This window comes from Streptomyces sp. NPDC046821 (assembly GCF_040645335.1).
Classification (GTDB): Bacteria; Actinomycetota; Actinomycetes; order Streptomycetales; family Streptomycetaceae; genus Streptomyces.
In genome coordinates this window covers 1-229,455 of sequence record NZ_JBEYYB010000004.1, presented here as the reverse complement: position 1 = coordinate 229,455, position 229,455 = coordinate 1, and the positions used below count along the sequence as shown (strand labels likewise).

Genomic DNA, 229,455 nt, shown 5'->3' with positions numbered 1-229,455 from the left:
CCCACGTGCTGCGGAACTACGGGAGAACTACCCCGGGACTACTGCGGAGCCATCCGGTCCGCGACGTCCTTGTGGGTCTTCAGCCAGGTGTCGACGGCCTGTTCCTCATGGCCCTGACCGGCCTTCTTGATCTCCGCCTCCAGGCTGCCCAGCTCGCCCTCGCTCATCTTGAAGTTCTGGAACCACTTCGTGAGCTGCGGGTACTTCGAGGGGAAGCTCTTGTTGGCGATGGTGCGGATCGTGTTGCCCTCACCGAACGCCTTCTTCGGGTCGGCGAGCTTGGTGAGGTCGTACTGGCTGTACGCCCAGTGCGGCGACCAGAGCACGACGGCGATCGGCTGCTTCTTGGCGTACGCGCGCTTCAGCTCGGCGAGCATCGCGGGCGTGGAGCCGTCGACGACCTTGTACTCCTTGTCGAGGCCGTAGCCCGGCAGGACGTCCTTCTTCAGCAGGTTCATCTCGCCGGTGCCCGGCTCGATGCCGATGATCTTGCCGTCGAAGGTCTTGCCCTTGCCCTTCAGGTCCGCGAGGGACTTGACGCCCTTCACGTAGGACGGCACGGCGACCTCGAGGGACGTCGGGCTGTACCAGAAGCCCAGGTCCTTCAGGTTGTCCTTGTTCTTGTCCCAGTAGTTCTTCTGGGCATACGGCAGCCAGGCGTCGAAGTTGACGTCGAGGTCGCCGGAGCCGAGGCCGGTGTAGACCGGGCCGACGTCCATCTGCTTCAGGTTGAGCTTGTAGCCGCGGTCACCGAGGACGCGCTTCCACAGGTAGGTGACGGCGACGTCCTCGTCCCAGGGGAACCAGGCGACGTTCACCGGGCGGGCGGCCTCGCCCTTGCCGCCGACGGTCGACGACTTCTTGACCGGGGCGAGCTTGTCGACCAGGCCGGGGTTCTGCTTCAGCCAGGCCTTGACGGCCGTCTGCTGCTGCCCCTTGCCGGCCTTGTTGATCTCGGCCTCAAGACTCGTGAGCTGCTTCTCGGTCATCTTGAAGTTCTTGAGCCACTCGCCGACCTGGGGGTTCTCGGTGGCGAAGCCCTTGCGGGCCAGCGTGTGCACGCCGTCGCCCTTGCCCCAGGCACCCTTCGGGTCCTTGAGCTTCTTCAGCTTGTAGTCGCTGTACGCCCAGTGCGGGGACCAGAGCGTCGTGACGATCGGCTGCTTCTTGGCGTACGCGCGCTTCAGCTGCGCCAGCATCGCCGGCGTGGAGCTGTCGACGACCTTGTACTCCTTGTCGAGGCCGTACGCCTGGAGGACCTTGGTCTTGAGGAGCCCCATCATTCCGGCGCTGGCCTCGATGCCGGTGATCTTGCCGTCGAACTGCGACGCCTTGCCCTTGAGGTCCTCGAGCGAGTCGATGCCCTTCATGTACGCGGGCACGGTGAGCTCCAGGGACGTCGGGCCGTACCAGGCACCGAGGTCGTCGAGCTGCTTGCCGTACTTCTTCCAGTACTCCGCGTGCGTGGTCGGCAGCCAGGAGTCGGTCTGGAAGTCGACCTGGCCGGAGGCCAGCGACGTGTACAGCGGGCCCGCGTCGAGCTGCTTGGCCTCGACCTGGAAACCGCGCTCCTCCAGGAGCTCCTTCCACAGGAAGGTGGAGGCGACGCCCTCGTCCCACGGGATGTAGCCGATGGAGATCTTCTTGCCGTGGCCGACGTTCGAGGCGTCGGCGACGGGCGCCGCGTTCTTCGTGCCGCCGAACATGCTCATGCCGCCCGCGACGAGCGCGAGGACGACGACACCGATGACCGCGGCCTCGGGGCGCGGGCGGTAGTTCCAGACCGTCAGGCCGTGCGCGGCGCGCACCTTGGCGAGCGCGCGGCGGCCCATCGGGGACGCCTGGGTGCCGAGCGCGCTGGTCATGCGGTCGAGGTAGATCGCGAGGATCACGATGGCGACGCCGGACTCGGAGCCGAGGCCGACGTTGAGCTGGCCGATGGCCTCGTTCACGTCGGCGCCGAGACCCTCGGAGCCGACCATGCCCGCGATGGCGGCCATGGACAGGCCGAGCATGATGACCTGGTTGACACCGGCCATGATCGACGGGAGCGCGAGGGGCAGCTGGACACGGAACAGGGTGTTGCGCGGGGTGTCACCGAACGCGTCGGCGGCCTCGACCAGTTCCTTGTCGACCTGCCGGATGCCCAGCTCCGTCATGCGGACGCCGGGGGCCAGCGCGAAGATCAGGGTCGCGACGATGCCCGCGGGGGCGCCCGAGCCGAAGAACAGGATGGCCGGGATGAGGTAGATCATCGCGGGCAGCGTCTGCATGAAGTCCAGCACCGGCCGCACGACCGCGCTGACGCGGCTGGAGCGGGCGGCCCAGATGCCGACGGGCACCGAGATGACGAGCGCGATGATCGTCGCCACGAGGACGAGCGACAGCGTCATCATCGCGTGGTCCCACAGTTCGAGGGAGTCGACGAACGCGAATCCCACGAAGGTGAGCACACCGGCGACGGTGCCGCGCAGCCAGAAGGCGATCACGGCGAAGATGCCGGCGAGGATGAGCGGCTGCGGGGCCTGGAGGACCCAGTTGATGGCGTCGTAGGCGCCGTTGAAGACGTTCTTGAAGAAGTCGAAGAGCCATGCCGCGTGGCTGAGCAGCCACTCGACGACGCTGTTGACCCAGTTACCGAAGGGGATCCTAGGCACCGGCGATCACCTTCTCCACCGGCTCGTCTCCCTCGTCGTGCGGCGACGGGGCGGCGTCCGCTTCCTCGGTCTTCGTCAGCGAGGGCTGCTCGCCGGTCTCGGTCGCCTCACCGGTCTTGGTCGCCTCGCCGAGCACCGAGAGGAGCCGCTCGCGGGTCACGACGCCGACGAGGTCGCCGTCCTTGCCGTTCACGGCGACGGCGACGCCGTCCATGGAGCACGGCGTGAACAGCTCGATGACCGGGGTGTCCTCGCTGACCGTGGCGGGTGCCTCGGACGGGTCGTAACCCTTGTCCGGGGCGATCATGATCGCGCCCGCGGTCAGTACGCGGGAGCGGTCCACGTCCTGGATGAACGACGAAACGTAGTCGTTGGCCGGGCGCACGAGGATGTCCTCGGCGGTGCCTATCTGGACTATGCGGCCGTCACGCATGACGGCGATGCGGTCGCCCAGGCGCATGGCCTCGTTCAGGTCGTGGGTGATGAAGACGATGGTCTTCTTCAGGGTCTTCTGGAGCTCGAGGAGCTGGTCCTGCATGTCACGGCGGATCAGCGGGTCGAGCGCGCTGAAGGACTCGTCCATGAGGAGCAGGTCGGCGTCGGTGGCGAGCGCGCGGGCCAGGCCCACGCGCTGCTGCATACCGCCGGAGAGCTCGTCGGGCCAGGACTTCTCCCAGCCGGCGAGACCCGCGAGACGCAGCGCCTCGACGGCTCGCTTCTCGCGCTCCTTGCGTGGCACGCCCTGGACCTCCAGGCCGTACGCGGCGTTCTCCATCACGCTGCGGTGGGGGAACAGCGCGAAGTGCTGGAACACCATGCTGATCTTCTTGGACCGCACGGCGCGCAGGTCGCGGGGGCTGAGCGCGGTCAGATCCTGTCCGTCGAAGCGGACGTGCCCGGCCGTGGGCTCGAGCAGTCCGTTCAGCATGCGGAGCAGCGTGGACTTGCCGGAACCCGACAGACCCATCACGACGAAGATCTGGCCCGGCTCGACGGTGAAGGACGCGTCGATGACGGCAGCGGTGGTGCCGCCGGCACGCAGTTCCTCACGGTCTGCTCCGTGGCGGAGTTTCTCCACCGCTTCATCGGGTCGTCTGCCGAACACCTTGTACAGGTCTTCGGCTTGCAGCCTGGACACATACACCTCTCGGGTCGAACGAATACGGCCCGCCTCCCCCGCCGGCGGGCCGTGGAGCGAGGCGAGGTCCGCTCGCGTGACCGTCACTCATTGGTTGATGGGTGAACGGGTTCGCTCCGGCTGCGCGCCTGCCCGGCCTTATGCGGACCAAACACAAAGGTGTTCCAGCTCACATCTCGTTCACTTCCGGAGGCTGATCCACCGCTTAGAGGACCGGTTCCTCCGCTTCTGCCGGTTCCGCGCCCGTCCGTGGAGTGGAGCGGTGACTGTCAGTGGCGTGCGGCAGGATGTGGGACGTGACCCAGCGAACCGATCGCCTGATGCTGCTCGACACCGCGTCCCTGTACTTCCGCGCCTATTTCGGGGTCCCCGACTCCGTGAAAGCCCCGGACGGTACGCCGGTCAACGCGGTGCGCGGCCTGCTCGAATTCATCACCCGGCTCGTGCACGACCACCACCCCGACGCGCTCGTGGCGTGCATGGACGCGGACTGGCGCCCGCAGTGGCGGGTCGACCTGATCCCGTCGTACAAGGCACATCGCGTCGCCGAGCTGACCGAGAGCGGCACCCCGGACGAGGAGGAGATCCCCGACACCCTCTCCCCTCAGGTGCCGATCATCGAGGAGGTGCTCGACGCGCTGGGCATCGCGCGCGTCGGCGTCGCGGGGTACGAGGCGGACGACGTCATCGGCACGTTCACCGGGCGGGCCGAGGGGCCGGTCGACATCGTCACCGGCGACCGGGACCTCTTCCAGCTCGTCGACGACAAGCTGGAGCGCCGCGTCCTCTACCCGATCAAGGGCGTCGGCACTCTCCAGCTCACCGACGAGGACCTGCTCCGCGAGAAGTACGGGGTGGACGGCTCCGGTTACGTGGACATGGCGCTGCTGCGCGGCGACCCGAGCGACGGACTGCCGGGCGTACCCGGGATCGGCGAGAAGACGGCGGCGAAGCTGCTCGCCCAGTTCGGGGACCTGGCCGGAATCATGGCCGCAGTCGACGACCCGAAGTCGAAGCTGACGCCGTCGCAGCGCAAGCGCCTGGACGAATCGCGGCCGTACATCGCGGTGGCGCCGACGGTCGTGCGGGTCGCCTCCGACGTCCCCCTCCCGGACGTGGACACCACGCTGCCGCGCGAGGCCCGCGATCCGGCGGCCCTTGACGCGCTGGCGGAGCGCTGGGGCCTGGGCGGATCCCTGCAGCGACTGCTCGCGACGCTGGCGGGCTGACCTGCCGGACACCCCAGATGCTAACTTAGGTAAACCTAAGTAGTAGCGAGTGATCTCCAGGGGAGGCCGCCATGGCGGAGCGCAGGAAGCCTGCAGTGCACCGGGGAGAGGTCCTGCGCACCGAGCGGCTGACCCCGCACATGCAGCGGGTGGTCCTCGGCGGGGACGGCTTGGCCGCGTTCGCGGCGGACGGTTTCACGGACCACTACGTGAAGCTGCAGTTCCCGCTCGACGGGGTCACGTACCCCGAGCCGTTCGACCTCGCCCGGATCCGGGAGGAGCTGCCGCGCGACCAGTGGCCCGTGACGCGCACGTACACCGTGCGCGCCTGGGACCCGGTGGCGCGCGAGCTGACGCTCGACTTCGTGGTGCACGGCGACGAGGGCATCGCGGGTCCGTGGGCGCGGGACGTCCGGCCGGGCGCGAGCGTGCACCTGGCCGGTCCCGGCGGGGGTTTCGCACCGGACGCCGACGCGGACTGGCATCTGCTGGCCGGTGACGAGAGCGCGCTGCCCGCGATCGCCGCCGCCCTGGAGGCGCTGCCGGCCGGCGCCGTGGCCCACGCCTTCGTGGAGGTGGCCGACGCCTCCGAGGAGCAGAAGATCGACTCCGGCGCCCCGGTCGTCTGGCTGCACCGCGGCGCCCGCCCGGTGGGAGAGGCCCTGGTCGAGGCCGTACGCGGCCTCGCGTTCCCGGCGGGCCGGGTCCAGGCCTTCGTCCACGGCGAGGCGGGCTTCGTGAAGGACCTCCGCCGCCACCTCCGCAACGAACGGCAGATCCCCCGCGAGGACCTCTCCATCTCGGGCTACTGGCGCCTCGGCCACAACGAGGACGGCTGGCAGGCGTCGAAGCGGGAGTGGAACGCGCAGGTGGAGGCGGAGCAGGAGGCTGCTTCGTAGGGGCGCCTGCTTCCATACGGGTCCCAGGTCACCCATTACCGGCCCTGGGTCACCCCGCGTGCAGGAGTGCGGCGCGCTGCGTTCCCTCCAGGGCGAAGCCCGACCTGAGAGCGACCCGACAGGACGCCAAGTTGCCTACGGAGTGCTGGAGTTCGAGCCGATGGAAGCCGATCTCGTCGAACGCCCAACGGGTCAGCGCGGCGACGGCGCGCGGGGCGACGCCCTTGCCCTGGGCCGCCGGCAGCACCCAGTACGCGACCGCAGCCTGCCCCTCGTCCAGCGACAGCGCCCGCAGCCCCGCCCGCCCCACCACCTCGTCCGTGTCCGCCTCGGCGACCGCCCACGAGGCGCGCCGCTCGCCCCGCCATCCGTCCCGCCACTCCTCGAGCCGGCCGCGCGGCTCGCCCTGCCCCCCCCCCCCCCCCGCTCCCCCTCCCCCGTCCGTGGTTCGGCGGAGCCGGCCGGCGCCCAATAGGCTGGGTCGCGATGAGACGTAAGCGCCGTATTCCGCCCTCCCCGCTGCCGCAGCGTGACGGGGTCGATCCGTTCCGGGTCATGCTGCCGGTGGACGGGGGCTGGCACACAGTGCGGGACCATCTCGTGGAGCGGCTGGCCGCCGGGCCCGGGGTGATCGACGCGATGCTGCGCGAGGGGCGGATCGTGGACGCGGACGGTGCCGCGGTCGCTCCGGACACGCCCTACGTGCCGGGTGCCTGGGTGTGGTTCCACCGCGATCTCGCGCCGGAGGCACCCGTACCGTTCCCGGTCGGGATCGTGTACCGGGACGAGCACATCGTCGTCGCCGACAAGCCGCACTTCCTGGCCACGACGCCCCGCGGCAGCCACGTCACGGAGACCGTACTGGCGCGCCTGCGGCGGGAGTTGGAGCTTCCCGAGCTGGGCCCGGCGCACCGGCTCGACCGGCTCACGGCGGGCCTGGTCCTGTTCATCGTGCGGCCCGCCGAACGCGGCGCGTACCAGACGCTGTTCGGTGAGCGCCGGGTGCGCAAGGAGTACGAGGCGGTCTCCGCGTACGACCCGGCGGTGGCGCTGCCCAGGACCGTGCGCAGCCGGATCGAGAAGGAGCGCGGGGTGCTCGCCGCGCGCGAGATCCCGGGCGGCGAGCCGAACGCGGAGAGCCGCATCGAGCTGGTCGGGCAGAAGAACGGCCTCGGCCGGTACCGGCTGATCCCCCACACCGGCCGCACCCACCAACTGCGGGTCCACATGAACGCGCTCGGCCTGCCCATCCTCGGCGACCCGATCTACCCCGTGATCGCCGACCCGGTGGCGCCGGACGACTTCCGCCGCCCCCTCCAACTCCTCGCCCGCACCCTGGAGTTCACGGACCCGGTCACCGGCCAGGAGCACCGTTTCGAGAGCGCGCGGACGCTGGAGGCCTGGTCGGCGTACGAGGAGTGGGCAGGCGACGCGTCGCCGGGGTCCGCCCACTCCTCGTAACGCCCGCAGGATGGCTCAGTAGCCGCGCCACCAGGTCAGGAAGCGCTGCCAGGCGCCCTGGGGCGGGACGGTGGGGCCGGGGAACGGCGCGGCCGAGGCCGGCGGCTGCTGCGGAGCGGGTTCCGGTACGGGCTGCGCCGGGACCTGGGGCCGCACCTTCGGGGCGTGCGTGGAGATCTGCCATTCCTCGCGCGGCTCACGGGCCGGACGGTCGCCGGGCTTGGCGACGACGTCCTGCGGCGGGCGCGGCTGGAACTTCACCGGCAGCTCCACGAGGTGCCGCGCCAGAATGGACGACCGCCAGCGCAACTGGTCTTCCGGCACGGAGAGTTCGACGTCCGGCAGGCGCATCAGGAGCGCGTCGACGCCGATGTCGGCGATGGCGCGGCCGATGTCCTGTCCCGGGCACTCGTGCGGCCCGCCGCCGAAGGCGAGGTGCGAGCGATTGCCCTGCATGTTGGCGGACAGGTCGGGGCGTACGACGGGGTCGACGTTGCCCGGCGCGATGCCGAAGATCAGGCCGTCGCCCCTGCGGATGTACTGGCCGCCGAGCTCGGTGTCCTCCTTGGCGTAGTAGCCGACCATGGCGCTGAACGGCGGCTCGTCCCACAGGGACTGCTCGACCGCCTCGGGCACCGTCATCTGGCCGCCGTTGAGCCGGGCGCGGAAGCGGGGGTCGGTGAGGACGACGCGCAGCACGTTCGCGATGAGGTTGGCCGTGGCCTCGTACGCGGCGATCAGGACGAGGCGCAGGTGCTGGGCGACCTCGTCGTCGCTGAGGGCGGCGGGCTGGGCGATGAGGTGGCTGGTGAAGTCCGCCTCGGGCTGGGCCCGGCGGCGGGCGGTGAGCCGCATCAGGACGCCCATGACGTATTCGTTGCTGGCGATCGCGGTCTCGGTGCCCTTGATCATGTCGCGGGCGGCCTGCACCATCCGCTCGTTGTACTCCTCGGCCATGCCGAAGATCCGGCACATCACCATCATCGGCAGGTGCTCGGCGAACTGGCTGACGACGTCGGCCTCGCCGCTCTCGCAGATCTTGTTGACCAGCTCGTTCGACGAGCGGTTGATGTAGCGGCGCAGGCCGCGCGCCTCGATCGTGCCGATCGCCCCGGTGACCGCCCCGCGCAGCCGCTGGTGGTCGGCGCCCTCGGCGAAGCTGCAGATGGGCTGCCAGCTGAAGACGGGCGCGAGCGGGTTGGTGGGGGTGACACTGCCGTCGAGGACGGCGTTCCAGTTGCGCGCGTCGCGGTTGAACTGGGTGGTCGAGCGGACCATGTGCAGGTTCTCGCCGTGCCCGAGGACCGCCCACATCGGCACGTCGTCGTGGATCAGCACGGGGGCCACGGGGCCGTGTTCGGCGCGCAGCTTCTCGTACACGGCCGCGATGTCGTCGTCGGCCTCGGGGCCGAAGAGCCTGCGCAGGCCGCCGGGGCCCGTGGAGTGGGCGGGGCAGCCCGGCGGCGGACCGATCGCGGCGTCGTCCATGCCGGCGGGTGGATAGGAGGGAGTCGTCACGGTGATCGCTCCGGTGCGTGTGAAAAGGCGGTGGTGAACATGGGGACGGATGCCGCGGGTGCCCGCGCCGGTCAGACGCGGGCGAGCGCCAGTTCGTGCAGGTAGCGCATCAGGGTCATCAGGACGTCCCGGCTGGAGGCTCTGCGGCGGGCGTCGCACTCGATGATCGGGACGTGCGGGTCGAGGTCGAGGGCCTCTCGCAGTTCGTCAGCGGGGAAGCGCGGGCCGTCGGGGAACGCGTTGTTGGCGATGACGAACGGCACGCCGCGCTCCTCCAGGCGCCCGATCACGTCGAAGCTGACTTCGAGGCGGCGGGTGTCGATGAGGACGACGGCGCCGAGCGCGCCCTCGAAGAGGCCGTTCCACAGGAACCAGAAGCGTTCCTGGCCGGGGGTGCCGAACAGGTACAGGACCAGCTCGTCCGTGATGCTGATGCGTCCGAAGTCCATGGCGACGGTGGTGGCGGTCTTCGTGTCGGAGCCGTAGTTGTCGTCGACGCCGATGCCCGCCTGGGTCATGGTCTCTTCGGTGGTGAGCGGCCTGATCTCGCTGACCGAGCCCACCATCGTGGTCTTGCCCACGCCGAACCCGCCCACGATCACGATCTTCACGGCGGCCGTGACCGTGTCGGGCAGGTGGTCCTCGCTCCGGGGCCCCGGGACGTGGGGGCCTTCCCGGAGCGTGTCAGAGCTTTTGAAGTCCATGCATCACCGCTTCGAGGAGGGAACGGTCGGCGACGGCGCCGCGGATGACGGGGGCGCGCGCCTGGACCAGTTCGGCCGCGAGAAGCTCCCCGAGCAACGCGGTGACCACGCTGAACGGCAGACTCAGATAGGCCGAGATCTCGGCCGTGGACAGGGGTGACTTGCACAGCCGTAACAGGGCTGCCTGTTCGGGCGGTGCGGCGGGCGGGGGGTCGGCGCGCGCGACGATCAGGGTGACGAGGTCGAGCTCGGCACGCTCGGCTCCCTCGACGCCGCCCGTGATCGTGTACAGGCGCTCGGGGTTGGCGCCCGGACCGTCCGGCGCGCGGCGTTCGCGCTGCGGCGGCTGGGCGGGGGGAGGTTGGCGGGGATGGGTCATACGGTCTGCCCGTTGCGCCTGGGCGGGCTGGTCAGGTGCGCCCCGATCCGGACGACGAGGTCACGCATACGGTTGCTGATGAGTCCGGCGTCCACGTGGGCGTCGGCGAGGACGGCGAGGTACGCGCCCTTGCCGGCGGCCATCAGGTAGAAGAACCCTCCGCTGACCTCGATGATGACCATGCTCATCTGGCCGTCGCTGTCCGGGATCTCGGCGGCCACGGCGGTCGCGAGGCTCTGCAGTCCGGCACAGGCGGCGGCGATGCGGTCGGCGGCGTCGGGGTCGCCGCCGTAGCGGGCGATTCGGAGGCCGTCCGCCGAGAGCACCACGACCTGCCGGGTCTGGGGCACGCCGTCCGCGAGCTCCTTGAGCATCCAGTCGAAGTTGGCCCTTTGCTGGATCACTGGCGGTCTCCCTGATCGGCCTGCGGATTGAACTCGTCGGTGTCGCCCGGCGCGGGGGTCGGCCCGTCGCCCTTGAGCCCGTTCATGAACGCCTCGACCCACAGACCCGGCGCGGGCATCTCCTGCTTCGGCGGCTCGGCCTCGGAGGCCGGTACCGGGATCGGGGTCCACTGCGGGGGCTGGTCCGCGCGGTGGGAGCCGGTGCCGGGCTCGGGCGCCCTCGGCGTCACGATGATCTGGTTGTCGATGACCTTGGTGTCGACCTTGCGGCGGCGCTGCGGCAGCCCGTTGGCCCGCCACTCGGTGACCACGGGGACGTCGTCCTCCATGGCGCCGACCGGCACGGAGGGCCGGGGGCCGGTGGTGGGGCGGCGCAGCTTCTTCTTGCGGGGCTCTTCCACGATGGGCTCGCCGTCGTTGTTGACGCGGGGCACACCGGAGGCGCCGATGCCGTGGGCGAGGCCGGGCGCCGGGTCGGTCGTGACCATGATCCGCGGCGCGATGAGGACGGCGCGGACACCGCCGTACGCGGACTGGCGCAGCGAGATCTGCATGTCGTACATCTGCGAGAGCCGGCCGACGACGGCCATGCCGAGGCGGGGGTTCTCGCCGAGGTCGTTGAGGTCGACGCCGGCCTTGGCGCGGTCGAGCATGTTCTCGGCCCGTACGCGGGCCTCCTCGCTGAGGCTGACGCCGCCGTCCTCGATCTCGATGGCGATGCCGGTCTGCACCTCGACCGCGGTGACGTGCACCTTGGTCTGCGGGGGCGAGTAGCGGGTCGCGTTGTCCATGAGTTCGGCGAGCGCGTGGATGAGGGGCTCGACGGAGATGCCGCGGATGGCGACCTTGGCGACCTGGTGCAGCTCGATGCGCGGGTACTCGAGGATGCGCGACATGGCGCCGCGCAGCACGCTGTAGAGCGGTACGGGCCGGGGCCACTGGCGGCCGGGGCGGGCGCCGCCGAGGACGGTGATGGAGTCGGCGAGGCGGCCGATCAGCGCGGTGCCGTGGTCGATGCGCAGCAGGTCGTCGAAGACCTCGGGGTTACGGCCGTGGTCCTCCTCCATCTCGCGGAGTTCGGCGTTCTGCTTGTGCACGATGGACTGGACGCGGCGGGCGATGGAGACGAAGGCGCGCTGCGCGGCGTCGCGCATGGTCTCCTCGCGGTCGATGAAGTCGAGCACCTCGGACATCAGCCTGCGCTGCGCGTACGGCAGATCGGAGAACTCCGGGTCGGCATCGACCACGATCTTGACGGCGTCGAACGCCGTGTCGCCGGAGCGCAGCCGGTACAGGGACTCGGGCAGGAGGTGCTGGGCCATCCACTTGGCCTCGGCGTCGTGAGCGGCGATGCGGCGCTCCAGCTGCGCGATCTGCCGGGCGGACTGGGCGCGTTCCGCCTTGATCGTGCGGCCGCGGCGCACGGCTTCGGCGGTCACGAGGATCAGCAGCAGCGTGGCGAGGCCGCCGCACAGGGCGACGGCGAACCGCGCCGGCTGCGTCACCACCGCGACGGCGGCTCCGGTCGCCGCGGCCATGACCACGGCGGGCAGCAACAGCACGCGTGTGTAGGGGACTTCTCGGCCACCGGGAGGCGATTGAACACTCACCATGTATGCCCTCTGAACGGTTGGATCGGGGGATAAATGTCGTTACGGGGGGGGTGTATGAACGCAAGCGTGGGGGATGAACGGAACCAATCTGCAAGATTGGGGAACAAGCGCACGAATATGTGCCAACTCAGTGCGCTGCGGGCGAGCTTAGCCCCCTCTGATCATCGCCGTGTCATATTCCGCAAGCACCTGAAATGACCCGGCAAGAGGAATACACTCGGCCCATTTACACGCTCAGCGGCTACTCGCACACGAGGAGTGAAGGCGGTCGCGCGTACGAACTCCCGCCCGCGAACTGACCGTTGACGTATCTGACACAGCCTCAGCAGCCTTCGCCGAGGAGCGCCACAGGTCCAGAAACGACAGTTCCCCGCGCCCCTCACAAGGGGCGCGGGGAACCGCGCACTCAGCCACTACCGACCCGCACTACCCCACGGACGAGTAGGCCACCACACCACGCCGCAACCCATCGATCGCCTTGCGCGCGTTCTTGGCCACGGCACTCCCGGACCCCTCGCCGGACGCGCCGGGCGCGGCCACGGCGATCTGTCCAAGGACGTCGATGACCTGCTTGCACCACCGCACGAAGTCACCGGCCGGCATGTCCGCCTCGCCGAGCACCTCGTCGAGGCCCTTGCCGGACGCCCACTGGTGCGCCGCCCAGGCGAAGCCGAGGTCGGGCTCGCGCTGGCCGACGCCCTCGGTCTGGCTGATCTTGAACTCTTCCTCCAGGGCGTCGAGCCGGCCCCAGATGCGCACCATCTCGCCGAGCGCCGCCTTCGCCTTCCCTGACGGCAGCTTGGGCGCGAGCGCGTCGTCCCCGACACGCGCCTCGAACACCAACGCCGAGACGCACGCGGCCAGTTCGGCCGGGCTCAGGCCCTCCCAGACGCCGTCGCGCAGGCACTCGCTGGCGAGCAGGTCGAGCTCGCCGTAGAGCCGGGCCAGGCGCTTGCCGTGCTCGGTGACCTCGTCGCCCCTCAGATAGTCCATCTCGGTCAGCAGGCGCACGATGCGGTCGAAGGTACGGGCGATGGTGTTCGTCCGGCCCTCGATACGCCGCTCCAGCTGCGCCGTGTCGCGCCGCAGCCGGTAGTAGCGCTCGGCCCAGCGGGCGTGGTCCTCACGCTCGTCGCAGCCGTGGCACGGGTGGGCGCGCAGCTCGGTGCGCAGCCGCGCGATCTGGCGGTCGTCGGCCGCCGCCGCGCGGTCCTTGCGGTGCCGGTCGGGCACGATGTGCCCGGCCTTGGTGCGCAGCGCGGAGGCGAGGTCGCGCCGGGACTGGGGCGAGCGGGCGTTGAACGACTTGGGGATCCGCATCCGCTCCAGCGCCTCGACGGGCACCGGGAAGTCGATCGACGCGAGCCGCTTCACCTGGCGCTCGGCGGTCAGGACCAGCGGGCGCGGGCCGTCGTGCTGCTCGAACCCGCGGTGTCCGTTCGACCGGCCGGCCGGGATGCCGGGGTCGAGGACGAGCGCGAGCCCGGCGAACTTGCCGGCGGGCACGTGGATGACGTCACCCGGCTTGAGCTTCTCCAGGGCGGCGGCCGCCGCGGCTCGGCGCTGGGCCGCGCCCTGCTTGGCCAGCTCCGTCTCGCGGTCCTTGAGCTCACGGCGCAGCCGCGCGTACTCCTCGAAGTCGCCCAAGTGGCAGGTCATGGAGGCCTTGTAGCCCTCCAGGCCCTCCTCGTTGCGCTGGACCTGGCGGGAGATGCCGACGACCGACTTGTCGGCCTGGAACTGCGCGAAGGACGTCTCGAGCAGCTCGCGCGAGCGGTGCCTGCCGAACTGCTCGACCAGGTTCACCGCCATGTTGTACGAGGGCTTGAAGCTGGAACGCAGGGGGTACGTGCGCGTGCCCGCGAGTCCCGCGAGGTGCTCGGGGCTGAAGCCGCGCTGCCACAGGACGACCGCGTGGCCCTCGACGTCGATGCCGCGCCGGCCCGCGCGCCCGGTCAGCTGGGTGTACTCGCCGGGGGTGATGTCGGCGTGCTGCTCGCCGTTCCACTTGACGAGTTTCTCCAGGACGACCGACCTGGCGGGCATGTTGATCCCGAGCGCGAGGGTCTCCGTCGCGAAGACCGCCTTCACGAGGCCCCGGACGAACAGCTCCTCGACGACCTCCTTGAACGTCGGCAACATGCCCGCGTGGTGGGCCGCGATGCCGCGCTCCAGGCCTTCGAGCCACTCGTAGTACCCGAGGACGTGCAGGTCCTCGTCGGGGATCGCGGCCGTGCGCTCCTCGACGATCTCGCGGACCCTGGCCCGCGACGCGTCGTCGTTGAGCCGCAGGCCCGCGTACAGGCACTGCTGGACGGCGGCCTCGCAGGCGGCGCGGCTGAAGATGAAGGTGATGGCGGGGAGCAAGCCCTCGCTGTCGAGGCGCTCGATGACCTCGGGGCGGCCCGGTGTCCAGATCCGGGAGCGCTGCCGGCGCTCGCGCTCGCGGTCCGCCTCGCGCACCATCTTGCCCTTGCGGCGCTCGCGCGGGTTGTACGTGCGGCTGGCCTCCATGCGGGCCATCCGCGTCAGGTCCGGATTGACGGCCTTCCTCTGGCCCTCGCCCTCCTCGAAGAGGTCGTACATGCGGCGCCCGGCGAGCACGTGCTGGAACAGGGGCACGGGGCGGTGCTCGGAGACGATCACCTCGGTGTCGCCGCGGACGGTGTCGAGCCAGTCGCCGAACTCCTCCGCGTTCGACACCGTGGCCGAGAGGGAGACCAGGGTCACCGACTCCTGGAGGTGGATGATCACCTCTTCCCAGACGGCGCCGCGGAAGCGGTCGGAGAGGTAGTGCACCTCGTCCATGACCACGTAACCGAGGCCCAGGAGCGCCTGTGAGCCCGCGTACAGCATGTTCCGCAGGACCTCGGTGGTCATGACGACCACGGGAGCGTCCGCGTTCACACTGTTGTCCCCCGTCAGAAGGCCGACCTTCTCGGCGCCGTAGCGCTTCACGAGGTCGCCGTACTTCTGGTTGGAGAGTGCCTTGATGGGCGTCGTGTAGAAACACTTCTTGCCCTGCTGGAGGGCGAGGTGGACGGCGAACTCGCCGACGATCGTCTTGCCCGAGCCGGTCGGGGCGGCCACCAGGACGCCCTTGCCCGCCTCGAGCGCCTGGCACGCCTCTATCTGGAACGGGTCGAGGCCGAAGTCGTACATCTCGCGGAAAGAGCCGAGCGCGGTGGCCTGCTCGGCAGCTCGCTTACGGGCTGCCGCGTACCGCTCGGCCGGTGAGAGGTCCTCTGTCATCGTGCTTTCGAGCCTACCGGCCCCCACTGACAACGGACGATCATTATCGGGTAAGCACCCTCACGGCACCCGGCACGCACCAGGCCACCAACCACGAAGCCGGCCGCTTCCAACGCGGAAGCGGCCGGCTCGGGCCTTACAAGGTCACGCGGTCATGTCAGGTCACGTCGTCGTATCCGTTGACCCGGTCATGGTCCGAGGCGCCCTGCTCCGGCAGCGCGGGGCCGGCCGAGACGGCCTCGGGGGTGAGGTCCAGATGCGAGGCCTCGTCGTCGTCGAGGTCCTCACGGTCACGGTCCTTGCGGCGGTCGTTGAGGAGGGCGAACCCGGCCGCGGCGAAGTACAGGATCCAGATGGGTCCGGCCAGCGCCAACATGCTGAGCGGGTCGGTGCTGGGCGTGGCCACGGCCGCGAAGACCGTGATGCCCATGATCATGGCGCGCCACCAGCTGATCAACCGCTTGCCCGAGAGAACCCCGGTGAGATTGAGCATCACGAGAAGCAGCGGCAGCTCGAAGGAGAGCCCGAAGACGACGACCATGCGCGTGATCAGGTCGAGCAGGTCGTCCAGCGGCAGCTGGTTGTCCACGCCGCCCGGCGAGAAGTCGAGCAGCACCCTCGCCATGGTCGGGAGGGTCTTGTACGCGAAGAAGGCGCCGCAGAGGAACAGCGGGAAGCCCGTGGCGACGAACGCCGTGGCGTACTTCTTCTCGTGCTTGTGCAGACCGGGCGCGACAAAGCCCCACAGCTGGTAGAGCCAGACCGGCGACGCGAGCACGACGCCCGCCATCAGCGAGATCTTCAGCGCGAGGGTGAACGGCGTCAGCAGACCGTTGAGCACGATCCGCGCGCACGTCTCGTCGCGCTGGCCGCCCTTGGCCTGCTGGGCGAGTTCGGCGAAACTCGACTTGCAGCCCACCGAGTTGAGCACCGGGTCGGTGAAGAACTCGATGATGTTCTTGTAGAAGAAGGCAGCGACGATCGTGACGACGACGATGGCCAGCAGGGCCTTGGCGAGCCGGTTTCGAAGCTCACGCAAATGCTCCGCCAGCGGCATCCGCCCCTCGGGATCCTTCTCCGTCTTGCGGGCAGACTTGGGCAACCCACGTCCTCATCTCGTGCGACAGGCCGCCTTGGTGGGGCGGCCCGGAATCAGCGCTGCGAAGTCTGGTCGGTCGGCTCGGTGACCGGGCGTCCGCCCGTGACGTCGCCGGGGGCCGCCTTGATGGTGCGCTGCGCCGGGGTCTGCTCGTCGTGCTGCGGCGGGTCCGTCGGAGCGGTCTGCTGGCCGTCGGACTTCATGGCCTTGGCCTCGCTCTTGAGGATGCGGGCCGACTTGCCCAGCGAGCGCGCCATGTCGGGAAGCTTCTTCGCACCGAACAGCAGGACGACGACGACAAGGATCAGAATGATCTCAGGAGCGCCGATCTTTCCGAACATAAGCGTTTACCTTCTCACCGAGGCGGCAGGGGCGGGGCTGCCGGTACAGGTCGGACTGGTGTCCGACCACCGTGCTGGCAGCGATCGTATCCCGCGGGAGTGAACAGGGGGCAATCCCTGTACGTACTCCCCATTGCGGTCCGCGCCTCGCTCGACGGGCCGCGCATCGCAGCGTACCCGCCCTCCCCCGCACCCGGACAGGGCGCAGAGGTAAAGCGCTTACTATCCTGTCTCTCCGCTCACATCCGGCGCGTCGCCGGCCTGGCCCCTCGGAAAGACGCGCACGTCACAGGAGTTCGTGACTCCGGCGGGCGGTACCGGCCGCCGCCTTCTCCAGATCCTCCGCCGCGCGGCTGATCCGCTGTGTGGTGTCGGCGACCTGGCGCCCGAGGCGCTGCGCCTCGACGAAGACCCTGATCGCGAACACGCCGAGCACGGCGAGTCCCACGAACCCCACAGCAACCGCCAGCATCGCCCAGAACATGCGCCGAGCCTAGACGGTCTGATGGAGGCGCAGCGTGCTCACCCCTCCACCCGTGAGGAGTTCGATGATGCGCTCCCCGGCGGGCTTGCGGACGGCGGAGCCGCACTCGGGGCAGGTGAAGGAGTAGAAGGTGGTGCGGCGGGTGGCGCCGATCGCCAGGCGCAGTGCCCCCGCGGCGAGTTCGAACCGCTCACGGCAGTCGGGGCAGGCGGCCTTGAACAGCACCGGACCCACCATCGCGGACAATCCACCCATTTTGACCATCCCAGACTTTTCAGTGCTTCCCGAACTCCTGGCACCCCCGGGCCGCACCGCGGTCAACAGCACGCCCACGTTCCTCGCGCCGGCCACGCGCGTCACAGACACCCGTCCCACGCGCGGCCGACAGTCCTATCCGTTCCCGTCGTACGCGGCCAGCGCCTCACCGGCGGCCTGCCGGGCACTGTCGGCGAGAGCGGACGGCGACACGATGCGCCCGTCACGGCCGAGCCGCAGCGCGAGCCGGCGCAGTGACGACGGGTCAGGCGTGCGCAGCGTGATCCGCAGGCCGCCGTCCGCCAACTCCTCCGCGCTGTCGTGCGGGTAGTACTCGGCGACCCAGCGCCCGCCGGGGCCGACCTCGATCACCACCTCGGGATCCTCGGCCGCCGGCTGCACGAGCCCCTCGGACAGATCCCGCAGTTCGATCTCCGGCGGCGCGGACGGCTCGTCCAGGATGCGGATCTCGGCGACCCGGTCGAGCCGGAAAGTGCGCCGCGCCTCGGAACGCCGGCACCAGGCCTCGACGTAGGTGTGGCCGACGCTCACGAGCCGGATCGGGTCGATCTCCCGCTCGGTGACCTCGTCACGCGCGGGCGAGTAGTAACGGATCCACAGCCGGCGCCGCTCCGAGATCGCCCGGTCGACGTCCGCGAAGACGCCGCCCTCGGACTCGAAGGTCACCGAGAGCCGGGCGCTCGCCCCGGCCGCCTCACCGGCCGCGGCCTCCAGCTTCGCCGTGGCCCGAAGCAGCGCGAGCCGGTCGCTCTCGCGCAGGCCGGGCAGCGTGGCGACGGCGCGCGCGGCGACGAGCAGGGCGGTCGCCTCGTCGGCGGCCAGGCGCAGGGGCGCGGCGACGTCGTCCGGGTTGTGCCACCAGATGCGGTCGCCGTCCGTGTCGATGTCGAGGAGGTCACCCCCGCGGAAGCTCGTCCCGCACAGCGGCAGGATGTCGAGGTCGGAGATCAGCTCGTCCTCGGTGATCCCGAAGGCGCGGGCGACGTCCTCGACGCGCGCTCCGGGGCGTTCCCGCAGATACGTCACGAGGGACAGCATCCGGCGGGTCTGGTCGATGGCGTTCGTGGCCATTGGTCCTCGTTCCCCTCAGCCCTTGGCCACGGCGCGCAGCCGGTCGACGACTTCGGCCCGCAGCTCCGCCGGCCCGAGGACGACCACGTCGGGGCCGAACTCGACCAGCCAGGCGTCGAGCCCGTGCCCGTACGGGATCTCCAGTTCGTCCCAGCCGTCGCCGAGGTCGCGGACGGCGGTGGCCTTGGCGCGCAGCGGGAAGCCGGCGCCGGTCCGCAGCCTGATCAGCGCGCTGCGGTCGGCGGTCTCGCCGGCCCAGCTGGCGACGGTCTCGCGGACGGTCACGACGTCGGGGACGTCGGCGGTGAAGCGGCCGGCCCGGGAGCGGACCTTGCCGGTGATGCGGGACAGGCGGAAGACGCGCTCGGCGCCGCGGTCGCGGTCCCAGCCCGCGAGGTACCAGTGGCCGCGCCAGCATTCGAGGGCCCACGGCTCGACGTGCCGCTGCTCGGGCCGCGCGGCGGTGGCCTTGCGGTAGTCGAACACGACGGCGCGCCGGTCACGGCAGGCCAGCATCAGCGGCTCGAACGACGCCTCGTGCGCGGGGATACGGGGTTCGAGGGCGGAGTGGGCCTCGTAGGGGTCGACGTCCTCGGGGAGGCCTGCGGCGCGCAGCTTCTGGAGGGCTCCGCTGGCGGCGCCGGCGAGGCGGGCCTGCTGCCAGACCTTCGCGGCGAGACCGAGGGCTGCGGCTTCCTCGGCGTCGAGGGTGACGGGCGGGAGGCGGTTGCTGTCGCGGCGGGCGAGGTAGCCGATCTCGCCTTCGATGTTCTCCACGGTCTCGATGACGAGGCCGAGCTCGCGCAGATCGTCCTTGTCGCGCTCGAACATCCGGTTGAAGCTGTCGTCGGAGCCCGCTTCCAGGTAGGCCTCGATGGAGCCGCGCAGCTCACGCTTGCTGAGCGGGCGCCGGGTTCCGAGCAGACACAGCGCCAGGTTCATCAGCCGCTCGGCCTTCGCAATGGCCATCGACGCTCTACGTCCTCTCTTCGAGAGCCGCCCGGCTCTCCCCCGTCCGAAGGTCGACCGTACCGCTATGAAGTGTGGTGGCAAAAGCCGAAGGCCCATGCCAGGAGGCATGGGCCTTCGGATGACCGCTTGCGGTCACGGCCTGATCAGACGGTGACCGCGTCGGTGACGATCAGACCGCGACGAGGTCGCAGACGAAGATCAGCGTCTCGCCGGGGGCGATCGCGTTGCCGGCGCCACGGTCGCCGTAGGCGAGGTGGGCGGGGATGGTCAGCTGGCGGCGGCCGCCGACCTTCATGCCCTGGATGCCCGTGTCCCAGCCGCTGATGACCTGTCCGGCGCCGAGCTGGAACTCCAGCGGACGGCCGCGGTTCCAGGAGGCGTCGAACTCTTCGCCGGTGGAGAAGGCCACGCCCACGTAGTGGACCTTGACGTAGTCGCCGGCCTTGGCGACGGCGCCGTCGCCCTCCCAGATCTCCTTGATCTCCAGGTCCGCCGGCGCCTGGCCCTCGGGGAAGTCGATCTCGGGCTTCTCGATGCTCACGTCACTTGCTCCTGCTGATAAACGGTTGGGCAACCGGGACAGTCTCGCAGACCTCCGGGTCAGGAGGTGGCCAGGATGTCGACGACGAAGACGAGCGTCGAGTTGGCCGGCAGCGTGGCGCCCTTGGCCTCCTTGCCGTAGGCCTGGTCGGCCGGGATCACCAGGAGGACGCGGTCACCGACGTGCTTGCCGACGAGTCCCTTGTCCCAGCCCGGGATGACCTGACCCTGACCGATGACCGTGCTGAAGGGCTGGCCGGTGTTGTACGAGGAGTCGAAGAGCGTCGCCTTCGGCTTGCCCTCGTTGATCTTCCAGGCGGCACCGCTGTACTGCATGGTGACCGTCTTGCCGCTCTTGATCTCGGGGCCCTTGCCCTGGATCAGGACCTTGTCGACCAGGTCCTTCGGCGGGTCGTTCTTCGGAATGGTGATCGTCGCGGGCTCGGGCTTGTCGGCCTTGATCTGCGGCAGGTTCGACGGGATGGAGGACTGCGTGCCGGTCACCGACTTCGGGACGACCTTGCCGACGTCGATCGCGAAGACGAGGGTGTCGGTGCCGGTGACGCCCGCCTGCTGGTTGCCCTGGCTGCCGAAACCGGCGGCCGGCGGCGCCACGACGAGGACGCGGCTGCCTTCCTTCTGGCCGACGAGAGCGTCCGCGAACGCCGGGATGACCGTCTTCGAGCCGGCGGTGATCAGCTGCGGCGCGCCGCCCTGCTGGTACGAGCTGCCGAGGTCCTTGCCGCCCTTCCAGATCTTGCCGGTGAAGTTCATCGACACCAGGTCGTCCTTCTTGACCACGGCGCCGCTGCCCTGGCTGAGCGTGTGCACGACGAACTTGCCGCTCGGCTCGCCCTTCGGCACGGTGATCGTCGCCTGCTTGCCGTACGCACCGCTGATCTCCGGCATCGGCGACGCCGAGTCGACCGGCTTGGGAGCGGCCGCCTCCGCCTTGGGCGAGGAGGACGCCGAGCTCGCCTTGTCCGTGTCGCTCTTCTTGTGGTCATCACCCCCGCACGCCGTCGCGGTCAGCGCCAGAGCCGGGACGATGAGCAGAGCAGCAAATCGGCGTCGCACAGTGATCCTCAGGTTGCGGGGTTTGTCGGTACGGTCCAGCCACTGTAGGCCCTCCCGTCACACAGCCGGGGGAAACGCACGCCAAAGGCCCCGCACGTGGATCACGTACGGGGCCTTGTGGTCGACGGTGGGCCGTTCGTCCTACATTCCGGCGATCAGCTTCTCGACCCGGTCGTCGACCGACCGGAACGGGTCCTTGCACAGCACCGTCCGCTGCGCCTGGTCGTTCAGCTTCAGGTGCACCCAGTCGACCGTGAAGTCACGGCGCTGCTCCTGGGCCCGGCGGATGAAGTCGCCGCGCAGCCTCGCGCGGGTGGTCTGCGGCGGCACCGACTTGCCCTCGAAGATCTTGAGGTCGTTGCAGATGCGCGCCGCCTGTCCCTTCTTCTCGAGGAGGTAGTACAGGCCCCGGCGACGGTGGATGTCGTGGTAGGCGAGGTCTATCTGAGCGACCCGCGGGTGCGACATCGTCATATTGTGCTTGGCCCGGTACCGCTCGATGAGCTTGTACTTCATCACCCAGTCGATCTCGGTGCCGATCCGGTCGAGGTCCTCGGACTCGATCGAGTCGAGCGTGCGGCCCCACAGTTCGAGGACCTGCTCGACGGTGCCGGTGCGGATCCCGCGGCGCTCGCAGAAGTCCACGGCCTTCTCGTAGTACTCGCGCTGCACCTCGAGGGCGGATGCCTCGCGGCCGCTGGCCAGACGCACCTTGCGCCGGCCGGTGATGTCGTGGCTGACCTCGCGGATGGCCCGGATCGGGTTCTCCAGGGTGAGGTCACGCATGACGGTGCCGGCCTCGATCATGCGGAGCACGAGGTCGGTGGCGCCCACCTTGAGGAGCATCGTCGTCTCGGACATGTTCGAGTCGCCGACGATGACGTGCAGGCGCCGGTACCGCTCGGCGTCCGCGTGCGGTTCGTCGCGGGTGTTGATGATGGGGCGGGAACGCGTGGTCGCGGAGGACACGCCCTCCCAGATGTGCTCGGCACGCTGGCTCACGCAGTACACGGCGCCGCGTGGAGTCTGCAGCACCTTGCCCGCGCCGCACAGCAATTGCCGCGTGACCAGGAACGGAATGAGGATGTCCGCGAGTCGCGAGAACTCCCCGTGACGGGCCACCAGATAGTTCTCGTGGCAGCCGTAGGAGTTTCCCGCCGAGTCGGTGTTGTTCTTGAAGAGATAGACGTCGCCCGCGATTCCCTCCTCGTGCAGGCGGCGTTCGGCGTCGACGAGCAGTCCTTCCAGAATGCGCTCGCCCGCTTTGTCGTGCGTGACCAACTCCGTCACGTTGTCACATTCGGGAGTTGCGTATTCCGGATGAGATCCGACGTCGAGATAGAGGCGGGCGCCGTTCCGCAGAAAAACATTGCTGCTGCGGCCCCATGACACGACACGGCGGAAGAGGTACCGCGCCACCTCGTCAGGAGACAGGCGGCGCTGTCCCCTAAACGTGCATGTGACGCCGTACTCGTTCTCCAGCCCGAAAATGCGGCGGTCCATGAGTGAACATTACGCCTGATGCCCTGTGCTGAAACCGGGTTCGACAGCACCGTTTCGATCATTTTCCGATGAACCCGCGACACGCCCGGCGATTCGTGGAGCTGCGAGGACCCGTCCGGTGGACAGCAGTACGAGCAATGCCGCCGCGCCCGCAACGCCGGGCACCGCGAAGCCCCACACCGTCCCGCCCCACTCGACGACCGGCCCCGCCGCGGCAGTTCCCACGGATGTACCCACGGTGAACGTCGTCACGAGCCACGAGAACGCCTCCGTCACCGTCCCGCGCGGCGCGTGCCGGTCGACGAGGATGAACGCGCAGGCGATGGACGGGGCGAGAAACACGCCGGCGAGCGCGCTCAGCGCCGTCATCGCCACCACGCCCGGCATCAACACCAACGGCACATAGCAGAGGGCCAACAGGGCGACCAGCCACCGCAGCCGCCGTTCGGGAACCCCGGCCCACTGCCGCGCCCCGTACACCGAACCGCCCACGAGCGCGCCGAGCCCGAGCGCCGCCATGAGCCACCCGTACGTCACGTCCCCGCCGTGCCCGTCCGCGTACGACACGCCGGCCACCGTGATCGAGCCCAGCGCCGTCCCGACGAACAGGAACGCCCCCAGCAGTGCGAGGAGTCCGGGTGAGCGCAGGGCGCCCAGCCAGTGCGCCTCGCGGGGAGCCGAGCGCCACGCGCGCGACGGCTGCGACACGACCACGGAGAGCGCGCCCAGCACGCCGACGACGTTCAGCAGGACGAGCGCCGCCTGCGCCGACCACAGCGACACACAGACGGTCACGAGCAACGGCCCGACGGTGAACATGACTTCCTGCGCCACGGCGTCCATCGCGTACGCCGTGTGGATCTGGTCCTCGCGCGGCAGGACCTGCGGCCACAGCGCGCGCAGCCCGCCCTCCAGGGGCGGTGTGAACAGTCCGGCCGCGCCCACGGCGACGTACGCGAGCGCCGGTGTCCCGGTCCCGGCGAAGGCGAAGACCGTCATGGCGAGCGCCGACGCCACCGCCGCCGGGAGCTGCACCCGTGGCTGGCCGCGCAGGTCGACAAGTCGCCCCAGGAGCGGCTGCCCCACCGCGTTCGCGACGCCGTACACCGCGGCGAGCGCCCCGGCCAGGCTGTACGTGCCGCCCTCCGCGCGCACGAACAGCACGATGGCGATGGCCGCCGTCCCGTTCGGCAGCCGCCCCACCAGCGTGCCCACCAGCAGCCGCGCCGCGTGCCGCGCCCTGAGGATCTCCGCATATCCCGCGGCCATCGCCCGCCCTCTCCCCCACCCGAAACACCCTGGCCCAAGCCCCGGGAGCCTCCAGGTTTTACGTATAACGTCGAGCGTCATACGTACCATGTGCGCAAGCCGCGGGTCCACCGGGAACCCGCCACACCCACGGAGGCACGAGTGACGACCGGGTCAGACGAGACGGCCCCCACGCGGCCCACCAGCCGCGACGTCGCCCGTGCCGCCGGAGTCTCGCAGGCCGCCGTGTCCCTCGTCCTCGGCGACAAATGGCGCGGACGCGTCGCCGAGACCACCGCCGAACGCGTCCGCACCGCCGCCCGCGACCTGGGCTACCGGCCCAACCTCGCCGCCCGCAGCCTCCGCCTCGGCCGCACCCGCACCGCCCTGCTCGTCGTGCCCGCCCTCACCAACGAGTTCTTCGCGCACGTCTACACCGGCGCCGCCCGGGTCGCCGCCCAACACGGCTTCGGCGTCGTGCTCTACCCCTCCCCCGACGGCATCGGCCCCGCGCGCGACCCCTTCGCCTCCGCACCCGCCGCCCTCGACGGCGTACTCGCCTCCTCCATGGCCTCCGACGCCGTCACCGCCCTCCGGGGCGACGCGCTCCCCCTCGTCATGCTCGACAGCGACCCCGAGCGGACGGCCCCGGGCACCGCCACCGTCAACCTCGACATCGCCGACGGCATGGGCCAGGTGACGGACCATCTGCTGGCCCTCGGTCACCGGCGGTTCCTCCATCTCGCGTCGGCCGTCCCCTCCTGGACCTTCGACGTCCGCGCGCACGAACTCGCGGCCCGCACCGCGCACATCCCCGGCGCCGACATCCGCACCACACGCTCCGCGCTCACCGTCGAAGCCGCCCGCACCGCCGCACACGCCGCCCTGACCGCCCCCGGCCCGCGCCCCACCGGGATCGTCTGCGACGACGACAAACTCGCCACCGGCGCCTACAAAGCCGCCCGCGCCCTCGGCCTGCGCATCCCCGACGACGTCTCCGTCACCGGCTTCGACGACCTCTCCCTCGCCACCGCCGTCGAACCCGAACTCACCACCGTCCGCCTCCCCGCCGAACTCTTCGGCGAACGCGGCATGGCGGCCCTGCTCGCCGTCCTCGACGGCCGCACCCCCAACACCACCGCACTTCCCGTCGAGTTGGTCGTCCGCGGCTCGACCGCCACACCCGCGCACTGACACAAAAAACGGCGCCCCGACCGCCGAAACGGTCGAGGCGCCGAAGGACACCCGCGGATGACTCACTCCTCGGAGTCGGACTCCGCCTCCGCCTCCGCGTCACTCTTCTCCACCGGCTCCGCGGACGACTCCGCGCCGGCCTCCAGAAGCCGCACCAACTGCGGCCCCACGATGCGCTTGAACTTCCGCTGCTGCGGACGCGTACGGTCCAGAACCGCCACCTCGAGCCGCTCCGCGGGGATCTCCCGCTCGCTGCCGTTGGTGTCCCGCGACAGCGCCTGCACCGCCAGCTTCAGCGCCTCCGCGAGGGTCATCCCGTCCCGGTGCCGCTGATCCAGATAGGTGCTGATCTGCTCCGCGTTACCGCCCACCGCCACCGAGCCGTGCTCGTCGACGATCGAACCGTCGTGCGGCAGGCGGTAGATCTGGTCTCCGTCGGGGGTCACTCCGACCTCCGCGACCACCAGCTCCACCTCGTACGGCTTCTCGGCCGCACTGGAGAAGATCGTGCCCAGCGTCTGCGCGTACACGTTCGCCAGGCCACGCGCCGTCACATCGTCGCGGTCGTAGGTGTAACCCCGCAGATCCGCGTAGCGCACACCGCCGATCCGCAGGTTCTCGTACTCGTTGTACTTGCCGGCGGCCGCGAAGCCGATCCGGTCGTAGATCTCGCTGAACTTGTGCAGCGCACGGGACGGGTTCTCGCCGACGAACACGATGCCATCGGCGTACTGCAGCACGACCAGGCTGCGGCCGCGGGCGATGCCCTTGCGGGCGTACTCGGCCCGGTCGGCCATGGCCTGCTGGGGTGAGACATAGAACGGCGTCGACACCGGTTGTCCGTCCCTTTCTGTCAGTGACTCAAGTACTCAAGTCTGCGGCGAATACAGGCGAACACACAGGTCAGAGAAGCGCGGCCCGCGGGCCGTCGGGCTGCTCGAGCCTGCGCTCCAGGATGGAACGCGCGATCTCCGAACCCTCCTCGTCGGTGAGCCTGCGGAACCCGTCGTCCGTGATGACCGTGACGATCGGGTAGATCCGGCGCGCCACATCGGGACCACCGGTCGCCGAGTCGTCGTCCGCCGCGTCGTACAGCGCCTGCACGACCAGTGTCGTCGCCTCCGCCTCCGTCAGATCGTTGCGGTAGAGCTTCTTCATCGCTCCGCGCGCGAAGATCGAACCGGAGCCCGTCGCCGCGTACCCCTGCTCCTCGCTGCGCCCGCCCGTGACGTCGTACGAGAAGATGCGGCCCTTGCCGCGGTCCACGTCGTACCCGGCGAACAGCGGCACGACGGCCAGGCCCTGCATGGCCATGCCGAGGTTCGACCGGATCATGGTCGAGAGCCGGTTCGCCTTGCCCTCGAGGGACAGCTGGGCGCCTTCGACCTTCTCGAAGTGCTCCAGCTCCAGCTGGAAGAGCTTCACCATCTCCACGGCGAGACCGGCCGTACCGGCGATACCCACCGCCGAGTACTCGTCCGCCGGGAAGACCTTCTCGATGTCGCGCTGAGCGATCATGTTGCCCATCGTGGCCCGGCGGTCACCGGCGAGCACCACGCCGCCGGGGAACGTGACGGACACGATCGTCGTCCCGTGCGGCGCCTCGATCGCACCCTTCACGGCCGGAAGCTGACGGTTCCCGGGCAGCATCTCGGGCTGATGTCCGGACAGGAAGTCCACGAAGGACGACGATCCAGGCGTCAGGAAGGCAGCTGGTAGACGCCCGGTGCTACGAGAGTTGGCTTCCACGCGTTTCCTTCCACGTAGGCGGCGGCCCGACGGATGGCGTCGGGAGCATCTCCCAACTTGCCGATGGCCGAATTGCAGTTGAAGCAACGTACGCCACGGACCCTACCCGTCTCGTGGCGGTGATCCACATCTATGGCCGGACGCTCTGAAATTGGTCTCGCGGCGCGCTCCCGGGCACGCGGCGAAGGGCTCGGGAGGCAGCGCCCGCGTACGTTCCGGGCGCTGCCCCACCGCCTAGTGGGTCAAGCGGGTGGACTACTGTCCACCCTTCTGAACGAACGAGCGTACGAAGTCCTCGGCGTTCTCCTCGAGGACGTCGTCGATCTCGTCCAGCACGGAGTCCACGTCGTCGCTCAGCTTCTCCTGGCGCTCCTTGAGGTCTTCGGAGGCCTGCGCGTCCTGCGCCTGCTCCTCGACCTCCTCGGTGGAACGCGTCGCCTTCTGCTGTCCGCCGCCGGTGTCCTTGGTCGCCATCTACCTCACCCCGCTCGCTTCGACGTTCTTGATCAGACCCTACAATCCGGGTCCGACATCGGCCCCGCACTTCGTTCAACGTGCGGGGCCCACCTGTGTGATTCCCCGGCCGCCTGCTTTTCAGCCGCCGGACAGCACCCGGACCAGATCTTCGGCCGTGCGGCACCGGTCGAGCAGCTCCTTCACGTGGTTACGCGTTCCGCGAAGGGGCTCCAGGGTCGGCACGCGCTGAAGGGAGTCCCGGCCGGGCAGATCGAAGATCACCGAGTCCCAGGAGGCCGCCGCGACGTCGTCTGCGTACTGCTCCAGGCAGCGTCCGCGGAAGTAGGCCCTGGTGTCCTCGGGCGGGCTCGTACGGGCCTTCTCGACCTCGTCCTCGTCCAGCAGGCGCTTCATCTTGCCGCGGGCCGCCAGACGGTTGTACAGGCCTTTCTCGGCCCGTACGTCCGCGTACTGGAGGTCCACGAGGTGCAGGCGCGCGGCGTCCCAGTCGAGGTTGTCGCGGCGCCGGTAGCCCTCCATGAGCTCCCGCTTCGCGACCCAGTCCAGCTCTCCGGAGAGGCTCATCGGGTCGCTCTCGAGCCGTCCGAGCACGTCCTCCCAGCGCGTGAGGACGTCCTTGGTCTGCTCGTCGGCGTCGGCCCCGTACCGCTCCTCGACGTACTTCCTGGCCAGCTCGAAGTACTCCATCTGGAGCTGTACGGCGGTGAGCGTGCGGCCGCTGCGGAGGGTGACGAGGTGCTGCAGTGTGGGGTCGTGCGAGACCTGGTGGAGGGTGCGTACGGGCTGTTCCACGGCCAGGTCGACGGCGATGAAGCCGTCCTCGATCATGGAGAGGACCAGGGCCGTCGTGCCGAGCTTCAGGTACGTCGAGATCTCGGAGAGGTTCGCGTCGCCGATGATCACGTGCAGGCGGCGGTACTTCTCCGCGTCGGCGTGGGGTTCGTCCCGGGTGTTGATGATGGGGCGCTTGAGGGTCGTCTCCAGGCCGACCTCGACCTCGAAGTAGTCCGCGCGCTGGCTGAGCTGGAAGCCGTGCTCGTGGCCGTCCTGGCCGATGCCGACGCGGCCGGCGCCGGTGATGACCTGGCGGGACACGAAGAACGGCGTCAGGTGGCGCACGATGTCCGAGAAGGGGGTCTCCCGCTTCATCAGGTAGTTCTCGTGCGTCCCGTAGGAGGCGCCCTTGTTGTCGGTGTTGTTCTTGTAGAGGTGGATCGGCTGGGCTCCGGGCAGCTGGGCCGCCCGCTCGGCCGCCTCGGCCATGATCCGCTCGCCGGCCTTGTCCCACAGGACGGCGTCCCGGGGGTTGGTGACCTCGGGGGCGCTGTATTCGGGGTGAGCGTGGTCGACGTAGAGGCGGGCACCGTTGGTGAGGATGACGTTGGCCAGGCCGATGTCCTCGTCGGTGAGCTGGCTGGAATCGGCGACCTCACGGGCGAGATCGAATCCTCGTGCGTCCCGCAGCGGATTCTCCTCCTCGAAGTCCCAGCGGGCGCGCCGCGCCCGGTGCATCGCCGCCGCGTAGGCGTTGACGATCTGGGATGAGGTGAGCATGGCATTGGCGTTGGGATGGCCGGGGACGGAGATCCCGTACTCCGTCTCGATGCCCATTACTCGCCGTACGGTCATGCGGCCCTCCTTGCCCGGCGGCGTCCCCGTTCGGGGGCGGCGCTCAGTACCGCTGGTTCTCCTGTGCGCGTGCGGTGCCCGTCCCCGCACGGCGCGATTCGGCGGTACCGAGCCTAGAACGCCTATGCGCTGGTGGGGAGATCATTACTGTCTTTGCTGTCGTTGCGCGTGTGGGCCGGTGGTCTTTTCGTGGCCTGGAATGCGGCGGGAATTGCTTCCCGGAAAACAGTCGGCTGCGGGTACCCGGTAGAGGGACCCGCAGCCGCCCTGCCTTTTACAGGTACTGACCGGTGTTCGCCACCGTGTCGATGGAGCGTCCGGTGTCCGCGCCCTGCTTTCCGGTGACGAGCGTGCGGATGTAAACGATCCGTTCGCCCTTCTTTCCGGAAATCCTGGCCCAGTCGTCCGGGTTCGTGGTGTTGGGCAGGTCCTCGTTCTCCTTGAACTCGTCCACGCAGGCCTGGAGGAGGTGGGAGACCCGAAGGCCCTTCTGGTTGTGTTCGAGGAAGGCCTTGATGGCCGCCTTCTTGGCGCGTCCGACGATGTTCTCGATCATGGCGCCGGAGTTGAAGTCCTTGAAGTACAGGACTTCCTTGTCGCCGTTCGCGTACGTGACTTCGAGGAAGCGGTTTTCCTCGGATTCCGCGTACATCTGCTCGACGGCGGTCTGGATCATCCCGTGCACCGTGCTGGCGCGGTCGCCGCCGTGCTCTCCGAGGTCGTCGGAGTGCAGCGGGAGGCGGGCGGTCAGGTACTTGGCGAAGATGTCCTTGGCCGCTTCGGCGTCCGGGCGCTCGATCTTGATCTTCACGTCGAGTCGTCCGGGCCGCAGGATCGCGGGGTCGATCATGTCCTCACGGTTGGAGGCGCCGATCACGACCACGTTCTCCAGGCCTTCCACACCGTCGATCTCGGCGAGCAGCTGGGGGACGATGGTGTTCTCCACGTCCGAGCTGACACCGGAGCCACGGGTGCGGAAGAGGGACTCCATCTCGTCGAAGAAGACGATGACGGGCGTGCCCTCGCTGGCCTTCTCCCGTGCACGCTGGAAGACGAGGCGGATCTGCCGCTCGGTCTCGCCGACGTACTTGTTGAGCAGCTCGGGACCCTTGATGTTGAGGAAGAAGCTCTTGCCCTGGGCCTGTCCGGTCACTTCCGCGACCTTCTTGGCAAGGGAGTTGGCCACCGCCTTGGCGATCAGGGTCTTTCCGCAGCCGGGAGGACCGTAGAGCAGGACGCCCTTGGGCGGGCGCAGCTCGTGCTCCTTGAACAGGTCCGGGTAGAGGTAGGGCAGCTCGACCGCGTCGCGGATCAGTTCGATCTGGTTTCCCAGGCCGCCGATCTGCTCGTAGCCGATGTCCGGGACCTCTTCCAGGACGAGCTCTTCGACTTCGCTCTTGGGTACGACTTCGTAGACATAGCCGGATCGGGGTTCGAGCAGGAGGGCGTCGCCGGGGCGGATGGTGATGTCGAGGAGTGGTTCGGCGAGCCGGACCACGCGTTCTTCATCGGTGTGCCCCACCACGAGGGCGCGCTCGCCGTCCTCCAGGATCTCCTTGAGGGTGACGATGTCGCCGACGCTCTCGTACTCCATGGCCTCGACCACGTTGAGCGCTTCGTTGAGCATCACTTCCTGGCCGCGCCTGAGCTCTTCGAGCTCCACGCTGGGGCTCACGTTCACCCGGAGCTTGCGGCCGCCGGTGAAGATGTCGGCGGTACCGTCCTCGTTCGCCACGAGGAAGACTCCGAAGCCGGCCGGCGGCTGTGCGAGCCGGTCGACTTCCTCCTTGAGGGCCACGATCTGGTCGCGGGCCTCCCTGAGCGTGTTGGCGAGCCGCTCGTTCTGTGCGGACACGCCGGCCAGGTTGGTCTGCAGCTCGACGATCCGCTCTTCGAGAATCCTCGTATGACGCGGAGAGTCGGCGAGCTTGCGTCGCAGGACGGCGATCTCCTGCTCAAGATAGGCAATCTGACCGGCGGGGTCGTCGGACCCTCGTCCCGGGCGGATGCCGCGGTTCATGTCGTCGTCGTGGGCTGCCACGGTCCTCACCTCCTCCAAGGGGAGCTGGACGCTTCCAGACCCTACCTGGGTGGGTGTCGATTGAAACCCCTAGATCAAAAAGACTGTGGGGGTGTGTCCGATCTTCACCCTTGCGCTCTCCCTCACGCCAGGGGGATACCCACCCAACATGAATTGGAAGCGGCCGGTTGTAGGGTCGACGTGTTCAACACCCGTCGGAGCTGGCCCGACTTGCCGGTACGCGGGGCGGTTCGAGGCAGGAAGCGGCAGGAGACATGAGCGTGCAGCAGGAGGCCGGATCCGGCACCGACAGCGGCGTCGCCCTCGAGGTGTGGATCGACCAGGACCTCTGCACCGGCGACGGGATCTGCGCGCAGTACGCGCCCGAGGTCTTCGAGCTGGACATCGACGGGCTGGCGTACGTGAAGAGCGCGGACGACGAGCTGTTGCAGGAGCAGGGGGCGACCACTCCGGTGCCGCTCCCGCTGCTGAACGACGTCGTGGACTCGGCGAAGGAGTGTCCGGGCGACTGCATCCACGTACGTCGGGTTTCGGACAGGGTGGAGGTCTACGGTCCTGACGCGGAGTGACCGGTAGGTTTCAGCCCGTCGCAGGGCGAACGAAAAGGGCCCGTGCCGCCGTTTCCGGCGGGCGCGGGCCCTTTCTCGTGTGCCGACGTCAGATGCTGCGGGCCTCGGCGGGGGTGGAGCGGATGAACGCGTCGTCCTTCCACTGCCACTTCGCCTTGTCCGTGGTGTCGGGGCAGCAGTTGGGGACGGCGTCGCTGGAGTAGCCGAGGAGCGTCGCGGTGACCGCTCCGTCGCGTACCGCCACGTCGTCGGCGGTGAGCCGGTCCTTGGGGTCGACGAGGGTGGCCACGATGCGCGGCTGCGCGTGTGCCTCGCGGGAGTGCGTGAGGACGTAGACGCCGCTCGGCGGGGTGCCGGAGCTCGCGTCGCAGCGGACCACGGCGACGGTTTCCGGACTTCCGTCTCCGTCGAGATCCCCGGTGGCGGTCTTCACCACGAGGGTCTTGACGGGCCCGCACTGGAGCGGGAAGTGGACGGCCGCCGGATCGGGAGGTGCGACAGCGGCGGTGTTTGTGGTGCGGATGGTCTGCGGGTCCGGCTGGGCCGCGGTGGCCGATCCGGGCTGCAGGAATGAGGAGAACGCGACGACGGCCGATACGGCCGCGGCTGTCGCGAGCCAGTGGATGGGACGGGTGGTGGTGTGCGCCAGTTCCGGGACGGCGGGGTGCTGCACTAGGAAGCGTCTCCTGTGAGGGCTGTGCCGGTGGGGGTGCCCAGCATCGTGTCATACCTCACAGTGCGGGGGAACGCCGGGGGTCCGGTGATTTCCGGGGTTCCTGCCACCTCGCCCGTGCCGCGCCGCCTCGCGTGCGGGGCCTCAACGCACAAGCGCCGCCGCCGAGTTCCCCGGGTGTGCGGGGAACTCGGCGGCGGCGGTGGTGCGTTGGACGGGTTACGCGGGTCAGCGTCCGGCGTTGCCGCCGTCGGCGTTGGGGCCCGAGTAGTCCTCGCCGTAGGCGCCCTTCGCGGGGCGGCGGCGGCGCATGGGCGGCTCGACGCCGTCCGCGAGGCGGCGGGCGGTGAGGAGGAAGCCGGTGTGGCCGATCATGCGGTGGTCCGGGCGGACGGCCAGGCCTTCGACGTGCCAGTTGCGGATCATCGTCTCCCAGGACGTCGGCTCGTTGAAGCAGCCGATCTCGCGGATGGACTCGACGGTCCGGGCGAGCTGGGTGGTGGTGGCGACGTAGCAGCAGAGGATGCCGCCGGGGACGAGCGCCTTCTTGACGACGTCCAGGCACTCCCAGGGGGCAAGCATGTCGAGGATGACGCGGTCCACGTCGGTGTCGCTCAGGTTGTCCTGGAGGTCGCCGACGGTGAGCTGCCAGGCGGGGTGCGGACCGCCGAAGTAGCGCTCCACGTTCTGCGTGGCGATCTCGGCGAAGTCCTCGCGGCGCTCGTAGGAGTGCAGCATTCCGTCGTCGCCGATGGCGCGCAGCAGGAAGCTGCTCAGCGAGCCGGAGCCGACGCCTGCCTCGACGACGCGCGCGCCGGGGAAGATGTCGGCGAAGGCCAGGATCTGCCCCGCGTCCTTGGGGTAGACCACGGCGGCGCCGCGGGGCATGGACAGGACGTAGTCGGGGAGCAGGGGGCGCAGCGCGAGGTAGGCGACGTTTCCGGTGGTGCGGACAACGCTGCCCTCGGGAGCGCCGATCAGCTCGTCGTGGGGGAAAGAACCCTTGTGGGTGTGGAAGTTCTTCCCGGCCTCGAGCGTGAACGTGTAGTGGCGGCCCTTGGGGTCGGTCAGCTGTACCTGGTCCCCGACCTTGAAGGGCCCGCGTCGGCGGGCGGCACCGGTCGGTTCGGACATGTGACCAGCCTACCGGGTCCCTGCGGTGCGCCTGACCGGCGGAGGCGGGCCGGGGGTGCGTGCGGACAGTGGGCGTCGGTCGTGGTTGTTCGCGCCCACGCGGCGGAGCCGCAGATCGAAACGGCCCCGCGCCCCTGTCGGGGCGCTCAGGCGCGGGGAGTCATGCGGACGGCCTTGCCATCGCCTTGACGAAGGCTCGTTCCACGTCTGCTGCGGAGAGGACGCCGTAGATGGCGCCGCTGTCCTCGACGACGAGGTACTCGGTGGCGGGGGTGGCGCGCAGGGTGTCGAGAAGCTCCTCGCCGGCGAGTTCGGCGGAGACGCGCATTCCGTCGGTGAGGTCCTGGGCGAGGCCGCTGACGGCGACCCAGGGGCGGCGGTGTTCGGGGACGCCGACGATGGCGGTCTCGCGGACGAGGGACCGGGGTTCGCCGTCGGCGTCGACGATGACGAGGGCGCGGGCGCCCGCGTCGTTGGCCCGGCGCAGGGCTTCGGAGAGGGGGGTGGCGCTCTCCACGGGGACCGCGCGGCGGGTCAGGGTGCGGGCACGGAGCTCGGGGAGGTGTTCGCGCAGGCGGGCCATGCGCAGGCTGTTGCCGGCGCCGGTCCAGATGATCGCGGCAAGGATGGCGGCGAGCAGCGCGTCGGTGACGGTGTCCATGCCGGCGGCGTCGGTGGCCCGGTTGCCGAGTGCGCCGGTCTGGGTGAGCAGGGGCAGGCCGATCAGGACGGCGAGGGCGAGGGCCCGGCCGACCCAGGCGGCGGCGACGGTGCCGCTCATGGGCTTGCCGGTGATCTTCCAGACGACGGCGCGGAGCATACGGCCGCCGTCGAGGGGCAGGCCGGGCAGCAGGTTGAACGCGGCGACGAGGAGGTTGGAGACCATCAGACCGGCGAGCAGGACGCCGGGTACGGTGCCGGGCTCGACGACGAGCATCCCGAGGTAGAAGACGCCGGCCAGGACGAGGGACAGCAGCGGTCCGACGAAGGCGAGGACGAACTCGCGGCCCGGCGTCTCGGACTCCTTCTCGATCTCGGACACGCCGCCGAAGAACTGGAGCTGGATGCGGCGCACCGGCAGCTTGAAGCGGAGCGCGGCGACGGTGTGCGCGAGTTCGTGCACGAGTACGGAGGCGTAGAACGCGACCGCGAAGAAGAGGGAGACGAGGTAGCGGAGGGCGCCGAGTTCGGGCAGGACGCGGTCGAGCTGGCCGCCGAAGACCCAGGTGATGAGGGCGGCCACGAGGAACCAGCTGGGGGCCACGTAGACGGGGACGCCGAAGGGGCGCCCCATCAGGAGCCCGCCACGGGACTCGGGCGCCTTGGCCGGGCGGCGGCCGCTCGTCGCGGGGGTACGGGTGGGGGTGACGGGGGTGTGGTGCGGGTCGTGGTGCGGGTCTTGGGGGGTGCCGGACGGCGGGTCCGTCGGGGGGTCCGTCGGCGGGTCCGCAGGGGGGTCGGTCTGGTCTCCGGACGCGGGGTTCTCGGTGTCCTCCGGGTCGGGCTGCGCGCCGGACGCGGAGTTCTCGGTGTCCTCCGGGTCGGGCTGCGCACCGGACTCCGGGTCGCCGGAAGCGTTCGCCTTGGTCAGCGGGACCGCGTCGTCCTGCGCCTCGCGCTCCGGGTCTGGCGGCGGGGGCGTGGTGCGGGGGCGGGCGGCCTGCTCGTCGTCCGTCGTACCGCTGCCGGGGTGCGGCCGGCCGCTCTCGTCCACGGTGATCCCTCGGTCCCCTCGTTCGTAATCCCTCGCTCCCGCCGATGCGCGATCATGCAGGGCGAGCGGTCTGGCGTCGATGTTATGCGTCCAGTGTGGCGCGGCCCGCGTCGACTCCCCCGCCCCGCCGCGGGCCGGCTTCACAAGGACTCCCACGAATGGTTCGTACCCCACCACTCACCTGACTGTCAGTGGCGGCCCGTAAGGTCTGTCGTCATGGAGACCAGCACCGAAGGGGCCGCCCCGGCCGCTCGCCCGGCGTCGCTCTCGCCCTCGCGCGCGAGCGACTTCATGCAGTGCCCGTTGCTGTACCGGTTCCGGGTGATCGACAAGCTGCCCGAGAAGCCGAGCGAGGCCGCGACCCGCGGGACGCTGGTGCACGCCGTGCTGGAGAGACTGTTCGACGCCCCGGCGGGCGAGCGGACGGCCCCGCGCGCGAAGTCGCTCATCCCGGGTCAGTGGGACCGGCTGCGCGAGGTGAAGCCGGAGCTGGCCGAGCTGTTCGCGGACGACGGCGAGGGCGAGCGGATGACGCGCTGGCTCGGCGAGGCCGAGCAGCTGGTCGAGCGCTGGTTCACGCTGGAGGACCCGACGCGTCTGGAGCCGGCCGAGCGTGAGCTGTTCGTCGAGGCGGAGCTGGCGTCGGGCCTGAAGCTGCGCGGCATCATCGACCGGGTCGACGTCGCGCCGACGGGCGAGGTCCGCATCGTCGACTACAAGACGGGCAAGGCCCCGCGCCCCGAGTACGCCGAGGGCGCCCTGTTCCAGATGAAGTTCTACGCGCTGGTGGTGTGGCGCCTGAAGGGGGTCGTGCCGCGCCGGCTCCAGCTGGTCTATCTGGGCAGCGGGGACGTGCTGACGTACGACCCGGTGGTGGCCGATCTGGAGCGGGTGGAGCGCAAGCTGCACGCGCTGTGGGAGGCGATCGAGCAGGCCACGGACACGGGTGACTGGCGGCCGCGGCCCACGAAGCTGTGCGGCTGGTGCGACCATCAGGCGGTTTGCCCGGAGTTCGGCGGGACTCCCCCGCCGTATCCCCTTCAGGTCAGGGTGACCGGGTCCCAGGAGGGCTAGCAGGGCAGAATGGCCCGGACTAGCGAAGGAGAGTTACGTGGCGATCCGCGTCCTACTGGTCGACGACCAGCCGCTGCTCCGTACCGGGTTCCGGATGATTCTGGAGGCCGAGCAGGACATCGCGGTCGTCGGCGAGGCCGGAGACGGCCTGCAGGCGCTCGACCAGGTCCGTGCCCTGCAGCCCGATGTGGTCCTGATGGACATCCGTATGCCGCGGATGGACGGGGTCGAGGCGACCCGGCAGATCACCGGCCCCGGCCGGGACGGTCCGGCGAAGGTGCTCGTCCTGACGACGTTCGACCTCGACGAGTACGTGGTGGAGGCGCTGCGGGCCGGCGCCAGTGGCTTCCTGCTGAAGGACGCCCCGGCCAACGAGCTGGTGCAGGCGCTGCGCGTGGTCGCTGCCGGCGAGGCGATGCTCGCGCCGAGCATCACGCGACGGCTGCTCGACAAGTACGCGGACCATCTGCCCTCGGGTGACGAGCCGGTGCCGGACACGTTGCACACGCTGACCGAGCGCGAGGTCGAGGTCCTGAAGCTGGTGGCGCGCGGTCTGTCGAACGCGGAGATCGCGGCGGACCTCTTCGTCAGCGAGACGACGGTGAAGACGCATGTCGGCCATGTGCTGACGAAGCTGGGCCTGCGCGACCGCGTGCAGGCGGCGGTGTACGCGTACGAGAGCGGTCTGGTGCGACCGGGCGCGCAGCAGTAGATCAGCCCAGCGGTAGATCAGCCGCACACATGACGGTGGCCGCCTCCCGGGAAGGGAGGCGGCCACCGTCATGTGTGCGGCCGGAGGCCGGCTCACCCCTTGCTGATCTCCCAGAACCGGAAGACCGTCGACGCGTCGAGGCAGGATTCGAGGCCGTAGACGCTGTCGCGGACGACGGCGTACTGCTTGGCCTGCCAGACGGGGAGGACCGGCAGCTCGTCGGCGACGATGTTCTGGAGCTGCTCGAAGTCCCGGTCGGTGGAGGCGCGTTCACTCTGCGCCCCGGTCTGCGGGATGATCTTTCCGGTGATCGTGCTGTTCGTGTAGTTGTTCTCCAGCACGTTGCCGTCGCCGAAGAACGGCTGGGTGAAGTTGTCGGGGTCCGGGTAGTCCGGCACCCAGCCCTTCACGTACACCCCGTACTTTCCGGTCTTGATGTCCTTCTGGTACTGGCTGAACGCGATGGACTTCATGTCGGCGTCGAACAGGCCGCTCGCGTTGAGCTGCTTGGCGATCGCCGCGAGTTCCTGGTCGGTGGCCGGGCCGTAGCGCGACGGGGTCGACCAGAGCGTGAGCTTCACCTTGCCGGTGATGCCGTCGGCCCGCAGTGCCGCGCGGGCCTTGGCGGGCGAGGGGTGGGGGCCGTAGGTGTCGAAGAAGGCCGTGTTGTGGCCGCTGATGCCCGCCGGGATGATCGAGTACAGCGGGGTGGCGGTGTCCTGGTAGACCTCGTTGACCAGGGCGTCCCGGTCGAGGAGGTACGCCATGGCCTTACGGACGGACAGGCGGCCGGCGACGGGGTCCTTCATGTTGAAGACCAGGTCCTGGACCTCGGCGCTGGTGCCCTCGACGACCTCCGACTTGGAGTTCATCGACGCGGAGTTCTCGATGCCGGCGATGTCCTTGGCGGCGAGTCCGCGGTAGGCGAGGTCGATCTTGCCGCTGACGAGAGCCTTCTTGAGGCCCGCCTGGTCGCCGTGGAAGAACCGGATGGTCATCCCGGAGTTCTGGACCTTGGCGGTGCCCTTGTAGTCGGCGTTGACCGAGAAGACGGCCTTCGTCTTGGTGAAGGAGTCCAGCTTGTAGGGGCCTGAGCCGATCGCCTTGCCGTCGGAGCGCAGGCGGTTCATCGAGTACGCGGTGTGGTCGACGATGGAGCCGGCGCCGGACGCGATCTTGCTGGGGAACGTGGCGTCCGCGGTCTTGAGGTGGAACACGACGGTCTTGGCGTCGGGCGTCTCGACCTTGTCGAGCATGGGGAACATGATCGACGGGCCGGCGTCGTCGGCGATCTTCATCATGCGGTCGAAGGAGAACTTGACGTCCTCCGAGGTGAGCTTGTCACCGTTGCTGAACTTGAGGCCGTCGCGCAGCGTGCAGCTGTAGACCTTGGTGCTGGAGTCCGTGAAGGAACACTGCTCGGCGGCTTCGGGCTGCGGCTCCGTGCTGCCCTTGGGGAAGCTCAGGAGTGACTGGAACACGTTGTTGAACAGCAGCCACGATCCCGGGTCGTAGCCGGACGCCGGGTCGGTGGCCTGGATGTCGTCGGACATTCCCATGACCACCGCGCTGCCCTTGCCCGCGGTGCTGCTGCCCTTGTCGGAGCCGCATCCGGCCAGCAGAGACGCGGTGAGTCCTGTCCCCAGGGTCAGGACCAGCCAGTGCTTGCGCATTCTCACGTACGTGCCTTGTCGTCAGTGGTGCGGAAAACGGGCGAGCCGGCCTCCCTGGACGGGACGGCCGGCTCGCTGGGGGATCAGCCGCTCACGCCGCGGCCGAGTTCCCAGAGCTGGAGGATCGAGGAGGAACTGAGTGCCCACTCGACCCCGGTGATGTCGTCGCGGGCGGCGACGTACTGCTTGCCCTGCCAGAGCGGGAGCACCGGCACGTCGTCGGCCACGGTGTCCTGGATCTGTGTGAGGCTCTTGGAGGCGGTCAGCCGGTCGGCCTCACGCCGGGACTGCGGGATGAGCTGGTCCCGGATCGTGCTGTTCGCGTAGGGCGACGCGAGGAAGTTGTCCTTGTCGAGGAACGGTGCGACGAAGTTGTCGGCGTCGGGGAAGTCGGGGAACCAGCCCATGCCGTAGACGGCGAACTTGCCCTTGAGTTCGTCAGGGCGGTAGGTGTCCCAGGAGTCGCCCTTGATGTCGACGGAGAACAGGCCGGACGAGTTGAGCTGCTTCTTGAGCACCTCGAACTCCCGCTTGGTGGCCGGTCCGTAGTGGTCGGTCGTGTAGTGCAGGGTGAGCTTGACCGGCGTGTTGATGCCCGCCCGGGACAGGATGGCCGAGGCCTTGCCGACGCTCGGGTCGCTGTACTTGTTGAAGAACGAGTTCGTGTGACCGGTGATGCCGGACGGCACCAGCGAGTAGAGCGGTTCGGCGGAGGTGCCGTAGACGTCGGCGGTGAGCTGTCCGCGGTCGATGACCTGGGCCATGGCCTGGCGGACGGCCTTGCTCCGGACGGCGGGCGCGCTGGTGTCGAATCCGAGGTAGCGGATCTCCATGCCCGGCATCTCGACCAGGTTGATCTTCTTGCTCGGGTTGTCCGAGAGCCGCTTGATCTGCTCCGGCGACATGGTGCGCGTCATCATGTCGATGCTGCCCTTGTCGAGGGCCTTGCCCATGGCGTCGGCATCGGCGAAGGAGACCAGCTCGACCTTGTCGTTCTTCGGCTTCAACTGCCCCTTGTAGTTGGGGTTCTTGCTGAAGACGGCCTTGACGAGGGTGTTGTTCTTGACCTCGGCGTGCAGGGTGTACGGGCCCGAGCCGTCGACGGCGAAGCCGTTGCGCAGCTTGCTCCGTGAGTAGTCGTCGGGGTTGACGATGCCGGCGGTGGGGGTCGCCAGCTTGTACGGGAACGTGGCGTCAGGGGTCTTCAGGTGGAAGATGACCTGGCTGCGGCCCTGGGTCTCGACCGTGTCGATGGTGGAGAGCAGGGCGGTGGAGCCGCTGTCGCTGCCGATGGCGCGAACGCGGTCGATGGAGAACTTGACGTCCGAGGCGGTGACGGGGGTGCCATCGGCGAAGGTGAGGCCCTTGCGCAGGGTGCACGCGTAGCGTTCGTTGCCGGTGTCGGTGAATCCGCAGCTCTCGGCCGCCTCGGGCACCGGGTCGCCGCTGCCGCCGCGCGGCATGGCCATCAGGGTCTGGATGGTCTGGCGCAGTACGTTCCAGGAGCCGGCGTCGTAGGCGTACGCGGGGTCGAACGGGGCCGGGACAGCCTTCGAGGCGATGAACCGGTCGGTGGTGCCGACGGCGATCGGGTTGCCGCCGCCGTTTCCGCTGCCGGACCCGCCGCACGCGGCGAGTACAGGCGCGAGCAGGCCGATGACGGCCGGCAACACCAAGGTCTTGCGGTTCATGCTCGAAGTTCTCCACAGCTGTCGATCCCCTGACCACCGGCGACGAGGGGTGGTGTCGGCGGGGGAACGAGGGGGTTTACGGCGATGTTCTCGCATCGACATTAATGCGCGTGGCGAAGCGTCCCGAAGGCGGCCGGAGGCGTGCGTTCATCACGCTCCGAAACCGGGCGTGGACGCACCGATAACCCACAGGGGTCGCATCGGCTCAGGTTCCGACCAATCGGGACAGATGGGATCGCGGGGTGGCGCGGTGGTCCGGATCACAGCACAGCCGCGCACACGTGTCGACCCCGCGTCGAGTGGGAAACGTCACACGTTCAACTAGCTTGCCGGGTACCGGGATTCGGCCACACGCGCGTGGGCGTTACCCGCGGTTCAACGGAGCATCAGACCGTGCAGGAACGGCAGGTCGACGTGTTCCAGCGAGGAGACGACGGTGCGCCGGTGGGCGGGCGCGATGGGGGTCACTGACGGTACGGCGACGACGTGGCAGCCGGCCGCCTCGGCGGCGGCGACCCCGGTGGCGGTGTCCTCGATGACGGCGCACCTGGCCGGATCCGCTCCCAGGCCCGCGGCGGCGAGCAGGTACGGGTCGGGGTGCGGCTTGGTCCGCTCGACCTCGTCGCCCGCGACGGTGAGCGCGAAGTACTGCGGGCCCAGCGAGGCGAGGACCCGGTCGATGATGCGCCGGTGCGAGGCGGACACGAGGGCTGTCGGGATGTCGTGGGCGGCCAGTTCGGCCAACAGGCGCGCGGCGCCCGGCATCAGCGGCAGGGTGCGGCTGATGCGTTCCTCGAATCCGTCGTTGAGCAGCACGGTCAGCTCGGGGAGCGTGACGTCCGCGCCGGTGGCCTCGATGAGGAAGCCGGCGCTGCGGGTCATCGGGCCGCCGACGACGACCTCGCGCCACGCCTCGTCGAGGGTGTGCCCGAGGGCGGCGAACACGGAGACCTCCGCGTCCCACCAGAAGCCTTCGGTGTCCACCAGCGTGCCGTCCATGTCGAGGAGCACGGCCTGCAGGGCGGAGCCTTCTGCCGTTCGGGTACCGAGAGCGGGGACCGTACTGGTCATCCGGGCACACCTCCATAAGGGACGAAGAGGCCGGCTGCCTCCTTCTGACAGGAAGGCAACCGGCCTGCACTGGACCGACCAGTGTACGTCGCGCCCGGATCACACGCGTGATGACGGGGCGACGTGGGGCTGTTTGGCCCCACACCGTTGCCCGCTACGACGCGTCTCCGTGCGCCTACCGTGCGTTTACCGCGCGTTGAAGTACTTCGCCTCGGGGTGGTGGATGACGATCGCGTCGGTGGACTGCTCGGGGTGGAGCTGGAACTCCTCGGACAGGTGGACGCCGATGCGCTCCGGATCCAGGAGTTCCGCGATCTTGGCGCGGTCCTCCAGGTCGGGGCAGGCGCCGTAGCCGAGGGAGAAGCGGGCGCCGCGGTACTTGAGCGCGAACATGTCCTCCATCTCGGCGGGGTCCTCGCCGGAGAAGCCCAGCTCCGAACGGACGCGCGCGTGCCAGTACTCGGCGAGCGCTTCCGCCAACTGGACGGACAGGCCGTGCAGTTCGAGGTAGTCGCGGTACGCGTTCGCCTCGAAGAGCTTGGCGGTCTCCTCGCCGATCCGGGAGCCGACGGTGACGACCTGGAGGCCGACGACGTCGGTCTCGCCCGACTCCTCGGGACGGAAGAAGTCCGCGAGACACAGACGGCGGCCGCGGCGCTGGCGCGGGAACGTGAAGCGGGTGCGCTCGTTGCCCTCGTCGTCGAGGATGATCAGGTCCTCGCCCTTGGACACGCACGGGAAGTAGCCGTAGACGACGGCCGCTTCGAGCATGTTCTTGGTGTGCAGGTCGTCGAGCCAGCCGCGCAGCCGCGGACGGCCCTCGGTCTCCACCAGCTCCTCGTACGTGGGCCCGTCACCGGCGCGGTTCTGCTTGAGGCCCCACTGGCCCTTGAACAGGGCGCCCTCGTCGAGCCAGGACGCGTACTCCTTGAGCTGGATGCCCTTGATGACGCGGGTGCCCCAGAACGGCGGCTCGGGGACCGGGTTGTCGGTGGCCGTGTCGGAGCGCGCGGGGCCCTCGTCGGGCTGCTCGTCGACCTGGATCGTGCTCGCCCTCACGCGGCGCTGCTTGAGCTCGGGCAGCGTGGCGCCGGGGACGCCGCGCTTGACGGCGACGAGGGCGTCCATGAGGCGCAGGCCCTCGAACGCGTCGCGCGCGTAACGGACTTCGCCCTCGTAGATCTCGTGGAGGTCCTGCTCGACGTAGGCCCGGGTCAGCGCGGCGCCGCCGAGGATGACCGGGTAGTCGGCGGCCATCTTGCGCTGGTTGAGCTCCTCCAGGTTCTCCTTCATGATCACCGTGGACTTGACGAGGAGTCCGGACATGCCGATGACGTCGGCCTTGTGCTCCTCGGCGGCTTCCAGGATCGCGGAGACGGGCTGCTTGATGCCGAGGTTGACGACGTTGTAGCCGTTGTTCGACAGGATGATGTCGACGAGGTTCTTGCCGATGTCGTGGACGTCGCCGCGCACGGTCGCGAGGACGATGGTGCCCTTGCCCTCGGTGTCGGACTTCTCCATGTGCGGCTCCAGGTAGGCCACCGCGTTCTTCATGACCTCGGCGGACTGGAGCACGAACGGCAGCTGCATCTGGCCGGAGCCGAAGAGCTCGCCGACGACCTTCATGCCGTCGAGCAGCGTCTCGTTGACGATGTCGAGGGCGGGCCGCGTCTGGAGCGCCTCGTCGAGGTCGGCCTCCAGGCCGTTCTTCTCGCCGTCGATGATGCGGCGCTTGAGGCGCTCCTCCAGCGGCAGCGCGGCCAGCTCCTCGGCCTTGCCGGCCTTGAGGGACTTGGCGGTGGCGCCCTCGAAGAGCGCCATGAGCTTCTGCAGCGGGTCGTAGCCCTCGGCGCGGCGGTCGTGGATCAGGTCGAGCGCCGTCTGCACCTCCTCCTCGCTGAACCGGGCGATCGGGAGGATCTTCGACGCGTGCACGATCGCCGAGTCGAGGCCCGCCTTCACGCACTCGTCGAGGAAGACCGAGTTGAGGAGGATGCGCGCAGCCGGGTTGAGGCCGAAGGAGATGTTGGACAGGCCCAGCGTGGTCTGGACGTCCGGGTGACGGCGCTTCAGCTCGCGGATCGCCTCGATGGTGGCGATGCCGTCCTTGCGGGACTCCTCCTGGCCGGTGCAGATGGTGAAGGTCAGGGTGTCGATGAGGATGTCCGACTCGTGGATGCCCCAGTTGCCGGTCAGGTCCTCGATGAGGCGTTCGGCGATCGCGACCTTGTGCTCGGGGGTGCGGGCCTGGCCCTCCTCGTCGATGGTCAGCGCGATCAGGGCGGCGCCGTGCTCCTGCGCGAGGCGGGTGACCTTCGCGAAGCGGGACTCGGGGCCGTCGCCGTCCTCGTAGTTGACGGAGTTGATGACCGCGCGGCCGCCGAGCTTCTCGAGGCCGGCGCGCAGGACGTCGACCTCGGTGGAGTCGAGGACGATCGGCAGGGTGGAGGCGGTGGCGAAGCGGCCCGCCAGCTCCTCCATGTCGGCGACGCCGTCACGGCCCACGTAGTCGACGCAGAGGTCGAGCATGTGCGCGCCCTCGCGGATCTGGTCGCGGGCCATCTCGACGCAGTCGTCCCAGCGGCCTTCGAGCATGGCCTCGCGGAACTTCTTGGAACCGTTGGCGTTCGTACGCTCGCCGATCGCCATGTACGAGATGTCCTGGCGGAACGGGACCGTCTGGTAGAGCGAGGCGGCGCCCGGCTCGGGGCGCGGCTCGCGGACGGTGGGCGTCAGGCCGCGGACGCGCTCGACGACCTGGCGCAGGTGCTCGGGCGTGGTGCCGCAGCAGCCGCCGACGAGCGAGAGCCCGTACTCGCGGACGAAGGTCTCCTGGGCGTCGGCCAGCTCGGGGGCGGTCAGCGGGTAGTGCGCGCCGTTCTTGCCGAGGACGGGGAGGCCCGCGTTCGGCATACACGACAGCGGGATGCGGGAGTGGCGGGCGAGGTAGCGCAGGTGCTCGCTCATCTCGGCCGGGCCCGTGGCGCAGTTCAGGCCGATCATGTCGATGCCGAGAGGCTCCAGGGCGGTCAGGGCCGCGCCGATCTCGGAGCCGAGGAGCATCGTGCCGGTGGTCTCGACCGTGACCGAGCAGATCAGCGGGAGGTTCGCGCCGGTGGCGTCGAGGGCGCGGCGGGCGCCGATGATCGAGGCCTTGGTCTGGAGCAGGTCCTGGGTCGTCTCGACGAGCAGCGCGTCGGCGCCGCCCGCGATCATGCCCTCGGCGTTCTGCTGGTAGGCGTCCCGCAGGGTCGTGTACGCGGCGTGGCCGAGGGTGGGCAGCTTGGTGCCGGGGCCCATCGAGCCGAGGACCCAGCGCTGCTGACCGGTGCTCGCGGTGAACTCGTCGGCGACCTCGCGGGCGATGCGCGCGCCGGCCTCGGAGAGCTCGAAGACGCGCTCGGGGATGTCGTACTCCCCCAGGGCCGCGAAGTTCGCGCCGAACGTGTTCGTCTCGACGCAGTCCACGCCGACGGCGAAGTACTCCTCGTGGACGGAGCGCACGATGTCGGGGCGGGTGACGTTCAGGATCTCGTTGCAGCCCTCGAGCTGCTCGAAGTCGTCGAGGGTCGGGTCCTGGGCCTGGAGCATCGTGCCCATCGCGCCGTCGGCCACGACCACGCGGGTGGCCAGGGCCTCACGGAGGGCGTCGGCTCGCTCACGGCCGGCGGGGTCGGTGGACGGGACGGGGGTTGGCAACGAGGCCATGAAAGTGCTCCCTGGGGTGCGACGGCTGTCGGCTTTGCGGCTCCATGTCAGGAGGCGCACCCGGTCAGGGTAGCCGGGCCGGTCTTTTTCCCGCCGGGGCGTCCACTGGCCGGAACACCCGAATGGCGGGCCGCGGTGGTATACCGATCCGGAACTCGGACGGAAACCGGCTGAAATATAGGCTCCTCGCGTATTCGCACGGGGTCGGTAACGGCCGATAGTGTTCAGCATTGCCGAACATCGCTCGGCGAGAGGATTCAGGGAGAAAGGGCTGGGATGGCACGGAACATCCAGTCACTCGAGCGGGCCGCCGCGATGCTGCGGCTCCTCGCGGGCGGTGAGCGCCGGCTCGGCCTCTCGGACATCGCCTCCGCGCTGGGCCTCGCCAAGGGCACGGCGCACGGCATTCTGCGCACGCTCCAGCACGAGGGCTTCGTCGAGCAGGACGCCGCGTCGGGCCGCTACCAGCTGGGCGCGGAGCTGCTGCGCCTCGGCAACAGCTATCTCGACGTGCACGAGCTGCGGGCGCGCGCGCTGGTGTGGACGGACGACCTGGCGCGCTCCAGCGGCGAGAGCGTCTACCTCGGCGTCCTGCACCAGCAGGGCGTGCTGATCGTGCACCACGTGTTCCGGCCGGACGACAGCCGTCAGGTCCTGGAGGTCGGGGCGATGCAGCCGCTGCACTCCACGGCGCTCGGCAAGGTCCTGTCGGCGTACGACCCGGTGGCGCACAGCGAGGTCGTCGAGGCCGAGCGCAAGGCGTTCACGGGGCGCACGGTGAGCGCCCTCGACGACTTCGAGCAGCTCCTCGATCTGACCAGGGCGCGCGGGTACGCGGCCGATGTCGAGGAGACCTGGGAGGGCGTCGCCTCCGTCGCGGCCCCGATCCACGACCGGCGGCGGATGCCCGTCGGCGCGGTCGGCATCACCGGCGCCGTGGAGCGCGTGTGCGCGAACGGGGAGCTGCGGCCGGAGCTGATCGCGGCGGTGCGGGACTGCGCCCGCGCGGTGTCCAGGGACCTGGGGGCCGGCCGCTTCTGAGTCATAGCGTCACCCTGTACGGGCCCTGCCGGGAGGCGGGGCCCCTTTTTTGTTGCCCGGCCCGGAAGCCCCCGCCTGGCAGGCCCCGCCCGGAAGCCCCCGCCCGACAGGCCCGGTCCGGCAGGCGTCCCGCCCCGGCAGACCCGCCCACGCCAGACCCGCCCGCCCCCGCCGGACCCCGCCGACGTGCACCCCACCCCCGCCCGCGACACGATCGACGGGACATGCGGTCCGGCCACCTCCCCCACCACCAGCAGTGATGGTCCGGACCGATCAATACCGACCTCAATACCGATCTCAATACCGATCGTGTTTTCGACAACGAGCCCTTGACTAGCGAGTAACCCCAGAGCGAGACTCGCGTCCATCGGTCGGCATTGTCGAACACCTACCGGCAATAGCCGTTAGAGTGTGACGGGCCGGGGCCGAGACCGCCCTCCCCGGAGGGCGCGGACCACCGGAGTGGAAGCCGGGGTTCGCCTTTTTCTGGCCTGTTCCCCTGGACGAAGGACAAGGAGTCGCGGGTGACCAGCTCCGACATCTTCATCGGCGAGACCTTCGGTACCGCCGTACTCGTACTGCTGGGCGGTGGCGTGTGTGCCGCCGTCACGCTGAAGCGCTCGAAGGCGCACAACGCCGGCTGGGTGGCGATCACCCTCGGATGGGGCTTCGCGGTCCTGACCGGCGCCTACCTCGCGGGAGGTGTGTCCGGCGCCCACCTGAACCCGGCGGTCACCCTGGGTCTCGCCATCGAGGGCGGCACGAAGTGGAGCGACGTCCCGCTCTACCTGGGCTCGGAGCTCCTGGGCGCGCTGATCGGCGCCGTCCTGGTCTGGCTGACGTACTACGGACAGTTCCAGGCCCACCTGACCGACCCCGAGGTGCTCAAGGCCCACGCGTCGGACGGCGAGGAAGGGCTCGTCGACCCGAAGGCCTCGCCGAAGGCCGGCCCCGTGCTCGGCGTCTTCTCGACCGGCCCGGAGATCCGCAACACCGTGCAGAACCTGGCCACCGAGATCATCGCCACGGTCGTGCTCGTCCTCGCCATCCTCACGGAGGGTCTGAACGACAACGGCAACGGCCTGGGCGTCCTCGGCGCCATGGTCACGGCGTTCGTCGTGGTCGGCATCGGCCTCTCGCTCGGCGGCCCCACGGGCTACGCCATCAACCCGGTCCGCGACCTCGGCCCGCGCATCGTGCACTCGCTCCTGCCGCTGCCGAACAAGGGCGGCTCCGACTGGTCGTACGCGTGGATCCCGGTCGTCGGTCCGCTGATCGGCGGCGCCATAGCGGGCGGTCTCTACAACCTCGCCTTCAAGTAGGCGTGTAGAACCCTCCGCAGGACCGTCTCGCAGGACCCACCGAGCCGTACCGAGAACTTCCAGGAGCACACCGTGACCGACGCACACACCGCGGGCCCCTTCATCGCCGCGATCGACCAGGGCACCACCTCCAGCCGCTGCATCGTCTTCGACAAGGACGGCCGGATCGTCTCCGTCGACCAGAAGGAGCACGAGCAGATCTTCCCGAAGCCGGGCTGGGTCGAGCACGACGCGAACGAGATCTGGACCAACGTCCAGGAAGTGGTCGCCGGGGCCATCACCAAGGCCGGCATCACCCGCGACGACATCAAGGCCATCGGCATCACCAACCAGCGCGAGACGACGCTGCTCTGGGACAAGAACACCGGTGAGCCCGTCCACAACGCCATCGTCTGGCAGGACACCCGCACCGACGCCCTGTGCAAGGAGCTCGGGCGCAACGTCGGGCAGGACCGTTTCCGCCGCGAGACCGGTCTGCCGCTGGCCTCCTACTTCGCCGGCCCCAAGGCGCGCTGGCTGCTCGACAACGTCGAGGGCCTCAAGGAGCGCGCCGAGGCGGGCGACATCCTCTTCGGCACGATGGACACCTGGGTCATCTGGAACCTGACGGGCGGGGTCGACGGCGGCCACCACGTCACCGACGTCACCAACGCCTCGCGCACCATGCTGATGAACCTGCACACCATGGAGTGGGACGCGCGCATCTGTTCGTCCATCGGCGTCCCGATGGAGATCCTGCCCGAGATCCGCTCCTCCGCCGAGGTCTACGGCGAGGTCACCGGCGGCAAGCTCGGCGACCTCCTCGGCGGTATCCCGGTGGCGTCCGCGCTCGGCGACCAGCAGGCGGCCCTGTTCGGCCAGACCTGCTTCGCGGAGGGCGAGGCCAAGTCCACGTACGGCACCGGCACCTTCATGCTGATGAACACCGGCGACAAGGCCATCAACTCCTACTCGGGCCTGCTGACCACGGTCGGCTACCGGATCGGTGAGGAGAAGCCGGTCTACGCCCTTGAGGGCTCGATCGCCGTCACCGGTTCGCTGGTGCAGTGGATGCGGGACCAGATGGGCCTGATCAACTCCGCCGCCGAGATCGAGACGCTCGCGTCGTCGGTCGAGGACAACGGCGGCGCCTACTTCGTGCCGGCCTTCTCCGGTCTGTTCGCCCCGTACTGGCGCTCCGACGCCCGCGGTGTGATCGCCGGCCTGACCCGGTACGTCACGAAGGCGCACCTCGCGCGTGCCGTCCTGGAGGCCACCGCCTGGCAGACCCGCGAGATCACCGACGCCATGACGAAGGACTCCGGTGTCGAGCTGAGCGCCCTCAAGGTCGACGGCGGCATGACCTCGAACAACCTGCTGATGCAGACCCTCTCGGACTTCCTGGACGCGCCCGTGGTGCGCCCGATGGTCGCCGAGACGACCTGTCTCGGCGCCGCCTACGCCGCCGGTCTCGCCGTCGGCTTCTGGTCCTCGACCGACGAGCTGCGCGCGAACTGGCGCCGGGCCGCGGAGTGGACCCCCCGCATGGACGCGGAGACCCGCGAACGTGAGTACAAGAGCTGGCTCAAGGCCGTCGAACGCTCCATGGGCTGGCTCGACGAAAGTGGCGAGGAGTAGAAGAAATGACCACCCTGCAGAGCGTCCCGGCCACCGGGACGCGTCCGGCCGCCGGTTCCCGTGCGGGCCGCGCCGAGACCCGGGAACAGCTGTCCACGGCGACGTACGACCTCCTGGTGATCGGCGGCGGCATCCTGGGCATCTCCACCGCCTGGCACGCCGCGCAGTCGGGACTGCGGGTGGCCCTGGTGGACGCCGGTGACTTCGCCGGCGCCACCTCGTCCGCCTCCTCGAAGCTGCTCCACGGCGGTCTGCGCTATCTGCAGACCGGCGCGGTGAAGCTGGTGGCGGAGAACCACTTCGAGCGGCGTGCGGTGTCGCGCCAGGTGGCGCCGCATCTCGCCAACCCGCTCACGTTCTACCTGCCCGTGTACAAGGGCGGCCCGCACGGCGCCGCGAAGCTGGGCGCGGGCGTGTTCGCGTACAGCGCGCTGTCGGCGTTCGGCGACGGGGTCGGGCATCTGCTCTCCCCCGCGAAGGCGCAGCAGGACGTGCCCGAGCTGCGGACGGAGAATCTGAAGGCCGTGGCCGTGTACGGCGACGACCAGATGAACGACGCGCGCATGGCCCTGATGACGGTCCGCGCGGCCGTCGCGTCCGGCGCCGTCGTCCTCAACCACGCCGAGGTCACGGGCCTGCGCTTCACCCGGGGCCGCGTCACCGGCGCGGACCTGAAGGACCGCACGAGCGGCGACGAGTTCGGGGTGAACGCCCGGCTCGTACTGAACGCGACCGGCCCGTGGGTCGACCACCTGCGCACCATGGAGGACCCGAACGCGGCCCCTTCCATACGCCTCTCCAAGGGCGCGCACCTCGTCCTCAAGCGCACGTCACCGTGGAAGGCCGCGCTCGCGACGCCGATCGACAAGTACCGCATCACGTTCGCCCTGCCCTGGGAGGACATGCTGCTCCTCGGCACGACGGACGAGGAGTACGAGGGCGACCCGCGCGATGTCTCGGTCACCGAGAAGGACACCGCCCAGATCCTGGACGAGGCGGCCTTCTCCGTACGGGACCAGCAGCTGAAGCGGGAGCTGATCACGTACGCGTTCGCGGGTCTGCGGGTGCTGCCGGGCGGGCCCGGTGACACGTCGAAGGCAAAGCGCGAGACGGTCGTGACCGAGGGCCGGGGCGGGATGCTGTCCGTCGCGGGCGGCAAGTGGACGACGTTCCGGCACATCGGCCGTACGGTCATGAGGAAGCTGGAGTCGCTGCCGGGCCGTCCGCTCGGCACCTCCGACGAGGACTTCGTGCCGGTCGGTGAGCTGCCGAAGCGCATACCGCTGCCCGGTGTCGCCGACCCGCGCGCCGTGGCGCACCGCCTCCTGGCCGACGGCCCGGCACCGGGCCCGCGCATGGCTGCCGACACGGCGAAGCACCTGGCCACGCACTACGGCTCGCTGGCCTTCGACATCGCGCGGACGGCCGCCGAGAACCCCGAACTGGGCGAGCGCGTACACCCGGACGCGCCGGAGATCTGGGCGCAGGTCGCCTACGCCCGCGACCACGAGTGGGCCGAGACCCCGGACGACGTGCTGCGCCGCCGCACCACGCTGACGATCCGGGGCCTTGCCACGGACGACGTGCGGGCGAGGGTGCAGGACATGCTCGACGAGAAGTAGGACCGGCACATGGCTGAGGGGCGGCTCCCGGATGGGAACCGCCCCTCAGCCTTTACACTTACAGACTCAGACCACTTCGTCGGCCACGTCGGACCCCAGGATGGAGTCCTCCAGCTTGCGCAGCAGCCGCGCGAGCTGGCGGCGTTCCGACGGGGAGAGGTCGCCGAGCATCCGGCGTTCGTTGTCGAGGTGCTCGGCGAACACCTCGTCGACCTTGGCGAGGCCCTCGTCCGTGAGGCGCGAGTACACGACCCTGCGGTCGTCGGCGTCGCGCTCCCTGACGATCAGGCCGTCCTTCTCCAGACGGTCTATGCGCAGCGTGACCCCGGCCGACGAGACGAGCCCCTGGTCGGCGAGCTGCCCTGCGGTCAGGCGGTACGGGGCGCCGGAGCGGCGCAGCGCGGTCAGCACGTCGAAGCCTGCGACGGAGAGCCCGTGCTGCTCTATCGACGCGATGAGCTTGGTGTTGTACCGCAGGAACGAGCGGTGCAGCCGGGCGAGGACATCGAGCGGTGCCGTGTCCAGCTCGGGCCGCTCGCGCGCCCAGTCGTCGATCACCTGCGCCACGGCATCCCGCCGCGCCGCCTTCCGTTCCGCCATCCCCGTTTCCCCTCGACTTCCCCTGGACCGTTGCCGGGTGGACGCGATGTCCCGAACCCCTGAAAATGCTACCCCTCAAACGATCGCTCGCCGGGTCTCTCGCACCCCCCTGCGAGAGAACCGGCGCAGGACACTCCCGGCTCGCGCCGGGGTGTCCTGAAGTGTCGCGGTTCAGGCGTTGAGCTCCTCCAGGGTCTTCCCCTTGGTCTCCACGGCGAAGAGCGCTATGACGGCACCCACCAGGGCGACTGCGCCGAGCTGGGCGAAGACGACGGTCAGGCTGCCTCCAGCGCCGAGGATCGCGCCGACGGTGATCGGGCCGAGGATGACGCCGAGGCGGTTCCACAGGCCGCCGAACGCGGCGCCCTTGGCGCGGTTGCACGTCGGGTACAGCTCGGGCGAGTACAGGTACAGGCCGGCGTTGATCGCGTAGACGAAGAACGTCGTGCCGGAGGCGAAGAGCGCGACCTGGCTGCCGGACGTCACGCCGACCACGGCGAGGATGCCGAGGGTGAGCGCGCTGCCGGCGAGTGCGGCCACGAGGGCGGGGCGGCGGCCGATGCGGTCGATGACGAGCGCGACGCAGAGGGTGCCGAGGAGACCCGTCACGTTGCTGAGCAGCGTGTACACGAGCGCGGTGGTCAGGTCGAGACCGAAGTGCTTGACGTACAGCGACGGCAGCCAGGTGGAGATGCCGTGGTTGACGTAGTACGCCACGAACCAGAGGCCGGAGAGCACGGTCGTGCGGCGCAGGTACTTGCCCTTGAACAGGTCCCGCAGGCTGCCCTTGGCGGTGTCGTCGCCGCGGCCCTCGACGGGCTCCGGCAGCTCCGCGCCGGTCGAGGCCGCGACCTCGGCCTCGATCTTGGCGATGACCTGTTCGGCCTCTTCGCGGCGGCCCTGGGCGAGCAGCCAGCGGGGCGACTCGACGACCTTCTTGGGCAGGGCGACGGCGAGCAGGACGGGCAGGGCGCCGATCACGAACATGGCGCGCCAGCCGAAGGTGGGCACCACCCAGACGGCGACGAGGGTGGCCGCGGCGAGGCCGAGCGGGAAGATCATCTCGTAGATCAGGACGAACCGGCCGCGCTTGTCGGAGCGGGCGATCTCGTTGATGTACGTGGCCGCCACGGGGACGACGCCGCCGATGCCGAGGCCCTGCACGAAGCGGAAGAGCGAGAACATCTCGATGTTGCTCGAGAAGGCCACCGCGAGGCTGCCGAGCGCTGTGACGGCGACGCCGAGGGCCACGGTGCGCACGCGGCCGACGCGGTCGCCCAGCCAGCCGGCGACGAGGGCGCCGAGGAGCATTCCCACGGAGCCGGTGGTGATGGCGAAGGTCGCCTGGGCCGTGCTCAGGTGCCAGTCCTTGATGAGGACGGGGAGCGCCGAGGCGGAGAGGAGCTGGTCGAACGCTTCGAAGAACGTCACGGCACCGATCAGGAATCTGACCTTCACGTGCCATCGGGATTGTGGAAGTCGTTCGAGCCGGGCGGCTATGGAGCCGAGGCCTGGCTTGCCGGCCACAGTCGTCATGAGGGGGGGGTCCTTTCGCGGCGACGCGAACAGAGGAGTTGCGCAGACACTAGGAGGACTTATCTAAGTGGTCAATGGTTAATGGCTTAGACACTTACAGCGTGACCCCACCGTCACCCGCCCACAACCGGGCTCGGAGGCCCTCAGGCAAAGATTTCGCCTAGGGGTCTTGCGGGGAAATATTTAAGCCCTTAGATTTCTAGCACTTCAGCGATTAGGCACCGCCGCGCTGGACGTTCCACTCCAGACGTTCACTCCCCCCCTCGCCCGTAGGCCGTAGACCCCCCGGAGGTCCCGCTCGTGCCTCACGACATCTGCACCGACATCCTGATCGCGGGCCAGTGGCGACGCGGTGCGGGCGAGCCCGTCGAGACCGTCGACCCGGCGACCGGACAGGTCATCGCCACCGTGCACTCCGCGTCCGCCGAAGAGGTCGACGAGGCCGCGCGGGCCGCCGCGGAAGCCGTCGCCGACCCCGCGTGGCGCGACCTGCTCCCCCACCAGCGCGCCCGACTCCTCTACCGCATCGCGGAGTTGACGGAGGAGGCGGCCGGCGAGCTGGCCGCCCTGCAGACCGCCGACACCGGCAAGACCCTCACCGAGACGAAGGCCCTCGCGCTGAGCGCGGCCGGCACGTTCCGGTACATCGCCGCGACCCTGGAGACGGCCGAGGAAGCCGTCACCCCGTCCCGCGGCCCGTACGTGACGATGAGCGTGTACGAGCCGATCGGCGTCGTCGGCGCGATCAACCCCTGGAACTCCCCGGTCGCCAGCGACGCGCAGAAGATCGCGCCCGCGCTGGCCGGCGGCAACGCGGTGCTGCTCAAGCCCGCCGCCTGGACCCCCCTGGTGTCCCTCGCGCTCGGCCGCGTGATCCACCGCGCGCTCGGTGAACTCGGCCTGCCCACCGCCCTGTTGTCGGTCCTGCCCGGCAGCGGCCGCGTCGTCGGCGACGCCATCGTGCACCACCCGCTCGTCGCCCGCATCGGCTTCACCGGCGGCACGGAGACCGGCCGGTCCATCGCCCAGGTGGCCGCCTCGAAGCTGATCCCGGCCTCGCTCGAACTCGGCGGCAAGTCGCCGACGATCGTGCGCGCCGACGCGGACGTCGAACAGGCCCTGGCCGGCGTGATGTTCGGGATCTTCTCGTCCACCGGCCAGTCCTGCATCGCCGGTTCGCGGCTCTTCGTCGCCCGCGAGATCTACGACAGCTTCGTCGGTGAACTCGTCGAGCGCGTAAGGAAGTTGCGAGTCGGACCCGGCACCGACGCCGACACGCAGGTCGGCCCCATGGTCCACCACAAGCACCGGGACTCGGTCGCCGCCTACGTCGACCTGGCCCGCTCCGAGGGCGCCCGGGTGCTGTGCGGCGGCCAGGCCCCCGAAGGGGACCGGTACCAGGACGGCGCGTACTACCTGCCGACCGTCCTCGACGGTCTCGACAACAGCTCGCGGACCTGCCAGGAGGAGATCTTCGGTCCCGTCCTGGTCGCCCTGCCCTACGACGACGAGGAGGACCTGGTCCGCCAGGCCAACGACTCCGTCTTCGGGCTGGCCTGCGGCATCTGGACGCGTGACCACCGGGCCGCGTGGCGCCTGGCCCGCCGGATCGAGGCGGGGACGGTCTGGATCAACACGTACAAGCAGTTCAGCGCCGCCACCCCGTTCAGCGGGATGAAGGACAGCGGACTCGGAACCGAGAAGGGCCGCGACGCGATCCGCGCCTACCAGCGCCAGAAGTCCCTGTACTGGGGCACCTCGGACGCGCCCCTCCCCTGGGCCAACTGACCGCGCACCCTCGTCCCCCTCGTCTGGAGACACTCATGCCCCACCCCACGCCAGGACCCGTCGCCCGGCTGCGCTCCCTGCGCTACGTCGAACTGCTCACCCCCGCCTTCACCGAGGCCGCCGACTTCTACGAGGAGGTCTGGGGCCTGAAGACCGTCGAGGCGGAGCGCGGCGCCGCGGCATGGCTGCGCGGCACCGGCGAGGAGCACCACGTCCTGCACCTCACGCACGCGGAGCGCACCGGCCTCGGCCGGCTCGCCTTCGCCGTGGCCACCCCGGCCGAGGTCGACGAGGCCGCCCGGCGCCTGGAGGCCCGCGGGATCAAGCCCATGTTCGGCCCCGGCCCGCTCGACCAGGTCGGCGGCGGCTACGGCCTGCGCTTCACCGACCCGGAGAACCGGCTCGTCGAGATCAGCGCGCTGGTCGAGGCGGTCACCCCGCGCGGCCGTGACGCCGCCGTCCCGGTCGGTGTCACGCACGCCGTCCTGAACACCATCGACATCGACTCCGCCGTCACGTTCTACTGCGACGTGCTCGGCCTGCGGGTCTCCGACTGGTCCGAGCACCAGATGGCGTTCCTGCGCTGCAACTCCGACCACCACTGCATCGCGTTCAACCAGGCCGAGTGGACCTCCCTCAACCACGTGGCCTACGAGATGAGTTCGGTCGACCACTTCATGCGCGGGCTCGGCCGGCTCAAGCACCACGGCATCGCCCCGCAGTGGGGGCCCGGCCGGCACGGGCCCGGCAACAACACCTTCTCCTACTTCACCGACCCGTCCGGCCTCGTGTGCGAGTACACGTCCGAGGTCGCGCAGATCGTCGAGGACGCGTGGATCGCCAAGGTGTGGCGGCGCGTGCCCGAGCTGTCCGACCTGTGGGGCACGGCGGGTCCGCCGTCGAAGGAGATCCGCTGTCACATGGCCGGCTCGCCCGATCCCGGTCCGCTCTCTTCCCCTTCCCTGGAGGTCTCCGCATGAGCACGATCCGCAAGGTGGGCCTCGTCGGCTGGGGCGCGATCGGCCGCGTCGTCGGCACCGCCCTCGCCGAGGGCCGGGTGCCCGGCGCCGAGCTGACCTGCATCATCGACAACCGCCCGCTCGGTGACACGGCGCCCGCCCCGCAGGCCACCTTCGAAGAGGCCCTGGAGCGCTGCGACCTGATCGTCGAGGCGGCCGGCCAGGGCGTCGTCCGCGAATGGGGCGAGCGGGTCCTCACCTCGGGCACCGACCTCCTTGTCGCGTCGACCGGCGCGCTCACCGACGACGACCTCTCCAAGCGCCTGCTCGCGGCCGGTCCCGGCCGGGTCTACTTCACCGGCGGCGCCGTCGGCGGCCTCGACCTCCTCCAGGCCGTGCGCTCCTTCGGCCCCCTCGACGAGGTGCGCCTGACCACCACCAAGCTGCCTTCCACCCTCGAACAGCCGTGGATGGACGAGGAGTTGCTGACCCGTCTGCGGACCGCGACCGGCCCCGTCGAGGTCATGTCCGGCACCGCCCGCGACGTCCCCGTGAAGTTCCCCAAGTCGACGAACGTGGCCGCCTCGGTCGCCCTCGCCGTCGGTGACCTGGACGCTGTGCGGGTCCGGGTCGTCGCCGACCCCGGCGCCGCCCACACCCGGCACGTCATCGAGGCGTCCGGCGCGCACGGCGCGTACCGCTTCGACGTCGCGCACCTGCCCGACCCGGGCAACCCGGCGACCAGCCAGGTCGTGCCCTACGCGGTGCTGCGCAGCCTGGCCGCCATCGCCGGCCGGACGGGACAGATCCTGTGACCGCCGCCTCCGTCGCGGCCGTGCATGTGGAGGAGGCCGGGGACCACGGTCCGCTGCTGCTGTGCCTGCACGGCATCGGTTCGTCGTCGGCGGCGTTCGCACCGCAGCTCGCGGCGCTGTCCGCGTACGCGCGGGTCGTGGCCTGGGACGCGCCCGGTTACGCCAAGTCCCCCGACCCGGAAGGTCCGTTGGACCTGGACGGGTTCGCGGACGCGGCGGCCGCGCTCATCCGTGAGCGGGGCGGCAGCGCCCACGTCCTCGGGGTGTCGTGGGGCGGCGTGATCGCGCTGCGGCTCGCGGCCCGGCACCCGGACCTCGTGGAGTCGCTGATCGTCGCCGACTCCAGCACCGGCTCCGGCACGGACCCCGCGAAGGCCAAGGGCATGAGGGCACGCGCCACCGACCTCGCCGAGGCCGGACCGCGCGCCTTCGCCGAGCAGCGCGGGCCCCGGCTCGTCTCCGCCGCGGCGCCCGAGGAGCTCGTGCAGCGCGTCGTCGAGACCATGGCCGCCTCCGTGCGGCTGCCCGGATACGGCTACGCCGCCGAGTCCATGGCGTCGGCCGACCTGACGGACGAACTGCCCACGATCGCCGCGCCCGCCCTCGTGCTGTGCGGCGAGCAGGACCAGGTCACCGGGATCGAGGCCTCGCAGGCCATCGCCGGTGGCCTCCACAAGACCGCCTACGTGATCGTCAAGGACGCCGGTCACCTGGCCAACCAGGAACAGCCCGAGCGCTTCAACGCCTGGGTGCTGTCCCACCTCCGCATCACCGCCCGCATCCCCGAGTAGGAGTTCCACGATGCCTCTGACCACCACCGAATACGACAACGGCGGCGACCTCGGCAAGTACACCGACTCGCTGATCGCCTCCAAGGAGTCCCGTGTCGCGGACTTCGACACCCTCTCCTTCCAGGAGAAGGCGGGCCCGCAGTTCCGCCGCGGCCAGATCCGCTACGTCGGCTCCGGCGCCACCGGCAACCACGAGGGCGACTCGCGGATCATCCCGTCCGGCGGCTTCACCTTCTCCAACATGCTGCTGCCGCCCGGCGCCGAGGGCCCGGCCCACACCCACCACGACGTCGAGGAAGCCTTCTTCGTCCTGGAGGGCCAGGTCAAGGTCGGCATCCACCGCGGCCCCGACGAGGTCGAGTACCGCACCCTCGGCTACCGCGACATGATCGTGGTACCGGCCGGTGTGACCCGCTCGCTCAAGAACGAGGGCGACACGGACGCGCTGTTCTGCGTCGTCATCGGCACGCAGAAGCCGCAGGTCCCGTCGTACCCCGAGTACTCGCCGATGCACGGTGTCACCCGTGACTGACCCCGCCCGGGGCGCCGGCACCGTCGTCGTGACGGGGGCGGGCCGTGGCCTGGGACTGGCCATGGCCCGCCGGGCGGGCGAGGACGGCTTCCGGGTCGTCGTCGCCGAACTCGACGAGGAGCGCGGGGCCCGCGCCGCCGAGGAGCTGCGCGGGGACGGGCTGGACGCCCACTTCGTGCGCTGCGACGTGGCGGACCCCCGCTCGGTCGAGGAACTCGCCGACAACGTCCGGGAGTTGGGCCCGCTGTACGGCCTGGTCAACAACGCGGCCCTCGCCAACGGCGTCGGCGGCAAAGAGTTCCAGGACATCGACGTCGAGGTGTGGGACCGGCTGATGACGGTCAACGCCCGCAGCCCCTGGCTGGTGTCGAAGGCCCTGTACCCGCTCTTCGAGTCGCCGGGCCGGATCGTCAACATCGCCTCGGACGCGGCGCTCTACGGCTCGCCCCGGCTCGCCCACTACATCGCCTCCAAGGGCGCGGTCATCGCGCTGACCCGGGCGATGGCCAGGGAACTCGGCGACAAGGGCATCACCGTCAACGCGGTCGCCCCCGGCCTCACCGAGGTCGAGGCCACCGAGACGGTCCCCGAGGAACGGCACGCGCTGTACGCCTCGAACCGGGCCATTTCCCGGCCCCAGCAGGCGGACGACCTGGTCGGTCTCGTCGCCTTCCTGCTCGGCGAGGAGTCCCGCTACCTCACCGGACAGGTGATCGCCGTCAACGGCGGCTTCACGATGCACTGACCGACCTCGCCCCACCCCACTCAACTCACCCACAGGAGAGCAGATTCATGGATCTGGGCCTCGCCGACCGGACTGTTCTGGTCACCGGCGGCAGCTCGGGCGTCGGCCTGGCCACGGTCCGCGCCCTTCTGGACGAGGGCGCGCGGGTCGCGACCTGCGGCCGTGACGCCGACCGCCTCGCCAAGGCCGCCGCGCGCCTCGGCAGCGACCGGCTCCTGACCGGCGTCTGCGACGTGCGGGACGCCAAGTCCGTACGGGACTTCGTGCACCACGTCGCCGACACGTTCGGCGGCATCGACGGACTCGTCAACAACGCGGGCCAGTCCCGTATGAAGAACCTCGACGAGTCGACGGCCGAGGACTGGCGCGACGAGCTGGAGCTCAAGTTCGCCGGCGTCCTCAACCCGCTGCACGCCGCGCGCCCCCACCTCGCCGCGTCGGACGCCGCGTCCATCGTGAACATCAACGCGGTCCTGGCCAAGCAGCCCGAGACCAAGCTGATCACGACGAGCGCCGCCCGCGCCGGCATTCTCAACCTCTCCAAGTCCCTCGCCACCGAGCTCGCCCCCGAGGGGATCCGCGTCAACTCGGTCTGCCTCGGCCTCGTCGACACCGGCCAGTGGACCCGCCGGCACGCCGCCGCCGGCTCCGGCCTCTCCTACGAGGACTGGCAGGCGGAACTCGCCGCCGACCGCGGCATCGCGCTCGGGCGGCTCGGCCGGGCCGAAGAGGTCGCCTACGCGATCGTCACGCTGCTCTCGCCGCGCGCCTCGTACATCACCGGAACCAGCATCGACGTCTGCGGCGGAGTCGGCCGCGGCATCCTCTGAGGAGACCACCATGCGTTACGACACCGGAGGCGATCTCCTCGTCGCCGTTCTGCGGGAACTGGGCATCGACACGGTCTTCGGGATCGTGAGCGTGCACAACCTGCCGCTCGTCGAGGCCGTCGACCGTGAACTGCGGTTCGTGCCCGTGCGTCACGAGGCGTCGGCCGTCAACGCCGCCGACGCCTACGGCCGGGCCCGTGGCGGCCTCGGCTGCGCGCTCACCTCGACCGGCACCGGCGCGGGCAACGCGGCCGGCTCCCTCATCGAGTCCCTGTCGTCCGGCACGTCGGTCCTGCACATCACCGGGCAGGTCGAGTCGGAGTTCCTGGGCAGCGGCCGCGGTTTCATCCACGAGACCAAGGACCAGCTGGGCATGTTGACGGCGGTCTCCAAGTACGCCGCCTCCGTGCCGTCCGCCGACTCGGCGGGACGCATCCTGCGCGAGGCGGCCCGCGCCGCCCTCGCCGCTCCCGGTGGCCCGGCGAGCGTGGAGTGGCCGATCGACCTGCAGTACGCGGCCCAGACGGACGAGGTCACGCCCTTCGCCGAGCCGGTCGTCCCGACGCCCGACGAGGCCGAACTCGCCGCTACCGCAGCGCTGTTGGCGTCGGCCGAGCGTCCGGTGATCTGGGCCGGCGGCGGTGCCACCCGCGCCCGTACCCAGCTCGCGGACCTGCTGGCCGCGACCGGTGCCGCGCTCCTGACGTCGAACTCCGGGCGCGGCTCGGTCCCCGAGGACCACCCGCAGGTCGTCGGCAACTTCGCGACGACGCCGGCCGGCCGGGCCCTGCTCGCCGACGCGGACGTGCTCATCACGATCGGTACGCACTTCCGGTCCAACGAGACCTCCGACTACGGCCTGAAGTTGCCCGAGGCACACATCCAGATCGACGTGGACGCGGCCGCGCTCGGCCGGGTGTACCCGGCCAAGGTCGCGCTGCACGGCGACGCGGCCGAGGTCATCGAGCGGCTGCTCCCCCACGCGCGCCCCGCCGAGGCGGGCTGGACGGCCCGCGCGACCGAGGTCCGCAACGAGGTCCGCGCGACGCTGCACGACAACATCGGCCCGCAGGCCGCGATCTGTGACGCGATCCGCGCCGCGCTCCCCCGTGAGGCCGTCGTCGCCCGCGACGTCACGATCCCGTCGAGCAGCTGGGGCAACCGCCTCCTCGACATGTACGACCCGCGCGACAACGTCTTCCCGCGCGGCGGCGGCATCGGCCAGGGCCTCGGCATGGGCATCGGCGCGGCGCTCGGCCGGCCCGACGCCCCCACGGTCGTCATCGCGGGCGACGGCGGACTCGCCGTCCACCTCGGCGAACTGCTCACGGTGGCCCAGGAGCGGCCGCGCCTGACGCTGATCGTCTTCAACGACGGCGGCTACGGCGTCCTGCGCAACATGCAGGACGCGCACAGCGACCGCCGCTCCGGGGTGGACCTCGCGACCCCCGACTTCGAACTGCTCGCCCGCGCCTGCGGACTGCCGTACCTGCGCATCTCGGCCGCCGAGCACGCCGACCCCGTGATCTCCGAGGCCGTCGCCTCGGACGGACCGACGCTGGTCGAGGTCGACCTCGCGGCGCTCGGCCCGATGAAGAACCCGTTCACCCCGCCCGTCAAGATCCCGACCGCGTAGGGAGGCCTTGCAGCCATGACCACCACCGACGAGTCCACTCTGGACCTCCTCGTGCACCGCATGACCTGGGAGGCCGACGGCGTCCTCTCCGTCGAGCTGACCCACCCCGAGGGCAAGCCGCTGCCCGCCTGGGAGCCCGGCGCCCACCTCGACGTCCACGTGGGCGGCCAGGTCCGGCAGTACAGCCTGTGCTCGGACCCGCGCACCCCGACGTCGTACCGCATCGGTGTCCTCAACGAGCCGTCCTCGCGCGGTGGTTCGCGCCACGTGCACACGAAGCTGCGGCCCGGCGGCAAGGTCACCGTGTCGGCGCCGCGCAACCACTTCGCCCTGGAGGACGCGGCGGGTTACGTCTTCGTCGCCGGCGGCATCGGCATCACCCCGATCCTCGCCATGGCCCGCGAGGCCGCGCGCCGGGGCGCCGAGTGGCGCATGGTGTACGGCGGCCGGACCCGCGCGTCGATGGCGTTCGTCGACGAGCTGACGGCGCTGGGCGGCGACGTGACGTTCGTGCCGCAGGACGAGCTCGGGCACATCGACCTGGACACGGCGCTCGCCGGTCTGCCGGAGGGCACCCTCGTCTACTCCTGCGGGCCCGAGCCGCTGCTCGCCGCGGTCGAGTCCAAGTGCCCCGCCGAGCAGCTGCGCCTGGAGCGGTTCGCGGCCCCGGTCGTCGAACGGTCAGGGGACGACGAGGCGTTCGAGGTCGAGTGCCGCACCTCCGGTCTCACGCTCACCGTGGACGCCGACACGTCGATCCTGGAGGCTGCCGAGGCCGCGGGCATCGACGTGGCAAGCTCCTGCCGGGACGGGATCTGCGGCTCCTGCGAGACGCGGGTGCTCGACGGCACACCGGACCACCGCGACTTCCTGCTCTCCGAGGCCGAGCGGGCCTCCTGCGCCTCGATGATGATCTGCGTCTCGCGCTGCGCCTCCGGGCGCCTGGCCCTCGATCTGTAAACCCTTTTCCTGGAGGCACGTGTGACCACCACCTGGCCGTACCTGGACGTCCACCAGTCCCGTACGCACGAACCGACCCCCTACGAGTACAAGCTGGCCGCCACCCTGGAAGAGGTCTTCACCAAGGACGGCCACGAGCTCGAAGACGTCATCCGCGGGCTCAACGCCCGACAGGTCCACGCCCCCGACGGCGCCCCGTGGACCGAGGACTCGTTCCGCGCCGAGATGCAGCGACTGGGAGCGTGATCCGGATGACCGCCACGACGACACCCAAGACGGCCTCCGCCGCCGACCACATCTACGCGACCGGGATGCGCAACCAGTGGCACCCCGTCGTCCCCTCCTCCTTCGTCGCGCCCGGCGCGATGCGCAAGGTCACCGCGCTCGGCGAGAACTGGCTGCTGTTCCGCCGCTCCGACGGCAAGCTGTCGATGCTCGCGGACCGCTGCCCGCACCGCGGCGCGCCCCTGTCGCTCGGCAAGCACCTGGGCGACCGGGTGGCCTGCTGGTACCACGGCGTCGAGGTCCAGGGCGACGGCACCGTCGCCTCGGTGCCCGGCCTGCCCGGCTGCAACCTGGAGGGCAAGAAGCTCGTCCGGTCGCTGCCCGTGCGTGAGGCCGCCGGCGCGATCCTCGCCTACTTCGGCGACGAACAGCACCCGGAACCGGCCGAGTTGACGCTCCCGGACCCGCTGACCGACCCCGGCACGGACGCGTTCCTGTGCTACGCCGAGTGGAACGTGCCGTGGCGCTACGCCGTCGAGAACCTGCTCGACCCGATGCACGGCGCCTTCCTGCACCACGACTCGCACACCATGTTCGAGGGTGACACCGCCGCCAAGTTCCGTATCCGGGAGACCGAGCGGGGCTACTTCTTCGAGAAGACCGACCAGCGGGGCGTCAACTTCGACTGGGTCGAGCTGTGCCACACCGGCGCGGACTGGGTCGACCTGTCGATCCCGTACCCGCCGTCGGCCGGTCCCGGCGGGCCGTTCGGCATCGTCGGCATGGTCTGCCCGGTCGACGAGGACCGCTGCGGCGTCTTCTTCTGGCGCTACCGCCGCGTCGAGAGCTGGCAGCGCGACACCTGGCGCTTCCTCTACAAGACGCTCATCGAGAAGCGCCACTGGGAGGTCCTGGAGCAGGACCGCGTGATGCTGGAGGCCATGCCGGCCGACGCCGACCAGCAGGAGAACCTGTACCAGCACGACCTCGGCGTGGTCCGCCTGCGGCGCCTGTACCGCGCCAAGGCCCAGGAGCAGGCCGGCGCATGAGCAGCAGAGCCCGCTGGGCGGGAGTCTTAACCCTCCTGGTCGTCGTCCTGATCAGCTATGTGGACCGCGTGAACATATCCGTCCTGGTCACCGACCGGGCGTTCACCGACCACTTCGGGATCACCGGCGACCGGGTGGCGCAGGGCGCGCTGAGCACCGCGTTCCTCGTGGGGTACGGCATCGCGGCGTTCGTCCTCACCCCGCTGTACGAGACGCTGCTCGGGGTGCGGCGCGGACTGTTCCTGAGCGTGGCCCTGTGGTCGGTGATGACGCTGCTGTCGCCGTACGCGCTCGGCGCGCTGACGCTGACCGCCCTGCGGGCGCTGCTCGGCGCCGCCGAGGGACCGCTGTTCTCGCTCAAGACGATGTACGTGCGTGAGCACTTCGCGCCGCACGAGGCGGGCAAGCCGAACGCGGTGAGCTCGATGGGCGTGTCCCTGGGCACGGCGGTGGGGCTGCCGCTGATCACGTACCTCGTGTACCGGTTCGACTGGCACACGTCGTTCCTCGCTCTCGCCGCGCTGAACGCGGCGGTGGGGCTGCCGCTGATCGCGCTGTTCGTGCACGGCCGGGGGCTGCGGGGCGCGGCGGGCGGCAAGGGCGCCACCGGCACGCTGCGGGAGGCGCTGCGTATGCCGCGTCTGGTGCCGATCCTGCTCGTGGAGATCGCCACGCTCGGCTATCTGTGGGGATCGACGGCGTGGCTCCCCTCGTATCTGCTCCAGGAGCGGCACTTCTCGCTCGCGGCCATGGGCGCGGTGTCGTCGCTGCCGTTCCTGATGTCGCTGGCCTCGGGCTTCCTCGGCGGGTTCCTGCTCGACCGGCTGCCGGCGCGGCTGCTGCCGCTGCTGTTCGTGGTGGGTTCCGCGGGCACCGCGGCGAGTGTGCTCGTGGTGATGGGCGCGCACAGCGACGGCGTCGCCGCGGCGGGGCTCGTCCTCGCCGGTGGCTTCTGGGGGCTTCAGGGCCCGGCCATCCCGACGCTGGTGCAGCGCTGCGCCCCGGCGCACGTGGTGGGCAGCGCGTACGGCGTGGTGAACGGGGTCGGCAACCTCGTCTCGGCGTTCATGCCGACGGCGATGGGCGTGGCGATCGCCGCGAGCGGCGGACACAGCTTCGGCGCGGGCTTCGCGTTGCTGGCCGGGGCGCAGGTGGTGACGCTGCTGTGCGGCGGCTGGCTGCTGCTGCGTCCGGCGCCGCAGAGCCCGATGGCGTCGCCCGCAAGCGCGGAGCAGGCGCCCGCCCGTTCCTGATCGCGGGCACCCCCTGGCTCTCTGGCCGGCTGCGCACATAATGGTGCGAGACATCGGAGGTATCTGCCCTCCGGCTTGAGCAGAGGGGGTGCCGTGGCTGTCACCGACGAGGCCATCGAGAAGATCAAGGGCATGATCGTCTCAGGCGCGCTGCGCCCTGGTGACCGGCTCCCGAAAGAGAGCGAACTGGCCGCCGACCTCGGCCTCTCCCGCAATTCTCTGCGCGAGGCCGTCCGCGCCCTCTCCCTCATCCGCATCCTCGACGTGCGGCAGGGCGACGGCACGTACGTGACGAGCCTCGACCCCCAACTCCTGCTCGAGGCCCTGAGTTTCGTCGTCGACTTCCACCGTGACGACACCGTTCTGGAGTTCCTCGCCGTGCGCCGCATCCTGGAGCCGGCCGCGACCGCGATGGCCGCGACCCGGATCGACGGCGCGCGGCTCGACGCGCTCGCCGCCCAGCTGGACGCGCTCGGCCCCGAGCCCTCCGTGGAGGAACTCGTCGCCGCCGACCTGGAGTTCCACCGCGGCATCGTGCAGAGCTCCGGCAACTCGGTCCTGTGCTCGCTCCTCGACGGCCTGTCCGGACCGACGACCCGCGCCCGCGTGTGGCGGGGCCTGACCCAGGAGGACGCGGTCAGCCGGACCCTGCACGAGCACCGGGCGATCCTCGCGGCGCTGCGCGACGGCGACGCCGAGGCTGCCCGGTCGTGGTCGACGGTGCACATCGCGAGCGTCGAGCAGTGGCTGCGGTCCACGCTCTGAGGGCGGTTCCCCTCCCTGTGTGAGAGGGGAGTGCGAGGGCCCGTCGCGGGGCAGTGATCCGGTCAATCCCTCTTCAAGGGGGCTGCGGATGGCTCTCCCGGACGCCGTAAGGTTGGTGGCGTACGTGAGGGCACATTGGAAGGAGGCGCTGGGTGATCGAGCTCGAGGGGGTTCCCGAGCTGATCGACCCGGTCATGGTGGCCGCGTTCGAGGGCTGGAACGATGCCGGTGACGCCGCCTCCGCCGCGGTCGCGCACCTGGACAAGGAGTTCAAGGGCGAGGTGTTCGCGGCGCTCGACGCCGAGGACTACTACGACTTCCAGGTCAACCGGCCGACGGTGTGGCTCGACAACGGCGTGCGCAAGATCACCTGGCCCACGACCCGGCTGTCCGTGGTCAGGGTCGGCGGCGACAAGCCGCGCGACCTGGTCCTCGTCCGGGGCATCGAGCCGTCGATGCGCTGGCGTTCGTTCTGCAACGAGCTGCTCGGGTTCGCGCACGAGCTGGGTGTGGAGCTGGTCGTCATCCTGGGCGCCCTGCTCGGCGACACCCCGCACACGCGGCCCGTGCCGGTCAGCGGCGTCACGTCCGACCCGGACCTGGCGCGCACCATGGACCTGGAGGAGACCAAGTACGAGGGTCCGACGGGCATCGTCGGCATCCTCCAGGAGGCCTGCACGCACGCCGGCGTCCCGGCGGTCTCGCTGTGGGCGGCGGTGCCGCACTACGTGTCGCAGCCGCCGAACCCGAAGGCGACGCTCGCGCTGCTCAACCGCCTGGAGGACCTGATCGACCTGCGCATCCCGCTGGGTGAGCTGGCCGAGGACTCCCGGGCGTGGCAGCTGGGCGTGGACCAGCTGGCGGCGGAGGACAGCGAGGTCGCCGAGTACGTGCAGTCGCTCGAGGAGGCCCGGGACACGGCGGAGCTGCCCGAGGCGTCCGGCGAGGCGATCGCCCGCGAGTTCGAGCGGTATCTGCGGCGCAGGGACGGCGGCCCAGCGGGCGGTCCGGCCGGCCTGGCGACGGACGGCGGCGGTGACACGGCGTCCTACCTGCGGGACAGCACGAGCGAACGCACGCGTCCGCCACGTCCCCAGCGGCCCGATACGGGCACGGAGGCCTCCGGCGCGGACACCTCCGGCGCGGGAGGCGACACGGACGCGGCTGCCGACTCGGGCGATGATTCGTCCGAGGATTCGCCGGAGTAGCGGCAACCATGGTGAAAGGGGCGGTGCACACGCTGTGTGCACCGCCCCTTTCACCATGCACGATCAGCCGCAGATGAACTTGGCGGCAGCCCAGTCCCCGTGGTCACCGGTCTTGGAGTTGTTGGTGTCCGTGACCTTCAGGTGCACGTGGCGTGCGCCGGTCAGGTCCACGTCGACCGGGACGGTGTCCGAGGCACCCGTGACCTTGGGCGAGGTCCACAGGACCTTCCCGTCGGCCTCGACCGAGAAGGCCACCTCTCCGTAGCCCTTGATCTCGTCGTCGATGCCGACGTCGGCGGTCAGCTTCGAACACTGCCCGCCGAGGTAGACCTCGATGTCGGAGTCGGCGTGGACACCGATGCCCTTCGCGTACGTCTTGCCCGCGAGGGTCAGCGTGTGCCCGTCGGTGGCGCCGGACTCGCCGTTGCTGCGGTCGCGTTCGGCGGGACCGTAGCCGTTGGTCGACTTGAGCCACACGAGGTCGCTGGCCCAGGCGTCGCCCGTCGGCGGTTCGGGCATCACCGCGACCGCGAAGTGGCCCTGGGCGGTGCGGTCCTCGTCCGCGGAGCTGTAACGGGCGCTCGCGGTGAGGGGCTGCTCGCCCGCCGCCGCGTCCTTCGCGGCGGTCAGCGGCACCTCGACACGGCGGGTCTCCCCGGCGGGGATCCGGTCGATCCGCGCGGCCTCACCGGCCTGCCAGCCGGCCGGGGCGTCGAGGGTCACGTCGACCCCGGTGGCGTCCCGCGAGCCGGCCGTCACGTCGACGGCGACCTTGCCGGTCGCGCCCGCGCCCAGCTCCTGGCCGTCCGGGACGGTGACGGCGGCCTGCGCACCCGGCACGGCCCCGCCGACGGCACTCGTGCCTTCGAGCGTGAGGCTGAACTCCCGGTCCGTGGACAGGGGTTGCGTCTTGACGCGCACGACACCGCCCCGGTCGTCCCGGTCGTAGAACCAGCCCGCGTCGGCCTTGTCGTACGCCGCCTTGGAGTCGAGGCGGTCAAGGGCGGTCCCGCCGAGCGTCACGCGGGACGGCGCGTCACCGGTGTGCACCGTGAACGCGTACGGGCGGGTCTTCTGCTTGCCCTTGAAGTCGCCCTTGCTCGCGCCGATCTCCACCTTGATGTCGCCCGCGCCGGAGCGCGGCGCGTCGACGACGGCGTGCTGGGTGGCGTAGGCGCCGTCGCGGTGCTCGCGGGTCACGCCGTCGTCCTCGTAGAGGTCGAAGGTGGACTTGCCCTGGGGGTAGATGTCCCAGGCGAGCGGGGAGTCGGCGGTGCGGTCCTTGTACGAGCGGATGCCGCCGGGCCACATCGGCACGGTGGCGCCGCCCTTGACGAACAGGGGCAGGGTGTCGAGGGGCGCGCTGTAGCCGTCGATCGTGGTCGGGCCCTGGTAGACGCGGCCGGTCCAGTAGTCGGTCCAGGTGCCCTTGGGCAGGTAGATCCCGTCGCGGACGGTGGTGTCCTTGTAGACGGGCGCCACGAGGAAGTCGTCACCGGTCAGGAACTCGTACTTGGCGGCGTCCGTCGCGGCCTTCGGGTCGTCCGGGTACTCCAGGGCGAGCGGCCGGACAGCGCCGACGCCGGTCTTCGTGGCCTCGTGCGCGTACGAGTACAGGTACGGCAGCAGGGACTCGTGCAGCTTGAGGTACTTGCGGTTGACGGACGTGTAGGGCTCGCCCTGGCGGAACGGCTGCTTGTCGGAGGCCGCCCAGCCGTCCATCGTCATGGACATCGGAAGCAGCATCTTCCACTGGAGGTCACGCGTGTACGTCTTGGGGCTGCCGCCGAAGATGCCGTCGATGTCACCGGTCGTGTAAGCGAGTCCGGACATCGTCGCGCCGGCGTAGGTCGGGATCTGCCAGCGGATGTAGTCCCAGGTGCCGGTCTGGTCGCCGGACCACTGGACACCGCAGCGCTGCGCCCCCGCCCAGCTCTCGGGCGCCCAGGTCACACCGCGCGCGTCACTGTTGTCCTCGATGCCCTTGTACGCGTCCTTGCAGCCGTCGAGCGCGAACTTGTAACCGGAGCCGACCCAGGCGACGTCCAGCTTGGCGATGCGCTGGCCCGCCTTGACCTGGTCGGCGATCTTGGAGATGCCGTCCTGGGTCCACAGGCCGAGCTGGGCGCCGCGCTCCTGGAGTCCCTTGCCGGCGTCGGGCAGGTTCTCGTAGCCGCAGCCGTAGCCGTCGTTGACGAGCATCCAGCCGAGCGGCATGTCCTTCTCGACGTACTGGTCGGCGATCTTCAGGGAGTCGAGGGTGTGCCGCTCACCGCGGTTGGCGTTGTGGAGGTAGCAGTCGGCGTCACCCGGCTCCAGGCCGTACACGGGCGGCATGAACGGCTTGCCGGTGAGCTTCGTGTACTGGCCGATGACGCCCTTGGCGCCCTCGTTGGCGCTGCCCGCGAAGTAGTAGGCGTCGAAGCGGTGTTCCTTGGCGGCGGCGGTGACGGGCGCGCCGAAGGTGTAGGTGTTCGGGGCGAAGGTGTTCCGGAAGACGCCATAGCCGGCCGAAGAGAGATAGAACGGAACGGAGTTGGGGTGACCGCCGTCGTTCCAGTTGTAGTCGACCTCGGCCTTGGCGGTCTGGCCGCGCAGCGAGGTGTTGCCGCGCCCGTTCTGCATACCGACGCCGTAGAACTGCTCGTCGGCGCCGCGCTCCAGGGACTGCGTCGTGGTGTCGGCGGTCCAGCTGAGCGGCGCGTTCTCCGCCCAGAGCTTGGTCCCGTCGTTCCTGAACAGGGCGAACCGCAACGGGGACTTGTAGGCCCGCAGCGTCACCTTGGCACTGCTCAGCTCGTACCGGTCACCCTGGTCCTTCCACCGGGTGGAAGGCGCTTTGCCCTGCGGCAGCACGATGGCGTCCCCGGCGGGATCCTTGAAGCTCCCGTCCGGCGCGAGCTCGATCCGGAAGGTCTCATCGGACACGAAACTGACGCGAGCTTTGGCCTCACCGGCGTCGAGCGTGTAACTCGCCCCGTCGTCATGAAACCCGGTGACGTCTCCGACGGTGCCGGAGGTGTCGGCGGCTTGGGCGAGGCCGGGCCCGGCGAAGGCTGCGCACAGGCCGAGCAGGGTGCCCGCAGCGAGCGTTCTCAGGCGTCGCGTTGTGCGTATTGGTGATTGCATAGCGCGTTTTTAGCGCAGGAACAAGCACGTAGCCAAGGACAAAGCGGTCACACCGCAAAAACGAACCGCCCCCGAACTCCGTGGAGTTCGGGGGCGGTTGAGGTTGCAGCGGGCCAGGAAATCCAGCGGCTCCGGCGCTTCAGGTTTCAGCGGGCCCGGAAAATCCAGCCCCTCCGGCGCTTGGGTTCCAGCGGGCCCGGAAAATTCAGCCCCTCCGGCGTTTGAGGAGCGGGGCCCGGGGCGGAGCCCCGAGACGTCAGCCCTTTACAGGGCCACCCCAAGGAGCGCGTCGACGGCACGAGAGACAACGCCGGGCGCCCCCTCATCCGTACCGCCCTCGACAACCTGCGTCTCGACCCACCGGTCAACGGCAGCCAGCGCAGCCGGCGCGTCCAAGTCATTGGACAGCGCCACACGAATCTCCTCGACCAAGCCCTCCGCAGGAGCCCCGTCCGGCCGGGACACCGCCGCACGCCACCGCCCGAGCCGGGCCACCGCGTCGCTCAGGACCTCGTCGGTCCACTCCCAGTCGGACCGGTAGTGGTGCGCGAGCAGCGCGAGGCGGATCGCGGCCGGGTCGACGCCGTCGCGCCGCAGCTTGGAGACGAAGACGAGATTGCCCTTGGACTTGGACATCTTCTCGCCGTCGAGGGCGACCATGCCGGCGTGGACGTACGCCTTGGCCATGGGGAACTCGCCGGTGAGGACCTGCGCGTGCGAGGCACCCATCTCGTGGTGCGGGAAGGCCAGGTCGGACCCGCCGCCCTGCACGTCGAAGGTCATGCCCAGGTGGTCGAGGGCGATGGCGACGCACTCGATGTGCCAGCCGGGCCGGCCCTGGCCCAGCGAGCCGCCGTCCCAGCTCGGCTCACCCTCACGGGCGGCCATCCACAGCATCGGGTCGAGCGGGTTCTTCTTGCCCGGACGCTCCGGGTCACCGCCACGCTCGGCGGACAGGATGCGCATCGCGGCGGCGTCCAGGCGGGAGACCTGGCCGAAGTTCGGGTCGGACTCGACGGAGAAGTAGACGTCGCCTTCGAGCTCGTAGGCGGCGCCCATGTCCCGCAGGCGTTCGACGAGCGGCACGATGCCGGGTATCGCCTCGACGGCGCCTATGTAGTGCTTCGGCGGCAGCATCCGCAGGGCGGTCATGTCCTCGCGGAAGAGGGCGGTCTCGCGCTCCGCGAGCCCGGTCCAGTCGACGCCGTCACGGATCGCGCGCTCGAGAAGCGGATCGTCGACGTCCGTCACGTTCTGGACGTAGTGAACCTGCCGCTTGGTGTCGAGCCACACGCGCTGCACGAGGTCGAACGCGTTGTAGGTCGCCGCGTGACCCATATGGGTCGCGTCGTACGGGGTGATCCCGCAGACGTAGATACGGGCGACGGGACCGGGCTCGAGGGTGACGAGGCCATCGGTCGCGGTGTCGTGGATCCTCAGGTCGCGGCCCTTGCCAGGCAGGGCGGGGACCTCAGAAGCGGGCCAGGCATGCATGACATGAGCCTAACCGGACGGAGGTTCCGTATACGAACCGGACCGGGTCCGTTGTCCTGGAAGGCGCTCTTGCGCTCAGGGCCGGTTCCATGTCAGGCCTCGACCGTGGCGCGGATCGCGCCCGAGAGACCGAAGTGACGGATGCCGTGCAGCAGATGGGCCCGCAGCCCGGTCACGAAGTACGTCCAGCCCTGCGTCTGCCCCACCGCCCGCGCTGCGCCCTCGACGCCGTCGCCAAGAGGCTGCTCGGTGATCGTGAGCAACGTCGCAGCACCGTCGTCGGCCGGCGCGAGTCCGATGGACACGTCGCCGCCGGGCCAGCTCCAGGAGATCAGCCGGTCCGTCTCGATGGGCCCGATCTGGACGTCGAAGGTGGCGTCGACGTGGCCGAAACGCCAGGTCACCGTGGTGCCGGGGATCATCGGGGCCGACGCGTCCGCCGTGAAGAAGCTGGAGAGACCCTCCGGGCTCACGATGGTGTTGAACACGTCTTTCACGGGCCGGTCGATCCGGTCCTCGACGATCAGTTTCACGGCGTGGCCTCCGTCCGGACGGTTCCTTCGAACCTAGCCGCAGCCACTGACATACGCCTCCGGGGCGCCTGGTCCCAGACAGGCGGACCGGTCTCAGACAGGCGGACCGGTCTCAGACGGGCGGTTCTCAGACAGGCGGCCAGGGAATCGCCGGCCACTCCCCGCTCGGCTCCCGGTGCTTACCGGTCCTGAGCAGGGCATCAACCCGTGCGCGTACGGCGTCCAGCTCTGCCTCGGTGATCAGCTCGCCGAGCCGCAGGGCAAGCGGTTCCCCCGCCCCGATGGCGCCCGCGAGCGCCTTCAGGGCCTCGGTCGCCTCCCCCGTCAGCGGCTCCCCCGCCCACCCCCACAGGAGGGTGCGCAGCTTGTCCTCCGTGTTGAACGTCACTCCGTGATCGATGCCGTAGAGGCGCCCCTCGGCGTCGACCAGGAGGTGCCCGCCCTTGCGGTCACCGTTGTTGATCACGGCGTCGAGTACGGCGAGGCGCCGCAGCCGGGCGTCGTCGGCGTGCACCAGGAGCGCCGTACGCCCTTCACCGACCTCCGCGAACCCGACCGCCTTCCAGCCGTCACCCGGCTCCTCACCGTCCACGAGAGCGAGCAGCTCACCGCCTTCGGCGGGCTCGTCGGGCTGCTGGATCCACAGCTGGACCATGCCCTCCCCGTACGGCCCGTCGCGCAGCACGGTCGGCGGGACGAGGCCCCAGCCGAGCGCCTCGGACACCGTGTACGCGGCGACCTCGCGCCGGGCGAGGTTGCCGTCGGGGAAGTCCCACAGCGGGCGCTCGCCGGCGACGGGCTTGTACACGCAGGACGCCTCACGGCCCTCGTGGGTCACCGTGCACAGGAGCACCGCGTTCGACGCCTCCCGGATCCGCCCCCGTACCGCCAGCTCGCCCCTGGTGAGCAGGTCGAGCAGCTCCGTGTCCGAGTCGGTCACGCTCCTCGCCGGTATCCGTTCTGACGCGGGCATACGTGTCCCTCCGGGTCGAGCGGCAGACTGCACAGCGGGCACGGCGGACGGCCCGCGTTCACGACGTCGAGGGCCCGCTTGGCGAACGCGCGCGCCTGTACGCCGGTGAGCCGGACCCGCAGCATCGGCGGGCCGTTCTCCTCGTCCTGGAGCAGCCGTTCCTCGGCCTCCGCGAGGTCTTCGTCGGAGTCCGCGTCGAGTTCGACGAGGGCCTGCGCCTCGACGATCATCCGCTCCTCGTCGCCGTCCCAGGCGAGCGCCATCGTGCCGACCCGGAACTCCTCGTCGACGGGCGACTCCAGGGGACCGGTGTCGGAGATCTCCGCGGGCGCGACGGCGGGCACGGCGGCGTTTCCGCCGCTGCGGCGCACGACCTCGTCGAGGAGCTCGTCCATGCGCTCGGCCAGCGCGGCGACCTGGGTCTTCTCCAGGGCGACACTCGTGACGCGGGCGCCGGCCGAGGCCTGGAGGAAGAAGGTGCGGCGCCCGGGGAGCCCGACCGTACCGGCCACGAAACGCTCCGGCGGGTCGTAGAGGAACACCTGACGGGACACGTCCTGTCTCCATTGGGATCGACTGCGGGGACCGACTGCTTGATCGAGCGCGGCGACAACTGCGGTCACCGCGCGGGCTTCACCCTACTGCGGCGGACGATCACGGGGCGCCCGCACCGCCTCCGACGGGTGCGTCCCCCTCGGCGGGCTTCTCGCGCGGGGCCAGCGACGCGAAATCGCCGGTGTCGCCGAGGCGGAGAAGGTAGGGCCGGAGCCGCGTGTACCGGATCGCGGTGACGGAACACGGCTCCACGGAGATCCGCTGGAACAGGTCCAGATGAAGCCCGAGGGCGTCCGCGACGAGCGACTTGATGATGTCGCCGTGCGAGCACATCAGATAGACGGCGTCCGGTCCGTGGTCACGCTCCACGCGCGCGTTCCACTCACGTACGGCCTCGGCGGCCCGGTGCTGCATGGTTCGCATGGACTCGCCGCCGGGGAACGCGGCGGCCGTGGGGTGCTGCTGGACCACCTCCATCAGCGGCTCGTCGACGAGTTCGGCGAGCTTGCGGCCCGACCAGTCGCCGTAGTCGCACTCGCCGATGCGGTCGTCGGTGTGGGGCGTGAGCCCGGGCCGCGCGGCGAGCAGCGGGGCCACGGTCTCCTGGCAGCGCTGGAGAGGGCTGGTGACGATCTCGGCGAGCGGCACCGCGGCCAGCCGCTCCGGCAGCGCGCCTGCCTGAGCGGCACCGCGCTCGTCGAGGGCCACACCGGGAGTCCACCCGGCGAGCAGGCCCTCGGTGTTGGCGGTGGAACGTCCGTGCCGGAGAAGGATCAGCGTGGGCATGGTGGCCAGCCTAGGCTCCCGCGACGTGCGAGGTGGACCCCCACTGGGAAGAATTCATGTCGTGATCGTCGATTGCGGCATCTACCAGAACGGGCTCAGGACCGAGGGACCCGCGGACCTGTCCGAGGCCCTCGCCGAGGCCAGGGCCGTGGGCGACTCGTTCCTGTGGATCGGGCTGCACGAGCCGACGGCCGCCGAGTTCGACCGCGTGACCGAGGAGTTCGGGCTCCACCCGCTGGCCGTCGAGGACGCCCTCAAGGCGCACCAGCGGCCGAAGCTGGACGTGTACGACGACTCGCTGTTCGCGGTCCTCAAGCCGGTCGTCTACGAGCCGGAGAGCGACCGGGTCTACTCGGGCGAGCTGATGCTGTTCCTGGGCGAATCGTTCGTGGTCTCGGTCCGGCACGGCGAGGGCTCGCCCCTGGCGGCCGTACGCAAACGGCTCGAAGCCGATCCCGAGCTGCTGCGGCACGGGCCCACGTCGGTCCTGTACTCGGTGGCCGACGCGACCGTCGACCACTATCTGGACGTCGCCGCCGAGCTGCAGACCGACCTGGAGGTCCTGGAGGCGGAGGTGTTCTCGCCGGAGGGCGGCCACTCACGCAACACGGCGTCCCGGATCTACACGTTCAAGCGCCAGATCCTGGAGTTCCGCCGGGCCACGATCCCGCTGACGATGCCGCTGACCAGACTCGCGGGCACGGGCCAGTTCCTCACGGCCGTGCCCTTCGTGGACGAGACGGCGCGGCCGTTCTTCCGGGACGTCACCGACCACCTGATGCGCGTCAACGAGTCCGTGGACAGCCTCGACCGCCTCGTCTCGGACATCCTCTCGGCGCACCTGGCGCAGATGAGCGTCCGCCAGAACGACGACATGCGGAAGATCTCCGCGTGGGCCGCCATGGCCGCCGTCCCGACGATGATCGCGGGCGTGTACGGCATGAACTTCGACCACATGCCGGAACTGCACTGGATCTGGTCCTACCCGACCGTGATCCTCGCGATGGTCACGCTGGAAGTCGTGCTCTACCGGCAGTTCAAGCGGCGCGGCTGGCTGTAGGGGCCTGCCGTCGTCAGGCGAACTCGACGGTCGTCGCCGGGGGCCCGCCCAGCGCGTCGCGCCGCTCCGGCATCGTCAGCGACACCATGCGCCGCCAGCCGCCGAGCCGCTCGTACGCGTACACCGCGTGGATGCCCGCCGCGAGAGCGGCCGCCTTGGCCTTGGGCCAGCTCAGGATGCGGCCCATGTGGGCCATCACGGCGAGGCTGACGTCGCGGTAGACCCGGATCTCCTCCAGGGCGCACTCGCGCAGGATGCGCTGGATGTCGCGGCCGTGACCGGCGTACGCGAACCGCAGCAGTTCCTCGTGGCAGTAGGCGAGATGGTTGTCCTCGTCGGCCGAGATCATCTTGACGGCGCGGCCGATGACGGCGTCGCCGGCGAAGTGCTTGCGCAGCAGGTCCATCTGCTCGGAGGCGCGCTGCTCGGTGACCCGGCTGTGCGCGAGGTACGTGACGATGTCCCGCACGGAGAGCGGTTCGTCGCGCTTGAGCCGGCCGTGCGCGAGGCCGATGCCGTGCTTCTCCAGGAGCATCGTGTAGTCGGTGTCCCGCGGGACCTCGACGGGTTGCAGGCCTCGCTTCTTCATCAGCGCGTTGAAAATCCGCCCGTGCTTGTCCTCGTCGGCGCCGTGCCGCGCCACCTTGGGCGCGAGGTCCCGCTCGCTCGCGGGGACGAGCGCGGCGATGCGGCCGTTCTCCCAGCCGCCCTGCGACTCCCCGCTCGCCGCGATGGAGCAGAAGAGCCTGAACGACTCGTCGTTGTCGAGGATCTCCTGGAACAGGCTTTTGGCCGACAGCATCTCTGGCACCTCCATGCGCGCCGCGCGTTCGCCTACGAGGGCTCCACCGGGGTTTCACCCAGGCTCCACAGAAAACGAGTCAAATGCGGCATGACGGACCAGGCAACAGCTGTACGAGAAACACTCGGCCGAAAGAAGGACTCCCGGCCGCGCGGTTTCCGTGCGTAACCCCTCGCGCGCTGGGGCGTTGTTACCCGTGACGCGGCCGTGGCGGGGAAGACCCCCGAGCCCCCACCACGGCCGCACTTCTCCCCTCCACCCTTTGACCGGGTCACGCGAGTGCCCCGTGATCGGGTTACGCGAGTCCGGCTTGGCCGGCTTACGCCAGTCCGGCCCGCTCCAGGGCCTCGGTGCCGGCCCGGAGGGCGGCGATCCGCTCGTCGAGCGTGAAGCCGGCGGGGGCCAGCGTCAGGGTCGTCACACCGGCAGCCGCATAGGCCTGCATCCGCTCGGCGATCCGCTCCACGGAACCGAGCAGCGTCGTCGAGTCGATCAGCTGGTGCGGCACCGCGGCGCCCGCCCCGTCCTTGTCGCCGCCCAGGTACTTGTCCTGGATCTCGGCGGCTTCCTTCTCATAGCCCATGCGCTGGGCGAGCTGGTTGTAGAAGTTCTGCTTACGGCTGCCCATGCCGCCGACGTAGAGCGCGGTGTACGGGCGGAACATGTCCGCCAGCGCCGGCACGTCCTTGTCGGCGCCGAGCGCGAGGGGCAGCGTCGGCACGACGTCGAAGCCCTCCATCGTCTTGCCGGCCTTCTCGCGCCCCGCACGCAGGTGCGTCAGGGCCGTCTCCTCCAGGTGCTCGGCGGCCGGGAAGATCAGCAGGGCGCCGTCGGCGATCTCCCCGGTCTGCTCCAGGTTCTTCGGGCCGATCGCCGCGATGTAGAGCGGGATGTGCTCGCGCTGCGGGTGCACGGTCAGCTTGAGCGGCTTGCCCGGACCGCCCGGCAGCGGCAGCGTCCAGTGCTCGCCCTCGTAGCTCAGCCGCTCCCGGCTCATCGCGCGGCGCACGATGTCGACGTACTCGCGGGTGCGGGCGAGCGGCTTGTCGAACTTCACGCCGTACCAGCCCTCGGAGACCTGCGGGCCCGAGACGCCGAGGCCGAGGCGGAAGCGGCCGCCGGACAGCGAGTCGAGCGTCGCGGCCGTCATCGCCGTCATCGCGGGCTGGCGGGCCGGGATCTGCATGATCGCGGAGCCGATGTCGATGCGCTCGGTCTGCGCCGCGACGAAGGAGAGCACGGTCGGCGCGTCCGAGCCGTAGGCCTCCGCGGCCCAGCAGACGGCGTAACCGAGTTTGTCCGCCTCCCTGGCCACGGCGAGGTTGTCCGCGTCCATTCCGGCGCCCCAGTAACCGAGGTTGATGCCGAGCTGCATGACCGATCCCCTTACCCATCAGTAACGACCTTGTCGGGGCACCCTAGCGCGGCCGATTCCGGGCGGGCTGCGGCCGGTTGTCCACAGGCCTCCGACGATCCGGCGTGCGGCCAGTAATCTCAGCGCTCATGGAGCAGAGGCATCTCGGCCGCACCGGCCTGCGAGTGTCCCGGATCGGGCTCGGCACCCTCACATGGGGCCGTGACACCGACGAGCACGACGCCGCGGACCTGTTGAAGACGTTCTGGGAGGCGGGCGGCACGCTCGTCGACACGGCGGACGTCTACGGCGGTGGCGAGGCCGAGTACGTCCTCGGGCAGCTCATCGAGGGTCTGGTGCCGCGGCGTGACCTGGTCATCGCGACGAAGGCGGGCAGCGTGCCCGACCCCGACCGCCGGTTCGACGGCTCGCGCGGCCACCTCCTCGCCGCCCTCGACGCGTCCCTCGCCCGCCTCGGCACGGACTATGTCGACCTGTGGCAGATCCACGCCTTCGACCCGGCCACCCCGCTCGACGAGACGCTCCAGGCCCTCGACATCGCGGTGAGCAGCGGCCGCGCCCGGTACGCCGGCGTCTCCAACTTCTCCGGCTGGCAGCTCGCCAAGGCCGGCACGTGGCAACTGGCCGCGCCGGGCATACGCACCCGGCTCGCCAGTACGCAGATGGAGTACTCGCTGTTGCAGCGCGGAATCGAACGGGAGGTACTGCCCGCGGCGCTCGACCTCGGCATCGGACTGCTCCCGTCGTCGCCGCTCGGCCGCGGGGTCCTCACCGGCAAGTACCGGCACTCGACACCCAGCGACTCGCGGGGCGCGTCGGAGCACATGGCTCCGTTCGTCGCGCCGTACCTCGACGACGCGGCGACCCGCATCGTCGACGCGGTCCTGACGGCGGCGGACGGCCTCGCGGTGACGCCCCTCCAGATCGCCCTCGCCTGGGTCCGCGACCGGCCCGGGGTGGCCGCCCCCGTCATCGGCGCGCGCAACGCGCAGCAGCTCACGGCGGCGTTGTCAGTGGAGGCGCTTAGTCTTCCTGACGAGATCTGCCGGGCGCTCGACGACGTGTCGGCACCCGTGCACCGCTATCCCGATCAGGACTGGAGCACCCTGTGACCACGGAGCCCGCCCCGGAGGAGGGCCACGGCTCGGCCCCGGCCGACACCGAGGAAAACACCGGCACCCCGGACGCACCGGCCGAGGCGAGAGCCGGCGCCGGGGGCGGGGCGGGTGCGGGCGGTGCTCCTGCGGGGGGCGAGCCCCCGGCTGAGGGTGGTCCGGGGGACGACGGCCGGGCGGCCGGGGCGGGGTCCCGGGACGAGGGCGCGGGCGCGGCTGCCGGGGGCAGGGGCGTAAGCGGGTCCGCGGCCGACGCCGAGAACGTCGGCGAACCCGACGTTGGCGCCGCAGGCGAGTCCGAGGCCGGAACCGGAAGTGACGGCCGGTCCGAAGTCAGTGCAGAAAGCGAGCTCGAAGTCGATACCGAGGACATGTCCCAGGCCGGAAGCGGGCCCGAGGCAGACACAGAAGGCAAGTCCCGGCACGAGGGCGGCGCTGAGCCCGGGACCGGCACCGGAGACCACGGCTCCGCCGAGTCCGAAGCCGGAGGCGAGCCCGTAGCCGACGCCGATGCCGAACACAGCGGTGCGCCCGAGGTCGACGCGGGCGACGAGTCCCGGGCCGGCGCTGAGGGCGAGTCTGAGCCCGGCAGCGCGAGTCGTGTTGGCAGCGAACCTGGGGACGGGGGCGAGCCCGTAGCCGACGCCGACGCCCGACGCAGCGGTGCGCCCGAAGTCGACGCGGGCGATGAGTCCCGGGCCGAAGCTGAGGGCGGGGCCGAGGCCGACAGCGCGAGTCGTGACGGCAGCCAGCCCGGGGACGGGGGCGATGGCGATGGCGAGGTCGACGCCGGAGGCGAGTCCGCAGGCGGCGCCGCAAGTGAAGGCACTACTGGTGAAGCCGCCGCCGGCGGGGAGCAGTCCGAAGCCGCCGCTGAGATCGCCGCGCAGCGGGCCCTGCGGGAGAAGATTGCTGAGCGGAAGGCGGCCAAGGAAGGGCCCATCGCGGCCGGCGGGAAGTTGAGCGGGACCGCCGCTGATCTGCTCGCCGCCGTTCGGGCCGTCGAGAGCGGTGAGCGGCCCGTCGCCACGTTCAGCGAGCCCGCGCCCGCGCCCCGCAAGGTCGCCACCGAGCCCGTCCGCCGTACACCGGCCGCCGCCCCCGCCAGGCCCGCCGAGCCCGGCGCGGAAGCCGTCGACGCCGTGCGTGCCGTCCTGGCCGAGGGAGGCGCCCCCGCCGCCCTCGCCGCACCCGCCGCAGCGGTACTCGGCGAGGGCGCGGACGGAGCGCTCCGCGAGGACCCGTGGCAGCTGCTCCGCGTCGCGGGCGTGCGCCCCGAGCAGGCCGACGGATTCGCCCGCGCGCTGCTCGGCGCCGAGTGCCGCCCCGACGACGAACGCCGGGGCCGAGCCGTCACCGTATGGCTGCTCGAACAGGCCGCAGTCGCCGGGCACACCGCCCTCGACGCGCCGCTGCTCGCGGACGCGCTCGGCAAGCGTGCCGTGCCCGACCCGGACGAGGCCGTGCAGAGCGCCATCGCCGAGGGCGACGCGCTGGTCTTCCAGGACGCCCTTGAGGAGGCCCCCGGCGCAACGCCCGCCCCCGCACAGGAGGACGGCGAGGAAGTCGAGCGGCCCGTCCGCGTGCTCGTCGGTCTGGAGCGTTACGCGCTCGCCGAGGAGAGCCTCGCGGACGGCCTCGCGCGGCTGGTCAACTCGCTGTCCAAGGACGACGGTTCGCAGGCCCTCGCCGACTGGGAGCCGGCCGCGGCTGCTGCCGGCGGTTCGACCGGCGAGCTGATCAGGGCGGTCGCCGGACACGGCCTCGTCCTGCACACCGGCGCCGAGGCGGCCCGCGCCGAGCCCGCCGCCCTCGTCCAGGCCGCGGCCCGTCTCGGCCTGCGAGTCTGCGCGGCGGCGCACAGCGTCGACGGGCGCCGTCGCCTCTCCGAGTTCTTCGGCCCCAGTGCCCCGGAGGGCACGTCGGTCACCGTGGCGGGCCTGCTGTCCGGCGCCGAGGGGCCCGGCCGGGACCAGGACGGGGCGCTGGCCGTGGACCTGCTGGTGGTCCTGGACGCGCCGCAGCTGGACGTCGAGACGGCGGCCATGCTCGCCGAGTCGCTCGCGGACGGGGCGCGGCTCGTCCTCAGCGGCGACCCGGCCGTCCTGTGGTCGGCGGGCCCCGGCCGGGTCTTCGCGGACCTCCTGGCCGCCCGCGTCTGCCCGCAGATCGCCTCCCGCACCCCGGACCCCGGCCCGGTGGGCGAGCTGGTCTCCGGCATCGCCATGGGCGAGCTGACCCAGGTGGAGGCCCCCGGCAAGGAAGTCGTGATCGTTCCGGTGCGGGACGCGGCGGAGGCGATCCACCGGACCGTCCAGCTGGTGGCGGACTCGGTACCGCGCGCCATCGGCATCCCGTCGGAGCAGACGCAGGTGATCACTCCGGGGCACGGCGGCGCCGCGGGCACGCGCGCGCTGAACGCCGCCCTGAAGGAGCGCCTCAACCCGGGCCCGGGCCGCTTCGGCGGCTTCGACCCGGGCGACCGGATCGCGTACGTACCGGCGCCCGGCCGCACCGTGCCGGGCCGCGTGGTGCGGGCCGACGCGGAGGGCCTGCACCTGGACTGCGCGGGGGAACCTGTCGTCGTACCGCAGAACGCCGTGGAGCGGACCGTGCGGCACGGATGGGCGCTGACCGCGCACCAGGCGGTGGGGCTGCGCTGGCCCGCCGCGGTGGTCGTCCTGCCGGGCGACGCGACACAGGCACTGAGCCGCCCGTGGGTGTACACGGCGTTCGGACGCGGGGAGCGCCACCTCTCGGTGGTGCACGGCGCAGACGCGGCCCTGCCACACGCGGTGGCCGAGATCCCGCCCAAACCCCGCACGACCCGCCTGGGAACCCTGCTACGCGCACAGGTCCCACCAACGCAGTAGCAACCGAACAGCAGGGGCGGCGAACCGGCGAACAACCGGCCCACCGCCCCTGCCGCTCACACCACCGCCGGCCCTCACGCCGGGCCACTCGCGCCGCGAGTATCAGCGCCCGCCGCCGAAGACCCCGGTCCCCTCGGATCCCTACTGCTCACACCGCCGGCGTCAGCACCCGGCGTCAAGCCGCAGTGAAACAGCCCGCGCCGAGCCCCTGACGGACCCTCGCACGCCAGATCACACCAGCACGCCCAGCTCACGCCAACGGCAGACGCACCGCGCCATCGGCCACCGCTGGGTGCTCACCCCGCGGGGCGTCAGCGCCCAGCATCAGGCCGCACCGGAACAGCCTTCCCCCGCGACAGACCGGTCACGTGCAGCTCGGCGCGCCCCGACCGACCACGCCTTCCAGGTCACCGCCAGCCCGGAGCGCCCACGCCGAACCGGCAGACGCCCTGCGCCGTCGACCACCCCGCCGGCGTCAGCGCCCAGCGTCAAGCCGCGCCGGAACGCTCCCGTCGAAGCGATCGGACCGGCAGGCGCCCCGCACCACCGGCCCACCACCGCAAGCCGGTCGCACGATCGACGTCAGCCCCCCGCATCAAGCCGCGCCCGACCACCCGTCGCAGCGCCCCCGCCCCCACCCCCAGCCGGCCCCTCGTCCTCCAGGTCACCGTCCAGCTCGTCATCAAAGACGGCACTCATGTCGAAGCGGCACACGACCTGCTCCGGGTCGGCCTGGTCGAAGGGGGCGTCGAGCCACTCGCCCGGCTCCGCCGGCTCGTCCGAGGCGGTGACCCAGAGCGTGGAATCGCCCTCCTCCAGGCCGAACTCCTTGTGCCGGGAGGCGATTTCGTCGGGTTCGAACTCTCCGAACAGCACGCCGAGCGCGGCGTGCACGCTGCCCCCGACGGAGTCGACCGCCGCCGCGGGCCCGTCGACGATGTCGTTCTCGGCCTCCACGTCGGCGACGCGCTGGGCCTGCGCGAGCAGCCGCTGTGGCTCCACCACGGTGTAGTCGCGGCGGATCAGCACGCTCAGGGCGTTCGGTTCCTCGGGACCCGTGTACGGCGGAAGCGAGTCCTCCGCACTGGGGATCTCGAAGGGAGTGACCTCGTCGTAGCGGTCGTAGAGGAGTTCGTCGTACTCCTCGGCCGCCGCCGCGAGTTCGTTGAACGCTTCGTAGACGGCCGGATCGTCCTCACCCGACCGGCGCTCGACAGCCGCCAGGTGGCGGTCGAGCGCAGCCTTGACCGCCTCGGCGGCGGCGCGTACCTCGGCAGCGCTGGGCTGCGCAGCATCAGACATAGTGCAGACGCTATCCGTACACGGCCGGTGCCCGCACAATAGATGCGATGCCGGAATACGAATTTGTCGACGTGTACGTCCCTCGCGGGGTCTCCCGCAAGGAGGCCACACGCCTGCTGACCGACCATGCCGAGTACGGACACTGGGAGTTGGACCGCCTGAGCCTGCTGCGCGACGGGAGCCGCAGAGTGCGGCTGCGTCGGCGGATCATCCGCCAGCTGCGCGCCACATGGTGAACGAAAGCCGCGCGCCACGTGGTGAACGAAAGCCGCGCGCCACGTGGTGAACGAAAGCCGCGCGCCACGCGGTAAGCGAACGGAGCGGGCCCCGTCGTCATGGGCCCGCTCCGCTTCACACCTATCCGGTCACACCGCGTCACGCGGTGGTCACATGTATGCCCTCGCCCGGCGGTAGAGCACCGCACCGGCGAGCAGCGCGCCCGCTCCGGCCGGCAGGACGGTCCCGAGCGGCAGCGAGCTGCCGGTCTCTGCGAGCTGCTCCGAGCCCTTGGGCTGAGTGACACCCTGCGGCGCCGGGTTGTTCGGCGTAGCGGGATTGATCGGCGTGCCGGGGGTGGCCGGCGTCGTCGGCTGCTCGGGCGTGCCCGGCTGCGTAGGCGTCCCCGGGGTTTCCGGCGTACCCGGGTTCTCCGGCGTCGTGGACGGCGGGGTCTCCGGCGGAGTAGTCGTCCTGCCGCCTCCCGAATCGTTCCCGCAGTCGTTGCCCGACGCGGAGTTGAGGAGGCCGATGCCGGTGACGCTGTTGCCGCAGACGTTGACCGGTACGTCGACCGGGGCCTGCACGTGGTTGCCGGAGCCGACACCGGGCGAATCGCTCGTGCCGCCCTCGGCCTCGGCGCCGCCACTCTGGCGGCCGCCGCTCGGCTTCGACTCGTTGGCGCAGTCGTTGCCCGCCGCCGGATTGAGGAGCCCGATGACGTTCACGGTGTTGCCGCAAGCGTTGACCGGGATGTCCACCGGGAGCTGGATCGAGTTGCCCGAGGCGACGCCGGGCGATCCCGACGAACTCCCCTGAGCACCGGAATCTGCGTGCGCGTAGCCCCCGGTCACGGCGAGTACGCCGGTCGCGGCCGCCACGGTGATCAGGCCTTTACGCGTGACCTGTCGCATAGCTTTCAACCTGCCTTATGCCTTGCGTGATGCGCACGGGCATCCATACACGTGCGCGGAATGCCCAGCGGCCCCGGAGCGCATGGCGCGCACTCCGGGGCCGAAGGACTCAGACCCTCAAGGGGTGATGCACAGCAACGTCACTTGTTGACGCAGGTGTTGCCGAAGGCCGGGTTCAGCAGCCCGATCACGGACACCGTGTTGCCACAGGCGTTCACCGGGATGTGGACCGGAACCTGGATGACGTTGCCCGAGATGACACCGGGAGACTTCACGGCGGCACCCTGGGCACCGGCGTCGGCAGCGGCGAGGCCCGCACCAGCGAGCACGAGACCACCAGTGGCAGCCGCAGCAGCGACGACCTTCTTGATCATTATTCCTCCTTGTTGGCAATGCAGTCCCAGCCGCGGACTGCACCTGCTGTAACGAGGAGGGGTTAATGAGGCTACGAGCGTATGTTTCCTTTCACTCTTTCCGGCCCCCGTGCGTACACGCTGCCGAATACCGGGGTTACGCCGTTCAGGACGCGTCGATGAACCGGTCGAGTACGCGCACGCCGAACTTGAGGCCGTCGACCGGGACCCGCTCGTCGACGCCGTGGAACATGCCCGCGAAGTCCAGCTCGGGCGGCAGCTTCAGCGGAGCGAAACCGAAGCCGCGGATGCCGAGGTCGTCGAAGGACTTGGCGTCGGTGCCCGCGGAGAGCATGTACGGCACCGCGCGCGCGATCGGGTCCTCGGCCTGGAGAGCCGTCTGCATGGCGTCGACGAGCGCGCCGTCGAACGTCGTCTCCAGCGCCTTGTCCGCGTGCACGTCCTCGCGCTTCACGTTCGGGCCGAGGATGCGGTCCAGGTCGGCGAGGAACTCTTCCTCGTAGCCCGGCAGATAGCGGCCGTCGACGTGCGCGGTGGCCTGGCCGGGGATGACGTTCACCTTGTAGCCGGCGCCGAGCTGGGTCGGGTTCGCGGTGTTCTGGAGCGAGGCGCCGATCAGCTTGGCGATGCCGCCGAGCTTGGCGAGCGTCTCGTCCATGTTCTCCGGGTCGAGCTCGGTGCCGAGGGCGTCGCCGAGCTCGTCGAGGAAGTGCCGCAGCGTCTTGGTGACGCGCACGGGGAACTTGTGCCGGCCGAGGCGGCCGACGGCCTCGGACAGCTCGGTGATCGCGTTGTCCTTGTGGATCATCGATCCGTGGCCGGCGGTGCCGTCCACGGTCAGCTTCATCCAGTGCATTCCCTTCTGGGCCGTCTCGACGAGGTAGAGCCGCAGCTGCTCGTTGACGGTGAAGGAGAAGCCGCCGACCTCGCTGATCGCCTCCGTGCAGCCCTCGAAGAGGTCCGGGTGCTTGTCGACGAGGTGACGCGCGCCGTAGGTGCCGCCCGCCTCCTCGTCGGCGAGGAAGGCCAGGACGATGTCGCGCGGGGGCTTGCGGCCGCTGCGCAGCCGGTCGCGGACGACCGCGAGGGTCATCGCGTCCATGTCCTTCATGTCGACCGCGCCGCGTCCCCAGACGCACCCGTCGGCGATCTCGCCGGAGAACGGGTGGTGGGTCCAGTCCGCCGCGTTGGCCGGTACGACATCGGTGTGGCCATGGATCAGGAGCGCGGGCCGCGAGGGGTCCTCGCCCTGGATGCGGGCGACCGTGGAGGCCCGGCCCGGGTGCGACTCGAAGATCTTCGGTTCGAGCCCCACCTCGGTGAGCTTCTCCGCCACGTACTCGGCGGCCTTGCGCTCACCGGGGCCCGAGTGGTCGCCGTAGTTGCTGGTGTCGATCTGGATCAGTTCGCGACAGAGGTCGACGACCTCGTCCTCGCCCGAGACCGTCCTGCCCTTGCTCGACTCACTCACGCCTGTTCCTCCCGCTGTATCCGCTGGTGGTCCCCCTCATCCTCTCTCTCCTCGGGTCGCGGCCCAAGGGCGCGTGGGTCTCGTCATCCGCCGTTCACGGGAGACGGGTGGCGGGTTCGGGCACCCCGCCGGGCCTGGTAATGTTCTCTCTGTCGCCGCGGGGAACACCCCGCCGAGACAAACACCTGGTCCGGGTGGCGGAATGGCAGACGCGCTAGCTTGAGGTGCTAGTGCCCTTTATCGGGCGTGGGGGTTCAAGTCCCCCCTCGGACACCAGCAGGAACCCCAGTTGATCTGGGGTTCTTCTGTTTTTCCAGCAGTTCCAGTTCCGTACGCAGCACGAAGCCCCACGGCCCGTCAGAGCCGTGGGGCTTCGTCGTTGCTTCTACTTGGTCTCCACCGCGTGGCCGCCGAACTGCTTGCGCAGGGCCGCGATCATCTTCATCTGGGGCGAGTCCTCCTGGCGGGAGGCGAAGCGGGCGAAGAGGGACGCGGTGATCGCGGGGAGCGGGACCGCGTTGTCGATGGCGGCCTCGACGGTCCAGCGGCCCTCGCCCGAGTCGGCCGCGTAGCCGCGCAGCTTGTCGAGGTGCTCGTCGTCGTCCAGGGCGTTGACCGCCAGGTCGAGCAGCCAGGAGCGGATGACGGTGCCTTCCTGCCAGGAGCGGAAGACCTCGCGCACGTCGGTGACGGAGTCGACCTTCTCCAGGAGCTCCCAGCCCTCGGCGTAGGCCTGCATCATGGCGTACTCGATACCGTTGTGGACCATCTTGGAGAAGTGGCCGGCGCCTACCTTGCCCGCGTGGACATAGCCGAAGTCCCCCTCGGGCTTGAGGGCGTCGAAGATCGGCTGGACCCGGGCGATGTGCTCCTTGTCGCCGCCGACCATGAGGGCGTAGCCGTTCTCCAGGCCCCAGACGCCGCCGGAGACACCCGCGTCGACGAAGCCGATGCCCTTGGCGGCCAGCTCGGCGGCGTGCTTCTCGTCGTCCGTCCAGCGGGAGTTGCCGCCGTCCACGACGATGTCGCCGGGCGAGAGCAGGTCCGCGAGCTCGTCTATCGTCGACTGGGTGGCGGCGCCGGCCGGCACCATCACCCAGACCACGCGCGGGCCTTCGAGCTGATCGACCAGTTCGGCGAGGCTGCCGACGTCGGCGAGGTCGGGGTTGCGGTCGTAGCCGATGACGGTGTGGCCCGCGCGGCGGATGCGCTCGCGCATGTTGCCGCCCATCTTGCCGAGGCCGATCAGTCCGAGCTGTATGGCGGTCATGTCAGTTCACTTCTTCCGGAGCGTGCGGTAGGTGGCGACGAGGGCCTGGGTGGAGGCGTCGAGGCCGGGGACGTCGGCGCCTTCGGTGAGGGCGGGTTCGACGCGCTTGGCGAGGACCTTGCCGAGTTCGACGCCCCACTGGTCGAAGGAGTCGATGTTCCAGATCGCGCCCTGGACGAACACCTTGTGCTCGTAGAGGGCGATGAGCTGGCCGAGGACGGACGGGGTGAGGTTCTTCGCGAGGATGGTGGTCGTGGGGTGGTTGCCCTGGAAGGTGCGGTGGGGCACCTGCTCCTCGGGGACGCCCTCGGCGCGGACCTCGTCGGCGGTCTTGCCGAAGGCGAGGGCCTGGCCCTGCGCGAACAGGTTGGCCATCAACAGGTCGTGCTGGGCGGCCAGTTCGGGCGACAGCTCGTCGACCGGGCGGGCGAAGCCGATCAGGTCGGCGGGGATGAGCTTCGTTCCCTGGTGGATGAGCTGGTAGTACGCGTGCTGGCCGTTGGTGCCGGGGGTGCCCCAGACGACGGGGCCCGTCTGCCAGTCGACGCGGTGGCCGTCGCGGTCCACGGACTTGCCGTTGGACTCCATGTCGAGCTGCTGGAGATACGCGGTGAACTTCGACAGGTAGTGCGAGTACGGGAGCACCGCGTGCGACTGGGCGCCGTGGAAGTTGCCGTACCAGACGCCCAACAGCCCAAGGAGCAAAGGCACGTTGGACTCTGCGGGGGCCGTGCGGAAGTGTTCGTCGACGAGGTGGAAGCCGTCGAGCATCTCGCGGAAGGCGTCCGGGCCGATCGCGATCATCAGGGAGAGGCCGATGGCGGAGTCGTACGAGTAGCGGCCGCCGACCCAGTCCCAGAACTCGAACATGTTCGCCGTGTCGATGCCGAAGTCGGCGACCTTCTCGGCGTTCGTCGACAGGGCCACGAAGTGCTTGGCGACGGCGGACTTGTCGCCGAGCGATTCGAGGAGCCAGTCGCGGGCGGAGGTGGCGTTGGTGATCGTCTCGATCGTGGTGAACGTCTTCGAGGCGATGATGAAGAGCGTCTCTGCGGGATCGAGGTCGCGGACCGCCTCGTGCAGGTCGGCGCCGTCGACGTTCGACACGAAGCGCACCGTCAGCGAGCGGTCCGTGAAGGGGCGCAGCGCCTCGTACGCCATCGCCGGGCCCAGGTCAGAGCCGCCGATGCCGATGTTGACGATGTTCTTGATGCGCTTGCCGGTGTGGCCGGTCCACTCCCCCGAGCGCACGCGGTCCGCGAAGGCCGCCATCTTGTCGAGGACGGCGTGCACGTCCGGGACGACGTTCTTGCCGTCGACCTCGACGACCGCGCCGCGCGGGGCCCGCAGGGCGGTGTGCAGGACCGCGCGGCCCTCGGTCGTGTTGATGCGCTCGCCGCGGAACATCTCGTCGCGCTGCCCGAACACGTCCGTGGCGGTGGCCAGTTGACGGAGCAGGGCGAGGGTCTCGTCCGTGATCAGGTGCTTGGAGTAGTCGATGTGCAGGTCGCCGACCTTGGCGGTGTAGCGCTCGGCGCGGCCGGGGTCGGTGGCGAACAGGTCGCGCAGGTGGGCCTGGCGCTGCTCGTCCCGGTGGCTTCGCAGGGCCGTCCACTCGGGGCGGTCCGTGAGGTGCGGGGTCGTGTCAGGCATGGTGAACGCTCTCCTTGCTGCCGTCGCCACGGAGGGCTACGGCGTACATCTCGTCGGCGTCGAGGCGGCGGAGTTCTTCGGCGATCAGTTCGGCGGTGCTGCGGACCTTCAGGGCGAGGGTGCGCTGGGGCTGGCCGGGGAGGGTGAGCTGGGCGAGGGGGCCTTCGGGGCGGTCGATGCGGATCTCGCCCTGGGTGGTGCCGAGGCGGACTGCGGTGACGACCGGGCCGGCGGTGGTGACGCGCTCGACGGGGACGCCGAGGCGGACGCCCAGCCAGCGGGCGAGGAGTTCGGCGCTAGGGTTCTCGGCCTCGCTCTCGACGGCCGCCGAGGTGATCTTCTCGCGGGCCTGGTCGAGGGCGGCGGCGAGCATGGAGCGCCACGGGGTGAGGCGGGTCCAGGCGAGGTCGGTGTCGCCGGGGGCGTACGAGGCGGCGCGGGCGGCGAGTGCGTCCAGCGGGTGCTCGACGGCGTACGTGTCGGTGATGCGGCGCTGGGCGAGGGCGCCCAGGGGGTCCTTGGCCGGGATCTCGGGGGCGTCGACGGGCCACCAGACGACGACGGGGGCGTCCGGGAGCAGCAGCGGCAGGACGACGGAGTCGGCGTGCTTGCCGACCTCGCCGTACATCCGGAGGACCACGGTCTCGCCGGTGCCGGCGTCCGCGCCGACGCGGACCTCGGCGTCGAGGCGGTTGCCCTGGCGGTCGCGGGGCGAGCGGGCCTGGCGCCTGATGACGACGAGGGTGCGTGAGGGGTGCTCGCGGGAGGCTTCCTCGGCGGCCTTGAAGGAGTCGTGGGCGTTCTCCTCGTCCGTCACGATGACCATCGTGAGGACCATGCCCACGGCCGGGGTGCCGATGGCCCTGCGGCCCTGCACCAACGCCTTGTTGATCTTGCTTGCCGTCGTGTCGGTGAGGTCGATCTTCATGGCCTGCGCCAGCTCCGTCCGTCTCTTGCGAGCATCTCGTCCGCTTCCTTCGGGCCCCAGCTTCCCGAGGCGTACTGCGCCGGCCGGCCGTGGGTGTCCCAGTGCTCCTCGACCGGGTCGAGGATCTTCCAGGACTCTTCCACCTCCTCCGTCCGGGGGAAGAGGTTGGCGTCGCCGAGCAGGACGTCCAGGATGAGCCGTTCGTACGCCTCCGGGCTGGACTCGGTGAAGGACTCGCCGTAGGCGAAGTCCATCGACACGTCCCGGATCTCCATCGACGTACCCGGGACCTTCGAGCCGAAGCGTACGGTCATGCCCTCGTCGGGCTGGACGCGGATGACGATCGCGTTCTGGCCCAGCTCCTCCGTCGCCGCTCCGTCGAACGGGGAGTGGGGCGCGCGCTGGAAGACGACGGCGATCTCGGTGACGCGGCGGCCGAGGCGCTTGCCGGTGCGCAGGTAGAAGGGGACGCCGGCCCAGCGGCGGTTGTCGACCTCAAGCTTGACGGCCGCGTAGGTGTCGGTCCCGGACGACGGGTCGATGCCGTCCTCCTGGAGGTAGCCGGGGACCTTCTCGCCGCCCTGCCAGCCGGCCGCGTACTGGCCGCGGACGGTGTGCGCGGCGAGGTTGTCGGGGAGCCGGACGGACTTGAGGACCTTGAGCTTCTCGGTGAGGAGCGACTCGGCGTCGAAGGCGGCCGGTTCCTCCATGGCGGTCAGGGCCATGAGCTGGAGGAGGTGGTTCTGGATGACGTCGCGGGCGGCGCCGATGCCGTCGTAGTAGCCCGCGCGGCCGCCGATGCCGATGTCCTCGGCCATGGTGATCTGCACGTGGTCGACGTAGGAGCGGTTCCAGATCGGCTCGTACATCTGGTTGGCGAAGCGGAGGGCCAGGATGTTCTGGACGGTTTCCTTGCCGAGGTAGTGGTCGATGCGGAAGACCTGGTCGGGGGCGAAGACGTCGTGCACGATCGCGTTGAGTTCGCGGGCGCTCGCGAGGTCGTGGCCGAAGGGCTTCTCGATGACCGCGCGGCGCCACGAACCCTCGGGCGCGTCCGCGAGGCCGTGCTTCTTGAGCTGCCGCACGACCCGGGGGAAGAACTTGGGCGGTACGGACAGGTAGAAGGCGTAGTTGCCGCTGGTGCCACGCTCGGCGTCGAGTTCGTCGACGGCCTCGCGGAGCTGCTTGAACGCGGTGTCGTCGTCGAAGTCGCCGGGGATGAAGCGCATCCCCTCGGCGAGCTGCTGCCAGACCTCCTCGCGGAACGGCGTACGCGCGTGCTCGCGTACGGAGTCGTGGACGACCTGGGCGAAGTCCTGGTCCTCCCGCTCGCGGCGGGCGAAGCCGACGAGTGAGAAGCCCGGCGGGAGCAGTCCGCGGTTGGCGAGGTCGTAGACGGCGGGCATCAGCTTCTTGCGGGAGAGGTCGCCGGTGACGCCGAAGATGACGAGCCCCGAGGGACCCGCGACGCGCGGGAGGCGGCGGTCACGGGGGTCGCGGAGCGGGTTCTGCCAAGCGGTGGCGGTCACTTGGACTCGGCCCCCTGGAGGCGCGCGGTGACGGCGTCGAGCAGGTCGTTCCACGCGATCTCGAACTTGGTGACGGCCTCGTCCTCGAGCTGCTGCACGACCTCGTCGTAGGAGATGCCGAGCTTCTCGACGGCGGCGATCTCGGCGCGCGAGGCGTCGTACGTGCCGGTGACGGCGTCGCCGTGGATGTCACCGTGGTCGGCGGTGGCGAGGAGGGTGCCTTCCGGCATGGTGTTCACGGTGCCGGGCGCGACCAGCTCGTCGACGTACAGGGTGTCCTTGTACGACGGGTCCTTGACGCCGGTCGAGGCCCAGAGGGGGCGCTGCTTGTTGGCGCCGGCGGCTTCCAGACCCGTGGCTCGGGCTGAGCCGAACACCTGCTCGTAGGCCTCGTAGGCGAGGCGGGCGTTGGCGAGGGCGGCCTTGCCCTTGAGGGCGGTGGCCTCCTCGGTGCCCAGCTTGGCGAGGCGCTTGTCGATCTCGGCGTCGACGCGCGAGACGAAGAACGAGGCGACGGAGTGGATGGTGGAGAGGTCGAGGCCGCGCTCGTGAGCCTTCTCCAGGCCCGCCAGGTACGCGTCCATGACCTCGCGGTAGCGGTCCAGGGAGAAGATCAGGGTGACGTTGACGCTGATGCCGAGGCCGATGACCTCGGTGATGGCCGGGAGGCCCGCCTCGGTCGCCGGGATCTTGATCATGACGTTCGGGCGGTCGACCAGCCAGGCGAGCTGCTTGGCCTCGGCGATCGTGGCGGCCGTGTCGTGGGCGAGGCGCGGGTCGACCTCGATGGAGACGCGGCCGTCACGCCCGTCGGTCGAGTCGTAGACGGGGCGCAGGATGTCGGCGGCGGCACGGACGTCGGCCGTGGTCATCATGCGGACGGCCTCGTCGACGGTGACCTTGCGGGTGGCGAGGTCGGCGAGCTGCTCCTCGTAACCCTCGCCGGAGCCGATGGCCGCCTGGAAGATCGAGGGGTTCGTCGTGACGCCGACGACGTGGCTCTTCTCGATGAGTCCGGCGAGGTTGCCGGAGGTGATGCGCTTGCGGGACAGGTCGTCCAGCCAGATGGAAACGCCTTCGTCGGAGAGGGACTTGAGGGGCGACGGGGAGGTGGCGTTGCTCATGGTCTTCTTCAGCTTCTTTCGGCGTACGGAGTGTTCTTGAGGCTTACGGGCTGCTCAGGCGCGGGCCGCGGTGAGGGATTCGCGGGCCTTCGCTGCGATGTTCTCGGCGGTGAAGCCGAACTCGGCGAAGAGCGTGGCGGCGTCGGCGGAGGCGCCGAAGTGCTCCAGGGAGACGATGCGGCCGGCGTCGCCGACGTAGCGGTACCAGGTCAGGCCGATGCCGGCCTCGACGGCGACGCGTGCCTTGACGGACGGCGGCAGGACGCTGTCCTTGTAGTCCTGCGGCTGCTCCTCGAACCACTCGACGGACGGCATCGACACGACCCGCGTTCCGATCCCCTCGGCCTCCAGGAGTTCGCGGGCCTCTACGGCGAGGTGCACCTCGGAGCCGGTCGCGATGAGGACGAGTTCGGGGGTGTCGGTGGACGCCTCGCGCAGGACGTAACCGCCCTTCGCCGCCTGCTCGTTGGCCTCGTACGTGGGCACGCCCTGGCGGGTGAGCGCGAGGCCGTGCGGGGCGGGCTGGTCGGAGCCGCGGCGCAGGATCTCGCGCCAGGCGATCGCGGTCTCGTTGGCGTCGGCCGGGCGGACGATGTTGAGGCCCGGGATGGCGCGCAGTGACGCGAGGTGCTCGACGGGCTGGTGCGTGGGGCCGTCCTCGCCGAGGCCGATCGAGTCGTGGGTCCAGACGTACGTGACCGGCAGCTGCATGAGCGCGGAGAGGCGGACGGCGTTGCGCATGTAGTCCGAGAAGACGAGGAACGTGCCGCCGTAGATCCGGGTGTTGCCGTGCAGCGCGATGCCGTTCATCTCGGCGGCCATCGAGTGCTCGCGGATACCGAAGTGGATCGTGCGGCCGTAGGGGTCGGCCTCCGGCAGCGGGTTGCCCTTGGGGAGGAACGAACTGGCCTTGTCGATGGTCGTGTTGTTCGATCCGGCGAGGTCGGCGGAGCCGCCCCACAGCTCGGGGACGACCGGGCCGAGTGCCTGGAGGACCTTGCCGGAGGCGGCGCGCGTGGCCACCTTCGTGCCTGCCTCGAAGGTGGGGAGTGCCTGCTCCCAGCCCTCGGGGAGGCGGCCGGCGAGGACGCGGTCGAGGAGGGCGGAGCGCTCGGGCTCGGCCGTGCGCCATTCGCCCAGACGCTTGTCCCACTCGGTGTGCGCGTCGGCGCCCCGGTCCAGGGCCGTTCGGGTGTGGGCGAGGACGTCGGCGGCGACGTCGAAGGTCTTCTCCGGGTCGAAGCCGAGGACGCGCTTGGTGGCGGCGATCTCGTCGGCGCCGAGGGCGGAGCCGTGGGAGCCCTCGGTGTTCCGCGCGTTCGGGGCGGGCCAGGCGATGATCGTGCGCATCGCGATGATGGACGGGCGCTCCGTCTCGGCCTTCGCCGTGGTCAGGGCCTCGTACAGGGCGTGTACGTCGGTGTCGCCGTCGGGCTTGGGCTCGATGCGCTGGACGTGCCAGCCGTAGGCCTCGTACCGCTTGAGGACGTCCTCGGAGAAGGCGGTGGCGGTGTCGCCCTCGATGGAGATGTGGTTGTCGTCGTAGACGAAGACGAGGTTGCCGAGCTTCTGGTGGCCGGCGAGGGAGGAGGCCTCGGCGGAGATGCCCTCCTCCAGGTCGCCGTCGGAGACGATCGCCCAGATGGTGTGGTCGAAGGGGCTCTCGCCCTCGGGGGCCTCGGGGTCGAACAGGCCGCGCTCGTAGCGGGCGGCCATCGCCATGCCGACGGCGTTGGCGACGCCCTGGCCGAGCGGCCCGGTCGTCGTCTCGACGCCCGCGGTGTGGCCGTACTCGGGGTGGCCGGGGGTCTTCGAGCCGTGGGTGCGGAAGGCCTTGAGGTCGTCGAGCTCCAGCTCGTAGCCGGAGAGGAAGAGCTGGGTGTAGAGGGTCAGGCTGGTGTGGCCCGGGGACAGGACGAAACGGTCGCGGCCGGTCCACTCCGGGTCGGCGGGGTCGTGCCGCATCACCTTCTGAAAGAGCGTGTACGCGGCGGGGGCCAGGCTCATCGCGGTGCCCGGGTGACCGTTGCCCACCTGCTGCACGGCGTCGGCCGCGAGCAGCCGCGCGGTGTCGACGGCGCGCCGGTCGAGGTCGGTCCACTCGAAGGTTCCGTGGGAGTGCGTGCTCATGTCGATCAGCCCTTCGCGTTGCTCGTCTGCCCGTCGGCGTTCACCCTTCGTCAGCCCTAAGTCCTGAAGACTGCGGGCCGAGAACATCAGGCCGAACGTTCACCAAATTAAAGGTCATACTTAATCGCGGCCAGGTGCGGCTGCGCCAGCATTCGGTGAAAGTGGGACACGCGCGCTCAGACGGCACGCGCGCTCGGGGTGCGCACGTGTTGGGGGCGATCGGGTGCACCCGCGCTCGGGGCGAGAGGGACAGCGAGGGGACGACGAAGGGGACATGGCGGACGACCGGCACACGACCGAGCCCATCCGGACCTATCCGTTCGACCCGCGCGCCAGCGTCTCGGGCGTCGGCATCCAGGTCGGCCCGATGGGAGCCGAGGGGCCCTGGCGCGACATCGGCACGACCCGCCGCGTGCACCGCATCGAGTTCCACGTGCTGCTGTTCTTCCGCGAGGGCCCGGTCCGGCACATGGTCGACTTCACCGAGTACGAGATGCGGGCGGGCGAGATTCTGTGGATCAGGCCGGGGCAGGTGCACCGGTTCTCCCGCACGGACCCGTACGTGGGCACGGCGCTGTCCATGCAGCCCGGGTTCCTGCCCCGCGCCACGGTGGAGGCGACCGGCCTCTACCGCTACGACCAGCCTCCCCAACTCCGGCCCGGCGCAGCACAGTTGGATGCCCTGGAAGCCTCCCTCGCCCAGCTCCAGCGCGAGTACCTCGACACGACGACGCTGCCGCTGAGCCTGCACACGACCGTGCTGCGGCACTCGCTCACGGCGCTGCTGCTGCGCGTCGCGCACGTCGCCGCGACCTCGGCCGACAGCGGGAGCGCGGTGCCTCTGGCCGGGACGACGTTCACGCGGTTCCGGGACGCCGTCGAACAGGGCTTCCCCACGAACCACAGCGTGAGCGCGTACGCGGACGGGCTCGGGTACTCGCGGCGCACCCTCGTCCGGGCCGTGCGGGCGGCGACCGGCCAGACGCCGAAGGGCTTCATCGACCGGCGCGTGATCCTGGAGGCCAAGCGGCTGCTCGCGCACACCGAACTGCCGGTCGGGCGGATCGGCGTGGCGGTGGGCTTCCCCGACTCGGCGAACTTCTCGAAGTTCTTCGTGCAGCACACGGGGGTGACGCCGGCGGCGTTCAGGGCGGATCAGGCGTAGCGGCGACGCCGGGCCCAACGTGGGTGGGTGAGCGCGGGCTGGTTGAATCATCCGCATGTCACGCCGCCCCGCCGCCCCCGCCACCTGCCCCTGCGGGCTCCCCGCCACGTACGACGCCTGCTGCGGCCGCTATCACTCCGGTTCGGCGAACGCCCCGACCGCCGAGGCCCTGATGCGCTCCCGCTACTGCGCCTTCGTCCGCAAGGACGCGGCGTACCTGCTGCGGACGTGGCACTCGGCGACCCGGCCGCCGGTCATCACCTTCGACGACGGGATGCGCTGGACCGGCCTGGAGATCCTGGAGACGACCGAGGGGTCCGCCTTCCACTCCACCGGCACCGTGACGTTCCGGGCCCGCTACACCGACGGCGGACACCCCGGCTCACTGCACGAGCGCAGCCGCTTCACGCGCGTCGACGGCGCCTGGGTGTACGTGGACGGCGACTTCATCGAGTAAGCCCCCCGGCATGGGGGCAGTTCAGGGCGCGAGGATGTCCAGCTCGTCGAGCGCGCCCATCGCGATCTCGCGCGTGAGTTCCTCCGCGCGGGCCGCGTCCCGCTCGCGGACGGCCTCGGCCACACTCACGTGCAGGGACACGGCCGCCGGGTCCGGGTCCTCGAACATGACCTGATGGTGCGTACGGCCCGCGAGGACCTCGGCGACCACGTCGCCGAGCCGGGCGAACATCTCGTTGCCCGACGCGTTCAGGACGACCCGGTGGAACTCGATGTCGTGGACGAGGTACGCCTCCAGCTGCTGGCCGCGTGACGTGGCGACCATGCCGAGCGCGCACTCGGTGAGCGCCGCGCACTGCTCGGCCGTGGCGTTCCTCGCGGCGAGTCCGGCGGCGACCGGCTCGACGGCGGACCGCAGCACGGTCAGGGAGCGCAGCTGGCGCGGCCGGTCGGCGCCGGCCAGGCGCCAGCGGATGACCTGCGGGTCGTAGACGTTCCACTCCTGCGCGGGCCGTACGGTCACGCCGACCCGGCGCCGGGACTCCACGAGGTGCATCGACTCCAGGACCCGTACGGCCTCGCGCATGACGGAGCGCGAGACCTCGTAGCGCTGGGCCAGCTCGTCGGTGCGCAGCACGCTGCCCGAAGGGAACTCCCCCGCGGTGATGGCGAGGCCGAGGTTCTCCAGTACGTGGGCGTGGAGCCCCCGGCCCTGTGTGGTCATGGCGTCAGCCTACGAGCCGGACCGACGGAATAAAAAGTCAGACTTTTGCGTCACACTATCTTGAATTTGTCCGACCATTTAGGTTTCAGTGGCGTGACACAGCGATGTCGACGAAGACAGCGAGGACGCGATGAACGCACGACGGACCCCCCACGTCGTCGTAGTCATGGGCGTGGCAGGGACCGGCAAGACCACGATCGGCCCCCTGCTCGCGGACCGGCTCGGCGTCCCGTACGCCGAGGGCGACGACTTCCACCCGGCGGCGAACATCGCCAAGATGTCCGCCGGCACGCCCCTCACCGACGACGACCGGTGGCCGTGGCTCGACGCCATCGGCGCGTGGGCGCACGGGCGGGCGGGGCTCGGCGGTGTCGTGAGCAGCTCCGCGCTGAAGCGGAGTTATCGCGACCGGCTCAGGGCCGAGGCCCCGGGAGTCGTGTTCGTCCACCTCACCGGTTCACGCGAGCTCATCGAGGACCGGATGTCGCACCGCCAGGGCCACTTCATGCCCACGGCCCTGCTCGACTCGCAGTTCGCCACGCTCCAGCCGCTCGCGGCGGACGAGGCGGGCGTCGCCGTCGATGTGTCGGGCAGCCCCGAGGAGATCACGGAGCGGGCCGTCCAGGCCCTCGCCGGCCTCGACCGGTAGCTCAGCCGGCAACCCCCAGAAGTACCCGAAGTCCCCACCCACACCAAGGAAAACAGCCGTGACCAGTCTCAGCGTCGAGATGCTGGCAGCGGACCCCGTAGCACCGATCACCTCCGCTGGCCACGCCCAGCTCGGGATCGCCGTCCTCGCGGGCATCGCTGTCATCGTCCTGCTCATCACGAAGTTCCGGGTCCACGCCTTTCTCGCGCTGACCATCGGTTCACTGGCCCTGGGCGCCGTCGCCGGCGCCCCGCTCGACAAGGTCATCGTCAGCTTCACCACCGGCCTGGGCGCCACGGTCGCCGGCGTGGGTGTGCTGATCGCGCTCGGGGCGATCCTGGGCAAGCTGCTCGCCGACTCCGGTGGCGCCGACCAGATCGTCGACACGATCCTCGCCAAGGCGGGCGGGCGCGCCATGCCGTGGGCGATGGTCCTGATCGCCTCGGTGATCGGTCTGCCGCTGTTCTTCGAGGTCGGCATCGTGCTGCTGATCCCGGTCGTCCTGATGGTCGCCAAGCGCGGCAACTACTCGCTGATGCGGATCGGCATCCCGGCCCTCGCCGGCCTGTCCGTGATGCACGGTCTGATCCCGCCGCACCCCGGCCCGCTCGTCGCGATCGACGCGGTCAAGGCCAACCTCGGCATCACGCTCGCCCTGGGTGTCCTCGTGGCGATACCCACCGTGATCATCGCCGGCCCGCTGTTCTCCAAGGTCGCCGCCCGCTGGGTGGACGTCCAGGCCCCCGACAAGATGATCCCGGGCCGGGCGACCGACGACCTGGAGAAGCGTCCCAGCTTCGGTGCCGCCGTCGCCACGATCCTGCTTCCCGTCGTCCTGATGCTCGCCAAGGCGCTCGTCGACATCGTCGTCGACAAGCCCACGGACTCCGTCCAGCGCGTCTTCGACGTCATCGGCTCGCCGCTGATCGCCCTGCTCGCGGCCGTGATCGTCGGTATGTTCACGCTGGGCCGCGCGGCCGGGTTCACCAAGGACCGGCTCTCCACCACCGTCGACAAGTCGCTCGCCCCGATCGCGGGTGTCCTGCTGATCGTCGGCGCGGGCGGTGGCTTCAAGGGGGTCCTCGTCGACTCCGGTGTCGGCCAGATGATCCTGGACATCTCCAAGAGCTGGGCGATCCCGGCCCTGCTCCTCGCGTGGCTGATCGCGGTCATCATCCGCCTCGCCACGGGCTCGGCCACGGTCGCGACCGTCTCGGCGGCCGGTCTGGTGGCGCCGCTCGCGGCCGACATGTCGACCGCGCACACGGCCCTGCTCGTCCTCGCGATCGGCGCGGGCTCGCTCTTCTTCAGCCACGTGAACGACGCGGGATTCTGGCTGGTGAAGGAGTACTTCGGGCTGAGCGTCGGCCAGACGATCAAGACCTGGTCGATCATGGAGACGATCATCTCGGTGGTCGCCGGTGGCCTGGTGCTGCTGCTGTCGCTGGTCATCTAGCCGGGTTCATACGGCACGAACACGCTGACGCCCACCCGCACTCCGGCAATACGGAGGCGGGTGGGCGTCGTCGTACCCGTGACCGCTAGGCGGACTCCCCCGGTCCGCAGCCGATGCCCCGGGGCGCCGTCAAGACCGGATTCACCCCGTCGCAGCCGCCGCAGCACGCCCCGCCGTGCGGCCCGAGAAGAGGCAGCCGCCGAGGAACGTGCCTTCGAGGGAGCGGTAGCCGTGCACTCCGCCGCCGCCGAACCCGGCCGCCTCCCCCGCCGCGTACACGCCCGGCAGCGGTTCGCCGCCCTCGGTGAGGACGCGGGAGGAGAGGTCGGTCTCCAGGCCGCCGAGGGACTTGCGGGTGAGGATGTTGAGGCGCACCGCGACGAGCGGGCCCGCCTTCGGGTCGAGGATGCGGTGCGGGGCGGCGGTGCGGATGAGGCGGTCGCCGAGGAACTTGCGGGTGCCGCGGATGGCGGTCACCTGGAGGTCCTTGGTGAACGGGTTGGCGATCTCGCGGTCGCGGCCGACGACCGTACGGCGCAGCGAGTCCTCGTCGATCAGCGGACCACCCGACTGCTCGGCGAGGGCGTTCATGCCGCGCACCAGGGCGGACAGGTCCTTCTCGATGACGAAGTCGACGCCGTGGTCCATGAACGCCTTGACCGGTCCGGGCACGTCGGCGCGGGCCCGCTCGATGACGCCGCGCACCGACTTGCCCGTGAGGTCGGGGTTCTGCTCGGAGCCGCTGAGGGTGAACTCCTTGCCGATGATGCGCTGGTTCAGGACGAACCAGGTGTAGCCGTACCCGGTCTTCATGATGTGGTCGAGCGTGCCGAGGGTGTCGAAGCCGGGGAAGAGCGGTACGGGCAGACGCTCGCCGCGCGCGTCGAGCCAGAGGGATGACGGGCCCGGCAGGATGCGGATGCCGTGCTTGGCCCAGATGGGGTTCCAGTTCTCGATGCCCTCGGTGTAGTGCCACATGCGGTCGCGGTTGATGAGGTGCGCGCCGGCGTCCTCCGCGATCCCGAGCATCAGGCCGTCGACGTGCGCGGGCACGCCGGAGAGCATCTTCTCGGGCGGGGTGCCAAGGCGCTCGGGCCAGTTGGCGCGGACCAGGTCGTGGTTGCCGCCGATGCCTCCGGAGGTCACGATCACGGCCTGGGCGCGCAGCTCGAAGGAGCCGGTGACGGTACGGCTGCTGCCCTGGCCGCGCTCGATGGACGACGGTTCGAGGATCTCGCCGCTGACGGTGTCGACGGCTCCGGCGCTGCGGGACAGGCCGGTGACGCGGTGCCGGAAGCGCATGTCGACGAGGCCGCGCGCGGCGCCCTCGCGGACCCGGCGCTCGAAGGGGGCGACGAGCCCGGGGCCGGTCCCCCAGGTGATGTGGAAGCGGGGCACCGAGTTCCCGTGCCCGTTCGCGTCGTAGCCGCCGCGCTCCGCCCAGCCGACGACGGGGAAGAACCGGACGCCCTGCCCATGCAGCCAGGACCGCTTCTCGCCCGCCGCGAAGTCGACGTACGCCTCGGCCCACCTGCGCGGCCAGTGGTCCTCCTTGCGGTCGAAGCCGGCGGTGCCCATCCAGTCCTGCAGCGCGAGGGCGTGGCTGTCCTTGATCCGCAGGCGGCGCTGCTCGGGCGAGTCGACGAAGAAGAGGCCGCCGAACGACCAGTGGGCCTGGCCCCCGAGCGACTGTTCCGGCTCCTGGTCGAGCAGGATCACCTTGCGGCCCGCGTCCGCCAGCTCCGCCACCGCCGCGAGCCCGGCGAGGCCCGCCCCGATCACGATCACGTCGGCGTCGTACGTCGTCATGGGGGTCCGTCCCTCTCGTAAGTTACCGGTGGGTCAGATCTTGGGTTCGGGGGTGGGCCGCGTCAACCTCGGCGGCCGGGGTACTCGCCCGGCAGCGCCTGGCATCGGGCGCTATCGTCGGCTTTACACCCGTGCAAACGGTCCGCCCACGGCTGGTCTTGATACCTGCAGTTCCCGAGGTGCGCAGCGTGTCGGTACTCGTACTCGTCCTCGCCGTCTCCGCGGCCTTCTGTCTCGGCATCGGATTCGTGCTCCAGCAGAACGCGGCGCAGCACGCCCCGCTGGGCGACTTCCTGTCCCCGCGCCTGCTCCTCGACCTCATGAAAGTGCCGCGCTGGCTGTTCGGCATCGGGTTCATGGTGGCCGGGATGGTGCTCGGCGCGATAGCTCTGGGCAACGGGGAGATCTCGCTGGTCGAGCCACTGCTCGCGACCAATCTGCTGTTCGCGCTCGCCCTCTCGCGCCACCAGACGCGCCAGCCGCTCGGCCGGCAGGGCTGGTCGGGCCTGCTGCTGCTCGCGGGCGGGGTGACGGCGTTCATCGTGGCGGGCCAGCCACAGAGCGGGGTCGCGGTCAGTGATCCGCTGCGCCGCTGGCTCATCATCGGCGTGATGGTGGGCTTCGCCCTGCTGCTCACGGCGTACGCGAAGAAGTCCAGACTCGGCTCGGCGCCGGTCCTGCTGGCGGTGGCGGCCGGGCTCCTTTACGGCGTCCAGGACTCGCTGACGCGGATGAGCGGGCAACTGTTCTCGGCGGGCGGCTGGTCCGAGCTGTTGACGGGCTGGCAGCCGTACGGGGTCGTCGCCCTCGGTGTCACGGGCCTGATCCTCGTCCAGAGCGCCTTCGAGATGGCGCCGCTGCGGATGTCGCTGCCCGCGCTGACGGCCGCGCAGCCGCTGGCGGGCATCGCGTGCGGGGTCGGTTTCATGGGCGACCAACTGCGCACGGACGCGGGGGCGCTCACTTTGCAGGCCATGGGGCTCGCGGCGATCGTGGCCGGGATCGTGTTCCTCGGGATGCACCCCGCGATGCCCACGACGGGCCCCCGGGAAGACGACCGGGAAGGCGCCGAGGTCTGATCTCATGGGCGCATGACCGATCCCAGTGACTCTCGTGGGCGCGTGACCGATCCCGGCGACTCTCGTGGGCGCGTGACCGATCCCGGCGACTCCCATGGGCGCGTGACCGATCCCGGTGACTCCCATGGGCGTATGACCGATCCCGGCGACTCTCGTGGGCGCATGACCGATCCCGGCGACAGCGCCGCCCCGGACCCCGCGGCGGAGATCCTCGACATCGTCGACGAGCTCGACCAGGTGGTCGGGCAGGCCCCGCGCGGCGAGGCCTACGCACGCGGCCTGCGGCACCGGTGCGTCTTCATCCAGGCCACCGACGCCCAGGGCCGCGTCTTCGTGCACCGCCGCACCCCGCAGAAACTGGTGTTCCCGTCGATGTACGACATGTTCGTCGGCGGCGTCGTGGGCGCCGGCGAGTCCTACGACGACGCGGCCCTGCGCGAGGCCGAGGAGGAACTCGGCGTCACCGGCCTCCCCCGCCCGACCCCCCTGTTCAAGTTCCTGTACGACGACGGGGCGGGCCGCACCTGGTGGTCGTACCTGTACGAGGTGCGCTGCGAGCTGCCCGTGGACCCCCAGGTGGAGGAGGTCGCGTGGCATGACTTCCTCACCGTGGAGGCGCTGGAGCGACGGCTGCCCGAGTGGCCCTGGGTGCCGGACGGGTTCGACGCGTACGAGCGGCTGCGGGCGTTCCGTGCAGCCGACACGGACCCGGGGAGAGCGCCCGGCCAGGCCGGATAAGGTCGGCCCGTGATCGAATTTGTGCGCAGTGTCCGCCTGTGGTTCGCGCCCGAGCGGGTGCGGGACGAGGGCGAGACGCCCGATTACCGCTTCTCGCTGGCCAACGAGCGCACGTTCCTGGCCTGGCTGCGCACGGCGCTCGCGCTGATCGGCGGCGGGTTCGCCGTGGACCAGTTCCTGCCGGACCTGCGCTGGGCCGCGCGCGTCGGCCTCGCCCTGGCGCTGCTCGCGGCGGGCGCGCTGTGCGCGTTGCGGGCCGTGAGCCACTGGGTGCGCTGCGAGCGGGCGATGCGGCGGGGCGAGGACCTGCCCGTCTCCCGGTTCCCGACCTTGCTGAGCGTGGTCGTGGCGCTGGTGGCCCTTGCGATGGTGGTGGTCGTGCTGGCCGGGTGGGCCGGGTGACCAGCCCGCCCGGAGGCGCCGGGGATCGGCCCGTCCTGCGCGATCCCGGGCTCCAGCCCGAGCGGACGCGGCTCGCGTGGCGGCGGACGACCCTGTCGTGCACCGTGGCGGCGGTCCTCGCGGCCAGGGCCACGCTCCACGGCGACGCGGGCACGCTGCATGTGGTGGCCGCGGCCCTGTGTTTCGTGGTGTGGCTGGGGTTCCTGGCGGTGGCCCACCGCCGGATCCGTGAGCTGGCGCTGCACGAGACGCGCCCGCCGGTGCTGACCCGGGGCGCTGCTGTCACGGCGGTGGCGTGCTCGCTGGCGCTTGCCGCGTTCGCGGCGGCGATGGTGGTGTGACGCCGGCACAAACTCCCACCCGGCGCTCCTCCGGCCCGGCCGTCGTCAGGGGCGCAGCGCCCTCAGCAGCAGATCCGCCAGATGATCGGCGACCTCCTGCGGGGTGAGCGGGCCGCCCGGCCGGTACCACGTGGAGAGGTGGTGCACGGACCCGAAGTGGTAGTCGACGACCAGGTCGGCGGGCGTGGCCGTGGAGAACACGCCGGTCTTCTGGCCCTCCTCGATCAGCGCCCTGAACCGCTCGTGGTAGCGCCGCCGTTCGGCCCTGACCTGCTTGTTCTTCTCGGGGCTGAGGTGGTGCATGGAGCGGAAGAAGATCGACGCGTCGTCGAGGTTCTCGATGGTCGTGACGACGACGTCGGCGGCGGCGTCGCGCAGCCGCTGCTCCACGGGCGCGTCGGCGTCCGCGAACGCGTCGAGGCGTTCCTGCTGGAGGCGGAGCACGCGCCCGTAGACCTCGTGGAGCAGGTCGTCCTTGGAGCCGAAGTAGTGGTAGAGCGCGCCCTTGGTGACGCCGGCCGCCTCGACGATCTCCTGGACCGAGGTGCGGTCGTACCCGCGCTCGGCGAAGAGCCGGGTGGCGGCGGCGAGCAGCCTCTGGGGGACGGGCGTACCGTCCGGGTCCGTCGTCCTGGGCACTGCCGCCACCTGCCTTTCTCCTGCGATCGGTCTGCCGAGCGGCCTGTCAATCGGCCTGTCGATCAGCCCTCTGTCAGTCCGTCTGTCAGTCCGTCTGTGTGCGGGAACGCAGTTCCCGTCGGAGGATCTTCCCACTTGTCGTCTTCGGGAGCTCCGGCAGGATCTCCACCTCGCGCGGGTACTTGTACGCGGCGAGCCGCTGCTCGCAGTACGCGGTGAGTTCCTCCGGGGTCACCGTGGCGCCGGGACGCAGGCTCACGTACGCCCGGACCGTCTCTCCTCGGTACGGGTCCGGCACGCCGACGACGGCGGCCTCACGGACGGCCTCATGGGTGTAGAGGACGTCCTCGACCTCGCGGGGCCAGACCTTGAAGCCGGAGGCGTTGATCATGTCCTTCTTGCGGTCGACGACGTAGAGCCAGCCGTTCGCGTCCATGAAGCCGATGTCACCGGTGCGCAGTTCGCCGTCGGGGAAGGACTCGGCGGTGGCGTCGGGGCGCTTCCAGTAGCCGGGCACGACCTGGGGGCCGCTGACGGCGATCTCGCCCTGTTGGCCGAAGGGCACCTCCTGGCCGAGGTCGTCCACGATCCGGACGATGCTCTCGGGTCCTGGGACGCCGACGGCGAGCGTGCCGGACGCGGGGTCGACGGGGGCCTCCTTGCCGGGCGGCACGGTGGCGCAGGGCGCGGTGCACTCGGTGAGGCCGTAGCCGTTGTGGAGGTACGGCCCGAAGGCGGCCCGGAACTTCTCCACCAGGGCGGGCGGCACGGGTGCGCCGCCCGACGAGATCGACTGGAACGACGCGAAGTGGTCGCGGGTCGCGGCCGGGTGGGCGGCGAGCGCCATGAAAGCGGTCGAGGGGCCCACGGTGTAGTGCGGGCGGTGCTCGGCGAAGGCGTCCAGGACGACACCGGCCTCGAAGCGGTAGGCGAGGACCAGGGTGCCCGCGTTCGCGAAGGAGGACGCCAGCTCGCAGACCGTGCCGGTGATGTGGAACAGCGGCGCGAGCGCGAAGTACGTACCGCCCTCCGGGACGCCGAGCCCGACGCGCTGGCGCTCGGCGTTGTACGTGATGTTCCGGTGCAGGTTCATGGCGCCCTTGGGGGTGCCGCTGGTGCCGGAGGTGTAGCTGATGAGGGCGATGTCGTCCGGGCCCGGATCGCGGCCTTCGGGGGCGGCGTGCCCGAGCCGGGCGACCGCCAGAAGGTCGTCCGCGTCGTCGGCCGGAGGCTCCACGCGCGCGAACTTCAGGACCCGTTCGTCGTTCCGCGTCTGCAGATCGAGCTCGCAGGCGGTGAGCACGATCCGTACGGGCGAGTCGGCCGCCGTCTCTCGCAGGTACTCGTCCCAGGCGCGGTCGGAGCAGATCAGGGCGGACACGTCGGCGTCGTGCAGGACGTGGCTGACCTCGCCCGACTTGTACATCGGGTTGACGGGGACGACGGTCGCGCCCGCCTTGTAGGCGCCGAGCAGGGCGATCACGAAGTGCGGGGAGTTCTGGAGCATGAGGGCGGCCCGGTCGCCGCGCTCCAGGCCGCGTGCGGCGAGGTGTCCGGCGACGGAGTCGCTGAGCTCGTCGAGTTCCCGGTAGCTGAGGCGGCCGTCGAAGTAGGTGACGGCGGTGCGGTCGGGGGCCGTGCGCAGGGCGGCGCGGAAGGCGTGGAGCACGGAGTCCGCCGGGGTGACGGGGGCGCGCTGGGCATCGGAGAGCTGCCCGAGCCAGGGCCGGGCCGCGTAGATCGAGGTGCTCACTTCTGGACGGCCTCCCACTTCTGCTGGAGATGGTTCATGTTCGACAGCCAGCGGTCGGGTGACGCGGCCCTGGCCTCGTAGTATCCGGCGACCTCGGGGTGCGGCAGGATCAGGAAACGCTCCTCCGCCATGCCCGCGAAGAGCGCTTCGGCGACGTCCTCGGGCTCGATCGCGGTCGGCGCGAGAACGAGTTCCCCGGCGGATCCGGCGGCGGTGAGCATGTCCGTCCGCACGCCCTGCGGGCAGATCGCGTGGACCTTGATCCCGCGATGGCGGTAGGTGAGGGAGAGCCATTCGGCGAAGGCGTACGCGCCGTGCTTGGTCACGCTGTACGGGGCGGCGCCGACCATCGTCAGCAGGCCCGCGGCGGAGACGGTGGAGACGAAACGGCCGCTGCCGCGCTCCAGCCAGCCGGGCAGGAGTGCTTTCGCGGCACGGACGTGGGCCATGACGTTGACGTCCCAGGCGTCGGCCCAGATCTGCTCGTCGGCGGCCTCGGTGCCGCCGGAGGCTAGGCCCGCGTTGGCGCAGTAGATGTCGACGGTGCCGTCCAGGGCGTCCACGGCCTCGGCGACGATCTCGGACGCGTCGCCCGGCACCGCTCTCGCGCCGATCTCGTCCGCGACCGCCTTGGCCTTCCCCGCGTCCAGGTCGTTCACGACGACGCGCGCTCCGGAGGCGGCGAAACGGCGGGCGAGCGCGGCTCCGATACCGCCTCCCGCCCCGGTGACGACGACCCCTGTGCCCTGCAGGCTGTCCACGAACGGTCTCCCTCGACTCGGCATCGAACGGCTCGGCTCCGGTCACAGACTAAGCAGTCGGTCAGACCAGTGGAAGAGGTGTCGGCGTCCGGCTTCGTTCCCCGACGGCCCGCCGCACGCTAGCGTGCGCGCACATGCCACCTTCCGCCACCACGGAGGTCACCACATGAACGTGTCCCGACGGAGCCTGCTCGCCGCCACCACCGCCACCGCGGTGGGCATGGCGTCCCCGGCAAGTGCCACGAGCGCTACGGATGTCTCGAACGCCCAGGACGACTCCGACAAGGACGGCGGCCGGCTGCGCACCGGCTTCGAGCGGCTCGCGGACGACGGGTACCGGATGCTCGCCGGCCAGAAGGTCGGCGTCGTGACCAACCCGACCGGCGTCACCCGCGACGTCCGGCACATCGTCGACGTGATGCACGCCGACGAACGCGTGCGGCTGACCGCCGTGTTCGGGCCCGAGCACGGCTTCCGGGGCACCGCGCAGGCGGGCGGTTCGGAGGGCCGCTACGACGACCCGGCGACCGGACTGCCCGTCTACGACACCTACTTGAAGAGCGGTCAGCCGCTCGCCGACGCCTTCACCGCGTCCGGCGTCGACACGGTCGTCTTCGACATCCAGGACGTGGGCGCCCGTTTCTACACGTACATCTGGACCCTGTACGACTGCATGGAGGCCGCGCAGCTCGCCGGGAAGCGGTTCGTGGTGCTGGACCGGCCGAACCCGGTGACCGGGCGCGGTGCCTACGGGCCCGTGCTGCACAAGGAGTTCGCGACGTTCGTCGGGCGGCGCGAGATCTCGCAGGCCCACGGGATGACGGTCACGGAGCTGGCGCGCCTGTTCAACGGCGAGTACCTGGCGAAGCCCGTGGACCTGGAGTCGGTCACGATGACGGGCTGGAAGCGGCGGGACTTCTACGACGCCTCGGGTCTGCCGTGGGTGCCGCCGAGCCCGAACATGCCGACCGCCGACACCGCCCTCGTGTACTCGGGCACCTGTCTGTTCGAGGGGACGAACCTCTCCGAGGGCCGGGGCACGACCCGCCCGTTCGAACTGCTCGGCGCGGAAGGCGTCGACGGCCGCTGGGCCGCCGCCGCCAATGAACTCGCCCTGCCCGGCGTCGACTTCCGTGAGGCGTACTTCGCGCCGACGTTCTCCAAGTTCCAGGGCAAGACGATCGGCGGGGTGCAGATCCACGTCAGGGACCGGGCCGCGTACGACCCTGTGCGTACCGGTGTCGCGCTGCTCGTCACGGCGAAGAAGGTCTGGAAGGACTTCGCCTGGCGTTCGGACAACTGGATCGACAAGCTCACGGGGTCGACCCGGGTGCGGACGATGATCGACGCGGGGGCTTCCACCGATGAGGTGGTCGCGGGCTGGCAGGACGAGCTGACCGCGTTCCGCAAGGTGCGGAGCCGGTACCTCACGTACAAGTGACGTACCTGGCACACGACTTGGGGCGTCTCGCGATCCGGGACCGAGCGTCCCGGATGTTGACTGCACCGTACACGGACAACCACAGTGCAGCTCGTGCTCAAAGACGAATCGACCAGGAAAAACACCACGGAAACCGACCCGGCGCAGGGCTCTCAGGAGAGCCTGCGCCGGGTGGCCGTCGCGAGCTTCATCGGCACGGCCATCGAGTTCTACGACTTCTACATCTACGGAACGGCCGCCGCGCTCGTCCTCAACGAGGCCTTCTTCCCGAACCTCTCGCCCCTCAACGCCACCCTCGCCTCCTTCTCGACGTACGCCGTCGCGTTCGCGGCCCGCCCGATCGGCTCGCTGGTCTTCGGCCACTTCGGCGACCGGATCGGCCGCAAGTCGGTCCTGGTCGCGTCGCTGCTGCTGATGGGCCTGTCGACGGCGTGCGTCGGACTCCTGCCGGGCTACGCCACGCTGGGCGTGTGGGCACCCGTGCTGCTCGTGCTGCTGCGCTTCCTTCAGGGCGTGGGCCTGGGCGGCGAATGGGGCGGGGCGGCGCTGCTCGCCGTGGAACACGCGCCGCGCGGCCGGCGCGGACTGTTCGCCGCGTTCCCCCAACTCGGGCCCTCCGTCGGCTTCTTCGCGGCGACCGGCATCTTCTGGGTCCTGTCGACGACGCTCGACGACCGGGCGTTCCACTCGTGGGGCTGGCGTGTCCCGTTCCTGCTCTCGTTCCTGCTCGTCGCCGTCGGCCTCTTCGTCCGGCTGAGGATCAGCGAGACGCCCGTCTTCGCGAAGGTGATGCGTGATCAGGAGGCCAGCAGGGCGCCCGCGCTCGAGGTCTTCCGGCGCCATCCGAAGGAGATCCTGCTCGGCGCGGGCGGCATGGTCGTCGCGTACGGACTGTTCTACACGGCCACCACGTACAGCCTCGCCTACGGCACGACGACGCTCGGGATCCCCCGGAACACGATGCTCGCGGTCTCGCTCGTCGCGTGCCTCTTCCTCGCGGCGGGCACCTGGCTCGCCGCGACCCGCTCCGACGCGGGCGGGCGCCGCAGGCTCGTCCTGGCCGGTACGGGGCTCGCTGTCGTCTGGGGCTTCGTCCTCTTCCCGCTTCTCGACACCGGGCAGCCCGTTCTGATCGCGCTCGCCCTGGGCGGGGCGCTGTTCTGCATGGGTGTCGTGTACGGGCCGATGGGCGCGTATCTGCCCGAGCTGTTCTCGGTGCGCGTGCGCTACTCCGGGGCCTCGTTCGCGTACAACCTGGGCGGGGTGCTCGGGGGTGCGGTGGCGCCGCTGGTGGCGACGCGGCTGCAGAGCTCGTTCGGCTCGTCCTCGGTGGGCTGGTACGTCAGCGCGATGGCCGTCGTGTCCCTGCTGTGCGTCCTGGCCCTGCCGGAGACGCGGGAGCGCGAACTCGGCTGAACCTCATGGGCCACGCCCTGGAGCGCGGCCCATGAGGTCTATCAACTACGGCCGGTGCGCCGGGAATTCGACGACCTGCTGGTAGGTGGGACGGTTCTGCCACTGGATGTTGCGGTGCGTGATGCCGCCGAGCGCGCGGTGGTTGATGGTGTCCGCGCACCACTGGTCGCCGGCCTTGCACAGGTCGTCGCCCGGGTAGACCTCTTTCCAGGGCTTCGCGACGGCCTGCACGAGCGTGGCGAGGAGTGCGTCACGGCAGGTGCTGAGCTTGCCGCCGCCGCAGTACGTGGCGCCGAGCTTGCCCTTGACCGGCTGTCCGAGGACCGTGCGCAGGTCCTTGTCGACGTAGCCCCACCAGCCGTACTGGAAGGCCGATCCGGCGTGGGAGCCGGTCGGGCCGTGGCCCGCGGACGGGGACTCGTCGATCGGCAACTCGCCGCCGAGCGCCTGGTACAGGTCGGTGCCGAGACCGGGCTCGAACTCGGCCTTCACCAGGAGCGGCCACCAGGCGTCCATGATGCGGATGGCGTCGTCGTGCGGGTAGTGGTGCGAACCGGCGTAGCTCTGGTTGCGCTGGGCACCCGCCTTGCGCCAGTCCTCCAGCTCCTGCACGGCCTTGTTCAGGGCCGGGTCCTCGATCGGCTTGCTGCGGACGACCTTGAGGATCTCGGGGAGCACCTGCTCGCCGCGCAGGTCGGTGACGGCGGCCTCCTCCATGGCCTGGGTGAGCGAGGCGCGGGTGACGCCGCCCTCGGCGACGAGCTTCTTCACGCGGTCGTCGAGCAGGTTGACGCGGTGCACGGCGCCGAGGCTGAAGTTGGCGGCGCCGAAGCCCTTGGCCTGCTTGTTGTTCCAGGAGACGTAGTAGTCCTGGTTCAGCGAGTTCGGGTGCTGGGTGGGCGGGGTGTACGCGGCGGTGTTGTCCGCCGGGTCGAAGTTCCGCCACTCGTAGGCCTTCTCGGCCTTGACCGGGAAGGAGGCGTCGACGCCGTCGGCGCGCACCGGGTTGGCGCCGCTGTTGTAGTACGCGATGTCACGCGAGTCGGCGTAGAACCAGTTGAAGGCGTAGCTGATGTGCTGGGCGGCCTTCTCGAACGTCGCGGCGTTCTTGACGTACGTCGGGTCGTTCAGCATCTGGAAGCCGATGATGGAGTCGGCCTCGTGGCGGTACGTCGAGCGCAGCGAGGTGTAGGCGACGGGCTTGCCGCCGACGGTGGCGCGGTGCGTGACGATGCCGTACTTGGTGCGGAAGACCTGCATCCGGTAGGAGCCGGCCGCCGTGGAGTCGGCGATGGTCGGCTTCCAGGAGTTGGTGCGCTCCAGCTTCTCCATCGGCGTGCAGGTGCCGTGGAAGAGGTAGTACGTGGACTGCTTGGTGGGCTTGGCGCCACCGGGCTCGCAGAGCTGGACGGCGTACGTGTCCGTGATGTCCTGGCCCGCCGAGGTCGCCGACCACGCGTAGTCCTGGCCGCGGCCGAGCTGGATGTACATGCCGACGCCCGCGAAGGAGACCCCTCGGGCGCTGATTCCCGGGCCCTGGAGCTCCTGCATCATCAGCAGCTGCGGGGCGAAGTAGCCGGTCTGCGGGCCGAACACGGCGACGGGGTGGCCGGACGCGGTGTGCTTGCCCGAGACGAGGAGGGCGTTGGACATGCCCTTCTTGGACGCCGTGTTCTTGAACGTGTCCGGGGGCAGGACGCCCTTGTCGTACATGCCCTGGAGCGGCTTGAGCCTGGCGGGGGCCTTGACCGGCGCCTTCTGGGTCGCCTGGGACGGCTTGGCGGAGCCCTGACGGTCGTACACGAGGGGCTCGCGGACGACGCTGCCCTTGTCGGGGAGCGCCTCGCCGCGCGCGACCTTCGGCTTGGCGCCGTAGGGGAAGCGCGTGCCGTCGTGGATGGTCGTCACGGCCTCGGGGTCGTCGCGGCCGCGGAAGGACTCCCAGACCTTGGTGCCGCGCTCGACGCCGTACTTCTGCTGCGCCGACAGGAGCGAGAGGGCCTGGTCGACCTCTCCCCCGCCGCCGCCTCCGAAGAGGCCGCCGACGACCGAGGCGAGCGCGATCATGTCGGTCACCTTGAACGGCTGGATGTCGCCGGCGTTGGTGATGGGGTCGATCTTGCCGGTCAGGTCGTACTCGCCGGGGAAGTAGCGCCCGTTGTGCGCCTGCACGCGGTAGGCGTTGAGGCCGTCGATGTAGGCCTGCGCGTCGTCCATGGCCTGCTTGCCGCGGGGGCCCTGGGTGGTCCGGATGTACTCGACCTGCTTCTCCAGGTCCTGCTCCGTGTACGGGGCCTGCGGCCAGAACTCCTGCTCGAGTCCCTGGTTGGCGACGGCGCCGCCCGCGAACGACGTCAGCTCGCCGCGGCCGATGTGCCGGAACAGGTCGATCAGCCAGAGGCGGTCCTGACCTGCGGCGTAGCCGGCGCCGAATTCCGTTCCGTAGCGCGTGGAACCTTTGACGTGGGGTACGCCGTTCTTCTTGTCACGGGTGATGGTCACATCTGCACGGGGGCGTGTGACGGATCCGACCTGACCATCGGGGACCCCGAAGGAGGAGTCGTTGAAGAACTTGGTGAGCGTGTCGTCCGTCAGTGACGGATATCCGCTGGACAGCGCGTCGTAGGGGCCGAGTTGATCGTCGGCGTGACGGGGCTGCGTGCCGAAGAGGCGGTGGCCGAGGATCTCCATCAGCGTGGCGCTGCCGTTGGCGCCGGGCGGCAGGATGTCCGCGCACTGATGACCGCAGTAATCGGTGGCCGGTGCCGGCTCCGCGGCGGACGCCTGACCGGCCGGGGACAACAGCCCCGCCGTGAGGACGAATACCGCGACGGCGGCCGTGCCGGTAAGAGTTTTACGAAGACTTCTGTGCTGGGTGGTGCGTGGCGTGCGCCGTCGCATTCTGGTCCTCCCGACGATGTTGGCCCGGAGGTTACCGTCGGTACGCCACCCACAGAAGATGAACAACCGTCACCTTTTCGGAATCACCACACGCGCCCCTGGCGGGCGCGTCCGCCCCACGCGATGCCGATGCCGAATCACATCGGAAATCGGATGGGTGAAAAGGGATCCGAATCGAGTGTCGATACGTCTATTCGACGACGTCCGTTCGACGACGACGCCGAAGTACATGTACGTGTGACGGAGGTGCAGGGCGATGGCCGGATTCCGGAGTCTGGCGAGACAGGCGCGCGACCCGCGCAACGATCTGGCACTGCGGCGGTACTCGCTGCGCAAGTGCCTTGAGCGGTTTGCCCCTTATGGGCACCGAGCGACCTGGGACCACCTGTGCTCGCGAGCCGGGTTCGATCCCGAGGACCGGTCCCCCGAGCCGGCGCGGCTGACGGCCGCGCTCGACGAACTCGAGGAGGCGCGGGCTGTCTGGCTCGCGTACGAGTCCCAGTTCGCGGAGCGCCGCCGCAAGGAGAAGCACGGCGGGCTCCGCAGACCGGGCACGGTCGACGACTGGCACCGGCTCACCTGGGGCGGCTGCGGTGTCGCCTGGTGTGACGACCCGTCGGTGCATCCCACGGAACCCCTCGCGGAAGTCCTCCGCCGGCTGATCTCCGCCCTTGAGCGCGAGCCCGGCACGGGCTGCCCCGTGTGCACCGGCTCCACGCTCCTGTGGAAGCAGGACCTCCCGCATAAGCCTTCGTCAGGACCGGTGTGCGCAGACTGCGGCATCGTGGTGCCACGCCCCGTCCTCACCCCCCAGTCCCTGGCCGGCGCCCGGCTGACCAAGATCCTCGTCTCGGCATGAGCGGCGTGAGCGGCATGAGCGCAACGAGCGGCACCACGAGCAGTACACGCACATCGAGCACACCCGGCACACCCGGCACAGCGAGCACATAGAGCACACCGAGCGCATCGGGCGGACCGGCCCGGTGCGGCGCCCTGACCCAGCGCCTCAGCTTCTCGGTGTGATCACGTCCGTCTGGATGGCCAGCTTGAGCTCGGCGAGGGCGAGCGGCGTGCGCACCAGCGCGCCGCCCGCGCCCCGCGCCGCGATCTTCAGGCCGACCGGCGTGCCCGGGTGCACGAACATCTGCCAGGTGTACGACCGGAATTGACCGCCTTCGGTCGGCGCCGAGTCCGTGGTGGCGGTCGAGTCGTAGCCGGTGGAGCCGGACAGCGGGTCGCGCACGAAGCGCGCCCGGTACTCGTGGGCGCCCGCGTCCGGCTCCCAGAAGACCAGTGCGGACAGGGTGCCCCAGCCGTCGTGGCTCGGGTAAATGAGACCCGCGCGGGCGTCGGGGTACTTGGCCGCGGAGCCCCCGCCGTTCGCCGGGTCGTGCATCTTCCACGGGTCGTACGACTCCTCGCCCACCCCGTAGGGGAAGCGGACGAGGTGGTAGCCGTCGTGGTCGTAGGTGATCTTCTGCTGTCCTGAGCGTGCCGCCTCGAACTTCAGCGAACAGATGGCGATGCCCATCGCGCCTCCCCCTGCCGGTACCGGTGAACTGCCGCGGCGTCATGCGGCCGTCGGTTCCACTCCTGCCCAACTGACGTGCCGCTTACGGCGACCGGCCGGCGGAACGCACAGTTCAGGCCGAGGAGCCCTTCCCGTTCTCCCGCATCAGGCGGGACCCCGTGAGGCTGTCGCCGAACACGTCGTCCGGGTTCGAGAGCACGCAGTTCTCCAGCGACAGGCAGCCGCAGCCGATGCAGTCGGTCAGGTGGTCCCGCAGCCGGCCGAGCTGGGTGATGCGCTGGTCCAGTTCGGCGCGCCAGGCCTCGGAGAGCCGCGCCCAGTCCTCGCGGGTCGGGGTGCGCTCCTCGGGCAGCCGGGCGAGGGCGTCCCGGATGGTGGCGAGCGGGATGCCGACGCGCTGCGCGGCACGGATGAAGGCGACCCGGCGCAGGGTGTCGCGGTGGAAACGGCGCTGGTTCCCCGTCGTGCGACGGCTGCTGATCAGGCCCTTGGCCTCGTAGAAGTGGAGGGCCGAGACGGCGGCTCCGCTGCGCGCCGACAGCTGACCGACGGTGAGTTCGTGGACCTTCACGGGAATCTGGGGCACCGGGCCGAGCCTACTGGCCAGCACATTCAGCCGTTGACAGAGGTCGCCCGCCCTAGGATGCTGAGCAAACGCTTAGACAAGATGCATACATACCGCACGTATATATGGAGGCCAGGACATGGCAGAGCCGAGGGTTTTCAGGTCGGTCGACGAGCTGCGCGCGGCTGAGGGCGAGCTGCTGGGCCCCACCGACTGGGTCGAGATCGAGCAGAAGCGGATCGACCAGTTCGCGGACGCCACGGGTGACCACCAGTGGATCCACGTCGACCCCGAGCGCGCGAAGGACGGCCCCTTCGGCACGACGATCGCGCACGGTTATCTGACCCTGTCCCTGCTTCCCCTCTTCGGGCCGCAGCTGATCACGGTCGAGGGCATGAAGCTCGGCGTGAACTACGGGACGAACAAGGTCCGCTTCCCCGCCCCGGTGCCGGTCGGCTCGCGCCTGCGCTCCACGGCGAAGATCAGTCTGGTCGAGGACGTGCCGGGCGGTGTCCAGGTCTCGGTCGTCTTCACCGTGGAGCGCGAGGGCGGCGACAAGCCGGTCTGCGTCGCGGAGTCCGTGTCGCGGTACTACCTCTGAGCGATTTCGCTGCGGGTCACCCGTGGCTGGTCGCGCAGTTCCCCGCGCCCCTGACGGGGGGCGCCTACTGCACCCCCACCATCCGCAGGACGAGGTCGGCGTACAGCTCGCCGACCTCGTCGGGCGTCCGGCGGCCCTCCGTGTTGAACCAGCGCGCCACGTCGATGCACAGGGACAGCACGGCCAGGGTGGTGCCGGGGACGTCGGGGACGTCGAACTCCCCCGCCTTCACACCGTCGTTGATGATCTCGCGCACGGTGGAGTCGCTCTTGCGGCGCAGGGCGACGATCTCGGGCCGGTGCTCCTCGCCGAGCGAGTCCAGCTCGTACTGCACGACGCGCGCCGTCAGATGACGCGAGGCGTGCCAGCGGACGAAGGACCGTACGGCGGCGGCGAGGCGCTCGGCGGCGGTGCCCTCGCGGCCCGCCGCCTCCACCAGGATCTCGAGCGCCTTCTCGTGGCCGATGCGGCTGATGCGGAGGAGCAGGTCCTCCTTGGTGCGGTAGTGGATGTAGAGCGCGGCCGGGCTCATGCCGGCGCGGCTCGCGATGTCCCGGGTGGTGGTCGCGTGGTAGCCGCGCTCCGCGAAGGCCTCGACGGCCGCGATCAGCAGTCGCCTGGCGGCGTCGGGGGTGACCTCGGCCCAGGACATGTCGTCCATGACCGGCTCGGCGCCCTCGTTCCCGGCTTGCCGCTCCGCGCTCATCGCTCGCTCACATCCTCCCGTGGACAGGACGAACACCATACCCCTAGAGGTGAGCGACCGCTTAGTTCTGTGCGCCCGGACAGTGGCCTCGGTCAGGCTGCCGGCTTGAAGGGGTCGTGCTCGGCGAGGATCTTGTCGATGCGGGCCTGGTCGATCCGGCTGACGACCTGGTCGACCTCCTGCCGGTCCCGGATGACCTTGGCCAGCGTGAACGCGGAGGTCGTCAGGTAGAGGACGGCGATGGCGAGGAAGGCTCGGACCCAGCCGCTCGCGTCGAGACGGTAGACCCCGACGGCGGTCGCCCCGAGCGCGAGCGCGAAGGAGGCGACGGCCTGTCCGTAGTAGGCGTTGGTGGTCTGGCGCTTGACGGGTGTCTCAGTCATGGCGACAGCATGGAGCGGACGGCGGCGCACCCCCATCCGCTCCCGTACTCATTCGCGTACTCAGAAGCAGGGTCAGAAGGCCGAGACTCCTGTGAGGGCGCGGCCGATGATGAGTTTCTGGATCTGGCTGGTGCCCTCGTAGAGGGTCATGACGCGGGCGTCGCGCAGGAGCTTGCCGACCGGGTACTCGTCGATGTAGCCGTAACCGCCGAAGACCTGGAGGGCGTTGTTCGCGCAGCGCACGGCGGCTTCGGAGGCGAAGAGCTTGGCCTTGGAGGCGGCGGTCGCGAAGTCCTCGCCGCGGTCGATGAGGTCGGCGACGCGCCAGGTCAGCAGGCGCGCTGCGTCCACGTCGACGGCGATGTCACTGATCAGCTCCTGCACGAGCTGGTACGAGGCGATGGACTTGCCGAACTGCTCGCGCTCGGCCGCGTATCCGACCGCCGCGTCGAGCGCCGCCTGAGCGATGCCGACGCAGCCGGCGGCCACGGACATGCGCCCCTTCGCGAGGGCCGACATCGCGACGGAGAAGCCCTTGCCCTCGGTGCCGAGCATCGCGGAGGCGGGGACGCGGACGTCCTCGAGGACCAGTTCGGCGGTGGCCTGGCCGCGCAGGCCGAGCTTGCCGTGGATGGTGCGGCGGGTCAGGCCGGGGGTGTCGGTGGGGACGAGGAAGGCGGTGACGCCCTTGTGGCCCGGGGCGTCGGTGGAGCGGGCGAAGAGGAGGACCACGTCGGCCCAGGTGCCGTTCGTGATGAACATCTTGGAGCCGTTGATCACGTACTCGTCGCCGTCGCGGACGGCCCGCGTGACGAGGTTGCCCGCGTCGGACCCGGTGCCGGGCTCGGTGAGGCCGAAGCAGCCGAGGGCCTGACCGGACGTCAGCCTCGGGAGCCAGTGGCGCTTCTGCTCCTCGGTGCCGTAGGTCTGGATCGTCTTGGTGACGAGGCCGAGCGAGACGGAGACGATGCCGCGCACGGACGAGTCCCCGCGCCCCAGCTCCTCGGTGACCAGGCAGTAAGCGAGATGGTCGCCGCCCGAGCCGCCGTACTCCTCGTCGATGGTCAGGCCCAGGAAGCCGACGTCGCCGAGCTTCTTCACGATGCCGCGGTCGACCTCTTCGGAGCGGTCCCAGGTGACGACGTTCGGGGTGATCTCGCGCGCCACGAAGTCCTTGGCGAGCTGCCTTACGGCCGCCTGTTCCTCGCTGAGCTCCAGATTCATGGACACACCCCAGGCTTGAGTGAGCGAGCAATAAATTAACACTGCTAGTTTTTGGTGACCGCCCTACTATGTGCCGCATGGCCCGACCGCGCAAGCCCCTCCTGAGCAGAGACCGCATCGTCACGGCGGCGCGCACGCTCGTGGACGCCGAGGGCCTCGCGGCCGTGTCGACCCGGCGGCTCGCGGCCGAACTGGGCGTGAGCGGGCCCTCGCTCTACAATCACTTCCGCACCAAGGACCAGATCCTGGAGGCGGTCGCCGACTCGGTCAGCGCGCGGGTCGACCTGTCGATGTTCGACCCGGGCGACGGCCGCGACTGGCGCACCGCCCTGCACGACTGGGCCGTGTCCTACCGGGCCGCGCTGCGCGAGCACCCGAACCTCATCCCCGTGCTCGCCCAGGGACCGGGCCGCCGGCCCGCCGGACTCCGGCTGGCGGACGCCGTCTTCGGCTCGATGGTCGACGCCGGCTGGCCCCCGGCGCAGGCGACGTCGATCGGCGCGCTCATGCGGTACTTCGTGACGGGCTCCGCGCTCGGCTCCTTCGCCGGGGGCTTCGTCGGCGACGAGACGGCGTACGACCCCGCCGACTATCCGCACCTCGGCCAGGCCCATCTGCTGGCCGACCGTCAGGACGAGATCGACGAGCGCGCCTTCGAGACAGGCCTGCGGGCGCTCCTCGACGGGCTGGCCCAGCAGTACGAGCAGGTCACGGCCGCGCGCTGATCATCGGCTCCGGCCAGATCGCGCCATTCCCCTTCTGGACTCTTGTTCGTGACATCACCGGGTAGCTGTAAAGTGCATCCGTTCTGCTCGGTGACAGGTCCGGAAATACGGGAGCGTGGTAGATGCGGCAGGCTGGGGACGGGCCAACTCCCGGTGGATCACGCCCTACTTGGCTCTCGGACTGCGGACGGTTCGCCGTCCAGGTCCTGCGCGGGCAGGCCCAGGTGGTCTTCCTGCCCAGCACGGCGGCGGGCCTCGTCCTCGCCGTCGCCCTCTTCGCCGCCGGCTGGGAGTACGGGCTCTACGCCCTCGCCGGCACAGCGGTCGGCACGGCCACGTCACGGCTCCTCGGCGCGGACCGTGAGCGCGTCAGCGTCGGCCTCGAAGGGTTCAACGCCTGTCTGACGGCCCTGTGTTTCGCCGTCTTCCTGGGCGCCGGGCACCTGTCGACCGCCCTGCTCGCCGCCGCCGGCTGCGTGGTCGTCACGGTGGTCACCGCGGCCGTCGTCAATCTGCTCGGCGCGTGGAGCCTCCCGTCGCTGACACTCCCCTACTGCCTCCTCGCGAGCGCGACGACCATGGCCGCCCCCGAGTTCGGGCGGATCTGGCACCACGGCCAGGGCCTCGCGGCACTCGTCCCCGCGGCGACCGGCCTGGCCGCGCCCACGTTCACCGACCTGTGGCACGGGTTCTTCAGCGGCTTCGCCGAGGTCTTCTTCATGCCGCAGTGGTACGTCGGTGCCCTGGTGCTCGTGGCACTTCTCGTGGCGAGCCGCACGGCCGCCGCCGTGGCCTGCGTGGGCAGCCTCGTCGGCATCCTCTCCGGGTGGGCGCTCGGCGCGCCCGTCACGCAGATCGCCGACGGGACGATGGGCTACAACGCGATCCTCGTGGCGCTCGCCCTGTGCGGGGTGTTCCTGGAGGCGGGCGCGCGCACTCTCGCGTACGCCGTGGTGGGCGCGTTCACCGCGACCCTCGCGACGTCCGGCGTGGCCGCCGTGGTCGCGCCGGCCGGCGGGCACACGTTCACCTGGCCGTTCGTCCTGACCACGTTCGCCTTCCTGGCGGCGGCGCGGTCCTTCCCCGCGCTGCGTGCGCCGGCCCCGGAGCCCGAAGGCACGGAACCGGCGCCGCCGGGCGCGCTCAGCGTGCTGCCGCCCGCCCCGCAAGCACCTTGACCGCATCTCGGCGGTGAGTCAGCCCGTCCGGCGATTGAGGACGTCTTGGACGGCGGCTAGAACACCACCAGCGCCCTGCCGCCCTTGCCCGCGAGCATGTTGTCGAAGGCCGCCGGGATGCCGTCGAGCGCGATGTGTTCGGTCACGAGGGCGCTCAGGTCGAGGCGTCCCTCACGGACGTGCTCGGCGAGGACCGGGAGGTCCTTCGCCGGGTCGCAGTTGCCGTAGACGCAACCGGCGAGCGTGCGGCCGAAGTGGAAGATCTCCAGGGCGTTGAACGTGACCTGCTGGTCCTTGCCTCCGACACCGACGACCGTGGTGCGGCCGCCGCGCCGGGTCGACTCCCACGCGCTGCGGATGGTCGCGGCGCGGCCCACGCACTCGATCGCGACGTCCACGCCCTGCTTGCCGGTGAGGCCGCGGATCTCGCGTGCGGTGGTCTCGGAGGCGACGACGTAGTCCGTGGCGCCGGACGTGCGCGCCAGTTCCTCCTTCGCCGGGGAGATGTCTACGGCGATGATCTTCGCGGCGCCGGCGATGCGGGCCGCCTGGATCGTGGCGAGGCCGACCCCGCCGACCCCGTACACGGCGACCGTCTCGCCCTCGCGGACCCGCGCCGAGTGGTGCACGGCGCCGTATCCGGTCAGGACGGCGCAGCCGAGGAGGGCCGCGTCGGTGAGGGGGACGCCGTCGGGGGCGGGCAGGACGCAGCCGGCGGCGACGACCGTCTCCTCGGCGAACGCGGCGACGTTCAGGCCGGGGTGGAGGTCGCTGCCGTCGTCGGCGCGCCGGGCGTGGACGGCGCCGACGCCGGTGAGGGCGTTGGCGCACAGCCAGACCTCGCCGAGCGAGCAGGCGTGGCACTTGCCGCACGCGGGCGCCCAGTTGAGGACGACGCCGTCGCCGGGCGCGACATGGGTGACGCCCTCGCCGACGGAGACGACGGTCCCGGCGCCCTCGTGGCCGAGCACGGCGGGCACCGGCACCTGCATCGTGCCGTTGGACAGGGACAGGTCGGAGTGACAGACCCCGGCGGCGGCGAGCCTGACCCGGACCTGGCCGGGCCCCGGCTCGGGCAGCTCGATCTCCGTGATCTCCAGCGGGGAGCCGACGGCGGGCAGTACAGCGGCGCGGACCATGTGGATCTGGACTCCCTTAGAACTGGAGAGACTTGGTCTGGAGGTACTCGGACAGGCCGTGCGAGCCCAGCTCGCGGCCGACGCCCGACTGCTTGTAGCCGCCGAACGGGGCGAGCGGGTTGAAGCGGCCGCCGTTGATGTCGACCTGGCCGGTGTCCATACGGCGCGCGAACGCCACGGCCTCGGCCTCGTCGCCCGCCCAGACCGCGCCCGCGAGGCCGTACACCGTGCCGTTGGCGATGCGCAGGGCGTCCGCCTCGTCCTCGTAGCGGATGACGGAGACGACCGGGCCGAAGATCTCCTCCTGGGCGATGGTCATCTCCGGCGTGACGTCGGCGAAGACGGTGGGGCTGACGAAGTAGCCCTGCTCGCGCGGGGCCTCGGGGCCGCCGGCGACGACCCGGGCGCCCTCGGCGACGCCCTTCTCGATGTAGCCGCGCACGCGCGCGTGCTGCTTGGCGTTGACGAGGGGGCCGATGCGGTCGCCGTACTTGGCGGCGGCCTCGGCGGCGAGCGCGACCGCCTCGTCGTACTGGGAGGTGTGCACGAGCATCCGGGTCCAGGCGCTGCATGTCTGGCCGGAGTTGCCCATGACGTTGGCGATGCCCACGCCGACGGCCTTGGCGAGGTCGGCGCTCGGCAGGATGACGTTGGCCGACTTGCCGCCGAGTTCGAGGGCGACGCGCTTGACGGCGGCGACCGCGGCGCTGCCGATCTGCTTGCCGACGGCAGTGGAGCCGGTGAAGGAGACCAGGTCGACGCCCTCGTGCGCGGCGAGCGCCTGCCCTGCGACGGTGCCGAGGCCGGTGACGAGGTTGAACACACCGGCGGGGATGCCGGCTTCGTGGACGGCCTCGGCGAAGAGCTGGGCGGTGAGCGGGGTGTCCTCGGCGGGCTTGAGGACGACGGTGCAGCCGGCCGCGAGCGCGGGGGCGACCTTGGCGACGTTCTGGTGGAGCGGGTAGTTCCACGGCGTGATCGCGCCGACGACGCCGACCGGCTCGGCGTAGACGGTGGAATTGCCGACCTTCTCCTCGAAGGCGTACGACGCGGCGAGCTCGGCGTAGGAACCGGCCACCAGGATCGGTACACCCGCGTGCACCATCTGCGAGAACGGGAGCGGTGCGCCGAGTTCGGCGGTGACGGTCTCGGCGATCTCGTCCTTGCGGGCGACGAGGACGTCGCGCAGGGCGGCGATCTTCGCGGCGCGCTCGGCGGGCGGGGTCGTGGCCCAGGCGGGGAACGCCTCGCGGGCGGCGGCCACGGCGTCGTCGACGTCCTCGGCGGTGCCCGCCGGGACGTGGGCGATGACCTGCTCGTCGGCGGGGTTGACCACCGCGATCGTGTCGGACCCGGCGGCGGGCCGCCACGCGCCGCCGATGTACATCCCGTCGTGGGCCTTCATCGCTGGTTCCTCCCGGAGTACCACGTTGCCGTTCCTCGTCCGCGGCCCAAACTAGCGCCGTTAGTTTTGGGACGCCAGTAATTCAGCCCCTCCGGCGATTGAGGAGCGGGGTCCGGGGCGGAGCCCCGCTTCGGGAAGGGGCGGGCTGGGGGAAGAAACCCCTCCCCGACGAACAGCCACCGGCTCCTCGAGGTCAGATGATCCCGAAAAGGATCCCGGCGCCGAGGATCACCAGCGCGCTGAGCGCGGCCCACTTGACCGTGAACTTCGTGTGGTCGCCGAACTCGACCTTGGCCATGCCCACGAGGACGAAGACGGCGGGGACGAGCGGGCTCGACATGTGCAGCGGCTGACCGATGAGGGAGGCGCGGGCGATCTCCAGCGAGGAGATGCCGTGCGCCTGGCCGGCCTCGGCGAGCACGGGCAGGATGCCGAAGTAGAAGCCGTCGTTCGACATGAAGTACGTGAACGGGATGGACAGGACGCCGGTGACCAGGGCCATGTGCGGGCCCATCCAGTCCGGGATGCCGCCGACGACCCACTTGGCCATGTGGTCGACCATGCCGGTGCCCTGGAGGACGCCGGTGAAGACGGCGGCGGCGAACACCATGCCGGAGACGTTGAGGACGTTCTCGGCGTGGGCGGCGATACGGGCCTTCTGATCGGGCATGTGCGGGAAGTTCACCGTGAGGGCGAGCGCGGCGCCGAGGATGAACAGGACCGGGATCGGCAGCCACTCCATGATCATCGCGGTCAGCAGGGTGACCGTCATGAGCGCGTTGAACCAGTAGAGCTTGGGGCGCAGGGTGGCGCGCTGCGGGTCGAGCGCGGAGAAGGTCTCGCCTTCGTCGTTCTGGTACAAGGGCGCGTCGGCGCCGGAGCCCGTACCGGCAGCGGAACCGGAACCAGAACCCGAACCGGAGCCTCCGGAAGCCTTCTTACCGGAACCGGAACCGGCACCCGCGCCTGCCCCCACCAGCACCTTCCCGTCCGACGCCTCCGTCACCGTCTCGGTCACCGCGTCAAGCGACAGATAACCGAGCCGCTTGCGCTCGCGGCGGCCGAGGACGTAGGCGAGGGCGAAGACGAAGAGCAGGCCGACGGCGAGCGCCGGGATCATCGGGACGAAGATGTCGCTGGCGTCGAGCTTCAGCGCGGTCGCGGCGCGGGCCGTGGGGCCGCCCCAGGGCAGCGTGTTCATGACGCCGTTGGCGGTCGCGGCGACACCTGTCATCACGATGAGGCTCATCTTGAGGCGCTTGTACAGCGGGTACATCGCCGAGACCGTGATCATGAACGTGGTGGAGCCGTCACCGTCGAGCGAGACGATCGCCGCGAGGACGGCGGTGCCGACGACGATGCGGACCGGGTCGGCCTTGGCGAAGCGGAGGATGGCCCGCACGATCGGGTCGAACAGGCCGACGTCGATCATCACGCCGAAGTAGACGATGGCGAACATCAGCATCGCGGCCGTCGGCGCGAGATCACCGATGCCCGTGACGACGTAGTCGCCGAGCTTGGCTCCCTTGCCCACGAAGACGCAGAAGAGAGCGGGGATGAGCACGAGCGCCGCGATCGGCGACACCTTCTTCATCATGATCAGCACCAGGAAGGTGGCGATCATGACGAATCCGAGGATCGTCAGCATGGGGTTCCTATCGTTCGCCGTCGAACAAGTCGAACTTCGCCGGGGGTGGCGGTCAGCGAGACGTTAGGTGGCCGGAATCAGCCTTAACAAGATGTTGACGTGCGAGCAATAAGCGCAAAACTCCAGGTCACAGGCTTGGGTGTACGTCGACGGGGATTCCGTTGAGCACGGAGTTGCCGGAGAGCGGGTCGAGGAGGGTGCCGTCGAGGAGCTGGTTGACGTTGACTCCGGGGTCCCGGGAGGCGACGGTCAGGCGCGTTCCGGGCCGGTCGTGACCCCAGCCGTGGGGCAGGCTGACGACTCCCGGGCGGACGGCCTCGGTGATCTCCACGGGGGCGGTGACCTCGCCGCCGGCGGACGCGAGCCGGGCGGGCAGTCCGTCGCGCAGGCCGAGGCGCGCGGCGTCGTCGGGGTGGACGTGGAGGGTGCAGCGGTTGGTTCCGCCGGTGAGGGCGGGGACGTTGTGCATCCAGCTGTTGTTGGACCGCAGGTGGCGGCGGCCGACCAGGACGAGGCCGTCGTGCGGCGCTTCCAGGGCGGCGCGCAGGCGCGGCAGGTCGGCGGCGACGGGCGCGGGCAGCAGCTCGACGCGGCCGGTGCGGGTCTTGAGGTTCGCGGGGAGCCGGGGCTTGAGGGGGCCGAGGTCGATGCCGTGCGGGTGGTCGAGGAGCCGGGCGAGGGTGAGCCCGTCGGCGTCCTTGCCGAAGCCGTCGCCGTACGGGCCGAGGCGGAGCATCAGGTCGAGGCGGCGTTCGGGGCCGTTCTCGCCGGTGAGCAGGGCGGCCAGTTCGGCGGGGTCGCGGCCGTGGACGGCGGAGTTCGGGTCCGCGGTGGCCTTGGCGAGGGTGCTGTCGATGACCATGGCGTCGACGGCGGCGGGGTCGGCTCCGTGCATCCCGGTCGCGGCGAGGGCGAGGCGGGCCAGGATCTCGGTCTCGGCCAGGCGGCCTTCGTCGAGAGGGATCGCGGGGCGCGTGTAGCGGACCTGGTTGCGGACGGCGAACGTGTTGAACGCGAAGTCGTGGTGGGCGCTGCGGGAGGGCGGGGGCGGCGGCAGGACGACGTGCGCGTGACGCGAGGTCTCGTTCAGGTACGGGTCGACGCTGACCATGAAGTCGAGTGAGGCGAGCGCGCGGTCGAGGCGGTCGCCGTCGGGGGCGGACAGGACGGGGTTGGCGGCGATCGCGATCACCGCGCGGACGGCGCCGTCGCCCGGGGTGTCGATCTCCTCGGCGAGCGCGGCGAGGGGCAGTTCGCCCTTGGCCTCGGGGTGGCCGCTGACCCTGCTGGTCCAGCGCCCGAGTGCGAAGCCCTTTCCGGGTCCGGCGGGGCGTGGGGCGCGGTCGGTGGCGGCGAGCGGGAAGAGCGCGCCGCCGGGCCGGTCGAGGTTGCCGGTGAGGATGTTCAGGACGTCGACGAGCCAGCTGGTGAGGGTGCCGAAGGTGACGGTGCTGCTGCCGATGCGGCCGTAGACGGCGGCGGTGGGCGCGGCGGCGAGTTCGCGGGCGAGCTGCCGGATGACGTCGGCCTCGATGTCGCAGTGCCCGGCGACGGCTTCGGGGGTGAACTCCCGTACGGCGTCGGCGAGTTCGTCGAGTCCTTCGAGATGGTCCGTCAGGTGGGCGCCCGGGTCGGCCAGCTTCTCGTCGAACAGGACGTGCGCCATGGCGGCGAGGAGGAGCGCGTCGGTGCCGGGCCGGATCGCGAGGTGGCGGTCGGCGAGCTTGGCCGTGCGGGTGGTGCGCGGGTCGACGACGGTGAGGGTGCCGCCGCGGGCGCGCAGGGCCTTGAGCTTGCCGGGGAAGTCCGGGGCGGTGCACAGACTCCCGTTGGATTCAAGGGGGTTGGCGCCGATGAGGAGCAGGTGGTCGGTGCGGTCGAGGTCGGGCACCGGGATGGCGTTCGCGTCACCGAAGAGCAGCCCGCTGGATACGTGCTTGGGCATCTGGTCGACCGTGCTCGCGGTGAACAGGCTGCGGGTGCGGAGGCCGCTCAGGAGCACGGACGGGTAGAGCGCGCCGGCCATGGTGTGCACGTTCGGGTTGCCGAGGACGACGCCGACGGCGTTCGGCCCGTGAGCCTCAATCAGGGGCCGCAGTCCTGCGGCAACGGCGTCGAACGCCGCTTCCCAACTCGCTTCCTCAAGACGGCCGTTCCGGCGGACGAGGGGCCCGGTGAGCCGGTCCGGATCCCCGTCGGCGTCACCGAAGGCCGCGCCCTTGGGGCAGATGAAACCCCGGCTGAACACGTCGTCGCGGTCTCCCCGCGCGCCGGTCACCCGCGTCCCCTCGATGGTGAGCGTCAGCCCGCAGGTGGCTTCGCAGAGCGGGCAGATGCGGAGGGCGGTGCGGGACATGGGTACTCCCCTGGCGGGCGGCGGTGCGCTCGGACACCGCGACAATACCGACCAGTAGGCATGTTGGGCAGACCTTGCCCGGCCGGCGACGGCCGACGCCTCAGTCCAACACCCGCGCCAGATAGGCCCGCAGCAGCTCCCGCGTCTCCGTGATGACGTCCTCGTCGCCCGCCGGGTCGAGCCGGAAGGCGAGCCTCACCAGGGCGTCCGCCGACTCGACGGCGACCAGGAACGTGCGGCGCAGCGCGTCGTCGGGGGTACGGCCCAGATGGCCGCCGAGAAGTTCGGTGAGGCGGTCGACGAGGAGGTTGTTGGGGTCCGCGCCGGGCGCTCCGAGGGGTATCTGGTTGCCGAAGTCGACGAGGGAGAAGCCGGGGGCGGTGCGCTTCATGGTCAGGTACTCGTCGAGCACGGCGTCCATCGCGCCGCGCCAGTCACCTGCGGGGACCGTGGCCATGCGCTTGGTGATGCCCTCCGCGTACTGGGCCAGGTTGCGCTCTGCGAGGGCGGCGACGAGGGCACGTTTGTTGCCGAAGAAGCGGTAGACGGAACCGATGGGCACGCCGGCTCTGCCCGCCACGTCCCGGGTACTGAGCGCTTCGTAGCCGCGCTCGTCGAGAAGCTGGGCGCAGGAGTCGAGTATCCGGCTGAGGCGTTCCGCGCTGCGCTGCTGGACGGGCGCACGGCGCAGGGCGCTTGCCGACTGGTGGCTGAATGAGGGCGTCGGGGTCACGGGATCCATCATGGCCTTTCCTGTACGGGGTGCCGTCGGCGGCTTGCTACCGGGCGGTACTGGGCCGGCGGCTCAGGCGATGAGCAGGCCGAGACCGCCCAGGGTGTACGCGATCATCAGCGCGAACAGCGGGAGCTGGCCCGTGACGGACTTCTCCGGGGGCAGCAGCCGCACGGCGCGGTCGTGCGCGGCGACCACGCCGAGGACATGGCCGGTGACGATCGCGAGGACCTGGAGGGCGGCGAGGCCGCCGGGGCCCAGCGGTGGCTCGGGCGGGACGGGATTGTCGGTACCGGATGCCAGGATGACGGTGCGTGGTCCTTCTGTCACGAGGAGGGTGAAGTAGTGGGCGACGAGATAGCCGAGGGCGATCGGCACGAGTGAGTGGGCGAACGCGGCACCGGAGGGCCGGTGGGTGAAGGCCCGGGTGGCGCCCGCGCACAGCGAGTAGAGGACGGCGACGAAGGCGATGGCGCCGAGCAGCCCGAGCGTGCCGGTGGCGGTGCGGCCGAGGGAGGAGGTCTGCAGGGTGGTGATCCAGGACGGCGAGTCCGAGTAGCCGTCGTAGGCGGTGGAGCCGAGCATCACGCACACGGTGGCGACGAGACCCGGGGCGGGCGGGGTGGCGTCGAGTCCGTGGAAGGGGTTGCGCAGCACGAGGCGTCCGTCGTGGCGGCGGCCTATGGGGGACAGGCGGGCGAAGAGGGTGGAGTACGCCTCGAAGGCGTCGCCCCGGGCGAACCAGTGGGCGCCGAACCATGCGGCGGCGGCGAGTTGGACGGCCGCGTACGTGAGCAGGAAGGTGAGCAGGGCGGTGCGGGAGGCCGGGTCGGGGGAGACGAGTTCGAGCCAGGTGTAGGCGAAGAGGCCGAGCGCGGCGGGCCACATGCCCAGCCACGGCGGAAGCGCGTGCCCGGCGTCGGGGTCACGCCCGAGCGCACGGCAGCCTGCCTCGTGCAGGGTGCGCAGCGGGTTGAGCAGCCGCCAGACGGGCCCGAACAGCAGGGATGCGGGTACCAGGCCTACCCAGAACAGCACATGCACCGCTCCCGGGCCCGGGTTGCGCGCGGGGTCGTCGGGGCCGAACAGGAGATGGGCGAGGACGAAGAGCGCGGCGCCCAGGCCGAGTACGCGCAGCGCCACGCGCGTGATCTGGGCGTCGGCGAAGCGCTGCACCGGGCCGGGCAGCGCAAAGCCGGACCGGTCACCGCGGAACCGGGAGTCGGACCAGAGCAGCCCGAGCGCGAGAAAGGAGACGAACAGGGCGGCGAAGGCACCGGCGTACGCGTAGAAGGGGGAGATGGGCAGGTCGTGCTGGGAGCCGATGCCGTGGGCGAGGGTGTTCCAGGGGGAGGTGCGCGCTGCGAGGGGCGTGCCGGCGAGGGTTGCATTCAGGGCGTCGAGGTGCAACTACCCTCACCGCACCACGAGTTGAGTCAGGACAAGGCCCGATTCGTGGGTCTCCACCTCGAAGAGGCCGGTGCGGTCGAGGGTGAGCGTCAGTGTGCCCGCGCGGCCGGCCGGGAGGGGGACCTCCTTGTCGTAGCCGTGCAGGTGGAGGGTGTCTGCGCGGTCGCTGGTGACCGAGAGGCGGATGCGCTGGCCCTTCTTCAACTCGACGCGCCCCGGCGGGGGTTGGACCTTGTTGCCGTGGACGGTGATGGTGACGGTGCGATCGACCGCGCCGCCTTCCGGGGCGCCGGAGCCGTCGTGCGCATGACCGCCGCGCCCGGACCCGCTCCCCCGCCCCTCCTCCGTCACGTCGGCCGTCGACTCGACCGGCTTGCCGTCGACCGCCCAGGCGGTGTGGTCGTCCGCGTACAGGCGGGCGGTGAGCCGGTGCGTGCCCTTCGGTACGGCCGACGCGGGGAGGTGGTACCACTCGCCGTAGACCCTGGCGATCTTGTGGTCGTCGAGGTACAGGTGTGCGTGGCCGCGCCCCGGCAGCGCTCCCCCGCCGACGCTTTCGGGGGTGAACCGGAAGTCCTGCACGGCGAGTTGGACGTTCCAGCCGTCCATCGAGTCCGGCCGCACCGTCAGCTTGACGGAGGGCGCGCCCGCCGCGTCGACCTGGCGGTAGCGGTGGCCCGACTCGTCCTTGCGGTCGAGCAGCCGCCCGGCAAAGCCGCTCGCTTCCTGGTGGCCGGTGCCCGGCTTGTGGTGCGTGGTCGCCCGGCCACCGCACCCCGCCGTGACCCCGGCGGAGCCGACGAGCAGCAGCGCCACGGCGACCGCCCGCGCGGCCCGCCGCCTCACCGCAGATCCCCCGTTCCCCCTCACGCCGGCACCTCCGTCTCCGCCTCGACCGCAGCCGACGGCGGCTCGGCCGCACCCTGGCGCGAAGCGACCACCACGGCCCACAGCACCCACACCAGGCCGAGCAGCCCGCGGATCCAGGCCGGACCCAGCGGGATCCACGGCACCATCACCACGGCCTTGTCGAACGCGTCGAGGAGCGTGAGCGCGCCGAGGGCCACCGTCACCCAGCCGAACCAGGGCCGTTCCCGCCGCAGCACCACACCCACGCCGACCCATCCCGCACCGGTCAACAGCAGTGCCACAGCGGGCAGATACCCGGACTGCAAGCCGGTCGTCGCGCCCGCCACATCAAGGACAAGCCCCACGAGCCCCGCCGCGCACGCGACCGTCGCCCACCGGTGCGTCCGCAGCCTGCGCCACCACAGCACCCCGCCGACCAGCGTCAGCACGACCGCGACACCGAGCGCGAGCTGCACCTCGATACGTGCGATGCCGGTCGACCCGTACCAGTCGCACCCGGCCGGCAGCCGTCGCGCCTGGACGTTGTAGTCCGCGCAGACCAGCAGCGCGGCCAGCTTCGTCGGCTCACCGGCGAGCCGGTCCGAACCGCCGGAGACGTCGCCGCGATGGGCCCCGCACGTGGGCAGCGCACGTGGTGTGGACGCGCCCGCCGAGTCCTGCCAGCAGTTGCCCCCGCCCTGCCCGTCCCACCACACGTCCGTGGCGTTGGGCCGGGACCTGCCCTGCTTGTCGACGCCCAGCTTGTTCCCGGCGTACCGGTTGTGGTGGGAGGTGTCCGCCTGCTTCGACCAGGCCGACTCGCCCCGGATGAACGCGGGGACGGCGCTCAGGAAGAAGGCGGCGCGCTTCTGCCCGTACACCCAGTTGTTCTCGTAGCGGTTCCAGTTGCCGCCGGCCGTGATGATGCCGGTGCCGGGCGGCATGGAGATCTGCGGGCAGACGACGCCGTCCTCGTAGCCACGGTCGACAGGGTCCTTGGCGCAGGTGCCGTCGGCGACGTAGGGGTAGAAGTTCGCGTTGTTGTCGTGGATGTCGTTGCGCTCGAACCTGGCGTGGTTCTGCGGCAGTCCGGGGTGACCCGGGAAGGCGGAGTCCATGGAGGCGCCGCCCATGTTGTGGTCGAACTCGTTGTCGTGGGCGTAGACGGAGTCGCCGGCGGTGCCGCTGTAGCCGACCATGTTGTGGTGGCTGCGGCAGCCGGTGATCTCGATGGAGTAGCGCGGGACGTCGTAGCCGCGGCCGTTGTTGATGTTCGAGGCGCTGCCCGGGTAGATGCCGGAGTCGCCGTTGCCGTAGGACTCGCAGTTCTTGTAGAGCCCGTGGTCGCTGGCGAAGGTCAGGAAGCCGTACTCGTCGTTCCAACGGGTCAGTACGTCGTCGATGACGAAGCCGTCGCCGGCCAGGACGTACAGCGAGTTGAAGGTGGTGCGCTGGGCGGTGAAGTTCCGGAAGTAGATCCCGTCGCTGCCGTCCGACCGGATCGCGTTGAGCTTGGCGTACTTGGCGTCGATGACCACGTCGAGCCGTGACTGGCCGGTGCCTTCGATCTGCAGGTTCTTCTTGCCGATGATGGCGACGAGGTTCTGGTTGTGCGGGCACGCCTTCTGCTGGGCGTAGGAGAGGATCTGGTAACCCAGCTGGGATTTCCGGGCCTTGAGGTGGGCGCAGGCGCCGGTGGGCCTCGGCAGCGAGGGCTCCTCCTCGTAGAGGCCGGGCAGGACCGCGATGTTCATGCCGGGCCTGTCGACGGCGTCCACGGCCGCCTGGAGATGCCGGAAGCCCTTGTCCTGGCAGCGCGCGAAGAGGTCGAGGTTCTTCTTGCGCAGGCCGTCCGGGAAGCGGGCGATCCGGGCCTCGAAGTCCGCCTTGTCGTCCTTGCAGACCAGCAGGTCGGGCGGGCCGTCACGGTGGACGGGCACGCTGCCCGAACCGTCGGGCAGCTTCACCGGCCGCTCCTCGTGCGCCTGGGCGACGGGGGCTGCGGTGAGCGCCGCGCAGAGCGCGACCAGGACGACAAGGAGCCTTCGGGTCCATGACATGCGCGAGAGAGTAGAGCAATGCTCATGTTTTAGGACCCCCTGCGGCAGGGGTTTTTCGGGGGCGTGCGGAACGGCACCGTTGACGCACCCCTGAAGGAATCCTACGGTGAAGCATAGGATTCCTTCAGGTACCGGGAGCGCCACCATGAACGGCATCGAGCGGGCGAGGAAGACGGCCCAGGAGCTCACGTATCTCACCGGCTTCGGCAACGAACACAGCTCGGAGGCGGTGCCGGGCGCCTTGCCGGACGGCCGCAACTCACCGCAGCGCGCTCCGCTCGGCCTCTACGCGGAGCAGCTGAGCGGCACCGCGTTCACCGAACCCCGGGCGCACAACCGGCGTTCGTGGCTGTACCGGATCCGCCCCTCGGCCGCGCACCCGGCGTTCACGCGCACGGACAACGGCACGTTGCGCACGGCCCCCTTCACCGACTCCGTGCCCGACCCCAACCGGCTCCGCTGGAACCCGCTGCCCGAGCCGACGCCCGGCACGGACTTCCTGGCGGGCCTGTGGACGCTCGGCGGGAACGGCGACGCGAGCCGCCGGGACGGCATGGCGGTGCACCTGTACCACGCCAACTCCCCTATGAACGACCGGGTGTTCAGTGACGCGGACGGTGAGCTGCTGATCGTTCCCGAGCGCGGTGGCCTGCTGCTGCACACCGAGTTCGGGCGGCTGGCCGTGGAGCCCGGTCACATCGCGGTCGTCCCGCGCGGCGTCCGCTTCCGCGTCGACCTCCTCGACGCCACGGTCCGCGGCTATGTGTGCGAGAACTACGGCGCCCCCTTCCGTCTCCCCGACCTGGGCCCGATCGGCGCCAACGGTCTGGCGAACGCACGGGACTTCATGGCTCCCGTCGCCTCGTACGAGGACCGGGAGGGACCGGTGGAGGTGGTCAACAAATTCTGCGGGAACCTCTGGACCGCGACGTACGACCACTCGCCGCTGGATGTCGTCGCCTGGCACGGCAACCATGTGCCGTACGTCTATGACCTGCGGCGTTTCAATGCCGTCGGGTCGATCAGCTACGACCATCCGGACCCGTCGATCTTCACCGTGCTGACGTCGCCGAGCGACACCCCGGGGCTCGCCGGTGTGGACTTCGTCGTGTTCGCGCCGCGCTGGCTGGTCGGCGAGGACACGTTCCGGCCGCCGTACTTCCACCGGAACGTGATGAGCGAGTACATGGGCCTGATCGAGGGCGCGTACGACGCGAAGGCGGAGGGGTTCGTGCCGGGGGGTGGGTCGTTGCACAACATGATGTCGGCGCACGGTCCCGATCGGGAGACGTTCGATCGGGCCAGCTCGGCGGAGCTGCGGCCGCAGAAGGTCGATGACGGGTTGGCGTTCATGTTCGAGACGCGTTGGCCGGTGTCGCTGGCGCGACAGGCTGCGGAGGCGGGGCACTTGCAGCGCGGCTACGACGATGTGTGGCGGGGGCTTGAGCGGCATTTCGACTGCGGGTGAGTGGGGGCTGGTCGCGCAGTTCCCCGCGCCCCTGAAATGCAGGCGCTGCGCGCCGCATTTCTCCGATGAAGGCGCGGGGAACTGCGCGACCAGCCACAACGGCGCCGCACCCGAACCCCGCCCCCAGGGGGCCGCCGTTGCAACGGCGGCCCGCGACAGATACGGATAACCCCGTGACGTCATTCGCCCCGGACTCGATCGTCCTGAACCGCAAGCTCCCGCTCTGGTATCAGGTCTCGCAGTCCCTGCGTGCCTCGATACTCGGGCGCTCCGCCGACGACCCGCTGCGCCTGCCCACCGAGGAGCAGCTCGCGGGCCACTACGGCGTGAGCGTCCTGACCATGCGGCAGGCGCTCAAGGAGCTGGAGGACGAAGGGCTCATCACCCGGCACCGCAGACGCGGCACGTTCATCGACCCGGAAGCCCGCAGGGGTGCACCCGTACGGCTGCTCGGCTCGGTCGACGCCATCGTGGCCCAGCAGTCCGGCATGACCACCGAACTCCTCGGTCACGACACCGTGCCGGTGCCCCCGGAGTTCGCCGAGCACTTCCCGGACGCCGAGACCGTGGCGACGTACCACCGGCTGCGCTGCGACGAGAAGACCGGTGAGCCGACGAACCACGCCCGTAACTACATCCGTCCCGAACTCGCCGACCGCGTCGACCTGAACGACCTGGTGCGCTGGCCGATGACGAAGGTCCTGCGCGACGTCGTCGGCGTCCGCATCAGCCGGATCACCGACACCGTCGAGGCCCGGCTCGCGGACCCGGAGACGGCCCGCCTGCTCCAGGTGCCGCTCCTCAGCCCGATCCTGCACTACACCGGCATCACGTACGACGAGGACGGCCGGGCGCTCGACGTCGCCGTCATCCACTACCGCGGCGACCGGTTCTCCTTCACGGTCACCCTCGACGCGCACTGACCACGTCGTACGATGCCCGGCGTGACGCCCGACAGCCACGTAAGCCTTGTTGACGCGCCGCTGCTGGCGGACCTGATGCCCTGGTCCGTCGCGCCCCTGCGCCTCGGCCGCGCCTGGCCGATGGCGCCGGACCCGGCCTCTCTGAAGGCCCGCTGGACCGCCTTCGTACGGGCCGCAGGTGCGGACCGCGAGGCGCTGCTGGAACCCAGCCGGGCCCGCACCCTGCGCACCGCCGTGGCCCAGCTCCCCGGCCGGGACACGGCCACCGACGATCTGACGCACGCCGAGGGCCCCTGCCCGGAACCCGTCCGCGTCCTGCACGCCCCCTTCGACGAGCAGTGGCTGATCCCCGACCACCGTCTGATCGACATGGCGCGGCCCGAGCTGTGGCGGGTGGCCGACGAGAGCCAGCTGTTCCTGGTCGAGCAGGGGTTCGTGACCGGCGCGGGCGGGCCCGCGGTGCTCGCCTGCGCGATCCTGCCCGAGGGCCGCCCCCTCGCCGGGCGCCCCGGCCGCATCCGCCCGCTCTACCGGCGCCCCGGCGGCCTCGAACCCAATGTGACGCCCGGACTCCTGACGGAACTCTCCGGCCGGTTCGGGCACGAGGTCGGCGCGCGTGACCTGCTCGCCTGGGTCCTCGCGGCGGCGCGGCCCTCGCCCCAGGGGCCCCGCGTCCCGCTTCCGGACGACGCCGACGTGTGGACGTCGGGCACGGCTCTCGGCGAGCGGATTCTGTGGCTGCTCCGGCGCGGGCGTGACGGCGACCGCCCGAAACTCCCCGGTGGGCGCCGCCCGTACGTGCGCGCCCCTCTCCCCGGCTCCCCCACCGATCTGATCCACGACCGCGAGGAAGAGGCTCTGCTCATCTGCGACGGCCGCATCTCCCCCGTCCCCGCCGAGGCCTGGGATTTCCAGGTGAGCGGGGTTCGGGTCATCGAGCAGTGGTTCGCCGGCAGGATCGCGGCCGCCGAGCCGGGCACACTGGCCGCGATCCGCCCCGGCAGCTGGCCGCAGTCCTGGACGTCGGAGCTGCTGGAGATCGTCACCGTACTGACCCTGCTTGCCGAACTCCGTCCGCTCCAGGCCGAGTTGATCACAGCCTCCACCCCGCTCCTCGCGATGGCCGACCTGAAGCGGGCCGGAATCCTGCCGCCCGCACCGGCCACGCGCAGACCGGCCTCCGTCCTCGACCACCACGAGGAGGGCCCCGGCGGCCAGTTCGCCCTCATCTGAGAGCCCGCCGCCGAGGCCATTACGTACCTACTTCTGCGGCGGCAGATCAGGCCCCAGGGACGAGAACTTCTCCTGCGAGATCACCTTCCGGGGCGGCCAGGTGATGTTCTTCGGCGGCCACTTCTGACCGGTCTTGTCCAGGAACCACTGCGGGGGCTCGTACATGGGCGGCTCGTAGCCGTCCGGCAGAGCCGTCTTCCAGCTCAGGCCCTTGGTGCGCTCCGCGAACTCGTCCTTGATCGCCTTGAGCCGGGCCGGCTGCGTGAGCAGGTCCACGGCGGTCGCGGCCAGGTACTTCGCGGCGGCGATGACGGCGGCCTGACCCGGCGCGGCGGCGGCGCACGCGGCGGTGGACCAGGTGTGCATCTTCGTGCCGATAGGGGCGAGAGCGGCGCCCATCGAGACGGTCGGCACGTTCCAGCTGATGTCGGCGACATCGGTCGAACCGCCGCCCATGAACACGGGGTTGGGCGGGTTCAGGTCGCCGATCGTGTCGTGCAGGCCCTTCTGAGGCAGGCCGAGGGACGCCTGGAGCTCCTTGGCGAGCCGGTGCGCGTCGTCACCGAACTCGGGCGGGCCGATCTGCCGCATGTTCTCGTGCAGGAGTTCCGCGAACGACCGGCTCGGGAGCTGGTTCCAGCACGCCGAGGTGATCCGGTGGCTCACCGAGGTCTGCGAGGCCTTGGCGGCGGCCTCGGACACGGCGATCACCTTGTCGAGCAGGACCTGCACGCGCGCGGGGCTGCCCTCACGCACGTAGTACGAGATCTCGGCTATCTCGGGGGTCACGTTCGGGATGTCGCCGCCGTTGTTGATGACCCAGTGCAGGCGGCCGGACGGGGCGAGGTTCTCCTCCCGCAGGAACTCCGACATGGTCGCCATCATCACGGCGGCGTCCAGGGCCGACTTGTTGCCGAGCGGGGTGCCGCCGTGGCCCGCGACGCCGAGGAACGTGAAGGTCAGGGCGGTCATCGCGTTCGTGGTGCCCCAGCCGGTCGCGTTGGCCGTCGAGGGGTGCCAGTCGAGGAACGCGTCGAGCCCGTCGTAGACGCCCTTGCTCACGGCGTACGTCTTGCCGATCAGGGTCTCCTCGGCGGTGGAGCCGAAGAACTTCACGGTGACGGGGAGCTTGTGCTTCTTCGCGGCCTGGGCGACGGCCGCGGCAGCGGCGGCGGCCGCCGTGCCGAGCGCGCTGTGCCCGCAGCCGTGGCCGGGCCCGTAACTGGGCGCGAACGGGTCGTGGACGTACTCGCGCGGATCGTGATGGCCGACGCCCTTGTTCTGCGAGAGCCCGGGCAGCGCGTCGTACTCACCGCTGAACCCGAGGGCCGGGCCGCCCTTGCCGTATGTGTACGTGGCGGTGAAAGCGGTCGGGAATCCGGCCGTGCCGAACTGGACGTCGAAGCCGGCCTTCTCCAGGAAATCGGCCTCGGCGACGGACGACTTCCACTCGCGCAGGGAGAGCTCGGCGTTCTCCCAGATCTCGGCGTTCAGGCCGGTGATGCGGGCCGCGTTGGACGCGATCCAGCTCAGGGCCGCGCCCTTGGCGGGACTGTCCTCGGCGAGCCCTTCGGGAGCGGTGTAGTCGGCCGGGGTGACGTCGGCGGAGGCCGCCATCGCCGGGTCGGCCTCCGCGGTCATGGCGGCGCCGGTGACGCCGGCGGCCCCGAGAAGCTGCATGATCCTGCGTCTGCTCATGGACGGGGCGGAATGCGTCAGGACATCGTGCTCGTGCTGGTCGTGCAGGTCACACACGCGAACCTCCGGGGGTGAAGGTGGGGGGTGTTTCCGTGTACGGGCCAAACGTTCGGGATCAGCCGCAACACTGGCCCCGGAACTTGCCCCCGTCAACAGGCGTGCACGACAAAGTGGTTACTCACCGGAAACGTCCGACTGCGTGGGGCGACGGTTGCGGGGCGGCGAACCAGCCTTGGAATGGCGGGAAATCGCCGGGCGCACAGGGGTACGCGAGCGGCACGCAGAGGGCGCGCGGCAATGACGCGTAAAGGAGAACGGCGGAGCCCCCGAGCGGGGAGGGTGCGGCTCGACGCCGTGTCAGTTCAGGACTGTCAGTTCAGGGCCGCGTAAGCAGTGCCGGGCGGTCCGATGGGGAGGTCGGAACCGGGGCTGTACTGGGCTGTACGAGGGTTACGGGATTCCCGTCCCGCGCCAGGCGAACACGCCGGGGCTGCGCCGCGTGCCGTGGGGATGACGGTCGCGGAGATCGCGGCGCCGTGCCGGTGCGGCGTGGTCGCCTGAGCGCGGGACCGGGCTGTGCCGGTGATGACCGCCTGTCAGCGGCGGCCGCCGAACAGCGAACGACGCAGTCGCCGCAGTGGAGCGAAGAGCGAGACCCTGCCCACTCGCGCGCCCCTGGTGCTGCGCTCGTGCGCGACGTCACGCGAGGTGAGCTCACGCATCAGCAACGTCGCCTCGGCCGCCTCGCGCTGCGGGACGGCGGGACCGCCCAGCACCGAGAGATGGCGGTCGAGACGCGAGCTGGTCGCGCTGCTCCCGCAGGTGATCGCAGGCACTCGCGGCCTGCTGCGCACTGTTATCTGTTCCATGTCACTCCCCACCCGTACGAGGGCACCCGGCCCGGGCAGGTTAACCCTATCGCCCCATCGCGACACCTGCGTATCCCGGTCGCGGGATTCACCTCCGCCATAAGGAGGTTGACGATTACTCACCGAATACAACTGATTCCAGGGCGACTTGGACATGCAGGTCAAGAACGGGCGCGACGGAGCATGGTCGTTTTCGGCGGCACTGAGCTACTTTTGTGGAGAATCGCGCCGTTACGGATGGGGGGCACCCGTGAGCGAGGATCCGGGCAGTCGAGACGCCGGCGAGGAGCGCCTGATCGCCGGCCGGTACCGGCTGCTGAGCCCCCTGGGCGAGGGCGGCATGGGCACCGTGTGGCGCGCCCGCGACGAGGTCCTGGGCCGCGAGGTCGCCGTCAAGGAGGTCCGCGCCCCCGCCGGGCTCCCGGCGGACGAGGTCGAGCGGATGTACGCACGCCTGGAGCGCGAGGCCTGGGCGGCGGCCCGTATCGCGCACCGGAACGTGGTGACGGTGTACGACGTGGCGACGCAGGACGGCCGGCCCTGGGTCGTCATGGAGCTGGTCCGGGGCCTCTCACTGTCGGATCTCCTGGAGGGCGAGGGGCCGCTGCCCCCGCGCCGCGCCGCGCGCATCGGGGCCGAGGTGGTCTCCGCGCTGCGTGCCGCGCACGAGGCGGGGGTCCTGCACCGGGACGTGAAGCCGGGCAACGTGCTGATCGCGAACGACGGTCGCGTCGTCCTGACCGACTTCGGGATCGCCCGGGTCGAGGGCAGTTCGGCGCTCACGATGACGGGTGAGGTGATCGGCTCGCCCGAATTCCTCGCGCCGGAACTGGCGTTGGGCCGCACTCCGGTCCCCGAGTCCGACCTGTGGTCGCTCGGCGTTCTCCTGTACACGGCCGTCGAGGGGCAGTCGCCGTTCCGGCAGGACACTCCGCTGAGCACGCTGCGGGCGGTCGTGGACGAGGAACTTCCTGCTCCGCGCCGCGCGGGCGCGCTGACCACCGTCATCGAAGGGCTGCTGCGCAAGGACCCGGCCGAGCGGCTGCCCGCGGCCGACGCGGAGCGCGAGCTGCGCATCGTGGGCGCGGGCGGCACGCCACGCGCGGGCACCGTGGCGGCGAGCGCGGAGACGGGTCCGACGCAGGTGATCCCGGATGCGTGGCCCTCCGGGCCGACGGGCCCTCCCGGCGGGTCCGGACCGGCGCACTCCCCCGACACAGACACCGACGCCGGACGGAAAACGCGCTGGCCCGTAGCCGTCCTGCTGGTCGGCCTCCTGGTCCTCCTGCTGGCGCTCGGCGGACTCACGTACGCGCTACTGCACCGGGGCGGCGGGGGCTCCGGGGCGCATTCCTCCGGGAGTCCGTCGGTCACGCCGAGCGTTTCGCCCAGCGCTTCGCGGAGTCCGTCGGAAGCTAGCTCCAAGCCGGCCGGGGGCGGCGGGCAGTCGGCCTCGGCCACTCCGCGGCAGTCGGTGCGGGTCTCCGTCACGGCCGTGCGCGGGAGTTACAGCGGTACCTGTCCGCCGCCGGGGGGCGCGGCTCCGGCGTTCAAGGCGACGTTCACGGTGGGGCGCGTACCTGTGGACGTCGAGTACCGCTGGGTGACGGAGAGTGGCACGTCAAGCGATGCGGGCTGGAAGACGCTCAGCTTCGCGTCCGGTGACCCACTGAGCAGGTCGGTCGACCACTCCGAGACGGGTTACACGGACGGGGCGACGCTCCACAACCGGGTGAGCGTGGAGGTGCGTGGCCCCGTCCGTGCGACGTCGAACTCGGTGGCGTACACGGTGACGTGCGAGGCGTCGCCCTCGGCGAGCGGAACTCCTACCGGCGGGACCACGACCCCTTCACCGACACCGTCGTAGAGCGGTGGGGAACGGGTGGTGCTAGGCGGCGGCGCTGAACACGGGGAGGTAGCCGCCCGACTGGCCGGCGGCGGTGGGGTGGTAGGACTCGGTGGGGTTGGTCCAGTTGACGCTGTGCAGCCAGGAGTTGCCCGAGCAGATCTCGTGGCCGGTGAAGGCCGAGGTCACGCTGCCGAACGTGAAGCCGTGGTCGGCGGCTCGTTTGGCGGTGGTGGCGTTGAGCAGGTCGGCCGCGCTGTTGATCGCGGCGCGCTCGGTCTCGGTCAGGCCCGCGATGCAGGAGCCGCCCAGCTGGTAGAAGCGCGGGTAGCCGAGGACGACGACGTGGGCTGCCGAGGCCTTCGCCGTGATCGCCGAGTACACCTGGTCGAGCTTGCCGGGCAGGGTGTTCTGGACGTACGCCTTGGCCTGGTTGACGCGGGCGACGCAGTTGGCCTCGGACTGGAGGACGCAGGTGGTCATGACGTCCGAAAAGCCCGCGTCGTTGCCGCCGATCGACAGGGACACGAGGCCGGTGCCGGAGTTCAGCGGGCCCAGCTGACCGGCGATGACATCACTCGTACGAGCGCCGGAACACGCCGTGAAGTTGAAGCTGGAGGGTGAGTGGGCAGCCGCCCAGAGTGCGGGATAGGCCTTGGTGCTGCGCTTGCAGCTGCCGCTGGCGCTGTCGTAACTGCCGGATCCCACGCCGGACGAGTACGAGTCGCCGAGGGCCACATAGCCCGTGGGAGCGGCCTGTTCGGATGCCTGGGCCGCCGTCGCTCCGGTGAGTGCGACGCCGGCCGCGAAGAGAACTGAGGTCACGTACGCCGTAATTCTGAAACGTCTCATGAAAACCTCCTTTAGCAGGATCTCTGCCGCAACTGTGGTAGCACGCGCCACAGTTGACACGGAAGTGTTCATGTCAAACTTCAGCCTCACGCACCGCACCTTTTGCCTGGCGTTTGATGACAGGTTTGGTTACAGGTACATGTCAGGTCCTGACATACCCTCAATCCCCTTGAACTACGCCCGTAGACCCCTCTCCACATTCTCTCCGCATCTTGACTGGGGGCTCGGGGCTGCGCGACATTGAAGCCCGGCATCCGGCGCTTCGGGGGGCAAAGTCGCCAATGCGGACCATCGATATCAAGTCACCTGCATCAGACAGAGCGGCGTCACACGGGCAGCACACCTGGAGTCGGGACGTATCGCCCCTGCTCGCGGGTGTGACCACGGCCGTCGCGGGGGCCGGCGCGGCGCTGGCGCTCGCGGACGTGCCGTCTCCGTTGCGCGGGCCGCTGACACTGTTCTTCCTGATCGCCGCGCCCGGCGCCGCGATCGGTTCGGCGCTGCGCGGACTCGATCCGTGGGGCCGCTGGATCTCGGCCGTCGCGGGGGCGGTCGCGTTCGACATGCTCGTGGCCGAGGCGATGCTCGCGCTGCACCGCTGGTCGGTGACCGGCGGGATCGTCGTGATCACGGCGCTGAGCGTCGTCGGCCTCATCGCGCCCCCGCCGCCCGCGCGCCGGCCGCCCGGCCGCGCCCCGGGAAGGCGGGAGTCCTGAGGTGGACGTCACCCTGCACCGGCCCGGTGAACTGTCCGCGGCCGACCGGGCGGCCTGGACCGCGATGCAGTCGAAGGCCCATCTGCACGGCATGGCCGAGCTCGCGAACCCATTCCTGTCGCCCGAGTTCACCCTCGCCATGGGCCGCTGCCGGCGCGGGGTGCGGATCGCCGTCGTACGGGAGGACGGCGAGCCCGCTGCGTTCTTCCCGTTCCAGCGGACCGTCACCGGCGTCGGACGGGCCGTGGGCCTCGGCGTCTCGGACAGTCAGGGGCTTATGCACGGACCGGGGTTCGCGTGGGACGCCCGGGAGCTGCTGCGGGCCTGCGGGCTCGCGGTGTGGGAGTTCGACCACCTCGCGGGCGGCCAGCAGCCGTTCGCGGCGGGGGCCTCCGGCAGCTTCCCCTCCCCCGTCATGGACGTCGACGAAGGGTACGAGGCGTATCTGCGCGAGCTGCGCCGGCGGGCCCCGAAGTTCGCCAGGACGACGCTCGCCAAGGGCCGCAGACTCGCCCGGGACTGCGGCGAGGTGCGCTACGTGCACGACGAGCGCGATCCGGGTGCCCTGGCCACACTGATGGAGTGGAAGTCGGCGCAGTACCGCAGGACAGGCCGCAGCGACCGGTTCGCGCGCGCCTGGATCACGAGCCTGACGCAGGGACTCTTCCACACCTCGTCGGAGTCGTTCGCGGGGATCCTGTCGGTCCTGTACGCGGGCGGGCGGCCGGTCGCCGCGCACTTCGGGCTCCGTTCGGAGCGGGTGCTCGCGTGCTGGTTCCCGGCCTACGATCCGGAGTTCGCGAAATACTCTCCGGGGCTGATCCTGCATCTGCGGATGGCCGAGGCCGCCGCCGCCGACGGAATCGCCTATCTGGATCTCGGGCGCGGCCAGAAGGAATACAAAGACTCCCTCAAGACACGGGAACTCACCGTGCACGAGGGCTGGGTGACACGCCGTCATCCGGTCGCTCTCGGACACCGGGCGCGTCGCGCTCCGGTCCGGGCGCTGCGTAACACCGTACTGTCCCGGCCGGAATTCTTCGAGCCGGCGGACAAACTCCTGAAACGGGTGGGGAAGATCCGTTCGGGGAGTTGAGGCGAGAGTCAGGTAAAGGTCAAAACATCAGGAATGTGAGGCCTTTTCACGGGACTTGCCATACAGTTTCCGTCATCAATACCGTCGTACATCCAACCGCGTCGGACCGTCAAGGAAATAGCGATCCAGGGGAGGGTTCACGATCGCGATGGTCAGGTGCGGAGCGCGGTAGGGGGGTGCCGTGCTCGGTGACCGAAATTCCGCCGAGTCGCGTGCGGCATGGCCGATTCCGGCGATCGGTCGGCATTTACCAGCTCACCCGGTCTGCACAGAGCTTTCTTTGTCATGGCCGTGAGTGAGAACCCCCCTTTCGAACCGGACAGACAACCGGACCGCCCGGGGGCGGGCGGTCCACCGGACGAGAGGGACCAGACTCATGAGTTCTTTTGTGCGTCCTGCGGTACCCGGCCCGTACAGGCCGGTCTCGACCCATCTCGCGATAGCGCCTCCGGTGAGCGTCGTGATACCCGCGATGAATGAGGCGGAGAATCTTCCGTACGTCTTCAAGACTTTGCCCGACTGGATCCATGAAGTCGTTCTGGTCGACGGGAATTCCACGGACGGCACGGTGGAGGTCGCAAGGGAACTGTGGCCGGACGTGGTGGTCGTACCGCAGCGCGGAAAGGGCAAGGGGGACGCGCTGATCACCGGCTTCGAGGCCTGCACCGGGGACATCATCGTGATGGTCGACGCGGACGGTTCCGCGGACGGCGAGGAGATCGTCTCGTACGTCTCCGCCCTGGTCTCCGGCGCCGACTTCGCCAAGGGCTCGCGCTTCGCCAACGGCGGCGCCACCGACGACATGACGCCGGTCCGCCGGCTCGGCAACCGGGCCCTGTGCGCGATCGTCAACCGCAAGTTCGGCGCCCGCTACACCGACCTCTGCTACGGCTACAACGCGTTCTGGCGGCGCTGCCTGGACGAGATCGACCTCGACTGCACGGGCTTCGAGGTGGAGACCCTGATGAACATCCGGGTCGTGAAGGCGGGGCTCAGGGTCCAGGAGATACCGAGCCACGAGTACCTGCGGATCCACGGCGCGAGCAACCTGCGGGCCGTACGGGACGGCCTCCGGGTCCTCAGGGTGATCCTCGGGGAGCGTTCGAACCGGCGCGCGAGACGTCGCCGCACGCACGACAGCAGGCTCAGCACCGGCCGGGGAGAGGTGTCTTGAGCGCCCGCACACCGCACGGCGGCGTGTCCGTCGTGATCTGCGCCTACACCGAGGAGCGCTGGGAGGACACCCTCGCCGCGGTCTCCTCGGTGCGGGCCCAGTCGCTGCCCGCCCTCGAGACGCTGCTGGTCGTCGACCACAATCCGGCCCTTCTGGAGCGTCTCGGCAGGGAGTTCAAGGAGGCCGACGACGTCCGCGTACTCGCGAACGCCGGGCCGCGCGGCCTGTCGGCGGGGCGCAACACGGGCATCGCCCGCTCGCGCGGCGGGATCATCGCGTTCCTCGACGACGACGCGGTCGCGGAGCCGGACTGGCTGCGGCACTTCGCCGCCGGGTACGAGGACCCGCGGGTCATGGCGGTGGGCGGCCGTACGGAACCGGTCTGGGCCTCGGGCCAGCGCCCGGTCTGGTTCCCCGAGGAGTTCGACTGGGTCGTCGGCTGTACGTACCGGGGGCTGCCGCGCGGGAAGGTGCGGGTGCGGAACGTCCTCGGTGGGAACGCGTCGTTCCGGCGGTCCGCGTTCGACATGGCGGGCGGCTTCGCGACCGGCATCGGCCGGGACGGCGACAAACGGCCGCTGGGCTGCGAGGAGACGGAGCTGTGCATCCGGCTCACCCGCGCCCGGCCGGACGCGGTGCTCCTCATCGACGACCGGGCGGTGATCCACCACCGGGTCCCGGCGAGCCGTGAGCGCTTCGCCTACTTCCGCACACGCGCGTACGCCGAGGGTCTGTCCAAGGCGCTGGTCGCCCGGAGCGTGGGGGCGGGCAAGGGGCTCGAGTCCGAGCGCCGCTACACGACGCGGGTCCTGCCGGCCGGGGTGGCGCGCGGGGTGCGGGACTTCGTCCTCGCGCGGCCGGGGGGCGGGGGCCGGGCGGGGGCGATCGTGACGGGGGTGCTCGCTGCGGCCGGGGGCTACGCGCTGGGCAGTGTTCGGGCGCGGCGGGGTGGTGGCGGAGGGTTCTCGGTCGTGGAGATCGAGGCCGCCGAAGTCTCCGACGGGGGTGGGGGCGATGAGTGACGCGCCCGTGCCCATCCTCATGTACCACTCCGTGGCCCGTGAGCCGAACGACGCCACCCGGGAACTCTCCGTCACCCCCGAGGCGTTCGCCGAGCAGCTCGCGGCCGTCGCCGACCTCGGCCGCACTCCCCTGACCACGGCCGAACTCGCCGCGATCTGGCGCTCCCCGGGCCGCGCGCTGCCCGAGCGGCCGGTCCTCATCACCTTCGACGACGGTTACGAGGGCGTGCACCGGCACGCCCTCCCCGTCCTCGCCGAACACGGCTTCCGATCGACCCTGTTCGTGTCGACGGGCTGGCTGCGCGGCGCGTACGACACCGGGGGCGGGCTCGACCGGATGCTCGGCTGGGACGAGGTGCGCGCGCTCGCCGGTGCCGGGACGGAGATCGGCGGGCACAGCCACACGCACCCGCAGCTCGACCAACTGGACGACGACGCCCTCTGGTCCGAGCTCCTGCGCTGCAAGGAGATCGTCGCCGACGAACTCGGCACGGCCCCGGCGTCGTTCGCGTACCCGTACGGCTACTCCAGCCGCCGGGTGCGGGCCGCCGTGCGCGGGGCCGGGTTCGCGCAGGGCCTCGCCGTCGGCAACGCGCTGGCCAGAAGGCAGCAGGGCCCGTACGCGCTGCGGCGGGTGACCGTGCGCCGCAGCACGGGTGTCGAGGAGTTCGCGCGGCTCGTGGAGGGCCGGTCGGTCACCCGCAGTTTCGCCAGGGACCGGGCCCTCACCAAGGGGTACGCCGTGGTCCGCAGAGCCCGTCAGGTCCGCCGGAAGGCCACTCTCACCCGTGTCTGAAACGACCACCGCCCAGGCCGCCACGCCCCCGCCGACGACCGGACCCGCGAAGGCCCCGGCCGGCGGGAGCCAGCTGTTCCGCAACGCCTACGCCCTGATGCTGAACACCGGCATCTCCGGAGTGCTCGGCGTCGGCTTCTGGCTCGCCGCCGCGCACTACTACACGGCGGACGCGGTCGGGCAGGGCTCGGCGGCGATCGCAGCGATGAAGTTCCTCGCGGGGCTCACCGCCGTGACGCTGACCGGGGCCCTGGCCCGCTTCATCCCGGTCGCGGGGCGGGCCACGGGGCGGCTCATCTTCCGTACGTACGCGGGCAGCTCGGTCGCCGTCGCGTGCGCGGCCGTCGTCTTCCTGCTCACGCTCGACGTGTGGGGGCCGTCGTACCGCTTCCTGCACGGGCCGGTGAACGGGCTCGGCTTCATCGCGGCCGTCGTCGCGTGGTCGCTGCTCACGCTCCAGGACGGTGTGCTGACCGGGCTGCGCAGCGCGCTGTGGGTGCCGGTCGGCAACACCGTGTTCTCGACGGTGAAGCTGGGGCTGCTCGTCGCGTTCGCCGTGGTCGTGCCGACGACCGGGGTGTTCGTGTCCTGGGTCGTCGCCATCGCCACGTCGGTGGTGCCGCTGGGCTGGCTGGTGTTCCGGCGGCTCGTGCCGCGCCATGCCGAGGCGACGGGTAGCAGAGCGGAGCCGCCAACACTGCGCGAGATGGGCCGCTTCCTGGCGGGCGATTACACGGGCTCGCTGTTCTCGCTGGCCGTGGTCTACCTCGTCCCGGTGATCATCGCCTCGCAGGTCAGCGCCGCCGACAACGCGTACTTCTACATCGCGACCACCATCGGCGGCACGATCAATCTGCTGGCCATCAACATGGGTGCCTCGCTGACCGTCGAGGGCTCGCACGATCCGGCGCTGCTCGCGGCGAACACCCGGGCGGCACTGCGGCGCATGGCCCGCATCATGATCCCCGTCTGCGGGCTCCTGTTCGCCCTCGCGCCGTACGTCCTGGGCGTGTTCGGTGACGACTACGCGCGCGCGGCGACGCCGTTGCTGCGCCTGTTCGCGGTGGGCGCGGCCCTGCGGGTGGTCATGGAGACGTACTTCGCCGTGCTGCGCGCGCAGAGCCGGACGGCGGGACTGGCGTGGCTTCAGGGTCTGCTGTGTCTCCTGGTCCTCGGGCTTACGTTGCTGCTCCTGCCGCGGATGGGGCTGACGGGGGCAGGGGTCGCGGAGATCTCCAGTCTGGCCGTGATCGTGGCGCTGGCGGCGCCGAGGCTGTACCGGGTGGTGCGGGCCGCTCCGCCGGGGGCGCCGTCGTCCGTCGTCGCGCCGTCCGACGGGGATCTGGCCGACCTCGGCGCCCCGGACCCGGCGACGACGACCAGGGCGGCCAAGCGGCTGGCCCCCTCGTGGGCGCTGCGCGACACGCTCGACTCCGACACGCTGCAACTCGCGGTGCAGCTCAATCTGGACCATCAGGAGTGGCGGCCGGACGTGCGGCCGGGGCCGGGGCCGGCGGGTTCTTCGGCTCCTTCGGCGGGGGCCGGCCCGTCCCGTCGGGACAACACCGTCGACCTCACGAAGAGCGGGGCGCTCCCGCAGCCACCGGACCCGACCCCGCCACCCGCCATACCGGCCCAGCCCCTGCTGAGCCGCCTCGCCTCCCTGAACCCGCGCCTCACCTCGCTCAACCCTCGCCTCGCCCACCTGAACCCACGCCTCGCCACCCTCAACCCCCGCCTAACCGCCCTGACCCTCCTACTCCTCGCCGCCCTCACCCTCTACTGGCTCCCCGTACTGGGCATGACCGACCGCGACCTCGACCGCATGAACGGCCTCGGTCTCATCTCCGTGCTGCCGCTCGCGACCCTCGTCGGCGCGGCGCTCCTCGTAGCCGTCTTCGCGGCGCTCCTGTGGTTGGAACGCCCGCACACCTGGCTGCTGTTGATCACCCTCGTCGCCACGCTCGTGTCGCTGCACGCGCTACCCGCCGTGATCGAGGCGGAGCCGCGGTTCGCGACGGCGTGGCAGCACCTCGGGTTCATGGAGTACATCGACCGGACCGGTTCCGCCGTGCCGGACCTGGACGCGCGGTGGAGCTGGCCGGGGTTCTTCGCCGCCGCGACGTTCGTCGCCAAGGCGTGCGGTGTCACGGACATGACCGGGGTCGTCCGCTGGTGGCCGCTCGCGATGCAACTGCTCTACCTGGCGCCGATGTTCCTGCTGACGCGCTCGATGCGGGCGGGCTGGCGGGCCCGGTGGACCGGGCTGTGGATCTTCGTGCTGAGCGGCTGGGTCGGCCAGGACTACTTCTCCCCGCAGGGCTTCACGTACCTGCTCTACCTGGCGTTCGTCGCGATCCTGCTGGTGTGGTTCCGGGCGCCGCGCGTGCTGTGGACCCGGCGGCGGCCCGGCGAGCTGGAGGTCGAGCCCGCCGGCCGGGATCAGCGGGCGGTGCTGCTGCTCGTCCTGATCGGCCTGTTCGCGGCGACGGTCCCGGCCCACCAGCTCACCCCGTTCGTGATGCTGGGTGTCCTGACGGTGCTCGTGCTCGTGGGCCGCTGCGAGCTGCGCGGCCTGCCGATGCTGTTCACGGTGCTGGTCGCCGTATGGGTCTCGTTCCTCGCGGAGCCGTACTGGTCGGGGCACTTCGACGACCTGTTCGGCGGGCTCGGCGGGGTGGGCGGCAATGTGACGTCGTCGGTCTCCGGACGTATCCAGGGCGGCAGTCCGCTGCACAAACTCGTCCTCTACGCGCGCGTGCTGCTCGCCGGCGGTGTGATGGCGTTCGCGTGCCTGGGCTGGCTGCGGCGGCGCGTCGCCGGATACCAGGAGCGCTCGCTCCTGGTCCTGACGTTCGTCCCGTTCCTGGGCTTCGGGATGCAGTCGTACGGCGGGGAGATGGCGCTGCGGGTGTTCATGTTCGCGCTGCCGGGTGCCGCGCTGCTCGGGGGGCTCGCGCTGTTCCCGCGCGCCGGTGTCACCGTGCGGGAACGCGAGCGTGACCGGTGGAGTCTCGCGCCGCTCGCCGCGCTCCTTGCCGGGCTCGTCCTGATGGGCGGCTTCCTCGTGGCGCGCTGGGGCAACGAGCCGTTCGAGCGGATCAGACCGGGCGAGGTCGCGGCCATGGACTACGTCTACTCGCACGACGACCCGACGGTCCGGCTGCTGTGGATGAGCAACAACACCGTCGACAACGTCACGCCCGCGATGCCGTGGGGCGCCCGCGACATGGAGAAGGTGCAGTACGTCCCCACGCTCGCGCCCACCGACCCGGTCCTGGTGTCCGGCCTGGTCAAGGCGCTCAAGGACGCGGGCCCGAACTCCTACCTCATCGTCAACAAGAGCCAGGCCGTCTATCTCCAGATGGACGTCGGCTACGCGAATTCGTGGGACACCCGCCTCCTCGAAAACCTCGACCGCCGCCCCGAACTGAAGAAGGTCTTCACCAACGCCGACGCGACGATGTACGCCCTGCGCAAGCAGCCGGGCGGCGCGGTTCCGAAGGCCTCGCCCGGACCGATCGGACCGAAGATCACCTGGACCCCGTGGTCCGTCGTGGGCGGCCTCGCTGCGCTGGCGCTCGTCCTGCTGCTGTCGGTGCGCGAGGTCGTACGGGTCGCGGCGCGCCCGAGCGTGTGGCAACTGCGGCTGCTGCAGAGCAGCTTCTGGTTCTCGCTGCCCCTGCTCGCCCTGCTGCTCGCGTCGATCATCCAGAGGTTCCTGACGATGGCCTGACCGCGCCATCGCCCACGCGTCACTTCCGGTCGAGCCACTTCACCTCGTACGCCCCCATGTCGAACCGCTGCCCGTCGACCTGCGCGCTGATCGGCCGGTCCAGGGTGTTGACCACGAGGACCGTCCTGTCGTCGGCGAGCACCCGTACGTTCGGTACGTCGTCGGCGGCGACCTGCACCGTCTCGTACCGCGTGCCGGGTGGGAACGCCTGGTGGAAGCGGGAGATCAAGTCGTACATGGGCAGCTTCGTGCCGCCGTCGGACGACTGGGTGGGGGTCCAGAGGCAGCCGGCGCAGGATGGGCCCGTCTGTTCCTCCGGGTTCCAGTAGAAGCCGGAGGACGCGCCGCCCTTGACCATCGCGATCAGGCCGGACGCCTGGACAGCGACGCGGTGCGGTTCGGTCCAGCCCTTGCGGTCGTCGTTCTGGTCGCCGGGTTCGACGTAGAACTCGGCCCACCACAGGGGGAGGTCGCCGGTCTGCTGCCGGACCCACTGGCCGACGGCGGTCAGTTTGTCGGTGGCCGTGAACTCGTCGGGGAGCAGGGCGTCGTCCACGGTGTAGCTGGAGCCGTCGACCACGACGAAGTCGGCGCCCGCCTTGTGCTGGTTCCAGTAGGTGAAGGCGTCGAGGACGCGCTGGTCCATGCTGCCCCAGGGGCCCTTGACGGTCGTCGACGCGTTCTCGGTCTGGCGCGGGTCGACGCTGTCCATGACCAGGTAGGGCCCGCCGACCATGATGTCCTTGTCGACCTTCTTGAGGGCCTTGTAGACGAGGTTGTACAGCTCGGTGTAGCCCTCGTAGTCCCAGCGCTGCTTGGCGTCGTTCCAGAAGCCCTTGAACTCGTTCCACACGATGAAGTGCCGCACGTCCGGGTAGCGCCTCGCGACCGTCGCGGCGAGTGCGGCGAAGTCCTTGTAGTGCGCGGGGTCGGGCGCGGTCTCCAGGGCCTGCTTGCTCCAGTCGGTGTTGTCGACGCCGGGCTTGCCGCCCTTCATCCAGTCCGGGGAGCAGCACAGCGTGACGACGGGGGTGCCGCCCGTCTTCCTGATGAAGTCGATCCGGCGGTCCATGTCGGAGAAGTCGTAATGTCCCTTGACGGGTTCGGGGTTCCCCGCGCCCCAGCCCATGAGGTGCTGGATCTGCGGGATGCCCTGGCCGGAGAGCAGGTCCTCGACCCGCCGTGTGGCGCCGGCGTCGCCCTCGTCCGCGCTGTACTGGGTGTGCGTGAACCCCCAGCCGACGTCCGGGCCCGGATTCCGGGGCGTCGACGGGGTGCCGTGCACCTTGTCGCCGGCGGTCGTGGTGCCCCTGACCTCGTCCCGGCCGCCGGGCATGGCGCCGATCACCGTCAGCAACAGGGCCAGCGCCGCCGCCCCCACGCCGAAGAACAGGGCGCCGAGCCGCCACCACCCCGCCCGCGAAACCCACCCATGTCGTCCCATCAAGGGCAAGGGTAACGACGGCCGTTCGCGGACGGACAGACTCCGCGGCGCCGGTCCCGCCCCTGGGCACGCCGCGCGTCCGGGATGTGACGCGCTGCGGAAATCCCGTGCGGGAGCGGCGTACGTGACGGATCATGGCGGCATGTCTGGGAACCCACACGATGTGCTGCCGATCCAGCTCAACGTCGACGACAGCGACTCCCCCGCGGATGTCGTCGACGCGCTGTTCCTCGGCCGTTTCACGACGGGCGAGCAGCCGCACTCGTACGCGGTGAACATCGACCGGGTGCGGCCCGGTGCCACGCTCCTGCCGCCCGGCGCGGTGGTCCTGCGCTCCGCGCGCGACGACGACCGCCACGCGACGCTCGCCGAGGGCGACGGCTGGACGCTCCTCATCTCCCGCTGGAACAGAGGCGCGGACGTCACGGTGACGGCGACCAGCGTGGAGCTGGCCGAGAAGGTCCTCGGCCAGGCCACGGACGGCGCCGCCGACGAGCCCGAACCCCAGCCGGAGAACGTGACGATGGGGTTCTGGTACGTCTCGCCCCGGCGCGGCCCGCACCGCACGACGCGGCAGATCTCGGCCGGTACGTGGGACGAGGTGCGGGAGAACTACACGGCGCCGGTGGCCACCGCCATGGACCAGCTGATGCGGACGACCCCCGAGAACATCGCGGGGCGGCTCCTGCTGCTGCACGGTCCGCCCGGCACGGGCAAGACGTCCGCGCTGCGCACGCTGGCCCGGTCCTGGCGTGACTGGTGCCAGGTGGACTGCGTACTCGACCCGGAGCGGCTGTTCTCCGACGTCGGCTATCTCATGGACATCGCGATCGGCGAGGACGACGGCACGGCGAAGGGCCGCTGGCGGCTGCTGCTCCTGGAGGACTGCGACGAGCTGATCCGGGGCGAGGCCAAGCACACGGCGGGCCAGGCTCTGTCCCGTCTGCTCAATCTCACGGACGGCCTGCTCGGCCAGGGCCGGAACGTCCTGGTCGGCGTCACGACGAACGAGGACCTGGAGCGCCTGCACCCCGCCGTCGTCCGCCCCGGCCGCTGCCTGGCCCGCATCGAGGTGGGCCCGCTCACGCGCCACGAGTCGGTGAACTGGCTCGGCGCGGAGCAGGGCGTGGGCCGGGACGGCGCGACCCTCGCCGAGCTGTACGCGCTGCGCCGCGGCACGAGCCCGACCGCGCTCCCGGACCCGCGCGAATCCGCTGACGCGGGGCTGTATTTGTGACGCGGGGCTGTATTTGTAGGGCCAGCCACCCGTACAGGATCTGTAGGGGGCACCCCTATTACGGATATCGGGGGTTACCCCGTCACCCCTTGTCCCCGTAAGCCGCCCGCAAAGCGTCCCGGACCGCCGCCAGCGCCTCCTTCTCGGTGAGGCCGAGCCGGTGGGCGCGTTCCGCGAACACGGCGGCCGCGAGCGAGGCCTCGCGGGCCGAGGCGTCCCCGGCGGCGGCGACGAACGTGCCGTTGCGGCCGCGCGTCTCGATCACGCCGTCCGACTCCAGTGCCCGGTACGCCTTGGCCACCGTGTTGGCGGCCAGGCCGAGCGTCTCGGCGAGCCCGCGTACCGTCGGCAGTTTGTAGCCGACGGGCAGGGTCCCGGCGAGGACCTGCGCGGAGATCTGGGCCCGCACCTGTTCGTAGGGCGCCGTCGCCGCGCCCGCGTCGATGTCGATCTTCAAGGTCACGCGCCGATTGTCCCGCACCCCGGAAAAATGGGAGGCACCCCGGCGCGCCCCGCGCGTAGCGTGCGGCCATATGACCGTGACTGTCCGGGCCCTGCGCCCGTCGGACGCCGGGGAGTTCGCCCGGGTCCGGCGCGCCGCGCTGCCCGCCATGCTCGCCACCGCCGGGTCCGTCGCCTTCGACCTGGCGCACGCCCACCCTGACGCCCGCTTCCGGCCGCTGGTCGCCGAGGCCGACGGCGAGATCGTCGGCACCGCCCAGGTCGGACTCGCGTACGACAGCCCGGAGCCCGGCCAGGGGTACGTGAACGCGTATGTGCACCCCGAGCGGCGCGGGCTCGGGGCCGGGGCGCTGATCGTGCGGGCGGCGGAGGAGTATCTCGCCGCCGAGGGCGCCGTCGCCGTCTACTCGTGGGTCCTCGACACCCCGCGCGACCTGGAGTTCGCCGCGCGCCGGGGCTACCGCGCGAGCCGCCCCGCCCATTTCCTGCGGCTCGACCTCGCGCACGGCACCCTGCCGCCGCTCGCCGAGCCGCCGGCCGGGGTGACCCTGCGGACCGGCGCGGACTTCGCGGCCGACCCGCGGCCCGTCTTCGACCTGGACGCCGAGACGGTCAGTGACGAACCGAGCGACATCGCCACCGAGTTCACGGACTACGAGCACTGGCTCGACGAGACCTGGCACCACCCGCTGACCGACCACGAGCTGACGTCGGTCGCCGTGCTGGACGGCCGCCCCGTGGCGTTCAGCCTGGCCCGCACCGACGGCGGCGGCCGCTACTCGTCCGGCATGACCGGCACCGCACGGGCGTTCCGCGGCCGAGGCCTCGCCAAGCTCGCGAAGAACGACTCCCTGCACCGCGCCCGCGCGTCCGGCATCAGGGAGGCGTTCACCGGCAACGACGCGGGGAACGGGCCGATGCTCGCGATCAACCAATGGTTCGGCTACGAAATCTGCGCGACGGAGGTACGCCATGTCCGCCCCCTCACCTGACACGCCCACGACCCTCGACGTGGTCCTGCTCAAGGCGGGCCGCACGAAGATCCGTTATCCGGCGGAGGTCGTCCGTGACGACGGCACGCGCGTGACGGTCACCGCCGCGTGGGCGGCGTCCGGCGTGCGGGACTTCGGCTTCGTGTGCTTCGAGCCGGGCGACGTGTTCACCGAGCACTACTGGCGCGACCGCTGGTACGCGGTCAAGGAGGTGCGGGCCGCCGACGGCACCCTCAAGGGCTGGTACTGCGACGTGACCCGCCCCGCGGTGCGCGAGGACGGCGAACTCGTCGTGGAGGACCTGGACCTCGACCTGTGGCTCTCGGCGGACGGCCGGGACGTGCTGCGCCTGGACGAGGACGAGTTCGCGGAGAGCGGGCTCGCCGAACGCGACCCGAACGCGGCGAGCGCCGCGCTCCGCGCGCTGGACGACCTCGAAGTGCTGGCCCGGGGCGAGGGGTTCGGCAGGCTGCTCGCCTGACAGTGACTCTGTGCGCGGCGCCCGTGACGCAGGGCGACGATTTGTCGGTACTCGGCGTCACCGTCCCCTATGCCCCTGTTCATGGTCATGTCCAGATCGTGATATCCCCGCTGACAAATCACGCTTCAATGCCTCACCCTCCGGGGAACACGTCTACAGCGGTACCGCAGTGGGACCGGGGTAGGCACAGGAGGCAGTCATGCGCCGTGTGACCGTGAGCAAGCCCGTCGCCAAGACCAGCACGACCCGCCGTCAGCAGCGGGAAGAGGCGGCCGAACGCCGCCACGACCGCACGGAAGTGCGCAAGGACATCCGCCGGACCTGGTGGCCCGACGAGTAGAACGGGCCCGGGCACGTCAGCCCCCGGTCAGCCGCTTGCGGTAGTGGACGCGGTCGTAAGGCCCGTCCACCCGGCGCTCCGTGACCTCGTATCCGTAGCGCGGGTAGATCTTCTGGTTCTCCCACATCAGCGCGTTCGTGTAGAGCCGCACCTCGGGCAGGCCGAGGGCGCGTGCGTGCTCGTCGACGAAGTGCAGCAGCCGGCGCCCGACGCCCTGGCCGTGGGCGTCGGGGTGGACCGCGATGCTGTCGAGGAAGAGATGGTCCTCGTGGGGCTCGACGACCACCAGGCCAACGACACCCGCGTCCGCCCCCGCCCCCGCCCCCTCGCCCTCGACGACGTACACGCGTCCCGCGGCCACGTCGGCGGCGTGATCCGCCTGCATGGGCGCGGGCACCACCCCGATGCGTTCGATGTAGTGGTGGTACGCGGCGTCGGTCACCGCCTTCACGGCGGGTACGTCGTCGGCGGTCGCGAGGCGGACGGGGTTGTCGGTCATGGCCGAACGTTAACGCTGCCGCTCAGCGGTCAGCTCACCGCCGAGGCGCAGGTCGTGGGGGTCGCGTGCGCCGGGTCGAGGGCGTTGGCGACCTCATGGAAGGCGACGCGGTCCGTGAGGCCGATCGCCACGTGTTCGGAGAGGTCGACGGCGCACAGGTCCTGGAGCACCACGTTGTGGACGTCGGGTCCGCTGAGGAACTGGCTGCGGTAGGGGGTGGCGACCTCGTCGTACTTGGTCGCGATGACGGTGTAGTGGACGCCGGGGACGGTGTCGCCGCCCTGGTTGAGTTTCGTGAGGAACGGGGAGCCGGCGACCTGGTCGGCGAGGCCGGGGGTGCTGAGTTTCAGCAGGTCACCGGCGCCCGGGAAGTACGGCAGAAGGTTGGCGAGGCCGTCGAGCGTGGTGCCGTGATTGTCGGGGGCGAGGCCGACGAGGGCGTTCACCTTCGCGGCGCCGCCGAGGAACTTGAGGTAGTAGCGGGGCATCATGCCGCCCTGCGAGTGCCCGACGAGGTCGGCCTTGGGGGCGCCGGTGGCGGCGAGCACCTTGTCGACGAACGCGGCGAGTTGTCCCGCGGACTTGTCGATCGGGCCGAGGCCGTTGAAGAGCGGGACGCCGGGCAACTGCCCGTAGTCGAGGGAGAAGACGCAGTAGCCGCGGCTCACCAGGTAGGGGGCGAGGGCGAGCCAGTTGTCGACGGAGTTCCCGAAGGTGCCGTGGACGAGGACGACGGGGCGCGGGTGGGCGGCGGAGGGTTTGCAGGAGTAGTCGTTCCAGCCCCGGGTGGGGGCCGCGTCCGCCTGGGCCGCCGCCGGGACCGCCGTGGCGCCGGCGGTGAGCAGCAGGGCGGCGGTCAGGGATCTGACCGCGAATTTCCAGTTCCTGGGCAGCATCGTGCGATCTCCTTGCGGCTCAAGGGAGTTGCAGGGTGGGGGGCGTGCCCTTGTGATCCGGATCACGAGGATGCTGTACTGCGGCTAAATTACGCGCCAGTAGCACCGGAGTGAAGTTACGTGTCGGCAAAAACTGTCGGCGCGACTGCCGGCGCCCGACCAGGACCGTGTCGGCGCCCGACCAGGACCTACGGGCTACGCCGCCAGCGCCCCCGGCACGATCGTCCCCGGGCCGAACCTCGCGCGGGCCCGGTCGGCGACGGCCTCCAGCGCTCGTGTCTTCTCGTCCGTGGGGTCGAAGGTCAGCTGCCGGGCGGACCCCTCGACCGGGCGGAGCCCCTCCGCGCGCAGGGCGAGGGAGCGCACCCTGGCGCGCTGGAGGCCTAGCGCCTCGTACATCCGGTACGCGGCGGACGACAGCGTGGCCGTGTGCGCGGTGGGTTCGGGGAGTGTGCGGGAGCGGGTGGTCGTGGACCGGTCGGCGTAGCGGACGGTGAGGGTGAGCGAGCGGCACACCTGTTTGCCGTCGCGGAGCCGGGCGCCCAGTTCGTCGGCGAGGGAGAGCAGGGCGCGGCGGTGCCGGTAGGGGTCGATCTCGTCGCGCGGGAAGGGGCGTTCGGCGGCGGTCGAGCGGGTGGCGGCGCCCGGGGTGACGCGGGTGCGGTCGATGCCGCGCGCCTTCTCGTGCAGTTCGCGGCCGATGCGGGCGGTGGTGAGCCGTTGCAGGGTGCCCTGGGGTGCGGCGGCCACGCGGTCGAGGGTGTCGAGGCCGTACTCGCACAGGGTGCGGGCGGTCGAGGCGCCGATGCCGGGCAGCGCGGAGACCGGCTGCCGGGCGAGGAACTCCGCCACGGCGCCGGGGTCTTCGGGTACGACGGTGGTCACCCCGGGCGAGGCCGTCCGCGCGGCCATCCGCGCCAGCATCGGTCCGGGGCCCGCGCCGATGACGCACTCCGCCCCGTACAGGGCGAGCGCCCGGACCCGGATCACGGCGGCGAGTTCCACGGCGTCCCGGCCGAAGTAGCGCACGGCGCCGCCCAGGTCGACGAGGGCCGCGTCGGGCGGCAGCGCCTCGACGACCGGGCTGAACTCGCCGAGCAGGTCGACGAGTTGAGGCAGCACCGCGTCCGCGTCGCGGTGGCGCGGCGCCAGGAACCGTACGTACAGAGTGGTCATCCCGCGCTCCCGGGGCTCTGGTGCCACAGTTTGCGGGGCGGGCCGGCCGGGCTGTCGCCCGCGGGGCGCAGGTCCGCCCAGGGGTGCATCTCGTATCCGGTGGCCATGCGGATACGGCGGCCGTCCACCGGGTCGTCCTCGTCGGACGGCGGCTGCGGTGCCGGTTCGGCGAGGCGCCGGGCCACCGCGTCGAGGCCGCCTTCCCTGCGGATCTCGACGAGGTCGGCGAGGTTCCACGCGGCGGCGCCGACCACGCTGAGGCTGCGGGGGCCGCGCCGCTGGACCGTGCCGCGTACGAGGAGGAGCCACGAGTGGAAGACGGTGTGCGCGCACGCGGCGTGGGCGTCGTCGAAGAAGGCCAGGTCGACCAGGCCCGTGCCGTCGTCCAGGGTCGTGAAGATGACGCGTTTGCCGGAGCGGATCGGCGGGGTCTGGGTGGCCACCTTGGCGCCCGCTACCAGGACGACCCGGCCGTGTTCGGCCTCGCGCAGGCGCCGGGCCGTCAGCACCCCGAGCTCTTCGAGGAACTTCTCGTGGTCGCCCATGAGGTGGCGGGACGCGTCCATGCCGAGGACGCCGAGTTCGGCGCTGAGCCGTTCGGCGTCGCCGAGGTCGGGCAGGCCGGCCGGGGCGGTGCCGCGTCCGCCGGACAGCGGCAGTTGGGCACCCCGGGACCCGCGCGCCCCGCGGTGGAGTTCCGTCAGATGGAGCTGCAGGTCGCGCCGGTTGGCGCCGAACGCGTCGAGTCCGCCGACCTGGGCGAGGCGCTGCGCGAGCGGCCTGCTGGGCCTGGCCCGCTCCCAGAAGTCGAGCAGTGAGGCGTAGGGCTGTCCCTCCTCGATCCGGGCGGCCTCGGCCTCGCTGATGCCGTGCACGTCACTGAGCGCGAGCCGCACGCCCCACTTCTTCTCCCCACTCCCCTTATCAGACACCAGTTCGATCCGGTGAGCGACCGCGGACTTGTTCACGTCCAGCGGAAGGACCGGCACCCCGCGCCGCCGCGCGTCCGCGAGGATCAGCCGCTTCGGGTACATCCCGGGGTCGTGCGTGAGCAACCCGGCGTAGAACGCTGCCGGATGATGGGCCTTCAGCCACGCCGACTGGTACGTCGGCACGGCGAAGGCGACGGCGTGCGCCTTGCAGAACCCGTACGAACCGAAGGCCTCGACGATCTCCCAGGTGCGGGTGATCGTGTCGGCGTCGTAGCCGTGCGCCGCCGCCTGCTGGGCGAACCAGAGCCGGATGCGGCCCTGCGACTCGGGGTCGGACAGCCCGCGCCTGACCCGGTCCGCCTCGTCGCGCCCGCAGCCCGTCATGATGTTCACGATCTCGATGATCTGCTCGTGGAAGACGACGACCCCGTACGTCTCCTTCAGCGGGCCCTCCAGATCGCGGTGCGGATAGCGGACCGGCGCGCGCCCGTGCCGCGCCTCGATGAACGGCCGCACCATGTCGGCGGCGACGGGCCCCGGCCGGAACAGCGAGATGTCGACCACGAGGTCGTGGAACGTGGCCGGCTGGAGCCGCCCCACCAGGTCACGCTGGCCCGGCGACTCGATCTGGAAGCAGCCGAGCGTCTCGGTCGACTTGATCAGGCGGTACGTCTCCGGGTCGCCGGACGGCACCGCGTCCAGGTCCAGCACGGCGCCGGTCGCCCGCTCGGTCTCGGCGACCGCGTGCGCCATCGCCGACTGCATCCGCACCCCGAGCACGTCGAGCTTGAGCAGGCCGAGATCCTCGACGTCCTCCTTGTCGAACTGCGACATGGGGAAGGGTGAGCCTCCCCCGCCGCCGGAGTTGTCCGGGATGTCACCGCTGGTCGGCACGACGGGCGTACGGGCGAGCAGCGAGGCGTCCGAGAGCAGCACCCCGCACGGGTGCATGGCGATGCCCCGCGGCAGCGCGTCCAGCGCCTCGACCAGCTCCCACAGGCGGTCACGGTTCCCCAACTCCTGTGCGATCTGCCGCAGTTCGGGCAGCTCTTCGAGCGCCGCGCGGGCGTCGCGGGCGCGGATGTGCGGGAAGGACTTGGCGATCCGGTCGATGTCGGCCGGGTCCATGGACAGGGCGGCGCCCACGTCGCGTACGGCGTGGCGGACGCGGTACGTCTCCGGCATCGAGACGGCCGCGACGCGCTCGGGGCCGAACCGGTCGATGATCGCGCGGTAGACCTCCAGGCGGCGGGCCGACTCCACGTCGATGTCGATGTCGGGCAGCACGGAGCGGCGCTTGGACAGGAAGCGCTCCATGAGGAGCCCGTGCTCGACCGGGTCCGCGGCCGCGATGCCGAGCAGATGGTTGACGAGCGACCCGGCGCCGGAGCCGCGCGCGGCGACCCGGATGCCCATATGCCGTACGTCGTCGACTACTTGAGCGACCGTCAGGAAATAGGTGGCGAAGTCGTGGTACGCGATGATGTCCAGCTCGTGGTGCATCCGCTCCCAGTAGTCCCGCTTCCCGGCGTACCCGAGGCGCAGCATTCCCGCCGTCGCGCGCGAGGCGAGGACCCGTTGCGCGGTGCGGCGTCCGGCGCCGACGAGCCGCGGTTCGGGAAAGTGCACGGAACCGATGCCGAGGTCCCGCTCGGGGTCGACGAGGCATTCGTCGGCCACGGCCCTGGTCTGTTCGAGCAGCCGGTACGCGGCGTCGCTGCGGAAACCGGCGGCCTCCACGACGCGCTCGGCGGTGCGCAGCATGGCGTCGGGGCCCTTGAGCCAGCGTTCGCCGCTGTCGAGTTCCTTGCGGGGGTCGATCGGGACGAGGCGGCGGGCGGCGTCGAGGACGTCGGCGACCGGGCCCATGCCCGGGTCGGCGTACCGGACGTCGTTGCTGAGGACGGGGCGCACGCCCTGTTCGGCGGCGAAGCCGACGGTGCGGGCGGCGAGGCGCAGCGAGCCGGGGCCCGTGCCCTCGCGGCCGTGGTGGACGGCTTCGAGGCGCAGGGCGTCGCCGTAGACCTCCCGCCAGGGGGCGAGCAGGCGCGCGGCCCGGTCGGGGCGGCCCGCGGCGAGCGCGCGGCCGACGTCGGACGCGGGGCCGAGCAGCACGGTCAGGCCGTCGCCGTGGTTGTCCGCCCAGGTCAGCCGGGTCTCGCCGGTGGCGTGGGCGGCGGTGACCAGGCGGCACAGGGCGGCCCAGCCCTGCGCGCCGTCGCGGGCGAGGAAGGTGGCGCGCGGGGTTGACTCGTCGATGAAGGCGCCGCCGCGCACGGGCTGGCGGCGCCGCTCGGCGGGGGCACCGTCACGCGTTTCGGGGCCGGTGACCGCGAGGTCCGTGCCGAACAGGGGCCGCACCCCCGCCCGGTCGCAGGCCTTGGCGAACCGGACCGCGCCCGCGAGGGTGTCCCGATCGGTGAGGGCGAGGGCATCCATGCCCCGTTCGACGGCACGCTCGGCGAGCCGCTCCGGGTGCGAGGCCCCGTACCTGAGGGAGAACCCGGAGACGGTGTGCAGATGCGTGAACCCTGGCACACGCACCTCCCGCATATGTCGAACCGATCCTCTCGCCTCCCCACCACCCACCATAGACCAGGTTCGAACGCATGTGCGACACCTAAGACACCTACGGGCGACACCTAGGTGCGACACCTGTACGAGGTCAGGCACTCGAGGTCACAGCCCTGGGCACCCCAGGTCACCACTCCGTGCACCCGTTCAGCCCCACCCTGACTGCGCGAGCCCACCGGCCCCCGGACCGTGGAGGCATGACGCAGACAGCCGACACCCCGCCCGGCGCCCCGCGAGGAAACTTCCTCGACGAAGTGAAGAGCGCCGTCACACCGCGGGCCGCGCTGCTCGTCATCGGCGTGCTCGCCCTCCAGCTGCTCTTCATCACCTCCTACGTCGGGGCGCTGCACGACCCGAAGCCGAGGAACGTGCCGTTCGGCATCACCGCACCGCTCCCCGCCATCTCCCAGCAGGCGGTCACCCAGCTCGGCAAGCTCCCCGGCAGTCCGCTCGACGCCCGGACGGTCAGCGACGCGAAGGCCGCCCGCCAGAAGGTCATGAACCGGGACCTCGACGGGGCCCTGATCATCAACCCGGCGGGCACCACCGACACTCTGCTCGTCGCCTCCGGCGGCGGCACCGTCCTCGCCGCCTCTCTCGACAGGCTCGTCAGCACACTCGAACTGGGCCAGCAGCGCACCGTGCGGACCGTCGACGTGGCCCCGGCCTCCTCCGAGGACTTCGACGGCCTGTCGGCCTTCTACCTGGTCGTCGGCTGGTCCGTCGGCGGTTACCTGTGCGCCTCGATCCTCGCGATCAGCAGCGGCGCCCGGCCCTCCAACCCCCATCGCGCGGCCATCCGGCTCGGCGCCCTGGCGCTCATGTCGATCGTCGGCGGGATCGGCGGCGCCGTCATCATCGGACCGATCCTCGGCGCACTGCCGGGGAGCGTCTGGGCGCTGTGGGGTCTGGGCGCCCTGGTGACCTTCGCGGTCGGCGCGGCGACGCTCGCGCTGCAAGGGCTCTTCGGCATCGTGGGCATCGGCCTGGCGATCCTGATCATCGTGATCGGGGGCAACCCGAGCGCGGGCGGCGCCTTCCCGTATCCGATGCTGCCGCCGTTCTGGAACGCGATCGGCCCGTCCCTGCCGCCGGGCGCGGGCACCTGGGTGGCCCGCTCGATCGCCTACTTCCAGGGCAACGCCGTCACCGGTCCGCTGCTGGTGCTGTCCGGGTGGGCGGTGGGCGGCGTCGTGATCACGATGGCCGCCGCCGAGTTCCGCGTGAGACGCCGGCAACCGGCACCGGCGCCCGCCGAAGCCTGAGCAGCACGAGGGGCCGGTCCGACGACGACGGACCGGCCCCTCACCTGTACTTACAAAGACTCAGCCCCTTACGAAGACTCAGCCGATCTGCGCGCCGAACGTCGACAGCGCCTCCGTGACCGGCTGGAAGAACGTCTCCCCGCCGGACGTGCAGTCACCGCTGCCGCCCGAGGTGAGGCCGATCGCGGTGTCGCCCGAGAAGAGCGAGCCGCCGCTGTCCCCGGGTTCGGCGCAGACGTCGGTCTGGATGAGGCCGTTGACGATGTCGCCGTTGCCGTAGTTCACGGTGGCGTCCAGGCCGGTGACGGTGCCGTCGTGGACATGGGTCGTGGAGCCGGAGCGCTGGACCTTCATGCCGACGGTCGCGTCGCCGGCCTTGGTGATCTGCTGCGCGGAGCCGTTGTACAGGTCGACCTCGCTGGGGTGCGGCACGTCCGCGGTGTACTTGACGAGCCCGAAGTCGTTGTCGGGGAAGCTGGACTGCGCGTTGGTGCCGATCTGCTGACCGCTGGAGTCCGACCAGGTCGAGATCGCCTCGGTGCAGTGCCCGGCCGTGATGAAGTACGGCTGGCCGTCCTTGACGACGTTGAAGCCGAGCGAGCACCGGCCGCCGCTGCCGGTGATGGCGTCGCCGCCCGCGATCAGGGGCTTGAACTCCCCCTTGATGCGCTGGAGTTGGGCCTTGGAGCCGAGGCCGTCGACGACCTTGCCCAGCTTGTTCCAGGCGGCGGCGCCGACCGTGCGGTCCGCGGTGACGACGACCTTGTTCGTCGCCGGGTCCACCGTCCATGAGGTGCCGGGGATCGTCGCGTCCCGCTTGAGGGTGGCGCGGGCGCTCTTCAGTTCGGCCAGGGAGTTCTGGACGACTCTGGCCTGGGCGCCGGCCGACCGCACCACGTTCGCCGCGTCCTGGTTCAGGACGTTCACGACGAGGTGCCTGGCCCGCGCGTCGTAGTAGGTGCCCGCCGAGTCCGCGCCGAGGTTCTCGGTCAGGGACGAGGCGAGATTTCCGGCCTTCGCGACCGACAGGGTCAGTGGGGCGCGCTCCGGGGTCTCGGTGCTCGCGTTCGCAGTCTGGAAGGTGACTCCCGCGACGACGAGAGCGGCGATGCCCGCTCCGGTCACGGCGGCACGCCGCTTGGATATGCGTCGGTGCTTCAACTCGTGTCCTCCTGTGGGGGGTCGGAACCGGCCGCAGTGGGGTGCGGCGCCGGTCCCGTAGGTTGACGCCGCCCACTATCTCGGCGCCCCCGGGGACACACAAGGCTCACTTCAGGACGCGTGTGCGAACGGCGGCGTACGCCCAGGTGTCCGGTGCGCGCACCTTTCGCACCACGTCGGTTCCCACTGCAAACACTCCGCGCAGAGGCACGGTCTGCGATGCGTGAGGTCTACGCCTGTCCGGATCTCGCCGGTCACGGCCCAAGAGTGAGCCCCCGCACGGCGGTTGCCGTGCGGGGGCTCGTGGAGCCTGGGTCAGTACACGCTCACCCCGTACGCGCTGAGCGCCTCGGTGACCGGCTGGAAGTACGTCGTACCGCCTGACGTGCAGTTACCACTGCCGCCGGAGGTCAGACCGTACGCCGTGGTGCCGCCGTAGAGCGGGCCGCCGGAGTCGCCGGGCTCGGCGCAGACCGTGGTCTGGATGAGGCCGGAGACGATGTCGCCGCCGCCGTAGTTCACGGTGGCGTTGAGCGCGGTGACCTTGCCGCTGTGGATGCCGGTCGTGGAGCCGCGCCGGGTGACCGTGGTCCCCACGGACGGCGTCGCCGCGCTGGTGATGTCCTGGCTGCCGACGGTGCCGGGGTGCGTCGTCGAGCTGTACTTGACGATGCCGTAGTCGTTGCCCGGGAAGCTGGATCCCGCGGTCGTGCCGAGCGTCGACGTGTGCGTCGAGTTCGACCACCAGGTGCCCGCGCCGGAGGTGCAGTGACCCGCGGTCAGGAAGTAGTAGGTGGTGCCCGAGCGGACGTTGAAGCCGAGCGAGCAGCGCCAGCTACTCGCATAGATGGCATCGCCGCCGGAGACCAGTTTCTTGAACGTGCCCGGGGTGCGCTCGATCTTCAGGGCCCCGGCGTTGCCGCCCGCGTCCTTGCGGATCTGGGCGATCTCGGCCTGCGAGACGGTGCTGTCGACGGTGACGACGAGCTGCTTGGTCTTCTGGTCGACGACCCAGGCGGTGCCCGGCACATCGGACTTCAGGACGGACTTGCCGGCCTGGGCGAGCTCGGTCGCGCTGAAGGTGTGCGCGACGGGGGCGTTCGACGCGTTGGCCGCGGGTACGGCGAGTGCGCCGATGGCGACGAGCCCGGAGGCCACGGAGATGATCCGGGTCCGTCTCGAGATGCCACTGCGGGGGGTGGTGCGCTTGATCCTCACTGGTCGTTCCTCCCGAGGGAAGTCGGGGGCCCGCGTGGGGTCGGGGCCCGTGAGGCGCAGCCAGCGGCCCGGCAGACGGTCCGGATGCGGAACGCCTACGAAGATGGGATGCCCCTGACAAGCGCTGTGGGGAGTATTCGGCCGTTCAACTGGCCCGCACAAGGGCGCCTTTCGGCCGTCCGGCCGAACGCACGGCCAGATGCCCCGGCGGCGTACGCGGTTCTCCGCGTCCCGCCGGGGCTCGGCCGCCTTGTTCGACGGAGTGACGGCCCGCCAGGTTCCGTTCACCCAACCGGATTTCACCGAACGGGTGCCGCCAGGCGGCCGGAAGCGGACCCGGGAGTGGCCGGAACCTGGCCAGGATGCACGGATTCCCGCAGTCCCAGGTGCGAGCGCAGGGTCGTCCCGGTGTACTCGGTGCGGTACACGCCGCGTTCCTGGAGCACCGGCACCACCTGGTCGACGAACTCGTCGAGGCCGCCCGGGGTGAGGTGCGGGACGAGGATGAAACCGTCGGCCGCGCCGGTCCGCACGAACTCCTCCAGCTCGGCGGCGACGGCCTGCGGGGTCCCGATGAACGACTGCCGCGCGGTGGTCTCAATGACGGTCTGCCGGATGGACAGCCCCTTGGCGCGCGACAGGGCGCGCCACTCCTCGGCGACGGCGAAGGGGTCACCGCGCCGGGTGCGGCCCTGCGAGAGCCCGGAGTCGACGACCGGATCGATGTCCGGCAGCGGCCCGTCGGGGTCGTACGCGGAGAGGTCGACGCCCCAGACCTGCTCCAGGGCGAGGAGCGCGTTCTGCGGGGACACCTGCTGCCGGCGGATCTCGGCGGCCTTCTCCTGGGCCTCGGCGGCGGTGTCGCCGAGGACGACGGTGACACCCGGCATGATCTTCAGGTCCTCGGGAGTACGGCCGTACGCGGCGAGCCGGCCCTTTACATCGGCGTAGAACGCGCGGCCCGCCTCCAGGGTGCCGTGCCGGGTGAAGATGACGTCGGCCGCCGACGCGGCGAACTCGCGGCCCTCCGGCGAGTCCCCGGCCTGGATGACCACGGGGTGCCCCTGCGGCGAACGCGGGAGGGTGAACTCGCCCTGGATGTCGAAGTGTTGGCCACGGTGCGCGAAGGAACCCGGCCGCCCTTCCGGTGTCCAGGAGTCCCACAGTTCGCGGGCTGTCGCCACGAACTCGGCGGCCCGCGTGTACCGGTCCGCCCGGTCGAGATAGCCGCCCCGGCGGAAGTTCTCGCCGGTGAACGCGTCCGACGAGGTGACCACGTTCCACGCGGCCCGGCCCCCGCTGAGGTGGTCGAGCGAGGCGAACCTGCGGGCTATCTCGTAGGGCTCGTTGAACGTGGCGTTGACAGTCGCGGCCAGACCGAGGCGCTCGGTGACGGCGGCGAGCGCGTTGAGGACGGTGACGGACTCGGGCCGCCCGACGACGTCGAGGTCGTGGATACGCCCCTTGTGCTCGCGCAGCCGCAGCCCCTCCGCGAGGAAGAAGAAGTCGAACAGGCCGCGTTCGGCGGTGCGGGCCAGGTGCTCGAACGAAGCGAAGTCGATCTGGGAGCGGGACCGGGGATCGGCCCAGACGGTGGTGTTGTTGACGCCCGGGAAGTGGGCGGCGAGATGAATCTGCTTACGAGCATTGGCAGTTGAGGTCATGACGGGTCCCCCGCGAGTGCGTACCGGTTGGCGGGCCGGGCGAGCCCCAGGTGCTCCCTGAAGGTGCTGCCCGGGTAGAAGGTGCGGAACAGGCCGCGGTGCTGGAGCAGCGGCACGGTGCCGTTGACGAGCCGTTCCAGGTCACGGCGCGGCTCGACGGGCGTGAGGTGGAAGCCGTCCACGGCGCCGGCGCGGTGCCACGCGGCGATGAGGTCGGCGAGGTCGACCGGGCCGCCCCGGTAGAGCGGCCCGAGGTCGCTCGGCAGCGGTCCTCCACCGCCGTGGCCGGGCTCGGCGGCGTGCTCGCCGCCGCCGAGGTCGACGCGCAGGGCTGCCAGGACCCGCAGAGTGTCGGGGTCCCGCCCGTACTCGGCGGCGCGGCGGCGCAGGCTCGCGCGGACGGCGGCGGCCTGGGCCGGACCTGAGGCGTTCACCAGGGCGACGTCGGCGTGGCGGGCGGCGACGTCGTGCGCGTGGGGCTGCGTGGTGTCGACGACGGTGACGGGGTGACCCTGGGGCGGGCGCGGCACGATGGAGGGACCGCGCACGGAGAACGTACTGCCCTTGAAGTCGACGTGGTGGAGCTTGTCGCGGTCGATGAAACGGCCGGTCGGAATGGAGCGGATCTCGGCGTCGTCCTCCCAGCTGTCCCACAACCGGGCGGCCACGTCGGCGACTTCACCGGCCTCGCGCCACAGTTCCCCGGCCGGGGCGGCGGACCTGCGGCCGAAGAGCCGGGCCTCCTCCTCGGTGGTGGACACCTCGGGCCGCCACCCGGCCCGGCCCCGGCTCACCCAGTCGAGGGTGGCGACGGCGGCCTGCACATGGAAGGGCTCGGTGTGGGTGGTGGTGACGGTCGGCACGAGGCCGATGCGGGTGGTGGCCGGGGCGACCCGGGACAACACGGCGAGCGCGTCGGGCCCCGGCCGGCCGAAGGAGTCTCCCAGGGTGACGAAGTCCAGGGCGCCGCGTTCGGCGAGGCGGGTGAGGGAGACGTAGGGGTCGGCGTCGTAGGTGTCGGGCTGGTCGACGGCGGCGGCGAGATGCAGCAGGCCGCGACCGGTGGGCGTGGTCATGGGCGGGTCCTTCTACGAAGAGGCGGGTGCGGGCGGACCGGGGCTTGGGCAGGCCGCAGCACGGCTTGGCCAGGCCGGGCCACGGCTTCGGCAGGCCGGGTCACGGCTTCGGCAGGCCCGGTCACCGCTTGGGCAGGCCGGGCCATGGCTTCGGCAGGCCCGGTCACCGCTTGGGCAAGCCGGGGCACGGCTTCGGCAGGCCGGGTCACGGCTTCGGCAGGCCCGGCGGGTTGATCTCCGACTTCTCGACCGCCTCGCTCGACAGCCCCCAGCGCTTCAGGACGCGCCCGTACGACCCGTCCTCGATCACGTGGTCGAGGGCGGCCGCGTACGCGTCGACGAGTCCGCTGTCCTTCTTCGTCGTGGCGGCGATCTTCCCCTGGATCTTGTCGCCCGCACCGGACAGCGTGCCGATGACCTGCGACTGGCCGGCGGTCGCCACGTGGTACGCGACGCTGGGGCTCGGGCCGAGGTAGCCGTCGATCCGGCCGGACTGGAGTGCCAGGTAGTAGTCGGTGTCCTTCTGGAAGTACTTGATGTCGACGGGCTTCAGGCCCACCTTCTCGTCCTGCGCGCTCCAGTCGACGAGGATCTTCTCCTGGTTGGTCCCCGAGGCGACGGCGATGGTCTTCCCTGCCACGTCCTTGGGCCCCTTGACCCGCCAGTCGGCGCCCTTCTTCGCCTCGAACGCGATGTTGTCGAGCCGGTAGGTCGCGAAGTCGTACTTCTGCTTGCGCTCCTCCGTGACGGTGACGTTCGAGAAGACGGCGTCGAACTTGCCGCTGTCGAGGCCGACGAACAGGTTCTCCCAGGACACCGCCGAGAACTCGACCTTGAGGCCGAGGGTGTCGGCGACCAGGGTCGCGAGGTCTATCTCGGAGCCGATGCGGGTCTTGTCGTCGGTGGCGTAGAAGCCGAGTGGCGGGGAGGAGTCGGCACTGCCGCCGAGCCGCAGCGTGCCGCGCTTGCGGACGGCGGCGGGCAGCTTCGCCGCGATCGAGTCGACCTTCTTTACGTGGATGCGGTGCTGGTCGGGACCGATGTTGATGCCGCCGACCTTGTTTGTCCCGCCCTTGGCGGCACCGGTGCGGGTCGCGGCATCAGTGGCACCTCCGCAGGCGCTGAGCAGGGGCGCGGCGACGAGAGCGGCGACGGACAGGGCGAGGGTGCGGCGAGAAAGCATGGGTGAACTCCCTTATGAAACAGGCTGGTTGAGGTGGAGGTGTGGCTCAGAGGACCTTGGAGAGGAACGCCTTCGTGCGCTCGTGGCGCGGGGCGTCCAGTACGTCGCCGGGCGCGCCCTGCTCGACGATGCGGCCCTCGTCCATGAAGACGACGGTGTCCGCGACCTCCCGGGCGAAGCCGATCTCGTGCGTGACGACGATCATCGTGGTGCCCTGGAGGGCCAGGTCCTTGATGACGTCGAGGACTTCGCCGACCAGTTCGGGGTCGAGTGCCGACGTCGGCTCGTCGAAGAGCAGCAGCTTCGGTTCCAGCGCGAGGGCGCGGGCGATGGCGACGCGCTGCTGTTGTCCGCCGGAGAGCTGCTTCGGGTAGGCGTCGGCCTTGTCGGCGAGTCCGACCCGGTCGAGGAGCCGGCGGGCGGTCTCGACGGCCTGGGCTCGGGGCCGCTTGAGGGCGGAGACGGGCGCCTCGACGATGTTCTCCAGGACCGTGAGGTGCGGGAACAGGTTGAAGTTCTGGAACACGAACCCGATCTGGGTGCGCTGCCTGAGCACCTCGCGCTCGCGCAGCTCGTACAGCTTGCCGCCGGACCTGCGGTAGCCGACAAGGGCGCCGTCGACGCTGATCCAGCCGCTGTCGACCTTCTCCAGGTGGTTGATGGTGCGCAGGAGCGTGGACTTGCCGGAACCGGACGGGCCGAGGACGACAGTGACCTCGCCGGCGCGTACCTCCAGGTCGATGCCCCGCAACACCTCCAGCGATCCGAAGCTCTTGTGGACGGCCTTCACGTCCACCATGGGCGTGCTCATCGGGTGGTTCCCTTCGCGTAGTGGCGTTCGACGTAGTGCTGGAGGACGGAGAGTGCGCTGGTCAGGAGCACGTACCAGACGGTGGCGACCATGAGGAGCGGGACGACGCGGCCGGTGCGGCCGTAGATGACCTGGACCTGGTAGAACAGCTCGCCGATGGCCATGACGGAGACGATCGAGGTGCCCTTGAAGAGGGAGATGACCTCGTTGGCCGCGTTGGGCAGGATCGAGCGCATGGCCTGCGGCAGCACGATCCGGCGGATCTGCCGCAGCCGGGGGATGCCGAGCGCGGCCGCCGCCTCCAACTGGCCGCTGTCGACGGCCAGTACGCCACCGCGCACGATCTCGGCGGCGTACGCGGCCTGGTGCAGGGCGAGACCGAGGACGGCCGCGCTCATCGCGCCGACCAGGCCCATCGTGTCGAAGGAGAGGAAGCCGGGCCCGAAGGGGATGCCGAACTGCAACTCCTTGTACAGATAAGCCAGGTTGAACCAGAACAGCAGCTGCACGATCAGCGGGATCGACCGGAACGCCCAGATGTAGCCGAAGGACACGGCCCGCAGGAACCGGCTGGCCGACAGGCGCATGAAGGCGAGGACGACACCGAGCGCGAACCCGAGAGCCGTTCCGTAGAACGTGAGCTGGAGGGTCGTCCACACCGCCTTGAGGATCACGTCGGCGGTGAAGAACTCGGCGAACACCCCCCATTCCCAGCCGGAGTTGGTGAGGAACCCGTGCGCGAACTGGGCGAGCAGGACGGCGGTCGCGGCGATGGCGGCCCACCGCCAGGGGTGACGGACGGGCACCACTTCCAGCGCGCCGTAGTCGACGTCGACGGTGGCTGGAACGGGAGCGGTGGATGTCGTTTTGTCGATGGGTGGATCACTGGTCAGGGACATAGGGGTTCCTCGGTCACGTGAAGGGGTCTTACGGGAGAGGTGCGCGCTCAGGCGGCCGTGGCGCGACAGGCCGCGCGCTCAGGCAGCCGTGGCGCGACAGGCCAGGTCGCCCAGGAGGGTCAGGACCGCGCGGGCCGTGGCGTCGTTCTGCCGGAACGAGGGGCTGTTCGTACGCGGCCGGGTGAACGCTCCGGCGCCGCGCGCGTTCGTGTGCGGGCCGAGCGCGAAGCGGCGCGGATGCGCCGAGCCGTCCCAGTGCTGGATGCGCCCGTCCCGGGGGTCAACGGCCAGGAGCCCGCCCGGGGTTGCCGCCGCCCCCTCCTCGTACAGCGTGCGCAGGAGCTGGTCTCGGGTGCGGGCGAGGGTGGGGTGCGGGAGGCGGGCCTCGACGAGGGCGCGGGTCTCGACGACGGCGCCGGGCACGGTGGCGCTCGTGGCGCGGAAGACACCGGCCTCGGCCGTGACGCACATGTCCGCGCCGACGAACTTCACGATCCCGGCCCGGGACAGCGCGAGCAGCTGCCGCAGCCGGGGTCCGGGCGGCCCGGAGGCGAGCGAACTGAAGAAGCCGTGCCACCAGTCCCCGATGTCCCCGAGCCGCACGACCTGCCCGTACACGGAGAGCAACCCGAGGAAGACGGCCAGGTCAGGGCTGTGTTCCGGGTCGTGCCGGCGTTCGAGCCCGGCGGCGATCCGGGCCCGCATCCCCTCCTGGAGCTCGTCGTACGAGGCATGGCGTACGCCGTCCAGCGGGTGGTCGAGGGCCGCGAGATCGAGGCGGTCGGCCGGGTCGGGCACGGCGGAGCCCACCAGCGCCTGGAGTTCCGCGCTCAGCGGTTCGGCGGCCGCGTACTTCTCCTCGAAGTCGGTCCAGGCGACGCGGACGCGCTCGGGGTGGACGGTGAACAGGCGGTGGTAGTGGGCGAAGCCCAGCTCCTTGTCGATGAGCGGCCACACGTCACGCCGGAAGTCGAACCCGCCTGGGCGCGCGAGGAGTTCGTCGATCTCGGCGGGCCCGAGGAAGCGCGGCAGCGGCGGGCGCTCACCGGTCCAGTCGTAGCCGATCTTGGAGTGGTAGGGGACGCCGCGCCGGGACCCGACGTGCAGCACGGGCTCACGCCCGGAGGGTATGTACGTGTCCCCCTCGTACCGCCCGCCGCGCCCCTCGGTCAGGAGCACCATCAGGTCGACGAAGGCGAGCCCGAAGCCGCGCACCAGGACGTCCTCGCCGGGTGCCAGGACGGACAGGTCGCTGTCGGCGGTGAAGTCGGGCGGCAGATGGACGAGCCCGTGCTCGCGCGCGTAGGCGCTCAACTCCGCCTGTTCCGGGTCGAGTTCGGCGTCCAGGTGGCCCTGGGCGAGGATCACCGCGTCGGCGAGCAGCGGGCGCGGCCTGCCGTCGAGCCACACCTGCTGGCGGCCGTCGCGCGGGCCGGCGACACGCACGGCGCGGCGCGGGTGGTGATGGACGGTGACGCCCGGTGGAAGGGCGGCCACCGACCGCTCGTGGACCCAGTTCAGGTACTCGCCCTGGAGGCGGCGGCCGGCGAAGGCCCGCCCGTCGAGCTCCGCCCATTCGCGCAGGCTCGGTCCCGGCAGCACCGGCCCGTCGATGTCGACGGTGTCGTCGGTGAACATCGTGACGTCCTGGGACTGCGAGTTCATCCAGAGCAGCGGGGACTGGGCCTGCCGCCAGACGCGTCCGCCGCCCGGCGGGAACGGGTCGACGAGGTGGATGTCGAGGCCGAGGTCCGCGTACAGGCCCGGCGCGTTCGCCGCGATCCGCTCCAGGATGCCGGTCCCCCGCGGCCCGGCTCCCACGATCACCAGTGAGTGCCTCATCGCGTGCGCTCCGCACCGCGTGCGAAGTGCCGCTCGACGTAGAACTGGCCGACGCTCAGGAGGGTGGTGACGGTGACGTACCAGAGGGTGGCGACCAGGAGCAGGGGGATGACCTGGTAGGTGCGGTGGTAGACGAGCTGGGCCGAGTACAGCAGGTCCTGTACGGCGATGACGCTGACGATGGACGTGCCCTTGAGGGTGCCGATCAGCATGTTCCCGGCCGGCGGCAGGATGCTGCGCATGGCCTGCGGCAGGACGATCCGCCGCAGCCGCGTGAGCCTGCCGAGCCCGAGCGCCTGCGCGGCCTCGGTCTGTCCGCGCCCGACGGAGAGGATGCCGCCGCGCACCACCTCGGCGGCGTACGCGGCCTCGTGCAGGGTGAGCCCGATGATGGCGACGGTGACCGGCCCGAACAGGTCGACGGTCCGTACGCCGAGGATCTTCGGGTACAGCGCTCCGATGTTGAACCAGAACAGCAGCTGGACGAGGATCGGCATCGACCTGAACAGCCAGACGTAGCCCCAACTCACCGCGCGCAGCACGGGGTTGGCGGACAGTCGCATCACGGCGAGCAGGGTGCCGAGGGAGAAGCCGAGCGCCATGACGAGGGCGGTCAGCCAGAGGGTGAGGACGAGTCCGCGCAGGATGGACGCCGAGGTGAAGTAGTCGGCGACGACGCCCCATTGGAAGGCGTCGTTGCGGATCACGGACTGGGCGACGAAGGCGAGGAGTGCCAGGACGGCGGCTGCGGCGAGCCACTGACCCGTATGGGGGCGGCGGACGATGCGCGGGTGAGCGGGGGCGGCGTCAGAGGTGGCAGGCGGGCCGGCCGCGACCTGTTGTGCGAGCGTGTTCGAGGACATGAGAAGGCTCCGTGGGCATGGGAATCCAGCACGGTCTTGCCTTCACACAGCACTTGCGGACCGAGCCCCTCAGCAGCGGTCCCGCGCCGAGATTACGGGGACGCCCGCGCCCGCTGTCAAGGCTGTCCACACTGTGAGCCGTCCGTCTCAGGTGAGTTGACGCGGAAACGGATGCCTGTTCCACTTGGCCCATGCATCCGCAGCAGTGGCTGGTCACGCGCTCTCACATCGACCTCGGTCGAGTGTGGTCAGCGTCCTGTTGATGCCCTTCTGACGCCCGTCGCGCGCGTCTCTCTCTTCACTTCGCTTTTCCTTTTCGCGTTTGTTGTGCGCCCAAATGCGCACACTCGTCCGCGCCTTCACACATTCACGCGTTCTCGCGTACCCCTCCCCTCTTTCGTCACCCCTGCGCGACTGTTGCCTCCGAAGGGCTGAACTCCACGCCATGCATTCGACTTTGACTGTCCATCAGCGAAAGCGGATTCCCGCCGCGTTCGCGCTCATCACCGCGGCCACTCTGGCGCTCACGAGCTGCGGTTCCGGGAACCCCGAGGCCGCCGCGGGAGGCGCGCAGCCCGCGGGCAAGAGCGACAAGATCCCCACGACCGATGTCGTGAAGGGGGTCAAGAAGGACAAGGCGGCGGCCGAGCTGCTCCCCGCAGATGTCCGCGCGAGCGGCACACTCACCGTCGGCAGCTCGATCGGCGGCACTCCGCCCGGCGCGTTCTACCTGCCGGACGGCAGGACCGCCGCCGGCCAGGACATCGACTTCACCGACGCCGTCGCCCGCGTCCTCGGCCTGAAGCTGAAGCGCGAGGCCGCGAGCTTCGAGGCGATCCTGCCCGCGCTCGGCAGCGGCAAGTACGACGTGGGCACCGGCAACTTCGGCGTCACGGACGAGCGGCGCAGGACCATCGACTTCGTCACGTACATCAACGACGGCCAGGGCTTCGCGGTCCGCAAGGACAGCGACCTCAAGAAGGTCACCGACCTGAGCCGGCTGTGCGGCCTGAACGTGGCGACCGGCGCGGGCACCACTTTCGAGGCGACCCTGGAGGAGAACAAGCGCCTCTGCACGGACGCCGGGAAGAAGCCGTACAGCGTGAAGACGTACGCCGACCAGAGCGCGATCTGGTCGTCCCTCCAGCAGGGCCGGTCCGACGTCGTCATGAGCACCATCAACGGACTCCGGTACGCCGTCGCGCACCAGGACGGGCTGAAGTTCCTCAACGAGTTCCACCGGCTCGACGTCGGCTTCGCCTTCAAGAAGGGCACGAAGCTGGCGCCCGCGTTCCGGGCGGCGGTGAACAAGCTGATCGCCGACGGGACGTACGACCGGATCCTGAAGAAGTGGGGCACGAGCGCGTCCGCGATCAAGACGTCACAGATCTCGCCACCGGAGATCAAGGACTGACGCGCCGTCGTCCGGCGAGGGGGCTGCGAGGCGTGCCCCCTCCGCCGGGCTCACCACGTGCCTCAGCAGTCGCAGCAGGAGCAGCACTCACAGCAGTCGCAGTCACAATCACAGTCGCCGCAGCCGCAGTCGCTCGAGCAGCAGTCCGCGCACCAGCCCTCGCGCTTCTTCCGCGACCAGGGGCCTTCGAACTCGTCGGCGCAGCAGACCTTGCAGGTGCAGCAGAGCCCGATGGCCGCCGCGCACCCCGCGAGGATCCCGCGCTTGCCGGGCTTCGGCGGCGGCGGGAACGACGGCCCACCACCGAACCCACCGGAACCGCCCGAACCACCGGGACCACCAGGCCCAGCCGGTCCGCCGGGCCCCGCCTGCCCACCGCCGTAAGGGTTCTGCGACCCGTACGGACCCGAGGATCCGGGCGGCAGGTACGGGCCCGACGCCCCCGTGGGCACCCAAGGTCCAGGTCCCTGCTGCGGCGTGGAGGCCGAGGGCGCGTGCGCACCGCCCGCCGGATCGGAGCCGTAAGCCGGACCGGACCCGTACGTTCCGCGCCCCTCCGCCGACCCATGCCCCGCGCCCGAGCCATGCCCCGCCCCCGAGCCGTGGGCACATGACGCCACCCCGAAAGCCCGGTCCACGGACCGCCGCAGCTCATGGGCCAGCAATAGATGCGCCAGCGTCCCGTCGGCGAAGTCGACCTCGCGCAGGGCGAGGCGGATGCCGTGCAGGGCGTCGTCGGCGAGGCGGCGCGCCTCGGTGAGGTCCGTGCCGGTCGCCGTGAGCGGGTTCCAAGCACCCGACGCGGCGTCAGCTTCCTTGTCCTCGACGGCGTCCAGCAGATGCGCGAGCCGTCCGAAGAGGCGTCCGGCTTCGGCGAGCGGTGCCGCGTTGCCGGGCCGTCCGGCGAGGACGGCGGTGTGCGCGAAGGCGGCGGCGGTGGCCGTCTCGGTGGGTTCGGTGACGGTGAGCACCGGGGTTCCGGGGCCCGCGAGCGCCTCGATCCCCATCTGGCGTTCCACGGCGTCGACCAGTACGGCGGTGTCGAACCCGACGTCAGATCCGGTGCGGGACCCGGCCTTTCCCCACTTGGTGGCCACCCGGCGGGCCGCGGCGGCCACCGGCCTGCGGGCCAGGATGCCGTCGCCGTCGGCCACGTGGTCGCGGACCTTCGCCGAGGCGAGGACGAGCGAGACGGCGGCGGCGAGCCGGGCGCCCTCGCCCTGCGCGACGGACGCGGAGCGCATCCCGCGCAGCGGACAGGGCCCCGCCGTGCGCCGTCCCCCGGCGACGTGCTCGGTCTGAGCCTCCGTCAGAACCGAGATCAGCAAACCGTCATAGTTCGTGACAACCCGGGCGAACTGCCCGTGATCCCCCCGAAGTGCCAGGCACAGCCCGCACAGATGGGCCATCCACTGCGCCTTGAGCCCTTCGCCGAGGCGATGGCTGCAGGGCCTGACGATTCCGAACAAGACGACTCCCCCGAGGGTCCCGAAGACGTAAACTGCGGCATCGTATCCGGGGAGCCATTCACCCGTACGCCCCGGCCGTCACCCATACGCCGCGAAGAATCATATTTCACTCACTGTCAGCATCCGTACGGGGTACGACCCTTGGGATTCCCGGGACAGCGCCGTGTTGACTCTGCACCAGTACCGTCACGAAAACCCCGCGCGGCGACTATCCCCTTGGCGCACCATCCGCATCATGGACGACCATAGGGATGCGGAACGCAGAGGAACCGCTGTGAGAGGAGGCGTCCATGGGATCGGTGCGCAAGGCGAGTGCCTGGCTTGGCCTCGTCGACGACAACGATGACGAGCGTTACTACGACGGTTACGACGACGACAGGGGCGAGGAGTCCGAGCCCCGGAACGACGCCGCCTGGGTCACGGACCCGCGCGTGAAGGTGGCGGCCGAGTCCGCCGAGGAGCAGGGCCGCCGGATCGGCACGGTCACCCCGGACGGTTTCCGGGACGCCCGCGGCATCGGCGAGATGTTCCGGGAGGGCGTCCCGGTCATCATCAACCTCACGGCCATGGAGCCCGGGGACGCCAAGCGCGTCGTCGACTTCGCGGCCGGGCTCACGTTCGGGCTGCGGGGCTCCATCGAGCGCGTGGCGACCCGCGTGTTCCTGCTGAGCCCCGCCGACACGCAGGTGCTCAACGGCGAGGCGGCGAGCCGTCCGGTGGACGGTTTCTTCAACCAGAGCTGAGCGGGTTCTTCAAGCAGCCGGCTGAGTTCTCCAGCCAGTCGGCTATGCGGGCCGTCCCGCGTCACAGGCGGGTAGGGGCAGGGCTCGGCCTCCGGGCCGGGTCGTCACCCGCTCCCCCGTCGCGCGCGGGCGTCACGCGACGGTGGACTCCGCCCCGACCGGCTCGGGACCGCGCTGGGGTCCGATCTTCGCCGGGCCCGCGGCACCCGCCGTACGAGCCGCCGGCACCACGTCGGCCGCTTCCACCGCGCCGACGGTTTCCACCGCGCCGGCCGCGGCCCCCGCGCCGGCCATGTCCCCGGTGACGTCCGCCGCGTCTTCCGTCTCCGCCACGTCGCTCTCCATGTGCCGGGGCAGCCGCAGCGCGGCCAGCGCGCCGACCAGCAGGAGCCCGGCGCTCACGTACAGCGTCACGTGCAGCCCGTGGACGAAGGCGACCCGGGCGGCCTGGCGCAGCGCCTCCCCGGCCGTGCCGCCGAGCCGCGTCGCGATCTGGTACGCCTCGCCGAGCGAGTTGCGCGCCTGCGCGGTCGCGGATCCGGGCACCCCGCCGACCTTGGCGAGGCCGGGCGCGTAGGCGGCGTTCATGACGGAGCCGAGCAGCGCGATGCCCATACCGGCGCCGAGCTGGTACGAGGTCTCGCCGATGGCCGCCGCCCCGCCCGCGTCCTGTGCCGACGCCTCCGTGAGCATCGACTCGTACGCCCCGAAGAGGGTGGTCTGGAGGCCGAAGCCGAGCAGGACGAAGCCCGAGATGAGCAGCCCCGGGCGGTCGTGCTGGCCCATGAGCGTCAGCATGAGCACCGCGGCGGCGGTGAGGACGAAGCCGGACGACACCATGAGTCGCGGGCCGAATCGGCGCAGCTGTGCCGAGCCGAGGACGCCGGCCGCCATGGCCGCGAAGGTGAGCGGCAGCAGCCGTACACCGGTCTGCAGCGGGGTCAGGCCGAGGACGAGCTGGAGGTACTGGACGGCTATCAGTTCCAGGCCGACCAGGGCGAGCATCGCGAGGACGATGCAGCCGACCGCCGTGGAGAAGGCGGGCCGGGAGAACATCTTCATGTCGATGAGCGGGTGCTCGCGGCGCCGCTGCCGGCGTACGAAGACGATCAGCAGGGCGATGCCGACCAGCAGCGGGCCGAGGGTGGGCACGTCGAGGACGTGGCGGTGCACGCCGAGGCGCTTCACGCCGTAGACGACGCCCAGCATTCCGGCGGCCGCCATCAGGGCGCCGACCACGTCCCACGGGCCGTCGGAGCGGCCCTTGGACTCGGGGAGGATGAGGCGGCCGAGCGGCAGCATGACGGCCATCAGCGGGATGTTGATCAGGAAGACCGAGCCCCACCAGAAGTGCTCGACCATGAAGCCGCCGAGGACCGGCCCGGTGGCCGCGCCGATCGCGGCGACCGCGGACCAGACGCCGATCGCCACCGCTCTCTCGCGCCGGTCGGGGAAGACCGCGCGCAGGACCGACAGGGTCGCGGGCATGATCATCGCGCCGCCGACGCCGAGCAGGGCGCGGGCCAGTATCAGGACGTGGGGTGTCGTGGCGAACACGGCGAGCGCGGAGGCCGCGCCGAAGAGCCCGTAGCCGAGGAGCAGGACGCGTCTGCGGCCGACGCGGTCGCCGAGCGTGCCGAAGAGGATCAGGAGCGCCGCGCAGATCAGCGGGTAGGCGTCGACGATCCACAGCAGCTGGACCGCGGACGGGTGCAGCTCGCGGGTGACGGCGGGGACGGCGACGTGCAGCACGGTCGCGTCGAGGGCGACGAGCAGCAGGCTGGTGCACAGGACGACGAGGACGACCCAGCGATTGGCTCCGGCGGCCCGAAGACGGAAGGGCGCTGTGGCCGTGGTCGTCCCGGTCATGTACGTACCTCCCAGTGGCCTCGCTCTCGGCGGATCCGCGGGGTGGAGATTCCCCGCGGTTGCGGCCGGAAGGAGCGGGCTTCCGGGTCCACGCAACGAATGGCGAGTGAGTCGCCAGAGTACGCGAGCTTCATACGCGTGACACGTGGCGGACCTCTCAATGTGATCGGACCCGGTGTGTGGTGTGCGCCACTCTCCACCCTTCGGTCACGCGTCTGACGTGCGGTCCGGTTGCCGCGGACGCCGATAATCGACGCCGTGACCGAAGTAGAGCTGGAAGATCCGCGACGCGCGGCGGCCACCCCGGCCGGGGCCGCCGACGCGCTGCGCCGCGCGGCTCCGGCGCTCCTCGCGTTCGCCGGGGTACGCGCCCTGGGCCTGCTCGTCCTCGCGCTGTGGAGCGCGGCGGCGGGGAAGAGTCCGCACACGCTGCTGACCGCCCGCTGGGACTCGCTCTGGTACACCCGCGTCGCGGAGTTCGGCTACGGCTGGGAGGTGCGCCTGCCGGACGGCACCGTGCACTCGAACCTCGCGTTCTTCCCGCTGCTGCCGTGGCTTGAGCGGCTTGTGTCGGCGGTGATCCCGTTGTCGGCCGCGGACGCGGGTCTGGCGGTGAGCTGGGGCGCCTCGCTCTGCGCGGCCTGGGGGATCTACCTGGTCGGCGAGCTGCTGCACGGGCGGCGGGCCGGGATCTGCGCGGTGGCGCTGTGGGCGGTGCTCCCGGTCGGGATCGTGCAGTCGATGGCGTACAGCGAGTCCTTGTTCACGGCGCTCGCGGTGTGGTCGCTGTACGCGGTCCTGACGCGGCGGTGGGTGGGTGCGGGGCTGCTGGCCTCGCTCGCGGGGCTCACCCGGCCGGTGGGGGCGGCGGTGGTCGCGGCGGTGTGGGCGACGGCCGCGGCCCAGGCGGTGCGCGAGCGCCGGGTCTCCTGGCGCACGGCGCTCGGCGTGCTGCTCGCTCCGCTGGGCGCGGCGGCGTACGTGCTGTGGGTGGGGCACCGGACCGGGGACGGGCTCTTCGGCTATCTCGACATCCAGGGGCAGTGGGGCAACGGGTTCGACGGCGGTCTCGCGTTCGCGCTGTTCGTCGGGGCCAAGTTCACGTCGTTCCCCCTGGCCCTGGCCGGCGTCGCCCTGATCGTCGGGGTCGCGCTGCTGATCTGGCTCTACGTGCTGTGCGTGCGGCAGGGCCAGCCGCTCGCGCTGCTGGTCTACTGCGGGATGGTCGTCGCGCTCGCGCTGTGCGCGTCGGGGTACTTCGGGTCGAAGCCGCGTCTGCTGCTGCCCGCGTTCCCGCTGCTGCTGCCGGTCGCGGTGGCGCTCGCGCGGGTGCGCGCGGGCCGGGCGGCGGCGGTGCTCGGCGGCGTGGCGCTCGCGTCGGCGGTGTACGGGGCGTTCTGGCTGAACGGGTCGGGGCCTCCTTGATCAACTCGGCGCACCCGCTCAAGGCGCCCGATCGCGCCCTGTGACCGATCCGGAAATGCCTCCCGGAACGCACCGGCGCGGGAATTCGGGCGGGCGAAATAAGCATTGCGTAAAATGATCAATGAAATTGAAGGCGCCCACCCGGTCAGATTGTTATATCCGCAGGGATAAAGTCCCTGCTGAGAGCAATCCCACATCACATCGTCATCACAAACCGAGTGATTCGGCCGGGTTCGGCACTCACTCGCTGTAGCGTCGATTGGGTGCGTACCGAACTAAACCTCACCCGTGTCGAGCGGGTCTTCGCCCGCCTCGACCGGGAGCCGGAACGACCGGCCAACCCGAATGTGCCCAGGATGAGCAGGCACAGGGTGGTGCTCTTCGGAGCCACCCTGGCCTTCTACCTGGCGATCGTGGTGGCCGTGGTGACCACGTCCCGGCTCGTGGCCTTCGACTGGGAGGTCATGCTCTTCCGGCCGTACCAGCAGTGGCCCCAGGTCCACGCGTTCCTCGACTACTGGGTGGTGCTCGGCCAGCGCGGACCGACCGCCGTCATGGTCATGGCCTGGCTCGGCTGGCGCTCCTGGCGTCAGCACACGCTGCGGCCGCTGCTCACCTTCGGCGCGGCGCTGCTGCTCCTGAACATCACGGTGGGCGCCGCCAAGCTCGGCATGGGACGCCTCGGCCCCCACTACGCGACCGTCATCGGCTCGAACGAGATGTGGGGAGGCGGCGATATATTTCCTTCGGGCCACACCGCCAACGCCGTCGTGACCTGGGGAATCCTCGCCTATCTGGCCTCGACGCCGCGCGCCAGGCGCTGGCTGTCGGCCTTCTCCGCCGTGATCTCGCTGAGCGTCGGTCTCACCACCGTCTACCTCGGCACGCACTGGCTCAGCGACGTCTTCCTGGGCTGGACCGCCGGTCTGCTCATCCTGCTCGCGCTGCCTTGGGTCGAGCCGCTGATCACGACCGTCGAGGCCTGGATCTTCTCGCAGCGCGACCTGTGGCGTGCCCGCCGCCCCGGCACCGTCCCCGCGCCCGCCCCGGCCGGCGCCACGGCGATGGCCCAGCGAGGCACCGCGGCGGAGGAGCCGGCCGTACGGGAGACCGTCGGCGCCGCGCGCTCCGTCCGGGCCCCCGTGCTGCTCGCCCCCGGCCCGCACACCACGCGCTCCGAGCGCACCCCGGTCACCCCGGCCGGCAGCCGCAGGCCCCCGCACGCGGACAGAGTCCCGCGCGGCGCCACGTCGGCCCGCCCGGTCACCGGCGGCTGACCACCGCCCGCGCGACAGCGGGGCCGGTACGCACAATCTGACCCCGCACACCGAAGGCCCCCGGCTCCGTCACGGAGCCGGGGGCCTTCGCGCTGCCTCGTCAGCCCTTCCAGCAGCGGATCACGGTGCCGTCGGACACCTCGAAGTTCAGCCGCCCCACGAGGTACTCCATCGTGATGATCGCGCCCGGGGGCAGCGACCTGACCGTGGACCAGCCGTGCTCGCGGGCCCGCCGCTCGGCGCCCGCCGCGTCGAGACCGACGTACGAGCCGAGGGAGTCCTGGGGTTCTGCGGGAGGGGTCGGAATGGGTGCCATGACCGCCACGTTAGGCGGCCGGGCCGCCTGACACCAGGGCCTTCCGGCCCCGGCCGCGCCCGGTCACCGGTCCCCCTCCGGTCACGCTTCTGTCACAGGATCACGACACGCGTATCACTCGAACTCCGTCACACGTACGAGCGATTCAATGCTCCTTCCGCACAGCTTCCGAGCGCGTCACGGCATAATTCCCCAGCTTCTCCGAATGCCTGCGGATAGCCTGCCGGGAAATAGCGCCACGACCGCGTCCGGGCACCGGCCAATTAGGAATCCCGGACGCTCTTCACCAGTTGACGCCCCATCGGAATTGCGAGATACGCGGCACCCAGGCCCTCCCGTACACCCCCGTCCGAGCGTGGGGACACGAGCGTCTGGGCGGGTGCCCGAGGCGGTCCCGGGGCGCGAGGAGCGAGGGGCAAGCGATGGGTACGGGTGTCGAGTCCGAGCGGCAGACGGCACGGCCGGGGCCGGTGCGGAGGCCGGGCGCGGTCCTCGTGGACTGGGTGACGACGACCGACCACAAGCGGATCGGCCATCTCTACCTGATCACGTCGTTCCTGTTCTTCCTCGCGGGCGGCGTCATGGCGCTGCTGATGCGCGCGGAGCTCGCGCGGCCGGGCCTGCAGTTCCTGTCCCCCGAGGAGTACAACCAGCTCTTCACGATGCACGGCACGATCATGCTGCTGCTCTTCGCGACGCCGACCTTCGCGGGCTTCGCCAACGAGATCATGCCGCTGCAGATCGGCTCCCCCGACGTGGCGTTCCCCCGGCTCAACATGCTGTCGTACTGGCTGTTCCTGTTCGGCGGGCTGATCGTGCTCAGTTCGCTGATGCTGCCCGGCGGGGCCGCGGACTTCGGCTGGTTCGCGTACGCGCCGCTCAACAGCGCGGCGCGGACGCCCGGGGTCGGCGCCGACATGTGGATCATGGGCCTGGCTCTCGCCGGCTTCGGCACGATCCTGGGCGCGGTGAACTTCCTGACGACGATCATCTGTATGCGGGCGCCCGGCATGACGATGTTCCGGATGCCGATCTTCACGTGGAACACGCTGTTCACGTCGATCCTCGTGCTGATGGCCTTCCCGGTGCTCGCGGCGACGCTGCTCGTCCTGGAGGCGGACCGGCGCTTCGGGGCGGTGGTCTTCGACGCCCGGTTCGGGGGCGCGCTGCTGTGGCAGCACCTCTTCTGGTTCTTCGGGCATCCGGAGGTCTACATCATCGCGCTGCCGTTCTTCGGCATCGTCTCCGAGATCATCCCCGTCTTCAGCCGCAAGCCGATCTGGGGCTACTCGACGCTGGTGGGCGCGACGATGACGATCACCGGGCTCTCCATCGTGGTGTGGGCGCACCACATGTTCGTGACGGGCGCGGTGCTGCTGCCGTTCTTCTCGTTCATGACGTTCCTGATCGCGGTGCCGACCGGCGTGAAGTTCTTCAACTGGATCGGGACGATGCTCAACGGGTCCCTGTCCTTCGAGACGCCGATGCTGTGGTCGGTCGGCTTCCTGATCACGTTCCTGTTCGGCGGCCTGACCGGGGTCATCCTCGCGGCGCCGCCGCTGGACTTCCAGGTGACGGACTCGTACTTCGTCGTCGCGCACTTCCACTACGTGGTGTTCGGCACGGTCGCCTTCGCGACGTTCGGCGGCTTCTACTTCTGGTGGCCGAAGCTCACCGGGAAGATGCTCGACGAACGCCTGGGCAAGATCCACTTCTGGACGCTGTTCATCGGCTTCCAGACCACGTTCCTGGTGCAGCACTGGCTCGGCGTCGAGGGGATGCCGAGGCGGTACGCGGACTATCTGGCGGCCGACGGCTTCACGGCGCTCAACACCGTGTCGACCATCGGCGCGTTCCTGGTGGGCCTCTCCACGCTGCCGTTCCTCTACAACGTCTGGCGGACGGCCCACTACGGCAAGAAGGTCGACGTGGACGACCCGTGGGGGTACGGGCGTTCGCTGGAGTGGGCGACGGCCTGCCCGGCGCCCCGGCACAACTTCGTCACGCTGCCCCGGGTCCGCTCCGAGTCCCCCGCGTTCGACCTGCACCACCCGGGGTTCGCGCAGTCCGAACCGCTGCGCCGTCCCGTGCGCGGGCGCGGGACGGACGGGCCTTCGCTGCCCTGATCGCGCGCGGGACGGACAGTCCCACGCTGCCCTGATCCCGTCCGTCCCGAGCGCGCGGCCTACTCCGCCGCCACCGGCGTCACGAGGAGCGCCAGGTCGTTGTTGTCCGTGTAGTAGGGGCCAGCCGCGATCCGGCCCCGCGCGGTGTCCACGCGCGCGGTCGGGTAGGTGAAGATCGGCTTCTTGTCCGCGACGTCGTCCAGGAGCCGGGCGACCCGGACCGCGAGCCCGTCCTCCCCCTCCGGCCGCACCCACAGGTCCCAGCGGCCGGCCTCGAGATCCTCGTAGGCGACCCGGAAGCTGAACTCGTCGCCGTGCGCGGTCACTTCGGTACGGAGCACCGGTCCGGCGTCCGCGCGGGAACGTATCTCCGCGACAGATCCGGGTGTGAGCGCGGTGCCGTACACGCGGCCGTGGACCGTCAACTCGCCGTCGGTGAGGAGGAGTTCGCCCGCCTCGGCGTGCGGGGCGCGCAGCCAGCTGCGCACGGTGAGGTTGCCGTGCTTGGTCGCATACGGGATGCGTACGGAGACGGAGCCGCCCGAGGCGCCGGGGACGCGGTCGACGAGGGACCGCAGGTCGTTGAGGCCGGGGGTCAGGCGGCGCGGCTCCTCGCCGGCCACCTGCGCGAAGGCGTCCCAGCGCCCCTCGGGCAGCCGGACGCTGCTGGGCAGGGCCGCGCGCAGCCTGCCGTCGCCGGCCGGGGTCAGCGGCAGGCGCACGTTCTCGGCGGTGTCGCGGAGGGTGAGGACGAGGTGGGCGGGGGCCGGGCCGCCGTGGTCGGTGACGTCGAAGGTGAGGCCGCCGGCGGAGTCCGCGACGCAGTCGGCGCGGGGCGGCGCGATCGTTCCTGTGGCCCGCCGGGGCGTGGCCGGGAAGTCCGCCGAAGCGGCGAGCGTCGTCATGCTGTGCGCCTCTTTCGCTGGGCCACGATGGTGGAACGTGCCGTGTCACGTACGGCGTACGCGCCTCCGAGGAGCGCGCCGCGGGTCCGGTGCAGGACGGCTCCGCCGCGGCGGGAGGCCAGGGCGCCGAACAGTGTTTCGTAGCGCTCGGCGATGTAGGCCGGGTCGAAGCGTTCGGAGTCCTTGAGTGCCGCGCTCGCCATCTCGGCCCGCAGCGCGTCGTCGTTGATGAGTTCGAGGAGGCCCTCGGAGATCGACTCGACGTTGCCGGTCTTGACGAGCCGCCCGTCGACGCCGTTGTCGATGATCTCGCCGGGGCCGTGCGGGCAGTCCGTGGCGACGACCGGGAGGCCGCAGCGCATCGCCTCGACGATCGTCATGCCGAAGGACTCCAGGCTGGAGGTGACGGCCGCGATGGATCCTTTCGCCCACTCGGGTTCGATGGGGTGGGCCGGACCCATGAGGAACACATGGTTGTACAGGCCGAGTTGGTCGATCAGGGCACGGAGCTTGGCCTTCTGGTCGCCGTGACCGTAGATCCGCAGGCGCCAGTCGGGCCGCTCCTGGCGGACCCGGTCGAAGGCCCGCACCAGCAGGTCGTAGCGCTTGACCGGGGCGAGCCGGCCGGCCGCGACGACCCACTTGCCGGAGCCGTCCGCCGGTTCGACACCGGGCGCGGGCACGGGGTTCGGCACGGCCTCGAGCCGCACCCCCGGCAGCCGCATCTTCGCCCGGTACGCGGAGGCGTCGGCCTGGGTGGTCGTGGTCAGCGCGTCGAGCCGCGGGTAGACCGCGCGCAGCTCCCGGCGCAGCGCGCTCGCGTGGCTGTCCAGGGTGAGATGTTCCTGTCCTACGCGGACGGGACCGCGCCGGGTCTGGCGCGCGAGGTGCACGTTGATACCTGGTCGGGTGCCGACGACGACGTCGGCGTCCACCTTGCCCAGGTACTCGGCGATCCGCCGGTCGGTGAGGGCGTTGTACTGGTGGTAGCGGCCCTCGGCACGCGGGAACACGGAGGCGGGAGTCCGGGCTTCGGCGCTGTCGCCCTCGTATCCCGGGCCCTTGCGGAGGTCGACGAGGTGGCGGACGCCGACCCTCGGGTCGAGCCGGAAGACGGATTCCTCGCGGTGGCGCATCACCGAGACCACTTCGACGTCATGGTGCTCGGCAAGCGTGTTCGCGAGATTGAACGTCGTCCGGATCGTCCCGCCGATTCCGTATGCGTTGTGAATCAGGAAAGAAATATGCATGGATCCCCGTATTCCACTGTTCCTCGCGGACAGTCCGGCTCATCCGCCTACCCGCGGGTTAGACAGACGTGCGGGGGCAGAGGTTGGGCGTCCACGCCATCTTGTTCCAGAACAGATGCCGGATTGAGAGATGATTTCTGGAACCTTTTGACACTTTGCTCGATCAGGGCAGGTAGGAGAGCTGCGGCACAACAAAACAGTTCGTGGTCATGTCACCCGCTTGAGTGATCCACCCCGAGCCGTCCTTCCACCGCGCGACCGACAGACAGGTCCTGCGCGTCTTCGGCGGCTGCGGCAGCCGCTCGAAGGTGACGGGCAGCAGCAGCCCGCGCGCGGTGTACGGCTTCCCGCTGTTCATGAAGGCGTCGACGCACGCGCGCGTGACGTCCTCACCCTTCGCCTGGCAGGACTTGGCCGCGTCGGTGAACCACATGGCGGCCGCCCAGCCCTCCAACTGCCACTGGGAATGCGTGCTCAGGTTCTTCGTGACGTCGCGGAACGCGCGTACGGCGGGGAACCGCACGTCCTCGTAGTTACGGCTCGACCCGGTGGCCCACAGGGCGTTGCGGCAGCGGGGCGCGTTCTTGTAGTCGGTGGCCACTGTCGACGTCCAGTTCTGCACGTTGGTGACCTTGGCGACGACGTGGACGCCGGCCTGGTCCATCGCCTGGCACAGCTGCGCGTTGCCATGGGCGTCGATCGCGTCGAAGACCAGGTCGACGTGCTGGTCCTTCAGATCGGCGGCCACGGCACGGAAGTTGGGCAGCGCGAAGTCGACCTGCTCCGTGATGACCTTGTAGCCCTCGGTCCTGAGCCCCCGGGTCACGAGACGCGCGTACGCGGCCGACGCGGCCTGGTTGTACGAGACCACGGCGGCGGTGCGGGCGCCCTTCTCCCGCTTGAAGAACCGGTACACCTCGGTCCCGCCGTACAGCTTTCCGCCCCAGCCCGGTGTCCCGTTCCGCGGCGCGAGGCTGCCGTAGATCCCGTACAGGTGCGGGTACGTGTCGTAGGCGGCGCCGATCGGCTGGGCGCCGATGTCCGGCACGCGCGCGTGGGAGACGCGGGGCGCGCCCGCGTAGTCGAGGGACGTCGTCGCGACGAGGGCGACCACCTTGTCCTCGTCGACGAGCTTGCGGACGCACTCGTTGTTGCCGACCCCGCTGCCGCCGTCGTCGCAGGTGTGCACCTCGACGGGGCGTCCGCCGATGCCGCCGTGCGCGTTCAGGTCGCGGAAGAAGGCCTGGGCGCCGTCGCCCGGACCGGTGAAGGCCGCGCCGCCGACCGGGCTGGTGACGCTCGCGATGATGCCGACCCGGATCGGCGCCCGCGCCGGGGCCGTACCACTTCCGCCCTGTTCGAAGTCGCTCTCCGGGAGCCGGCTGCCGCAGGCCGCGCTCAGCAGGAGCAGCAGGCCCGCGGCGGCTGCCTCAGCAGCCCGGAACCGGCGAGGCCGACGCATTCGAGTTCAACTGCACCAGTGCGCACAGCGTCTTGACGGACACCTTCCACGTACCGCCCTGCTCGACCGACGTCCCGGAGGCGCCGGGCAGCACCGGGGAACCGTTCAGGTTGAGCGTGTAGGTGACGTCCGCGGTGGTCGGTGAGGTGAACGCGACCTGGTTGACCGTCGCCGAGACCTCCTGGCCCCGCTTGTCGCCGTTGAAGCCCTCCAGCACCGGCTTCAACTGCTGGCCGTTCTCGAGGAGGGCCAGCTTTTCGTCGACCGGGGTGGACGGGCTGAAGAACTCGACCCAGTTCTTCTTGACCTGCTGTTCGGCAGCGGCTGGATTCGCCGGTGCCGTCGCGCTCGGCGTGGGCGTCCCGGACGCCTTCGCGCCACCCCCGCTGTTGTTGCCGCAAGCCGCGGCGACGGGCACGAGGACGAGGACCGCGACCGCCGCGAGAGCCGCGCCCTTCCTTCGTGTGCCGTCCCGCCCGCATGTGCCGTCCCGCCTGCGGGTGTCTGCTCGCCTGCGGGTACTCCCGAGAACCATCTGGCTCACCACCGGGGTGTCTGACCGGGCCAGGTGCGCCCGGTTGATTTCAGGGTCAGCTTCCCGGCGGCATAGTGCAAGCCACCTTGACCCATGGAAGGGTGTCGGACAGAAAGGCATCACGTGGAGGCCCCCGATGCGGACCGCTCGGCTGCGTAGCGCGCACCCCGTGCTGTGGGCGGGGCTCGCCGCCGTGGCGGCCGGCGCGGTGCTCTGCGTCATCGGCTGGTACGGCATCTCGGGCGAACGTTTCGTCGCGCGCCAGCTCCCCTATCTCGCGTCGTGCACGATCCCCGGCGCCGCCCTGATCGTCGCGGGCGCCGTCCTCCTCACGTACGGCAGGAGCGCGACGGCCGCCGCCCGGACGGAGGAGCTGTACGCGCTCCTGGTGTCCGCCGCCCCCGACGACACCGGCACGGACAGGCCGGGCGAAGAACGCGCGACCAGCGGCACACTCGTCACGGTGCCGGGCGGAACGCTGTGGCACCGCGCGGACTGTCCGCTCGTCGCCGGGAAGCCCGATGCCGTACCGGCCGACACCGGCGCCATGACCCGCGGTGACCTGACCCCGTGTCCCGTCTGCGAGCCACCCGCCGCCGACGGGCAGCCGGCCGGGTGAACCCGTGGCGTCGCTGACCTACGACCTCACCCTGGCCGGTCTCTCGGTCGGCGCCGCAGCCGCGCTCACCGGCATCGGACTCATCGTCACGTACCGGGCGACCGGGGTCCTGAACCTCGCGCACGGCGCCGTCGCCATGGTGTGCGCGTATGTGCTGCGGCAGTTCGTGACCGTGTGGGGGTGGCCGCTGTGGGTGGGGGCGGTGGTCACGCTCGCGGTGGTGGCGCCGGGGATCGGGCTCGTCCTGGAGTGGTTCGTGTTCCGTCCGCTGGCGGTCGTCGGAGGTGACCCCGCGCGCACCCTTGTGGCGTCGATCGGGGTGTTCGTCCTTCTCGTGGGCGGGGCCGCGCTGTTGTGGGGGACCGGCGCCCAGGAGGGGGCGCCGTCGCTCGTCCCCAACGACCCGTGGGCACAGCTCGCGTCGGTCGTGGCGCTGGCGGTCGCGGTGTGGGCGGTGACCCGCTGGACGCGCCTCGGCGACGAGCTGCGGGCGGTGGTCGACGACCGCGGCCTTGCCGTGCTCACCGGCATCGACGCGGACCGGGTCGCGGCGGCGGGCTGGGCGTTCGGCTCATTCACCGCGGGCCTGACGGGCGTACTGCTCGCGCCGGTCGTGCGCCTCGACCCGTACGGGCTGCCCCTCCTGGTGATGGAGGTGGTGGCCGTGGCGGTCGCCGCGCGGATGCGGAGTCTGCCGGTGGCCGTGGGTGTGGCGCTCGCCATCGGGGTCGCGCAGAGCCAGCTGACCCGGCTGCATCCGTCGGGGTGGGCCGCGCCGCTTCTCCAGGCGGTGGGCGCCAACCTGTTCGTCGTGGCGCTGCTCGTCGCGGCGCTCGTCCTGCCGGGCGTCGGGGGCCGGACCGGGCTGCCCCGCACCGCCACCACTCCGGTGCCCGCGCCGCCGGGTACCTGGCTGGTGGCCGTCGTCCTCTTCCTGCTGCCGCTCGGGCTCGCGGGCTCCGACCTCCAGACGGCCGTTCAGGTGCCCGCGCTCGGGATCATCCTGCTGTCCCTGGTCGTGGTCACCGGGCGGGGCGGCCAGATCTCCCTGGGCCAGGCGGCGTACGCGGGACTCGGCGCCCTCTTCACGGCGCTGCTCGCGGCGGGACGCTTCCCCGGGCTGCCGCGGCTGCCCCTCCTCGCCGCGCTCGCCGTGGCCGTCCTCCTGGTCGCGCCCCTCGGCGTCCTGACGGGCCGTCCCGCGATCAGCCGGCACGGGCTCGCTCTCGCGCTCGCCACGTTCGCGGTGGGCGTCGGCGTCGCCCGCTTCGTGTTCGACCAGCCGTACGCGACCTCCGGCCTCACCATCGGCCGCCCCTCCGGCTTCGACGACGACCGCGTGTTCTACGTCCTCGAACTCGTGCTGCTCACCGGCGCCGTCCTCGCCGTGGCCGCGCTGCGCCGGGGACGCACGGGGCGTGCGCTGGCCGCGATCCGCGACGACGAGGCGGGGGCGGCGGCCGCCGGAGTGCCGGTACCGGCCCTGAAACTCTGGGCGTTCGTCATCGGAGCGGCGCTCGCCGCGCTCGGCGGCGGGCTGCTCGCGATGGGGGTGCAGGCCTTCGACGCGGCCACGTTCGACCCCGTACGGAGCCTGCTCTGGTTCGCGGCGGTCGTCGTGCTCGGCGCGGACAGCCCGCTCGGCGCACTGGCCGCGGCGGCGCTCCTGGTGGGCCTGGACGCGGGCACGAAGGGCGGTGTCGCGGCGGCCCTCATCGGCGTACTCGCGGTCCTCGTGGGCCGCTTCCCGTCCGGGCCGTACGAGGCCCTGCGGGCGGCGGTGGCCCTGATGCGCGGCCCGAAGCCGACACTGACGGCCCGGGGGATGGCGGTGCGGGAGCTTTTGGGGGGTGGGGCGAGTGTGACCGTCCCGTCCCCGGCACCCTCCCCTGCCCTCGCCCCCAGCCCCCCGTCCTCCGACGCCCTCACCGCCCACCACCTCACCGTCACCTACGGCGGTTACGTCGCGCTGAGCGACGTGAGTCTCCGTGCCGAGCCCGGGAGCGTCACCGCCGTCGTGGGGCCCAACGGGGCGGGCAAGAGCACCCTGTTCCACTGTCTGGCCGGAACGCTGCGGCCCGGTGCGGGGCGCGTCATGTTCGGGGAGCGGGACATCACCCGGCTCCCTGCGCACGCCCGCGCCCGGCTCGGTCTGGCCATCACCTTCCAGCAGCTGGCCGTCTTCCCCTCCCTCACCGTCGGCGACAACGTCCGCGTCGGCGCCGAACAGGGCCGGGTACGCGACGAGGCCGCCACCGCGCGCGTACTTCACCTGCTCGGCCTCACCGCCACCGGCCCCACCGCCGACCTGCCCACTGGCACGCTGCGCCGGGTCGAGCTGGGCCGCGCCCTCGCCGGCAGCCCCCGCGTCCTGCTGCTCGACGAACCCGCCGCCGGGCTGGACACCGCCGAAGTGGCCGCGCTCGCCCGGGTGCTGCGGGCGCTCGCGGCGGACGGGACGGCGCTGCTCGTCATCGAACACGACCTGGACCTCGTCGCCGGGCTCGCGGACACCGTGCACGTGATGGCGGCGGGCCGGATCGTCTCCTCGGGCCCGGCCGGCGAGGTGCTCGGCGGCGAGACGGCGCGGACGTGACCGCCGCCGCGCCCGAGCCTCCGGGTGTGAACATGGCCGCCACCGCGCCCGGAGGCCTCGCCCTGCGCCACGCGCGCGTGCGCTACGGCCCGCTGGAAGCCCTGCACGGAGTGACCCTCACGGCACCCGCCCCCGGCCTCACCGTCCTCCTCGGCCGCAACGGCTCCGGCCGCACGACCGCGCTGCGCGCCCTCGCCGGGACCGTGCCGCTCACCGCCGGATCCGTGCTCTGGCAGGGCGCCGACGTCACGGCCGTACCCGCGCACGAGCGGGTGGCCCGGGGCCTGTGCTTCGTACCGGAGCGGCAGGCGGTCTTCGGGTCGCTGACGGTGGCCGAGAACCTCGAACTGGCCGCCCGCGGACACGGTTTTGCACAGGCCCTGGGGGCGTACCCCGAGCTGCGGCCCCTGCTGCCGCGCCGCGCGGGCACCCTGTCCGGCGGCGAGCAGCGCATGTTGGCGCTCTCGCGGGCGCTCGTGTCGCACGCGCGCGTGGTCCTCGTCGACGAGCCCGCGCAGGGCATGGCCCCGGCCGTGGCGTCACGGACGTACGAGCTGCTCGGCGGGCTCGACGCGTGTGTGGTCGTCGCCGAGCAGCGGCTCCCGCCGGACCTGCGCACGCGCGCGGGAGTGGTGGTGTACGAACTCCGTCGCGGTGCCGTCGTGTTCGCCGGGGAGGCCGCCGAGCTCGGCGCCGGTCCTTCGGCTACGCCTTCGGGATGAGCAGCATGGTCCCGACGTTGATGCGGTCGGGAGAGGCGCCGACCATCTGCTTGTTGGCCTGGTAGAGGGCCTGCCAGCCGCCCTTGACGTGGGCGAGCCTGGCGATGGAGCTGAGGGTGTCCCCCGACTTCACGATGTGGACCCGGCCGTCGAGCTTGTAGACCTTGGAGCAGGCGGGCCAGGCCCGCCAGCCCTGGGTGCGCAGCACCTTCTCGGCGACCGCGATCTGCTGGGCGCGGGTCGCGAGGTCGGCGCGGGGGGCGTAGGCGAGGCCGCCGAACGCCTCCCAGGTGGACTGCTGGAACTGGAGCCCGCCGTAGAACGAGTTGCCGCTGTTGACGTGCCACCGCCTGTTGCTCTCGCACTCGGCGACGCAGCCCCACGGCCACTGGTCCTTGGCGCAGCCGTACGCCTTGTCGGCCAGGCGTCCCGGTCCCGAGGCCGGTGGGGAGGCGGACGCGGCGGCGGGGGTGAGCAGGACGGCGAGGAGCGCGGCCGACAGGGCCGCGAGAAGGAGCGGGCGCTCGGGTGTCTCGGTCACGGTTCGCATCGCGTCACGCTAGGCAGCCGGGGCCGCGCCTCCGCTGTGCCGCGCCCTGCGGGGGCACCTGCCCCACCCGGTCAGCCGCCTCCGCCCGTGGCGACACTCCGCGACGACCCTTTTCAGCCAACAATTCGCCGGCCCGGTGCGGCCGAATCAATGATTTGTCGACCTGTTGGCATGGTGACTCACCCGCTCACCTCCCAGGATCAATCATCTTGCGCGTCAGGGAAGTTGACGGTGGGCGGCTGCTTCAGGCCACCGGTTCACTGCGTGACACGGATGGGTGGATTACGTCCCCTTATGGGCGTGACCCGCGGCACGCATCCTCCGTTGTCTTCTGCATGAGCCGGGGGCCGCCCGGCCGCATCGACACAGCAACAGACCGATTCCGAGGAGCCACCGTGCCGCGTATGCTCGACGTCAGCGACGACGTTCGCGCCGAGATCGGCGACGCAGAAGCCGACCGGCTGCTCGCCGGAGAGAACGCCCCGGGTACGTACGACTGCACGTCCTGCCGTACCCCGGGCGACTCGGAACAGGAGCGCACCAGCACCGTCCTGTTCATCGGCGACGAGACCGCTGTCCTCGCCTTCGCCCACTCCACCTGCCTGCCCTCGCAGGTCGTCCAGGTGTCCGAGGAGCAGCTCCAGGGCGCCGTACGTTCCATCACCGGCGACGGGGGCGCCCCCGCAGCGGCTGCTCCCGTTCCCTCCCCCGCGGCGCCGGCCGCCCCGCAGCAGGCCGTTCTCGGCGTGACCAGCGGGCTCGTCCTGATCTCCGGTGAGCTGCACCCCGCGCTCGTCGTCGAGCCGACCGGGCCGATCGCCCGTCCCGGCTCAACGAGCGGGATCGACGAGTTCCTGACCCTGCTCGTCGAGCAGGGCTTCACGCCGACCCACCAGGTCGGCCAGGTGCCGCCGGTGCTGCACGGCTGGTCCGTGCTCCTCGCCATGGGCCAGCTGCACGCCGTCCTCCAGCCCGGGGCGAACGGCGCGGGCCAGGTGGCCTGGTGGCAGGCCCACCAGCCGCTGCACGTCACCGACAGCTGGCGCGCCGCCGCCAACAAGACGAACTCCGTCCTCGTCTTCGCGGCGCCGTCCGGCACGATCGGCCGCCAGCCGCGCGAGGACCTCCTGCGGGACGCCCTCGACAAGGCCGCGGTGAACGGTCTCCTGGTCGGTGTGACGATGCCGCTCGCGGGGACGTGAGCAGTCCGCTGTGACGGTGGGCCGGGCGCGTGTGCGTCCGGCCCACCGTCATGCCGGGAGGCGCCCGCACCCCTCTCGGCCTGCGAAAGCGGAATCCCGGCCGCATCCGGGAGGGTGTGCGGGTCGTTGGCACCTACGTGCACTCATACGACCCCACTCGCCTCCCGCAGTACCCGACCCCGATCCCCGCCATGCGGGGGACGCACGATCCGGCGGGCGGCCGATCGGCCACGCCGATCTATGACGCGCTGTACCTGGAGTACCTCCGGTCCTTCCGCGCCCTGCCGGGCGACCGCAGCGGCGAGGAGCACCTCACCTTCGCCTCGTACGGCCCGGTCCCGGTCCCCGTACCGGTCCCCGTCCCGTACGGCATGAACTTCGGCAACGGCCGCGGCGGCTCATACCCCGAGCCGCAGTTCGTCCACAGCGGGCCGCCACCCGGCTCCTGGTACGCGAACGGGCGGCAGCACAACCCAGAGGGGAACCCCCTGGCCGCACTGCCGCCCGGCCGGCGCCGCGAGCACTAGAGGCTCGCGGTCACCTCACTTCTTGCGGCCGCGCTTCTCGCGCACGCGGACCGAAATGTGGATCGGCGTCCCCTCGAAACCGAACTCCTCGCGGAGGCGCCGCTCCACGAAGCGGCGGTAGCCGGCCTCGATGAAACCGGAGGCGAAGAGCACGAAGCGCGGGGGCTTCGTGCCGGCCTGCGTACCGAAGAGGATGCGGGGCTGCTTGCCGCCGCGGATCGGGTGCGGGTGCGCGGCCACGAGCTCACCCAGGAACGCGTTGAGGCGGCCGGTCGGCACACGCGTGCCCCAGCTTTCCAGCGCCGTCTCGATCGCGGGGACCAGCTTCTCCATGTGACGGCCGGTCGTCGCCGACACGTTCACCCGGGGCGCCCACGCGACCTGCTGGAGCTCCGTCTCGATCTCACGCTCCAGGTAGTAACGCCGCTCCTCGTCGAGCGTGTCCCACTTGTTGTACGCGACGACGATCGCGCGGCCCGCCTCGACGGCCATCGTCACGATGCGCTGGTCCTGGACCGAGATCGACTCGGACGCGTCGAACAGGATGACCGCGACCTCGGCCTTCTCCACGGCGGCGGCCGTACGCAGCGACGCGTAGTAGTCCGCACCCTGCTGGAGGTGGACGCGCTTGCGGATGCCCGCCGTGTCGACGAACTTCCAGGTCTTGCCGCCGAGGTCGATGAGCTCGTCGACCGGGTCACGGGTGGTGCCCGCCAGCTCGTTCACGACGACGCGGTCCTCGCCCGCCACCTTGTTCAGGAGGGAGGACTTGCCGACGTTCGGGCGGCCGATGAGGGCGACGCGGCGGGGGCCGCCGATCGCGGTGCCGAAGGTCTGCTCGGGCGCCTCGGGCAGGGCTTCCAGGACGGCGTCCAGCATGTCGCCGGTGCCGCGGCCGTGCAGGGCCGAGACCGGGTGCGGCTCGCCGAGGCCGAGCGACCACAGGGCGGTGGCGTCGGCCTCGCCGCTCGGACCGTCCACCTTGTTGGCGCACAGCACGACCGGCTTGCGGGCCTTGCGCAGCAGCTTCACGACGGCGAGGTCGGTGTCGGTCGGGCCGACCGTCGCGTCGACGACGAAGACGACCGCGTCGGCCGTCTCGATCGCGTACTCGGCCTGCGCGGCCACCGACGCGTCGATGCCGAGGACGTCCTGCTCCCAGCCGCCCGTGTCGACGAGCCGGAAGCGCCGGCCCGCCCACTCGGCGTCGTACGACACGCGGTCGCGGGTGACGCCGGGCTTGTCCTCGACGACCGCCTCGCGGCGGCCGATGATGCGGTTCACCAGGGTCGACTTGCCGACATTGGGACGGCCGACGACGGCGAGGACGGGCAGCGGGCCGTGACCCGCCTCGTCGATCGCGCCCTCGACGTCCTCGACGTCGAAGCCCTCCTCCGCGGCGAGCTCCATGAACTCCGCGTACTCCGAGTCGCCAAGGGCCCCGTGCTCGTGGCCGGCCGAGCCCTCCGGCTGGATCTGGTCGTTCATGAAGTCCGTACCTCGTCGTTCATCGTGGTGATCGGTGCGCCCGCGCTCATGGGCAGGCGCACTACTGAAAGTCTCGCTCAGCGCCCGGTCAGGCGCCTGGCGTTCTCCAGGTGGGCGGTCAGCCGCTCCTGGATGCGCACGGTCGCCTCGTCCAGCGCCTTGCGCGTACGCCGCCCGCTGCCGTCACCCGCGGGGAACGGGTCCCCGAAGACGACGTCGACGCGGCTGCGCAGCGGCGGCAGCGCCTTGACCAGCCGGCCGCTCTTCTCCGTACTGCCCAGGACCGCCACCGGCACGATCGGTGCCCCGCTGCGTACGGCGAAGTAGGCGAGTCCGGCACGCAGGGAGGCGAAGTCGCCGCCCCCTCGGGTGCCCTCCGGGAATATGCCGAGGACTCCCCCCTCGTCGAGCACGCTCAGCGCACGCGTGATCGCCGTACGGTCCGTCGACCGACGGTCCACCTCGACCTGGCCGATGGCGCCCAGGAACGGACCGAGGGGGCCGACGAACGCTTCCTTCTTGATGAGGAAGTGCGTCGGCCTCGGCGCGACGCCCATGACCATCGGACCGTCCACGTTGTGCGCGTGGTTCACGGCGAGGATCACCGGGCCGGTCACGGGGACCTTCCAGGAGCCGAGGACGCGGGGCCTGAACAGCCCGTACATGAGGCCGACGCCGATCCGGCGGCCGACCTCCGCGCCTCTTTCGGAGGGGGGAGCCGAGGTCACTTCGCGTCCCGCTTCTCCCCGATGAGGGTGACGACGCACTCGATGACCTGCTGGAGCGTGAGCTCGGAGGTGTCCACCTCGACGGCGTCGTCGGCCTTGGCCAGCGGCGACGTCTTACGGCTGGAGTCGGCGGCGTCCCGCTTGATCAGGGCCTCCTGGGTCGCCTTCACGTCGGCGCCCTTGAGCTCACCGCTGCGGCGGGCCGCGCGGGCCTCCGGCGAGGCGGTGAGGAAGATCTTGAGGTCGGCGTCGGGCAGGACCGTCGTACCGATGTCACGGCCCTCGACGACGATGCCGTGCTGAGCCGAGGCGGCGATGGTGCGCTGGAGCTCGGTGATGCGCTCACGCACCTCGGGGACGGCGCTGACGGCGCTGACCTTGGAGGTGACGTCGGTGGTGCGGATGGGGCCGGCCACGTCGACACCGTCGACGGTGATCGTCGGCGCGTTCGGGTCGGTGCCGGAGATGATCTCGGCCTTGCCCGCGACGGCGGCGATGGCGGACGGGTCGGCCAGGTCTATGCCGTTGTTCACCATCCACCAGGTGATCGCCCGGTACTGGGCACCGGTGTCCAGGTAGCTCAGGCCGAGCTGGGCGGCGACGGCCTTCGAGGTGCTCGACTTGCCCGTGCCGGAGGGTCCGTCGATGGCGACGATCACTGCTGCCGGGGCGGCGCTTGCGGCGGTTGCGGCGGTTTCCACGGGGCTGCGGACACCTTTCTCAGTGCACGGGACGGGGAGGCGGGGCGCTGAACGCGCCCCGCACAAGGTTACTGGCTCGGGCACGCTGCCCTTACAGCCCCTGGCACAGCCCCTGTGGGTCCCCTACTGCCGCATCGCCCAGCCGCGCTCGCGCAGCGAGGCCGCCAGCTTCGGGGCCGCGGCCGGCTGGACCATGAGCTGGACGAAGCCTGCCTGCTGGCCCGTGGCGTGCTCGATGCGCACGTCCTCCACGTTGACGCCGGCGGCGCCCGCGTCCGCGAAGATCCGCGCCAGCTCGCCGGGCTGGTCGGAGATGAGGACGGCCACGGTGTCGTACGCGGCCGGGGCCGCGCCGTGCTTGCCGGGGACGCGGACCTGGCCCGCGTTGCCGCGGCGCAGGACGTCCTCGATGCCGGTGGCGCCCTCGCGGCGCTTCTCGTCGTCCGAGGCCTGGAGGGAGCGCAGAGCCTGCACGGTCTCGTCGAGGTCGGCGGCGACCGCGGAGAGCAGGTCGGCGACCGGGCCCGGGTTCGCGGAGAGGATGTCGATCCACATCCGAGGGTCGGATCCGGCGATGCGCGTCACGTCCCGGATGCCCTGGCCGCAGAGGCGTACGGCCGACTCCTCGGCGTGCTCCAGGCGGGCCGCGACCATGCTGGAGACCAGGTGCGGCATGTGCGAGACGAGGGCGACCGCGCGGTCGTGGGAGTCGGCGTCCATGACGACGGGGACGGCCCGGCACAGCGCGACCAGTTCGAGCGCGAGGTTCAGGACCTCGGTGTCGGTGTCGCGGGTGGGCGTGAGCACCCAAGGGCGGCCCTCGAAGAGGTCGGCGGTGGCGGCCAGGGGGCCGCTGCGCTCGCGGCCCGACATGGGGTGCGTGCCGATGTAGGGGGCGAGGTCGAGGCCGAGGGCCTCCAGCTCGCGGCGGGGGCCGCCCTTGACGCTGGCGACGTCGAGGTAGCCGCGGGCGACACCGCGCCGCATCGCGTCGGCGAGGGTCGTCGCGACGTGGGCGGGCGGCACGGCCACCACGCACAGGTCTACGGTCCCCTCGGGCTCCTCGTCGGTGCCGGCGCCGAGCGCGGCGGCGGTGCGGGCCTGCGCCGGGTCGTGGTCGGCGAGGTGTACGCGCACGCCGCGTGAGGCGAGGGCCAGGGCGGCGGAGGTGCCGATGAGGCCGGTGCCGAGGACGAGGGCGGTCCTCACTGGGCGATGTCCTTGCGCAGGGCCGCCGCGGCACCGAGGTACACGTGCGCGATCCCCGACTTCGGCAGCTCGGACTCGATGTGCGCGAGGACGCGGACGACGCGCGGCAGGGCGCCCTCGATGTCGAGTTCCTGCGCGCAGATCAGCGGCACGTCGACAATGCCCAGCTTGCGCGCGGCGGCGGCCGGGAAGTCGGAGTGCAGATCGGGGGTCGCCGTGAACCAGATGGAGATCAGGTTCTCGGAGGTCAGCCCGTTCCGCTCAAGGATGGCGGTCAGCAGCTCGCTGACCTGCTGGTCCATGTGTCCGGCCTCGTCCCGTTCGAGTTGGACGGCGCCCCGGACCGCTCGTACCGCCACGGTGTCGCTCCTTGCTTGCGTACGTACAGGCTGATGAGGGGCCAAGCCTAGTCAGCCCCGCCCCCGGCCGTCGCGCGGCGCCCGCCTGCCGAGACGGCGACCGCCTCCGGAGACCTTGGCGGGCGGAAAATCGGTCTGCCCCGACCGGCCGTCGCCCGTACGCTCCGCCCATGACAGAGGCCCTGGACCTGGTGCGCGACCACACGATCTACTCCTGCGTGATGGGATCGCGGGCGTTCGGCCTGGCCACGGACGGCAGCGACACGGATCGCCGTGGCGTCTACGTGGCTCCGACGCCGATGTTCTGGCGCTTCGCCAAGCCGCCGACGCATCTCGACGGCCCCGGCGAGGAGCAGTTCTCCTGGGAGCTGGAGCGCTTCTGCGAGCTCGCGCTGCGAGCCAACCCGAACATCCTGGAGTGCCTGCACTCCCCGCTGGTCGAGCACATCACCGACACGGGCCGCGAGCTGCTCGCGCTGCGCGAGGCGTTTCTGTCCCGGCAGGTGCACGCCACGTTCACGGGCTACGCCCTGGGCCAGCGCCGGAAGCTCGACGCGGACGTACGGCAGTACGGCGCCCCGCGCTGGAAGCACGCGATGCACCTGCTGCGCCTGCTCACCTCCTGCCGCGACCTGCTCCGCACCGGCCGGCTGACCCTCGACGTGGGCGAGGACCGCGAGGCGCTGCTCGCGGTCAAGCGGGGCGAGGTCTCGTGGGACGAGGTGCTGACCCGGATGACCCGCTTGGCCACCGAGACGGAGAAGGCGGCCGCCGGAACCCCACTTCCGGCGGCCGCGGACCACGCGCGGGTCGAGGACTTCCTGGTGAGGGTGCGCCGGACGTCGGCGGACCGGGCACCGGCTCACCCGGTGTCGGCGGACCAGGCACTGGCTCACCAGGCATCGGCGGACCGGGCGTCGGCGCACCAGTAAGGCTCACGCATCCCCGAGCGCCCCCAGCGACAGCAGAACGCTCCGGACTGAAGAGCTCCTCGCGGCCAAGCGTGGCGAGGCTCCCTGGGGCAACCGGGCCCGCCATGGCGAGCTTGACCGCCGCAGCGGCAGAGGCCGCCGGCGCCCGGCCCCCTCCTCCCCGACGTCAGCCCGCCCCCAGGGATCACTGCACCCAGCGACAGCGGACCGCTCCGGCTCACCCGTCCCAGAGCGCCCCCAGCGACAGCAGGTCACTCCGGTACTCGATCCGGTCCGTCCAATCCGTGGGCCACGCCTCGTCGCCCAGGTAAGCGCCGGCGAACGCTCCCGCCAAGCAGGCGATGGAGTCCGAGTCGCCGGACGTGCAGGCGGCGCGGCGCAGGGCCGTGACCGGGTCGTCGACGAAGAGCAGGAAGCAGAGCAGGCCCGTGGCCAGCGCCTCCTCCGCGATCCAGCCCTCCCCGGTGGCCAGGCACGGGTCGGTTTCGGGCGACGGTGAGCGCAGCGCTTCCTGGACCCGTTCGAGTGCGGCCAGGCAGTCGTCCCAGCCACGCGCGATGAAGTGCTCGGGACTCGGGTCCTGCGCGTAGGTCCACAGGTCACCGAGCCAGCGCTCGTGGTACGTCTGCCGGTTCTCGTACGCGTACGAGCGCAGCAGTCCGACCAGGCCGGTCGGTTCGGCGCCCTGGGCGAGGAGGCGTACGGCGTGTGCGGTGAGGTCGGAGGCGGCGAGTGCCGTGGGGTGGCCGTGGGTGACCGCTGACTGCAGCTGCGCTGCGCCCGCGCGCTGTTCGTCGCTGAGCCCGGGGATCAGACCGACCGGCGCGACCCGCATGTTGGCGCCGCAGCCCTTGGACCCGACGCGGCTCGCCTCGCGCCAGGGCTTGCCCTGGGCGAGCAGGTCGCAGGCCTGGAGGCAGGTGTTGCCGGGGGCTCGGTTGTTCTCGGGCGACCGGTACCAGTCGACGAACTCCTCGCGCACGGGCCCCTCCATGCCGAGCGGCCCGAGCACGCCCCGGTCCGTCGCCGTGCGCAGCGCCCGCCCGAGGGCCAGCGTCATCTGGGTGTCGTCGGTGACGAGCGCCGGTGTGGGCATGGCCATCTGCCGCCAGGGCCCGCACTTGGCGAGGATCGCGGGTACGTCGTTGAACTCGGTCGGGTATCCGAGGGCGTCCCCCAGGGCGAGCCCTATGAGGGAGCCGGTCGCCGCACGCTTCTTCATGAGGGTCGTCCTTCCGACGGAGGCTTGAGCAGGGGCGGGTGGAGCGTGGTGGCGGGCCCCGCCTTGTAGAGCGCGGCGGGCTTGCCCCGGCCGCCGGTGAGCCGGGCGGCGCCGTGCACGGGTTCGACGAATCCGGGCGTCGCGAGAACCTTGCGCCGGAAGTTCGCGGGGTCGAGCCCCGCGCCCCACACGGTCTCGTAGACGCCTCTCAGCTCGCCGAGCGTGAACTCGGGCGGGCAGAACGCGGTGGCCAGGCCGGTGCTCTCGAGGCCGCTGCCGATCCGCTCGTGCGCGTCGGCGAGGATCCGGTCGTGGTCGAAGGCGAGCGGCCCGTACGCGCCCGTGCCGTACGGGAGCCAGTCCGCGCGGGCGGCGTCACCGCCTCCGCGCACCTCCGGCGGGTCGGGCACGAGGGCCGCGAACGCGACGGAGACGACCCGCATCCGGGGGTCGCGGTCGGGGTCGCTGTAGGTCCGCAGCTGTTCCAGGTGCAGCCCGGTGACGTCGGACAGGCCGGTCTCCTCGGCCAGTTCGCGCGCGGCCGCCGTCTCGGCGGACTCGTCGGGGAGCACGAAGCCTCCCGGCAGCGCGCGCCGTCCCGCGTACGGGTCCTGTCCCCGCTCGACGAGCAGCACCCGCAGCGCGCCGTCCCGGATCGTGAAGACGGCCAGGTCGACGGTGACGGCGAAGGGCTCGAAGGCGTACTTGTCGTAGCCCGGCAACGCGGACCACCCCCCTCTCTTTATGGTCTTACCGACTATAAAGAGAGGGGGGTGGTGCACACAAGCCACTAACGGGGGTCGGAGGCCTAGAGGTCGACCTCCTGCATCAGCATCCCGACCTCCGTGTTGGACAGGCGCCGCAGCCAGCCCGACTTCTGGTCGCCGAGCGCGATCGGCCCGAAGGAGACCCGCACCAGCTTGTCGACCGGGAACCCGGCCTCCGCGAGCATCCGCCGCACGATGTGCTTGCGGCCCTCGTGCAGGGTGACCTCGACGAGGTAGTTCTTGCCGGTCTGCTCGACGACGCGGAAGTGGTCCGCCTTCGCGTACCCGTCGTCCAACTGGATGCCGTTCTTGAGCTGCTTGCCCAGGTCACGCGGGATCGGGCCGACGATGTGCGCGAGGTAGGTCTTCTGCACGCCGTACTTGGGGTGCGTGAGGCGGTGGGCCAGCTCTCCGTGGTTGGTGAGCAGGATGATGCCCTCGGTCTCGGTGTCGAGACGTCCGACGTGGAACAGCCGCGTCTCACGGTTGTTCGTGTAGTCGCCCAGGCACTGGCGGCCGTCGGGGTCCTCCATCGTGGAGACGACACCGGCCGGCTTGTTCAGCGCGAAGAACTGGTACGACTGCGTGGCCACGGTCAGGCCGTCGACCTTGATCTCGTCGTGCTCCGGGTCGACGCGCAGGCCCTGCTCGACCACGATCTTGCCGTTGACCTCGACCCTGGCCTGCTCGACGAGCTCCTCGCAGGCACGCCGCGAGCCGTAGCCGGCGCGCGCGAGCACCTTCTGCAGCCGCTCGCCCTCCTGCTCGGCGCCCGGGAAGGTCTTGGGGGTCTTGACCTCCGGCTTGCCGGCGTACCGGTCCCGGTTGCGCTCCTCGGCACGGGCGTCGTACTCGCGCGAACGCGCCGGTGCCCAGCGGCTGCGGCCGGGCTGGCCCTGCTTGGGGCCGCCCTTCGCGCCACCGCGGGCCGCGCCGCCGCGACCGCTCTTGGCGCCGCCGCTGTCGCCGGGGCTCACGTCGTAGCGACGCTCCTCGGGACGCGGCTTGCTCGGGCGGCCCTGCCGGTCGTCCCGGCTGTTGCCGGCGCCCCGGTAGTCGCCGCGCCCGCCGCCACCGCTGCCGCCACGGCCGGCGCTGCTGCCACCGCTGCCGCCCCGGCCGGCGCTGCCGCCACGGCCTCCGCCACCGCTGCTGCCGCCGCGGCCGCCGCTGTTGCCACCACGGCTCCCGCCGTTGTTTCCGCTGCTGTTCCTGCCGCTGCTGCTGCTTCGCATCAAAATTCCGTCTGGTCGTCTGCGTCCTCGTACCCCGGCGCATCGGGTGCGTCCGGGTCGAACGACGGGACCCCTTCCTGCGTCTCGGCCTCGATCGCGTCCGCCTCGGGGAGGAAGGGCGCGAGTTCCGGGAGCTCGTCGAGGCCTCGCAGGCCCATCCGCTCCAGAAAGTAGTTCGTCGTCCTGTACAGGATCGCACTTGTTTCGGGTTCCGCGCCCGCCTCCTCGACGAGGCCCCTCTGGAGCAGGGTCCGCATCACGCCGTCACAGTTGACTCCGCGCACGGCGGAGACCCGGGAACGGCTCACCGGCTGCCGGTACGCGACGACCGCGAGCGTCTCCAGGGCGGCCTGCGTCAGCCGTGCCTGCTGCCCGTCGAGCACGAACCGTTCGACGGCCGACGCGTACTGCGGCCGCGTGTAGAACCGCCAGCCGCCCGCCACGAGCCGCAGCTCGAAACCGCGCCCCTGGACGGTGTACTCGTCCGCCAGCTCCCGCAGCGCGTCCGCGACAGCCCTGCGCGGCCGGTCCAGGACCTTCGCGAGGTGCTCCTCGGTCGCGGGCTCGTCGACGACCATGAGTACGGCCTCCAGGGTCGGCTTCAGCTCCAGATCGGCTACGGGGTCCGCCCCGGTTACGTGCACGCTCACGCCCGCTCCTTCTCGACAACCTCGGGAGGCCGGTCGAACTCGTCCGTCACGGTGGGCTCAACCTCACCCTGACCGCCCGTCCAACGCACCAGCAGCTCCCCCAGCGCCTCTTCCTGCTCCAGGCCGACGACCTTCTCCCGGTACAGCTCCAGGAGCGCCAGGAAGCGGGCCACGACGGTAAGGGTGTCGTCGGTGTCCGCCACCAGCGCGCTGAAACTCGCCTCACCCAGCTCCCGCAGCCGCGCCACGACGAGCCCGGCCTGCTCCCGCACGCTGACGAGCGGGGCATGGATGTGATCGACGTACACCTGCGGCTTGGGCCTGGGCTGCATGGCCTTCACCGCGAGCCGCGCGAACCCCTCCGCCCCGATGCGGATGACGACCTCGGGCAGCAGCTCGGCGTGGTGCGGCTCCAGACCGACGGTCCGCGGATAACGCCGCGCCTCCTGGTCGAGCCGCTCACTGAAGATGTCGGCGATCTTCTTGTACGCGCGGTACTGGAGCAGCCGCGCGAACAGCAGGTCACGCGCTTCGAGGAGCGCGAGGTCCCCTTCGTCCTCGACCTCGGCGGCGGGCAGCAGCCGGGCGGCCTTGAGATCGAGCAGCGTCGCGGCGACGACGAGGAACTCGGTGGTCTGATCGAGATCCCACTCGGGCCCCATGGCCCGGATGTGCGCCATGAACTCATCGGTCACCTTGGACAGCGCGACTTCGGTGACGTCGAGCTTGTGCTTGGAGATGAGCTGAAGCAGCAGGTCGAACGGCCCCTCGAAGTTGGCCAGCCGAACCTTGAACCGCCCGTCACGGGGAACGTCGGGCTCCGCCGGAACCTCAGCGTTGGATGCGGGCACGCCATCGGGTGCGGGGGCCGGGTCGGCCTGAGACCGGGGCGCCCCCTCAGACTGAGCGCCACGGCCAGGGCCGGGCTCGGAGGTCGGTTCAGGCCTGCGCCGGGGTGCATCCTCGGACCGCCCGCCAGCCTCGGCCTCGGCATCACGGCTTGGGTCGGGCTCGGGGGTCAGTTCGGACTGGTGCCGGGTCGGGGCGTCGGCTTCGGACCGACCGCCACCCTCGGCCTCGGCATCACGGCTTGGGCCGGGCTCGGGGGTCGGCTGCGGTGAGGTCCGGGGTGCGCCCTCGGGCGGGCCGTGATCTTCAGCGCCGGCTGCAGGCGAGGAGGCGGACTCGGGGCCCGGCTCGGAAGCGGGTACGTGTTCGGGACCCTGCTCGGGCTCGGGTTCAGAAATCGGCTCGGGCTCGGAGCCCGGCCTCACCCCCGAGGCCAGCTCGGCTCCCGGCTCGGGCTCCGGGCCAAGGCCCGCCTCCGGCGCCGGCGCCGGCCAAAGCTCCCGCCCCGCCGGAGCCGCACCCCCCGGCCCCCGCCCCAGCACGCGGCGGCGTGTGCCACGGGCGGGCTGGGAGGAGAAGGGGTCGTCGTTCGCGGGCATCACGCGGACGTTACCGCTACCGCCCGCGCAGTCGGCGTACGAGGATGCTCGCGTCTCCGCGGGATTCGAGGTCGGCGAGTACCACCGCGACCGCCTCGCGGACGATGCGGCCGCGGTCGACGGCGAGCCCGTGCTCCCCGCGGAGCACGAGGCGGGCGTGCTCCAGGTCCATGAGCTCCTCGGCGGAGACGTAGACCGTGATCTTCTCGTCGTGGCGCTCACGCCCGCTGGGCCGCCGGTTCGCGGCGGCCCGGGAGCGCTTGCGGGACGACCCCGCGGAGGCAGAACCTTCCTGCGCCTGCGAGGGCCGCCGCCCCGCGGGCTTGTCGCCCTCGGTGCCGCGGCTGCGGGATTCGCCCGACTCGTCGTCCGCCGCCGCGTGTTCGGCGCTCTCGCCGCTCTCGGTCTGCGGCTTGCTCTCGGCGGCGACGGCGTCGCTCTCACCCGCCGGTGCCGGCACCCGTGCCTCGCCGTTGGCCGGGCGCCTGGGGGCCGAGGCCTGAAGCCCCATCCCCCCGGTCGTACGGAACAGCTCGTCGGCCCCCGGCAGACTCACTCGGCGTGACACCGGGCGAGCACCTCCCTGGCGAGCTGGCGATAGGCGGCCGCACCGACCGAGTTGGAGGCGTACGTCGTGATCGGCTCACCGGCGACAGTGGTCTCCGGGAAGCGCACGGTCCGGCCGATCACCGTGTGGTAGACGTGATCGTCGAACGCCTCGACGACACGTGCGAGGACCTCACGGCTGTGCACGGTCCGGGAGTCGTACATCGTGGCGAGGATGCCGTCGAGCTCCAGGTCGGGGTTGAGCCGCTCCTGGACCTTCTCGATGGTCTCCGTGAGCAGCGCGACACCGCGCAGCGCGAAGAACTCGCACTCGAGGGGCACGATCACCTTGTGAGCCGCCGTCAGGGCGTTCACGGTGAGCAGGCCGAGCGAGGGCTGACAGTCGATCACGATGTAGTCGTAGTCCTGCATCAGCGGCTTGAGCGCCCGCTGGAGCGTGGACTCGCGCGCGACCTCGCTCACCAGCTGCACTTCGGCGGCGGAGAGGTCGATGTTGGAGGGCAGCAGGTCCATGTTGGGCACTGCCGTCTTGAGGAGGACCTCGTCGGCGGACATCCCCCGCTCCATGAGCAGGTTGTAGACCGTCAGGTCGAGTTCCATCGGGTTCACGCCGAGACCGACCGAGAGCGCGCCCTGCGGGTCGAAGTCGACGAGCAGGACCCGGCGTCCGTACTCCGCGAGCGCGGCACCCAGGTTGATGGTCGACGTCGTCTTGCCCACGCCGCCCTTCTGGTTGCACATCGCGATGATCTTCGCGGGGCCGTGGTCGGTCAGCGGGCCTGGGATCGGGAAGTACGGCAGCGGGCGTCCGGTCGGGCCGACGCGCTCGCGGCGCTGACGGGCAGCGTCGGGCGCGAGCGTGGCCGCGTACTCCGGGTCCGGCTCGTACTCGGCGTCGGGGTCGTAGAAGTGCCCCTCGGGCAGTTCGTCGTAGTCGGCGAAGTGGGTGTGTTCGCCACTTCGGTCGCCGGCCATGGCGTTCACGTGATGGCCATCCATGCTCTGGGGTGCTGTCTGCGTCTGCAGGGGGCTGCTCTGACGGGCGGCAAAGGTACGGACCGCGACGGAGCCGACAGCCTCGAGCCCCGCGGGACCTTGCTCCCTCGCCACCGTTCCTGGTTGACCACCCCCGGGAGTAAATGTCGACTCATTCACAAGTCGTCTTACCTCCTTGGTGACCAGGAAACTTCTAGATAGGTCAGCGTGGCACCATGCCGACGGTTGGCGACTCTATGGCGTGTCACCGCTCCGCAGCAACACAATCCACCGGACCCGGCACGATGTGTCGACAACGGAACACGTTGTGTCAAGGGTGCACGGGGTCGGTTCGAAGCGTTTCGCCGGTGCGCGAATCGGTTAAACGGTTACGTTCGAGGCGAGTTGACCATGTCCGCATTGATGCGCAAGTGATACGCGTACGGCCGGACCCCTCACAAGGTCCGGCCGTAGGCGTGAGATTGACGACTTCCGTTGACGGAAGTGGTCACAGGGGCGTCAGGGTCAGCCGAGCAGGGTCTCCAGCTCGACGTGCTCGAGGCCGTGGGCCTCGGCGACCTCGCGGTAAACGACCTTGCCGTCATGGGTGTTGAGGCCCAGGGCGAGGGCCGGGTCGCGGCGCAGGGCCTCGGTCCAGCCGTTGTTCGCCAGCGACACGATGTAGGGCAGCGTGGCGTTGGTGAGGGCGTAGGTGGAGGTGTTCGGGACCGCGCCGGGCATGTTGGCGACGCAGTAGAAGACCGAGTTGTGGACCTGGAAGGTCGGCTCGGCGTGCGTGGTCGCGTGCGAGTCCTCGAAGCAGCCGCCCTGGTCGATCGCGATGTCGACAAGGACACTTCCGGGCTTCATCTTGGCGACGAGCTCGTTGGTGACCAGCTTCGGGGCCTTGGCGCCCGGGATGAGGACCGCGCCGATGACGAGGTCGGCCTCGATGACGGCCTTCTCCAGCTCGTAGGCGTTGGAGACGATCGTCTGCACCTTGGTGCCGAAGACCTTGTCGGCCTCGCGGAGCTTGTTGATGTCCTTGTCGAGCAGGGTCACGTGGAAGCCCATGCCGACGGCGATCTGCGTGGCGTTCCAGCCGGAGACGCCACCGCCGATGACGACGGCCTTGCCGGCGTGGGTGCCGGGGACGCCGCCGGGGAGCACGCCGCGGCCGCCGGCCGAGCGCATCAGGTGGTAGGCGCCGACCTGCGGGGCCAGGCGGCCCGCGACCTCGGACATCGGGGCGAGCAGCGGCAGCGCGCGGCCCGCGGTCTCGACCGTCTCGTAGGCGATGGCGGTGGTGCCGGACTCGAGGAGCGCGTCCGTGCACTCCCTGGAGGCGGCGAGGTGCAGGTAGGTGAAGAGCGTCTGGTCCTTGCGGAGGCGGTGGTACTCCTCCGCGATGGGCTCCTTGACCTTCAGGAGCAGGTCGGCGGTGGCCCAGACCTCATCGGCGGTGGCGAGGATCTGCGCACCGGCCGAGACGTACTCGTCGTCCGTGATCGAGGAGCCGACACCGGCGTTCTGCTCGATGAAGACCTGGTGGCCGTGGCGCACGAGCTCGTGCACGCCGGCGGGGGTGATGGCCACCCGGAACTCGTTGTTCTTGACCTCGCGGGGGATGCCGACCTTCATCGTCGATCACGGTCCTTGGCTCAGGGATTTCTGGGGCATTGCTGTACATACCCATGCGCTTGGGGGCGCATCGGGATAGACCACGAGAAGTACGCGGCAGAGCCAGTCTAATGAAGGATTTCTAGCTGTCTAGCCTTTCAAAGCATCAATCTTCTGAGGGTGCAGTACGGATTTCGTAGGCTTCAGCATCGCTTCCCTCGAACTTTCCTTCGTTCGGCAGCTCATCTCCCAGCATCCTCCCGGCCGCGCCCCGGTGCAGCTTGGCCGCGGCGGGGTCGCCGAGCCGGTCGAGGGTGTCGGCCAGGCGCAGCTGGAGCGCGGCCTGCAGCCGTACGTCCTTGGCCTGACGTGCCCATTCGACCGCTTCCTGGCAGGTGCGCAGCGATTCCTCGGGCCGCCCGGCGTACTCCTGGACGCGCGCCATCTCGCTCAACGCCCGTGCCTGCGCGGCCACATCGCCCTGTTTGCGGAATCCGGCGACGGCGGACCGCCAGCTGCGCAGCGCGTCCCCGTAACGGCCCGCGTAGGTGTTCACCGAACCGATGCGGCCGTGCAGCCGCGCGGCGTCGGCGCGCTCCCCGCGGGCGAGCCGCTGGGCGAGCGCGCGCCCGTACCAGTCGGCGGCCCGGTGCCAGTCCCCCAGCTCCTGGTACGCGCCGCCTACGGATTCCATCGCGCGACCGGTCGCGTACGGGTCCCTCGCCTCGCGTCCGGCGTCCAGCGCGGCCCGGTAGCGGGCGAGCGCGGCCCGGGTGCGGCCGGTGCGGGCGTCGAGGTCGGCGAGGTTCAGGAGGGCCGCGGCCTTCTCTCGGGGCAGGTTCCGGCGCTCGGCCACGTCGAGGACGAGGCGGTGGATGCCGTAGAGGTCGGGGGCGGCCCTCTCGGTGCCGAAATGGGCGACCAGGGCGCGCGTGAGGGCGGCCATCAGGCGTCTGGCCAGCGTGTCCAGGTCCCCGTCGGCGACAGCGAGGCGGGCGGCCGCGAGGAGCGCGGGCCGCCGGACCCGCAGCCACTCGGCGCCCGCCGCCGCGCTGGGGAACCGCAGGGCGCGCGGCAGCCCCGCGAGCTTCTTGCGGGCGGCCGAGCCCTCGGGCTCGGTGACCGCGCGGCAGGACTGAAGGAGGCGCACGGTCCGCTCCAGCATCCGGGCGCGGGCGAGCTGCACCTCGCCGGGCCGGTCGTGGACCTCCGTGAGGCCCCGCAGCAGCGGCAGCAGACAGCCGGGCACCTCGTACTGCGGCAGCTCCGAGGCCACCGGGCGGACGAAGCCGAGCAGGGTGAAGTCGTCGAGCGTGGTCTGGGCTGCGGAGACGGAGCAGCCGGCCAGGGCGGAGGCGGTGTGCGGGTCGACGTATCCCTCGGGGGCGAGGGACAGGTAGCGCAGTATCCGCGCGGCGGGCACCGGCAGGGACGCGTAGGCGTGGTGGAAGACGCGGGCCACCGCGGGCCGGTCGTCGGCCTGTGCGTGCAGCTGTTTGGCCAGGTCGGCGACGGCTTCCTTGGGGCGTACGGCGAGCCAGCCGCCGGCCAGCGTGAGGGCGGCGGGCTGGGATCCGCACTCCTCCACCAGGGCCTCGGCGGAGCGCGGGTCGACGGTGATACGGACCGATCCGGTGTACCGGCCGAGCAGCTCCAGTGCGGATTTCGTGTCGAGTCCGCCAAGCGTGCAGGGCCGTACGTCCGAGATTCCGGTCAGCGGCCCCCCGGACACGGCGACGACCAGGCAGTCGGGGGTCTCGGGGAGCAGCAGGTCGACCTGCTCGGCATCGGCCGCGTCGTCGAGGAACAGCACGGCCCGGCGTACGGAGAGCCCTTCGCGCAGCCGCTCGGCGAGGTCGTCCTCGCTTTCGCCGGGAGGCGCGGGCAGTTCGAGCGCGTCCAGGAGTTCGCGTGCGGTGCGCTCGGTGGGGACGCGGGTGCCCTCCGGGCAGGTGAGGCGGGCGCGCAGGATGCCGTCCGGGTAGTCGGAGGCGACGCGGCTCAGGAGTTCCTCGGCGAGTGCCGTACGTCCGGACCCGGGGCGGCCCGCGATCAGCAGGACGCGGGCCCGGGGGGCCTTGCGGCCGGCGATCGTGTCGAGTCCCGCGCGCTCGATGTCGGCGCGCAACTCCTTCAACTCACGGCTGCGGCCAAGGAACTGACTGTTTTTCAGTCCGTCTGTCGCCTCGACCGCCTGATCCGTCACGGGCCACGCTCCGTCCACCTGCGCCGAACCCGCCGGGAGTTCGAGCGGGACGCTTTCAGAGCCTAGTTCAGGGCGAACGGCATTCCCTGGCGGGCGGCACGGGGAAATCCCCTGATCGGATCAACGGATCGTAGGACCGGATGCTTCGGCCCATGTCAGCCCGTTGGGGGTCCCCCCGGACGGAGTCTGGGGGAGATTGAGGACGAGCCCGCAGGGCGACAGCGGGGGTCTGGGGGCGGCAGCCCCCAGAACCTCAGCCACCTACAACCCGCACCTACGCCTCAAACGGCCGTGCCGGCCACGGCGCCTCCGCAGGCCGCAGCCCCTCAAGGCCGTCCCCGGCCTGCGCTGCGGTCAACGCGAGCACACCGACGACCAGGCAGTTGTTGTGCAACTCACCGGCAAGCACACCACGCACAAGATCCCCGAGGGGAACCCGCGCCAACTCCATGTCGGCCTCCTCGTCCTCCACCTCGAAGCGCTCACCCTCGGCCTCGGCCAGACCACGGGCGAGGAAGATCCGCACCGCCTCGGAGCAGCCGCCGGGCGTCGTGTAGACGTCGGTGAGGACGCGCCAGTCCTCGGCCTTGACGTGCGCCTCCTCGTACAGCTCGCGCTGCGCGGCGTGCAGCGGATTCTCGCCGGGGATGTCGAGCAGTCCGGCCGGGATCTCCCAGAGCTTGTGCCGCACCGGGTGGCGGTACTGCTTGAGGACCAGGACGCGGCCCTGGTCGTCGAGGGCGAGGACGGCGACGGAGCCGGGGTGGACCTGGTAGTCGCGGCGGACGACCGCACCACCGGGCATGACCACGTCGTCCGTGCGCACAGAGGTCTTGTTCCCGACGAAGGGGGTCTCGGTCGCCCGGACCTCCCACTCCTCCGCGGTGTCCTTGATCGTCGTCATGTCGACACGTCCTCCCACGCACGTAAACAGAATCACGCAAACAGAAACCGGGGCACGCACCCCAAAAGGCACGCACCCCGGCAACCGTACAACCCGTGTGTCACACGGCTTACTTGGCCTTCTTGCCGTTCGCCGCGGCGCCCGTCTTACGCTCGACGGCCGCCTTCACCAGGCCCGCGAAGAGCGGGTGCGGGCGGGTCGGGCGCGAGCGCAGCTCGGGGTGGGCCTGGGTCGCGACAAGGTAGGGGTGGACGTCGCGCGGGTACTCGACGTACTCGACGAGCTTGCCGTCCGGGGAGGTGCCGGAGAACTGGATGCCTGCCTTCTTCTCCAGCTCGGCGCGGTAGGCGTTGTTCACCTCGTAGCGGTGACGGTGGCGCTCCTCGATGTACTCCTTGCCGTCGTACACCTCACGCACGATCGAGCCCTCGGCCAGCTTCGCCGGGTACATGCCCAGCCGCATCGTGCCGCCCATGTCGCCCTCGCCAGCGACGATGTCGAGCTGCTCGGCCATCGTCGAGATCACCGGATGCGAGGTCGCCGAGTCGAACTCGGTGGAGTTCGCGTCCGGGATGTCCGCCAGGTTCCGCGCCGCCTCGATCACGATGCACTGCAGACCCAGGCACAGGCCCAGCAGCGGGATCTTGTTCTCACGGGCGTACTGGATCGCGCCGACCTTGCCGGACACACCGCGATCACCGAAGCCGCCCGGGATGCAGATCGCGTCCACGTCCGCGAGCTGCTTCTTGGCGCCGGCCGGAGTCTTGCAGTCGTCGGACGTGACCCACTTGATCTTGACGCGGGCCTTGTTGGCGAAGCCGCCGGCGCGCAGCGCCTCGGTCACCGACAGGTACGCGTCGGGCAGGTCGATGTACTTGCCGACCAGCGCCATGACGATCTCGTGGTCGGGGTTGTGGACGCGGTCCAGGAGGTCGTCCCACGTCGTCCAGTCCACGTCACGGAACGGCAGGTCCAGCTTGCGCACCACATACGCGTCCAGACCCTCGGTGTGCAGGACCTTCGGGATGTCGTAGATCGACGGAGCGTCGATCGCCGCGACCACGGCCGCCTCGTCCACGTCACACATCAACGAGATCTTGCGCTTGATCGCGGTGGGCACCTCACGGTCCGCGCGCAGCACGATCGCGTCCGGCTGGATACCGATGTTGCGCAGCGCCGCGACCGAGTGCTGGGTCGGCTTCGTCTTCAGCTCACCCGACGGGCCGATGTACGGGAGCAGCGAGATGTGCACCACGAACACGTTGTCCCGGCCCACCTCGTGGCGGACCTGACGCACGGTCTCCAGGAACGGCAGCGACTCGATGTCACCGACCGTGCCACCGACCTCCGTGATCACCACGTCCACGTCGTCCGTCGCCATACGCCGGATCCGGGACTTGATCTCGTTCGTGATGTGCGGGATGACCTGCACCGTGTCACCCAGGTACTCGCCGCGCCGCTCCTTGGCGATCACCTGCGAGTAGACCTGACCCGTCGTGACGTTCGCCGAACCGTCCAGGTCCACATCGAGGAAACGCTCGTAGTGGCCGATGTCCAGGTCGGTCTCGGCCCCGTCGTTCGTGACGAAGACCTCACCGTGCTGGAACGGGTTCATCGTCCCGGGGTCGACATTCAGATACGGGTCGAGCTTCTGCATCGTGACCCGAAGACCACGCGCCTTCAGGAGCGCACCCAGGCTGGAGGCCGTCAGGCCCTTGCCGAGGGAGGAGGCCACACCCCCGGTGACGAAGATGTGCTTGGTCGTCGTGGATTTGGGCGTCATGGCCAAGAGGGGGCTCCCGTGGTCGCGGTCTGGAATGCGTACCGGCTGCCTGGACCGGAGAATTCCGGGGGTGCCGTCGCTGCGGTTCGGGGGCTTCGACTTCTCGCAGAAGCGCACCGGTCCACGGGCTACCAGGGTAACAGCGAGTCGGCGAGGCTGCTTCCGGCCACCCTCCGCGCACACGTCACCACAGACGGCCCACCGTCATCACCACCCGGCCCTCTCATCACCCGCACCGCGGCCTCACCCATCGCTCACTCTTTCGGCCCACCTTCGTTGCCGGGAGAGTGCCGCGGATCACTGCGCTGCGTCGTATCCTGCTCGGACACTCGCCGCCGAGCCTGGCCGGCAAACGGCACCATCCCCGCCCGTTACTCCCGGAACAAGGGCTCGTCAGCACGTTCTCGCGTCGTTCTCATGACGACGTACCAAATACGAACCCTTGACCGCAGACCGCTGAGCGATCGCCCTTCCGGGGGCGTACGTGGCCGTTCGACTGGAGATGCACGTGGCCGGGCGCATCGAGGACTACGCACTTATCGGAGACATGCAGACCGCCGCCCTGGTCTGCCGGGACGGCACGGTCGACTGGCTGTGCCTTCCCCGCTTCGACTCGCACGCCATTTTCGCCGGCCTGCTGGGCACGGAGGAACACGGATTCTGGCGGCTCGGGCCGGCGCACGCGGCGGGGGACCGGCCGCCGGCCGCGGCCCGCCGCACGTACCGCGGGGACTCGCTGATCCTCGAGTCCGAGTGGGACACCCCCCGCGGCACCGTCCGCGTGACCGATTTCATGCCGCCCCGTGACGGCGCCCCCCAGCTGATCCGCATCGTGGAGGGCGTCAGTGGCCGCGTCCCGATGCGCTCGGCGCTGCGGATGCGCTTCTCCTACGGGCGCATCGTGCCGTGGGTGCACAAGGTCGACGGCCGTACGGTCGCGGTCGCGGGACCCGACTCCGTATGGCTGGACACGGACGCGGAGACGTACGGCAAGGACCTCACCACGTACTCCGACTTCACGGTGGCGCCCGGTGACCGGATCGCGTTCACCATTTCGTGGCAGGCCTCGCACCAGAAGCCGCCGGCCTTCCCCGACCCCGAGGGGTCCCTGGAGGCGACGGCGGAGTTCTGGCGCGAGTGGGTCGAGCACTGTACGTACCACGGGCCCTACCGCGAGGCCGTGGTCCGTTCGCTGATCACGCTGAAGGCCCTCACGTACGCGCCGACCGGCGGCATCGTCGCGGCGCCGACCACGTCGCTGCCGGAGCAGATCGGCGGCGTACGCAACTGGGACTACCGCTACACCTGGCTGCGCGACGCCGCGATCACCCTGTCGTCGCTCCTGCGCACCGGCTACCGCGAAGAGGCCCGCGCCTGGCGCGAGTGGCTGCTGCGCGCGGTGGCGGGCGACCCCGAGAACCTGCAGATCATGTACGGCATCGCGGGCGAGCGCGAGCTGGGCGAGGCCGAGCTCGACTGGCTGCCCGGCTACGAGAACTCGGCGCCGGTCCGCGTCGGCAACGGCGCGGCCCACCAGCTCCAGCTCGACGTGTACGGCGAGGTCACCGAGGCCCTGCACCTCGCGCACATGACGGGCCTGACCCGCAACGACTACGCGTCCCTGCTCCAGCTCAAGCTGATCCGCTACCTGGAGAAGCACTGGGACGAGCCGGACGAGGGCATCTGGGAGGTGCGCGGGCCACGCCGCCACTTCGTGCACTCGAAGGTCATGGCGTGGGTCGCGGTCGACCGCACGATCAAGCTCATCGAGTCGGGCGACGCGGACGGCCCACTGGAGAAGTGGCGCGGGCTGCGCGACGACATCCACAGGGACGTGTGCGAGCGGGGCTACGACAAGGAACGCAACACGTTCACGCAGTCGTACGGCTCGAAGGAGCTGGACGCCTCGCTGCTCCTGATCCCGCAGATGGGCTTCCTGCCGCCCGACGACAAGCGCGTCATCGGCACCATCGAGGCGATCCAGCGCGAGCTGTCGACGCCCGACGGGTTCATCCTGCGCTACCCGACGGCCGGCGACGAGGCGGGCGTGGACGGGCTCGAGGGCGACGAGGGCGCGTTCCTGGCGTGCTCTTTCTGGATGGCCGACGACCTCGCGATGATCGGCCGCGTCGACGAGGCCCGCAAGCTCTTCGAGAAGCTCCTGTCGCTGCGCAACGACCTGGGTCTGCTCGCGGAGGAGTGGGACTCCGAGCTCCAGCGCCAGGTCGGCAACTTCCCGCAGGCGTTCAGCCACGTGCCGCTCATCGACACGGCGCTGAGGCTGACGGCTTCGGGGGCGTACGGGGGCTGACGGCTCTTCCCGGCGGCGCGCCCCTCGCGGGGCGCGCCGCCGTCCCGTTCGATACGAGTTCCGGTACGTGGTGACGTACGCCACAACGGTCCTGACGTGCGCGCCGGTACCGTCCGACCATGGACATTCAGGCCCCCCACAGCAACCCGCCCGGAACGCAGGGCGGGATCACCGTGCAGCGGGCCCTCGAACTGCCCGGTCTGCGCAGCGGGCTCCCCGAAGTGGTGGCCGGCGGCGACCGGTTGCAGCGCACCGTGCGCTGGGTGCACGCGGGCGAGGTCCCCAACATCGCCTCGCTCCTCAAGGGCGGCGAACTGCTCCTCACCACCGGCTTCGGCGTCGGCACCCGCCCCGCCGAACAGCGGGCGTTCGTCCGCAAGCTCGCGGAGCGCGGCATCGCCGCCCTGGTCATCGAGCTGGGCCAGCGCTTCTCCCGGCTCCCGGCCGCCCTCGTGGAGACGGCACGCGCGGCCGGCCTCCCGCTCGTACAACTGCACCGCGAGGTGCCGTTCGTGACGGTCACCGAAGAGGTCCACACCGAGATCGTCAACGGGCACTACGCGCTCCTCCAGCGCGCCGAGGAGGTGCATCGGCGCTGCACCGAGGCCCTGCTCGGCGGCGGCGGAGTGCCCCAAGTCCTGCGCATCCTGGCCGAGTTCAGCGGCAACCCGGTTTTCCTGGAGACGGCCGACGGGCAGCTCCTGTACGCGGCCGGGGGCGAGCCCGAGGTCGCCGACCCGCTCCAGGTGTGGGAGGGGATGCGGGGCAGGCCCGCCGACCGGGACGAACCGCCGGGCGGTGCGGTGATCGTCGACGTGCCGGGCGGCGGCCCCGGCGCCGGTTCCGTGCGGGCCCGCCTCGTCCTGCTGCCCGTCGCGGCCCCGCCCGCACCCGTGCACCGGATCGCGGCCGAACGTGCGGCGAGCAGCATCGCCGTCGTCCTCATGCAGGCGCGCCAGGAGGAGGAGCTGGCGGCGCGCGGCCGCGGTGACTTCCTCACGGATCTCGCGGAGGGCCGCATCACGCCCGACGACGCCCCGGCGCAGGCCCGCGTCCTCGGCTTCAAGCCGGGTGGCCAGGGGCCGCTGCTGCCGGTGGTGATGCGGCTTCCGGAGGCGTCGGTGGGGTCGGTCGGCCTCTCCCCCGGCGGCGGCTGGGCGGTCCTCGCACGGGCGGTCGCGGAGGAGCTGGCCTCGGTGGGGGTGCCCGTCCTGCTCGGCGTACGGCCCGTCGAGGGGCGGGTGCCGCTGTTGCTCGGGCTGCGGTCCGAGTCGGAGCGCGCGGCGGTCGCGGACCGGGTGGCGGCGGCGCTGCGGGCCGGGGTCGACCGGGCGGGGATGCGGCGGGCCGGGTCGCAGCCGCCGGTCGTCGTGGTGGGCGGCACGGGCGGCTGGGCGGCTGCGGCGGCCGGACTGCGGCACGCGGCCGAGACGGCGACGGCCGCGCAGGGCCTGTCGGACCGGCCCTGGTACGACGCGCGACGGCTCGACATCGACCTGCTGCTGTGGCGGCTGCGGGACCATCCGGACCTGTCGGCGTTCGTGGAGCGCGCGATCGGCCCCCTCCAGGACCACGACCGCCGCGCCAAGCCGCCCCTGCTGCCCACGCTCCAGACCTACCTGGCCCACGCGGGCCGCAAGGCGGAGACGGCCCGCGAACTCCACCTGAACCGGCAGACGTTGTACAACCGCCTCGCCCGTATCGGTGAACTGCTCGGCACGGACCTGGACGACCCGCAGACGGTGCTGGCGCTGAGTCTGGCTTTGCGGGCGCGGAGGCATGTGTGAGCAGGACTGACTAAAAGGGGCACCCCGGCGCCGGGTCCCGTCACGCCAGCGGCAGGGTCCCCGTCAACTCGTCGTAGACACTGAGCACTTGGGCCACCGTCTCGTCCTCCGTCGGCCATGACGCCGCCTGCGCCGTGCCCCGCTCCTTGAGGTCGTCCCGGCGCTCGGGGTCGGCCAGGAGGCGGATGACGGCGTCGGCGAAGGCGCGCGCGTCGCCGTACGGGACGAGTTCCGCCGCGTCGCCCACGAGTTCGGGGATGCCGCCGGCGTCCGTCGCGACGAGCGGCACACGCGCGTGGAGCGCTTCCTGCGCGAGGACCGACCGGGACTCCCCGCTCCCGGCCAGCAGCGCCACATCGGCGGCGGCCAGCAGCTCGGAGACGTCGTCCCGCCGCCCCACCAGCCGTACGGGCAGCTGTTCGCTCTCGATACGGCTCTGGAGCGCCGCCCGCTCGGGCCCCTCGCCCGCGATGACGAGGAGCGGCGCGGGCGTGAGGTGGCGCCAGGTGCGGGCGGCGTCGAGCAGCATGTCGTACCCGCGGTGCTTCACGAGGCTGCCGACGGCCATCAGCAACGGGCGGTCCACGGCGCCGAGTTCGGCGCGGGACTTGTGCCGCAGGCGCTCCGGGTCCTCGGGCCCCTCGTGTCCCTCGAAGTGTCCCTCCGAGCCGTCCGCCGGCGGAGGCTCCGAGGTCTCGGTGCGGCGCGGTGCGGGGAGGGCGACGGCGGCGAGCCGGGCGTCGCGGGCGCCACGGGCGCGGGCGCGTTCGACCAGGTCCGACGAGGTGCCGAGGACGACGGACGCGGCCCTCGCCACGCGCCGTTCGAGGAGGCGCAGGAGGTGGGCCCGGGCGCCGTCCGCGTGGGAGCGGGTGTGCCAGGTGACGACGAGGGGCGTGCGCCGGCCGCTGAGCGCGAGCGACGCCCGCAGCGCGGCGTGCAGCCCGTGCGCGTGGACGAGGTCGGCGTCGGCGCAGGCGAGCCGCAGCGCCGCGACGGAACCTGGATCACTGCTGCGGGGAACGCTGACGTGCAGGGCGCCGACGTCCGCGAAGCCGTAGGCGTACGCGACCGCGCTGGGGGCGCACACGGTGACGCGGACTCCCCTGGCGACGAGTCCGGCGGCCAGCGACCTGACGTGCGCGCTGCTTCCGGCGCTGCCACCGCCCAGCACTTGCACGGTGCGCAGCGGCGACTGGCCGTGCGCTGGCGGGCTGCTCACGTGGCTCACGCGGCCGGGACTCCTGGCTCGGGGTGGGGGGACGCGCGGTCTCGGCGCCATAACGGTCTGCGCCAAGGATGCCAGCCCCTACGGGTGTTCCTGTACCGGCCATGAGTCCTGACCGTGTCGGAAGGGGCAACACGTCGTACGGGATCACTCGCACGCATGAATTCAGTCGCGCCGGACAGACGCGTTCCGACGGGCCGGGACGGTCACCTCGCGCCTGTGCGGGAAGGCACGCTCAGCTTGCCCGTGCGGGCAAGCGCGCTCACCATGTCCGTGCGGGCAAGCCCGCTCACCCCGTCCGTGCGGCCAAGCACACTCACCCTGCCCCCGCGCGGGCAACCGCGCTCACCCTGTCCCCATAAGCCGCAGCCGCCACAAACGCCGCCGCGTGCGCGAGCAGCCCGGCCCGCCCGTTCGCCGTGACGACGGCGACGCCCAGCGCCGCCCCCAGCGCGTGCGCCCCGGTGTCGCCGATCATCGTGCGCCCGTCAAGATCCTCGGGCAGGACGGCGGCCACCGCGCCCATGGGCGCCGCGGCGAGCGCTCCCCTGAGCAGCCCGGGCGCCCCCATCGCGAGTACGAGGGCGGCGGCCCGCCCGGGGCGTACGTCCACGAGGTTCACGAGGTGCGCGGCGCCCGCGATCACGACCCCGGCAAGCGCCTTGTCCACGGCACGCTCTTCGAGCAGCGCGCCCGCGACGAGTCCCGCACCCGAAATACCGATCAACTTGACGGCCCCGCTGGTCAGTTCACCGTCACGCAGCGCCGACAGATGCGCCCGGAACCCGCGACGCGGATCACCCGCGCCCACCACATCGTCGTACGCGCCGCACGCCCCGGCCGCGCACACGGCGAGGACGGCCGCCGCACGCTGCCGCCCGGAGGTGGCGGCGGCGACACCGGCGACGGTGCCGGCCACGACGGCGGGCCCGGCGCACAGGTCGACGGCCCGCCCCGCGAAGTTCGTCCGCTCCCACACGTCGGCCCCGCCCGGCCTGGCCCGCCGCAGCGCGACGTACCCGGCACGGGCGACGACGGCCCCAGCGGCCAGCGCCGCGAACCGGCCCAGCGCACGCATACTCACGCGTCCGCCCGCGCCGTGGCGAGCAGTTCCTCCGCGTGCGCCCGCGCCGTCTCGGAGTCCTCCTGGCCCGCGAGCATCCGGGACAGCTCACGGATCCGGTCCTCGCCCTCCAGGACGGTGACGCCGGACCGGGTCACGGTCCCGTCGTTCGTCTTCTCGACGAGGAGCTGCCGGTCGGCGAACGCCGCCACCTGCGGAAGGTGGGTGACAACCACGACCTGCGCCGACTTCGCGAGTTTGGCGAGGCGCCGGCCGATCTCGACCGCCGCCTTGCCGCCGACACCCGCGTCGACCTCGTCGAACAGGTACGTGGGCACCGGGTCGGTCCCCGCGAAGACGACCTCCACCGCGAGCATCACGCGCGACAGCTCACCGCCCGACGCCCCCTTGGCGATCGGCCGGGGCGGGGCGCCGGGGTGCGGGGCGAGCAGCAGCTCGACCTCGTCCACCCCGGAGGGGCCGTAGGCGACCGTGCGGCCGTCGATCTCGACGCCGTCCGGGTCGTCGGTGTGGCGGATATCGAAGGACACGCGCGCGTGGGGCATCGCCAGGGAGGCGAGTTCCTGCGTGACGGCCTGCGCGAAGCGCGACGCGGCCTCCACGCGCGCATCCGTCAACGCCTGTGCCAGAGCGCTCAGTTCGACGCGGAGTCCGTCGCGCTCGGCGGTCAGCTCGCCGATCCGCTCGTCGTCGCCGTCGAGTTCGAGCAGGCGCGCGGAGCCCTGTTCGGCCCAGGCGAGGACCTCGTCGATGTCGGCGCCGTACTTGCGGGTGAGCTGGGTCAGCGCGGCCCGCCGCTCCTCGACGGCGGCGAGCCGCAGCGGGTCGGCGTCGAGGTCGTCGGCGTACCCGGCGAGCTCCCCCGCCACGTCGGAGAGCAGGATGCCGATCTCGCCGATCCGGTCGGCGAGCGCGGACAGGGCCGGGTCGTGCGAACGTACTGCGTCGAGTGCGCGGTTCGCTCCGCCGACGAGGGTGGTGGCGTCGACGCCTTCGGGGTCCTCGGGGTTGCCCGCGAGGGCGGCGTGCGCGGCGCTGGCCGCCGAGGCGAGCGCCTCCGCGTGCCCGAGCCGCTCGGCCTCGGACGCCAGCTCGACGTCCTCGCCGGCGCGCGGCTCGACGGCCGCGATCTCGTCGAGGCCGAAGCGCAGCAGGTCGGCTTCCTGGGCGCGCTCACGCGCGCGCGTGACGATGGTGTCCAGCTCGGTGCTCACCGCCCGCAGCCGGCGGTACGCGCCCTGGTACTTGGCGAGCGGCCCGGCGACCGCGTCGCCCGCGTACCGGTCGAGGGCGCCGCGCTGCCGGGACAGCTTGAGCAGCCCCTGCTGGTCGGTCTGCCCGTGCACCGCGACGAGGTCGTCGGCGAGCTCGGTCAGCATTCCCACCGGCACCGAACGCCCGCCGAGGTGCGCCCGCGAGCGCCCCTCCGCCGAGACGGTACGGCTGATGAGCAGCGCGCCTTCGTCGAGTTCGGCGCCGGCCTCCTGGGCCCGTACGACCGCCGCGGTGCCCTCGGGCACCGTGATCCGGCCCTCGACGACCGCGGCCTTGGCGCCGATCCGTACGAGGGCGGGGTCCGCGCGCCCGCCGAGCAGCAGGCCGAGGCTGGTGACCACCATCGTCTTACCGGCACCGGTCTCACCGGTCACCGCGGTGAATCCCGGCGACAGCTCGACCACCGCGTCGTCGATGACTCCGAGCGACCGTATCCGCATCTCCTCCAACACGGACACGACCTTACGAGGTCGGGGGGCATGTGTGCGACGGACCCTGCCAGGCTGCCCGCCCGGCGCGGCGAAATCGCAGGTCGCGGGCGGTCACGTAATGCCGTTTGTCGCTTGTTGTCACCCGCGAGGGTGGGGACACCCCCGGGACACCCCGGCCTGCGGGCTCTAGTGGGGAGCCCCGCGCCAGCCGGAGACGGGCAGGGCGAACTTGGCGACGAGCCGGTCCGTGAACGAGGCGTGGTGCAGTCGTGCGAGCCGCACCGGCACCTCCCCGCGCTTCACCTCGACGCGCGCCCCCGCGGGCAGCTCCACGGTCCGCCGCCCGTCGCACCACAGCACGCCGTGCGGCGTGTGCTGCTGTACCTCGACCGCGAGGACGGAGTTCGGCGAGGTCACGAGTGGCTTGGCGAAGAGGGCGTGGGCGCTGATCGGCACCATGAGGAGCGCCTCGACCTCGGGCCACACGACGGGCCCGCCGGCCGAGAACGCGTAGGCCGTGGAGCCGGTGGGCGTCGCGCACACGATGCCGTCGCAGCCGAAGCCGGTGACGGGCCGCCCGTCGATCTCCAGGACGACCTCGAGCATCCGCTCCGCCGACATCTTCTGCACGGCGGCCTCGTTGAGCGCCCAGTCGCGGTGCACGACGTCGCCGTTGCTGCGCACGACGATGTCGAGCGTCATGCGCTCCTCGACCTCGTACGACTTGGTGACGACCCGGTTGACGACCCGGTCGAGGTCGTCGCGCTCGGCCTCGGCGAGGAAGCCGACGCGGCCGAGGTTGACCCCGAGCATGGGCACTCCCGAGGCGCGGGCGAACTCGGCGCCGCGCAACAGCGTCCCGTCACCGCCGAGGACGACGAGCAGCTCACACGCGTCGAGCGCCTCGGGCGTCGCCTCCTTCGCGAGTTCCACCTCGGCCGGGAGCGGCAGGTCCGACGCCTCGGCCTCCAGGACCCGTACGCCGATGCCGCTGCGCAGCAGCCCCTGGACGACGAGTTCGGCACTCCGGATGGCAGCGGGCCGCCCGGTGTGCGCGAGCAGGAATACCGTTCGAGTACGGGTCTGTGTCAACGCGGCCCCTCCGCCACTGCACGGTCAACGTCCGCCGGGTCGAGTTCGGGCGCACCGGCGCGGAGCCACAGAAAGTACTCGACGTTCCCGGAGGGTCCGGGCAGCGGGCTCGCCGTCACACCCCGTACGCCCAGGCCGAGTTCCCACGCCTGGCGGGCGACCGTCCGTACGGTCTCGGCCCGCAGTTCGGGGCTGCGCACCACACCGCCGCTGCCGAGCCGGTCCTTGCCGATCTCGAACTGCGGCTTGACCATGAGCACCAGGTCCGCGTCGGGCGCCGCGCACCGCGCGAGGGCGGGCAGCACCAGGCCGAGCGGGATGAACGACAGGTCGCCGACGACCAGGTCGACGGGCTTCCCGTCGATCGCCTCCAGCGTCAACTCGCGTACGTTCGTGCGGTCCTTGACGGTGACGCGGTCATCGCTCTGCAACGACCAGGCGAGCTGCCCGTATCCGACGTCGACAGCGACGACGTGCGCGACTCCGGCCCGCAGCAGTACGTCGGTGAAGCCGCCCGTGGACGCGCCCGCGTCGAGCGCGCGCCGTCCTTCGACGGCGAGGCCCTGCGGCACGAAGGCGGCGAGGGCGCCGGCGAGCTTGTGCCCGCCGCGCGAGACGTAGTCGGGGTCGCTGTCGTCCTGCGAGACCACGATCGCGGCTGCCGTCTCCACCTGGGTGGCGGGCTTGGTCGCGAGGGTCTTGCCGACCGTGACGCGCCCGGCGGCGATCAGCTGGCTCGCGTGCTCCCGCGAGCGGGCGAGCTTCCGGCGGACGAGCTCGGCGTCGAGGCGGCGTCGTGCCACTCCTGCCACGTTCGGTTCAGCTCCTGTGTCGGTACGGGGTTAGGGCGTGGGGCGTACGTCGAGCGCGGTCAGCGTGTCGCGCAGGCCCCGGTGTACATCCTCGTACACCTCGATGTGGCCGTCGGCAGTGAGGTGGTCGACGTCGGCGAGCCGGTCGAGTCCCGCGTCCACGTCCGGGTGGCCCGTGGGGGTGCGCGGGACGCCGAGGGCCGGGGCGACGGGCTCGTACGACGGTCCGGCCAGGGCCTCGGCGGCTTCGGGGACCTCGGCGGCGGCTGCCGAGGGGGCGTCCGCGGCGCCTGGCGGTGGGGCCTCCGCCTGCTCCGGTACCTGGTCGGGGTCCGGACGAGAGTCGTTCATGCCACGACGCTACCGCGCCGGACACTCCCGGAGCCTGCGGTACGGTCGGTCGCGATGGCGACGACTCAGGAGTGCCGGGCCGCACTCGAAAAACTCTCGGACAATCTGGCGGGCGCGGACAGCGGGGTACGCAGCGCGGCAGCGCTCGACCGTTCCCTGAGTTGCCATGTCACGGACCTCGGGATCACCTTCAGAGGCCGGCTGGAGAACGGCCGGATCGAGGTGGTGGACACCGTCCAGGGGCCACCGCCCGACAAGGCGCAGATCCGGCTCGCGATGACCGGCGACGACCTGGTCGCGATGGTCGACGGCCGGCTGAACTTCGCGAAGGCCTGGGCCTCGGGCCGGATCCGCCTGGAAGCCAGCTTCCGCGACCTGCTGCGCCTCAGGACGCTGCTCTAGCCAGAGCGGTCTTCCTCGCCTTGCGCGCGGCCGGCACCACCAGTGGCGTACCCGTCTCCGGATCGTCGATGACCTGGCATTTCATCCCGAAGAGCCGCTCGACGAGATCGGCCGTGACGATGTCGGCGGGCGCCCCCTCGGCGATGACCTCGCCGCCGCGCAGCGCGATCAGGTGGGTGGCGTAGCGGGCTGCGTGGTTGAGGTCGTGCAGCACGGCGACCAGCGTCCGCCCCTGCTCCTCGTGCAGCTCCGCGCACAGGTCGAGTACGTCGATCTGATGCTGGAGGTCGAGATACGTGGTCGGCTCGTCGAGGAGGAGCAGCGGGGTCTGCTGGGCGAGCGCCATGGCGATCCACACGCGCTGACGCTGACCGCCGGACAGTTCGTCGACAAATCGATCGGCGAGTCCGTCGACGCCGGTGGCGGCCATCGACTCCCGCACGATCCGCTCGTCGTCGCTCGACCACTGCCGCAACAGGCCCTGGTGCGGGTAGCGGCCACGGGAGACCAGGTCTCCTACGGTGATGCCGTCCGGCGCGATCGACGACTGGGGCAGCAGCCCGAGCGTGCGTGCCACCTTCTTCGCCGGCATCGCGTGGATGGCCTGCCCGTCGAGCAGCACGCGGCCCGCGGACGGCTTGAGCATCCGGGAGAGCGCGCGCAGCAGGGTGGACTTGCCGCAGGCGTTCGGGCCGACGATCACGGTGAAGGAGTGGTCGGGGATCTCGACCGAGAGCTCCGACGCGATCACGCGCTGGTCGTAGCCCAGGGTGACGTTCTCGGCGGACAGTCGGTTCACGGGGATGCTCCTCCGGTTGCTCTCTTGTGCAGGGGGCGTGGGGCTCATTTCCGGTCACCCATACCGGGTTGGCCGCTCATATCCGTCCGGCCTTCCGCTCGGAGACGAGGAGCCACAGCAGGTAGACGCCGCCCACGACTCCGGTCACCACTCCCACGGGCAGCCGGTCGGCGCCGAACGCGCGCTGCGAGACCCAGTCAGCGGTGACGAGCAGGGCGGCGCCCATGGCCATCGACGCCGCGATGTTCGGGCCGGGCGAGCGGGTGAGCCGCCGGGCCAGCTGGGGTGCCGTCAGCGCGACGAATCCGACGGGTCCCGCGGCGGCGGTGGCGGCCGCGGTGAGCAGCACGGCAGCGACGAGCAGGACGAGCCGCGTCCGTTCGACCCGCACCCCGAGCGCGTTCGCCACGTCGTCGCCCATCTCCAGCATCCGCAGCGGACGCGCGTACGCCAGGACGACGGGTACGAGGACGGCGCACAGGCCGAGCAGGGGCCAGACCTGGTCCCAGTCGCGCCCGTCGAGGGAGCCCGTCATCCAGACGGTCGCGCGGGCCGCGTCGACGATGTCGGCCTTGGTCATCAGATAGCCGTTGACCGCGGTCATGATCGCGGACGTCCCGATGCCGACCAGGACGAGCCGGTAACCGTGGACGCCGCGCTTCCAGGCGAGCACGTAGATCCCGACTCCGGTCACAAGGCCGCCGACGAGCGCCCCGAGCGCGACCTGGAGTGCACTCCCCGAGAACAGCACGATCATCACGAGCGCCCCGGCGGCGGACCCCTGCCCGAGCCCCAGAATGTCCGGACTGCCCAGCGGATTACGGGAGATGGCCTGGAAGAGCGCCCCGCCGAGCGCGAGCGCCGCACCCACCAGGAGGCCTACGAGAACGCGCGGCAGCCGCAGGTCGTTGACGATGAACTCCTGCCCCGGGTCACCGTTGCCGAACAGCGTCCGGACGACGTCGGGGGCCGAGATGGGGAAGTCGCCGGTGCCGATCAGCAGCACGCTCGCGCCGAGCGCGGCACACAGCAGCACGCCGACGACCACGCACGCGCGCACGTCGAGGCGCAGCGAAAGCCCACCGCCGGTACGGATCGCCTTCACAGAGCCGCCAGTTCGGGTCCCGTTCTCAGAGCTACGGGTACGGGTCGCCCTCACAGCTGGGTCACCTTCCGCCGGCGGACGAGGTAGATGAAGACCGGGCCGCCGATCACCGCGGTGACGATGCCGACCTGGACCTCGGCGGGCCGGGCGACGAGCCGGCCGGCGACGTCCGCGGCCAGCAGCAGTACGGGTGACAGGACGGCCGAGTACGGCAGGATCCAGCGCAGGTCGGGACCGGTGAAGGAGCGCACGACGTGCGGCACCATCAGGCCGACGAACACGATGGGCCCGCAGGCGGCGGTCGCGGCGCCGCACAGCAGCGTGGCGGCGGCCATGGAGAGCGCGCGGGTCCGGCTCAGGCGGGCGCCGAGCGCGCGGGCCGTGTCGTCGCCCATCGCCATGGCGTTGAGGGGCCGCGCCAACGCGAGGGCGAGCACCGAGCCGACGGCGATGAACGGCAGCACCTGCTTCAGCGTCGTCATGTCGGCGGAGACCAGCGAACCCACCGTCCAGAAGCGCATCTTGCCGAGCGCCGCGTCGTCCATGATCATCACGGCCTGGAGATAGCCGTAGAGCGCGGCGCTGATCGCGGTCCCGGCGAGCGCGAGCCGTACCGGAGTCGCGCTGCGGGTGCCCCCGAGGACGTAGACGAGTACGCCGACGGCCGCGGCTCCGACGAAGGCGAACCACACATAGCCCGAAAGGGAAGTGACGCCGAAGAAGCTGATGGCGGTGACGACGGCGGCCGAGGCGCCCATATTGATTCCGAGCAGCCCGGGGTCGGCCAGCGGGTTCCGGGTCAGCGCCTGGAGGACCGCGCCGGCAAGCCCGAGCGCGACTCCGGCGAGGAGCCCGAGCAGCGTGCGCGCGAGCCGCTCCCCGACCACGACGTCACCGAACGTCCCGGTGTCGTCGAACAGGCCGTGCCACACCTGCTCCACGGACAGGGGTTTCGCCCCGATCGCAATGCTCGCGACCAGGAGCAGAAGCAGCACGAGGACGGCTCCGAGGAGTCCGACGCCACGTATCGCCCGGCGGTTTCGGGGCGCGACGGAGGTGTCCGCGCGCGGTTCGGGAGGACTGTCGACCAACACGAGGTTAGGTTAGCCTACCCTGCCTAGCGTTGGAGATGGGTGGGCCGAAGTACCCACCGAGGCCCCGAGGCCGCGCCACCTACGCCGAGTTCCTCACGGAGGTCCCGGGCCCGCGCCGCCTACCTACCCCTCCCGATGGGTGGGCCGAGTTGCCCGCGGAGGTCCCTGGCCGACGCCGCCTACCCCTCTCGATGGGTGGGCCGAGTTCCCCACGGAGGTCCCGGGCCCGCGCCGCCTACCTACCCCTCTCGATGGGTGGCCGAAGTACCCACCCAAGCCCCGGGCCCGCGCCCCCTCCCTCCCCTCCGCGTCAAACCCCCAGCCGCGCCAGCGCCTTGGACCCATCCAGCCCGCAACTCCCGTCACCCGCCGCCGTCCACGCCGCCGCGCACAGCGCCCGCAGCCCGTCGATCGGCTCACCGTCCCCCTCCAGCTCCAGCCGCTCGTCCCGAGCGGTCGCCACCCAGCCCCCGCACGCGAACCCGTCCCCGTCCGCCACCACGTCCGGCTGCCCGGTCAGCAGCCCCCGCAGATCCACGTCCACATACGTCGGCCGGTGATGAGGCGGCGCCGCGAGCAGCTGCGCCCCGTCGGTGACCCCGGTCAGGACGAGCAGCGAGTCCACCTCCCCGTTGAACGCGCCCTCGATGTCCGTGTCCAGCCGGTCCCCCACCACCAACGGCCGCTCCGCCCCCGTACGCAGAATCGTCTCCCGGTGCATGGGCGGCAACGGCTTCCCCGCGACCTGCGGCTCCGCCCCCGTCGCGATCCGGACGACCTCCACCGCCGCGCCGTTCCCCGGAGCGATACCGCGCGCACCGGGAATGGTCAGGTCCGTGTTCGACGCGAACCACGGCACCCCGCGCGCGATCGCGTAACAGGCCTCCGCGAACCGCCCCCACGCCAGCTCCGGCCCGCCGTACCCCTGCACCACCGCCACCGGCTCGTGGTCCGCCGAGTCCACCGGCTCGAGCCCCCGCTCCCGCAGCGCGACTCTCAGCCCCTCCCCGCCGATCACCAACACCCGTGACCCACCCGGCACTTGCTCACTGATGAGCCGCGCCACGGCCTGCGCCGACGTGATGACATCCTCCGCATCCGTCGGAATCCCCAGCTCCGTCAGATGCCCGGCCACGGCGTCCGGCGTCCGCAACGCGTTGTTCGTGACATAGGCGAGCGCCATCCCCGATCTCCGCGCGACCGCCAGTGCCTGAGGCGCGTGCGCGATGGCGTCACCCCCCGCGTACACCACCCCGTCCAGGTCGAGCAGCGCCGTGTCGTACGCCTCGTGCAGCGCCCGCTCACTGCCTTCGGGCCGTGTCCTGACGGTCTGGCTCATTACCCATCGCTCCTCGTTCGATCGCACTCCCCCGATCATCGCGCACGGCACTGACACACATACGATGCAGCAATGAACACTGCAGGTCCCCCAGGTCCTACGGGCGGTGACGGCCTCGACCTGGTCCCGTTCAGGGGCGTGCGCTACGTCCCCGAGCGCGTGGGCAGTCTCGCCGCCGTGACGTCACCCCCGTACGACGTGGTCGTCCGGCCCGACGGCCTGTACCACCTGGAGTCCGCGGACCCGCACAACATCGTCCGCCTGATCCTCCCGCACACCGTCGCCCCGGGCACCCGCAACGCCCTCGCGGCCGAAACCCTCCGCAGCTGGCTCTCCGAAGGCATCCTCGAAGCCGACGAGACGCCCGCGCTGTACGTCTACGAACAGCGCGGCGGCGAGATTCTCCAGCGCGGCGTCATCGGCGCCCTCCGCCTCTGCGAGCCGTCCGAGTCGGTCGTCCTGCCGCACGAGGACGTCATGCCGCGCGTCGTCGCGGAACGCGCGGCCCTGATGCGCGCCACGGCGGCCAACCTCGAACCCCTGCTCCTCAGCTACCGCAGCGAGGGCAACGCGACGGGCACGACCGCGATCATCGAACGCACGGTCAAGCGCCCGCCGCTCCTGGCGACCACCACGGAGGACGGTTTCAGCCACCGACTGTGGTCCGTCACCGACCCGGCCGAGCAGACGGCGATCACCGCGGACCTCACCCACCACCAGGCCCTCATCGCCGACGGCCACCACCGCTGGGCGACCTACCTCCAGCTCCGCTCCGAACACCCGTCCCCGACGCCCTGGGACTACGGCCTGGTCCTCCTCGTGGACACGGCCCGCTACCCGCTCCGCGTCCGCGCCATCCACCGCCTCCTGCACCGCCTCCCGGTCCCGGACGCCCTGGCCGCGCTGACTGACCACTTCCGCGTCCAGGAAGTCCCCGGCCCGCTCCCCCGCGCCCTCGAATCCCTCGCGGACGCGGCCGCCCACGGCAACGCCTTCCTCCTCGCCGGCGACGGCACCTTCCACCTCGTGGACCACCCGGACCCGGCCCTCCTGGCCCGTACGATCCCTGCCGACCGCCCGGAGGCCTGGCGCACCCTCGACGCGACGGTCCTGCACGCCACGCTTCTCGCGCACATCTGGCACGTCCCGGAGGACTCGCCGGAACAGATCGCGTACATCCATGACGCGGCGGCCACAGTCGAGAAAGCGGAACGCGACGGCGGAACGGCAGTCCTCATGCACCCGGTCCGCGAGGAAGTGGTACGCAATCTGGCCCGGCAGGGCGTGACAATGCCCCGAAAGTCGACATCGTTCGGCCCGAAGCCGGCGACGGGCCTGGTGCTCCGCACGATCGACGATCCACCGGCGGGCACGCGCGCGTAGAGGCCCAGAAACACGAAAGGACGGGACCCCATCTCTGGGATCCCGCCCTTTCGTTCACACGTGTCTCATGAACGGCCGACTGTCAGCCCGCCGTCACGTTCGTCCGCCGAGTTCAGCTCTTGCCGTCCTCCGGCTCGAACTCCTCGTCGTCCTCGTCGTAGAACTCTTCGACGTCCTCGGAGTCCTCGACCCACGGCTCGTCGTCGTCACGCTCGGCAGCCTTCGGCCCCTTGACCTCGACCGGGGCCTCGTCGCCCTCGGAGTCGTCGAACGCGTCCACGAACTCGACACCGTCCATCTCGGCAAGCCGGTCGGAAGCGTCCGTGCTGCCGTCCCGGTCCGACTCGACGGCCTTCGCGAACCACTCACGCGCCTCGTCCTCGCGCCCCGCGGCAAGCAGCGCGTCGGCGTACGCGTACCGCAGGCGCGCGGTCCACGGCTGCACGGAGTTGGAGGCGAGCTCGGGGCTCTGGAGCGTCACGATGGCCGCGTCGAGCTGGCCCATGTCACGCCGCGCACCGGCCGCCACGAGCCGCATCTCGACCTGGCCGGCCTTGTCCAGCTTGGCCACCTCAGGGGCGCCGGCCATGTCGAGCGCCTTCTCGGGCCGCCCCATCCCGCGCTCGCAGTCCGCCATGACGGGCCACAGCTCGATGTTGCCGGTCATACGCCGTGCGGCACGGAACTCGGCGAGAGCCTCGCTGTACTTCTGGTTCGCGTACGCGGCGAAGCCGGCGGCCTCACGCACGGCGGCGACACGGGAGGCGAGCCGCAGCGCGACCTTCGAGTAGCCGTAGGCCTGCTCGGGGTCCTCGTCGATGAGCTTGGCGACCATCACCAGGTTCTTGGCGACGTCCTCGGCGAGGCCCTTCGGCAGGCTCTGGAGCTCCTGGCGCACGTCCTCGTCGATCTCGAAGCCCGTGACGTCCTCGGGGATCGGCAGACGGCGGATCGGCTCGCGGTCGCGGTCACGCTCGTCGCGGAAACGCCCACCGCCACGGCGGTCATCGCGCCCACGGTCGTCCCGCCCACGGAACCCACCGGGACGCCCACCACGGTCGTCGCGACGGGGACCGCGGTCCCGGTCGTCCCGCGACCGGTACCCGCCACCACGGCTGTCGTCGCGCCGGAACCCGCCACCACGGTTGTCATCGCGACGATCATCCCGGCGGTCGTCACGACGGAAGCCACCGCGGCTGTCGCCACCACGCTCGTCACGACGGTCATCGCGACGGAAGCCACCGCCACGGTTGTCATCACGCCGGTCATCGCGACGGTCGTCCCGGCGAGGCGCGTACCCACCCCGGTCGTCACGGCGGTCGTCACGACGGAACGCGGGACGGTCGCCACCGGGACGGTCACCATCACGACGGGGACCACGATCCCGGTCATCACGAGGCCGGAAGCCACCGCCACGGCTGTCGCCACCACGGTCGTCACGGCGGAAGCCGCCGCCACGGTTGTCGCCACCACGGTCATCGCGACGGTCGTCACGACGGAAGCCACCGCGGCTGTCGCCACCACGCTCGTCACGACGGTCGTCACGGCGGAAGCCACCACCACGGTTGTCATCACGCCGGTCGTCACGACGGAAGGCCGGACGGTCACCGTCACGACGGGGACCACGGTCACGGTCGTCGCGAGGCCGGAAGCCACCGCCACGGCTGTCGCCACCACGGTCGTCACGGCGGAAGCCACCGCCACGGTTGTCATCACGGCGGTCGTCGCGGGGACGGTACCCACCACGGTCGCCGTCACGACGGTCGTCACGCCGGCTGTCATCACGGCGGTCGTCACGACGGAAGGCCGGACGGTCACCATCACGACGGGGACCACGGTCGCGGTCGTCGCGCGAACGGAAGCCACCGCCACCGCGGTTGTCCCCACCCCGGCTGTCGTCTCGACGGAACCCGCCCCCACGGTTGTCGCCACCGCGGTCATCGCGGCGGAAGGTCGGCCGGTCACCGTCACGACGGGGACCGCGGTCACGGTCTCCGCCCCGGTCACGGTCGTCGCGGCGGGGCGCATACCCACCGCGGTCGTTGTCGCGACGCGGCCCGCCCCGGTAGCCGCCCCGGTCCCGGTCACCACTGTCCCGGCGTCGCTGGTCGCGTTCGGGTCGCTCATCGGGAGAGTTGGTGGACATGGTGACTCCTAGTCTTCGGTACCGCAGTCATTCTCGCGCAGCCGCGTAGCCGGCGCGCATCGACAAAACAAAAAGGACCCTTGGTCCCAGCAAGTGTGCTGGGACCAAGGGTCCTCTTAAAGAATTGTTCGGCGGCGTCCTACTCTCCCACAGGGTCCCCCCTGCAGTACCATCGGCGCTGTGAGGCTTAGCTTCCGGGTTCGAAATGTAACCGGGCGTTTCCCTCACGCTATGACCACCGAAACCCTATCAGTGCCCCGCTCAAATAAGCGGGATCACGAACAGGCAGCGAACAAGCACACTCTTCAATTAAGTAGTGAAGCCGTTCAGCCGACACAACTGTTCGTTATCTGAGAACAAACACAGTGGACGCGAGCAACTGAGGACAAGCCCTCGGCCTATTAGTACCAGTCACCTCCACCCGTTACCGGGCTTCCAGATCTGGCCTATCAAC

197 protein-coding genes, 1 tRNA gene, 1 rRNA gene and 1 pseudogene are annotated in these 229,455 nt (G+C 70.9%); 74 read left to right on the top strand and 126 right to left on the bottom strand.

Annotation, left to right across the window (positions count from 1 at the left end):
- Positions 1–38: 38 nt before the first annotated feature.
- Together ABZ893_RS09760 and ABZ893_RS09755 are read right to left on the bottom strand one after the other, a co-directional pair.
- Positions 39–2,657, bottom strand: coding sequence for an ABC transporter permease/substrate binding protein (locus ABZ893_RS09760; RefSeq protein ID WP_361399566.1), 2,619 nt, complete (start codon positions 2,655–2,657; stop codon positions 39–41).
- Complete coding sequence (locus ABZ893_RS09755; RefSeq protein WP_361399564.1) at positions 2,650–3,795, bottom strand: glycine betaine/L-proline ABC transporter ATP-binding protein; 1,146 nt, start codon at positions 3,793–3,795, stop codon at positions 2,650–2,652. Before ABZ893_RS09755 ends, ABZ893_RS09760 begins: the two co-directional genes overlap by 8 nt.
- A 287-nt stretch (positions 3,796–4,082) precedes the next feature.
- On the opposite strand from ABZ893_RS09755, the gene ABZ893_RS09750 reads away from it, so the two are divergent.
- Both ABZ893_RS09750 and ABZ893_RS09745 read left to right on the top strand, forming a co-directional pair.
- Positions 4,083–5,024 (top strand): 5'-3' exonuclease, encoded by a 942-nt coding sequence (locus ABZ893_RS09750; protein WP_361399562.1) that lies wholly within the window; start codon positions 4,083–4,085, stop codon positions 5,022–5,024.
- Positions 5,025–5,095: 71 nt separating this feature from the next.
- Positions 5,096–5,923: a siderophore-interacting protein gene (locus ABZ893_RS09745; RefSeq protein WP_361399559.1), complete on the top strand. Its 828-nt coding sequence runs from the start codon at positions 5,096–5,098 to the stop codon at positions 5,921–5,923.
- 49 nt (positions 5,924–5,972) lie between these two features.
- Here the strand turns inward: ABZ893_RS09745 and ABZ893_RS09740 are convergent, their stop codons facing one another.
- A complete protein-coding gene (locus ABZ893_RS09740) occupies positions 5,973–6,395 on the bottom strand; it encodes a GNAT family protein (RefSeq protein ID WP_361399557.1) in 423 nt (140 codons plus the stop codon).
- A gap of 14 nt (positions 6,396–6,409) precedes the next feature.
- On the opposite strand from ABZ893_RS09740, the gene ABZ893_RS09735 reads away from it, so the two are divergent.
- Positions 6,410–7,384: an RluA family pseudouridine synthase gene (locus ABZ893_RS09735; RefSeq protein ID WP_361399555.1), complete on the top strand. Its 975-nt coding sequence runs from the start codon at positions 6,410–6,412 to the stop codon at positions 7,382–7,384.
- Positions 7,385–7,399: 15 nt separating this feature from the next.
- Here ABZ893_RS09735 and ABZ893_RS09730 read toward each other — a convergent pair whose 3' ends face one another.
- The 16 genes from ABZ893_RS09730 to ABZ893_RS09655 all read right to left on the bottom strand — a co-directional run bounded on the left by ABZ893_RS09730 (position 7,400) and on the right by ABZ893_RS09655 (position 23,886).
- The gene (locus tag ABZ893_RS09730; protein WP_361400183.1) at positions 7,400–8,872 is read right to left on the bottom strand and encodes a cytochrome P450; all 1,473 of its coding nucleotides are present in this window, start codon (positions 8,870–8,872) and stop codon (positions 7,400–7,402) included.
- Between the two features lie 101 nt (positions 8,873–8,973).
- Positions 8,974–9,606, bottom strand: coding sequence for an ATP/GTP-binding protein (locus ABZ893_RS09725; RefSeq protein WP_361399552.1), 633 nt, complete (start codon positions 9,604–9,606; stop codon positions 8,974–8,976).
- Positions 9,587–9,985 carry a DUF742 domain-containing protein gene (locus ABZ893_RS09720; protein WP_361399549.1) on the bottom strand — a complete coding sequence of 133 codons (399 nt, stop codon included), beginning with the start codon at positions 9,983–9,985 and terminating at the stop codon, positions 9,587–9,589. The genes ABZ893_RS09725 and ABZ893_RS09720 overlap by 20 nt, the downstream gene beginning before the upstream one ends.
- A complete protein-coding gene (locus ABZ893_RS09715; protein ID WP_361399546.1) occupies positions 9,982–10,389 on the bottom strand; it encodes a roadblock/LC7 domain-containing protein in 408 nt (135 codons plus the stop codon). Before ABZ893_RS09715 ends, ABZ893_RS09720 begins: the two co-directional genes overlap by 4 nt.
- Positions 10,386–12,002, bottom strand: coding sequence for an ATP-binding protein (locus tag ABZ893_RS09710; protein WP_361399543.1), 1,617 nt, complete (start codon positions 12,000–12,002; stop codon positions 10,386–10,388). The genes ABZ893_RS09715 and ABZ893_RS09710 overlap by 4 nt, the downstream gene beginning before the upstream one ends.
- A 426-nt stretch (positions 12,003–12,428) precedes the next feature.
- Positions 12,429–15,254 (bottom strand): DEAD/DEAH box helicase, encoded by a 2,826-nt coding sequence (locus ABZ893_RS09705; RefSeq protein ID WP_361399540.1) that lies wholly within the window; start codon positions 15,252–15,254, stop codon positions 12,429–12,431.
- 157 nt (positions 15,255–15,411) lie between these two features.
- Positions 15,412–16,356, bottom strand: a complete 945-nt coding sequence (gene tatC, locus ABZ893_RS09700) for a twin-arginine translocase subunit TatC (protein WP_361399537.1) — start codon at positions 16,354–16,356, stop codon at positions 15,412–15,414.
- Between the two features lie 50 nt (positions 16,357–16,406).
- Positions 16,407–16,694, bottom strand: a complete 288-nt coding sequence (gene tatA / locus ABZ893_RS09695; RefSeq protein WP_361399534.1) for a Sec-independent protein translocase subunit TatA — start codon at positions 16,692–16,694, stop codon at positions 16,407–16,409.
- Between the two features lie 286 nt (positions 16,695–16,980).
- Entirely contained in the window at positions 16,981–17,178 is a 198-nt protein-coding gene (locus tag ABZ893_RS09690; protein ID WP_361399531.1) for a hypothetical protein, read from the bottom strand.
- Between the two features lie 9 nt (positions 17,179–17,187).
- On the bottom strand, positions 17,188–17,433 hold the full coding sequence (locus ABZ893_RS09685) for a hypothetical protein (RefSeq protein WP_361399529.1): 246 nt from the start codon (positions 17,431–17,433) through the stop codon (positions 17,188–17,190).
- A gap of 135 nt (positions 17,434–17,568) precedes the next feature.
- Complete coding sequence (locus tag ABZ893_RS09680) at positions 17,569–18,525, bottom strand: WYL domain-containing protein (RefSeq protein ID WP_361399526.1); 957 nt, start codon at positions 18,523–18,525, stop codon at positions 17,569–17,571.
- A 15-nt stretch (positions 18,526–18,540) separates the two neighbouring features.
- Positions 18,541–19,494, bottom strand: coding sequence for a WYL domain-containing protein (locus tag ABZ893_RS09675; RefSeq protein ID WP_361399522.1), 954 nt, complete (start codon positions 19,492–19,494; stop codon positions 18,541–18,543).
- Positions 19,495–19,666: 172 nt separating this feature from the next.
- A complete protein-coding gene (locus ABZ893_RS09670) occupies positions 19,667–20,038 on the bottom strand; it encodes an FKBP-type peptidyl-prolyl cis-trans isomerase (RefSeq protein WP_361399519.1) in 372 nt (123 codons plus the stop codon).
- A 59-nt stretch (positions 20,039–20,097) separates the two neighbouring features.
- Entirely contained in the window at positions 20,098–21,114 is a 1,017-nt protein-coding gene (locus ABZ893_RS09665; RefSeq protein WP_361399516.1) for an FKBP-type peptidyl-prolyl cis-trans isomerase, read from the bottom strand.
- Positions 21,115–21,255: 141 nt separating this feature from the next.
- Positions 21,256–22,617, bottom strand: coding sequence for a Pup--protein ligase (gene pafA / locus ABZ893_RS09660; protein WP_030955459.1), 1,362 nt, complete (start codon positions 22,615–22,617; stop codon positions 21,256–21,258).
- Between the two features lie 9 nt (positions 22,618–22,626).
- Entirely contained in the window at positions 22,627–23,886 is a 1,260-nt protein-coding gene (locus ABZ893_RS09655; protein ID WP_361399512.1) for an MFS transporter, read from the bottom strand.
- A gap of 141 nt (positions 23,887–24,027) precedes the next feature.
- On the opposite strand from ABZ893_RS09655, the gene ABZ893_RS09650 reads away from it, so the two are divergent.
- A complete protein-coding gene (locus tag ABZ893_RS09650) occupies positions 24,028–25,059 on the top strand; it encodes a LacI family DNA-binding transcriptional regulator (RefSeq protein ID WP_361399509.1) in 1,032 nt (343 codons plus the stop codon).
- 62 nt (positions 25,060–25,121) lie between these two features.
- Here the strand turns inward: ABZ893_RS09650 and prcA are convergent, their stop codons facing one another.
- From prcA to arc, 6 genes and pseudogenes are all read right to left on the bottom strand, one after another.
- Positions 25,122–25,892, bottom strand: a complete 771-nt coding sequence (gene prcA / locus ABZ893_RS09645) for a proteasome subunit alpha (RefSeq protein WP_361399506.1) — start codon at positions 25,890–25,892, stop codon at positions 25,122–25,124.
- A 70-nt stretch (positions 25,893–25,962) separates the two neighbouring features.
- On the bottom strand, positions 25,963–26,808 hold the full coding sequence (prcB, locus tag ABZ893_RS09640; protein ID WP_361399503.1) for a proteasome subunit beta: 846 nt from the start codon (positions 26,806–26,808) through the stop codon (positions 25,963–25,965).
- A pseudogene (locus ABZ893_RS09635) lies at positions 26,760–26,954 on the bottom strand (endonuclease domain-containing protein); the annotation flags it as partial. The gene prcB and the pseudogene ABZ893_RS09635, both read right to left, overlap by 49 nt.
- Positions 26,955–27,063: 109 nt before the next feature.
- Entirely contained in the window at positions 27,064–27,282 is a 219-nt protein-coding gene (locus tag ABZ893_RS09630) for a ubiquitin-like protein Pup (protein WP_016325855.1), read from the bottom strand.
- A 120-nt stretch (positions 27,283–27,402) separates the two neighbouring features.
- Complete coding sequence (gene dop / locus ABZ893_RS09625; RefSeq protein WP_361399499.1) at positions 27,403–28,914, bottom strand: depupylase/deamidase Dop; 1,512 nt, start codon at positions 28,912–28,914, stop codon at positions 27,403–27,405.
- 274 nt (positions 28,915–29,188) lie between these two features.
- Positions 29,189–30,955, bottom strand: coding sequence for a proteasome ATPase (gene arc / locus ABZ893_RS09620; protein WP_361399496.1), 1,767 nt, complete (start codon positions 30,953–30,955; stop codon positions 29,189–29,191).
- A 254-nt stretch (positions 30,956–31,209) separates the two neighbouring features.
- Here arc and ABZ893_RS09615 point away from each other — a divergent pair, with 254 nt between their 5' ends.
- Complete coding sequence (locus tag ABZ893_RS09615) at positions 31,210–31,524, top strand: ferredoxin (protein WP_361399493.1); 315 nt, start codon at positions 31,210–31,212, stop codon at positions 31,522–31,524.
- 88 nt (positions 31,525–31,612) lie between these two features.
- Here ABZ893_RS09615 and ABZ893_RS09610 read toward each other — a convergent pair whose 3' ends face one another.
- The 3 genes from ABZ893_RS09610 to ABZ893_RS09600 all read right to left on the bottom strand — a co-directional run bounded on the left by ABZ893_RS09610 (position 31,613) and on the right by ABZ893_RS09600 (position 35,045).
- Entirely contained in the window at positions 31,613–32,197 is a 585-nt protein-coding gene (locus ABZ893_RS09610) for a hypothetical protein (RefSeq protein WP_361399489.1), read from the bottom strand.
- 228 nt (positions 32,198–32,425) lie between these two features.
- On the bottom strand, positions 32,426–33,331 hold the full coding sequence (locus tag ABZ893_RS09605; RefSeq protein WP_361399486.1) for a tRNA (adenine-N1)-methyltransferase: 906 nt from the start codon (positions 33,329–33,331) through the stop codon (positions 32,426–32,428).
- Between the two features lie 160 nt (positions 33,332–33,491).
- Positions 33,492–35,045, bottom strand: coding sequence for a site-2 protease family protein (locus ABZ893_RS09600; protein ID WP_361399483.1), 1,554 nt, complete (start codon positions 35,043–35,045; stop codon positions 33,492–33,494).
- Between the two features lie 216 nt (positions 35,046–35,261).
- Between ABZ893_RS09600 and ABZ893_RS09595 the strand changes: the two genes are divergently transcribed.
- Together ABZ893_RS09595 and ABZ893_RS09590 are read left to right on the top strand one after the other, a co-directional pair.
- Positions 35,262–36,119 carry a RecB family exonuclease gene (locus ABZ893_RS09595; protein ID WP_361399480.1) on the top strand — a complete coding sequence of 286 codons (858 nt, stop codon included), beginning with the start codon at positions 35,262–35,264 and terminating at the stop codon, positions 36,117–36,119.
- A 37-nt stretch (positions 36,120–36,156) separates the two neighbouring features.
- On the top strand, positions 36,157–36,831 hold the full coding sequence (locus ABZ893_RS09590; protein WP_361399477.1) for a response regulator transcription factor: 675 nt from the start codon (positions 36,157–36,159) through the stop codon (positions 36,829–36,831).
- Between the two features lie 92 nt (positions 36,832–36,923).
- Here the strand turns inward: ABZ893_RS09590 and ABZ893_RS09585 are convergent, their stop codons facing one another.
- The 4 genes from ABZ893_RS09585 to metH form a co-directional block, all read right to left on the bottom strand.
- Positions 36,924–38,504 carry an ABC transporter substrate-binding protein gene (locus ABZ893_RS09585; RefSeq protein ID WP_361399474.1) on the bottom strand — a complete coding sequence of 527 codons (1,581 nt, stop codon included), beginning with the start codon at positions 38,502–38,504 and terminating at the stop codon, positions 36,924–36,926.
- A gap of 83 nt (positions 38,505–38,587) precedes the next feature.
- Positions 38,588–40,195 carry an ABC transporter substrate-binding protein gene (locus ABZ893_RS09580; RefSeq protein WP_361399471.1) on the bottom strand — a complete coding sequence of 536 codons (1,608 nt, stop codon included), beginning with the start codon at positions 40,193–40,195 and terminating at the stop codon, positions 38,588–38,590.
- A 375-nt stretch (positions 40,196–40,570) separates the two neighbouring features.
- A complete protein-coding gene (locus ABZ893_RS09575) occupies positions 40,571–41,266 on the bottom strand; it encodes an HAD family phosphatase (RefSeq protein WP_361399468.1) in 696 nt (231 codons plus the stop codon).
- Between the two features lie 186 nt (positions 41,267–41,452).
- Positions 41,453–44,974, bottom strand: a complete 3,522-nt coding sequence (gene metH / locus ABZ893_RS09570; protein ID WP_361399465.1) for a methionine synthase — start codon at positions 44,972–44,974, stop codon at positions 41,453–41,455.
- 276 nt (positions 44,975–45,250) lie between these two features.
- On the opposite strand from metH, the gene ABZ893_RS09565 reads away from it, so the two are divergent.
- The 4 genes from ABZ893_RS09565 to ABZ893_RS09550 all read left to right on the top strand — a co-directional run bounded on the left by ABZ893_RS09565 (position 45,251) and on the right by ABZ893_RS09550 (position 50,576).
- On the top strand, positions 45,251–46,015 hold the full coding sequence (locus ABZ893_RS09565; protein WP_361399462.1) for an IclR family transcriptional regulator: 765 nt from the start codon (positions 45,251–45,253) through the stop codon (positions 46,013–46,015).
- Positions 46,016–46,539: 524 nt separating this feature from the next.
- Positions 46,540–47,337 carry an MIP/aquaporin family protein gene (locus tag ABZ893_RS09560; protein ID WP_361399459.1) on the top strand — a complete coding sequence of 266 codons (798 nt, stop codon included), beginning with the start codon at positions 46,540–46,542 and terminating at the stop codon, positions 47,335–47,337.
- Between the two features lie 72 nt (positions 47,338–47,409).
- Positions 47,410–48,954 (top strand): glycerol kinase GlpK, encoded by a 1,545-nt coding sequence (glpK, locus tag ABZ893_RS09555; protein WP_361399456.1) that lies wholly within the window; start codon positions 47,410–47,412, stop codon positions 48,952–48,954.
- Positions 48,955–48,959: 5 nt separating this feature from the next.
- The gene (locus ABZ893_RS09550; protein WP_361399453.1) at positions 48,960–50,576 is read left to right on the top strand and encodes a glycerol-3-phosphate dehydrogenase/oxidase; all 1,617 of its coding nucleotides are present in this window, start codon (positions 48,960–48,962) and stop codon (positions 50,574–50,576) included.
- Between the two features lie 66 nt (positions 50,577–50,642).
- Here ABZ893_RS09550 and ABZ893_RS09545 read toward each other — a convergent pair whose 3' ends face one another.
- Together ABZ893_RS09545 and ABZ893_RS09540 are read right to left on the bottom strand one after the other, a co-directional pair.
- Positions 50,643–51,176, bottom strand: coding sequence for a MarR family transcriptional regulator (locus ABZ893_RS09545; RefSeq protein WP_361399451.1), 534 nt, complete (start codon positions 51,174–51,176; stop codon positions 50,643–50,645).
- A gap of 171 nt (positions 51,177–51,347) precedes the next feature.
- The gene (locus tag ABZ893_RS09540) at positions 51,348–52,712 is read right to left on the bottom strand and encodes an MFS transporter (protein ID WP_361399449.1); all 1,365 of its coding nucleotides are present in this window, start codon (positions 52,710–52,712) and stop codon (positions 51,348–51,350) included.
- Between the two features lie 300 nt (positions 52,713–53,012).
- Here ABZ893_RS09540 and ABZ893_RS09535 point away from each other — a divergent pair, with 300 nt between their 5' ends.
- The 14 genes from ABZ893_RS09535 (at position 53,013) to ABZ893_RS09470 (ending at position 66,268) form a co-directional block, all read left to right on the top strand.
- The gene (locus ABZ893_RS09535; protein ID WP_361399446.1) at positions 53,013–54,500 is read left to right on the top strand and encodes an aldehyde dehydrogenase; all 1,488 of its coding nucleotides are present in this window, start codon (positions 53,013–53,015) and stop codon (positions 54,498–54,500) included.
- A 35-nt stretch (positions 54,501–54,535) separates the two neighbouring features.
- Entirely contained in the window at positions 54,536–55,480 is a 945-nt protein-coding gene (locus ABZ893_RS09530; protein ID WP_361399443.1) for a VOC family protein, read from the top strand.
- Entirely contained in the window at positions 55,477–56,274 is a 798-nt protein-coding gene (locus tag ABZ893_RS09525; RefSeq protein WP_361399441.1) for an aspartate dehydrogenase domain-containing protein, read from the top strand. Before ABZ893_RS09530 ends, ABZ893_RS09525 begins: the two co-directional genes overlap by 4 nt.
- Positions 56,271–57,065 carry an alpha/beta fold hydrolase gene (locus ABZ893_RS09520; RefSeq protein ID WP_361399438.1) on the top strand — a complete coding sequence of 265 codons (795 nt, stop codon included), beginning with the start codon at positions 56,271–56,273 and terminating at the stop codon, positions 57,063–57,065. The genes ABZ893_RS09525 and ABZ893_RS09520 overlap by 4 nt, the downstream gene beginning before the upstream one ends.
- 10 nt (positions 57,066–57,075) lie before the next feature.
- Positions 57,076–57,597, top strand: a complete 522-nt coding sequence (locus ABZ893_RS09515) for a cupin domain-containing protein (RefSeq protein ID WP_361399435.1) — start codon at positions 57,076–57,078, stop codon at positions 57,595–57,597.
- Complete coding sequence (locus ABZ893_RS09510) at positions 57,590–58,342, top strand: 3-oxoacyl-ACP reductase family protein (RefSeq protein ID WP_361399432.1); 753 nt, start codon at positions 57,590–57,592, stop codon at positions 58,340–58,342. Before ABZ893_RS09515 ends, ABZ893_RS09510 begins: the two co-directional genes overlap by 8 nt.
- Positions 58,343–58,389: 47 nt before the next feature.
- On the top strand, positions 58,390–59,172 hold the full coding sequence (locus tag ABZ893_RS09505; RefSeq protein WP_361399429.1) for an SDR family oxidoreductase: 783 nt from the start codon (positions 58,390–58,392) through the stop codon (positions 59,170–59,172).
- Positions 59,173–59,182: 10 nt separating this feature from the next.
- Complete coding sequence (locus ABZ893_RS09500; RefSeq protein ID WP_361399426.1) at positions 59,183–60,808, top strand: thiamine pyrophosphate-binding protein; 1,626 nt, start codon at positions 59,183–59,185, stop codon at positions 60,806–60,808.
- A 15-nt stretch (positions 60,809–60,823) separates the two neighbouring features.
- Positions 60,824–61,768, top strand: coding sequence for a PDR/VanB family oxidoreductase (locus ABZ893_RS09495; protein ID WP_361399423.1), 945 nt, complete (start codon positions 60,824–60,826; stop codon positions 61,766–61,768).
- 21 nt (positions 61,769–61,789) lie between these two features.
- Entirely contained in the window at positions 61,790–62,014 is a 225-nt protein-coding gene (locus ABZ893_RS09490) for a recombinase-like helix-turn-helix domain-containing protein (protein ID WP_361399420.1), read from the top strand.
- A 5-nt stretch (positions 62,015–62,019) separates the two neighbouring features.
- On the top strand, positions 62,020–63,042 hold the full coding sequence (locus ABZ893_RS09485; RefSeq protein ID WP_361399417.1) for an aromatic ring-hydroxylating dioxygenase subunit alpha: 1,023 nt from the start codon (positions 62,020–62,022) through the stop codon (positions 63,040–63,042).
- Positions 63,039–64,295: an MFS transporter gene (locus ABZ893_RS09480; protein WP_361399413.1), complete on the top strand. Its 1,257-nt coding sequence runs from the start codon at positions 63,039–63,041 to the stop codon at positions 64,293–64,295. Before ABZ893_RS09485 ends, ABZ893_RS09480 begins: the two co-directional genes overlap by 4 nt.
- A 93-nt stretch (positions 64,296–64,388) precedes the next feature.
- Entirely contained in the window at positions 64,389–65,060 is a 672-nt protein-coding gene (locus ABZ893_RS09475; RefSeq protein WP_361399410.1) for a FadR/GntR family transcriptional regulator, read from the top strand.
- Positions 65,061–65,212: 152 nt separating this feature from the next.
- The gene (locus tag ABZ893_RS09470; RefSeq protein ID WP_361399407.1) at positions 65,213–66,268 is read left to right on the top strand and encodes a PAC2 family protein; all 1,056 of its coding nucleotides are present in this window, start codon (positions 65,213–65,215) and stop codon (positions 66,266–66,268) included.
- Between the two features lie 63 nt (positions 66,269–66,331).
- On the opposite strand, the gene ABZ893_RS09465 is transcribed toward ABZ893_RS09470, so the two are convergent.
- From ABZ893_RS09465 to ABZ893_RS09440, 6 genes are all read right to left on the bottom strand, one after another.
- The gene (locus ABZ893_RS09465) at positions 66,332–69,397 is read right to left on the bottom strand and encodes an NPCBM/NEW2 domain-containing protein (RefSeq protein ID WP_361399404.1); all 3,066 of its coding nucleotides are present in this window, start codon (positions 69,395–69,397) and stop codon (positions 66,332–66,334) included.
- Between the two features lie 264 nt (positions 69,398–69,661).
- Positions 69,662–70,891, bottom strand: coding sequence for a cysteine--1-D-myo-inosityl 2-amino-2-deoxy-alpha-D-glucopyranoside ligase (gene mshC / locus ABZ893_RS09460; protein ID WP_361399401.1), 1,230 nt, complete (start codon positions 70,889–70,891; stop codon positions 69,662–69,664).
- A gap of 92 nt (positions 70,892–70,983) precedes the next feature.
- The gene (locus ABZ893_RS09455; protein WP_361399398.1) at positions 70,984–71,424 is read right to left on the bottom strand and encodes an SRPBCC domain-containing protein; all 441 of its coding nucleotides are present in this window, start codon (positions 71,422–71,424) and stop codon (positions 70,984–70,986) included.
- 127 nt (positions 71,425–71,551) lie between these two features.
- Positions 71,552–72,397, bottom strand: a complete 846-nt coding sequence (locus ABZ893_RS09450; protein ID WP_361399395.1) for an SCO1664 family protein — start codon at positions 72,395–72,397, stop codon at positions 71,552–71,554.
- Complete coding sequence (locus ABZ893_RS09445; protein ID WP_361399392.1) at positions 72,361–72,951, bottom strand: DUF3090 domain-containing protein; 591 nt, start codon at positions 72,949–72,951, stop codon at positions 72,361–72,363. The genes ABZ893_RS09450 and ABZ893_RS09445 overlap by 37 nt, the downstream gene beginning before the upstream one ends.
- Positions 72,952–73,051: 100 nt before the next feature.
- On the bottom strand, positions 73,052–73,738 hold the full coding sequence (locus ABZ893_RS09440; RefSeq protein WP_361399389.1) for a histidine phosphatase family protein: 687 nt from the start codon (positions 73,736–73,738) through the stop codon (positions 73,052–73,054).
- A gap of 61 nt (positions 73,739–73,799) precedes the next feature.
- Between ABZ893_RS09440 and corA the strand changes: the two genes are divergently transcribed.
- Complete coding sequence (gene corA, locus ABZ893_RS09435; protein ID WP_361399386.1) at positions 73,800–74,798, top strand: magnesium/cobalt transporter CorA; 999 nt, start codon at positions 73,800–73,802, stop codon at positions 74,796–74,798.
- A 13-nt stretch (positions 74,799–74,811) separates the two neighbouring features.
- Here the strand turns inward: corA and ABZ893_RS09430 are convergent, their stop codons facing one another.
- On the bottom strand, positions 74,812–75,600 hold the full coding sequence (locus ABZ893_RS09430; protein ID WP_361399383.1) for a ferritin-like domain-containing protein: 789 nt from the start codon (positions 75,598–75,600) through the stop codon (positions 74,812–74,814).
- A 319-nt stretch (positions 75,601–75,919) separates the two neighbouring features.
- Positions 75,920–76,975 carry an LLM class F420-dependent oxidoreductase gene (locus ABZ893_RS09425; RefSeq protein ID WP_361399380.1) on the bottom strand — a complete coding sequence of 352 codons (1,056 nt, stop codon included), beginning with the start codon at positions 76,973–76,975 and terminating at the stop codon, positions 75,920–75,922.
- 128 nt (positions 76,976–77,103) lie between these two features.
- Between ABZ893_RS09425 and ABZ893_RS09420 the strand changes: the two genes are divergently transcribed.
- Both ABZ893_RS09420 and ABZ893_RS09415 read left to right on the top strand, forming a co-directional pair.
- A complete protein-coding gene (locus ABZ893_RS09420) occupies positions 77,104–78,087 on the top strand; it encodes an aldo/keto reductase (protein WP_361399377.1) in 984 nt (327 codons plus the stop codon).
- Between the two features lie 374 nt (positions 78,088–78,461).
- Entirely contained in the window at positions 78,462–80,963 is a 2,502-nt protein-coding gene (locus ABZ893_RS09415) for a helix-hairpin-helix domain-containing protein (protein ID WP_361399374.1), read from the top strand.
- A gap of 582 nt (positions 80,964–81,545) precedes the next feature.
- Here the strand turns inward: ABZ893_RS09415 and ABZ893_RS09410 are convergent.
- Positions 81,546–82,265, bottom strand: a complete 720-nt coding sequence (locus ABZ893_RS09410; RefSeq protein ID WP_361399371.1) for a hypothetical protein — start codon at positions 82,263–82,265, stop codon at positions 81,546–81,548.
- 47 nt (positions 82,266–82,312) lie between these two features.
- On the opposite strand from ABZ893_RS09410, the gene ABZ893_RS09405 reads away from it, so the two are divergent.
- Entirely contained in the window at positions 82,313–82,501 is a 189-nt protein-coding gene (locus tag ABZ893_RS09405; protein ID WP_189217267.1) for a DUF5703 family protein, read from the top strand.
- A gap of 150 nt (positions 82,502–82,651) precedes the next feature.
- On the opposite strand, the gene ABZ893_RS09400 is transcribed toward ABZ893_RS09405, so the two are convergent.
- The 3 genes from ABZ893_RS09400 to ABZ893_RS09390 all read right to left on the bottom strand — a co-directional run bounded on the left by ABZ893_RS09400 (position 82,652) and on the right by ABZ893_RS09390 (position 85,240).
- Positions 82,652–83,395: a chaplin gene (locus tag ABZ893_RS09400; RefSeq protein ID WP_361399369.1), complete on the bottom strand. Its 744-nt coding sequence runs from the start codon at positions 83,393–83,395 to the stop codon at positions 82,652–82,654.
- A 140-nt stretch (positions 83,396–83,535) separates the two neighbouring features.
- On the bottom strand, positions 83,536–83,769 hold the full coding sequence (locus tag ABZ893_RS09395; protein ID WP_361399366.1) for a chaplin: 234 nt from the start codon (positions 83,767–83,769) through the stop codon (positions 83,536–83,538).
- A 145-nt stretch (positions 83,770–83,914) separates the two neighbouring features.
- Positions 83,915–85,240: a M20/M25/M40 family metallo-hydrolase gene (locus ABZ893_RS09390; protein WP_361399363.1), complete on the bottom strand. Its 1,326-nt coding sequence runs from the start codon at positions 85,238–85,240 to the stop codon at positions 83,915–83,917.
- A gap of 188 nt (positions 85,241–85,428) precedes the next feature.
- Here ABZ893_RS09390 and ABZ893_RS09385 point away from each other — a divergent pair.
- Positions 85,429–85,516: transfer RNA gene (locus ABZ893_RS09385), tRNA-Leu, on the top strand.
- 109 nt (positions 85,517–85,625) lie between these two features.
- Here ABZ893_RS09385 and gnd read toward each other — a convergent pair.
- The 6 genes from gnd to tkt are packed head-to-tail and all read right to left on the bottom strand — an operon-like array spanning position 85,626 to position 93,874.
- Entirely contained in the window at positions 85,626–86,501 is an 876-nt protein-coding gene (gene gnd / locus ABZ893_RS09380) for a phosphogluconate dehydrogenase (NAD(+)-dependent, decarboxylating) (RefSeq protein WP_361400180.1), read from the bottom strand.
- A 15-nt stretch (positions 86,502–86,516) separates the two neighbouring features.
- Complete coding sequence (pgi, locus tag ABZ893_RS09375; protein ID WP_361399360.1) at positions 86,517–88,163, bottom strand: glucose-6-phosphate isomerase; 1,647 nt, start codon at positions 88,161–88,163, stop codon at positions 86,517–86,519.
- Positions 88,156–89,091: a glucose-6-phosphate dehydrogenase assembly protein OpcA gene (opcA, locus tag ABZ893_RS09370; RefSeq protein WP_361399357.1), complete on the bottom strand. Its 936-nt coding sequence runs from the start codon at positions 89,089–89,091 to the stop codon at positions 88,156–88,158. Before opcA ends, pgi begins: the two co-directional genes overlap by 8 nt.
- On the bottom strand, positions 89,088–90,620 hold the full coding sequence (gene zwf / locus ABZ893_RS09365) for a glucose-6-phosphate dehydrogenase (protein WP_361399354.1): 1,533 nt from the start codon (positions 90,618–90,620) through the stop codon (positions 89,088–89,090). Before zwf ends, opcA begins: the two co-directional genes overlap by 4 nt.
- Positions 90,617–91,744 carry a transaldolase gene (gene tal / locus ABZ893_RS09360; RefSeq protein WP_361399351.1) on the bottom strand — a complete coding sequence of 376 codons (1,128 nt, stop codon included), beginning with the start codon at positions 91,742–91,744 and terminating at the stop codon, positions 90,617–90,619. Before tal ends, zwf begins: the two co-directional genes overlap by 4 nt.
- Before the next feature lie 54 nt (positions 91,745–91,798).
- The gene (tkt, locus tag ABZ893_RS09355; RefSeq protein WP_361399348.1) at positions 91,799–93,874 is read right to left on the bottom strand and encodes a transketolase; all 2,076 of its coding nucleotides are present in this window, start codon (positions 93,872–93,874) and stop codon (positions 91,799–91,801) included.
- Between the two features lie 274 nt (positions 93,875–94,148).
- On the opposite strand from tkt, the gene ABZ893_RS09350 reads away from it, so the two are divergent.
- Together ABZ893_RS09350 and ABZ893_RS09345 are read left to right on the top strand one after the other, a co-directional pair.
- On the top strand, positions 94,149–95,039 hold the full coding sequence (locus tag ABZ893_RS09350; RefSeq protein WP_361399345.1) for an AraC family transcriptional regulator: 891 nt from the start codon (positions 94,149–94,151) through the stop codon (positions 95,037–95,039).
- A gap of 55 nt (positions 95,040–95,094) precedes the next feature.
- A complete protein-coding gene (locus ABZ893_RS09345) occupies positions 95,095–95,496 on the top strand; it encodes a YchJ family protein (protein WP_361399342.1) in 402 nt (133 codons plus the stop codon).
- A gap of 21 nt (positions 95,497–95,517) precedes the next feature.
- On the opposite strand, the gene ABZ893_RS09340 is transcribed toward ABZ893_RS09345, so the two are convergent.
- A complete protein-coding gene (locus tag ABZ893_RS09340) occupies positions 95,518–96,219 on the bottom strand; it encodes an FCD domain-containing protein (protein ID WP_361399340.1) in 702 nt (233 codons plus the stop codon).
- 130 nt (positions 96,220–96,349) lie between these two features.
- Here ABZ893_RS09340 and ABZ893_RS09335 point away from each other — a divergent pair, with 130 nt between their 5' ends.
- Complete coding sequence (locus tag ABZ893_RS09335; protein ID WP_361399337.1) at positions 96,350–96,868, top strand: gluconokinase; 519 nt, start codon at positions 96,350–96,352, stop codon at positions 96,866–96,868.
- A gap of 58 nt (positions 96,869–96,926) precedes the next feature.
- Positions 96,927–98,324, top strand: a complete 1,398-nt coding sequence (locus ABZ893_RS09330; protein WP_361399334.1) for a gluconate:H+ symporter — start codon at positions 96,927–96,929, stop codon at positions 98,322–98,324.
- A gap of 141 nt (positions 98,325–98,465) precedes the next feature.
- Here ABZ893_RS09330 and ABZ893_RS09325 read toward each other — a convergent pair whose 3' ends face one another.
- Complete coding sequence (locus ABZ893_RS09325) at positions 98,466–100,133, bottom strand: FAD-binding dehydrogenase (protein ID WP_361399331.1); 1,668 nt, start codon at positions 100,131–100,133, stop codon at positions 98,466–98,468.
- Positions 100,134–100,321: 188 nt separating this feature from the next.
- On the opposite strand from ABZ893_RS09325, the gene ABZ893_RS09320 reads away from it, so the two are divergent.
- The 4 genes from ABZ893_RS09320 to ABZ893_RS09305 all read left to right on the top strand — a co-directional run bounded on the left by ABZ893_RS09320 (position 100,322) and on the right by ABZ893_RS09305 (position 102,693).
- The gene (locus ABZ893_RS09320) at positions 100,322–101,212 is read left to right on the top strand and encodes a DMT family transporter (protein ID WP_361399329.1); all 891 of its coding nucleotides are present in this window, start codon (positions 100,322–100,324) and stop codon (positions 101,210–101,212) included.
- A 162-nt stretch (positions 101,213–101,374) separates the two neighbouring features.
- Complete coding sequence (locus tag ABZ893_RS09315) at positions 101,375–101,950, top strand: NUDIX domain-containing protein (protein ID WP_361399326.1); 576 nt, start codon at positions 101,375–101,377, stop codon at positions 101,948–101,950.
- A gap of 9 nt (positions 101,951–101,959) precedes the next feature.
- On the top strand, positions 101,960–102,352 hold the full coding sequence (locus ABZ893_RS09310) for a DUF202 domain-containing protein (protein ID WP_361399323.1): 393 nt from the start codon (positions 101,960–101,962) through the stop codon (positions 102,350–102,352).
- Positions 102,349–102,693, top strand: a complete 345-nt coding sequence (locus ABZ893_RS09305; RefSeq protein WP_361399320.1) for a DUF202 domain-containing protein — start codon at positions 102,349–102,351, stop codon at positions 102,691–102,693. The genes ABZ893_RS09310 and ABZ893_RS09305 overlap by 4 nt, the downstream gene beginning before the upstream one ends.
- 45 nt (positions 102,694–102,738) lie before the next feature.
- Here the strand turns inward: ABZ893_RS09305 and ABZ893_RS09300 are convergent, their stop codons facing one another.
- From ABZ893_RS09300 to ABZ893_RS09290, 3 genes are all read right to left on the bottom strand, one after another.
- Positions 102,739–103,332, bottom strand: coding sequence for a TetR/AcrR family transcriptional regulator (locus ABZ893_RS09300; RefSeq protein WP_361399317.1), 594 nt, complete (start codon positions 103,330–103,332; stop codon positions 102,739–102,741).
- A gap of 85 nt (positions 103,333–103,417) precedes the next feature.
- Positions 103,418–105,085, bottom strand: a complete 1,668-nt coding sequence (locus ABZ893_RS09295) for an AMP-binding protein (protein WP_361399315.1) — start codon at positions 105,083–105,085, stop codon at positions 103,418–103,420.
- Positions 105,082–105,870: an SDR family oxidoreductase gene (locus ABZ893_RS09290; RefSeq protein WP_361399312.1), complete on the bottom strand. Its 789-nt coding sequence runs from the start codon at positions 105,868–105,870 to the stop codon at positions 105,082–105,084. Before ABZ893_RS09290 ends, ABZ893_RS09295 begins: the two co-directional genes overlap by 4 nt.
- A gap of 142 nt (positions 105,871–106,012) precedes the next feature.
- Here ABZ893_RS09290 and ABZ893_RS09285 point away from each other — a divergent pair, with 142 nt between their 5' ends.
- Both ABZ893_RS09285 and ABZ893_RS09280 read left to right on the top strand, forming a co-directional pair.
- Entirely contained in the window at positions 106,013–107,287 is a 1,275-nt protein-coding gene (locus tag ABZ893_RS09285) for a DUF1343 domain-containing protein (RefSeq protein ID WP_361399310.1), read from the top strand.
- Positions 107,288–107,449: 162 nt separating this feature from the next.
- Entirely contained in the window at positions 107,450–108,703 is a 1,254-nt protein-coding gene (locus ABZ893_RS09280) for an MFS transporter (RefSeq protein WP_361400178.1), read from the top strand.
- A 45-nt stretch (positions 108,704–108,748) separates the two neighbouring features.
- Here the strand turns inward: ABZ893_RS09280 and ABZ893_RS09275 are convergent, their stop codons facing one another.
- Positions 108,749–111,604, bottom strand: a complete 2,856-nt coding sequence (locus tag ABZ893_RS09275; RefSeq protein WP_361399307.1) for a penicillin acylase family protein — start codon at positions 111,602–111,604, stop codon at positions 108,749–108,751.
- A gap of 256 nt (positions 111,605–111,860) precedes the next feature.
- Between ABZ893_RS09275 and ABZ893_RS09270 the strand changes: the two genes are divergently transcribed.
- Positions 111,861–112,463 (top strand): hypothetical protein, encoded by a 603-nt coding sequence (locus tag ABZ893_RS09270; protein ID WP_361399304.1) that lies wholly within the window; start codon positions 111,861–111,863, stop codon positions 112,461–112,463.
- A gap of 147 nt (positions 112,464–112,610) precedes the next feature.
- Here the strand turns inward: ABZ893_RS09270 and ABZ893_RS09265 are convergent, their stop codons facing one another.
- On the bottom strand, positions 112,611–113,135 hold the full coding sequence (locus tag ABZ893_RS09265) for a hypothetical protein (protein ID WP_361399301.1): 525 nt from the start codon (positions 113,133–113,135) through the stop codon (positions 112,611–112,613).
- Between the two features lie 112 nt (positions 113,136–113,247).
- The gene (gene soxR / locus ABZ893_RS09260; protein ID WP_361399298.1) at positions 113,248–113,721 is read right to left on the bottom strand and encodes a redox-sensitive transcriptional activator SoxR; all 474 of its coding nucleotides are present in this window, start codon (positions 113,719–113,721) and stop codon (positions 113,248–113,250) included.
- Positions 113,722–113,839: 118 nt separating this feature from the next.
- Between soxR and ABZ893_RS09255 the strand changes: the two genes are divergently transcribed.
- Positions 113,840–114,301 carry a MaoC family dehydratase gene (locus ABZ893_RS09255; protein ID WP_361399295.1) on the top strand — a complete coding sequence of 154 codons (462 nt, stop codon included), beginning with the start codon at positions 113,840–113,842 and terminating at the stop codon, positions 114,299–114,301.
- Positions 114,302–114,365: 64 nt separating this feature from the next.
- Here ABZ893_RS09255 and ABZ893_RS09250 read toward each other — a convergent pair whose 3' ends face one another.
- The 3 genes from ABZ893_RS09250 to ABZ893_RS09240 all read right to left on the bottom strand — a co-directional run bounded on the left by ABZ893_RS09250 (position 114,366) and on the right by ABZ893_RS09240 (position 116,614).
- Positions 114,366–114,962, bottom strand: coding sequence for a TetR/AcrR family transcriptional regulator (locus ABZ893_RS09250; RefSeq protein WP_361400175.1), 597 nt, complete (start codon positions 114,960–114,962; stop codon positions 114,366–114,368).
- A 137-nt stretch (positions 114,963–115,099) separates the two neighbouring features.
- Positions 115,100–115,390: a YiaA/YiaB family inner membrane protein gene (locus ABZ893_RS09245; protein ID WP_361399292.1), complete on the bottom strand. Its 291-nt coding sequence runs from the start codon at positions 115,388–115,390 to the stop codon at positions 115,100–115,102.
- Positions 115,391–115,462: 72 nt separating this feature from the next.
- Positions 115,463–116,614 carry an acyl-CoA dehydrogenase family protein gene (locus ABZ893_RS09240; RefSeq protein ID WP_361399289.1) on the bottom strand — a complete coding sequence of 384 codons (1,152 nt, stop codon included), beginning with the start codon at positions 116,612–116,614 and terminating at the stop codon, positions 115,463–115,465.
- 77 nt (positions 116,615–116,691) lie between these two features.
- On the opposite strand from ABZ893_RS09240, the gene ABZ893_RS09235 reads away from it, so the two are divergent.
- Both ABZ893_RS09235 and ABZ893_RS09230 read left to right on the top strand, forming a co-directional pair.
- Positions 116,692–117,339 (top strand): TetR/AcrR family transcriptional regulator, encoded by a 648-nt coding sequence (locus tag ABZ893_RS09235; protein ID WP_361399286.1) that lies wholly within the window; start codon positions 116,692–116,694, stop codon positions 117,337–117,339.
- 122 nt (positions 117,340–117,461) lie between these two features.
- Positions 117,462–118,517 (top strand): urea transporter, encoded by a 1,056-nt coding sequence (locus tag ABZ893_RS09230; protein ID WP_361399283.1) that lies wholly within the window; start codon positions 117,462–117,464, stop codon positions 118,515–118,517.
- 56 nt (positions 118,518–118,573) lie between these two features.
- Here ABZ893_RS09230 and ABZ893_RS09225 read toward each other — a convergent pair whose 3' ends face one another.
- From ABZ893_RS09225 to ABZ893_RS09190, 8 genes are all read right to left on the bottom strand, one after another.
- Positions 118,574–119,656 (bottom strand): Zn-dependent alcohol dehydrogenase, encoded by a 1,083-nt coding sequence (locus tag ABZ893_RS09225; RefSeq protein WP_361399280.1) that lies wholly within the window; start codon positions 119,654–119,656, stop codon positions 118,574–118,576.
- Positions 119,657–119,672: 16 nt separating this feature from the next.
- The gene (locus ABZ893_RS09220; protein WP_361399277.1) at positions 119,673–121,061 is read right to left on the bottom strand and encodes an aldehyde dehydrogenase family protein; all 1,389 of its coding nucleotides are present in this window, start codon (positions 121,059–121,061) and stop codon (positions 119,673–119,675) included.
- Between the two features lie 193 nt (positions 121,062–121,254).
- Positions 121,255–122,709: a citrate:proton symporter gene (locus ABZ893_RS09215; protein ID WP_361399274.1), complete on the bottom strand. Its 1,455-nt coding sequence runs from the start codon at positions 122,707–122,709 to the stop codon at positions 121,255–121,257.
- A gap of 127 nt (positions 122,710–122,836) precedes the next feature.
- Positions 122,837–125,065 (bottom strand): molybdopterin oxidoreductase family protein, encoded by a 2,229-nt coding sequence (locus ABZ893_RS09210; RefSeq protein ID WP_361399271.1) that lies wholly within the window; start codon positions 125,063–125,065, stop codon positions 122,837–122,839.
- Positions 125,066–125,165: 100 nt separating this feature from the next.
- On the bottom strand, positions 125,166–125,810 hold the full coding sequence (locus tag ABZ893_RS09205) for a TetR/AcrR family transcriptional regulator (RefSeq protein ID WP_361399269.1): 645 nt from the start codon (positions 125,808–125,810) through the stop codon (positions 125,166–125,168).
- 60 nt (positions 125,811–125,870) lie between these two features.
- Positions 125,871–127,193 carry a hypothetical protein gene (locus ABZ893_RS09200; RefSeq protein WP_361400172.1) on the bottom strand — a complete coding sequence of 441 codons (1,323 nt, stop codon included), beginning with the start codon at positions 127,191–127,193 and terminating at the stop codon, positions 125,871–125,873.
- Between the two features lie 21 nt (positions 127,194–127,214).
- Positions 127,215–128,054 (bottom strand): hypothetical protein, encoded by an 840-nt coding sequence (locus ABZ893_RS09195; RefSeq protein ID WP_361399266.1) that lies wholly within the window; start codon positions 128,052–128,054, stop codon positions 127,215–127,217.
- A 20-nt stretch (positions 128,055–128,074) separates the two neighbouring features.
- Positions 128,075–130,117: a right-handed parallel beta-helix repeat-containing protein gene (locus ABZ893_RS09190; RefSeq protein ID WP_361399263.1), complete on the bottom strand. Its 2,043-nt coding sequence runs from the start codon at positions 130,115–130,117 to the stop codon at positions 128,075–128,077.
- A 145-nt stretch (positions 130,118–130,262) separates the two neighbouring features.
- On the opposite strand from ABZ893_RS09190, the gene hmgA reads away from it, so the two are divergent.
- From hmgA to ABZ893_RS09175, 3 genes are all read left to right on the top strand, one after another.
- Positions 130,263–131,585, top strand: a complete 1,323-nt coding sequence (gene hmgA / locus ABZ893_RS09185) for a homogentisate 1,2-dioxygenase (RefSeq protein WP_361399261.1) — start codon at positions 130,263–130,265, stop codon at positions 131,583–131,585.
- Positions 131,586–131,758: 173 nt separating this feature from the next.
- On the top strand, positions 131,759–132,508 hold the full coding sequence (locus ABZ893_RS09180; RefSeq protein ID WP_361399258.1) for a GntR family transcriptional regulator: 750 nt from the start codon (positions 131,759–131,761) through the stop codon (positions 132,506–132,508).
- 12 nt (positions 132,509–132,520) lie between these two features.
- Positions 132,521–133,741, top strand: coding sequence for a type ISP restriction/modification enzyme (locus ABZ893_RS09175; RefSeq protein ID WP_361399255.1), 1,221 nt, complete (start codon positions 132,521–132,523; stop codon positions 133,739–133,741).
- 27 nt (positions 133,742–133,768) lie between these two features.
- Here the strand turns inward: ABZ893_RS09175 and ABZ893_RS09170 are convergent, their stop codons facing one another.
- Together ABZ893_RS09170 and ABZ893_RS09165 are read right to left on the bottom strand one after the other, a co-directional pair.
- Entirely contained in the window at positions 133,769–135,439 is a 1,671-nt protein-coding gene (locus ABZ893_RS09170) for an amidohydrolase (protein ID WP_361399252.1), read from the bottom strand.
- 596 nt (positions 135,440–136,035) lie between these two features.
- Positions 136,036–136,308 (bottom strand): hypothetical protein, encoded by a 273-nt coding sequence (locus tag ABZ893_RS09165; RefSeq protein ID WP_361399249.1) that lies wholly within the window; start codon positions 136,306–136,308, stop codon positions 136,036–136,038.
- A gap of 250 nt (positions 136,309–136,558) precedes the next feature.
- On the opposite strand from ABZ893_RS09165, the gene ABZ893_RS09160 reads away from it, so the two are divergent.
- On the top strand, positions 136,559–138,175 hold the full coding sequence (locus tag ABZ893_RS09160) for a serine/threonine-protein kinase (protein WP_361399246.1): 1,617 nt from the start codon (positions 136,559–136,561) through the stop codon (positions 138,173–138,175).
- Positions 138,176–138,196: 21 nt separating this feature from the next.
- Here ABZ893_RS09160 and ABZ893_RS09155 read toward each other — a convergent pair whose 3' ends face one another.
- On the bottom strand, positions 138,197–139,006 hold the full coding sequence (locus ABZ893_RS09155; protein ID WP_361399243.1) for an SGNH/GDSL hydrolase family protein: 810 nt from the start codon (positions 139,004–139,006) through the stop codon (positions 138,197–138,199).
- Between the two features lie 377 nt (positions 139,007–139,383).
- Here ABZ893_RS09155 and ABZ893_RS09150 point away from each other — a divergent pair, with 377 nt between their 5' ends.
- From ABZ893_RS09150 to ABZ893_RS09125, 6 genes are all read left to right on the top strand, one after another.
- On the top strand, positions 139,384–139,722 hold the full coding sequence (locus ABZ893_RS09150) for a hypothetical protein (RefSeq protein WP_361399240.1): 339 nt from the start codon (positions 139,384–139,386) through the stop codon (positions 139,720–139,722).
- Position 139,723: 1 nt separating this feature from the next.
- Positions 139,724–140,818, top strand: coding sequence for a GNAT family N-acetyltransferase (locus ABZ893_RS09145; RefSeq protein ID WP_361399237.1), 1,095 nt, complete (start codon positions 139,724–139,726; stop codon positions 140,816–140,818).
- 376 nt (positions 140,819–141,194) lie between these two features.
- Positions 141,195–141,992 carry a glycosyltransferase family 2 protein gene (locus tag ABZ893_RS09140; protein WP_361399234.1) on the top strand — a complete coding sequence of 266 codons (798 nt, stop codon included), beginning with the start codon at positions 141,195–141,197 and terminating at the stop codon, positions 141,990–141,992.
- A complete protein-coding gene (locus ABZ893_RS09135; RefSeq protein WP_361399230.1) occupies positions 141,989–143,014 on the top strand; it encodes a glycosyltransferase family 2 protein in 1,026 nt (341 codons plus the stop codon). The genes ABZ893_RS09140 and ABZ893_RS09135 overlap by 4 nt, the downstream gene beginning before the upstream one ends.
- A complete protein-coding gene (locus ABZ893_RS09130) occupies positions 143,007–143,810 on the top strand; it encodes a polysaccharide deacetylase family protein (RefSeq protein ID WP_361399227.1) in 804 nt (267 codons plus the stop codon). The genes ABZ893_RS09135 and ABZ893_RS09130 overlap by 8 nt, the downstream gene beginning before the upstream one ends.
- A gap of 97 nt (positions 143,811–143,907) precedes the next feature.
- Positions 143,908–147,546: a lipopolysaccharide biosynthesis protein gene (locus ABZ893_RS09125; protein ID WP_361400169.1), complete on the top strand. Its 3,639-nt coding sequence runs from the start codon at positions 143,908–143,910 to the stop codon at positions 147,544–147,546.
- A 19-nt stretch (positions 147,547–147,565) separates the two neighbouring features.
- Here the strand turns inward: ABZ893_RS09125 and ABZ893_RS09120 are convergent, their stop codons facing one another.
- Positions 147,566–148,990 carry a xylan 1,4-beta-xylosidase gene (locus ABZ893_RS09120; protein WP_361399224.1) on the bottom strand — a complete coding sequence of 475 codons (1,425 nt, stop codon included), beginning with the start codon at positions 148,988–148,990 and terminating at the stop codon, positions 147,566–147,568.
- A gap of 142 nt (positions 148,991–149,132) precedes the next feature.
- Here ABZ893_RS09120 and ABZ893_RS09115 point away from each other — a divergent pair, with 142 nt between their 5' ends.
- Positions 149,133–150,227: a DUF5925 domain-containing protein gene (locus tag ABZ893_RS09115; protein ID WP_361399221.1), complete on the top strand. Its 1,095-nt coding sequence runs from the start codon at positions 149,133–149,135 to the stop codon at positions 150,225–150,227.
- Between the two features lie 82 nt (positions 150,228–150,309).
- Here ABZ893_RS09115 and ABZ893_RS09110 read toward each other — a convergent pair whose 3' ends face one another.
- Positions 150,310–150,690: a GntR family transcriptional regulator gene (locus ABZ893_RS09110; protein ID WP_361399218.1), complete on the bottom strand. Its 381-nt coding sequence runs from the start codon at positions 150,688–150,690 to the stop codon at positions 150,310–150,312.
- A gap of 70 nt (positions 150,691–150,760) precedes the next feature.
- On the opposite strand from ABZ893_RS09110, the gene ABZ893_RS09105 reads away from it, so the two are divergent.
- The 3 genes from ABZ893_RS09105 to ABZ893_RS09095 all read left to right on the top strand — a co-directional run bounded on the left by ABZ893_RS09105 (position 150,761) and on the right by ABZ893_RS09095 (position 152,502).
- Positions 150,761–151,681 (top strand): GNAT family N-acetyltransferase, encoded by a 921-nt coding sequence (locus tag ABZ893_RS09105; RefSeq protein WP_361399215.1) that lies wholly within the window; start codon positions 150,761–150,763, stop codon positions 151,679–151,681.
- On the top strand, positions 151,662–152,162 hold the full coding sequence (locus tag ABZ893_RS09100; protein WP_361399212.1) for a DUF402 domain-containing protein: 501 nt from the start codon (positions 151,662–151,664) through the stop codon (positions 152,160–152,162). The genes ABZ893_RS09105 and ABZ893_RS09100 overlap by 20 nt, the downstream gene beginning before the upstream one ends.
- Before the next feature lie 199 nt (positions 152,163–152,361).
- Positions 152,362–152,502 (top strand): hypothetical protein, encoded by a 141-nt coding sequence (locus tag ABZ893_RS09095; protein ID WP_361399209.1) that lies wholly within the window; start codon positions 152,362–152,364, stop codon positions 152,500–152,502.
- Positions 152,503–152,518: 16 nt separating this feature from the next.
- Here the strand turns inward: ABZ893_RS09095 and ABZ893_RS09090 are convergent, their stop codons facing one another.
- The 4 genes from ABZ893_RS09090 to ABZ893_RS09075 all read right to left on the bottom strand — a co-directional run bounded on the left by ABZ893_RS09090 (position 152,519) and on the right by ABZ893_RS09075 (position 158,558).
- A complete protein-coding gene (locus ABZ893_RS09090) occupies positions 152,519–153,001 on the bottom strand; it encodes a GNAT family N-acetyltransferase (RefSeq protein ID WP_361399206.1) in 483 nt (160 codons plus the stop codon).
- A 29-nt stretch (positions 153,002–153,030) separates the two neighbouring features.
- A complete protein-coding gene (locus ABZ893_RS09085; protein ID WP_361399203.1) occupies positions 153,031–153,897 on the bottom strand; it encodes an alpha/beta fold hydrolase in 867 nt (288 codons plus the stop codon).
- A 195-nt stretch (positions 153,898–154,092) separates the two neighbouring features.
- Positions 154,093–155,073 (bottom strand): hypothetical protein, encoded by a 981-nt coding sequence (locus tag ABZ893_RS09080; RefSeq protein WP_361399200.1) that lies wholly within the window; start codon positions 155,071–155,073, stop codon positions 154,093–154,095.
- Complete coding sequence (locus ABZ893_RS09075) at positions 155,070–158,558, bottom strand: DNA polymerase III subunit alpha (RefSeq protein ID WP_361399197.1); 3,489 nt, start codon at positions 158,556–158,558, stop codon at positions 155,070–155,072. Before ABZ893_RS09075 ends, ABZ893_RS09080 begins: the two co-directional genes overlap by 4 nt.
- Before the next feature lie 218 nt (positions 158,559–158,776).
- On the opposite strand from ABZ893_RS09075, the gene ABZ893_RS09070 reads away from it, so the two are divergent.
- Positions 158,777–159,844, top strand: a complete 1,068-nt coding sequence (locus tag ABZ893_RS09070) for a DUF3533 domain-containing protein (protein ID WP_361399195.1) — start codon at positions 158,777–158,779, stop codon at positions 159,842–159,844.
- A gap of 78 nt (positions 159,845–159,922) precedes the next feature.
- On the opposite strand, the gene ABZ893_RS09065 is transcribed toward ABZ893_RS09070, so the two are convergent.
- The 9 genes from ABZ893_RS09065 to ABZ893_RS09025 form a co-directional block, all read right to left on the bottom strand.
- Entirely contained in the window at positions 159,923–161,005 is a 1,083-nt protein-coding gene (locus ABZ893_RS09065) for a S1 family peptidase (RefSeq protein ID WP_361399192.1), read from the bottom strand.
- A 315-nt stretch (positions 161,006–161,320) separates the two neighbouring features.
- Positions 161,321–162,223, bottom strand: coding sequence for a S1 family peptidase (locus ABZ893_RS09060; protein WP_361399189.1), 903 nt, complete (start codon positions 162,221–162,223; stop codon positions 161,321–161,323).
- A 299-nt stretch (positions 162,224–162,522) separates the two neighbouring features.
- A complete protein-coding gene (locus ABZ893_RS09055) occupies positions 162,523–163,887 on the bottom strand; it encodes an NtaA/DmoA family FMN-dependent monooxygenase (RefSeq protein WP_361399186.1) in 1,365 nt (454 codons plus the stop codon).
- Positions 163,884–164,963, bottom strand: coding sequence for an LLM class flavin-dependent oxidoreductase (locus ABZ893_RS09050; RefSeq protein ID WP_361399183.1), 1,080 nt, complete (start codon positions 164,961–164,963; stop codon positions 163,884–163,886). The genes ABZ893_RS09055 and ABZ893_RS09050 overlap by 4 nt, the downstream gene beginning before the upstream one ends.
- A 205-nt stretch (positions 164,964–165,168) precedes the next feature.
- On the bottom strand, positions 165,169–166,146 hold the full coding sequence (locus ABZ893_RS09045; protein WP_361399180.1) for an ABC transporter substrate-binding protein: 978 nt from the start codon (positions 166,144–166,146) through the stop codon (positions 165,169–165,171).
- A gap of 46 nt (positions 166,147–166,192) precedes the next feature.
- The gene (locus ABZ893_RS09040; RefSeq protein WP_361400166.1) at positions 166,193–166,945 is read right to left on the bottom strand and encodes an amino acid ABC transporter ATP-binding protein; all 753 of its coding nucleotides are present in this window, start codon (positions 166,943–166,945) and stop codon (positions 166,193–166,195) included.
- Between the two features lie 8 nt (positions 166,946–166,953).
- Complete coding sequence (locus ABZ893_RS09035) at positions 166,954–167,856, bottom strand: amino acid ABC transporter permease (RefSeq protein WP_361399177.1); 903 nt, start codon at positions 167,854–167,856, stop codon at positions 166,954–166,956.
- Between the two features lie 78 nt (positions 167,857–167,934).
- On the bottom strand, positions 167,935–169,698 hold the full coding sequence (locus tag ABZ893_RS09030; protein WP_361399174.1) for an FAD/NAD(P)-binding protein: 1,764 nt from the start codon (positions 169,696–169,698) through the stop codon (positions 167,935–167,937).
- Positions 169,695–170,561, bottom strand: a complete 867-nt coding sequence (locus tag ABZ893_RS09025; protein ID WP_361399171.1) for an amino acid ABC transporter permease — start codon at positions 170,559–170,561, stop codon at positions 169,695–169,697. The genes ABZ893_RS09030 and ABZ893_RS09025 overlap by 4 nt, the downstream gene beginning before the upstream one ends.
- 445 nt (positions 170,562–171,006) lie before the next feature.
- Here ABZ893_RS09025 and ABZ893_RS09020 point away from each other — a divergent pair, with 445 nt between their 5' ends.
- The gene (locus ABZ893_RS09020; RefSeq protein WP_361399167.1) at positions 171,007–171,975 is read left to right on the top strand and encodes an ABC transporter substrate-binding protein; all 969 of its coding nucleotides are present in this window, start codon (positions 171,007–171,009) and stop codon (positions 171,973–171,975) included.
- A 62-nt stretch (positions 171,976–172,037) separates the two neighbouring features.
- Here the strand turns inward: ABZ893_RS09020 and ABZ893_RS09015 are convergent, their stop codons facing one another.
- A complete protein-coding gene (locus ABZ893_RS09015) occupies positions 172,038–173,444 on the bottom strand; it encodes a DUF5685 family protein (protein ID WP_361399164.1) in 1,407 nt (468 codons plus the stop codon).
- 290 nt (positions 173,445–173,734) lie between these two features.
- Here ABZ893_RS09015 and sepF point away from each other — a divergent pair, with 290 nt between their 5' ends.
- Positions 173,735–174,187, top strand: coding sequence for a cell division protein SepF (sepF, locus tag ABZ893_RS09010; RefSeq protein WP_361399161.1), 453 nt, complete (start codon positions 173,735–173,737; stop codon positions 174,185–174,187).
- 132 nt (positions 174,188–174,319) lie between these two features.
- On the opposite strand, the gene ABZ893_RS09005 is transcribed toward sepF, so the two are convergent.
- A complete protein-coding gene (locus tag ABZ893_RS09005) occupies positions 174,320–176,056 on the bottom strand; it encodes an MFS transporter (protein ID WP_361399158.1) in 1,737 nt (578 codons plus the stop codon).
- 273 nt (positions 176,057–176,329) lie between these two features.
- Between ABZ893_RS09005 and ABZ893_RS09000 the strand changes: the two genes are divergently transcribed.
- Together ABZ893_RS09000 and ABZ893_RS08995 are read left to right on the top strand one after the other, a co-directional pair.
- A complete protein-coding gene (locus ABZ893_RS09000) occupies positions 176,330–177,481 on the top strand; it encodes a hypothetical protein (RefSeq protein WP_361400163.1) in 1,152 nt (383 codons plus the stop codon).
- Between the two features lie 263 nt (positions 177,482–177,744).
- Positions 177,745–178,758 (top strand): phosphatase PAP2 family protein, encoded by a 1,014-nt coding sequence (locus ABZ893_RS08995; RefSeq protein WP_361399154.1) that lies wholly within the window; start codon positions 177,745–177,747, stop codon positions 178,756–178,758.
- Positions 178,759–178,858: 100 nt separating this feature from the next.
- Here the strand turns inward: ABZ893_RS08995 and ABZ893_RS08990 are convergent, their stop codons facing one another.
- Positions 178,859–179,074: an I78 family peptidase inhibitor gene (locus ABZ893_RS08990; RefSeq protein ID WP_361399151.1), complete on the bottom strand. Its 216-nt coding sequence runs from the start codon at positions 179,072–179,074 to the stop codon at positions 178,859–178,861.
- Positions 179,075–179,496: 422 nt separating this feature from the next.
- Here ABZ893_RS08990 and ctaD point away from each other — a divergent pair, with 422 nt between their 5' ends.
- Positions 179,497–181,200: a cytochrome c oxidase subunit I gene (gene ctaD, locus ABZ893_RS08985; protein WP_361399148.1), complete on the top strand. Its 1,704-nt coding sequence runs from the start codon at positions 179,497–179,499 to the stop codon at positions 181,198–181,200.
- Between the two features lie 59 nt (positions 181,201–181,259).
- Here ctaD and ABZ893_RS08980 read toward each other — a convergent pair whose 3' ends face one another.
- The 4 genes from ABZ893_RS08980 to ABZ893_RS08965 form a co-directional block, all read right to left on the bottom strand.
- Positions 181,260–182,105 (bottom strand): hypothetical protein, encoded by an 846-nt coding sequence (locus ABZ893_RS08980; protein ID WP_361399144.1) that lies wholly within the window; start codon positions 182,103–182,105, stop codon positions 181,260–181,262.
- Positions 182,102–183,355 carry a glycosyltransferase family 4 protein gene (locus ABZ893_RS08975; RefSeq protein ID WP_361399141.1) on the bottom strand — a complete coding sequence of 418 codons (1,254 nt, stop codon included), beginning with the start codon at positions 183,353–183,355 and terminating at the stop codon, positions 182,102–182,104. Before ABZ893_RS08975 ends, ABZ893_RS08980 begins: the two co-directional genes overlap by 4 nt.
- A 163-nt stretch (positions 183,356–183,518) precedes the next feature.
- Positions 183,519–184,817, bottom strand: coding sequence for an ABC transporter substrate-binding protein (locus tag ABZ893_RS08970; protein ID WP_361399138.1), 1,299 nt, complete (start codon positions 184,815–184,817; stop codon positions 183,519–183,521).
- Positions 184,786–185,352 (bottom strand): hypothetical protein, encoded by a 567-nt coding sequence (locus ABZ893_RS08965; protein ID WP_361399135.1) that lies wholly within the window; start codon positions 185,350–185,352, stop codon positions 184,786–184,788. Before ABZ893_RS08965 ends, ABZ893_RS08970 begins: the two co-directional genes overlap by 32 nt.
- A 136-nt stretch (positions 185,353–185,488) precedes the next feature.
- Here ABZ893_RS08965 and ABZ893_RS08960 point away from each other — a divergent pair, with 136 nt between their 5' ends.
- Genes ABZ893_RS08960 through ABZ893_RS08950 form a run of 3 tightly spaced genes read left to right on the top strand, consistent with a single transcriptional unit; the run spans position 185,489 to position 189,289 of the window.
- On the top strand, positions 185,489–185,971 hold the full coding sequence (locus ABZ893_RS08960) for a hypothetical protein (RefSeq protein ID WP_361399132.1): 483 nt from the start codon (positions 185,489–185,491) through the stop codon (positions 185,969–185,971).
- A 4-nt stretch (positions 185,972–185,975) separates the two neighbouring features.
- Complete coding sequence (locus ABZ893_RS08955) at positions 185,976–188,567, top strand: ATP-binding cassette domain-containing protein (protein WP_361399129.1); 2,592 nt, start codon at positions 185,976–185,978, stop codon at positions 188,565–188,567.
- A gap of 32 nt (positions 188,568–188,599) precedes the next feature.
- On the top strand, positions 188,600–189,289 hold the full coding sequence (locus ABZ893_RS08950) for an ATP-binding cassette domain-containing protein (RefSeq protein WP_361400160.1): 690 nt from the start codon (positions 188,600–188,602) through the stop codon (positions 189,287–189,289).
- Here the strand turns inward: ABZ893_RS08950 and ABZ893_RS08945 are convergent.
- Positions 189,273–189,839, bottom strand: coding sequence for a transglycosylase family protein (locus ABZ893_RS08945; RefSeq protein ID WP_361399126.1), 567 nt, complete (start codon positions 189,837–189,839; stop codon positions 189,273–189,275). The two genes, ABZ893_RS08950 and ABZ893_RS08945, sit on opposite strands and share 17 nt — an antisense overlap.
- A 395-nt stretch (positions 189,840–190,234) precedes the next feature.
- On the opposite strand from ABZ893_RS08945, the gene ABZ893_RS08940 reads away from it, so the two are divergent.
- Together ABZ893_RS08940 and ABZ893_RS08935 are read left to right on the top strand one after the other, a co-directional pair.
- The gene (locus ABZ893_RS08940) at positions 190,235–191,041 is read left to right on the top strand and encodes a hypothetical protein (protein ID WP_361399123.1); all 807 of its coding nucleotides are present in this window, start codon (positions 190,235–190,237) and stop codon (positions 191,039–191,041) included.
- A 191-nt stretch (positions 191,042–191,232) separates the two neighbouring features.
- The gene (locus tag ABZ893_RS08935; protein WP_361399120.1) at positions 191,233–191,568 is read left to right on the top strand and encodes a hypothetical protein; all 336 of its coding nucleotides are present in this window, start codon (positions 191,233–191,235) and stop codon (positions 191,566–191,568) included.
- Between the two features lie 15 nt (positions 191,569–191,583).
- Here ABZ893_RS08935 and der read toward each other — a convergent pair whose 3' ends face one another.
- The 5 genes from der to aroH form a co-directional block, all read right to left on the bottom strand.
- Positions 191,584–193,056, bottom strand: coding sequence for a ribosome biogenesis GTPase Der (gene der / locus ABZ893_RS08930; RefSeq protein ID WP_361399116.1), 1,473 nt, complete (start codon positions 193,054–193,056; stop codon positions 191,584–191,586).
- A gap of 77 nt (positions 193,057–193,133) precedes the next feature.
- Positions 193,134–193,721 carry a lysophospholipid acyltransferase family protein gene (locus ABZ893_RS08925; RefSeq protein ID WP_361400157.1) on the bottom strand — a complete coding sequence of 196 codons (588 nt, stop codon included), beginning with the start codon at positions 193,719–193,721 and terminating at the stop codon, positions 193,134–193,136.
- Between the two features lie 59 nt (positions 193,722–193,780).
- On the bottom strand, positions 193,781–194,485 hold the full coding sequence (gene cmk, locus ABZ893_RS08920) for a (d)CMP kinase (RefSeq protein ID WP_361399113.1): 705 nt from the start codon (positions 194,483–194,485) through the stop codon (positions 193,781–193,783).
- Positions 194,486–194,608: 123 nt separating this feature from the next.
- Positions 194,609–195,694 carry a prephenate dehydrogenase gene (locus tag ABZ893_RS08915; RefSeq protein WP_361399110.1) on the bottom strand — a complete coding sequence of 362 codons (1,086 nt, stop codon included), beginning with the start codon at positions 195,692–195,694 and terminating at the stop codon, positions 194,609–194,611.
- Complete coding sequence (gene aroH, locus ABZ893_RS08910) at positions 195,691–196,053, bottom strand: chorismate mutase (protein ID WP_361399107.1); 363 nt, start codon at positions 196,051–196,053, stop codon at positions 195,691–195,693. The genes ABZ893_RS08915 and aroH overlap by 4 nt, the downstream gene beginning before the upstream one ends.
- A 170-nt stretch (positions 196,054–196,223) precedes the next feature.
- Between aroH and ABZ893_RS08905 the strand changes: the two genes are divergently transcribed.
- Positions 196,224–196,985, top strand: coding sequence for a nucleotidyltransferase domain-containing protein (locus ABZ893_RS08905; RefSeq protein WP_361399103.1), 762 nt, complete (start codon positions 196,224–196,226; stop codon positions 196,983–196,985).
- Positions 196,986–197,202: 217 nt separating this feature from the next.
- Here ABZ893_RS08905 and ABZ893_RS08900 read toward each other — a convergent pair whose 3' ends face one another.
- The 11 genes from ABZ893_RS08900 to ABZ893_RS08850 all read right to left on the bottom strand — a co-directional run bounded on the left by ABZ893_RS08900 (position 197,203) and on the right by ABZ893_RS08850 (position 210,362).
- The gene (locus ABZ893_RS08900; protein WP_361399100.1) at positions 197,203–198,207 is read right to left on the bottom strand and encodes an ADP-ribosylglycohydrolase family protein; all 1,005 of its coding nucleotides are present in this window, start codon (positions 198,205–198,207) and stop codon (positions 197,203–197,205) included.
- Positions 198,204–198,929, bottom strand: a complete 726-nt coding sequence (locus ABZ893_RS08895) for an NUDIX domain-containing protein (RefSeq protein ID WP_361399097.1) — start codon at positions 198,927–198,929, stop codon at positions 198,204–198,206. Before ABZ893_RS08895 ends, ABZ893_RS08900 begins: the two co-directional genes overlap by 4 nt.
- A gap of 86 nt (positions 198,930–199,015) precedes the next feature.
- The gene (locus tag ABZ893_RS08890; protein ID WP_361399094.1) at positions 199,016–200,209 is read right to left on the bottom strand and encodes a pseudouridine synthase; all 1,194 of its coding nucleotides are present in this window, start codon (positions 200,207–200,209) and stop codon (positions 199,016–199,018) included.
- Positions 200,209–200,859, bottom strand: coding sequence for an SMC-Scp complex subunit ScpB (gene scpB / locus ABZ893_RS08885; protein ID WP_361399091.1), 651 nt, complete (start codon positions 200,857–200,859; stop codon positions 200,209–200,211). Before scpB ends, ABZ893_RS08890 begins: the two co-directional genes overlap by 1 nt.
- Entirely contained in the window at positions 200,856–202,307 is a 1,452-nt protein-coding gene (locus ABZ893_RS08880) for a segregation/condensation protein A (protein ID WP_361399088.1), read from the bottom strand. The genes scpB and ABZ893_RS08880 overlap by 4 nt, the downstream gene beginning before the upstream one ends.
- A 16-nt stretch (positions 202,308–202,323) precedes the next feature.
- Positions 202,324–202,875: a hypothetical protein gene (locus tag ABZ893_RS08875; protein WP_361399085.1), complete on the bottom strand. Its 552-nt coding sequence runs from the start codon at positions 202,873–202,875 to the stop codon at positions 202,324–202,326.
- A complete protein-coding gene (locus ABZ893_RS08870; RefSeq protein WP_361399082.1) occupies positions 202,860–203,984 on the bottom strand; it encodes a ParA family protein in 1,125 nt (374 codons plus the stop codon). Before ABZ893_RS08870 ends, ABZ893_RS08875 begins: the two co-directional genes overlap by 16 nt.
- Before the next feature lie 390 nt (positions 203,985–204,374).
- Positions 204,375–205,490, bottom strand: coding sequence for an alanine dehydrogenase (ald, locus tag ABZ893_RS08865; protein ID WP_361399079.1), 1,116 nt, complete (start codon positions 205,488–205,490; stop codon positions 204,375–204,377).
- A 145-nt stretch (positions 205,491–205,635) separates the two neighbouring features.
- The gene (locus ABZ893_RS08860) at positions 205,636–207,675 is read right to left on the bottom strand and encodes a tetratricopeptide repeat protein (RefSeq protein ID WP_361399075.1); all 2,040 of its coding nucleotides are present in this window, start codon (positions 207,673–207,675) and stop codon (positions 205,636–205,638) included.
- Positions 207,676–207,949: 274 nt separating this feature from the next.
- The gene (locus tag ABZ893_RS08855; RefSeq protein WP_361399072.1) at positions 207,950–208,579 is read right to left on the bottom strand and encodes an NUDIX hydrolase; all 630 of its coding nucleotides are present in this window, start codon (positions 208,577–208,579) and stop codon (positions 207,950–207,952) included.
- A gap of 109 nt (positions 208,580–208,688) precedes the next feature.
- The gene (locus ABZ893_RS08850; RefSeq protein ID WP_361399069.1) at positions 208,689–210,362 is read right to left on the bottom strand and encodes a CTP synthase; all 1,674 of its coding nucleotides are present in this window, start codon (positions 210,360–210,362) and stop codon (positions 208,689–208,691) included.
- A gap of 502 nt (positions 210,363–210,864) precedes the next feature.
- On the opposite strand from ABZ893_RS08850, the gene ABZ893_RS08845 reads away from it, so the two are divergent.
- Together ABZ893_RS08845 and ABZ893_RS08840 are read left to right on the top strand one after the other, a co-directional pair.
- A complete protein-coding gene (locus tag ABZ893_RS08845; protein ID WP_361400154.1) occupies positions 210,865–212,673 on the top strand; it encodes a glycoside hydrolase family 15 protein in 1,809 nt (602 codons plus the stop codon).
- Between the two features lie 119 nt (positions 212,674–212,792).
- Positions 212,793–214,460, top strand: coding sequence for a PucR family transcriptional regulator (locus ABZ893_RS08840; RefSeq protein ID WP_361399066.1), 1,668 nt, complete (start codon positions 212,793–212,795; stop codon positions 214,458–214,460).
- A gap of 40 nt (positions 214,461–214,500) precedes the next feature.
- Here the strand turns inward: ABZ893_RS08840 and ABZ893_RS08835 are convergent, their stop codons facing one another.
- From ABZ893_RS08835 to ABZ893_RS08810, 6 genes are all read right to left on the bottom strand, one after another.
- Positions 214,501–215,691 carry a glycosyltransferase family 4 protein gene (locus tag ABZ893_RS08835; protein ID WP_361399063.1) on the bottom strand — a complete coding sequence of 397 codons (1,191 nt, stop codon included), beginning with the start codon at positions 215,689–215,691 and terminating at the stop codon, positions 214,501–214,503.
- Positions 215,692–216,004: 313 nt separating this feature from the next.
- On the bottom strand, positions 216,005–216,766 hold the full coding sequence (locus tag ABZ893_RS08830) for a hypothetical protein (RefSeq protein WP_361400151.1): 762 nt from the start codon (positions 216,764–216,766) through the stop codon (positions 216,005–216,007).
- A 2-nt stretch (positions 216,767–216,768) separates the two neighbouring features.
- Positions 216,769–218,487: a DNA repair protein RecN gene (gene recN / locus ABZ893_RS08825; RefSeq protein WP_361400148.1), complete on the bottom strand. Its 1,719-nt coding sequence runs from the start codon at positions 218,485–218,487 to the stop codon at positions 216,769–216,771.
- A 177-nt stretch (positions 218,488–218,664) separates the two neighbouring features.
- On the bottom strand, positions 218,665–219,570 hold the full coding sequence (locus ABZ893_RS08820) for an NAD kinase (RefSeq protein ID WP_361399059.1): 906 nt from the start codon (positions 219,568–219,570) through the stop codon (positions 218,665–218,667).
- Positions 219,567–220,382 carry a TlyA family RNA methyltransferase gene (locus tag ABZ893_RS08815; protein WP_361399056.1) on the bottom strand — a complete coding sequence of 272 codons (816 nt, stop codon included), beginning with the start codon at positions 220,380–220,382 and terminating at the stop codon, positions 219,567–219,569. The genes ABZ893_RS08820 and ABZ893_RS08815 overlap by 4 nt, the downstream gene beginning before the upstream one ends.
- A 30-nt stretch (positions 220,383–220,412) precedes the next feature.
- Positions 220,413–220,733 (bottom strand): hypothetical protein, encoded by a 321-nt coding sequence (locus ABZ893_RS08810; RefSeq protein WP_361399053.1) that lies wholly within the window; start codon positions 220,731–220,733, stop codon positions 220,413–220,415.
- Between the two features lie 54 nt (positions 220,734–220,787).
- Here ABZ893_RS08810 and ABZ893_RS08805 point away from each other — a divergent pair, with 54 nt between their 5' ends.
- Entirely contained in the window at positions 220,788–221,135 is a 348-nt protein-coding gene (locus ABZ893_RS08805; RefSeq protein ID WP_361399050.1) for an SCP2 sterol-binding domain-containing protein, read from the top strand.
- On the opposite strand, the gene ABZ893_RS08800 is transcribed toward ABZ893_RS08805, so the two are convergent.
- The 4 genes from ABZ893_RS08800 to ABZ893_RS08785 all read right to left on the bottom strand — a co-directional run bounded on the left by ABZ893_RS08800 (position 221,119) and on the right by ABZ893_RS08785 (position 225,472).
- Complete coding sequence (locus ABZ893_RS08800; RefSeq protein ID WP_361399047.1) at positions 221,119–221,982, bottom strand: ABC transporter ATP-binding protein; 864 nt, start codon at positions 221,980–221,982, stop codon at positions 221,119–221,121. The two genes, ABZ893_RS08805 and ABZ893_RS08800, sit on opposite strands and share 17 nt — an antisense overlap.
- Before the next feature lie 28 nt (positions 221,983–222,010).
- Positions 222,011–223,093, bottom strand: a complete 1,083-nt coding sequence (locus ABZ893_RS08795; protein ID WP_361399045.1) for an iron chelate uptake ABC transporter family permease subunit — start codon at positions 223,091–223,093, stop codon at positions 222,011–222,013.
- Complete coding sequence (locus ABZ893_RS08790; RefSeq protein ID WP_361399042.1) at positions 223,090–224,133, bottom strand: iron chelate uptake ABC transporter family permease subunit; 1,044 nt, start codon at positions 224,131–224,133, stop codon at positions 223,090–223,092. The genes ABZ893_RS08795 and ABZ893_RS08790 overlap by 4 nt, the downstream gene beginning before the upstream one ends.
- 310 nt (positions 224,134–224,443) lie before the next feature.
- Positions 224,444–225,472: an HAD hydrolase-like protein gene (locus tag ABZ893_RS08785; protein WP_361399040.1), complete on the bottom strand. Its 1,029-nt coding sequence runs from the start codon at positions 225,470–225,472 to the stop codon at positions 224,444–224,446.
- A 72-nt stretch (positions 225,473–225,544) separates the two neighbouring features.
- Between ABZ893_RS08785 and ABZ893_RS08780 the strand changes: the two genes are divergently transcribed.
- Entirely contained in the window at positions 225,545–226,855 is a 1,311-nt protein-coding gene (locus tag ABZ893_RS08780) for a DUF1015 domain-containing protein (RefSeq protein ID WP_361399037.1), read from the top strand.
- 112 nt (positions 226,856–226,967) lie between these two features.
- Here ABZ893_RS08780 and ABZ893_RS08775 read toward each other — a convergent pair whose 3' ends face one another.
- From ABZ893_RS08775 to rrf, 3 genes are all read right to left on the bottom strand, one after another.
- Entirely contained in the window at positions 226,968–227,798 is an 831-nt protein-coding gene (locus ABZ893_RS08775; RefSeq protein WP_361400145.1) for a tetratricopeptide repeat protein, read from the bottom strand.
- Positions 227,690–228,982, bottom strand: a complete 1,293-nt coding sequence (locus ABZ893_RS08770; protein ID WP_361400222.1) for a hypothetical protein — start codon at positions 228,980–228,982, stop codon at positions 227,690–227,692. The genes ABZ893_RS08775 and ABZ893_RS08770 overlap by 109 nt, the downstream gene beginning before the upstream one ends.
- Before the next feature lie 145 nt (positions 228,983–229,127).
- Positions 229,128–229,244, bottom strand: a 5S ribosomal RNA gene (rrf, locus tag ABZ893_RS08765).
- Positions 229,245–229,455: the final 211 nt, after the last annotated feature.

What these genes read in the sequence shown, in the direction of transcription:
- ABZ893_RS09710 (WP_361399543.1), bottom strand. Translation starts at nt 12,002, where the DNA reads ATGGTGAGTGTTCAATCGCCTCCCGGTGGCCGAGAAGTCCCCTACACA.
- ABZ893_RS09220 (WP_361399277.1), bottom strand. Translation starts at nt 121,061, where the DNA reads ATGAAGGCCCACGACGGGATGTACATCGGCGGCGCGTGGCGGCCCGCC.
- ABZ893_RS09085 (WP_361399203.1), bottom strand. Translation starts at nt 153,897, where the DNA reads ATGCTGCCCAGGAACTGGAAATTCGCGGTCAGATCCCTGACCGCCGCC.
- ABZ893_RS08925 (WP_361400157.1), bottom strand. Translation starts at nt 193,721, where the DNA reads ATGTACGGGCTGTTCAGGCCCCGCGTCCTCGGCTCCTGGAAGGTCCCC.
- ABZ893_RS08905 (WP_361399103.1), top strand. Translation starts at nt 196,224, where the DNA reads ATGACAGAGGCCCTGGACCTGGTGCGCGACCACACGATCTACTCCTGC.
- ABZ893_RS09055 (WP_361399186.1), bottom strand. Translation starts at nt 163,887, where the DNA reads ATGACCTCAACTGCCAATGCTCGTAAGCAGATTCATCTCGCCGCCCAC.
- sepF (WP_361399161.1), top strand. Translation starts at nt 173,735, where the DNA reads ATGGGATCGGTGCGCAAGGCGAGTGCCTGGCTTGGCCTCGTCGACGAC.
- ctaD (WP_361399148.1), top strand. Translation starts at nt 179,497, where the DNA reads ATGGGTACGGGTGTCGAGTCCGAGCGGCAGACGGCACGGCCGGGGCCG.
- ABZ893_RS08805 (WP_361399050.1), top strand. Translation starts at nt 220,788, where the DNA reads ATGGCGACGACTCAGGAGTGCCGGGCCGCACTCGAAAAACTCTCGGAC.
- ABZ893_RS08810 (WP_361399053.1), bottom strand. Translation starts at nt 220,733, where the DNA reads ATGAACGACTCTCGTCCGGACCCCGACCAGGTACCGGAGCAGGCGGAG.
- ABZ893_RS09100 (WP_361399212.1), top strand. Translation starts at nt 151,662, where the DNA reads ATGTCCGCCCCCTCACCTGACACGCCCACGACCCTCGACGTGGTCCTG.
- ABZ893_RS09090 (WP_361399206.1), bottom strand. Translation starts at nt 153,001, where the DNA reads ATGACCGACAACCCCGTCCGCCTCGCGACCGCCGACGACGTACCCGCC.
- ABZ893_RS09450 (WP_361399395.1), bottom strand. Translation starts at nt 72,397, where the DNA reads ATGCCCGCGTCAGAACGGATACCGGCGAGGAGCGTGACCGACTCGGAC.
- ABZ893_RS09165 (WP_361399249.1), bottom strand. Translation starts at nt 136,308, where the DNA reads ATGGAACAGATAACAGTGCGCAGCAGGCCGCGAGTGCCTGCGATCACC.
- ABZ893_RS09680 (WP_361399526.1), bottom strand. Translation starts at nt 18,525, where the DNA reads ATGGCCACGAACGCCATCGACCAGACCCGCCGGATGCTGTCCCTCGTG.
- ABZ893_RS09025 (WP_361399171.1), bottom strand. Translation starts at nt 170,561, where the DNA reads ATGTCCTCGAACACGCTCGCACAACAGGTCGCGGCCGGCCCGCCTGCC.
- ABZ893_RS09675 (WP_361399522.1), bottom strand. Translation starts at nt 19,494, where the DNA reads ATGGCCATTGCGAAGGCCGAGCGGCTGATGAACCTGGCGCTGTGTCTG.
- ABZ893_RS08970 (WP_361399138.1), bottom strand. Translation starts at nt 184,817, where the DNA reads ATGCGTCGGCCTCGCCGGTTCCGGGCTGCTGAGGCAGCCGCCGCGGGC.
- ABZ893_RS09285 (WP_361399310.1), top strand. Translation starts at nt 106,013, where the DNA reads ATGAACGTGTCCCGACGGAGCCTGCTCGCCGCCACCACCGCCACCGCG.
- ABZ893_RS09500 (WP_361399426.1), top strand. Translation starts at nt 59,183, where the DNA reads ATGCGTTACGACACCGGAGGCGATCTCCTCGTCGCCGTTCTGCGGGAA.
- ABZ893_RS08780 (WP_361399037.1), top strand. Translation starts at nt 225,545, where the DNA reads ATGAACACTGCAGGTCCCCCAGGTCCTACGGGCGGTGACGGCCTCGAC.
- ABZ893_RS09565 (WP_361399462.1), top strand. Translation starts at nt 45,251, where the DNA reads ATGGCACGGAACATCCAGTCACTCGAGCGGGCCGCCGCGATGCTGCGG.
- ABZ893_RS09250 (WP_361400175.1), bottom strand. Translation starts at nt 114,962, where the DNA reads ATGGACGACATGTCCTGGGCCGAGGTCACCCCCGACGCCGCCAGGCGA.
- ABZ893_RS09020 (WP_361399167.1), top strand. Translation starts at nt 171,007, where the DNA reads ATGCATTCGACTTTGACTGTCCATCAGCGAAAGCGGATTCCCGCCGCG.
- ABZ893_RS09070 (WP_361399195.1), top strand. Translation starts at nt 158,777, where the DNA reads ATGACGCAGACAGCCGACACCCCGCCCGGCGCCCCGCGAGGAAACTTC.
- ABZ893_RS09210 (WP_361399271.1), bottom strand. Translation starts at nt 125,065, where the DNA reads ATGTCCCGCACCGCCCTCCGCATCTGCCCGCTCTGCGAAGCCACCTGC.
- ABZ893_RS08965 (WP_361399135.1), bottom strand. Translation starts at nt 185,352, where the DNA reads ATGGTTCTCGGGAGTACCCGCAGGCGAGCAGACACCCGCAGGCGGGAC.
- ABZ893_RS08960 (WP_361399132.1), top strand. Translation starts at nt 185,489, where the DNA reads ATGCGGACCGCTCGGCTGCGTAGCGCGCACCCCGTGCTGTGGGCGGGG.
- ABZ893_RS09400 (WP_361399369.1), bottom strand. Translation starts at nt 83,395, where the DNA reads ATGCGACAGGTCACGCGTAAAGGCCTGATCACCGTGGCGGCCGCGACC.
- ABZ893_RS09515 (WP_361399435.1), top strand. Translation starts at nt 57,076, where the DNA reads ATGCCTCTGACCACCACCGAATACGACAACGGCGGCGACCTCGGCAAG.
- metH (WP_361399465.1), bottom strand. Translation starts at nt 44,974, where the DNA reads ATGGCCTCGTTGCCAACCCCCGTCCCGTCCACCGACCCCGCCGGCCGT.
- tatA (WP_361399534.1), bottom strand. Translation starts at nt 16,694, where the DNA reads ATGTTCGGAAAGATCGGCGCTCCTGAGATCATTCTGATCCTTGTCGTC.
- ABZ893_RS09425 (WP_361399380.1), bottom strand. Translation starts at nt 76,975, where the DNA reads ATGCAGCTCGGCATCAACCTCGGTTACTGGGGCGCCGGAATGGACGCG.
- hmgA (WP_361399261.1), top strand. Translation starts at nt 130,263, where the DNA reads ATGAACGGCATCGAGCGGGCGAGGAAGACGGCCCAGGAGCTCACGTAT.
- ABZ893_RS08785 (WP_361399040.1), bottom strand. Translation starts at nt 225,472, where the DNA reads ATGAGCCAGACCGTCAGGACACGGCCCGAAGGCAGTGAGCGGGCGCTG.
- ABZ893_RS09115 (WP_361399221.1), top strand. Translation starts at nt 149,133, where the DNA reads ATGTCTGGGAACCCACACGATGTGCTGCCGATCCAGCTCAACGTCGAC.
- ABZ893_RS09735 (WP_361399555.1), top strand. Translation starts at nt 6,410, where the DNA reads ATGAGACGTAAGCGCCGTATTCCGCCCTCCCCGCTGCCGCAGCGTGAC.
- ABZ893_RS09005 (WP_361399158.1), bottom strand. Translation starts at nt 176,056, where the DNA reads ATGACCGGGACGACCACGGCCACAGCGCCCTTCCGTCTTCGGGCCGCC.
- dop (WP_361399499.1), bottom strand. Translation starts at nt 28,914, where the DNA reads ATGACCGTACGGCGAGTAATGGGCATCGAGACGGAGTACGGGATCTCC.
- ABZ893_RS09705 (WP_361399540.1), bottom strand. Translation starts at nt 15,254, where the DNA reads ATGACAGAGGACCTCTCACCGGCCGAGCGGTACGCGGCAGCCCGTAAG.
- ABZ893_RS09480 (WP_361399413.1), top strand. Translation starts at nt 63,039, where the DNA reads ATGAGCAGCAGAGCCCGCTGGGCGGGAGTCTTAACCCTCCTGGTCGTC.
- ABZ893_RS09340 (WP_361399340.1), bottom strand. Translation starts at nt 96,219, where the DNA reads ATGACCACACAGGGCCGGGGGCTCCACGCCCACGTACTGGAGAACCTC.
- ABZ893_RS08855 (WP_361399072.1), bottom strand. Translation starts at nt 208,579, where the DNA reads ATGACGACGATCAAGGACACCGCGGAGGAGTGGGAGGTCCGGGCGACC.
- ABZ893_RS09505 (WP_361399429.1), top strand. Translation starts at nt 58,390, where the DNA reads ATGGATCTGGGCCTCGCCGACCGGACTGTTCTGGTCACCGGCGGCAGC.
- ABZ893_RS09290 (WP_361399312.1), bottom strand. Translation starts at nt 105,870, where the DNA reads ATGCCGAGTCGAGGGAGACCGTTCGTGGACAGCCTGCAGGGCACAGGG.
- ald (WP_361399079.1), bottom strand. Translation starts at nt 205,490, where the DNA reads ATGAAGGTCGGCATCCCCCGCGAGGTCAAGAACAACGAGTTCCGGGTG.
- ABZ893_RS09035 (WP_361399177.1), bottom strand. Translation starts at nt 167,856, where the DNA reads ATGTCCCTGACCAGTGATCCACCCATCGACAAAACGACATCCACCGCT.
- ABZ893_RS08990 (WP_361399151.1), bottom strand. Translation starts at nt 179,074, where the DNA reads ATGGCACCCATTCCGACCCCTCCCGCAGAACCCCAGGACTCCCTCGGC.
- ABZ893_RS09605 (WP_361399486.1), bottom strand. Translation starts at nt 33,331, where the DNA reads ATGTCCGAACCGACCGGTGCCGCCCGCCGACGCGGGCCCTTCAAGGTC.
- ABZ893_RS09050 (WP_361399183.1), bottom strand. Translation starts at nt 164,963, where the DNA reads ATGACCACGCCCACCGGTCGCGGCCTGCTGCATCTCGCCGCCGCCGTC.
- ABZ893_RS09550 (WP_361399453.1), top strand. Translation starts at nt 48,960, where the DNA reads ATGACCACCCTGCAGAGCGTCCCGGCCACCGGGACGCGTCCGGCCGCC.
- ABZ893_RS09730 (WP_361400183.1), bottom strand. Translation starts at nt 8,872, where the DNA reads ATGGACGACGCCGCGATCGGTCCGCCGCCGGGCTGCCCCGCCCACTCC.
- ABZ893_RS09395 (WP_361399366.1), bottom strand. Translation starts at nt 83,769, where the DNA reads ATGATCAAGAAGGTCGTCGCTGCTGCGGCTGCCACTGGTGGTCTCGTG.
- ABZ893_RS08840 (WP_361399066.1), top strand. Translation starts at nt 212,793, where the DNA reads ATGGACATTCAGGCCCCCCACAGCAACCCGCCCGGAACGCAGGGCGGG.
- ABZ893_RS08770 (WP_361400222.1), bottom strand. Translation starts at nt 228,982, where the DNA reads ATGAGCGACCCGAACGCGACCAGCGACGCCGGGACAGTGGTGACCGGG.
- ABZ893_RS09415 (WP_361399374.1), top strand. Translation starts at nt 78,462, where the DNA reads ATGTCCCAGGCCGGAAGCGGGCCCGAGGCAGACACAGAAGGCAAGTCC.
- ABZ893_RS09545 (WP_361399451.1), bottom strand. Translation starts at nt 51,176, where the DNA reads ATGGCGGAACGGAAGGCGGCGCGGCGGGATGCCGTGGCGCAGGTGATC.
- ABZ893_RS09595 (WP_361399480.1), top strand. Translation starts at nt 35,262, where the DNA reads ATGGAGACCAGCACCGAAGGGGCCGCCCCGGCCGCTCGCCCGGCGTCG.
- tkt (WP_361399348.1), bottom strand. Translation starts at nt 93,874, where the DNA reads ATGAGCACGCACTCCCACGGAACCTTCGAGTGGACCGACCTCGACCGG.
- ABZ893_RS09575 (WP_361399468.1), bottom strand. Translation starts at nt 41,266, where the DNA reads ATGACCAGTACGGTCCCCGCTCTCGGTACCCGAACGGCAGAAGGCTCC.
- ABZ893_RS08845 (WP_361400154.1), top strand. Translation starts at nt 210,865, where the DNA reads ATGCACGTGGCCGGGCGCATCGAGGACTACGCACTTATCGGAGACATG.
- ABZ893_RS08880 (WP_361399088.1), bottom strand. Translation starts at nt 202,307, where the DNA reads ATGCCCGCGAACGACGACCCCTTCTCCTCCCAGCCCGCCCGTGGCACA.
- ABZ893_RS09725 (WP_361399552.1), bottom strand. Translation starts at nt 9,606, where the DNA reads ATGGACTTCAAAAGCTCTGACACGCTCCGGGAAGGCCCCCACGTCCCG.
- ABZ893_RS09540 (WP_361399449.1), bottom strand. Translation starts at nt 52,712, where the DNA reads ATGACGACTGTGGCCGGCAAGCCAGGCCTCGGCTCCATAGCCGCCCGG.
- ABZ893_RS09720 (WP_361399549.1), bottom strand. Translation starts at nt 9,985, where the DNA reads ATGACCCATCCCCGCCAACCTCCCCCCGCCCAGCCGCCGCAGCGCGAA.
- ABZ893_RS09335 (WP_361399337.1), top strand. Translation starts at nt 96,350, where the DNA reads ATGAACGCACGACGGACCCCCCACGTCGTCGTAGTCATGGGCGTGGCA.
- pafA (WP_030955459.1), bottom strand. Translation starts at nt 22,617, where the DNA reads ATGGACCGCCGCATTTTCGGGCTGGAGAACGAGTACGGCGTCACATGC.
- ABZ893_RS09465 (WP_361399404.1), bottom strand. Translation starts at nt 69,397, where the DNA reads ATGCAATCACCAATACGCACAACGCGACGCCTGAGAACGCTCGCTGCG.
- ABZ893_RS09270 (WP_361399304.1), top strand. Translation starts at nt 111,861, where the DNA reads ATGGCCGGATTCCGGAGTCTGGCGAGACAGGCGCGCGACCCGCGCAAC.
- ABZ893_RS09045 (WP_361399180.1), bottom strand. Translation starts at nt 166,146, where the DNA reads ATGCTTTCTCGCCGCACCCTCGCCCTGTCCGTCGCCGCTCTCGTCGCC.
- ABZ893_RS08850 (WP_361399069.1), bottom strand. Translation starts at nt 210,362, where the DNA reads ATGACGCCCAAATCCACGACGACCAAGCACATCTTCGTCACCGGGGGT.
- ABZ893_RS09275 (WP_361399307.1), bottom strand. Translation starts at nt 111,604, where the DNA reads ATGCGACGGCGCACGCCACGCACCACCCAGCACAGAAGTCTTCGTAAA.
- ABZ893_RS09525 (WP_361399441.1), top strand. Translation starts at nt 55,477, where the DNA reads ATGAGCACGATCCGCAAGGTGGGCCTCGTCGGCTGGGGCGCGATCGGC.
- ABZ893_RS08830 (WP_361400151.1), bottom strand. Translation starts at nt 216,766, where the DNA reads ATGCGTGCGCTGGGCCGGTTCGCGGCGCTGGCCGCTGGGGCCGTCGTC.
- ABZ893_RS09175 (WP_361399255.1), top strand. Translation starts at nt 132,521, where the DNA reads ATGCCCGGCGTGACGCCCGACAGCCACGTAAGCCTTGTTGACGCGCCG.
- ABZ893_RS09315 (WP_361399326.1), top strand. Translation starts at nt 101,375, where the DNA reads ATGACCGATCCCGGCGACAGCGCCGCCCCGGACCCCGCGGCGGAGATC.
- tal (WP_361399351.1), bottom strand. Translation starts at nt 91,744, where the DNA reads ATGAGCAACGCCACCTCCCCGTCGCCCCTCAAGTCCCTCTCCGACGAA.
- ABZ893_RS09430 (WP_361399383.1), bottom strand. Translation starts at nt 75,600, where the DNA reads ATGCTGTCGGCCAAAAGCCTGTTCCAGGAGATCCTCGACAACGACGAG.
- ABZ893_RS08980 (WP_361399144.1), bottom strand. Translation starts at nt 182,105, where the DNA reads ATGACGACGCTCGCCGCTTCGGCGGACTTCCCGGCCACGCCCCGGCGG.
- ABZ893_RS09240 (WP_361399289.1), bottom strand. Translation starts at nt 116,614, where the DNA reads ATGAATCTGGAGCTCAGCGAGGAACAGGCGGCCGTAAGGCAGCTCGCC.
- ABZ893_RS09745 (WP_361399559.1), top strand. Translation starts at nt 5,096, where the DNA reads ATGGCGGAGCGCAGGAAGCCTGCAGTGCACCGGGGAGAGGTCCTGCGC.
- ABZ893_RS09130 (WP_361399227.1), top strand. Translation starts at nt 143,007, where the DNA reads ATGAGTGACGCGCCCGTGCCCATCCTCATGTACCACTCCGTGGCCCGT.
- pgi (WP_361399360.1), bottom strand. Translation starts at nt 88,163, where the DNA reads ATGCCTGACACGACCCCGCACCTCACGGACCGCCCCGAGTGGACGGCC.
- ABZ893_RS09040 (WP_361400166.1), bottom strand. Translation starts at nt 166,945, where the DNA reads ATGGTGGACGTGAAGGCCGTCCACAAGAGCTTCGGATCGCTGGAGGTG.
- ABZ893_RS08950 (WP_361400160.1), top strand. Translation starts at nt 188,600, where the DNA reads ATGGCCGCCACCGCGCCCGGAGGCCTCGCCCTGCGCCACGCGCGCGTG.
- ABZ893_RS09120 (WP_361399224.1), bottom strand. Translation starts at nt 148,990, where the DNA reads ATGGGACGACATGGGTGGGTTTCGCGGGCGGGGTGGTGGCGGCTCGGC.
- ABZ893_RS09350 (WP_361399345.1), top strand. Translation starts at nt 94,149, where the DNA reads ATGGCGGACGACCGGCACACGACCGAGCCCATCCGGACCTATCCGTTC.
- ABZ893_RS09095 (WP_361399209.1), top strand. Translation starts at nt 152,362, where the DNA reads ATGCGCCGTGTGACCGTGAGCAAGCCCGTCGCCAAGACCAGCACGACC.
- ABZ893_RS09225 (WP_361399280.1), bottom strand. Translation starts at nt 119,656, where the DNA reads ATGGTCCGCGCCGCTGTACTGCCCGCCGTCGGCTCCCCGCTGGAGATC.
- ABZ893_RS09125 (WP_361400169.1), top strand. Translation starts at nt 143,908, where the DNA reads ATGCTGAACACCGGCATCTCCGGAGTGCTCGGCGTCGGCTTCTGGCTC.
- ABZ893_RS09235 (WP_361399286.1), top strand. Translation starts at nt 116,692, where the DNA reads ATGGCCCGACCGCGCAAGCCCCTCCTGAGCAGAGACCGCATCGTCACG.
- ABZ893_RS09230 (WP_361399283.1), top strand. Translation starts at nt 117,462, where the DNA reads ATGCGGCAGGCTGGGGACGGGCCAACTCCCGGTGGATCACGCCCTACT.
- ABZ893_RS09190 (WP_361399263.1), bottom strand. Translation starts at nt 130,117, where the DNA reads ATGTCATGGACCCGAAGGCTCCTTGTCGTCCTGGTCGCGCTCTGCGCG.
- ABZ893_RS09170 (WP_361399252.1), bottom strand. Translation starts at nt 135,439, where the DNA reads ATGAGCAGACGCAGGATCATGCAGCTTCTCGGGGCCGCCGGCGTCACC.
- ABZ893_RS09585 (WP_361399474.1), bottom strand. Translation starts at nt 38,504, where the DNA reads ATGCGCAAGCACTGGCTGGTCCTGACCCTGGGGACAGGACTCACCGCG.
- ABZ893_RS09345 (WP_361399342.1), top strand. Translation starts at nt 95,095, where the DNA reads ATGTCACGCCGCCCCGCCGCCCCCGCCACCTGCCCCTGCGGGCTCCCC.
- ABZ893_RS09440 (WP_361399389.1), bottom strand. Translation starts at nt 73,738, where the DNA reads ATGCCCACGCTGATCCTTCTCCGGCACGGACGTTCCACCGCCAACACC.
- der (WP_361399116.1), bottom strand. Translation starts at nt 193,056, where the DNA reads ATGAACGACCAGATCCAGCCGGAGGGCTCGGCCGGCCACGAGCACGGG.
- ABZ893_RS09405 (WP_189217267.1), top strand. Translation starts at nt 82,313, where the DNA reads ATGCCGGAATACGAATTTGTCGACGTGTACGTCCCTCGCGGGGTCTCC.
- ABZ893_RS09485 (WP_361399417.1), top strand. Translation starts at nt 62,020, where the DNA reads ATGACCGCCACGACGACACCCAAGACGGCCTCCGCCGCCGACCACATC.
- ABZ893_RS08900 (WP_361399100.1), bottom strand. Translation starts at nt 198,207, where the DNA reads ATGAAGAAGCGTGCGGCGACCGGCTCCCTCATAGGGCTCGCCCTGGGG.
- ABZ893_RS09075 (WP_361399197.1), bottom strand. Translation starts at nt 158,558, where the DNA reads ATGCGGGAGGTGCGTGTGCCAGGGTTCACGCATCTGCACACCGTCTCC.
- mshC (WP_361399401.1), bottom strand. Translation starts at nt 70,891, where the DNA reads ATGCATGCCTGGCCCGCTTCTGAGGTCCCCGCCCTGCCTGGCAAGGGC.
- ABZ893_RS09530 (WP_361399443.1), top strand. Translation starts at nt 54,536, where the DNA reads ATGCCCCACCCCACGCCAGGACCCGTCGCCCGGCTGCGCTCCCTGCGC.
- ABZ893_RS09140 (WP_361399234.1), top strand. Translation starts at nt 141,195, where the DNA reads ATGAGTTCTTTTGTGCGTCCTGCGGTACCCGGCCCGTACAGGCCGGTC.
- ABZ893_RS08945 (WP_361399126.1), bottom strand. Translation starts at nt 189,839, where the DNA reads ATGCGAACCGTGACCGAGACACCCGAGCGCCCGCTCCTTCTCGCGGCC.
- ABZ893_RS09630 (WP_016325855.1), bottom strand. Translation starts at nt 27,282, where the DNA reads ATGGCGACCAAGGACACCGGCGGCGGACAGCAGAAGGCGACGCGTTCC.
- ABZ893_RS08975 (WP_361399141.1), bottom strand. Translation starts at nt 183,355, where the DNA reads ATGCATATTTCTTTCCTGATTCACAACGCATACGGAATCGGCGGGACG.
- ABZ893_RS08935 (WP_361399120.1), top strand. Translation starts at nt 191,233, where the DNA reads ATGCGGGGGACGCACGATCCGGCGGGCGGCCGATCGGCCACGCCGATC.
- ABZ893_RS09155 (WP_361399243.1), bottom strand. Translation starts at nt 139,006, where the DNA reads ATGAGACGTTTCAGAATTACGGCGTACGTGACCTCAGTTCTCTTCGCG.
- ABZ893_RS09615 (WP_361399493.1), top strand. Translation starts at nt 31,210, where the DNA reads ATGAGCGTGCAGCAGGAGGCCGGATCCGGCACCGACAGCGGCGTCGCC.
- ABZ893_RS09495 (WP_361399423.1), top strand. Translation starts at nt 60,824, where the DNA reads ATGACCACCACCGACGAGTCCACTCTGGACCTCCTCGTGCACCGCATG.
- ABZ893_RS09410 (WP_361399371.1), bottom strand. Translation starts at nt 82,265, where the DNA reads ATGTCTGATGCTGCGCAGCCCAGCGCTGCCGAGGTACGCGCCGCCGCC.
- ABZ893_RS09215 (WP_361399274.1), bottom strand. Translation starts at nt 122,709, where the DNA reads ATGCTGACGATCCTCGGATTCGTCATGATCGCCACCTTCCTGGTGCTG.
- ABZ893_RS09080 (WP_361399200.1), bottom strand. Translation starts at nt 155,073, where the DNA reads ATGACCACTCTGTACGTACGGTTCCTGGCGCCGCGCCACCGCGACGCG.
- ABZ893_RS09105 (WP_361399215.1), top strand. Translation starts at nt 150,761, where the DNA reads ATGACCGTGACTGTCCGGGCCCTGCGCCCGTCGGACGCCGGGGAGTTC.
- ABZ893_RS09265 (WP_361399301.1), bottom strand. Translation starts at nt 113,135, where the DNA reads ATGGGCATCGCCATCTGTTCGCTGAAGTTCGAGGCGGCACGCTCAGGA.
- ABZ893_RS09255 (WP_361399295.1), top strand. Translation starts at nt 113,840, where the DNA reads ATGGCAGAGCCGAGGGTTTTCAGGTCGGTCGACGAGCTGCGCGCGGCT.
- ABZ893_RS09205 (WP_361399269.1), bottom strand. Translation starts at nt 125,810, where the DNA reads ATGATGGATCCCGTGACCCCGACGCCCTCATTCAGCCACCAGTCGGCA.
- ABZ893_RS09030 (WP_361399174.1), bottom strand. Translation starts at nt 169,698, where the DNA reads ATGAGGCACTCACTGGTGATCGTGGGAGCCGGGCCGCGGGGGACCGGC.
- ABZ893_RS09245 (WP_361399292.1), bottom strand. Translation starts at nt 115,390, where the DNA reads ATGACTGAGACACCCGTCAAGCGCCAGACCACCAACGCCTACTACGGA.
- ABZ893_RS09420 (WP_361399377.1), top strand. Translation starts at nt 77,104, where the DNA reads ATGGAGCAGAGGCATCTCGGCCGCACCGGCCTGCGAGTGTCCCGGATC.
- ABZ893_RS09580 (WP_361399471.1), bottom strand. Translation starts at nt 40,195, where the DNA reads ATGAACCGCAAGACCTTGGTGTTGCCGGCCGTCATCGGCCTGCTCGCG.
- ABZ893_RS08800 (WP_361399047.1), bottom strand. Translation starts at nt 221,982, where the DNA reads ATGAGCCCCACGCCCCCTGCACAAGAGAGCAACCGGAGGAGCATCCCC.
- ABZ893_RS09685 (WP_361399529.1), bottom strand. Translation starts at nt 17,433, where the DNA reads ATGGGTGGATTGTCCGCGATGGTGGGTCCGGTGCTGTTCAAGGCCGCC.
- ABZ893_RS09690 (WP_361399531.1), bottom strand. Translation starts at nt 17,178, where the DNA reads ATGTTCTGGGCGATGCTGGCGGTTGCTGTGGGGTTCGTGGGACTCGCC.
- ABZ893_RS08890 (WP_361399094.1), bottom strand. Translation starts at nt 200,209, where the DNA reads ATGCGAAGCAGCAGCAGCGGCAGGAACAGCAGCGGAAACAACGGCGGG.
- opcA (WP_361399357.1), bottom strand. Translation starts at nt 89,091, where the DNA reads ATGAAGATCGACCTCACCGACACGACGGCAAGCAAGATCAACAAGGCG.
- ABZ893_RS09655 (WP_361399512.1), bottom strand. Translation starts at nt 23,886, where the DNA reads ATGGCCGCGGGATATGCGGAGATCCTCAGGGCGCGGCACGCGGCGCGG.
- ABZ893_RS09325 (WP_361399331.1), bottom strand. Translation starts at nt 100,133, where the DNA reads ATGACGACGTACGACGCCGACGTGATCGTGATCGGGGCGGGCCTCGCC.
- recN (WP_361400148.1), bottom strand. Translation starts at nt 218,487, where the DNA reads ATGCGGATACGGTCGCTCGGAGTCATCGACGACGCGGTGGTCGAGCTG.
- ABZ893_RS09750 (WP_361399562.1), top strand. Translation starts at nt 4,083, where the DNA reads ATGTGGGACGTGACCCAGCGAACCGATCGCCTGATGCTGCTCGACACC.